This window comes from Pseudoalteromonas sp. NEC-BIFX-2020_002, assembly GCF_013002825.1.
GTDB lineage: Bacteria > Pseudomonadota > Gammaproteobacteria > Enterobacterales > Alteromonadaceae > Pseudoalteromonas > Pseudoalteromonas neustonica.
Genome location: NZ_JABEPJ010000001.1, coordinates 173,014 through 403,699 on the forward strand (window position 1 = coordinate 173,014; position 230,686 = coordinate 403,699).

Annotated in this window: 170 protein-coding genes and 4 pseudogenes (2 of these 174 running past the window's edge); 100 read left to right on the forward strand and 74 right to left on the reverse strand. The window is 39.4% G+C overall.

The genetic code is table 11. From position 1 onward, the window contains the following. The 8 genes from HJP15_RS00750 to HJP15_RS00785 all read left to right on the forward strand — a co-directional run. A protein-coding gene (locus tag HJP15_RS00750; protein WP_170172831.1) for an SDR family NAD(P)-dependent oxidoreductase crosses the window boundary here: on the forward strand, positions 1-74 show its end. It extends 637 nt beyond the left edge of the window; the window shows 74 of its 711 coding nt (coding positions 638-711); its start codon lies off the left edge, out of view; it ends in the stop codon at positions 72-74. Next, a complete protein-coding gene (locus HJP15_RS00755; RefSeq protein ID WP_054454652.1) occupies positions 71-1,327 on the forward strand; it encodes an NAD(P)/FAD-dependent oxidoreductase in 1,257 nt (418 codons plus the stop codon). The genes HJP15_RS00750 and HJP15_RS00755 overlap by 4 nt, the downstream gene beginning before the upstream one ends. Then, on the forward strand, positions 1,320-2,057 hold the full coding sequence (locus HJP15_RS00760) for a DUF1365 domain-containing protein (RefSeq protein ID WP_170172832.1): 738 nt from the start codon (positions 1,320-1,322) through the stop codon (positions 2,055-2,057). The genes HJP15_RS00755 and HJP15_RS00760 overlap by 8 nt, the downstream gene beginning before the upstream one ends. Before the next feature lie 29 nt (positions 2,058-2,086). Further along, entirely contained in the window at positions 2,087-3,349 is a 1,263-nt protein-coding gene (locus HJP15_RS00765) for an SAM-dependent methyltransferase (RefSeq protein WP_170172833.1), read from the forward strand. A gap of 28 nt (positions 3,350-3,377) precedes the next feature. Then, positions 3,378-3,842, forward strand: a complete 465-nt coding sequence (locus tag HJP15_RS00770; protein WP_054203894.1) for a DUF2878 domain-containing protein — start codon at positions 3,378-3,380, stop codon at positions 3,840-3,842. 26 nt (positions 3,843-3,868) lie between these two features. Next, positions 3,869-4,360: a chalcone isomerase family protein gene (locus HJP15_RS00775; RefSeq protein ID WP_170172834.1), complete on the forward strand. Its 492-nt coding sequence runs from the start codon at positions 3,869-3,871 to the stop codon at positions 4,358-4,360. Positions 4,361-4,403: 43 nt separating this feature from the next. Continuing rightward, positions 4,404-4,940, forward strand: coding sequence for a DUF3833 domain-containing protein (locus HJP15_RS00780; RefSeq protein WP_170172835.1), 537 nt, complete (start codon positions 4,404-4,406; stop codon positions 4,938-4,940). Positions 4,941-5,144: 204 nt separating this feature from the next. Further along, positions 5,145-5,420 carry an HU family DNA-binding protein gene (locus HJP15_RS00785; protein WP_054203773.1) on the forward strand — a complete coding sequence of 92 codons (276 nt, stop codon included), beginning with the start codon at positions 5,145-5,147 and terminating at the stop codon, positions 5,418-5,420. Positions 5,421-5,484: 64 nt separating this feature from the next. Here the strand turns inward: HJP15_RS00785 and ilvN are convergent, their stop codons facing one another. The 8 genes from ilvN to HJP15_RS00825 all read right to left on the reverse strand — a co-directional run bounded on the left by ilvN (position 5,485) and on the right by HJP15_RS00825 (position 15,705). Then, positions 5,485-5,982 carry an acetolactate synthase small subunit gene (ilvN, locus tag HJP15_RS00790; RefSeq protein ID WP_054203772.1) on the reverse strand — a complete coding sequence of 166 codons (498 nt, stop codon included), beginning with the start codon at positions 5,980-5,982 and terminating at the stop codon, positions 5,485-5,487. Further along, positions 5,982-7,706: an acetolactate synthase 3 large subunit gene (locus HJP15_RS00795; RefSeq protein WP_054203771.1), complete on the reverse strand. Its 1,725-nt coding sequence runs from the start codon at positions 7,704-7,706 to the stop codon at positions 5,982-5,984. Before HJP15_RS00795 ends, ilvN begins: the two co-directional genes overlap by 1 nt. Before the next feature lie 1,012 nt (positions 7,707-8,718). Beyond that, on the reverse strand, positions 8,719-9,726 hold the full coding sequence (locus HJP15_RS00800) for an isocitrate dehydrogenase (protein ID WP_054203770.1): 1,008 nt from the start codon (positions 9,724-9,726) through the stop codon (positions 8,719-8,721). 181 nt (positions 9,727-9,907) lie between these two features. After that, a complete protein-coding gene (locus HJP15_RS00805; protein WP_054203769.1) occupies positions 9,908-11,593 on the reverse strand; it encodes a hypothetical protein in 1,686 nt (561 codons plus the stop codon). A 9-nt stretch (positions 11,594-11,602) separates the two neighbouring features. After that, on the reverse strand, positions 11,603-11,986 hold the full coding sequence (locus HJP15_RS00810; RefSeq protein ID WP_054203768.1) for a DUF3192 domain-containing protein: 384 nt from the start codon (positions 11,984-11,986) through the stop codon (positions 11,603-11,605). A 70-nt stretch (positions 11,987-12,056) separates the two neighbouring features. Continuing rightward, positions 12,057-12,830, reverse strand: a complete 774-nt coding sequence (gene xni / locus HJP15_RS00815; protein ID WP_170172836.1) for a flap endonuclease Xni — start codon at positions 12,828-12,830, stop codon at positions 12,057-12,059. A gap of 13 nt (positions 12,831-12,843) precedes the next feature. After that, positions 12,844-14,187, reverse strand: a complete 1,344-nt coding sequence (ppnN, locus tag HJP15_RS00820) for a nucleotide 5'-monophosphate nucleosidase PpnN (RefSeq protein ID WP_054203766.1) — start codon at positions 14,185-14,187, stop codon at positions 12,844-12,846. A gap of 39 nt (positions 14,188-14,226) precedes the next feature. Then, entirely contained in the window at positions 14,227-15,705 is a 1,479-nt protein-coding gene (locus HJP15_RS00825; protein ID WP_054203892.1) for a GGDEF domain-containing protein, read from the reverse strand. A gap of 275 nt (positions 15,706-15,980) precedes the next feature. On the opposite strand from HJP15_RS00825, the gene HJP15_RS00830 reads away from it, so the two are divergent. Beyond that, the gene (locus HJP15_RS00830; protein ID WP_170172837.1) at positions 15,981-17,762 is read left to right on the forward strand and encodes a M61 family metallopeptidase; all 1,782 of its coding nucleotides are present in this window, start codon (positions 15,981-15,983) and stop codon (positions 17,760-17,762) included. Positions 17,763-17,832: 70 nt separating this feature from the next. On the opposite strand, the gene HJP15_RS00835 is transcribed toward HJP15_RS00830, so the two are convergent. Then, on the reverse strand, positions 17,833-17,994 hold the full coding sequence (locus tag HJP15_RS00835) for a hypothetical protein (RefSeq protein WP_170172838.1): 162 nt from the start codon (positions 17,992-17,994) through the stop codon (positions 17,833-17,835). Between the two features lie 111 nt (positions 17,995-18,105). On the opposite strand from HJP15_RS00835, the gene HJP15_RS00840 reads away from it, so the two are divergent. After that, positions 18,106-19,377, forward strand: coding sequence for an O-acetylhomoserine aminocarboxypropyltransferase/cysteine synthase family protein (locus HJP15_RS00840; RefSeq protein ID WP_170172839.1), 1,272 nt, complete (start codon positions 18,106-18,108; stop codon positions 19,375-19,377). A 164-nt stretch (positions 19,378-19,541) separates the two neighbouring features. After that, the gene (locus HJP15_RS00845; protein WP_170172840.1) at positions 19,542-21,701 is read left to right on the forward strand and encodes a S46 family peptidase; all 2,160 of its coding nucleotides are present in this window, start codon (positions 19,542-19,544) and stop codon (positions 21,699-21,701) included. A 190-nt stretch (positions 21,702-21,891) separates the two neighbouring features. On the opposite strand, the gene HJP15_RS00850 is transcribed toward HJP15_RS00845, so the two are convergent. The 4 genes from HJP15_RS00850 to HJP15_RS00865 form a co-directional block, all read right to left on the reverse strand. After that, entirely contained in the window at positions 21,892-22,197 is a 306-nt protein-coding gene (locus HJP15_RS00850) for a hypothetical protein (RefSeq protein WP_170172841.1), read from the reverse strand. Positions 22,198-22,491: 294 nt separating this feature from the next. Continuing rightward, positions 22,492-22,674, reverse strand: a complete 183-nt coding sequence (locus HJP15_RS00855; protein ID WP_054203761.1) for a DUF1289 domain-containing protein — start codon at positions 22,672-22,674, stop codon at positions 22,492-22,494. A 170-nt stretch (positions 22,675-22,844) separates the two neighbouring features. Next, positions 22,845-23,357, reverse strand: a complete 513-nt coding sequence (locus tag HJP15_RS00860) for a hypothetical protein (RefSeq protein ID WP_054203760.1) — start codon at positions 23,355-23,357, stop codon at positions 22,845-22,847. A gap of 223 nt (positions 23,358-23,580) precedes the next feature. Continuing rightward, entirely contained in the window at positions 23,581-24,321 is a 741-nt protein-coding gene (locus HJP15_RS00865) for a DUF4097 family beta strand repeat-containing protein (protein WP_170172842.1), read from the reverse strand. Between the two features lie 397 nt (positions 24,322-24,718). On the opposite strand from HJP15_RS00865, the gene HJP15_RS00870 reads away from it, so the two are divergent. The 3 genes from HJP15_RS00870 to HJP15_RS00880 are packed head-to-tail and all read left to right on the forward strand — an operon-like array spanning position 24,719 to position 27,574. Beyond that, positions 24,719-25,678 carry a hypothetical protein gene (locus HJP15_RS00870; protein WP_170172843.1) on the forward strand — a complete coding sequence of 320 codons (960 nt, stop codon included), beginning with the start codon at positions 24,719-24,721 and terminating at the stop codon, positions 25,676-25,678. 36 nt (positions 25,679-25,714) lie between these two features. After that, the gene (locus HJP15_RS00875; protein WP_170172844.1) at positions 25,715-26,113 is read left to right on the forward strand and encodes a hypothetical protein; all 399 of its coding nucleotides are present in this window, start codon (positions 25,715-25,717) and stop codon (positions 26,111-26,113) included. Positions 26,114-26,155: 42 nt separating this feature from the next. After that, the gene (locus HJP15_RS00880) at positions 26,156-27,574 is read left to right on the forward strand and encodes a hypothetical protein (protein ID WP_170172845.1); all 1,419 of its coding nucleotides are present in this window, start codon (positions 26,156-26,158) and stop codon (positions 27,572-27,574) included. 326 nt (positions 27,575-27,900) lie between these two features. Here HJP15_RS00880 and hisIE read toward each other — a convergent pair whose 3' ends face one another. The 8 genes from hisIE to hisG are packed head-to-tail and all read right to left on the reverse strand — an operon-like array spanning position 27,901 to position 34,966. Then, positions 27,901-28,515 (reverse strand): bifunctional phosphoribosyl-AMP cyclohydrolase/phosphoribosyl-ATP diphosphatase HisIE, encoded by a 615-nt coding sequence (gene hisIE / locus HJP15_RS00885; protein WP_054203756.1) that lies wholly within the window; start codon positions 28,513-28,515, stop codon positions 27,901-27,903. Next, positions 28,506-29,285 (reverse strand): imidazole glycerol phosphate synthase subunit HisF, encoded by a 780-nt coding sequence (gene hisF, locus HJP15_RS00890; RefSeq protein ID WP_054203755.1) that lies wholly within the window; start codon positions 29,283-29,285, stop codon positions 28,506-28,508. The genes hisIE and hisF overlap by 10 nt, the downstream gene beginning before the upstream one ends. Beyond that, entirely contained in the window at positions 29,267-30,001 is a 735-nt protein-coding gene (locus HJP15_RS00895) for a 1-(5-phosphoribosyl)-5-[(5-phosphoribosylamino)methylideneamino] imidazole-4-carboxamide isomerase (RefSeq protein ID WP_054203754.1), read from the reverse strand. Before HJP15_RS00895 ends, hisF begins: the two co-directional genes overlap by 19 nt. A gap of 26 nt (positions 30,002-30,027) precedes the next feature. Beyond that, a complete protein-coding gene (hisH, locus tag HJP15_RS00900; protein WP_054203753.1) occupies positions 30,028-30,618 on the reverse strand; it encodes an imidazole glycerol phosphate synthase subunit HisH in 591 nt (196 codons plus the stop codon). Next, on the reverse strand, positions 30,615-31,676 hold the full coding sequence (gene hisB / locus HJP15_RS00905; RefSeq protein ID WP_170172846.1) for a bifunctional histidinol-phosphatase/imidazoleglycerol-phosphate dehydratase HisB: 1,062 nt from the start codon (positions 31,674-31,676) through the stop codon (positions 30,615-30,617). Before hisB ends, hisH begins: the two co-directional genes overlap by 4 nt. Further along, positions 31,673-32,758 carry a histidinol-phosphate transaminase gene (gene hisC, locus HJP15_RS00910; RefSeq protein ID WP_170172847.1) on the reverse strand — a complete coding sequence of 362 codons (1,086 nt, stop codon included), beginning with the start codon at positions 32,756-32,758 and terminating at the stop codon, positions 31,673-31,675. Before hisC ends, hisB begins: the two co-directional genes overlap by 4 nt. Further along, positions 32,758-34,062 (reverse strand): histidinol dehydrogenase, encoded by a 1,305-nt coding sequence (hisD, locus tag HJP15_RS00915; RefSeq protein WP_169327165.1) that lies wholly within the window; start codon positions 34,060-34,062, stop codon positions 32,758-32,760. Before hisD ends, hisC begins: the two co-directional genes overlap by 1 nt. 4 nt (positions 34,063-34,066) lie before the next feature. Beyond that, positions 34,067-34,966, reverse strand: a complete 900-nt coding sequence (gene hisG, locus HJP15_RS00920) for an ATP phosphoribosyltransferase (RefSeq protein WP_054203749.1) — start codon at positions 34,964-34,966, stop codon at positions 34,067-34,069. Positions 34,967-35,316: 350 nt separating this feature from the next. Here hisG and HJP15_RS00925 point away from each other — a divergent pair, with 350 nt between their 5' ends. The 6 genes from HJP15_RS00925 (at position 35,317) to HJP15_RS00950 (ending at position 41,822) form a co-directional block, all read left to right on the forward strand. Then, positions 35,317-35,547 (forward strand): hypothetical protein, encoded by a 231-nt coding sequence (locus HJP15_RS00925; protein ID WP_169327164.1) that lies wholly within the window; start codon positions 35,317-35,319, stop codon positions 35,545-35,547. Between the two features lie 368 nt (positions 35,548-35,915). Then, a complete protein-coding gene (locus HJP15_RS00930; protein ID WP_170172848.1) occupies positions 35,916-36,569 on the forward strand; it encodes a DUF1826 domain-containing protein in 654 nt (217 codons plus the stop codon). A gap of 110 nt (positions 36,570-36,679) precedes the next feature. After that, positions 36,680-38,587 (forward strand): DNA repair helicase YoaA, encoded by a 1,908-nt coding sequence (yoaA, locus tag HJP15_RS00935; RefSeq protein WP_170172974.1) that lies wholly within the window; start codon positions 36,680-36,682, stop codon positions 38,585-38,587. A 25-nt stretch (positions 38,588-38,612) separates the two neighbouring features. Continuing rightward, entirely contained in the window at positions 38,613-39,311 is a 699-nt protein-coding gene (gene tsaB / locus HJP15_RS00940) for a tRNA (adenosine(37)-N6)-threonylcarbamoyltransferase complex dimerization subunit type 1 TsaB (RefSeq protein ID WP_249365768.1), read from the forward strand. 59 nt (positions 39,312-39,370) lie between these two features. Continuing rightward, complete coding sequence (locus HJP15_RS00945) at positions 39,371-39,703, forward strand: hypothetical protein (RefSeq protein WP_054454633.1); 333 nt, start codon at positions 39,371-39,373, stop codon at positions 39,701-39,703. A gap of 94 nt (positions 39,704-39,797) precedes the next feature. Continuing rightward, positions 39,798-41,822 carry an EAL domain-containing protein gene (locus HJP15_RS00950; protein ID WP_212760598.1) on the forward strand — a complete coding sequence of 675 codons (2,025 nt, stop codon included), beginning with the start codon at positions 39,798-39,800 and terminating at the stop codon, positions 41,820-41,822. A gap of 3 nt (positions 41,823-41,825) precedes the next feature. Here HJP15_RS00950 and HJP15_RS00955 read toward each other — a convergent pair whose 3' ends face one another. Beyond that, entirely contained in the window at positions 41,826-43,115 is a 1,290-nt protein-coding gene (locus tag HJP15_RS00955) for an alkaline phosphatase (RefSeq protein WP_054203742.1), read from the reverse strand. A 100-nt stretch (positions 43,116-43,215) separates the two neighbouring features. On the opposite strand from HJP15_RS00955, the gene HJP15_RS00960 reads away from it, so the two are divergent. From HJP15_RS00960 to rnd, 3 genes are all read left to right on the forward strand, one after another. Further along, positions 43,216-44,067: an alpha/beta fold hydrolase gene (locus HJP15_RS00960; protein ID WP_054203891.1), complete on the forward strand. Its 852-nt coding sequence runs from the start codon at positions 43,216-43,218 to the stop codon at positions 44,065-44,067. A 120-nt stretch (positions 44,068-44,187) separates the two neighbouring features. Then, a complete protein-coding gene (gene fadD / locus HJP15_RS00965) occupies positions 44,188-45,840 on the forward strand; it encodes a long-chain-fatty-acid--CoA ligase FadD (protein ID WP_064435578.1) in 1,653 nt (550 codons plus the stop codon). Positions 45,841-45,889: 49 nt separating this feature from the next. After that, on the forward strand, positions 45,890-47,020 hold the full coding sequence (gene rnd, locus HJP15_RS00970) for a ribonuclease D (protein WP_170172850.1): 1,131 nt from the start codon (positions 45,890-45,892) through the stop codon (positions 47,018-47,020). Positions 47,021-47,592: 572 nt separating this feature from the next. Here the strand turns inward: rnd and minE are convergent. From minE to minC, 3 genes are read right to left on the reverse strand one after another with little or no spacing between them, the layout of a single operon-like run. Then, positions 47,593-47,856 (reverse strand): cell division topological specificity factor MinE, encoded by a 264-nt coding sequence (minE, locus tag HJP15_RS00975; RefSeq protein ID WP_054203739.1) that lies wholly within the window; start codon positions 47,854-47,856, stop codon positions 47,593-47,595. 1 nt (position 47,857) lies between these two features. After that, the gene (minD, locus tag HJP15_RS00980) at positions 47,858-48,667 is read right to left on the reverse strand and encodes a septum site-determining protein MinD (RefSeq protein ID WP_054203738.1); all 810 of its coding nucleotides are present in this window, start codon (positions 48,665-48,667) and stop codon (positions 47,858-47,860) included. Between the two features lie 5 nt (positions 48,668-48,672). Next, complete coding sequence (gene minC, locus HJP15_RS00985) at positions 48,673-49,377, reverse strand: septum site-determining protein MinC (protein ID WP_054203737.1); 705 nt, start codon at positions 49,375-49,377, stop codon at positions 48,673-48,675. A gap of 155 nt (positions 49,378-49,532) precedes the next feature. Here minC and HJP15_RS00990 point away from each other — a divergent pair, with 155 nt between their 5' ends. Together HJP15_RS00990 and HJP15_RS00995 are read left to right on the forward strand one after the other, a co-directional pair. Beyond that, positions 49,533-49,814, forward strand: coding sequence for a YcgL domain-containing protein (locus HJP15_RS00990; RefSeq protein ID WP_054203736.1), 282 nt, complete (start codon positions 49,533-49,535; stop codon positions 49,812-49,814). A gap of 7 nt (positions 49,815-49,821) precedes the next feature. Then, positions 49,822-50,844 carry a lytic murein transglycosylase gene (locus HJP15_RS00995; protein WP_410054816.1) on the forward strand — a complete coding sequence of 341 codons (1,023 nt, stop codon included), beginning with the start codon at positions 49,822-49,824 and terminating at the stop codon, positions 50,842-50,844. 471 nt (positions 50,845-51,315) lie between these two features. Here HJP15_RS00995 and HJP15_RS01000 read toward each other — a convergent pair whose 3' ends face one another. From HJP15_RS01000 to HJP15_RS01010, 3 genes are all read right to left on the reverse strand, one after another. After that, positions 51,316-51,858: a PIN domain-containing protein gene (locus tag HJP15_RS01000; protein WP_170172851.1), complete on the reverse strand. Its 543-nt coding sequence runs from the start codon at positions 51,856-51,858 to the stop codon at positions 51,316-51,318. A 383-nt stretch (positions 51,859-52,241) separates the two neighbouring features. After that, positions 52,242-52,622 (reverse strand): hypothetical protein, encoded by a 381-nt coding sequence (locus HJP15_RS01005; protein WP_170172852.1) that lies wholly within the window; start codon positions 52,620-52,622, stop codon positions 52,242-52,244. A gap of 33 nt (positions 52,623-52,655) precedes the next feature. Beyond that, positions 52,656-53,006: a VOC family protein gene (locus HJP15_RS01010; RefSeq protein ID WP_170172976.1), complete on the reverse strand. Its 351-nt coding sequence runs from the start codon at positions 53,004-53,006 to the stop codon at positions 52,656-52,658. A gap of 788 nt (positions 53,007-53,794) precedes the next feature. Here HJP15_RS01010 and ltrA (HJP15_RS01015) point away from each other — a divergent pair. After that, positions 53,795-55,006 carry a group II intron reverse transcriptase/maturase gene (gene ltrA / locus HJP15_RS01015; RefSeq protein WP_249365769.1) on the forward strand — a complete coding sequence of 404 codons (1,212 nt, stop codon included), beginning with the start codon at positions 53,795-53,797 and terminating at the stop codon, positions 55,004-55,006. A 262-nt stretch (positions 55,007-55,268) separates the two neighbouring features. On the opposite strand, the gene HJP15_RS01020 is transcribed toward ltrA (HJP15_RS01015), so the two are convergent. Further along, positions 55,269-55,709 (reverse strand): helix-turn-helix domain-containing protein, encoded by a 441-nt coding sequence (locus HJP15_RS01020; protein WP_054455077.1) that lies wholly within the window; start codon positions 55,707-55,709, stop codon positions 55,269-55,271. A 970-nt stretch (positions 55,710-56,679) separates the two neighbouring features. Between HJP15_RS01020 and ltrA (HJP15_RS01025) the strand changes: the two genes are divergently transcribed. Further along, positions 56,680-57,861 carry a group II intron reverse transcriptase/maturase gene (gene ltrA / locus HJP15_RS01025; RefSeq protein ID WP_249365770.1) on the forward strand — a complete coding sequence of 394 codons (1,182 nt, stop codon included), beginning with the start codon at positions 56,680-56,682 and terminating at the stop codon, positions 57,859-57,861. A 298-nt stretch (positions 57,862-58,159) separates the two neighbouring features. Here the strand turns inward: ltrA (HJP15_RS01025) and HJP15_RS01030 are convergent, their stop codons facing one another. Together HJP15_RS01030 and HJP15_RS01035 are read right to left on the reverse strand one after the other, a co-directional pair. Continuing rightward, complete coding sequence (locus HJP15_RS01030) at positions 58,160-58,828, reverse strand: hypothetical protein (RefSeq protein WP_170172853.1); 669 nt, start codon at positions 58,826-58,828, stop codon at positions 58,160-58,162. Between the two features lie 503 nt (positions 58,829-59,331). Next, positions 59,332-59,877: a GbsR/MarR family transcriptional regulator gene (locus HJP15_RS01035; protein WP_054203728.1), complete on the reverse strand. Its 546-nt coding sequence runs from the start codon at positions 59,875-59,877 to the stop codon at positions 59,332-59,334. Positions 59,878-60,143: 266 nt separating this feature from the next. On the opposite strand from HJP15_RS01035, the gene adhP reads away from it, so the two are divergent. After that, the gene (adhP, locus tag HJP15_RS01040) at positions 60,144-61,154 is read left to right on the forward strand and encodes an alcohol dehydrogenase AdhP (protein WP_064435574.1); all 1,011 of its coding nucleotides are present in this window, start codon (positions 60,144-60,146) and stop codon (positions 61,152-61,154) included. 107 nt (positions 61,155-61,261) lie between these two features. Here the strand turns inward: adhP and HJP15_RS01045 are convergent, their stop codons facing one another. Continuing rightward, the gene (locus tag HJP15_RS01045) at positions 61,262-63,673 is read right to left on the reverse strand and encodes a TonB-dependent receptor plug domain-containing protein (protein ID WP_170172977.1); all 2,412 of its coding nucleotides are present in this window, start codon (positions 63,671-63,673) and stop codon (positions 61,262-61,264) included. A 218-nt stretch (positions 63,674-63,891) separates the two neighbouring features. Next, complete coding sequence (locus HJP15_RS01050) at positions 63,892-65,157, reverse strand: Xaa-Pro dipeptidase (RefSeq protein WP_170172854.1); 1,266 nt, start codon at positions 65,155-65,157, stop codon at positions 63,892-63,894. A gap of 196 nt (positions 65,158-65,353) precedes the next feature. Here HJP15_RS01050 and HJP15_RS01055 point away from each other — a divergent pair, with 196 nt between their 5' ends. From HJP15_RS01055 to HJP15_RS01065, 3 genes are all read left to right on the forward strand, one after another. Then, a complete protein-coding gene (locus HJP15_RS01055; RefSeq protein WP_170172855.1) occupies positions 65,354-67,168 on the forward strand; it encodes a DUF885 domain-containing protein in 1,815 nt (604 codons plus the stop codon). Between the two features lie 95 nt (positions 67,169-67,263). Beyond that, the gene (locus HJP15_RS01060) at positions 67,264-67,761 is read left to right on the forward strand and encodes a YcgN family cysteine cluster protein (RefSeq protein WP_054203723.1); all 498 of its coding nucleotides are present in this window, start codon (positions 67,264-67,266) and stop codon (positions 67,759-67,761) included. Continuing rightward, positions 67,761-68,270 carry an RNA methyltransferase gene (locus HJP15_RS01065; RefSeq protein WP_170172856.1) on the forward strand — a complete coding sequence of 170 codons (510 nt, stop codon included), beginning with the start codon at positions 67,761-67,763 and terminating at the stop codon, positions 68,268-68,270. Before HJP15_RS01060 ends, HJP15_RS01065 begins: the two co-directional genes overlap by 1 nt. 375 nt (positions 68,271-68,645) lie before the next feature. Here the strand turns inward: HJP15_RS01065 and HJP15_RS01070 are convergent, their stop codons facing one another. The 3 genes from HJP15_RS01070 to HJP15_RS01080 all read right to left on the reverse strand — a co-directional run bounded on the left by HJP15_RS01070 (position 68,646) and on the right by HJP15_RS01080 (position 72,761). Then, a complete protein-coding gene (locus tag HJP15_RS01070) occupies positions 68,646-70,376 on the reverse strand; it encodes a hypothetical protein (RefSeq protein ID WP_170172857.1) in 1,731 nt (576 codons plus the stop codon). Between the two features lie 211 nt (positions 70,377-70,587). Then, positions 70,588-71,547, reverse strand: coding sequence for a carbohydrate kinase family protein (locus HJP15_RS01075; protein ID WP_054203720.1), 960 nt, complete (start codon positions 71,545-71,547; stop codon positions 70,588-70,590). Continuing rightward, positions 71,544-72,761: an AGE family epimerase/isomerase gene (locus HJP15_RS01080; protein WP_170172858.1), complete on the reverse strand. Its 1,218-nt coding sequence runs from the start codon at positions 72,759-72,761 to the stop codon at positions 71,544-71,546. The genes HJP15_RS01075 and HJP15_RS01080 overlap by 4 nt, the downstream gene beginning before the upstream one ends. Positions 72,762-72,903: 142 nt before the next feature. On the opposite strand from HJP15_RS01080, the gene HJP15_RS01085 reads away from it, so the two are divergent. From HJP15_RS01085 to HJP15_RS01150, 15 genes are all read left to right on the forward strand, one after another. After that, positions 72,904-74,175, forward strand: a complete 1,272-nt coding sequence (locus HJP15_RS01085) for a sugar MFS transporter (protein WP_054203718.1) — start codon at positions 72,904-72,906, stop codon at positions 74,173-74,175. A 200-nt stretch (positions 74,176-74,375) separates the two neighbouring features. Beyond that, complete coding sequence (locus tag HJP15_RS01090; protein WP_170172859.1) at positions 74,376-76,733, forward strand: GH92 family glycosyl hydrolase; 2,358 nt, start codon at positions 74,376-74,378, stop codon at positions 76,731-76,733. Positions 76,734-76,736: 3 nt separating this feature from the next. Beyond that, a complete protein-coding gene (locus HJP15_RS01095; RefSeq protein WP_235575685.1) occupies positions 76,737-77,504 on the forward strand; it encodes a basic secretory protein-like protein in 768 nt (255 codons plus the stop codon). A 240-nt stretch (positions 77,505-77,744) separates the two neighbouring features. Beyond that, positions 77,745-79,634 (forward strand): methyl-accepting chemotaxis protein, encoded by a 1,890-nt coding sequence (locus tag HJP15_RS01100; RefSeq protein WP_054203716.1) that lies wholly within the window; start codon positions 77,745-77,747, stop codon positions 79,632-79,634. Between the two features lie 32 nt (positions 79,635-79,666). Further along, the gene (locus HJP15_RS01105; RefSeq protein ID WP_054203715.1) at positions 79,667-80,758 is read left to right on the forward strand and encodes a GGDEF domain-containing protein; all 1,092 of its coding nucleotides are present in this window, start codon (positions 79,667-79,669) and stop codon (positions 80,756-80,758) included. 30 nt (positions 80,759-80,788) lie between these two features. Further along, positions 80,789-80,935: a hypothetical protein gene (locus tag HJP15_RS22260; RefSeq protein WP_342884336.1), complete on the forward strand. Its 147-nt coding sequence runs from the start codon at positions 80,789-80,791 to the stop codon at positions 80,933-80,935. A gap of 15 nt (positions 80,936-80,950) precedes the next feature. Continuing rightward, on the forward strand, positions 80,951-81,373 hold the full coding sequence (locus HJP15_RS01110; protein WP_349304606.1) for a DsbA family protein: 423 nt from the start codon (positions 80,951-80,953) through the stop codon (positions 81,371-81,373). A 220-nt stretch (positions 81,374-81,593) separates the two neighbouring features. Beyond that, entirely contained in the window at positions 81,594-82,346 is a 753-nt protein-coding gene (locus tag HJP15_RS01115; RefSeq protein ID WP_170172860.1) for a DUF3450 domain-containing protein, read from the forward strand. A 10-nt stretch (positions 82,347-82,356) separates the two neighbouring features. Further along, a complete protein-coding gene (locus HJP15_RS01120) occupies positions 82,357-83,724 on the forward strand; it encodes a MotA/TolQ/ExbB proton channel family protein (RefSeq protein ID WP_054203713.1) in 1,368 nt (455 codons plus the stop codon). Between the two features lie 3 nt (positions 83,725-83,727). Then, positions 83,728-84,255: a MotA/TolQ/ExbB proton channel family protein gene (locus HJP15_RS01125; protein ID WP_054203712.1), complete on the forward strand. Its 528-nt coding sequence runs from the start codon at positions 83,728-83,730 to the stop codon at positions 84,253-84,255. A 51-nt stretch (positions 84,256-84,306) separates the two neighbouring features. After that, the gene (locus tag HJP15_RS01130; protein ID WP_054203711.1) at positions 84,307-84,717 is read left to right on the forward strand and encodes an ExbD/TolR family protein; all 411 of its coding nucleotides are present in this window, start codon (positions 84,307-84,309) and stop codon (positions 84,715-84,717) included. Between the two features lie 9 nt (positions 84,718-84,726). Beyond that, positions 84,727-85,332 carry an energy transducer TonB gene (locus tag HJP15_RS01135; RefSeq protein WP_054203710.1) on the forward strand — a complete coding sequence of 202 codons (606 nt, stop codon included), beginning with the start codon at positions 84,727-84,729 and terminating at the stop codon, positions 85,330-85,332. 33 nt (positions 85,333-85,365) lie between these two features. Continuing rightward, positions 85,366-86,673, forward strand: coding sequence for a tetratricopeptide repeat protein (locus HJP15_RS01140; RefSeq protein ID WP_054203709.1), 1,308 nt, complete (start codon positions 85,366-85,368; stop codon positions 86,671-86,673). A 320-nt stretch (positions 86,674-86,993) separates the two neighbouring features. After that, positions 86,994-88,604 (forward strand): beta-helix domain-containing protein, encoded by a 1,611-nt coding sequence (locus tag HJP15_RS01145; RefSeq protein WP_054203708.1) that lies wholly within the window; start codon positions 86,994-86,996, stop codon positions 88,602-88,604. A gap of 72 nt (positions 88,605-88,676) precedes the next feature. Further along, a complete protein-coding gene (locus HJP15_RS01150; RefSeq protein ID WP_054203707.1) occupies positions 88,677-91,400 on the forward strand; it encodes a TonB-dependent receptor domain-containing protein in 2,724 nt (907 codons plus the stop codon). A 393-nt stretch (positions 91,401-91,793) separates the two neighbouring features. On the opposite strand, the gene HJP15_RS01155 is transcribed toward HJP15_RS01150, so the two are convergent. After that, the gene (locus tag HJP15_RS01155) at positions 91,794-92,201 is read right to left on the reverse strand and encodes a hypothetical protein (RefSeq protein ID WP_170172861.1); all 408 of its coding nucleotides are present in this window, start codon (positions 92,199-92,201) and stop codon (positions 91,794-91,796) included. A 267-nt stretch (positions 92,202-92,468) separates the two neighbouring features. On the opposite strand from HJP15_RS01155, the gene asd reads away from it, so the two are divergent. Further along, positions 92,469-93,614, forward strand: a complete 1,146-nt coding sequence (gene asd, locus HJP15_RS01160; protein ID WP_170172862.1) for an aspartate-semialdehyde dehydrogenase — start codon at positions 92,469-92,471, stop codon at positions 93,612-93,614. Between the two features lie 68 nt (positions 93,615-93,682). On the opposite strand, the gene HJP15_RS01165 is transcribed toward asd, so the two are convergent. Both HJP15_RS01165 and HJP15_RS01170 read right to left on the reverse strand, forming a co-directional pair. Then, on the reverse strand, positions 93,683-95,797 hold the full coding sequence (locus HJP15_RS01165; RefSeq protein ID WP_170172863.1) for a TonB-dependent receptor: 2,115 nt from the start codon (positions 95,795-95,797) through the stop codon (positions 93,683-93,685). Positions 95,798-95,957: 160 nt separating this feature from the next. Continuing rightward, entirely contained in the window at positions 95,958-96,767 is an 810-nt protein-coding gene (locus HJP15_RS01170) for an ion transporter (RefSeq protein WP_170172978.1), read from the reverse strand. A gap of 101 nt (positions 96,768-96,868) precedes the next feature. Between HJP15_RS01170 and HJP15_RS01175 the strand changes: the two genes are divergently transcribed. From HJP15_RS01175 to HJP15_RS01200, 6 genes are all read left to right on the forward strand, one after another. Then, complete coding sequence (locus tag HJP15_RS01175; protein ID WP_054203702.1) at positions 96,869-97,090, forward strand: hypothetical protein; 222 nt, start codon at positions 96,869-96,871, stop codon at positions 97,088-97,090. Further along, positions 97,083-97,370, forward strand: a complete 288-nt coding sequence (locus HJP15_RS01180; protein ID WP_170172864.1) for a hypothetical protein — start codon at positions 97,083-97,085, stop codon at positions 97,368-97,370. The genes HJP15_RS01175 and HJP15_RS01180 overlap by 8 nt, the downstream gene beginning before the upstream one ends. Positions 97,371-97,374: 4 nt before the next feature. Further along, the gene (locus HJP15_RS01185) at positions 97,375-97,824 is read left to right on the forward strand and encodes a hypothetical protein (protein WP_169328205.1); all 450 of its coding nucleotides are present in this window, start codon (positions 97,375-97,377) and stop codon (positions 97,822-97,824) included. A gap of 57 nt (positions 97,825-97,881) precedes the next feature. After that, positions 97,882-98,076 carry a YwbE family protein gene (locus tag HJP15_RS01190; RefSeq protein WP_054203699.1) on the forward strand — a complete coding sequence of 65 codons (195 nt, stop codon included), beginning with the start codon at positions 97,882-97,884 and terminating at the stop codon, positions 98,074-98,076. Beyond that, on the forward strand, positions 98,073-98,591 hold the full coding sequence (locus HJP15_RS01195; RefSeq protein WP_054203698.1) for a DUF4240 domain-containing protein: 519 nt from the start codon (positions 98,073-98,075) through the stop codon (positions 98,589-98,591). The genes HJP15_RS01190 and HJP15_RS01195 overlap by 4 nt, the downstream gene beginning before the upstream one ends. A gap of 104 nt (positions 98,592-98,695) precedes the next feature. After that, complete coding sequence (locus HJP15_RS01200; RefSeq protein WP_054203697.1) at positions 98,696-99,160, forward strand: hypothetical protein; 465 nt, start codon at positions 98,696-98,698, stop codon at positions 99,158-99,160. A 114-nt stretch (positions 99,161-99,274) separates the two neighbouring features. Here the strand turns inward: HJP15_RS01200 and HJP15_RS01205 are convergent, their stop codons facing one another. Further along, positions 99,275-100,537 (reverse strand): Y-family DNA polymerase, encoded by a 1,263-nt coding sequence (locus tag HJP15_RS01205; RefSeq protein WP_054203696.1) that lies wholly within the window; start codon positions 100,535-100,537, stop codon positions 99,275-99,277. After that, a complete protein-coding gene (locus HJP15_RS01210; protein ID WP_054203695.1) occupies positions 100,525-100,938 on the reverse strand; it encodes a LexA family protein in 414 nt (137 codons plus the stop codon). The genes HJP15_RS01205 and HJP15_RS01210 overlap by 13 nt, the downstream gene beginning before the upstream one ends. A 427-nt stretch (positions 100,939-101,365) precedes the next feature. Between HJP15_RS01210 and HJP15_RS01215 the strand changes: the two genes are divergently transcribed. Both HJP15_RS01215 and HJP15_RS01220 read left to right on the forward strand, forming a co-directional pair. Further along, positions 101,366-102,772 (forward strand): alanine/glycine:cation symporter family protein, encoded by a 1,407-nt coding sequence (locus tag HJP15_RS01215; RefSeq protein ID WP_054203694.1) that lies wholly within the window; start codon positions 101,366-101,368, stop codon positions 102,770-102,772. A gap of 73 nt (positions 102,773-102,845) precedes the next feature. Next, positions 102,846-103,889, forward strand: coding sequence for a patatin-like phospholipase family protein (locus HJP15_RS01220; protein ID WP_170172865.1), 1,044 nt, complete (start codon positions 102,846-102,848; stop codon positions 103,887-103,889). A gap of 139 nt (positions 103,890-104,028) precedes the next feature. On the opposite strand, the gene HJP15_RS01225 is transcribed toward HJP15_RS01220, so the two are convergent. The 3 genes from HJP15_RS01225 to HJP15_RS01235 all read right to left on the reverse strand — a co-directional run bounded on the left by HJP15_RS01225 (position 104,029) and on the right by HJP15_RS01235 (position 105,759). Further along, positions 104,029-104,505 carry a hypothetical protein gene (locus HJP15_RS01225; protein ID WP_170172866.1) on the reverse strand — a complete coding sequence of 159 codons (477 nt, stop codon included), beginning with the start codon at positions 104,503-104,505 and terminating at the stop codon, positions 104,029-104,031. Between the two features lie 112 nt (positions 104,506-104,617). Next, positions 104,618-104,812 carry a hypothetical protein gene (locus tag HJP15_RS01230; protein ID WP_170172867.1) on the reverse strand — a complete coding sequence of 65 codons (195 nt, stop codon included), beginning with the start codon at positions 104,810-104,812 and terminating at the stop codon, positions 104,618-104,620. A gap of 383 nt (positions 104,813-105,195) precedes the next feature. Continuing rightward, positions 105,196-105,759: a lipid-binding SYLF domain-containing protein gene (locus HJP15_RS01235; protein WP_170172868.1), complete on the reverse strand. Its 564-nt coding sequence runs from the start codon at positions 105,757-105,759 to the stop codon at positions 105,196-105,198. Between the two features lie 116 nt (positions 105,760-105,875). Here HJP15_RS01235 and HJP15_RS01240 point away from each other — a divergent pair, with 116 nt between their 5' ends. Then, positions 105,876-107,087, forward strand: coding sequence for a tyrosine-type recombinase/integrase (locus HJP15_RS01240; RefSeq protein WP_054203688.1), 1,212 nt, complete (start codon positions 105,876-105,878; stop codon positions 107,085-107,087). After that, positions 107,088-108,278 carry a cation:proton antiporter gene (locus tag HJP15_RS01245; RefSeq protein WP_170172869.1) on the forward strand — a complete coding sequence of 397 codons (1,191 nt, stop codon included), beginning with the start codon at positions 107,088-107,090 and terminating at the stop codon, positions 108,276-108,278. It abuts the gene before it with no gap. Positions 108,279-108,370: 92 nt separating this feature from the next. On the opposite strand, the gene ydiJ is transcribed toward HJP15_RS01245, so the two are convergent. Then, positions 108,371-111,442, reverse strand: a complete 3,072-nt coding sequence (ydiJ, locus tag HJP15_RS01250; protein WP_170172870.1) for a D-2-hydroxyglutarate dehydrogenase YdiJ — start codon at positions 111,440-111,442, stop codon at positions 108,371-108,373. 150 nt (positions 111,443-111,592) lie between these two features. On the opposite strand from ydiJ, the gene HJP15_RS01255 reads away from it, so the two are divergent. Beyond that, positions 111,593-111,802, forward strand: a complete 210-nt coding sequence (locus HJP15_RS01255; protein WP_170172871.1) for a PGPGW domain-containing protein — start codon at positions 111,593-111,595, stop codon at positions 111,800-111,802. A 67-nt stretch (positions 111,803-111,869) separates the two neighbouring features. Here HJP15_RS01255 and ppsA read toward each other — a convergent pair whose 3' ends face one another. Further along, entirely contained in the window at positions 111,870-114,245 is a 2,376-nt protein-coding gene (gene ppsA, locus HJP15_RS01260; RefSeq protein WP_054203902.1) for a phosphoenolpyruvate synthase, read from the reverse strand. Between the two features lie 153 nt (positions 114,246-114,398). On the opposite strand from ppsA, the gene ppsR reads away from it, so the two are divergent. Then, positions 114,399-115,208, forward strand: coding sequence for a posphoenolpyruvate synthetase regulatory kinase/phosphorylase PpsR (ppsR, locus tag HJP15_RS01265; RefSeq protein WP_170172872.1), 810 nt, complete (start codon positions 114,399-114,401; stop codon positions 115,206-115,208). Positions 115,209-115,295: 87 nt separating this feature from the next. Here the strand turns inward: ppsR and HJP15_RS01270 are convergent, their stop codons facing one another. Next, the gene (locus HJP15_RS01270) at positions 115,296-116,645 is read right to left on the reverse strand and encodes a class II 3-deoxy-7-phosphoheptulonate synthase (protein ID WP_054203904.1); all 1,350 of its coding nucleotides are present in this window, start codon (positions 116,643-116,645) and stop codon (positions 115,296-115,298) included. 981 nt (positions 116,646-117,626) lie between these two features. After that, positions 117,627-117,926 (reverse strand): annotated as a pseudogene (gene tnpA / locus HJP15_RS22380) (IS200/IS605 family transposase); the annotation flags it as partial. A gap of 379 nt (positions 117,927-118,305) precedes the next feature. On the opposite strand from tnpA, the gene HJP15_RS01280 reads away from it, so the two are divergent. Continuing rightward, positions 118,306-119,181, forward strand: a complete 876-nt coding sequence (locus HJP15_RS01280) for a DNA replication terminus site-binding protein (RefSeq protein WP_170172873.1) — start codon at positions 118,306-118,308, stop codon at positions 119,179-119,181. A gap of 58 nt (positions 119,182-119,239) precedes the next feature. Here HJP15_RS01280 and HJP15_RS01285 read toward each other — a convergent pair whose 3' ends face one another. Beyond that, positions 119,240-120,454 carry a hypothetical protein gene (locus HJP15_RS01285; protein WP_054203906.1) on the reverse strand — a complete coding sequence of 405 codons (1,215 nt, stop codon included), beginning with the start codon at positions 120,452-120,454 and terminating at the stop codon, positions 119,240-119,242. A 774-nt stretch (positions 120,455-121,228) separates the two neighbouring features. Between HJP15_RS01285 and HJP15_RS01290 the strand changes: the two genes are divergently transcribed. The 5 genes from HJP15_RS01290 to HJP15_RS01310 all read left to right on the forward strand — a co-directional run bounded on the left by HJP15_RS01290 (position 121,229) and on the right by HJP15_RS01310 (position 131,800). Next, a complete protein-coding gene (locus tag HJP15_RS01290; RefSeq protein ID WP_054203907.1) occupies positions 121,229-122,467 on the forward strand; it encodes an AAA family ATPase in 1,239 nt (412 codons plus the stop codon). A 14-nt stretch (positions 122,468-122,481) separates the two neighbouring features. Beyond that, positions 122,482-123,444 (forward strand): transcriptional regulator, encoded by a 963-nt coding sequence (locus HJP15_RS01295; protein ID WP_054203908.1) that lies wholly within the window; start codon positions 122,482-122,484, stop codon positions 123,442-123,444. 416 nt (positions 123,445-123,860) lie between these two features. Beyond that, positions 123,861-127,010: a DEAD/DEAH box helicase gene (locus HJP15_RS01300; RefSeq protein ID WP_170172874.1), complete on the forward strand. Its 3,150-nt coding sequence runs from the start codon at positions 123,861-123,863 to the stop codon at positions 127,008-127,010. Between the two features lie 1,225 nt (positions 127,011-128,235). After that, positions 128,236-129,219 (forward strand): FHA domain-containing protein, encoded by a 984-nt coding sequence (locus HJP15_RS01305; protein ID WP_054203910.1) that lies wholly within the window; start codon positions 128,236-128,238, stop codon positions 129,217-129,219. Further along, positions 129,203-131,800 carry a serine/threonine-protein kinase gene (locus tag HJP15_RS01310; protein ID WP_170172875.1) on the forward strand — a complete coding sequence of 866 codons (2,598 nt, stop codon included), beginning with the start codon at positions 129,203-129,205 and terminating at the stop codon, positions 131,798-131,800. Before HJP15_RS01305 ends, HJP15_RS01310 begins: the two co-directional genes overlap by 17 nt. Here the strand turns inward: HJP15_RS01310 and HJP15_RS01315 are convergent. Continuing rightward, on the reverse strand, positions 131,797-132,354 hold the full coding sequence (locus tag HJP15_RS01315) for a hypothetical protein (RefSeq protein WP_170172876.1): 558 nt from the start codon (positions 132,352-132,354) through the stop codon (positions 131,797-131,799). The two genes, HJP15_RS01310 and HJP15_RS01315, sit on opposite strands and share 4 nt — an antisense overlap. Positions 132,355-132,624: 270 nt before the next feature. Here HJP15_RS01315 and HJP15_RS01320 point away from each other — a divergent pair, with 270 nt between their 5' ends. The 3 genes from HJP15_RS01320 to HJP15_RS01330 are packed head-to-tail and all read left to right on the forward strand — an operon-like array spanning position 132,625 to position 135,605. Beyond that, the gene (locus tag HJP15_RS01320; protein ID WP_054452622.1) at positions 132,625-134,091 is read left to right on the forward strand and encodes a DNA recombination protein RmuC; all 1,467 of its coding nucleotides are present in this window, start codon (positions 132,625-132,627) and stop codon (positions 134,089-134,091) included. A gap of 8 nt (positions 134,092-134,099) precedes the next feature. Then, entirely contained in the window at positions 134,100-135,014 is a 915-nt protein-coding gene (locus HJP15_RS21785) for a hypothetical protein (RefSeq protein ID WP_249365772.1), read from the forward strand. A gap of 12 nt (positions 135,015-135,026) precedes the next feature. Then, a complete protein-coding gene (locus tag HJP15_RS01330) occupies positions 135,027-135,605 on the forward strand; it encodes a DJ-1/PfpI family protein (protein WP_170172877.1) in 579 nt (192 codons plus the stop codon). Here the strand turns inward: HJP15_RS01330 and HJP15_RS01335 are convergent. After that, entirely contained in the window at positions 135,602-136,492 is an 891-nt protein-coding gene (locus HJP15_RS01335) for a LysR family transcriptional regulator (protein ID WP_170172878.1), read from the reverse strand. The genes HJP15_RS01330 and HJP15_RS01335 overlap by 4 nt on opposite strands. Positions 136,493-136,592: 100 nt before the next feature. Here HJP15_RS01335 and HJP15_RS01340 point away from each other — a divergent pair, with 100 nt between their 5' ends. The 3 genes from HJP15_RS01340 to HJP15_RS01350 all read left to right on the forward strand — a co-directional run bounded on the left by HJP15_RS01340 (position 136,593) and on the right by HJP15_RS01350 (position 140,277). Next, positions 136,593-137,084: a DUF2938 domain-containing protein gene (locus tag HJP15_RS01340; protein WP_170172879.1), complete on the forward strand. Its 492-nt coding sequence runs from the start codon at positions 136,593-136,595 to the stop codon at positions 137,082-137,084. Between the two features lie 9 nt (positions 137,085-137,093). Next, a complete protein-coding gene (gene tmpT, locus HJP15_RS01345; RefSeq protein ID WP_170172880.1) occupies positions 137,094-137,738 on the forward strand; it encodes a thiopurine S-methyltransferase in 645 nt (214 codons plus the stop codon). 181 nt (positions 137,739-137,919) lie between these two features. Further along, entirely contained in the window at positions 137,920-140,277 is a 2,358-nt protein-coding gene (locus HJP15_RS01350; RefSeq protein ID WP_170172881.1) for a S9 family peptidase, read from the forward strand. 133 nt (positions 140,278-140,410) lie between these two features. Here HJP15_RS01350 and HJP15_RS01355 read toward each other — a convergent pair whose 3' ends face one another. The 4 genes from HJP15_RS01355 to HJP15_RS01370 form a co-directional block, all read right to left on the reverse strand. Then, positions 140,411-141,313: a hypothetical protein gene (locus tag HJP15_RS01355; RefSeq protein WP_170172882.1), complete on the reverse strand. Its 903-nt coding sequence runs from the start codon at positions 141,311-141,313 to the stop codon at positions 140,411-140,413. Beyond that, positions 141,306-142,001, reverse strand: coding sequence for a hypothetical protein (locus HJP15_RS01360; protein WP_170172883.1), 696 nt, complete (start codon positions 141,999-142,001; stop codon positions 141,306-141,308). The genes HJP15_RS01355 and HJP15_RS01360 overlap by 8 nt, the downstream gene beginning before the upstream one ends. Next, entirely contained in the window at positions 141,998-142,630 is a 633-nt protein-coding gene (locus tag HJP15_RS01365; RefSeq protein ID WP_054452601.1) for a hypothetical protein, read from the reverse strand. The genes HJP15_RS01360 and HJP15_RS01365 overlap by 4 nt, the downstream gene beginning before the upstream one ends. A 384-nt stretch (positions 142,631-143,014) precedes the next feature. Continuing rightward, positions 143,015-143,863, reverse strand: coding sequence for a LysR family transcriptional regulator (locus tag HJP15_RS01370; protein ID WP_170172884.1), 849 nt, complete (start codon positions 143,861-143,863; stop codon positions 143,015-143,017). Positions 143,864-143,993: 130 nt separating this feature from the next. Between HJP15_RS01370 and HJP15_RS01375 the strand changes: the two genes are divergently transcribed. Next, the gene (locus HJP15_RS01375; RefSeq protein ID WP_170172885.1) at positions 143,994-144,668 is read left to right on the forward strand and encodes an FMN-dependent NADH-azoreductase; all 675 of its coding nucleotides are present in this window, start codon (positions 143,994-143,996) and stop codon (positions 144,666-144,668) included. 204 nt (positions 144,669-144,872) lie between these two features. Here HJP15_RS01375 and katG read toward each other — a convergent pair whose 3' ends face one another. After that, complete coding sequence (katG, locus tag HJP15_RS01380; protein ID WP_170172886.1) at positions 144,873-147,050, reverse strand: catalase/peroxidase HPI; 2,178 nt, start codon at positions 147,048-147,050, stop codon at positions 144,873-144,875. Positions 147,051-147,823: 773 nt separating this feature from the next. On the opposite strand from katG, the gene HJP15_RS01385 reads away from it, so the two are divergent. After that, positions 147,824-149,902, forward strand: coding sequence for a sensor domain-containing protein (locus tag HJP15_RS01385; RefSeq protein ID WP_054452585.1), 2,079 nt, complete (start codon positions 147,824-147,826; stop codon positions 149,900-149,902). A gap of 109 nt (positions 149,903-150,011) precedes the next feature. Here the strand turns inward: HJP15_RS01385 and HJP15_RS01390 are convergent, their stop codons facing one another. Further along, positions 150,012-150,881 (reverse strand): MYG1 family protein, encoded by an 870-nt coding sequence (locus HJP15_RS01390; protein WP_054203926.1) that lies wholly within the window; start codon positions 150,879-150,881, stop codon positions 150,012-150,014. Between the two features lie 475 nt (positions 150,882-151,356). Between HJP15_RS01390 and HJP15_RS01395 the strand changes: the two genes are divergently transcribed. The 4 genes from HJP15_RS01395 (at position 151,357) to HJP15_RS01410 (ending at position 155,783) form a co-directional block, all read left to right on the forward strand. Further along, entirely contained in the window at positions 151,357-152,868 is a 1,512-nt protein-coding gene (locus HJP15_RS01395; RefSeq protein WP_170172887.1) for a DUF3360 family protein, read from the forward strand. 299 nt (positions 152,869-153,167) lie between these two features. After that, on the forward strand, positions 153,168-154,229 hold the full coding sequence (locus HJP15_RS01400) for a hypothetical protein (protein WP_170172888.1): 1,062 nt from the start codon (positions 153,168-153,170) through the stop codon (positions 154,227-154,229). Positions 154,230-154,422: 193 nt separating this feature from the next. Further along, a complete protein-coding gene (locus HJP15_RS01405; RefSeq protein WP_054203929.1) occupies positions 154,423-155,061 on the forward strand; it encodes a glutathione S-transferase family protein in 639 nt (212 codons plus the stop codon). An 80-nt stretch (positions 155,062-155,141) separates the two neighbouring features. Beyond that, positions 155,142-155,783, forward strand: coding sequence for a glutathione S-transferase family protein (locus HJP15_RS01410; RefSeq protein ID WP_170172889.1), 642 nt, complete (start codon positions 155,142-155,144; stop codon positions 155,781-155,783). A 17-nt stretch (positions 155,784-155,800) separates the two neighbouring features. Here HJP15_RS01410 and HJP15_RS01415 read toward each other — a convergent pair whose 3' ends face one another. Continuing rightward, positions 155,801-156,589, reverse strand: a complete 789-nt coding sequence (locus HJP15_RS01415) for an SH3 domain-containing protein (protein WP_170172890.1) — start codon at positions 156,587-156,589, stop codon at positions 155,801-155,803. A 195-nt stretch (positions 156,590-156,784) separates the two neighbouring features. Then, positions 156,785-158,488, reverse strand: coding sequence for a DUF3592 domain-containing protein (locus HJP15_RS01420; protein WP_170172891.1), 1,704 nt, complete (start codon positions 158,486-158,488; stop codon positions 156,785-156,787). 202 nt (positions 158,489-158,690) lie between these two features. On the opposite strand from HJP15_RS01420, the gene HJP15_RS01425 reads away from it, so the two are divergent. The 7 genes from HJP15_RS01425 to HJP15_RS01455 all read left to right on the forward strand — a co-directional run bounded on the left by HJP15_RS01425 (position 158,691) and on the right by HJP15_RS01455 (position 166,661). Further along, the gene (locus HJP15_RS01425; protein ID WP_170172892.1) at positions 158,691-159,311 is read left to right on the forward strand and encodes a fused MFS/spermidine synthase; all 621 of its coding nucleotides are present in this window, start codon (positions 158,691-158,693) and stop codon (positions 159,309-159,311) included. Beyond that, the gene (locus HJP15_RS01430; protein WP_170172893.1) at positions 159,304-160,203 is read left to right on the forward strand and encodes a spermidine synthase; all 900 of its coding nucleotides are present in this window, start codon (positions 159,304-159,306) and stop codon (positions 160,201-160,203) included. The genes HJP15_RS01425 and HJP15_RS01430 overlap by 8 nt, the downstream gene beginning before the upstream one ends. 166 nt (positions 160,204-160,369) lie before the next feature. Beyond that, the gene (locus tag HJP15_RS01435) at positions 160,370-161,131 is read left to right on the forward strand and encodes an ABC transporter ATP-binding protein (RefSeq protein WP_054203935.1); all 762 of its coding nucleotides are present in this window, start codon (positions 160,370-160,372) and stop codon (positions 161,129-161,131) included. Between the two features lie 17 nt (positions 161,132-161,148). Continuing rightward, a complete protein-coding gene (locus tag HJP15_RS01440; protein ID WP_170172894.1) occupies positions 161,149-163,149 on the forward strand; it encodes a TonB-dependent receptor in 2,001 nt (666 codons plus the stop codon). Positions 163,150-163,160: 11 nt separating this feature from the next. Next, positions 163,161-164,600 carry an ABC transporter permease gene (locus HJP15_RS01445; RefSeq protein WP_170172895.1) on the forward strand — a complete coding sequence of 480 codons (1,440 nt, stop codon included), beginning with the start codon at positions 163,161-163,163 and terminating at the stop codon, positions 164,598-164,600. Next, positions 164,593-165,960: a DUF3526 domain-containing protein gene (locus tag HJP15_RS01450; protein ID WP_170172896.1), complete on the forward strand. Its 1,368-nt coding sequence runs from the start codon at positions 164,593-164,595 to the stop codon at positions 165,958-165,960. Before HJP15_RS01445 ends, HJP15_RS01450 begins: the two co-directional genes overlap by 8 nt. Positions 165,961-166,286: 326 nt before the next feature. Beyond that, on the forward strand, positions 166,287-166,661 hold the full coding sequence (locus tag HJP15_RS01455) for a DoxX-like family protein (protein WP_054203939.1): 375 nt from the start codon (positions 166,287-166,289) through the stop codon (positions 166,659-166,661). Positions 166,662-166,736: 75 nt separating this feature from the next. Here the strand turns inward: HJP15_RS01455 and HJP15_RS01460 are convergent, their stop codons facing one another. After that, the gene (locus HJP15_RS01460; protein WP_170172897.1) at positions 166,737-168,266 is read right to left on the reverse strand and encodes a glycoside hydrolase family 19 protein; all 1,530 of its coding nucleotides are present in this window, start codon (positions 168,264-168,266) and stop codon (positions 166,737-166,739) included. Positions 168,267-168,630: 364 nt separating this feature from the next. Beyond that, positions 168,631-169,830 carry an alkaline phosphatase family protein gene (locus tag HJP15_RS01465; RefSeq protein WP_054452563.1) on the reverse strand — a complete coding sequence of 400 codons (1,200 nt, stop codon included), beginning with the start codon at positions 169,828-169,830 and terminating at the stop codon, positions 168,631-168,633. Between the two features lie 130 nt (positions 169,831-169,960). Here HJP15_RS01465 and dgt point away from each other — a divergent pair, with 130 nt between their 5' ends. Together dgt and HJP15_RS01475 are read left to right on the forward strand one after the other, a co-directional pair. Next, positions 169,961-171,424: a dGTPase gene (gene dgt / locus HJP15_RS01470; RefSeq protein WP_054452560.1), complete on the forward strand. Its 1,464-nt coding sequence runs from the start codon at positions 169,961-169,963 to the stop codon at positions 171,422-171,424. A 77-nt stretch (positions 171,425-171,501) separates the two neighbouring features. Next, positions 171,502-172,914: a hypothetical protein gene (locus HJP15_RS01475; RefSeq protein WP_170172898.1), complete on the forward strand. Its 1,413-nt coding sequence runs from the start codon at positions 171,502-171,504 to the stop codon at positions 172,912-172,914. Positions 172,915-173,045: 131 nt separating this feature from the next. Here the strand turns inward: HJP15_RS01475 and HJP15_RS01480 are convergent, their stop codons facing one another. Beyond that, positions 173,046-173,198, reverse strand: a complete 153-nt coding sequence (locus HJP15_RS01480) for a hypothetical protein (protein ID WP_167349693.1) — start codon at positions 173,196-173,198, stop codon at positions 173,046-173,048. 180 nt (positions 173,199-173,378) lie between these two features. Between HJP15_RS01480 and HJP15_RS01485 the strand changes: the two genes are divergently transcribed. Next, positions 173,379-174,008 carry a hypothetical protein gene (locus HJP15_RS01485; RefSeq protein WP_170172899.1) on the forward strand — a complete coding sequence of 210 codons (630 nt, stop codon included), beginning with the start codon at positions 173,379-173,381 and terminating at the stop codon, positions 174,006-174,008. An 85-nt stretch (positions 174,009-174,093) separates the two neighbouring features. Here the strand turns inward: HJP15_RS01485 and HJP15_RS01490 are convergent, their stop codons facing one another. The 5 genes from HJP15_RS01490 to HJP15_RS01510 form a co-directional block, all read right to left on the reverse strand. Continuing rightward, entirely contained in the window at positions 174,094-174,726 is a 633-nt protein-coding gene (locus tag HJP15_RS01490) for a hypothetical protein (RefSeq protein ID WP_170172900.1), read from the reverse strand. Between the two features lie 202 nt (positions 174,727-174,928). Then, the gene (locus HJP15_RS01495) at positions 174,929-175,594 is read right to left on the reverse strand and encodes a class I SAM-dependent methyltransferase (RefSeq protein ID WP_170172901.1); all 666 of its coding nucleotides are present in this window, start codon (positions 175,592-175,594) and stop codon (positions 174,929-174,931) included. Positions 175,595-175,606: 12 nt separating this feature from the next. Next, entirely contained in the window at positions 175,607-179,260 is a 3,654-nt protein-coding gene (locus HJP15_RS01500) for an AAA family ATPase (RefSeq protein ID WP_170172902.1), read from the reverse strand. Next, on the reverse strand, positions 179,257-180,501 hold the full coding sequence (locus HJP15_RS01505) for an exonuclease SbcCD subunit D C-terminal domain-containing protein (protein ID WP_170172903.1): 1,245 nt from the start codon (positions 180,499-180,501) through the stop codon (positions 179,257-179,259). Before HJP15_RS01505 ends, HJP15_RS01500 begins: the two co-directional genes overlap by 4 nt. Positions 180,502-180,577: 76 nt before the next feature. Then, positions 180,578-180,817: a hypothetical protein gene (locus HJP15_RS01510; RefSeq protein ID WP_054203949.1), complete on the reverse strand. Its 240-nt coding sequence runs from the start codon at positions 180,815-180,817 to the stop codon at positions 180,578-180,580. Positions 180,818-181,431: 614 nt separating this feature from the next. Between HJP15_RS01510 and HJP15_RS01515 the strand changes: the two genes are divergently transcribed. The 4 genes from HJP15_RS01515 to HJP15_RS01530 all read left to right on the forward strand — a co-directional run bounded on the left by HJP15_RS01515 (position 181,432) and on the right by HJP15_RS01530 (position 186,090). Next, on the forward strand, positions 181,432-183,873 hold the full coding sequence (locus tag HJP15_RS01515; RefSeq protein WP_170172904.1) for a M1 family metallopeptidase: 2,442 nt from the start codon (positions 181,432-181,434) through the stop codon (positions 183,871-183,873). Continuing rightward, positions 183,873-184,391 (forward strand): DUF6702 family protein, encoded by a 519-nt coding sequence (locus HJP15_RS01520; RefSeq protein ID WP_054203951.1) that lies wholly within the window; start codon positions 183,873-183,875, stop codon positions 184,389-184,391. The genes HJP15_RS01515 and HJP15_RS01520 overlap by 1 nt, the downstream gene beginning before the upstream one ends. Before the next feature lie 166 nt (positions 184,392-184,557). Continuing rightward, positions 184,558-185,202 (forward strand): HAD family hydrolase, encoded by a 645-nt coding sequence (locus HJP15_RS01525; protein ID WP_054203952.1) that lies wholly within the window; start codon positions 184,558-184,560, stop codon positions 185,200-185,202. A gap of 162 nt (positions 185,203-185,364) precedes the next feature. Next, complete coding sequence (locus tag HJP15_RS01530) at positions 185,365-186,090, forward strand: YebC/PmpR family DNA-binding transcriptional regulator (protein WP_054203953.1); 726 nt, start codon at positions 185,365-185,367, stop codon at positions 186,088-186,090. Between the two features lie 463 nt (positions 186,091-186,553). Here the strand turns inward: HJP15_RS01530 and HJP15_RS01535 are convergent, their stop codons facing one another. Beyond that, a complete protein-coding gene (locus HJP15_RS01535) occupies positions 186,554-188,737 on the reverse strand; it encodes a malate synthase G (RefSeq protein WP_212760602.1) in 2,184 nt (727 codons plus the stop codon). Positions 188,738-188,975: 238 nt separating this feature from the next. On the opposite strand from HJP15_RS01535, the gene HJP15_RS01540 reads away from it, so the two are divergent. Further along, positions 188,976-190,577, forward strand: a complete 1,602-nt coding sequence (locus HJP15_RS01540; RefSeq protein ID WP_054203955.1) for an isocitrate lyase — start codon at positions 188,976-188,978, stop codon at positions 190,575-190,577. Positions 190,578-191,435: 858 nt separating this feature from the next. Here the strand turns inward: HJP15_RS01540 and HJP15_RS01545 are convergent. After that, positions 191,436-193,460, reverse strand: a complete 2,025-nt coding sequence (locus tag HJP15_RS01545) for a S9 family peptidase (RefSeq protein ID WP_170172905.1) — start codon at positions 193,458-193,460, stop codon at positions 191,436-191,438. A gap of 95 nt (positions 193,461-193,555) precedes the next feature. Then, positions 193,556-194,065 (reverse strand): sigma-70 family RNA polymerase sigma factor, encoded by a 510-nt coding sequence (locus tag HJP15_RS01550; protein WP_169327783.1) that lies wholly within the window; start codon positions 194,063-194,065, stop codon positions 193,556-193,558. 184 nt (positions 194,066-194,249) lie between these two features. Between HJP15_RS01550 and HJP15_RS01555 the strand changes: the two genes are divergently transcribed. From HJP15_RS01555 to HJP15_RS22385, 6 genes are all read left to right on the forward strand, one after another. Further along, entirely contained in the window at positions 194,250-196,688 is a 2,439-nt protein-coding gene (locus HJP15_RS01555) for a penicillin acylase family protein (protein ID WP_170172906.1), read from the forward strand. A gap of 41 nt (positions 196,689-196,729) precedes the next feature. Then, entirely contained in the window at positions 196,730-196,978 is a 249-nt protein-coding gene (locus HJP15_RS01560) for an MbtH family protein (RefSeq protein ID WP_502706950.1), read from the forward strand. Further along, the gene (locus HJP15_RS01565; RefSeq protein WP_170172907.1) at positions 196,965-197,690 is read left to right on the forward strand and encodes a thioesterase II family protein; all 726 of its coding nucleotides are present in this window, start codon (positions 196,965-196,967) and stop codon (positions 197,688-197,690) included. The genes HJP15_RS01560 and HJP15_RS01565 overlap by 14 nt, the downstream gene beginning before the upstream one ends. An 11-nt stretch (positions 197,691-197,701) precedes the next feature. Continuing rightward, positions 197,702-202,945: a non-ribosomal peptide synthetase gene (locus HJP15_RS01570; protein WP_170172908.1), complete on the forward strand. Its 5,244-nt coding sequence runs from the start codon at positions 197,702-197,704 to the stop codon at positions 202,943-202,945. Between the two features lie 2 nt (positions 202,946-202,947). After that, positions 202,948-207,378, forward strand: a complete 4,431-nt coding sequence (locus HJP15_RS01575) for a type I polyketide synthase (RefSeq protein WP_170172909.1) — start codon at positions 202,948-202,950, stop codon at positions 207,376-207,378. A 73-nt stretch (positions 207,379-207,451) separates the two neighbouring features. Next, complete coding sequence (locus HJP15_RS22385) at positions 207,452-207,652, forward strand: transposase (RefSeq protein ID WP_502706957.1); 201 nt, start codon at positions 207,452-207,454, stop codon at positions 207,650-207,652. 376 nt (positions 207,653-208,028) lie between these two features. On the opposite strand, the gene HJP15_RS01585 is transcribed toward HJP15_RS22385, so the two are convergent. The 4 genes and pseudogenes from HJP15_RS01585 to HJP15_RS21795 all read right to left on the reverse strand — a co-directional run. Continuing rightward, positions 208,029-208,472: an SMI1/KNR4 family protein gene (locus HJP15_RS01585; protein ID WP_212760603.1), complete on the reverse strand. Its 444-nt coding sequence runs from the start codon at positions 208,470-208,472 to the stop codon at positions 208,029-208,031. Between the two features lie 541 nt (positions 208,473-209,013). Beyond that, positions 209,014-209,473, reverse strand: a pseudogene (locus HJP15_RS21790) (alpha-amylase family glycosyl hydrolase); the annotation flags it as partial. 264 nt (positions 209,474-209,737) lie between these two features. After that, positions 209,738-210,536: pseudogene (locus tag HJP15_RS22140) on the reverse strand (PhzF family phenazine biosynthesis protein); the annotation flags it as partial. 253 nt (positions 210,537-210,789) lie between these two features. Further along, positions 210,790-211,002 (reverse strand): annotated as a pseudogene (locus HJP15_RS21795) (transposase); the annotation flags it as partial. A gap of 400 nt (positions 211,003-211,402) precedes the next feature. On the opposite strand from HJP15_RS21795, the gene HJP15_RS01605 reads away from it, so the two are divergent. After that, a complete protein-coding gene (locus tag HJP15_RS01605; protein ID WP_170172912.1) occupies positions 211,403-227,764 on the forward strand; it encodes a non-ribosomal peptide synthetase in 16,362 nt (5,453 codons plus the stop codon). After that, positions 227,761-230,686 carry the 5' portion of an AMP-binding protein gene (locus tag HJP15_RS01610; protein WP_170172913.1) on the forward strand. 869 nt of this gene lie beyond the right edge of the window, so the window shows 2,926 of its 3,795 coding nt (coding positions 1-2,926); the start codon lies at positions 227,761-227,763; the stop codon falls past the right edge of the window. Before HJP15_RS01605 ends, HJP15_RS01610 begins: the two co-directional genes overlap by 4 nt.

Genomic DNA, 230,686 nt, shown 5'->3' on the forward strand with positions numbered 1-230,686 from the left:
CTTTAATCTTAAAGTGTTTACGCGTGCTGCCACTCCCTCTGTGGTTAAAGCTTGCAAAAGGATTATCACGTTGAAAAAAATAGCAATAATAGGTTCCGGCGTATCCGGTTTAAGTTGTGCTCATTTGTTACATAAACAGTACGATATCACCGTTTTTGAGAAAAATAATTATATTGGTGGGCATACTGCAACAGTAGATGTTGATGTTAATGGTAAAAATTACGCCATAGATACCGGTTTCATCGTATTTAATGACCGTACATATCCTTACTTTGAAAAACTATTAAAGCGTATTGGCATAGAGCGAAAGCCGACTGAAATGAGTTTCAGTGTTCATAATGAAGAAACAGGCTTTGAATACAATGGCCACACGTTTACCAGCCTATTTGCTCAAAAACGAAATATTTTTCGTCCTCGTTTTTGGAAGCTACTGGCAGATATCGTCCGCTTTAATAAATTATGCAAGGTTCTACACCATGACAATAAATACACGCAGGGTCAAACTCTGGGCAATTTATTAGATGAGCACGGATTTAATGATTTTTTTCGTTATCATTATATCTTGCCTATGGGCGCAGCGATTTGGTCTACCAGCATAAAAGAAATGAGCGGCGTAGGCGTTGAATTTTTTGTAAAGTTCTTTTTTAATCATGGGCTTCTTGATATTACTAATCGCCCTCAATGGTACGTAATACCGGGTGGTTCCAGAGAATACATAGCGCCATTAATAAAAGGTTTTGCTGATAATATAAAGTTAAATAGCGATATAAAGTCAGTGGTAAGGAGGGACCTAGGTGTAACGCTTTCTTTTGCCGATGGTCACAGTGAAGAGTTTGATAAAGTAGTATTTGCATGCCATTCAGATCAAGCTCTTAAATTATTGGATTCGCCTACAGATGATGAAATAAAGGTGCTAGGTGCTATTCCTTACACTGAAAACTCAGTTATATTACATACAGATACGCGACTATTGCCAAAGCGTAAAGCGGCTTGGGCAAGCTGGAATTACCTGCTCAATGATAATGTAGATAAAGCTGCTGTTGTGACATATCAAATGAATATTTTGCAGGGAATTAAAAGTGACACACAGTTTTGTGTGACACTTAATCATAAGCAAGGTATTGATAAAGAAAAAATACTTCGTGAATTTACCTATTATCATCCTGTATTTAATAAAGCGTCAATTGCAGCCCAGCGACAAAAAAAATTAGTTGATGGCGAAAATAATAGCTATTTTTGCGGCGCTTATTGGTATAACGGATTTCATGAAGACGGCGTTAAAAGTGCGGTAGATGTAGCGCGTCAGCTTGGTGTTGAGTTTGACTAGCGCGGTGTATATTGGTGATATAAAACATCGCCGATTTGCTGTTAAATCCCATTATTTTAAACACCCCATCTATATGATGTGGGTGGACCTTATTGATCCTGAATCACTCAATAATATACATAAAGGGTTGGGCACTAAAGGGTTTAAAGCGCTTAAGTTTAATCAAGCAGATTATCTTAATCAAGACGAAAATATACATGAAACTATCTCCGATCGTGCATTTAAAAAAATAGCCGAGTTGGGGGTTTCAGATATATTTGAAAACGTATACATGCTTGGTCAGTTACGGTGTTTTGGTCTTTACTTTAGTCCGGTTAACTTTTTCTTTTATCAAAGCAAGTCCGGTGATTTCACCCATATGGTCGCAGAGGTAAGTAATACTCCTTGGAATGAGCGGCATTATTATTTAGTACCAATAGAAAGAAAAGTGAACTTTAAGAAGGTTTTTTCCGTATCACCTTTCATGGATTTAGATATGAACTATCATTGGAATACGCGTTTTAAGAACGATAATGCAATGATTCATATAGAAAACAAAAAAGATGGCACTGTATTGTTTGATGCGACGCTTAGATTAAAACGCCAATCATTGAACAATGAGAGTGTATCTGCACTTTTAAAGCAATTTCCAGCAATGACGTGGAGTATTTTCAAAGGGATATACGTCCATGCTTTTAAATTATTTTGTAAACGAGTGCCATTTATTGGGCACTCAGGTAAAGGCAGCTAATCTGCATTAGTAAGAATTTAGGTGATGTTATGGAAAAAGTATCCAGTTTAGAGACTGTGCAATCGAGTGATTGGCTGATAAAAATATATAAAAAACTTGTCTTCGGTGCCTTTAATAGTCTAAAAACCGGGCATGTAATTTTGTTAGAAGGTAACAATGTAACTCATTTTGGTGATAAAAAAAGCGAACTCAATGTAAAGCTTACAGTTCACAGTAATGCTATGTACAAGTCCTTCGCTTTATCAGGCAGTGTAGGTGCGGGTGAATCATATATCCTTGGTCATTGGGATTGTGATGATTTAACCAAATTAATTGAAATATTTGCCATTAATCAAAATGAGCTCGATGCATTTGAGAAGAAATTTGCATTTTTCAGTAATATTTACTTTCGATTAAATCATTTTAAGAACAAAAACTCAGAGCACGGTTCAAAAAAGAATATTGTTGCTCATTACGATCTTGGTAATGAGCTTTATTCATCGTTTTTAAGCACAGAAATGTTGTACTCAAGTGCAGTTTATCCATCAAAAAGCGCTTCTTTAGAAGATGCACAAAAACATAAACTCGATTTAATTTGTCAGCAAATAGATTTACAGCCAGGCGAAAAAGTAGTTGAAATTGGAACCGGATGGGGAGCATTTGCAATACATGCAGTAACGCAATATGGCTGTCATGTTACAACCACGACAATTTCAGATGAACAATACTCATACGTAGCACAAAAAGTAGCTGAGCTTGGTTTAGAGGGCAAAATAACGTTGCTTAAAAAAGACTATCGCTTACTTGAAGGGCGATATGACAAGCTTGTTTCCATAGAGATGATCGAGGCTGTAGGGCATGAATATTTACCGAGTTTTTTCAAAAAGTGCAATGAATTATTGAAAGAGTCTGGTGCGATGCTAATTCAAGCAATAACTATTGCCGATCAACGTTACAAGCACTATTTAAAAAATTCTGATTTCATACAGCAGTATATATTTCCTGGTGGATGCTTACCGTGTATTGATGAAATGAATAAACAAATAAAGCAGCAGTCCGACATGGTAGTCCATAGCATAAAGGACATAGGAGTCCATTACGCGAGAACATTAGCAGATTGGCGTTCTCGCTTTGTCGCAAGTTGGCCTGAAATTGATAAAACTAAGTTTGATCAGCGCTTTTATCGTCTTTGGCTTTTCTATTTAGCCTATTGTGAAGGGGCTTTTCGCACCAGAGCAACCAGCACTGTTCATTTAGTGGCACGTAAACCTCGCTTTAGCCATTCAAGAGACGACATTGCGCTCGGTTATTAATTTTGCATTGTTTCAAGGTGTTTGGTTTATGGCCTTACTCCTTGAAACTAGAGCAATAATTCCAATACTCTGTGTAATTGGTCTAATGGTTTATTTGTCTAAACAGAAAAAACAAGATTTAATACTGATCACATTTGGCTTAGTTATAGCGCTAACATACGAGTATTTAATGGTTTTATCAGGGATGTTGTATTTTAAACAGTCACCTTTTCCGTTTTGGCTTGTATTATTGTGGTGTGCATTATTACTGACTCTGAATACCTCAATGCAGTTTTTAAATAAGCTCCCTTGGTTTTTTTCTTTATTGGTTTGTGCCATTAGCGCACCTGCAAGTTATTGGGCGGGTGCTCGTTTTGGTGTTATTACCATTTCTGTACCATTATTGCAGTTTTGGCTTGTTTACGGGGTGGCTTGGTCATGTATGTTCAATCTCATTATGTATTTGAACAAACGCTTTGCTCAAAACAGCAATCAAAGCTCACCACAAATTTAACCTTCACTATTAAATTAAAGGTATTCATGAACCGTTTTATAGTTAATACAATCTGTGCGGTGTGCTTAGCCTTTGTTGGTCAATGCGTTTCGGCTGATTTTAAAACCGTCGGAACGTCTCGTTTTGAGTACATTTTTTGGGATGTTTATGACGCTACTTTGGCAACGACTACAGGGCAGTACGAGTTTCCTCAGCACCCGACTAAATTATCACTTACTTACCTTCGCGATTTTGCTGCAAAAGACATTGTCAAAGCAACCAACGAGCAGTGGCAGCACCTAGGAAAAAACCAACTGGTTAAAAAGTATGATGATAAGTTATTGGCAATCTGGCCTGACATAAAAGAAGGCGAGACACTTACTTTTATTACGACTGAAACAGGTGTAGGCACTTTTTATCATCAAAATAAAGAGCTAGGCTCGATCAAGGATGTTAATTTTGCGGATGACTTCCTCTCTATATGGCTATCTGAAAACACATCTGAGCCTAAAATGCGCAAGCAATTACTGGGTCGTTAAATACAATTACCATTTGTTACAAACGCTATCAATAGGAAATAATATGAACAATACAATCCGTGGTTTAATTCTATTTATGCTTGTTTTTTTAACAAGCTGTGCAGCGCCCGATGTAGATTATTACAGCCAAAGCCAGCCTGAGTTTAATTTTAAGACATTTTTCAATGGTAAATTGAAAGCCTACGGTGTCGTACAGGATTATAAAGGCGAACTTACCCGTAAGTTAGTTGTTGATATGGATGCGTCTTGGGATGGCAATAAGGGCGTTATAGAAGAAGATTTTGTTTACGATGATGGGGAAACACAGCGCCGCGTTTGGTATATAACTTTAAACGATGATAATACATTAACAGGAACTGCTAGTGATGTCATTGGGATAGCGCAAGGTGCGAGTAATGGAAGTGTTTTTCATTGGACATATTCTTTAGAGTTGTCTGTTGATGGTACCAGTTATGAAGTTAACTTTGACGATTGGATGTACTTGGTAACAGATTCTCGTTTGATTAACCGTACCGCTATTGATAAATTTGGTATTGAGGTTGGTGAAGTTACTTTGGTGATTGAAAAAATTGAACAGTAGATAGTTTTTTTATAATAGTATTAAAAAGTCATTAAATTCAGTATTCGTTAATGATATAAGCATTATTTTTTAAGACTATTATCCAAATTTTATCCATTTATTAAGAATTTAAACAAAAATGGCAATTTGCTGTTGCCAATACTTAAAAAATGCATAAAGATAGGTTTTGCGAAGGCAAAATAATAACGAATAGGAATTTAACAAATGAATAAAGCTCAATTAGTTGAAAAAATCGCTACTGATGCAGAAATCTCTAAAGCAGCGGCTACACGTGCACTTGACGCGTTTACTGGTGCTGTAACAACATCTTTAAAAGAAGGTGATTCTGTTGCATTAGTTGGTTTTGGTACTTTCTCAGTAAAAGAGCGTGCTGCACGTACTGGCCGTAACCCACAAACAGGTGCAGAAATTCAAATTTCAGCGGCAACTATCCCAAGCTTTAAAGCAGGCAAAGGTCTAAAAGACCAAGTTAATCCTTAATAAGTTAAAGTACTTATTAACAAAAAAAAGGGCTGTTTAGCCCTTTTTTTGTGCTTTTTAATTATTATATTCTTAACGCTTTATCACCACGGCCTATGCCTACAGCCCCAGAACGTACCACTTCGATAATATCGGTCTCATGGCGTAAAGTGTCTAAAAATGATTCAATTTTATCTGTACTGCTAACGAGCTGTAATGTATAACTATTGCGGCCCATATCTAAAATAGCGCCGTTAAATACATCGGCTACGCGAGTAACTGCCGAACGTTTAGCCTCATCTTGAGCATGAACTTTCACGAGTAATAACTCACGCTCAATATGTGCTATTTCAGTCAGGTCGATGATTTTTAAAACATCCACAAGTTTATTAACTTGCTTAGTGATTTGTTCAACAATACGGTCATCTCCCATTGTGGTGATGGTGATCCGTGATAATGAATGATCATCAGTAGTGCCTACAGTTAAGCTATCAATATTATAGGCGCGTTGTGAAAACAGACCAACTATACGCGACAAGGCACCTGGCTCATTTTCTAGTAAAATAGATAGTATACGGCGCATTATGCTTTTACTCCTTTACGTAGCCACATTTCATCAATTGACCCAAGTTTAATCTGCATTGGGTAAACGTGTTCTTTTTCATCAACACAAATATCTAAAAATACTAACTTGTCAGTAATCGCCATAGCTTTGTCAATCGCAGGCTGTAACTCATCTAGTGTATTTACCCTAATGCCTACGTGACCATAACTTTCAGCTAATTTTACAAAGTCAGGCAGTGAGTCCATATAAGATGATGAGTGGCGACCGCCATAAACCATATCTTGCCATTGGCGTACCATACCTAATGAGCGATTATTCAAAGAAACAATTTTGACTGCTAAGTTGTATTGCATGCAGGTTGATAATTCTTGAATATTCATTTGAATTGAACCATCTCCAGTCACACAAATTGACTCTTTATCAGGAAATGCCAGCTTCACGCCCATAGCTGCAGGTAAACCGAAACCCATGGTGCCTAAGCCTCCTGAGTTGATCCATTGGCGTGGATTTTTAAACGGATAGTATTGTGCAGCAAACATTTGATGTTGGCCAACATCTGAGCTGATATAAGCGTCACCATTTGTTGCTTTATAGAGGGCTTCAATAACAGCTTGTGGTTTTATTTTTTCGCCATCATTGCTGTAGCTTAAGCACTTTTGCTCGCGCCAGCTGATGATCTGACGCCACCAATCTTCTTGGGCACTTCGGTCTATATTTAAAGGGCTTTTATCTATCGCGGTCTGTAATTGTTCAAGTACCGTTGCAAGGCAACCTACGACAGGAATATGGGCTTTTATTGTTTTCGAAATAGATGTTGGATCAACATCAACATGGACAATAGTTGCATTCGGGCAAAACTTTTTAACATTGTTGGTTACCCTGTCATCAAAACGAGCACCTAAGGCTAATATTACATCAGCATTGGCCATTGCTTTGTTGGCTTCTAGGCTGCCGTGCATGCCTAGCATGCCAATAAAGTTGGGGTGTACACCACTGATGCCACCTAAACCCATTAGAGTATTGGTAATTGGCGCATTAAGTGACTCTACTAAACGTGTTAGTTGCTCTGAGGTATTTGAAATGATGATACCGCCGCCAGAATAAATAACTAATTTTTTAGCTTCTAATATAGCAGTTACAGCTTTGCGTATTTGTTTTGAATGACCTTTAGTATTAGGGTTGTAGGTTCGTAATTCGGTTGTGGAAGGGAATTCAAAATCAAATTTTAACGCTGGGTTTAACATGTCTTTTGGTAGTTCAACAACGACAGGCCCTGGGCGGCCGCTACTTGCGATATAAAATGCCTTAGCTAAAATTGTTGGAATATCTTTAGCGCTACGACAGTTAAAACTATGTTTAACAATAGGGCGAGAACAGCCAATAATATCAGTTTCCTGAAATGCATCATCACCAATTAAGTTAGTAGGTACTTGGCCTGATAATACAACCATTGGAATTGAATCCATGTACGCTGTCGCAATGCCCGTTATGCAGTTTGTAGCACCTGGCCCAGAAGTAGCCAAAACCACCCCAACGTCGCCTGTAGCACGCGCATAGCCATCGGCCATGTGCGTTGCTGCTTGTTCATGTCTTACTAAAATATGCTCAACATCATCTTGTTGAAATAAAGCATCATAAAGATCTAATACAGAGCCACCGGGGTAGCCAAATATATATTTAACCTTTAACTCTTTTAATGCCTGAACCACTAGTTCGGAGCCATTATATTGTTTCGTACTCATCCTCATTCCTCACGTACCTGATACTTTTAATTAAGGTTACAAGTAAATAGTTACTTAATAGACTTAATTAAATTAGTATTACAATTTAAATGCATAAAAAAACCCCCGCTGGAGCGAGGGTTTTTAAAAAGCTGTTTCACCTTTTAATACATCCTCGCAGGGCTTAAGACTAAGACCAGTACGAGTACGTTTATTTGGTGAAATTGATGTTTCATAGTATTACTTTTCTTCTGTATGTTTGTTATGAAATTTCTAATGAACTATTTAATTATTCGGTGCTTAAGACACAATTAATTCACTTTTTTATTACCTCTATTTTTAAGTGTTTTACTACCTAATGTCAACCGCCAGTAAGACTATCTTGCATTAAAATTCCAAATTAATTGGTTTTTTATTTTAAGCTAGCTTTAAAATGTGTTTTTTGACGAGGTAATTAAAGAATTTATGCTTAAAATGATAGCTGTTGATGGAACGATGATTTTATCTCAGCTACAGAGTCTAATTGTAGACAAAGACGTTACGATGACAAAACTTAATAATGGGAATGGTGTTGAGCTCTAATTATGTGAGAGATAAATATTTTTAGATGCTATTTCATACAATTAATTAAAGATTGAACACAGGGTATTCAGCTGATGTTGCAGGTATGAGCATAGGTGATAGCGCTTAATTTATTCATTAAACGTCTATGAATTGAGTACTAATACCAATCGACTTAGATATTTAACCATTCTAGCGGGCTAAATAAAGCGCTAACAGCGTTATAAATTTTTCATGTTCGACTGCATGGATGCAGGAGGTAGAGCAATGCAGGAGCAATTGCTGAGATCAACACTATGTCAAAATTTATGCCTTGTTATCACCGTATTTACCTGTCGCTATGAGTGGTCAGTAACTTAACTCGATTGGTATAAAATTGTTAGTACAAAGGGCCGTTGAATCGAAAGTTGACAGGCACAAAAAAACCAGTTTTAACACTGGTTTTTTGTGCTTTTTAACCGTTCAGAAAAAATTATAGACGGTCAATTACAGCTTGAGTGAAATCGGTAGTTCCGTGGTTGCCACCTAGATCACGCGTTGTACGATCACCGGTCTTAATCACATCAGCTACAGCGCTACGGATGCGCTCAGCTGTATCACCCATTTCTAAATGCTCCAGCATTTGAATTGACGCTAGGATCACAGATGTCGGGTTTGCTAAGTTTTTACCAGCGATGTCAGGTGCACTACCATGTACAGCCTCAAAAATCGCTGCATCTTCACCAATATTAGCACCTGGCGCCATACCAAGACCACCAACTAGACCTGCACATAAGTCAGATAAAATATCACCAAAAAGGTTTGTTGTAACAATAACGTCAAACTCTTCTGGGCTCATTACTAATTTCATACAAGTAGCATCAACAATCATTTCTGTTGATTCAATTTCAGGGTAACGCTCTGCAACTTCACGTGCTACTTTTAAGAATAAACCTGATGTTGATTTTAAAATGTTAGCTTTGTGAACAGCTGTTACTTTTTTACGGCCTTCACGCACGGCAAGCTCATATGCAAAAGTAACGATTTTCTCAGCACCGTCACGCGTGATCATTGACATTGCTTGTGCTTCGTTACCATCTTCTGAAGTCACTTGGCCTAAACCTGAATACATACCCTGTGTATTTTCACGTACTGTGATGATATCAATATCATCGTAGCGGGCTTTTGTTCCGACAAATGATTTTACTGGGCGCACGTTTGCGTATAAACCAAATTGCTTACGTAATGTGACGTTGATTGAAGTAAAACCTTCACCAACAGGCGTTGTTAATGGGCCCTTTAAAGTGATTTTATTACGTGCAATAGTGTCAATAGTCTCTTGCGGTAATAATTCACCTGTTTTCTCTAAGGCAGCTAGACCAGCATCAACGAATTCATAATCAAAATCGCATCCTGCGGCTTGTAATATCTCAAGAGCTGAATCAATAATACTTGGACCGATACCGTCGCCTTTGATTACTGTGATGATTTTTTTGGTCATGAACTTTTCCTATTACGAGTTAGAAATACACGTAAATATGTCGCAAAAATAAACTGCGATAACTTGTTAGATAATTTACGTGAATGAGTTTGAAAATTTAAGCGGCTTTTATAGCAATTTATTCAACTTTTTGCCAGTAAAAACCGTGAAAATAGTCAATATGTCTTATAAAATGCGCTGTTTATACACTATTACTTAAACCTAGACTGGTTAATTGTGAATAAAAATTCGCAGTACTAGGCCAGCCAAGTTCTTTTAATACAGAATCTAAAATTTGCTTTTGCCACGGGCTGAGTACGTATTTTGGTTGATATACTTGTGTTGAAATTAACTTAACCGCAACCCATAACTTAGCCGAATCACTGAGTGATTTCTTTTTATGTTGCTCAGCATCTAATAAGGCTTGAGTCCATGGGTTATCACTTAAAACGGTGAGTAAGTACTGGCTGAGGGAGTCTGGGTCTAACTGTCGAACACCAAATAACCATGAGAGTAGGGGGCTTTTATCATTATTTGGTTCTTTACTATGCAATGTTTTTCGGCTTAGATCAGTACTTGCGTGCTCAATCAAATAACTTATATATGCATAAACAGGCAAGGCAAGTTGCTCAAATTGTTGCTCACTATTATGTCTGAAAAACAGTGCTAGAATATTAATTATACCGCGTAAACGACAATGAATATGACGCTGTAAAGGGTGCTTATGGGATGTTACAAGCTGCTCAAATAGTACGTGCTGTATTATTGCGGGGGCATTATCTAGGCCGACCATACACAGGCTATGTCGTAAGTCTTTACCAGGTAAATTTTCTTTATTATAAGGTTTAACTGACTGACATAAATTTTCAATTGTTTGAGTTTGATTCTGTAATAATTTAATCAATGCCGTGTATGAATATTCATGTTGTACTTTAACTTGGCTTATCAGTATTAAAAGCGCTTGTTGCTGCTCATTAACTTCCTCATTCTTTACAAGGTGCTCACTAAACCAAACACTGAATAAAACTCGCTTATCTATAATAGGCCGTTGTTTAGCATTGGCATCTAGTTGCGCTTTAATACTATGCCAGCGTATTTTTTGCTCTGTATCAATAGAAATAACAAGGTGTTTTTGAGTTTTATCTTCACCGATGTAAACGAGATCCTGTTCACCATGTTTAACAACACTTCCAGGTACAAAGGGGCCTATGTGTGCAATGATGCTTTTTAGTGCGTATTGTGCAAACTGATTGGGTGTACGTAAGTAAATATCAGCCACCGCTTTATAAACGCTGATATGATCATTGTGTTCACGATAAGTTATATTCATCGCGATTATATTTGCAAGGGCGACTAAAATTGTTGCGCCATCGTAAATCATAATTTGTGGTGTGCTAAGTAAGGCTTGTTTGTATTTATTTAGTCGTGCTAAAACTGCTGAGATATTATCCGTTGGCACCTGAGAAGATTGCAAAAGTTTAATAGCAAGCTGATGGCGACATTGCCACTGCTTTTTTTCTTGTAAATTAAGTGGTTGGCGAAGTGCTAACTTGTTACTTTGCGTTTGAACACATAAGTAGTTTGTAAGGCAAACAAAAATGAGTTGTTGTGTAACTTTACTATCATAACCTAAACTTTTGCAAAATGCGGTGATCAATACACATTGATTGACAACTAGGTTCGTCGTATACCCATAGCTTTTTACGTACAAAGTAAGTTGAGCCTGCATAGCATGTGGTGTGTGCTCATAGACTTGATAATAGCGTTCAGCTAATTGACTAAGTAGTGGATAAATATTGGGCCATTGGCTTTTATTATTATAACAGCGCAGCACTTGGTGTGTTTTTTCAAAAAGGGTTACCAGTGATTGTGGATTGACGGTATCCATTATTTAATATTATCCTTCGCGCTGATAGGCATCAAATGCACTTGGGCCCCATAAAACTAATTCACCATTTTTAAATAGTAACCCCGAGCACTCATCCATAGTGGTGATCCCGTCTGACTTTATATGCTGAGTGCGGTAGAAAATAATTTGCCATACTTCTTCTTTATCACGCTTTGCAAAGGTAAGGTCTGGACTACCTAAATAATCTAATACGCTGTTCAAATTAACGGGATTTTCTATCGTTAACTTATCAATATAACGCTTATTGAAAGCTTCGCGGTCTTGCCAAATCATTGCTTGAGGGTCATCTTTATAAAAAGTAATAACCAAGGTAGCAATTAAAGCATAGACACCTAAACCTAATATTAGATAGCGAAAAACCTTTTTAAACATCTGACACTCTTACACTGAAACTTAAAATTGAGTATACGCATAGTTGAAATTCAGTGCCATGCTAATGCGATTAATTGAGTCTTAACTGCTTTAAACTAAAGCCTAAGTTTATATCTGTGCGCAAACTAACCAAGTTTTTTGAAATAATATAGTCTTCCATACCAGACGCTAGTTTTTTACAGGTGCCGGGAGAAAGCGATTCATCATTGGCGGCTAACGTAATATCAGCGTGTTTAGCTATCACGTCTTGTGCTGTTTTAGTTCCAACACCTTTTATTCCAGGAATATCATTGGTTTTATCACCAGCCATGGCCCAAAAATCAATCAACCTAGCTTGTTCAACACCAAAGCGTTGGTGTATGGAATTTAAATCTAGATACTCTTTTTTAAAATAGTCGTACACACTAATGTAATTATTTAGGCTAGGTAAAAAGCCCTTGTCGGTAGATACAATAGTCGAATGTAGCTGATTCTTTGCCATCTTATGCGCTAAAGTGGCAATAATATCATCAGCTTCATCATTAACGGGTGCAAAAACAATAATACCAGTTTGCTCTATGGCGTGTTTAAATTTAGCGAGTGAATTTCTTAAAGTTTCAGGCATTGGTGCTCTGCTACTTTTATACTGCTTGTAATAATGATAACGCCAGCTTTTATCGCCATCAAAGACTGCAATAGCATGTGTTGCTTGGGTGATTTTTAGTAATTTTTCACAGGCATGCGCTACACGCGCGCAGCACGTTATAATCATTTGCTCATCGCTGCCTTTATTTTGATTACTATCAACAGCATAGATACGCCTAATTAAATTAAGCGCATCTATTAAAAGTAATTGTCCAGACACTAAATAAAAATCCTCATGCTTTAATTTCGTAACATGGAGTATATTTACTGCCGGGAAGTTTCATTCGTCCTTGTTCAACAAATGCACGTAATAATTTATCCATGGCGTTCATTAATTCAGGTTCACCACTTAAAATAAAGCGACCGTCTTGTTTTATTGCTTGGATCCCTTCATCTTTTACATTGCCGGCAACAATGCCAGAGAATGCACGACGTAGATTAGCTGCAAGCTGTTGCTTAGGTTGATCTAAATGAAGATCAAGTCCCGCCATATTTTTATGCGTTGGGGAAAATGGCTGTTGAAAATCGTTTTCTATTTTCAGTGTCCAGTTAAAGTAGTAAGCATCGCCTTGGCTCTTGCGGTAATCGCGTACATTAGCCATCGCAGATTTTAATTTAATACCCACTAATTCAGGGTTATCAATGATCACTTCAAATTTATCAAGAGCTTCAGTGCCTAACGTCATTTCTACAAATTTGCAGAGTTCAATGAAATAATTTTCGCTTTCTTTAGGCCCAGTTAAAATGACAGGTAACGACTGCTTTTGATTCTCAGGATGTAATAAAATGCCAAGTAAATAAAGCAGCTCTTCGGCCGTTCCCGCACCACCTGGAAAGATAATAATACCGTGAGCCGTTCTAATAAATGCTTCAAGGCGCTTTTCAATATCAGGGAGGATAACGAGTTCGTTAACGATTGGATTAGGTGGCTCTGCGGCAATAATGCTTGGTTCTGTTAAACCTAAATAACGGTTGTTGGTATTACGTTGTTTGGCGTGGCCAATCGTTGCGCCTTTCATTGGACCTTTCATTGCGCCAGGGCCACAACCGGTACAAATGTTTAAGCCTCTTAAGCCCAGTTCATAACCAACTTGTTTGGTATATTTATATTCAACTTCATTGATCGAATGTCCGCCCCAGCAAACTATCATACTCGGATCGCTGTTCACGCGAAGTGCAGCAGCATTACGCAACATATCAAAGACCATATGAGTAATGCTTTTTTGATCTGTTAAGTCTTTTTCGTATTTTTGGCAAATAAACAAGATGTCGCGTATCACAGAGAATATATGCTCGTGGATACCTGTAATAATTTCACCATCAACAAAAGCCGTAGTAGGGGGGTTAATTAATTCAATCTTAATGCCTCGCTCACGACTTACTAAGCGAATGTCAAAGTCTTTATATTTATTATAAATTTCAAGGCTTGAATCTGTATGGCTACCAACATTAAGTACTGCTAACGCGCAATTTCTAAATAATTTATAACGTTCACTCGTGGACGATTGCTCTAATAGGTCTACTTCTAATTGTGACAGTAAATCTAACACACCGGTAGGGTTTAACTGTATTAACATAGGCATTCTCCTTGCTGAAAAGCAGTTCGGTGGTCGTGATTATTTACTGATACATATTCGGTCACGACCTGTATTTTTAGCTTTGTAAAGCGCATCATCAGCGCGATCAAATGCACTTAAAGGGGTATCCCCTTTTTTAAACTGAGTAACACCAAGTGAAATTGTAATTTCGACTTGTTTATTCTTAAATTTAAATGGAATGCCTTTCACAGCCTTACGTAGTTTTTCAAGGGGCTGGCTTGCATGTTCAAGTGACATACCTGGCATTAATAAAACAAACTCTTCGCCACCATAACGTGCAATAAAGTCAGATTTACGAATCGACATTTGCAACGCTTTTGCAATTACTTGCAATGTTTTGTCACCAGCACTGTGTCCATACTTATCATTAATTGACTTAAAGTGATCAACATCAATAACCACTAATGTCATATCAGATTCTTGGACTGCAAAAAGGTGAAACTCATGATTAAAGCGTTCATCAAATGCAGCACGATTAGGTAATTTAGTTAAACCATCGAGTAGGCTTTTAAAACGCTGTTCATGTAAACGTTTTTTATACTTGGATAGCTTGCCTTCTAAACTACCAATTCGTTGATTTATTTCGTTAAAACTGGAAATTAACGCTTGACGGTCTTCTTGTTCAAGGCGTTCTTTTTCAATTAAATCTTGGCTAAGCGACTTTAATTCATTATCAACGAGTGCCTTTAACGATGAGATAGACGTTGCATTTTGCGTTTGTGACGTTAAATTGTTTATTTTACTTTCGATTCGTTTATTAAGTGCATCAAATTCAGCTCCCATCGATTGTGAGTGTTTGCTGGTTGAGACAATTGAATGATGTAATTCTTCAAGTGTTTGATTTAATGATACTAAAAAGCTTTGAGCGGATTGCCGCTCTTTACTTATATTACCGGCAATAATACGGATAATTTCAATTGCTGAAACTAATAAGTCATCCACAGTATCCGTTTCAGAGATATTATTTTTTATAGTTTTAACTTGTTCCGCAGCTTCATCTTCAAAGACTAAATCATTGGCTAAATTTAAGAGTTCTTTTGCCAATGAGGGTTGTAATGATGCTTGCTTAGAGTCAGTTAATGTAAGTTTTGCATGTAAAGCTTGATGGTAAATAGTAACAAGGCGGTTAAGAATAGGAATGAAATCCCTATTTGATTGGACCTGATTTAATTCATGATCGAGCAAGTGACGTAACGTACGTCTTGCGTCATCAGGCAGCCCTTTTGTTTTTTGCAGCTGTTTACCGGCATCTTGAACACTATTGTAAAGTTCACGCTGATGAGCTGACTGTAGGGCTTCTTGCCCCTTTAATAGAGTAAGAACTTCATCAATAAGCGGCGCGAACATTTCAAAATCGACCCCTTTTGCTAATGCACTACGAAATTTAGCTAAACGGTTATCAAGTTCAATGTCCATACCTTTACAGCTTAATGATAATTTAGCTGAAAAATGGGTTAATGTATCGACCTGTTGTTTGCGCGCATGCTCTATCACCATGCGCGACTCAATGGCTTGTTTAAGTTTTTTATTTAAAACTTCGATCTGTTGTGACACTGATAGCTACCGCCATTGATTAAATCTTTATATTGCCTTAAGTTTACAACAAAATTGGAACAAATGTAGTCGCGAAGTCAAAAACTTAGCATTTGATGGTGATTTTTATTCATCGGGCTTATAACTGTGTCTTTTTGTCGCTTTTAATTCACATTAATAGCCATCATTGTTAGGCTAATTTATAACATAGCAATGATAATTTAGAATAAAGAGTCTATATGAAACGTTTTTTAGCATTATCGGTATTAGCAGCACTCTCTCAGTCAGCATTCGCTGACGTAAATTACTCTCTTGAGATCACTCAACCAGAGCATCATTTAGGGAATGTAAGTGTTGCGTTTCCTCAAACAGCACAAGCTCATTTAGATGTTAAATTACCGGCATGGCGCACGGGTCGTTATGAGATTTTAAATCTGGCTAATGGTGTGCGTTTTTTTCAAGCAAAAGATGATGAAGGTAAAGCGCTTAATTGGGAAAAAATAAATGCCAGTACATGGCGTGTGCACTTAGACGAACCAACTGATGTGCAAATAGATTACCAAGTGTATGCCAATGAATTAGGTAAGCGTGCCCGTCATATTGACGATAGTCATGCATTTATTGATGCATCCGGCTTTTTTATGTTTAGTGAGTCATTTCGTCAAGAGCCTGTGACGGTAACCCTAGATGTTCCAAAAGCGTGGCGTTCTGTGTCAGGAATGGATAACGCAGGCTCAAAACATAGTTTTAAAGCTGCAGATTATGATGTACTGGTCGATTCGCCAATCGAAACAGGTCTTAATGAACATCATACTTTTAAAGTGGGTGGTCGTGACTATGAGCTAGTGATCTGGGGAGAAGGGAACTATGACGTTGACTTAATGTTAAAAGACCTTAAAAAACTAGTCACAACAGGCAATGTGATCTGGGATGATTATCCGTACGAGCGCTATGTATTTATGGTGCATGCCACATCAGGTGCTGGTGGTGCAACAGAGCATTTAAACTCAACCATCATTCAACGACCGCGAGATCGTTTTGGTTCGCGCGAAGATTACCTGGCATTTATTAGTACGGCTGCGCATGAATTTATTCATACGTGGAATGTCAAAGCGTACCGCCCAGAAGGGTTAGTACCTTATGATTATACGAATATGAATTTTGACAAGTTACTGTGGATTGCCGAAGGTTCAACTAGTTACTTTGAAGATCATTTAATGGTTCGTTCTGGTATATCAACGACAGATGAGTTTTTTAAAAGTTTAACAAAAACAGTTAACCGCCATTTATTAACGCCGGGTCGGGACGTACAAAGCGCCACTGAAACAAGTTTTGACAAATGGATTAATCAAGGTGGTGACCACGCGCGTAACTATAGCACCAATATATACTTAGAAGGGTCATTAATCTCCATGGCGCTTGATATTGATCTACTTGAGAATAGCCAAGGAAAGCAAAGTTATCGCGATGTTCATCGTGCTCTTTATAATTTACATAAACTCCCACAAGGGTTTAGCGTTGATAATGTGAAAGCGATTTTAAAAGACTTAACTGGGCGTGACTATAGTACGTGGTGGGCTGCAAATGTAGACTCTCCAGCTAAAATTGATTTTGATATTTTACTTAATAAAGTAGGGCTTGTGCTTGAACGCCCTAAAGGTGCTAAAACATTAGCAAGTGTTGATGCGATGGCTAAAAATAGTGGCGAGTTACTTACGCTAACGCATGTTCGCCGTGGTGGTGCTGCGTGGCAAGCGGGCTTAACAACGGCAGATAAAATTGTAGCGATTAACAAAAAGCATGTTGGAAAAGATTTAAAAGCGAGTCTGGAAACATTCAAAGCGGGTGACAAAGTGACGGTTGACTTTATACGCCGTGATGCACTACAAAGCACGACACTAACTCTTACTGAAGACTTTGATAAAGCTAAAAAAATCGTCATAAATAAAGAGGCTACTGAACAGCAAATGGCATTGTTTAAAGCATGGATGGGGGTCGATCATCCTAATCTAGTTAAATAATTAACATGACGAATGACTATACCCAAACCACCTCAAGATGAGACGCCCAACGGGTTGGTTTAAAAGCGATTTACACTGCGTTATTGATTTTAATAAGGGAACAACCATTATTTTCAATCAATGCCTTGCCTAAATCGCTTTTAATTCCAACTGAAACTGGATCTTGAGATGGCTTGAGTATAAATGGAGCTGCGGCTCCTTTTTTTTTATTAACCAAACTTTGCTTGAACATGTGATCTACAGATCAACTTACAGTGTTTTAAGCTACATAGAGCTTAAAAATTGAACCAACGAAGTGAAAGGTGCTAAGTTACACGTAGTTCATCAATTAAAAGGAATAATAATGAAATTAGAGTCGTTAGCACTTCATCATGGCTATGAATCAGAAGCCACCACAAAATCTGCCGCGGTGCCTATTTATCATACTTCATCTTATACATTTGATAACACTCAGCATGGCGCTGATTTATTTGACTTAAAAGTACCAGGTAATATTTACACTCGAATCATGAATCCCACCAACGCAGTTCTTGAGCAGCGACTAGCTGCAATGGAGGGCGGAATTGGTGCCTTGGCAGTTGCTTCTGGAATGGCCGCAATTACTTACGCAATACAATGTTTATGTGAAGTGGGCACTAATATTGTTAGCACCAGTCAGGTATACGGTGGCACGTACAACCTATTTGCCCACACATTACCACGCCAAGGTATTGAAGCTCGCATGATCAAAGCTGACGACTTTACTGCTTTTGAAAATGCTATAGATGAAAATACCCGTGCTGTTTTTTGTGAGTCAATAGGGAACCCTGCTGGTAATATTGTTGATATAGCACGCCTTGCAGAAATTGCACACAAAAAGGGTGTACCGTTGATTGTTGATAATACCGTTGCAACGCCTTACTTATGTCGTCCGTTTGAGCACGGTGCAGATATTGTTGTGCATTCATTAACTAAATACATTAATGGCCACGGAACTGCGATTGGCGGCATCATCATTGATTCGGGTAAATTTGATTGGAAAGCAAATGCGACACGTTTTACTATGATGAACGAGCCCGATCCGTCTTATCATAATGTTGTGTATACAGATGCATTCGCTGAGGCTGCTTTTATAGGCCGTTGCCGTGTTGTGCCATTAAGAAATACCGGCGCAGCATTGGCCCCTAAAAACGCGTCAGACATTCTAATTGGTCTTGAAACACTTGGCTTAAGAATGGAACGTCACTGCGAAAATGCCCAAAAACTCGCTCAGTACCTTGAAGATCATCCTAAAGTGTCTTGGGTTAATTACGCGGGCTTAGCATCAAGCCCTTATAATGAAATGAGTAAAAAAATTACGGATTCAAAAGCATCTGGAATTTTAAGTTTTGGCATTAAAGGCGGGGCCCAAGCGGGCGCTCGTTTTATTGATGCGCTTAATATGGTCTTGCGGCTAGTTAATATAGGCGACGCCAAATCACTTGCTTGTCATCCCGCATCCACAACTCATCGTCAACTCAATGATGATGAGCTTGCAAATGCAGGCGTTAGTCGAGATTTAGTTCGTTTGTCGGTCGGCATTGAAAGTATTGACGATATTATTGCAGATGTAAGCCAAGCCTTAGAGCGTGCTTAACTATAATCAGAAGCCTCTTATAGAGGCATTTTCCCTCTCAAACTTATTAATTAATCAATATATTAGTTTCTGACCGTTATAATGTAACAATTCATTGCAGGCCGATTGACCTCAAGCATACTTCGCGCGTACCCTATTGCGAATAAAATAAAAAGGATTATAAAATGCGTTTAAAACCTCTCATTGCAACACTTGCTGTTGCATTTTCGACGACAGTTATTGCAGATGAAGGAATGTGGCAGCCACATCAACTTCCAGAACTTGAATCAATACTAAAGGCTAAAGGGCTTGAAATTGATGCTAAGTCTATTTCTAAGCTTACAGAATTCCCGATGAATGCTGTAATTAGTTTAGGTGGGTGTACGGCATCTTTTGTGTCACCAAAAGGCTTAGTCGTTACCAATCATCATTGTGCTTATGGGTCTATTCAATATAACTCAACGCCTGAAAATAACATTTTAGAAAACGGCTTTTTAGCAAAAACACCCGCTGAGGATTTACCTGCGGCACCAGGCTCTCGCGTGTATGTTACAGAAACCGTGACCAACGTAACTGATAAAGTAATCAAAGGCACTGAAAAGTTGAGCGCAAAAGCACGTTACGATGCGCTTGAAAAAAATGAAAAAGCCCTCGTTGCTCAGTGTGAAGCTGATGACAATTACCGTTGCAACGTATATTCATTCCACGGTGGTTTAGAGTTTTACCTTATTAAATCATTAGAAATTAAAGATGTACGTTTAGCATATACGCCGGCAATGGGTGTAGGAAAATACGGCGGCGATATCGATAATTGGATGTGGCCACGTCACACCGGTGATTTTGCATTTTACCGTGCCTATGTTGGTAAAGATGGTAAGCCAGCTGAATTTAGTGAAGACAATGTACCGTACGTACCAGACTCTTACCTAAGTGTAAGTGCCAAAGGCGTTCAAGAAGGCGACTTTGTTATGGTAACAGGTTACCCGGGGCGTACTAATCGCTACCGAATTGCTGCGGAAGTTGATTATGTATTTAACACCAGCTACCCAAAAGCGCGTAAACATAACTCAAAGTATGTGTCTTTGATTGAAGAAAACTCAGAAGATGGTAGTAAAGCGCGAATTGCTTATGAAAGCACAATTGCAGGCTACAACAACTACATTAAAAACTACGGTTCAATGATTGAAAGCTTTAATAAAGGCAGTATGTTTGAGCGTAAAAATCAGTTTGAGCAAGACTTAACAAACTGGATCAATAGCGATCGTAAACGTAAAAATCAATACGGTAAAATCTTAGATGAATTGTCGGCTTTAGTTGCACAGTCTCAAAATCATAATGAACGTGACCGTATGCTTGGCTATGTACATCGTTCGCAAATGATCAGCACTGCACGTGGTTTATATCGTTTAGCATATGAAAAACAAAAGCCAAATGCAGAGCGTGAGTCTGGTTATCAAGAACGCGATTTACCGCGTTTTGAAGCGGGCTTAAAGCGTATGACACGTCGTTTTGATGCAACAGTTGATAAAGCAATTTTATTACACTTTTTAGAGTTGTATGCTGCGTTACCAAAAGCAGAACGTTTTGAAGATGTTGATAACGCATTTAAACTACAAAATGGGTTTGATAAAACAAAGCACAGTGAATTACTCTCGCAAATGTACGCAAATTCATCACTTAATGATGAAGCCGCTCGTTTAGCGTTATTTGAACAATCTTTAGCGCAAGTAGAACAAAGCGAAGACCCATTTATGCAATACGCTAAAGCGATATTTGCAGTAATGAAAGCAGAAGAAGATAAAGACAAAGCGCTTGCTGGTAAATTACAAGCTGCACGCCCGAAACTAATGAGTGCAATCATTGCATTTAACAAAGCACAAAATAAACCAGTTTATGCTGATGCTAATAGCACTTTACGGGTAACGTATGGCACGGTTGGCGGTTATTCGCCACAAGATGGTTTGGTTGCAACGCCATTTACCTCACTTGAAGGTTTACTCGCTAAAAACACCAATGTTGACCCATTCAACGCGCCTGAAAATCTACAAAAACAGATTAAAGCTAAGTTATATGGCGATTACACCGGTGGTATGAATACTGTGCCAGTTAACTTCTTATCAAATGTTGACACAACAGGCGGTAATTCAGGCTCACCAACGCTTAACGGCAAAGCTGAGCTTGTTGGTTTACTCTTTGACGGTGTTTATGAAAGCATCATTGGCGATTGGGATTATAACCCTGCACTTAACCGCTCAATCCACGTCGATTCACGCTATATGTTATGGGTGATGGATAAAGTTGATAACGCAGAAAACTTATTAGATGAAATGAAAATCGTAAAATAAGTAATAGCTAAAATAATCAAAAGGCGCTTACCTTAACCGGAAGCGCCTTTTTTGGTTATTACGTAGGTTGGTAGAGTGTAGCGAAACCGAGCAAATTGTTTTTAGTCCCGCTTGAACTACTTTTTATAAATACTTACTCAAATAGTGCAAAAATTCTTGTATTTGAATGAGATAGATAAGCATACTTTAGTTATAATAAGTGACCAGCTAAATCCATAGAGTTAACATTAGTATTTTCCCATGAGTGTTCATCCGCCCATTCAATGGCAATATTTTTTAATTGCTCATCATCAATTACTGCTAAGTTTTCAGAAAAACTCGTTGGGAGTACCCAAAGGTTGTCGCTTAAAGCAGAAGCTGAACATTTAAAGCAGCCAAGCAAATCTCCAATTTGATCCTTGGTAAAACGACCGCCAGCTAGTAATGAATTTTCAGGTACTTCATCAAAGCTATTTATATCGCCCCCTTCTTTTTCTGCAAAAAATGTAACGTCCACACTCAATCCTTTAGGTATTTATAAAACGCTTTGCTAAGCGGAAAATAATGGTTGGCTATAATCGCGAAGCGATGGCCAACGGTTATTTTTCCGTATAAGCAACTTATGTACAGCCCGACATGGGCAATGACTTATGAGGTGAAAGTCCTCTGTAGGAAGAAAAGGAAAACAGTTTTACTTCCGATGAAACTTAAAATGGGTGTCATTTTAAGTTTCATTATCGCTGATATTAGCCAAGCGTTAGATAAAGCTTAAACATATTCAGATTGGCGTTTTGGCTACCAAAAGCGCCTATTACTTATTATCGTGTCGAACCGTTTCTAAAATCGCTTTTTTTTCACTATTGGATAATATAATCCAATCAAAAATCTCTTCGCTGGTGCGCCCACAGCCTGTGCAGTAGCCCTTTAAGCGGTAGCATTTGCCAATGCAGTCGGTTTTTAGCGGGAGGGTGTTTGATTTAATTGGTGAAGTCATAATGTCTTTTTTAAAGTTGCGTGATATTTAAAGGCCAGTTTAAGTGGGCATATACCCACTCCACCTTCAAAGGGACTACCATTATTGCAAAGTAATACCTGAGATTAAGTTCCTGTGAAACGTTGGGTTCAGCATTGTGAGGTGGTATGGGTTTATATATTAAATTGTCGCTATTTGCTTGATATTGGTTTACCAACTTCTAATGAAGTAGACCACGGTGTGGTGCGCGATAAAGTCTTTGCAGTGTGAATTGAAATTACAGGAGTTTTGTCATCCAATACAAAAGTAGTGCGTAATGAGTCTGCTGATTCTTTTTGCTTTTCAAGCCAGTTTTTTTGTACTAAACATTCACGGGTAAAATCGACCGCTTTTTGGTGTAATGCAACGGCGGTTGTTTGCTCTTTAAAATCGCCTTGGCAACGATATGTAACCGTCTGTGCATCAACGGCTGTTATTTGGCAATCCTCACCAACCAGATCGTATTTTGCAGTCCACGTTTCCATGTACTTAGTATTAACACGTGTGCCCTTTAACTCTTCAAAGCGGTTATCATAGGCATTCAATAACCCGTTGATTTTTTCACAGGGAGTAAGATTATCAATAGTTGTTTGTTGTTCGGTGGTTAAACTTGTGCAGCCAGATAAAATTAGGCCAGTTAACAATACTGATAAAGACTTTTTCATAATGCGCTATCCTTTTGTAATAGCTAATCCTTCGAAGTGATGTTAAGGATACCTAAGGGCTTGAAAAAATGCTATGAAAGAGGTGAAAATAAAAGGGCGGTTTGATTTTTTATCAAATGGGTTATTGAGAATTGTTGGGTATATCAGTACTCAGTACTGGAAATTACATGCCCCAGTGCTGAGCACTATCATTACTTAAACAAAGTCATTGCGTAAATAAACGTTAAAGTGTTTGCTTTTGTACATTTTTTATTTTAACACGACCGGAGCCGTCAGCAACTAAAGTGAAGCTTGCTGCTGTATCAACATAAATTCCACCTGATCCATCGGTTACCGACACATCGCCATCCACATTTTCAATATTGATATTGCCAGAGCCATCATGAACCTTTACATCACTAAGGGTATTAGTTAAATCAATACTTCCTGAACCGTCATGTATATCCACCGTGCCGCTGACATTGTTGACAGTAATGCCACCTGATCCATCCTCAATGATTAAGTCACCTTTAATAGTGTCAACATTTATTGCGCCAGAGCCATCATGAATTTTTGTTGCAGCCGTATTCTCAATTAAAATCGCGCCTGAGCCGTCGGTAATATTCAGGCTAAATGTTTTCGGTAATGCCACTGTTAAGTCAATGCGTGTTTGCTGGTCATTATTACTATTACAATTATTTGCAGTGAGCTGTGCTGTTGTGCCTTTGTTAGCTAAATTAAGGCAGTAATTGTCGTGCGCTTCATATTGGTAAATTTCAGCTTTTACAGTGATTGCAGTTGTATCACTGCCCACTATATTTAAAAAACCTGATCCTGCCTCTACCTTTAATGCCGTTAGCGACTGCGCATCAAGTGTCAGCTGTTTTGTGTTCTGTAATGTCATATCGTTATTCCAAGCAAAAGCTTGAGTTGATACGAGTACGGCACTGATTAGAGTAAGTCGTGTAAATATATTAATCATCATTATTCCCTTTCTATTCTTGTCATGTTTTTAGTTTAGTCGCACAAAGCGCTAGAAAGGTTTAAAGCGAAGTCAATTATTTTTAGTCACTCTTATTTTACCTTTAAATCTGGTAATTAGAATTTAACTGATATTTGTAAATGGAAGATGAGCAGGTGCTGAGCAGTTTAAAGGTCTCTCTAGTGCTAGCTTATTTAAATGTGCTTAGCTAAAGCTTTATTTTGAAACTTTCCCGTTGCTTTTTTGGGTAAATTAATTTATAGATAGCTGGATTTTTATACTGTATATACATGTAGGGGAATCATACTGAACAACATAACCGATAGTAAATGTGCAATACTCAGAGCGGCACTTACTCTATAAAGTATATGATTATTGCTAAAATTTTAAGGATGAATCAATGAATTTAATCAAGATGGTATTAATATTACTATGTCTATCCATCTGCAATATCTTTGCAAGTCAACTTCCGAATGATTGTCTGTCTGAAAAAAACTATAAAAGTGGGGACATTTGCCAATTCGAAAATAGGTTGTTTATCGCAAAGCATTGGGTAAAAGGGTTTGATATAGCTAACAGTGCTTGGTTTGAAATACCAGTAGATACCGCAATGGACTGGCAAATTAAAACAGCTTATCAATTTGGCGATGTAGTCATGTTTGAGAAGCACTACTTTGTCGCTACACAGTGGAATATAAATAATTGTCCATTGAATTTAATTACCTGCCCTAAAGGTTCAACACACTATGAAAGCTGGCAAAGCTTTACCTATGGTATACCCAAAAATAATGATGTTAAACTATCATTTAAAACTGTTTATGATCATGATAGTGCAATGCCATATGCTGAAATACCTATCTTAATTGATAATGTTTATGTAGGTGCAACTAATGAAAAAGGGTTGCTTAATACAACATTTAAACTTAGCTCTGGCGCTAAAGAGGTAATCATTGCTTATAAGGGCTATGCATTCAAAACGGCTATGGAGCAAGGTCAACACTATGACTATATATTTGAGTTAAATGAATCGAACCTGCATTATGAAGATTCACAACTAATAGGGTTTCCTCAGCATTTAAACGATAGCCAGCCATTGGAACTATATTTTGAGGACTCTTTAGGTCACCAACTCAGGTCTCAGTACCTTGAAAGTGTAATATTGAGCAAACCTGCGAATTATTTACTTGGCACGCACGATGTTACTGAGTATTTTAGTTTGAAAGATAATGTGATTCGTATTAATAAAACAAATGAATTTTACACCAAACTCAAAGAGCTTGATCAGGGGCCGTTGGAAATATGCTTCACAACATCAAATGATTATCACCAGTTTCCGTCACGATGTGTCTCTTTCTTTTAACAATCAGCACAATTAACGTTGAAGATAACTATCCCAGTGAATCTAAGTCAACTTATCAATATTGAAGATATCACACTAGCAGTCACAAACGAACAAACGCAAACAAAGTTGTCATTAAGCCCTGATTCGCAAGGTAATATTGTTATTCCAGAATTGGAACTAGGGTTGTGGCAAGTGAATGGTAAAATAGAACACCCTACAGGGGATTATTATCGAACGTTCGCTCAATTTGAATTAAATGAAAATACAATGGTGAGCTTACGATATTTTTCATATGCGAAAAATGCAACATTATCCGATTATTTTGACGTCTTAATACCGTTGACTAAGAAAATAAATAGTTCAGAAATAAATAACCAATCTTTTTCAGATGCAACTACTCTTGATGATTATCAATTAGCTCAAGATTTATTTTTGAAAAATATTGAAGGTTAAAACATACTGGCTACTGATATTAGCAATAATAAAAATGCAAAAATGATTGGTGTTTCTACTCGATATCAGCTTTGGGATAAAGAATATGAGTTTACCCTTCCGGATGGCGTTGAGTCATTTAATCTAACTTACAGCGTCTCGACAAATATGTGGCAATATTTTGGACATGATGTTTGTTTAGGGCAATGGAATGATTCATGGGAACTATCTTTGCAAAACAATAATGGATCATTTTATTATGCGCAGAAAAGAGGAATATACTCACAACTTTATCTTGGCCCTATTTTAAAACCTAATCCTGATGGTGCTTCTAGGGCTATTATTTCTGAGGTTTTTAATGTTTCACACATTAATCCTAAAAATAGAACGTTCAAAATAAAAGTGGATATAGGAAGGAGTGGAAGTTATGGCTCAAATTGTAGGTGGAGTATGGTCCTTGCTTCTATTAATTACCCGAAAATTAAGTTAGTAAAAGTCAAAAGCATTTCATCAAGTGGTAAGATAAAGTACCCAAGTGAAATAGTGTCAATTCCTAAGTTAGGAAACAAGAATGTATTTAACAGGAGTTATGATTTAACGATCTCTAAAGCAGAAAATACTGTTCTGTCTTCCATTGACGTTTATCTAATGCCACCAGAATCTATTAGCACTCCAATTCTAGTTAATTCTTATGATTTTATGTCTAAAGAAGTTATAAATTTAGGTGGTGATGTATACAGAGTACCAGTAACATTCACACTAGAAGGGAATAAAAGTAACTTAACAGAAGCACGATTTCGAAATTTTAAATATCAATTTATAGTCAATGGCTTTCATGATAATCAAGAAGTAAATTCTCAGTTATTGTCAGGAGCACATACAGCACTTTGGGCGATGCCTGAAAAAGTTAAACGTTTTGGTTGGACTCGTGACAAAGGCGGAGACGATTGGTCATCAAAAGGAGCTTATGCTTGGCTGGAAAATAACTTCAGTCTTATTACACGAGTAAACGATATATCAGGTGAGCATGGGCGTAACATCGGCCATAAAAGTCATAAATATGGTACAGATATAGACACCTTTCAATTTACGGAGTTGGATAATAAAAGTGGTCAGGAAAACTACAATCGTTTGCAAAGGGCTGTGAGTAATTATTTTGTTGGAAACACAATGGTGTCGGATGAACAAAAGCACTTAGATATAGTTAAAATATGGGTAAGTAATCAAAGGGCTGGCTTAGATGCACTATCAACAGTGTCAGAGGTGCAACGTTTATATTCTGGTTATGGTTCTAAATATGGCGAACTGTCAGCCGGTTGGTTATATAGCCTTATGATAAATGGTAATTTAACGATTGCTACAAAGGTACTCGAAACTGGCTTAGGGAGCTGGGAACCAAGTAATAAAATGAAGTTTAATAATGTTCATAATAACCATGATCATATTACCTTAGATCCAAAGGCTTTAATTTTAATACCTTAGATAAATTACGCTTTAAACTTAATTATCTAAAACCTACAGAAATTATTATTTATTTGTAGCTAAAGCATGAAAAGTGATTTTTTAATTTCACAACCTCCGGCTTCATTTTATTGATATATAAAGCGGAGCCGAGAGGTTGATCAAATCAAATTTTACGTCAAACTAGTTAAGAGAACAATAAATAATTGAGTCAAAATATGAACTCAGTTAATGCGACTTAAGCATTTAGCAAGTCAATATATTTGGATTGAGTAAAGAATGCTAACATCTGTGTGTTTTTATCCTTTGTTAAAAACTCATAGCTTAATAAACAACTATAGATAAACTTATTTATGACGGCCTTGTAGGCATTCTACCACGTCTTTCAGCTCAAGGCCTTGACGCTGTAGTAACACGATTAAGTGATACAACAAATCGGCTGATTCATTCGTTAGCTCGTCGTTGTCGTGTTTCATTGCGGCTAGAGCAACTTCTACACCTTCTTCACCGACTTTTTGGCAGCTACGGCTTAAGTCTTTAGCAAAAAGTGACGCTGTGTAGCTTTTTTCAGGGTCGTCGTTTTTACGCTCTACAATCACTTGTTCAAGTTGTGCTAGAAAGCTCAAGCTTGGTTTAGCGGCATCACCAAAACAACTTTGCGTGCCTAAATGACAGGTTGGGCCAAGTGGGTTGGCGAGCACTAATATTGAATCGTAATCGCAATCTGTATGGACCGACACTACTTCTAAGTAATTCTCAGAGGTTTCACCCTTCGTCCATAAACGGTTTTTTGAACGTGAATAAAAGGTCACTTTTTGCTTTTCAAAGGTGACCTCAAGGGACTCTTGATTCATAAACCCTTGCATTAAAATAACCCCAGTACGGGCATCTTGAATTATGGCTGGGATCAGCTCGCTTTTCGCGAAGTCGACTTGAGTGAGGTTTTCTTTAGTTAGTTGCATAAACGCGCCGCCACTTGGTTATCTGTTAAATACTGTTTTAATTCGCCAATGTTGATCACGTTTTTGTGAAAAACACTCGCAGCGAGTGCGCCATCTACTTGGCTTTGTTTAAATACATCAACAAAATCTTGCATGCTGCCCGCGCCGCCAGAGGCAATCAGTGGAATATCACACAAAGCGCGCATTTTAGATAGTTGCTCGTTATCGTAGCCGTTACGCACGCCATCTTGGTTCATGCAGTTGAGTACAATTTCGCCTGCGCCTAAGTCTTGCACGCGTTTAACCCATTCCTGCGTTTTGTAGCGTGTACGGCTTGATGCATTGGGATCGCCAGTTAGCTGATACACTAAATACTCGCCAGTTACGTCATCATAAAAGCTATCAATACCGACGACCACACATTGCTTACCAAACTCATCATGTAACTCTTTGATAAGTTCAGGGCGTGCTATAGCAGGGCTGTTGATACTGATTTTATCTGCGCCGCGCTCTAGCACGCGTGCAGCATCGGCGACCGATTTAATACCACCGGCTACACAAAATGGAATGTCGATATGACGGGCGATGCTTTCGACCCAATTTACATCGAGTAGGCGTTTTTCAACACTTGCGCTAATTTCATAAAATACGAGTTCGTCAGCACCGGCTTCGCTATACGCTTTAGCCATTGTTAATATATCACCAACGACTTCGTGACCTTTAAATTTAACGCCTTTAACGACTTGGCCGTCTTTAACGTCTAAACACGGGATTATGCGTTTTGATAACATGCCAACGCCTCCTCAACATTAAATGCGCCATCGAGCAATGACTTACCTAAAATAACACCGCCTACGCCTAGCTCTTTAAGCTTTTTAATGTCATCGAGTGAACTTACGCCGCCAGAGGCTTGTACTTTAATGTCGCTGTTGTGCTTTGCTAAATCTTGGTACAAAGCAAATGAAGGGCCGGTCATAGTACCGTCCTTGCTGATGTCCGTACACAAAAAATCAATAACGCCAAGTGCAACATAAAAGTCCACTAGCTCAAATAAGCCAAATTCAGATTCACTTAACCAACCGTGAGTGGCAGGGGCCCAGCCGCTGTCTGTTTTATTTACATCAAGGGCGATAACAAAATGCTGTGCGCCAAATTTTTCAATCCAGCCTTTTACTTCATCGCGCTTTTCAACTGCCATAGAGCCAATTACAACTTGGTTGGCACCGGCTTTAAGCCAGTCGCTTACGTCTTGTTCAGTACGAATGCCGCCGCCAACTTGATACGGCACATTTAGTGCTTTAGTGGCTGCTTGAATGTGTTGCCATTGTTTTTTGTCTGGATCCCGTGCGCCTTCTAAATCAACAAGGTGTAATTTACCTGCGCCGCTTTGTGCGTATTCTTGTAAGCGAGCGCCAAGCTCAAACGGGTAAAACTGTGCGGTATCGTATTTACCTTGATATAAGCGCACGATTTGATTTTGTAATACATCTAATGCTGGAATAATCACGTTAAATTCTCTTTATAATTTGTTGACTAAACTTGCCAGTCTAAAAAGTTTTGTAATAAACGGGTGCCGACTTTTGCGCTGCGCTCTGGGTGAAATTGCATACCCGCATAGTTATCGTTGGCAACAATGGCTGAAAAAGTTTGCCCGTATTCGCCGCTTACTAGCGTGGCATCATTCACTGTATGCGCAAAACTGTGTACAAAATACACTTGGTCGTTTATATCAAGGCCTTTAGTTAAGGCATGCCCGCGGTTAACCATAAGATTATTCCAACCCATGTGTGGTGAGGTTAAGCTGCCTACATCAAGGGCTTTCACTTGCCCAGGGATTTTACCCAAGCACTGCACATTACCTTCTTCAGTGCTCTCACAGAGTAATTGCATGCCTAAACAAATCCCCATCAATGGGCGTTGGTAGTCGTTAATAGCTTCTTGCCAACCACCTTCAATAAGGCGTTTCATAGCAACTGACGCATGACCAACACCGGGTAAAATAGCGCGTTCAAAGTTTTTAAGCTGCTCAGGGGATGTGATCACCTCGGGTGTTTGGCCAAGGCGTTCAAACGCAAAGCGTACCGAGTTTATATTGGCACAACCGGTATTAATTATGGCAATCATAAGCATCCTTTAGAGCTGGCAGTTTGTTGACTGGCGTCGGCCGCAACAGCCATGCGCAAGGCACGAGAGAATGCTTTAAATAAACCTTCCACTTGGTGATGACAGTTACCGTCGCTTACTGACAATATTAAGCTAATAGCAGCATTGTCACTTAAGCTTTTGAAAAAGTGCTCAACCATTTGTACGTCTAAATCACCGGCTTTTTCACGGCTAAAGTTCGCGTTTAAAACAAAAGACGCACGCCCTGATAAATCAATTTGTGCCTCTGCTTTGCATTCATCCATAGGCAGGGCAAAACCATAGCGGGCAATTTGCGATTTAGTGCCAAGCGCTTGTTTAAGTGCCAAACCTAGCGCGATGCCAATATCTTCAACTAAGTGATGCTCGTCGATGTGTAAATCACCACTGGCTTGAATATCAAGGCCAATATTGGCGTGCGTGCGAATTTGGTCAAGCATGTGATCAAAAAAGCCAAGGCCGGTGCTGATCTCACCATTTTTGTTTTGATCTAAATTGATTTTTACATCAATTTGCGTCTCTTTGGTGTTACGAGTAATACGGCCTTTACGATCTGCTGTCGTCAGCTTGGTAACAATCGCGTTCCAATCACCGTCGTACAAAATACCTTCGCAACATAAGTTTTGCGCAAGGCCAATATCAGTTTGACGGTCGCCAATCACAAATGAACGGCCTAAATCAACGTTGCCTGAACGCATAAGCTGTGTTAACAAGCCTGTTTTAGGTTTACGGCAATCACAGTTTTGCTCATCAAAGTGAGGGCAAATTAATACCTCGTCAAATTTAATGCCTTGGCTAGACAAAATATCCATCATTTTATCTTGGGCAATATCAAAGTCAGCTGTTGGAAAGCTGTCAGTGCCTAAACCATCTTGGTTCGACACCATTACTAAACGGTAACCCGCACCTTGCAACTGCAATAGGGCAGGGATCACATTGGGTAAAAACTCTAATTTTTCTAGGCTGTCTACTTGCTTGTCGGTAATTGGCTCGGCAATGATAGTGCCGTCACGGTCGATAAATAAATAAGGGTTGCTCATGATACTTCCTGCTCTTTTAGCGTGGCTGATTGGCTAAGCCCATCTAACCAACTTTTTACTTGTTCTAATTCTTGTTCACTACCGATTGAAATGCGTAGCCAGTCGTTTTCGCCGTACAAAGTAAATGAACGCATCACTAGGCCTTGCTCAAGGGCAATATTAAAGCTGTTTTTGTTAGCTAGTTTTAGCGTTACAAAGTTACCTTCGCCACTTAATACTTTTAATACAGCAGGGGATGCTTCTAACCACTGCTTTAGTTTTATTTTGAGCGCATTTAGAATACTTACTTGGCGACGCATTGAAGTAATTGCATCTGGGCTTAGAGCACTCGCAGCAATGCTTGCGACGACCGTTGATACCGGATACGGCGCAATGACTTTGCGAATAGGTGCTAGTACTGACTCTTGTGCAAGGGTAAAGCCTGTTCGCAGGCCAGCTAAAGCAAAGGCTTTTGAAAGTGTACGCAATACAACCACGTTGGCAAATTCATTAATAAGGCTGCTTGCGGTTTGCTCTGGGCAAAACTCAATATAGGCTTCATCAATAATAACCAATGCTTTATTTGCAAGTGCTGTGGCAATAGCTTTGATTTTATCAAGCGGCGTTATGCTGCCTGTTGGGTTATTGGGGTTACAAATAAACACTAGTTTACTGTTACCAACAGCTGTGATTATTTCATCAACTGAGCCTTCTAATAGCAGTGCTTGGCTTAATCCATTAATCGCGACATTATGGGTATCGGCGGTTACTTTATACATACCATAAGTTGGTAAAAATAAAGCAACTGAATCTGTCGCTGGTTGGCAATAAGTGCGAACCAGCAACTCAATGCCTTCATCTGCTCCACGGGTCATTAATACTTGACCGGCGTTGAGCTTTGCATACTCGCCATAGCGATTGATAACGCTTGTTGGTTGTGGATCTGGATAGCGATTTAAGTCACTAATATTAATATCAATACTCTTAACATATGGGCTTTCGTTAGCATTTAACCACGTTGTGCCGGTTAGTTTTTCGCTTTTTGCCGAGCTATACGCTGCTAATGCATCGATATTTGCGGGTAATAAAGGGTTACTACTCATTATTCATTGCCTCTATTCATAGCCTCTAAACGCACCTTTACAGCATTTGCGTGGGCATCAAGTCCTTCTGCATCTGCAAGCGGTAATATTGCTTTTGATAAGTTTTTCAAACCATTTTCGGTGATTGTTTGCACCGTATAAGTACGAAAAAAATCAAGCAGATTTAAGCTCGAATACGTTGCACTATAACCGTAAGTCGGTAATACGTGATTAGTACCCGACGCATAATCACCCGCAGACTCTGGGGTGTAGTCACCGACAAACACTGAGCCGGCATTTTTAACTTTAGCTAAATATGGATTGGCATCGGCAAGTTGCAAAATTAAGTGCTCAGGGCCGTATTGCGCTGATACATCAAATGCTTGTTCGATAGAATCAACCAAAATAAACGATGAATTTGCTAATGCTTGAGCGGCTATATCACGGCGTGATAATGCTGTAAGTTGGCGTTCAATAGCTTGCTCTGTCTGTGCAATAATTAGCGCACAATTAGAGAGTAAAATTACTTGTGAATCTGTTCCATGCTCTGCTTGTGAGAGTAAATCAGCGGCAATAAATTCAGGGTTGGCACGTTCGTCTGCAATGACTAATACCTCTGACGGGCCTGCAGGCATATCAATCGCCATGCCAGGAATTGTTTGTGCGACAAGCTGTTTAGCCATAGTGACAAAGCTGTTACCAGGGCCAAAGATCTTATTCACTTTGGGCACTGAGTCTGTACCATAAGCCATGGCGGCGATTGCACCGGCGCCGCCACTTTCTACGATTGTTTTGATACCGCATAGTTTAGCCGCATATAAAATTGCTGGATTTATTGGTAAGTCGCCTTGTACTGGCGTTGTTAAAACCACTGTTTTTGCGCCACTAAGCTGCGCAAGCACACCTTGCATGATCACCGATGAAGGTAATGGCGCACTGCCGCCGGGTACATAAATGCCTACGGCTTCAATGGCTTGATATTTTAGTTCGCATAGCACGCCAGGCTGAGTCGACAATTTAATATCTTTAGGTAACTGTGCTTGGTGAAAACGTTTTACATTAGCGTAGGCAGTATCAATTGCGTATTTAAGCTCACTGCTAAGTTGTTGCTCAGCATCATTAATCTCACTAAGAGGTACTAATAAACGAGGTGTTTCACGGTTATCATATTGCTTAGCCATGTTTAGTAAGGCTGTATCGCCTTGCTCTTTTACGTTTGCCATAATTGCTTGGCAAATTGCTTCTACTTCCGCACTTGCACTAACCGCTGGGCGCATTAGCGCCGCAGCTTGTGCGTCAGTGGATACCTCATTCCAGCGCAACATTGACTTACTCCATCATTTTTTCAATTGGCATAACGAGGATGGAGTTCGCGCCTAACGCTTTTAATTGCTCCATGGTTTCCCAAAATAATGTTTCGCTGCTTACCATGTGCAGGGCAACGTATTCATCTGAGCCTGCTAGTGCTAATACGGTTGGTTGACCTGAGCCTGGTAAAATATCGCAGATTTCATCCAGCTTATTTTTTGGCGCGTGTAACATGATGTATTTACTTTCTTTAGCTTGTCTCACACCACGTAAGCGAGGCATAAGCTTATTAATAAGCGCTAGTTTGTCAGCATCTTGTAAGTCTTTATTTTGGATAAGGCAGGCGTTTGATTCTAAAATAGTATCGCCTTGCATTAGACCGTTAGCTTCAAGTGTTGCACCAGTAGAGACTAAATCGCAAATTGCATCAGCAAGTCCTGCACGAGGCGCCACTTCTACTGAGCCTGTAAGCATTACTGTGCTGGCATTGATCCCTTCACGCTTTAGATATTGAGTTAAAATTTCAGGGTAGGTTGTTGCAATACGCTTGCCTTCAAACCAGCTTTTTTCTTGTTTTCCAAGCTCTGAAGGCCATGCAAGTGCAAGGCGGCAATAACCAAAATCAAGTTTTGAAAGTTTAGTTACTTCACTTGGTACGCCTTGGCGTTCACGTTCTGCTTGCACTTCAACAAGTACGTTTTCGCCAACAATACCTAAATCACATACGCCGTCCATGACTAAACCTGGAATATCGTCATCGCGCACACGCAGTACGTCAATCGGCATATTAGTTGAGTGAGCAATTAAACGTTGCTCACGTAAATTAAGCTTAACACCTAATTGTTTTAGTAAATCTTGGCAATCTTTAGAAAGGCGGCCACCTTTTTGGATGGCGATACGTAGACGGTTGCTGTTACTCATTATTCATTTTCCTTTAATTTAAAAACTAAAAACCCCGAGGGAACCTCAGGGCGAAAATGAATCATTGTATTTTGACTCGCCAGAGGTTCCTTTTAGGAATAACCTCTCAGCGAAAGACCTGACAGGTTATTCCGGTGAATGGTGGTGATGATGTACTGTTGTCAGGTTTAAGCGCATTATAATATTTCCTATAAATCTTCGTTTAATATATGTAAACAAAGAAATTGAATCTGTTAAATAAATTTCACATATAGAAAAACATATTTTTATATAGTGAGGCAAGTTTTTTTTCTACAAATTAAAGAATAAGCTATAACTGTCGATAATAAGAGTAACAAAAGGAGGAACGTATGGACATCATGATCCCTTATTTAGGGCAAATAACTAAATTGCAACTTCAATCAAAAGGCGCGTTTCATATTGCGGGTCTAAAAGAGTCGAACGTGACGGTAGTTGAACGTGAAAAACGTAAAAAACGTGACATAGAACGAAAAGATAAGATTAATAAAAAACAGCTCGAAACGACTCAAAATCAGAAAAAAACAGAAGACGATGAAGCTCACTTAGATACATGGGCATAACCTTTAAGCACTGTAATTTTTACTGTGCTGTGAAAACTGTTGCACTTTACTTGGTTTAATTTTATTCAATATGAAGGGGGAATTGCAATGAGAGGTTTGTGAATTCGTGGATAAGTAAAAATCGAGGACTAAGCAGTAAACTTCTTTTTTGCTGCATTATCGATTTTCTATGAGGCATCAGCATCGTAATACAGTTAACTACAAACTAAATACAAAGTACAAAGCAGTAAATTTAATCTTCTGGAAGGCGCAACCTTGATAAGAAACTCCGTTGTTTAATAAATAATTATATTCGTATTAAAGGCTTGCCAAAATACCTAAAAATGTTAATTTGATATAATATCACATATCATTATGGTTTTAGTTCTATGCATGCGTTACTTTCACAAGAACAAACAGTTTCACCTGTTTATTCTATTGATACACAGGCAAATGTTTTATCTCAAATTTATAATTTAAATACTGTACTTGCGTGTTATTGCTGTAAGTCTAGCTGGGCACTTTCGACTGCGGCTAAAAAATATGCACAACATAGTCAGGGAGAATTAATTCGCTATCAAGGTGGAATAAACCCTAAGTTATACACTGAAGTTGAGCAGCTTTTTAATAAGGCAGCACACGGTGATTTAATCTCAGCGCATATAAAGCAAATGTTAAGTATGTTTGAGGTGTTATTTGAACCAAAAGAGATTGGTATCCGTGTTATTAGTTGTGACCATGCGATTAGCCCTGCTTTTCATAAAAACACAATGATTACCCGTATGGCCTCATCCGTAGGCGGTACCGGTGAACAATGGATTGAACACAGTAATGCAACGTTTTTACCTTTAGTCGGCGGGCAACTAACGCACCAAATTAAACCTCCTGAGGATCATGTTATTAATCACTTTTGTGACGGCGACATTGCAATTTACAAAGGGACAAACTGGTTGGCTCAAGAACATAATGCGTTGATCACGTCATCACCAGCATTTATTAACCAAGACCCTCGGATATGTATTTATATTGATTATATTTGTTAGTTTTTAATTAAAGTTAAAAACGGGTTATTTCAAAACCATTGGTTTCTTTTCTTGCTCTGACTCTATGGCTTACGTAAAATCCTGCTATTAGATTTAGTTAAGCGAACGAGATTATCAAAGAGCTTTTTAGTGCAACCGGGCCGTTAGCGTTATCACTTGATGGATATACGCCACGTCAACCACAAATAGATATGGCTGTAGCGGTGAGTGATGCACTTAAAAATCGCTCGCAGCTGGTGGTTGAAGCCGGTACTGGTACTGGTAAAACCTATGCCTACTTAGCCCCAGCCCTTAAATCTAAGGGAAAAACGATTATATCTACCGGGACTAAAGCTCTGCAAGAGCAGCTATATCATCGTGATTTGCCACAATTGGTTAAAGCATTAAGTGCAAGTAAAAAAACAGCTCTGTTAAAAGGGCGCAGTAATTACTTGTGTACTTATCGCCTAAATCAACATGTTGCACATGTGCCTACGGATGATTCTGATGTAATGCATCAGCTAGCTATGGTAGCTAAATTTGCCAGTGAAACACGTACCGGTGACTTAGCTGACTGTATTGGCATTGAAGAAGATGCCAAAGTATTGCCTTACGTAAGCTCCACTGCGGATAACTGTTTAGGTAAAGAATGTCCTGATTTTCAAGATTGCTATATCCGCAAAGCCCGTTTAACCGCAATGGATGCAGATATTGTGGTGGTTAATCATCATTTGTTTTTTGCAGACATGGCAGTTAAAGATACCGGCTTTGCTGAACTTATCCCTACAGCTGACGCGTATATATTTGATGAAGCACACCAATTAAGTGAAATTGCCAGTGACTACTTTGGTGAAAGTATTAGCACCAAAAAGCTGGTGGACTTAATTAATGATTTACGTGCAATTTACCGTTCCGACATTCCAGATATGCTGCAGTTAGGTAAAACACTTAATAAACTTGAAACCAGCGTGGCTGATCTACGTTTACAATTTGGTTTAGACGGTAGCCGAGGCGATTGGCGACAAATGCTGGCAAATAAGGACATATGCGCAGCATTACACAGAGTAATTAGTGATCTCGATTTTTTATATCAAGTACTCAAACATTGTTTAGATCGTAGCGACAAAATAGAGCATCCATTTGAACGCACCTTAGCCTTTAAAGGTCAATTAGAACGGGTATTTGATATTAGCCAAACGGGTAATAGTTATTGGTATGAAACAACGCGTCGATATTTAACGGTACATATAACCCCCCTTAATGTATCCGTTAAATTTGCTAAAATGATGGCCGACACTGGCGCGGGTTTTGTATTTACCTCGGCAACATTATCGGTTGATAATGAGCTTACACACTTTAACGCCAGCCTTGGGTTAAAACCGGCACAGAGTATGATGGTTGATAGCCCGTTTGATTATTATAAGCAGGCTTTATTGTGTTTACCGCGCTATTTACCTGAAACGCATGCTGCAAACATGCCGCATGCAATTGTAAAGCTCACCCTTGATTTAATTAAAGCTGCAAAAGGGCGGTGTTTTGTATTATTCACAAGTTACCGCATGATGCATTTAGTCGCGGAAGGTTTGAGTACGCAGATTGATTATCCCATATATATGCAAGGACAAATGTCAAAACGGATCATACTCGAAAAGTTCACCCGCCACGGCAATGCAGTCCTTTTAGGCACTGCTTCTTTTTGGGAAGGGGTTGATGTTAGAGGCAGCACATTAAGTTGTGTTATTATTGATAAATTACCGTTTGCAGCGCCAGATGATCCATTGTTACAAGCAAAGATGCAAGACGCGCAATTACAAGGCCATGATCCGTTCGCCTATATTCAATTACCTCAGGCTGTTATTGCGCTTAAGCAAGGGGTTGGGCGGCTCATTAGAGATAATAAAGATAAAGGCGTACTTGTCATTTGTGATAACCGTTTAGTGACGCGCCAGTATGGACAAGTTTTTTTGAAAAGCTTACCCCCAATGCGCCGTACTCGAAGCCTTGAAGCTGCAAGCGAATTTTTAGAACAAATTAATTAGAGAAATACATTCCATGAGTAACCAAATGAATGCTACAACAATCAACTTCTTAGCTTTAGATGCATCTACAGAAGCATTATCTTTAGTGCTTAATTACAACGGCCAAACATTTCATCACTTTGAAGAGTGTCCGCAACAGCATAGTCAAAAAATACTCCCTTTAGTTGATGAGTTACTTAGTAAAGCAAATTGCCGTTTAAATGACTTAGATGTCATTGGTTTTGGTCAAGGCCCTGGTAGCTTTACTGGCGTTCGAATTAGTGTCGCCATAGCACAAGGTTTAGCGTATGCGTGTAAGTTGCCATTAGTAGGCGTATCCACATTACAAATGATGGCACAGCAGACACATCAGCAAACGGGTGATAAGTCTGTATATTGCGCGATAGATGCACGTATGGGAGAGATTTATTTTGCTCATTATATGCTAAATGATGAGAGTCTAATGGTGTTACAAGGTGAAGAGCAAGTGCTGAAACCAGACGCACTAATACTGGACAATCCAGAAGGCACAGCAGTAGGAACAGGCTGGAAAACATACCCTAACGCCCTTGATAATTATACAAATATAACAATCAACAACGCTATTACACTGCCTGATGCAGGGTTTATGGTCGCACATATTGATTATGCATTCGCAAATCACCACACCGTGTCGCCAGCACAAGCTCAACCTAAGTATGTTCGTGACACTGTTACATGGAAAAAGCTACCCGGTCGCGAGTAAGTTGCAACAATGTATATTTTGGCTCATAATTAACCTGATAGTTTAAAAGAGTATCTATTATGGCTTTACCGATTGGTTCTGGTTTTTATACGGGGGATATTCCCGGTAGAATTATCCCTAAAAAAAATGTGCCTAATGTATCTACTGATACGTTAAGTAATGCCATTGCCAATCAAAAACCTGCTGAGTTTGTTAAGTCAAGCCCCGCAGGTGTTGACCTTGCCGCTAAGCTGTCTTTACATACCAATAATACTCAAACCCAATATACACAAACAATTTATGATCAACCTTCACCAAAAGTGAGCAGAGCAATTTCTACTTATACTGAATTTGCAAATTTAGATCGTCGCGCCGAGGTGCAAAGCCTCATTGGTGTTGATATTTATGCTTAAATACTGAATTTATAATTTTTCCCATGCAATATTATCACTTGTATATTTCCCTTAATTCGGTATTGTAGAAAAAAAATAAAAAGAATAAATCGTTTTGCTGGCTAAGATATTTAATCAATTTAATCAAAGTGCTGTGAAGCTATCTTCAAACACATTGATCCTTTCATTGCGTGAAAGTTATATCGCTCTTATTCCTTTTTTCATTGTTGCTTCAGTGATCACATTACTCAATCAATGGTTTGATATTGCGGATAAAGGGGGAAGTCATGAATTTTTAAATACGTTCAATACTTTGGTTTGGGCGTTATTTCCATTAATAACACTCTTGTCATTTAGCTATTATTTATCAAAAAATCTAAAACTACACTCAATTGCAAGCCCTGTGCTGGTGATGGTGTGTTTTGCTGCAAGTACAGGATACATCATAGTAAATGAAGCAGGGATACATATAGATAGTAAAGGTGGGGTTCTTTACTCTATTTTAATGCCGATATTTTGTTGTTACATACTGCATTATTTTGCGTCAATAAATGCACTCAAGTTAGTAGGTATAAGCACTATAAGCTTATTCTTAAGGAAGCATTTAAACCTAATATTTCCTTACTTGCTAACAAGTTTGATAACGTTAATTTGTATTCCCTTCATAAGTGATTTTGGCAATAAAATACTCGCATTCCTTATGAATTATCACCAAGATGCAAGTGTGTTTGATAAAGTTAGTTTCCAAATGATTACGGCTCATATGCTATGGTTTTTTGGTGTTCATGGGGATAATACCTATCATATTTTAGCGCCAGCTGCGTACACTGATTATCAAGTTCTTGAAGGCCTGTCGAGTTATAACTTCTTCTCTATTTTTGTATTACTAGGTGGAACAGGGTGCTTATGGGGATTAATAATTGCCTGTTATTTACTTAAAAATGCAGAGCATGAACGCAGCATCGCTCGTATTTCAGCGCCATTGGCTGTGTTTAATATAAGTGAGGTAATGATTTATGCATTACCTATTGTATTTAACCCTTATTTTTTAATTCCGTTTTTACTTGCCCCTATTGTTAATGGTTTCATTGCATATCAATTGATAGATCATGGACTTATTGTGCTTAGTGCCAGTGAGAATATACCTTGGTTTACACCCGTTTTATTGAGTGGGTGGATGATCACCCATAGTTGGACAGGCATTGCTCTGCAATTAGTGTTAATCGCATTAAATGTAGCCATTTATTATCCCTTTGTACTTGCAAACCAACGTCACAACATCACAGGTAAAGCGCTAGATATGCTTGTAAAACGCTACAGCGCAGGTCATGTTATTGAAGATAAAGCGGAAGAAAGCTTTGCGAAATCACATTCCGAACAGCATATTGAACAATATAGTCTTAAAACAGTCACTGATGCACTCAATAGTGGCGCATTGGCATTGTATTATCAGCCAAAAATGGATCCCTTAAGTCAGCAGATTGTTGGTTTTGAAGCATTATTACGTTTAATAAAAAATGATGGCGAAGTAATGGGCCCTTGGTTTTTGGCTACGCTTGAGCAGCATAAACTAATGCATGTAATTGATAGCTTTGTTATTGATCAATTAGAAGTTGATTTAGACAATTTTGCGCGACAGGGTTTTCATCCAAAAATTAGCTTTAATATATCGCCACAAAATTTGCTTGCTGATGGCTATAAACGTGTAGTTAAAGCTTTCTCTCGATTCCCAAATCAGGTTGAAGTCGAGATTTTAGAGTCAAGTTATATTGAAGACTTTGAATCAGCAATTGAATTAGTTAAATATTTAAATAAGCATAATATTCAATGTGCAATGGATGATTTTGGTACTGGGTATTCTTGTTTATCTGTTTTATCTAAGCTTAATATCAATACGATAAAACTGGATCGTAGTTTATTACCAATCGATGGCAATATTAAATCAGCCGTACTTTATCAGCATTTAGCTAAGATATGCGATGAGCTGGGCTTTAAAATAGTTGCTGAGGGGGTAGAGAGTAAATTACACGAAGATGTTGTAAAAAAAGCCCATATACAATGTGCACAGGGCTTTTTATATAATAAAGCGTTACCTTATAATGTTGCTGTTGAATTACTCAAAAAACAACATCATAGATAGCCATTATTTTTTCTGGATAAAGTTAATTAGTTTGTTTGCTATGTCGGTGTTGTTTTGCGACCCTACAAATTGTGTAGAACTTGGCCCGTAAGCAAAAACTTGAACATCGATTGCGGTATGGCCGCCGGTTGTCCAGCCAGTAAAGCTTGCTTTACTAATAATATCTTTTATAGCAAGGTTGAGTGTTTTACTTCCCATTTTCTTTGCTTGCTCAAGCTTAACTTGATTTTCACTGGTGTATTCAATCGTTGTATTTGCTGTCCAAATTGCTTTTAAGTCATCAGCTTCTAACATTAACTTGGTTAATTTAGTCGCTGTAGCTTTAACGCCTTTTACAACTTCAGCCTCCCACTTGTATTGACCATGCGCTCCAAGAGTTAAACCTCCCGTTGAATGATCTGCAGTAATAACAAGTAACGTATCTGGGTTCTTGTCAACATACGCCTTAGCGTGCTCGATTGATTTGGCAAAGTCGTCCATTTCGGCCATCGCACATGCGATATCATTGGCATGACCACACCAATCGATTTGACTGCCTTCGATCATTACAAAAAAGCCATCTTTTTTATTTTTATCAAGTAGTTTAAGGGCTTTGTCGGTCATTTTAGCTAAACGAGTTGGGTTCTCATCAAGGGCTGATGGCATCCCTTTAGGGGCAAATAAGCCAATAGCAGGGATCTGATTAATTTGCTTTAAACTATTAAAATCATCACTATATTGGTAACCAGCCGCTTTAAACTCAGCAACCAAATTACGATCGTCACGAATATAATATGCAGTACCACCGCCTAGCATTAAATCGACAGGTAACTTTCCTGCAATTTTATTGTCGATGTAATCATTAGCAATTTCATTATAGTTGCGACGCGATTCATTGTGTGATGCAAAACTTGCCGGAGTTGCATGATTAATTTGCGATGTGGCAACAAGTGCAGTGATCATCCCGCGTTCTTTTGCTATTTCAAGCATTGTTTTAACAGGCTTTTTATCAGTGTCTACTGCTATAGCCCCATTATAGCTTTTATGGCCGCTACTAAGGGCTGTAGCGCTTGCAGCACTGTCAGTTACATACGTATGATCATCAGGGTATGTATGCGCCATTCCTGTTAATATTGTATCAAAGACCGTGCTTTCAATTTCTTTAGTCGCTGGGTCATCTTTGAAGTAGCGGTAAGCAGTGGTATAAGCTGGGCCCATGCCATCACCAATCATATAAATAATGTTCTTTGGAGTCTGCTCTGCGTATGCATAGCTAGAACACGCTAATGCCAATAGACTTATTTGTTTTATCATTTTAGGATCCCATATATTTTGTGGTGTTATTGTATACACAATGTATGATAATTAAATGTCTTTTACGGTAAACAAAGTCAAAAAAATGAGGAATGATCCTTTGCAGCCTTTTTTAATTCAAAGTGGTACTTTAGCGTTACATGGACTAACCTTTGGCGAAGGTGATGAAATTGTTATCGGATTACATGGGTGGCTGGATAATTGCCATAGTTTTATACCAATGTTAAAAAACACTCAGTTAGAAGGTAAATGGTACTGCCTTGATTTTCCTGGGCATGGTCACTCTGATTGGCGAAGTAGTGATGCGCATTACTATTTTGTAGATTACATTGATGACATTTATAATTTCATTACCAAAATCACTGATAAAAAAGTGCATTTAGTGGGGCATTCTATGGGAGCGATGGCTGCAGGACTATTTGCCAGCTGTTTTGCCGAAAAGGTAAAATCAGTCACTATGATAGAAGGATTTGGTGTGATCACAACGCCCAGCAACGACGTTGTGCAGCAATTACGTCAAGCAATTTTAAACAGACGCCGAACCAACAAAAAAGCACCCAGGAGTTATGAGTCAAAGCAAACGATTTATCAAGCTCGCGCATTAATGAGTGATTTACCAATTGATTTAATCGCATTATTAATGGAACGAAATATCGCCCAAAGTGGTGGTAAATGGGTACTTACTACCGACCCAAAGCTCAAAAATCATTCAGGTTTTAGATTTGATGAGCAACAATGCATAGCCATTATAAATGAAATAAATGTGCCGTGTCAGTTAATATTAGGCACTGTAGGGTACCCATTTGTACGTGATAACATAAATGATTATAGTAGATATTACAAAGACCTAACAGTAACTGAACTCGAAGGAGGACATCACTGTCATATGCAAAATCCAGTTAAGTGTTTACAGCAAATTCAGGGGTTTATGCTGCAAAATGGTGCATGCTAATTGTATCTTTGCGCCAAATGTGGGATTATTTACCCATTAGAGTATTTGCTCAATTGTGAAGTTGCCTTAGTTAGTTTAAGGTTTAATAAAAATAAATTATAAATAGAACAGGAGCTAAGAGTGGAAAAAATCTGGCTTAAGCGCTACCCAGAGGGTATGCCTGAAACAATCGATCCTGAACACTACAACTCGTTGTTAGAAGTGTTTGAAAAGAGCTTCACTGATTACAAAGATCTGCCTGCTTTTACTAACATGGGTAAAACGCTCAGTTATGATGAAATAGATAGTGCCACTAAACGTGTCGCTTCTTATATTCAAAATGAGCTTGGGCTGAAAAAAGGCGACAAAGTCGCGGTTATGATGCCAAACTTATTGCAAACACCAGTTTCAATATTGGGCATTTTACGTGCTGGATGTGTGGTGGTTAATGTAAACCCTCTGTATACAGTACGTGAGCTTGAACATCAGTTGAATGATTCACAAACATCAGCTATTTTTATACTCGCAAATTTTGCTGACACGCTTGAAAAAGCATTACCACATACAAAAGTAAAACATATTGTTGTCACACAAGTAGGCGATATGGTTGGTGGTTTGAAAAAACATGTAGTTAACTTTGTTGTTAAGCGCATAAAGAAAATGGTACCAAGTTACTCATTACCTAACCCTATCAAGTTTGAGTCTTTACTTGCTGCAAACGAAAACGCGTATAAAAAGCCTGATATATGTTTATCTGATATTGCATTTTTACAATATACAGGTGGAACTACAGGTGTTTCTAAAGGCGCAATGTTAACTCATGGCAACATGGTTGGTAATTTAGAGCAAGTATCAGGTTGTTTAGACAAAGTACTTAACCGTGGTACAGAAGTGGTTGTGACTGCATTGCCGCTGTATCATATTTTTGCATTAACAGCCAATTGCTTAACATTTATGAAGTATGGTGGTTTAAACTTATTAATCACTAACCCACGAGATATGCAAGGGTTTGTAAAAGAATTAAGCCAACATAAGTTCACAGCAATCACAGGTGTAAATACTTTATTTAATGGTTTATTAAATACCCCAGGTTTTGCGGATTTAGATTTTAGTCATTTAAAAATGTCACTTGGCGGCGGAATGGCCGTTCAGCGTCCCGTTGCTGAAAAATGGCAGGCAGTCACTAAAAGTAAGCTAATGGAAGGTTATGGTTTAACTGAGTGTTCACCTTTGGTAACTATTAGTCCGTATGACTTAGGCTCTTATAATGGTTCTATTGGTTTACCTGCACCAAATACTGACATTAAACTAATGTTAGATAATGGTGAAGAAGCAGCCAAAGGTGAACCCGGTGAGTTATGGGTTAAAGGCCCACAAGTAATGTTAGGGTATTATAATCGCCCTGATGCAACAGCTGAATGCCTGCAAGATGGTTGGTTTGCAACGGGTGATATTGCAACTTACGATGATGATGGTTTCTTTTTTATTGTTGATCGTAAGAAGGATATGATTATTGTTTCTGGCTTTAATGTTTATCCAAATGAGATAGAAGAAGTTGTTGCAATGCATGATGGCGTGCTTGAAGTTGCTGCAATTGGTATCCCTCACGATGTCAGTGGTGAACAAGTTAAAGTTTTTGTTGTTAAAAAAGACCCATCTTTAACTGAAAAAGATATAATAAAGCACTGTCGTGATAATTTAACTAATTATAAGGTCCCTAAGCTCGTAGAATTTAGGGATGAGTTGCCAAAAACAAATGTTGGCAAAATCCTCAGAAGAGCCTTAAAAGATTAGCAAGCTAAAAAAGCCGACATAAGTCGGCTTTTTTATTGTAGGAGTTTAAGTGCAATACCAACTGATCAAAACACAAAATCAACTAAATGAGTTTGTAGAGCAAATTAGCAATAAACCAATATTAGCAATTGATACAGAGTTTATGCGTCGACGTACTTTATATCCAGAAGTCGCACTGATCCAAGTGTATGATGGCGAACATTTAGCTTTGATAGATCCACTTGCAGAACTTTCACTATTTGATTTTTGGCAAATATTGCGAGATCCAAAAGTATTAAAAGTACTGCACTCACCATCAGAAGATATTGAAGTATTTCAAAAATACGCGGGGTTTGTTCCTGCGCCATTATTTGATACCCAATTTGCACTCCAGCTTTTAGGAAATGGTAATTGCATGGGGTTTGCGCATATGGTTAAAAATTTACTTGATATTGAAATTGATAAAAGTGAATCACGCACAAATTGGTTACAACGACCATTAACAAACAGCCAGCTAGATTATGCTGCCGCAGATGTATTTCATCTACTCCCGTGCTTTGAGATTATTATTAAGCAAATTAACGATGCCAATTTTTTTGATATTGTTATCGCAGAAAGTGAGTTGATAGCGCAAAAACGAGCTTATCAAATTCCAGATGAACTTTTGTATAAAGATATTAAAAATGCGTGGCAGTTAAAACCTGCTGACTTAGTGATTTTACGAGAGCTTGCTGCATGGCGACGTAATAAAGCAATTCGCAAAAACTTGGCGCTTAACTTTGTTTTAAAAGAACATAATTTGGTAGAGATTGTAAAACGTAAACCTACAAGCTTAAATGCGATGCGAAATATTCCAGATATTGAAAGCAGTGAAGTGAATCGCTCAGGGGTTGAAATTTTAAAATGTTTAGAACAAGCTAAACGGGTTGAAATACAGGATCACCCGCCAACCTTGCGCCGTTTAATCGATTTCCCTGATTATAAGAAAGTAGCTAAAGACATTAAACAAAAAATTACGGCTGTGGCTAAAAAGAACGCCATTCCGGAAGATGTGTTTGCTTCAAAAAAGCAAATCAATCAATTAATCAGTTGGAATTGGAAGCTAGACAGTGAGACACGTAAAACAACACCAAAACCAGATTTACTAAGATCATGGCGTTATAACTATATAAAAGACGCGCTAAAAGAATGGGATGTTTAACGAGTTTATAAAAGCTGAACAACAGGCTTTAACACGGGTATCTGGTTGTTATACACAGCCAGTTTACTTAATTTATGGAAATTGCACCGCTTGGTCGAAGCGATTTACTTAACCAATCCTACTACTGAATGCCTTTTAAGCCAATAATGATAGAACAAGGTTTCCCTGCGGCTACATAAAGAAATGGAAAAATGCTGTTGGTGAGGTTATTGTTTTATTTGTGTTTATGATTCAAAAATTGCAATGCTATTTATCTTAAACTCGGCGCGAGGCAAGGGGGGAAACACTTTTAAACTGTGCCATTACGCAACTGGATGCAAATAAAGTTGATGTAAACGAACAAAATCCACTGGCTGTTCGTTTTAACCAGCATTGTGGATTTGATATTATTTCGCGTTCGTCACTTGACGCTATGGGTAAACCATTTTCAATCTTTCATATGGCACTTGAAAGTAAAAGCACAACTTTAAATTGGGCCCAAGAAAGGTACTTAACTTATGTTATTATGCGCAGTATGTCGGTATACTATTACTTAAGTAGGTAAGCGGATGCTAAATAGCACCCGCAGTTTATTACTTCTTTTCTTCGTCAGGCAACGTGACATTTAGTTCTAAAACGGCTAAATCATCTTCATTTTGATCAAACTGTACCTGTACAGCATCAGAATTAATGTTGACGTACTTACGTATTACATCAAGTATATCCTGCTTCAACTGTGGTAAATAATCAGGTGTACCACGTTGTGAACGTTCGTGTGCGACAATGATCTGCAATCGCTCTTTTGCTAATGACGCTGTGTTTTTCTTTTCTGAGCGGAAGTAGTCAAGTAGTGACACATTAACCTCCAAATATCCGTTTAAATAACCCTTTCTTTTCTACATCTAAGAAACGAAAATCGACTGTTTCACCGAGTAGGCGATCAATGGCATCAGCATAAGCTTGGCCTGCATCTGATTCAGTGTCCAAAATGACAGGTTGGCCAGAGTTTGATGCACTTAATACGGCTTGTGATTCAGGGATTACACCTAAAAGTTCAATAGACAGAATATCTTGTACATCTTCTACAGAAAGCATCTCGCCTTTTAATACACGCTCTGGATTATAACGAGTCAGTAATAAATGTTCTTTTATGTTTTCTAACCCCTCTTCAGCGCGTTTAGATTTGCTATGCAAAATACCTAAAATGCGATCTGAATCGCGTACTGATGATACTTCAGGGTTCGTTGTAACAATTGCTTCATCAGCAAAGTACATCGCCATCATCGCACCGGCTTCAATGCCCGCCGGAGAATCACAAACAATATAATCGAAGTCTTTCTTTAACTCATTTAAAACACGCTCAACACCGTCACGCGTTAGTGCATCTTTATCTCGCGTTTGAGATGCCGGAAGTAAAAACAACTTATCTACACGCTTATCTTTTATTAACGCTTGGTTTAATTTAGCTTCACCATTAATTACGTTTACAAAATCATAAACTACGCGACGCTCACAGCCCATGATTAAATCAAGGTTACGTAAACCAATATCAAAATCAATAATAACTGTTTTATACCCTTTAAGGGCTAAACCTGTGCCAATTGCAGCACTGGACGTAGTTTTACCTACACCACCTTTACCCGATGTAACGACAATAACTTTTGCCATAAGATTTATCCTTTAACCAAAGCTGAAATTTCTAATGATTCATTTTTTTGCTGGATTTGTGCAGCACTACCCCAGTGTTCGCCTTGTAGAGAGTCGCTAATCCAATAGTTGCCATTAATTGAAACAAGCTCTGCTTCTAGCTTTTGACAAAATATTCGCGCTTCATTATCACCTTGTGCACCGGCAATAGCACGTCCGCGTAATGCGCCATAAATGTGCACATTACCGTCAGCAATCACTTCTGCACCATGGCTAACGGCACCAATCACGATTAAATCGCGATCTTTGGCATAAACTTGCTGGCCAGAACGAACAGTGCCGTGAATTACTTGTGCCGGTAAGTGAACTGTTTTTTCAACAATTGAAGTATTCGCTTCTTGTATAACAGGTTCACTCTTAACGTCTTGTGAATAATTTAAAACAGAAAGGCCTGCTAACTTAGCTTGCGCATGTTGCTCATCAGAGCCATTACATACACCAACCGCATTAAAATGCATGCGTTCGATTAGCGATTTTAAATGTACAAAATCAAGCGTACTGTTTTTTATTTCAATTAAGTTCACAACAATAGGTGCCCCTTCAAAAAAGCGAGGGGCTTGGGCTATTTTTATATACAGTTGTTCTGCTAAAAGGGTTATATCAGTACTATAAAGATGTAAAACTGATAACGTAAAAAGATTCCCTTTTAGCTCAAAAATTTGGTCCGACATACACGCTCATTTGAATTGTTGAATCAGAAATTAATATTAGATAAACCTAGGCTGAATAGGCCCTTAATTGAAATTTCCGATCTAATTATTCTAACTTATTATTAGTCTCATGTTATAGTGTGCGGCACTGTTAAGCAAGATTTTATAGGGTCATAATGCTAACTGCGGTATATAAAAGTAAGAAAAAAGCGGATACCTTCCTCTATGTAGAAAAAAGAGATGATTTTAGTAAGGTTCCGGAACCTTTAATGGCTATGTTTGGTCAACCACATTACGTAATGATTATTAATTTAGCAAAACGTGAGCATTTAGGTGGAGCCGATCTTAATTTAGTGAAAGAAGCATTGTCTGATAAAGGCTTTTATCTTCAGCTTCCACCTCCAGAAGCAAACTTATTAGCTGAACTCAGAAAGCAAAATGGAGCTGATAGTGACTAAAAAAGTAATGAAAAATTTGTCTGCTATTTTATGTAGTGCTTTTATTTGTACAACTAGCACATCTGTACTGGCCAATACACAGGCTAAATTTGATGAATATGTTGCCAATCTAAAGCAGGAAGCGGCGCAAAAAGGGTATGACAACACGTTAATTGAACAAGCCTTTGCGACTGCAAAGTTCAAAAAAAAGGTTATTTCGGCAGATAAAAGCCAGCCAGAAGTAAAAGAAACTCTGGAAGGCTATTTACCCAAACGTGTTCCACAATGGAAAATCGACCGAGCCCGTAAGTTATATGCACAAAACAAAGAGCTGCTAGAACAAGTTGCAGCCGAGTTTGGCGTGCAAGCGCGATTCATAGTAGCGTTATGGGGACTTGAAAGTAACTTTGGTAAAATTCAAGGTGGGCACGGTGTTATTTCATCTGTTGTTACGCTCGCCTTTGATGGCCGCCGTGAAACCATGTATAAAAATCAACTTTGGGCAGCGCTGGATATTCTAAAAGAAGGGCATATTACTTTAGATAAATTTAAAGGGTCTTGGGCAGGCGCTATGGGGCAAACACAGTTTATGCCAACATCGTTTAATGCCTACGCCGTAGATTATGACAATGATGGCCGCAAAGATATTTGGACAACCCAAGCAGATGCATTTGCTTCAATCGCTAATTACTTAAAACAAGCCGGTTGGAATGACGATTTAACGTGGGGCCGCCAAGTTAAATTACCAGAAGGCTTTGATAAAAATTATATATTAAAAAGAGGAACACGAACGCGTAAGCAGTGGCTTGAATATTGGGCTGATTCTGAGCGTTCATTGGCTGATTGGCAAGCACTTGGCTTACGTAAAATGGACGGCACTGACTTGCCAAATGTAGATGTAACCGCGGCGCTAGTTATGCCTGATGACATGGGCGGTCGTATGTATCTTGCTTATGACAACTACAAAGCACTGATGCATTGGAACCGTTCATACTACTTCGCCACCAGCGTTGGCTATTTATCTGATCGCATTGGGTATCCAGCGATTTAGTGAGTTATTGAGTGATAGGTTGCTAGGTTCTAGGTAACTAGGGTGTTTTTAGAAAGCGCGAGTATATCTCGCGCTTTTGTTTATAAAGAATATATAAGCGAGTTAGAAGCGGTAAGCTTTAAGTTGTAAGCTTTAAGTTGTAAGCTCGGTGTTAAATTTGGCTACGTAGGTTGGGTAGAGTGCAACGAAACCCAACGAAAAAATACCCTATCAGTCTGCATCTTTGCTCAGTATTAACAAGCCTTTCATTGCTCTTTTTGGCTTTAATTTATTTACGGTGATTTATTTGCTTCGAATGATAAAAGTAAAATTTGCCGAGCATCGCAAAACAAATAACACCTAAACAGATTAGTAACCAAAATAAAGCTAATGGAAATTGGCTTTTAGAGATAATAATAACTGTAAGGTAAAATACAGTTACCAATACTAATAATATTAGACCAAGCTTTCCCATAAAATTTTTTAACCTTGTCATTTGTATTGCAACCCACTTTCAGATATTAAGAGTACATTCATCTTAACAAGATGATTTAGGTGGTTTTGAATTGCTACTTCGTTACCTTTAACATGCATATGAGATGCTATATGATTTTTTAAACTAGACACTTTTTGCGGCCGTTTTTCTTTAGGTTTGGATTTAAGGCTATGGATTAACTTAGTTATTTCATTTGAAGTGTTAACTATTTTAATTTGCTTACAACAGCGACCGTTCGATTTAATATGAGAAATTAATGGGGTAAAACCATTGTCATTGGTTATAACTTCAAAGCTCACGTTAGGTGCTGCTTCTTGTGTATATTTACCTAAGTAATAAGACAAGTGAAAATCTAAGTTATTAGATTGTGTAGCTTTAATTTGAATAAGAACAATATTGACCGGTGACTCGTATTTTTTATCACCAAAATCAAGTTTTGGCTGTTTAGCACCAACAAAAACAATGACTTTTTCGTAGATAGATAAATTGACTTTGCTTAGACAACCAATATTTTCGTAATCTATAAATGCCCACTTCATGTGATTAATGCTCCTTGAATACTAATGAGCTTGTAGCTTAATTTGTTTTTTATTGATGCATTAACCATAGCCGAGTTGCTATTTTGATTCAATCGATAACTGAGTTTAATGTGAAATATAAAAAGAAGACTTGGTGTTGTTTTAATTGGTATTTTGGAAGGTGTTACAGGTATTTGAGTGGGTAAGAGCTCAAAAAAAGAATTAACATTGCACTAGGCAATGAGTACTTAGCTTCACAAGGTTTAGTGTCATTGAAAGATATTTGGATCAATATTCATTACGGGAGATGAACCGCCCATTGCGCTTCCTGTTAATAAAAAGCGCATGATGGGTGGTGTGGGGGCTGGAGGTTAGAGACCTCCGGCTACCCGATTAGGTATACTTTACTTTTTGGTTAGCTTTACCTTGCCAATGATAGGACAAACATCATTTTCACCTTGCCACCAAACTGAAATATTTAACCCTACATTTAGATCATCAAATGACCTTACGTATGTCAGAAGTTTACCATTATCCGGAAACATTTGAAGCGGAGCAGATGTACCAGCAAAAGAATTTTCATCTTTCAAAATACCGAGTGTGACATTATCAAATTTTTGACCATCTGCATTTGGTGGGAAGCGGATATAAAAAGTACTTTCACCTTTATTCCATTCGATATCAATTAAGTTATCAAATTCCTTTCCTTGGGTAGGCACGACACATGAAAATGCGTTTGCACTAACAAAAAAACTTAATAATGTTAAAAATACTCCAAACTTCAATTGAAACTCCTTGTTTAACAGCTTGTTATGTAATCATTCCGACCAAACTGCGAATTCATTTCCGTTTGGATCACTAAAGTGAAATCTTCTACCGCCAGGAAATGAAAATATTGGTTTAACAATTTCACCACCTGCTTTCTCAATATTTTCTTGGGTTGTTTCAAGTAAATTACTATATAAAACTATTAGCGGACTTCCATTCTTAGTGGAAACAACTAAATCAGATTTAAAGAAACCGCCATCAACTCCTTGAGCAGCAAAGCTTGAATAATCTGGGCCATAGTCAACAAATGACCAGCCAAAAACTTCGCTAAAGAAAGCCTTCGTAGCTTCAATATTTTTTGCTGGAATTTCAATATAATTAATTTTATTATTTTTAGTCATTTTAGTGCTTCCATCCTTAATCACATCTGAGTTATTTGCACTTGTACTAGCTATAAACAAAGATAGCGCCAATGCGAGAATATATTTCATAAACCTTCCTGATTACATAACACTTACAATAAGCAGTTTTGGCCGTTCTTGCCAAAATCCGCTTGATTGTTTTGTGTACGCCCGACATGGGCATTGACTTATGAGGTGAAAGTCCTCTGTAGGAAGATCACCGTTTAAATAACACACTGTTATTAAACGATAGACACTCGCAAATGGCAAGGGCTAAATCGCGAGAGATAGTCTGGAGGAAGCCGCTAGCATTCTTTATAAAAATAAGTGTGAGCTGATGAACAAAAACATCATATGAGGCGTAGGCTGGAGATGAGCTAGCACAAGATAGCGAAGTCATGTGATCTAACGGCCTCCGTAAATGATGCAGTTGTGCAGAGAAAGTCAATGCACCTGTTCTTCATTGGTAAAAGGGGGGGGGGGAGATCTGATAAACACGCATCCGCGCTAACGCTTGGAGATTACCAGTTAGGGACTGGTTGTTCAACCCTTGGCACTCTGGTTGCTGCGACCTACAGCGAGCGAAATAGCAGTAAACAAGCGTTAGTTTAGACGCGCTTTATCGAGTAATCGCTAGAGTGATTTATCAGAAGTCAGCAGACGGCATACGACTGTATGGATGCAGAAGGTAGAGCAACGCAGGAGCAGTTGCCGAGTAGCCAAACGCCCATCGTAATGGAGGGGACACGGTGAAGGCCTGAACATTTTAACCAGAGGAGACACTACAAATGAACTTGAATTCACATAGATCACCGTGTTGTGATAGTGATGAACAGCGTTCTGCTGTGAATAATACCTCGAATGAATATAACCAAACAGATCATGACCTGATGGCAAGAGTACTAAGCAACCACAATATTGGCGTAGCATGGCAACATGTTAAGCGCAATAAAGGGGCTGCGGGTATTGATAATATGAGTATTGAAGAGTTTAATCACTTCGCTAAGTTACATTGGTTAGGTATTAAACAACAATTACTTAACGGCACTTATCAACCCTTGCCAGTCAAACGCGTGATGATACCCAAACCTGATGGCGGTGAGCGAATGCTTGGGATCCCTGCTGTTATCGACAGAGTGATCCAACAAGCCATTGCTCAAGTGATTAGCCCTTACTTTGAGCCTCAGTTTTCACCACATAGTTATGGTTATCGCCCTCATAAAAGAGCCAGTCAAGCAGTGAACCATGTTCAATCTTGTGTTAAACAAGGTTATAAAACAGCGGTTGATATCGACTTGTCTAAGTTCTTTGATGAAGTAGACCATGACATGCTGATGAATCGTGTTGGTCGTAAAATCAAAGACAAAGCACTCATGCGCCTACTTGGTAAATACCTCCGAGCGGGAGTAGCAGAGCGCGAAACAGGTCTGTGGTTTGAGTCAACCAAAGGCGTCCCTCAAGGTGGGCCATTATCCCCTTTACTTTCCAATATTTTACTCGATGAATTAGATAAGAAGCTAACCTACAAACGCCTTAAGTTTGCACGTTACGCTGATGACATAATCATTTTAGTAAAAACGAAAAGCGAAGGGCTAATAATCCAACGGGAAATTACTGCGTTCATCACTAAGCGATTAAAGCTCAAAGTGAACGAATCGAAAAGTCGAGTCGGTCCAGTAACAGGCTCGAAATTTCTCGGGTTTACCTTTCGTTACGGTCAAGTGCAAATTCACGAACAGGCGCTAAAGAAATTTAAAGCAAATGTAAGAGAACTCACTAACCGCAACTGGGGGATCTCAATGACCCTACAAATTCATAAACTCACACAGTATTTACGTGGCTGGGGACACTACTACCTAATAGCCAACGCTTATCAACTAACAGTGGATTTAGATCATTGGATCCGCCGTAGGATAAGAATGTGCTACTGGCGGCAGTGGCGCTCTTTCCAAAGAAATAGCTCGTACCAAAGTACGCAGTTTAATGAAATTAGGTGTTAGCGAACGACTCGCCATAGCCTGTGGTATCACCAGTACCAAAAGTAGGCGCTTGGAAGCGAAGGTCCTTGTAGAAGCTCAAAAACAAAAGGAATTAACATTGCGCTAGGCAATAACTACTTAGCGTCACAAGGGGTAGTGTCATTGAGAGATATTTGGATAAATATTCATTACGGGAGATGAACCGCCCATAGCACTTCCTGTTAATAAAAAGCGCATGATGGGTGGTGTGGGGGCTGGAGGTTAGAGACCTCCGGCTACCCGATTATATGCCTGATGAACTCTGCCTCTTGGGTATGCCCATTAATAAGAAGCATCCCCACACTACATACAAAGCAAACCATATTGAATGATTAAAATCATCTGATCCAGAGGATAAAATAATAGCCATAAGCATATGCATTAGCGCGGTTATAATAAAACCAACTGAGCCTAACCAATAAAAAGACTTATTAGTCCAAGAGCCTTTATCAAAGTTGATTGATAATGTGTTTGCAGCCTTAATTTCACTAATAGTTAACTCATCCACAGTTACTTCAAACGCGGCAGCTAAAGATTGAACTGATTCATGCGAAGATAAACCTAACTTTTCAATTCGTTGAATTGTTCGCAAACTAAGACTACAAACGTCAGCCAAATGGCTTTGAGTCCAACCTCTTTTATTTCTTTCTGTTTTTATTAAATTAATATCTACATTCATATCCATAATTATTTCCTTGAAGTTGTTTTTCTAACAGTCTCAAAAAAATATAACTCCGTATACGTTAAACATATGACATTAGCAATGTGACACATGTGACAAAGGCATATAACGAGGCTGTAGAATTACTCTAACAGCCAAATTCAATTAAAAAACGAGCTCCTATAATTAACTCTAAGCGTTTTTAAAGCACTAGGCAATGCATTTAGGACCCACAAAACTGGCTGTTTTTCTTAAAAAAGAGTAATTCTACAGCCACAACGCCGTTTTAAGCGGCAAATTGCAGTTGGCTAAAATAAGTGAGGCACGAACAAAAAGCCAACTGTAAATTATCCGACTTGAAAACCCTTGTGTACGCCCGACATGGGCATTGACTTATGAGGTGAAAGTCCTCTGTAGGAAGATCACCGTTTAAATAACACACTGTTATTAAACGATAGACACTCGCAAATGGCAAGGACTAAATCGCGAGAGATAGTCTGAAGGAAGCCGCTAGCATTCTTTATAAAAATAAGTGCGAGCTGATGAACAAAAACATTATATGAGGCGTAGGCTGGAGACGGGCTAGCACAAGATAGCGAAGTCATGTGATCTAACGGCCACCGTAAATGATGCAGTTGTACAGAGAAAGTCGATGCACCTGTTCTTCATTGGTAAAAAGGGGGGGGGGGAGATCTGATAAACACGCATCCGCGCTAACGCTTGGAGATTACCAGTTAGGGACTGGTTGTTCAACCCTTGGCGCTCTGGTTGCTGCGACCTACAGCGAGCGAAATAGCAGTAAACAAGCGTTAGTTTAGACGCGCTTTATCGAGTAATCGCTAGAGTGATTTATCAGAAGTCAGCAGATGGCATACGACTGCATGGATGCAGAAGGTAGAGCAACGCAGGAGCAGTTGCCGAGTAGCCAAACGCCCATCGTAATGGAGGGGACACGGTGAAGGCCTGAACATCTTAACCAGAGGAGACACTACAAATGAACTTAAATTCACATAGATCACCGTGTTGTGATAGTGATGAACAGCGTTCGACTGTGAATAATACCTCGAATGAATATAACCAAACAGATCATGACCTGTTGGCAAGGGTACTAAGCAACCACAATATTGGTGCAGCATGGCAACATGTTAAGCGCAATAAAGGGGCTGCGGGTATTGATAATATGAGTATTGAGGAATTTAATCACTTCGCTAAGTTACATTGGCTGGGTATTAAACAACAATTACTTAACGGCACTTACCAACCATTGCCAGTCAAACGCGTGATGATACCCAAGCCCGATGGCGGTGAGCGAATGCTTGGGATCCCTGCTGTTATCGACAGAGTGATCCAACAAGCCATTGCTCAAGTGATCAGCCCTTACTTTGAGCCTCAGTTTTCACCACATAGTTATGGTTATCGCCCTCATAAAAGAGCCAGTCAAGCAGTGAACCATGTTCAATCTTGTGTTAAACAAGGTTATAAAACAGCGGTTGATATCGACTTGTCTAAGTTCTTTGATGAAGTAGACCATGACATGCTGATGAATCGTGTTGGTCGTAAAATCAAAGACAAAGCACTCATGCGTCTACTCGGTAAATATCTACGAGCCGGAGTAGCAGAGCGCGAAACAGGTCTGTGGTTTGAGTCAACCAAAGGAGTCCCTCAAGGTGGGCCACTATCCCCTTTGCTTTCCAACATCTTACTCGATGAATTAGATAAGAAGCTAACCTACAAACACCTTAAGTTTGCACGTTACGCTGATGACATAATCATTTTAGTAAAAACCAAAAGCGAAGGACTAATAATCCAACAGGAAATTACTGCGTTTATCACTAAGCGATTAAAGCTCAAAGTGAACGAATCGAAAAGTCGAGTCGGTCCAGTAACAGGCTCGAAATTTCTCGGGTTTACCTTTCGTTACGGTCAAGTGCAAATCCACGAACAGGCGCTAAAGAAATTTAAAGCAAATGTAAGAGAACTCACTAACCGCAACTGGGGGATCTCAATGACCTTACAAATTCATAAACTCACGCAGTATTTACGCGGCTGGGGACACTACTACTTAATAGCCAACGCTTATCAACTAACAGTGGATTTAGATCATTGGATCCGCCGTAGGATAAGAATGTGCTACTGGCGGCAGTGGCGCTCTCTATTAAGGAATAGCCCGCACTAAAGTACGCAGTTTAATGAAATTGGGTGTTAGCGAGCGACTCGCCATAGCCTGTGGTATCACCAGTACCAAAAGTAGGCGCTTGGAAGCGAAGGCCCTTGTAGAAGCTCAAAAACAAAAGGAATTAACATTGCGCTAGGCAATAACTACTTAGCTTCACAAGGTTTAGTGTCATTGAGAGATATTTGGATCAATATTCATTACGGGAGATGAACCGCCCATTGCACTTCCTGTTAATAACAAGCGCATGATGGGTGGTGTGGGGGCTGGAGGTTAGAGACCTCCGGCTACCCGATTAGGTTTAATGCGTCTGAGTAGAAATAAACTTAGCTGCATTAAAGAAAATATTTTTTCTTATGGTTTGATTTGATTCAATATCTTGAAAAAACAACTCCAGACTAAACTTAGATGTTGGATCAGGTGTTGTTGCTTCAAAAACAAGCAAATATTCAACCCAGCCCGGTTTCATACACTTTTCTTGTTGGTTTCTTAATCTATCTTTTACAATGTGAACAGTATCAAGTTTTAAAGCACTCCAATCTGTATAACTATAAACACAGGATGGCTCAGGATCCCGCCATTTAACTTCATTGACTTTTAAGCCGCCATTAAGGGTAGCTTTAAATGGTAAAAACTTTGTTGTATCTACTTGCCCCTTGACGCTAACGCTAATTTTAAAAGGTGTTCTACCAACAGACCCTTGAGCAGAACCATGTTGTTCTACTGGTATGAAAAACAATTCAAAGTGTCCGTCTGTTTGGATTGTATTATAGGGCGAAACCATTAATTCAAATTTGCCGAATTCCAACATATTTGACACATCATCGTCATAGTATGAATAAGTTTCATTGGGGTTAAACTTTGGCTCGGCTGTCATGCTTGGAACACTACCAATGTAATAACTGACGTTTGCACAACTAGTAAGTAAACAGCTAATAATTAAAAATTTGATGAGCTTCGCAATATTCACTTTAAACCTAACAATTTTATAGTGCGCGAAGGGCGGATATTTCTGCTCCGACCACACTCATATTTATACTTTATATAGTTTTAACAAATTAACTAAGATATTACTATCATTAAGTTTTCTAATATCTTTTAAACAAAGCTAAGTGGAATAATATACGCGCGTCGCTCATATCCTTGAATATGTGAGCAAACAATAGTTTGACCAATCAATTAATTATTACTCTTAGCCAATATCAATGACTATAATTTGCTCAAAGAGCTCCGTCAGCAGAACGTGTATAAAGTACAGTAGTTATCTGCGTTTTTTATGTGGAACAACTTATCTTTTTATTCACCAAAGAGAACACAAAGGCGCTTCGCGCTGCACAGAGTTAGAACATTAACTCTTGTATATTTCTCTGTGATCTCGGTGTGCTCTGTGGTTAAATTCTCTTGAACCTTGAACCTTGAACCTTGAACCTTGAACATAGCACCTAAAAGCACAGACGCGATATAAAATCGCTGCTACTGTTTCTTCAAAATCTTATCTTTAAAGTCGAGTACTTTACCTATGCCTGAGCCGAGTTTCATTAGGCTTTGCAGTTGTTCTGGGCTTAGGCGCTGTAATTCGGCTGACCATTTGGTGACTGTTTCTAGCAAGTCGTGAATTTCATGCATTTGTTGTTGAGCAAACTTTTCATCGTCATTGGTGGCAGGCTCAATAAGGTTATCTCTTAACAGGCTTAAAGTAGGATCTATTTCACGCTTTTTACGCTCTTCAAACACGCGATTTGCCATATCCCAAATAGTACCGGCAGGTGCGTAATATTCTTTACGGTCGCCGGGAATATGTTGAACTTTTATCAAGCGCCACGACTGTAACTCTTTAATACCCATACTGACATTACCACGAGAAATACTTAAGCCATCGGCTATCTCGTTAGCGGTCATTGGCTCTTTGGTAATAATTAAAAGCCCACACATTTGCCCAATGGTACGGTTAAAGCCCCAGCGGCTGCCCATTTCACCGCAGTGCATTACAAAAGCATAATTTTTATCCGATAACGTCATGGCTTTTCAAGTTTCAATAAATAATGAAACCAATGCTAGCACGATGAAATACGATAGCAAGATTTACCCTGTGCTTTAACGTCTGTTTTTTACTGCACGTAAAATTAGCTGGTTTACGAGTAAGTACGGTTTTGCGGTGTTATTTTAGAGCATTAATACCAAAGTTTGATATGGATTAATATTTACTCATCTATTGTGGGTTATGTTGTGCAATAAGTCATAACCAAATGAATGACAACATTTTCCTAACCAACCAAGGGATGAGCATGAAAGCAGCAATCAACAACGAATATAAAGGTAAATTAGAAATTGGCCAACTCCCTATTCCAAAAGTAGGCCCAAACGATGTGCTGGTTAAAATAGCAGCATGCGGTGTTTGCCATACGGATTTACACGCTTGCCACGGTGATTGGCCGGTAAAGCCAAAAATGCCATTGGTTCCAGGGCATGAAGGCGTGGGTGTTATTGAGCAAATGGGCAGTAACGTTACTCACTTAGAAATTGGTGATAGAGTGGGTGTACCTTGGCTTTATAGCGCGTGTGGCCACTGTGAATATTGTTTAGACGGTAGAGAGACATTGTGTTTGTCACAGCATAATACGGGCTACTCTATTGACGGCAGCTACGCAGAGTATTGTTTAGCCCACGGTGATTATGTTGTTAAAATTCCAAAAGAGCTTGGTTTCACAGAGGCTGCGCCATTATTTTGCGCCGGTGTAACAACGTATAAAGCACTAAAAGTCTCGGATGCAAAACCGGGTCAATGGGTTGCGATTGTGGGTGTTGGTGGGTTAGGGCATTTGGCTGTGCAATACGCTAAAGCGATGGGTTTTAATGTTATTGCTGTTGATACAGGTAAAGAAAAACTAGCCCTAGCAAAAGAGTTAGGTGCTGATATTACGCTTGATTTTAAAGATGTTGTGCCAAGCGAGGCAATCTTTGAGCAGGTCGGTGGAGCGCATGCCGTAATTTGTACTGCTGTTTCTAAACCTGGTTTTGAGCAAGCGTATAAAAGTGTACGTCGTGGTGGTAAATGTGTTTTGGTCGGTTTACCTCCTGACGATATGCCATTACCGATTTTTGATACTGTGCTTAATGGTGTTTCGGTTGTTGGTTCAATTGTTGGCACACGAAAGGACTTACAAGAGTGCTTAGAGTTTGCCGCTCAAGGCAAAGTAAAAGCAATTGTTCAAGAAAAACGCCTTGAAGATATTAATGAGATTTTTGATGATATGTTAAAAGGTGAAATTAATGGGCGTATCGTTGTAACAATCTGATTTTAAATTAGTAAACAAAAAGCGCACTCCCTTGTGCGCTTTTCTATTGTCATTAAATCTATAGCGTTTTATTGTCACTAAATCTGTAGCGTTTATTGTCACTAAATCTATAGAGTATAGCTAAATGTTAGTTTAGCACTACGTTCTTCACCCGGCATGCCGCCTAGGAACATGGCCTTTGAATAATAAGACTTATTAAATAGATTATTAACGTTTAGCTGTAATTGCCATTGCTGTGTTTTATAGCTTAACGCAGCATCATACACTGTGTAACTTGGTACATAGCCATCTGGGATACCAAATGATGTTGAGTTTGTACTTCTATCATCTACGTACTTAATTCCGCCACTTAGCTGAAGTGGTTCAGAAAGCTCAAACCATTGCGCGCTGTAGGTTACCCACGTACTTGCAGCTACGTGAGGCACACCTTTTTGACGTGTATCGTAATTTTTTGAATGTGGGTTTTTCTTATCTCGAGCATCTTGATACACACCATTGAAATTTATTTTCCATTGCTCATTGATATCGGCATTTAAATCAAACTCTATGCCGGTTGTTTGGTCTTTACCATCAAAAAAATCTTTTGGTACGTCAGGATCCGATACACCATCCTCGTAATCAGGGTTTGTATATTGTAGGTTTGTTCGTTCAGTATTAAAGATAACGAGTGATGCTAGCAATTGGTCGTCAAGTGCTTTAAAGCGAATGCCGAGATCAGAACTTAATGATTCAGAATCATCACGATCACCTTCATTTCCAAGTACAGTCCCAAGAACAGAATAGGCTGCTCGGCCTTTTGCATGATTAATGAATAATGCAATGTTATCTGTTGGTCTATAAGTTGCCCCTAGATTATACGTTATGCCTTTATTGTCAGTGCTTTGTTGCGGTGTTGGCTCTGAAGCACTGGCACGATAACGTGCATCAACTCCAAAGTGTTCATAGGTTTGTTTTATATTATTCATGGCAACCCCAGCACGGGTTGTAATTACGTCATTTATGTACGCAACATGCTGTATACCAACGCCCCAAGATTGTACTTTTTTGTTATAGTTACTAGTCATTAATGGATCATAATCAGCGAAGCTACCCGCTCCCCACTCAGGGCTACGAATGTCTAGGATATACGGCAAGCTTCCTTGATAGATTAAATCGCCTTGCTTATTTTTAATCATTTTATCAGCGTCGTAGATAGAATGCTGTGTTAAGCGGATATCTCTGTCTTCATAGTTGGCATTGACTAAAAATTCATTGTCGATATCGCCAAGTGCAAAGTCATAACGTAAATCGACAAAGTACTGTAAGGATTTTTCGTCAGCTTCTACTTGTCGATATTCTTGGCGTCGAGCAGCAAACGGGTAAAGTATGTCATCAATCACTAATGGAGCACGCGGATCTGCGTTAATTATATTTCTTCTATTCCAATATACATAATTATACGCGCCTGTTTGACGGGCAAAGCTGGTTGTGAAATTACGATACTGGAGTTGTTGATTTAAAAATAAATCGTCAGTTAAAAAATAGTTATGACTTAATTTAAAACGCAGTTCTTCACCTTCATTATCTTTTGCCATTGGTGAAATTATGCCGTTATGGCCAAACTTATAGGGTGTTAAGCCATCAGAGCCAGCAAGAGAGTCCGCTAGTTGTTGACGTTGAGCGTCAGATAATTGCAGCCCCGCAGATGTTGGGTGGTTTACTAAGTCATCTCCCGTTATTTGATCTGCTGTTTTGCCACCTACGGATTCAGCGTTGTAAATCCTAATAGGGTGCCCGATAGAATCAACAGCAAGTGCGTCTTTAATATAGGCCCCAGAAATTAAAAAGTCTTGTTGATCATTTAATACGTATTTAAGCGAGGCATAGATTTCATCACGGTCATCTTTTAAATCACGATACCCGTCGCTTCGCGCTGTTTTTATATTGATACGGTATGCAAGATCATCCGTTATTGCATTCGTACTATCAAACCCAAGTGAGTAAGTATCCCATTGACCAATTTCGGCAGTAATTGTGTGTTGCTCATCAAACTTTGGTTTTTTCTCAATAAGATTAATTACACCACCAGCGCTGCCCATACCATATAAACCTGTAGCAGGGCCTTTTAAAATTTCTACCGATTCTACGTTTGAAAGTGAGCGTGTAGGGTTAAATGTATTCCCTAACCCTGCACCGCCATACATGCCATCATAGGTATAATTTGCACCAAGGCCACGAATAACTAAATTATCGCCAATACCATAATTGTTACCTGCTTGTGTTGCGCCACTTATATTACGTGCTAAGTCTTGTAAATTATCAACGCCTTGTGAATTAATAAGGGCTAGATCAACGACAACGATTGGCGCAGGCGTTTCCATTAGTGACATGTCAGATTTTGTGGCTAACCCTGAATTTAAAATTACGCGATTTTGCTTTTCATACACAGTTATGTGCTCAAGATCTGCTTGTTCGGTTGCAAAAGCAGTATAGGATGATAAACAGGCTAACGAGATAAGTGAGAATTTAAACATTGTAATAATAAGTATCATTTTGAAATTTAAGGTAATGATAATGTTTGTTATTTGTATTACAAGGTAAAATTGCCATTCACTTAAAATTAGTTAAATGTGAAACAATCTTATTATTATTCGTTTCTTTGTGGTTTACATAGTAACAATTTATTCAACTAATAGAGGTGTAAGAAAATAAAAGTTCGAAATAAAGCGGGCCAACCATTGTGGTTAACCCATAATAATTAATAAACTGTGCCTGCTTTCATTACAAAGCTAACATTTTCAAGCAATGACACATCATTTAATGGGTTTCCTTTTACGGCAATTATATCTGCTGCAAAGCCCACTTTTAGTTGACCAAGCTGATCCTCAACCTTTAATAATTTTGCGCTATTGATTGTTGCAGACTGTATTGCTTGTAATGGGGTCATGCCAAATTCAACCATACGAGAAAACTGTTTTGCATTATCACCATGGGGGTAAATAGCAGCGTCTGTACCAAACACCATATTAACGCCAGCATCAACTGCGCGCCTAAAACTATCTCTTTGCCTTTTTGATACTTGACGCTCTTTTTCTAAGTTCTCTTGTGCAACACCATTTTGCTCACCATAAGTGAGCGTATATTCGGTGTTATAGATGTCCATTGAAAACCAAGTTCCGTGTTTTTTCGCGAGCTTAATTGCTTCATCGTCAACAAAGCTAACATGCTCAACACTATCTACACCTGCTTTGATTGCTGCTGTAATTCCACTAGTACCGTGCGCATGCGCTGCGACCGTTAAGCCTCGCATATGGGCTTCGTCCACAATTGCTGTCATCTCTTCAAGCGAGTATTGCTGAATACCGACTTTAGTGCCTTTAGAAAATACCCCACCAGTGGCACAAAACTTAATAGCATTTGCACCATATTTTATGTTTTCGCGTACTTTTGCTCGCACAGCCCACGGACCATCGGCAACACCTTCTGCCGTGTACTTCATCTCAGGCGGCAGGCGGTTATTATCACAATGACCACCAGTAACACCTAGCGATGGTCCTGCGGCCCAAATTCTTGGGCCAATAATGTCTCCTGCATTAATACCATCACGAACAGCAATAACACTGTAACCTTGTGCGCCGACATTACGCACGGTTGTAAAACCAGCGTTTAAGGTTTTTTTTGCAAAGTATGCAGCTTTAATTGCTTGGCGAGGGATTGATTGACCAATACGCTCACTACGAGGCACGGTAGGATCGCTGGTTAAATGCACATGCATATCCATTAATCCTGGCATAATTGTTAACTCAGGTAATTGAATATGTTCATCACCTTGTTGCAACGTAGGTAAGTTTCCCGTGCTGACTTGAGTAATTACGCCATTATCAATTTGAATGAGTGGCGTGCTAATTAGCTTGCCGTTATTAACGTCAAGCATGGCTTTAGCTGTAATGTAGGTTGTTGCTTCAGTGCTAAAAGCAGATAGGCAAAGTAGGCTCAAAGGGACGCTAAGTGATAATTTATTCATTAGTTTCTTCTGATTATGTATGAATTAATTTTTAAATGTAGCAAGGTCGATTTACATTGTATACTAAACACGCTAATTCATAGTTAATGGATTGATTAACATGCGAATAAATATCAGTTAGAGCATAATGCCTAATAAAACAGAATGGTAATCGTTTTTTACTCACAACGCGGGTTATTTATATTCAAGGATCTTCATGAAAAATTTTAAGTTAACAATGCTGGTAACGTGCGTTATAAGTGCATTATCAGGGTGTTCAAGTAGCAACAACACGGTGCAAATCACACCAAATGCGCCTAGTGCAACAACATCGCTTTCAGCACAGCAGTTAAATACATTAGTTGAGCAATATTTTGTAGAGTCACTTCAATTTAACCCATTAGGTGGTACTTTTATTGGTTATAACGAGTATAACAATCAATTTATAAATCCCATTTCTGAGCAACAACGCAATAAAATGCGCGCCTTTACTGAGGCCTATCAACAACGCTTAGTTGCGATAGACTCAAAACAGTTAACGGGTCAAGCGTTGCTTAGCTATCAAATATTGAAACGCGATTTAGCATTAAGTGTTGAAGGACAAGGCTTTCCAAGTTATTTGGTCCCAATTAATCAAATGTCGGGTGCGCATAATACGTTTGCGGGTTTTGGTTCTGCGCAAAGTGCTCAACCGTTTAATAATTATCAGGATTATGAAAATTTTATAAGCCGTGCAGATGGCTTCATAACGTGGTTAGACAGCGTTGAACAAGCGATGCAACAAGGCATACAGCAACGAATAGTGTTACCAAAACCGCTAGCAGAAAAATTATTGCCGCAGTTTAAAGCGCATGTGGTTAGCGACGTAAAAGAGTCATTATTTTATAGCCCCATTAAACAACTACCAGAACAGTTTACAGCGCAACAAAAACAACAACTGACTGAGCAATACAGTGCGCTTATTATGGATCGTTTAGTCCCTGCCTATAAAAGAATGAGTGACTTTTTAGCCAATACCTATATACCTCAAAGCCGCGATTCAGTGGGCTACAGTGACTTACCAAATGGTAAAGCGTGGTATGAATATCAAATCAAGAAAAATACAACATTAAGTTTATCTGCGGATGAAATTCACACGATAGGTCTACAAGAAGTCTCACGTATTCTTAGTGAGATGAAAGCTGTAAAAAATAAAGTTGGCTTTGAAGGAAGTTTAGCTGATTTTTTTACTCATTTACGTGAATCCGATGAGTTTTATTATGATACTCCAGAACAACTTATCGCAGCCTATGAAGCAGTAAAACTTAAAATAGATGCCCGTGTGCCGAGTTTATTTAATATTGCACCAAAGGCAGATTATATCGTTAAAGCTGTTGAAGATTTTCGTGCAGAATCAGCGGCAGGTGCGTCTTATCAATCACCGTCACCGGATGGTTCTCGACCGGGCATATTCTATATAAATACGTTTAATTTAAAAGCGCAGCCTAAGTTTTTACTTGAGACACTGTCTATCCATGAAGCGGCACCGGGGCATCACTTTCAAATTGCACTGCAACAGGAAGTTGAGTCGTTACCGCTATTTCGTAAATTTGGTGGCTACACTGTCTTTGCTGAAGGGTGGGCATTATACGCTGAGAGCCTAGGAAAAGAGCTTGGTTTATTTACCGATCCATACATGTGGTATGGCCGATTAGCTGACGAGCAATTACGCGCGATGCGTTTGGTCCTTGATACGGGTTTTCATGCTAAAGGCTGGACACGTCAACAAGGCATTGATTATATGCTAGAAAATTCATCTATGGCGTTAAGTGATGTGACCGCTGAGGTTGAACGGTATATTGCATGGCCAGGGCAGGCACTTTCATACAAGCTAGGGCAGTTTAAAATCCAAGAACTACGTGATTACAGTAAAAAACAACTAGGTAAACGCTTTGATATTAAAGAGTTCCACACACAAATATTAATAGATGGCGCGTTACCAATGCCAATTTTAGAAGCTAAAATAAAACGTTGGGTTGATTCACAACGCTAACGATATAAGCCGAAATAGCGCAAAGCTAATTGTGGCTTTGCGCGCGGTGCTCAATTACGTTAAAATGCGCGCCATTAGGGGCACTGAGTTATACCATGATTGAAAACCAATTTTGGCTTGAGAAATCACTTGAGCAAATGTCACAAAGTGAATGGGAAGCCATTTGCGATGGCTGTGGAAAATGCTGTTTGAATACGTTTATCGACAGCGAAGACGAAGATGATTTTACGGCGACAGATCAGCTACGCGAAGGTGAAGAGCTGATATTTACCAATATAGTTTGTCAATATTTGGATAACAAAACGTGCGGTTGCAGCGAATATGAGAACCGTCAAACACTCGTTCCTTCGTGTGTAAAATTAACCAAAGAAAATCTTAAAGATATTTTCTTTATGCCACAAAGCTGCAGTTATCGTCGCTTGCATGAAGGTCGCGGCCTTGCCTCATGGCACCCACTTAATAATAGGGGGAGTAAAAAACTTATGCATGAGCTTGGTATCTCTGTACGCGATAAAACAGTAAAAGACTGTGATGTTGAGCTTGATGATTTTGATTTATATGTAGCGCAGTGGCCTACCTTGGATTGTGATTAATGAGTGAAGTGCGTGCAACCATTGGTTTAATAAACCCAAAAAGCCCAACTAACGTTGGCGGTGTTTTACGCGCCGCAGGCTGCTATAGCGCTCAGCAAGTGTTTTTTACGGGCACTCGCTATTTAAAAGCCAAAAAATTTCATACAGATACTAAAAATGCGCTGGAACGAATACCACTCACCTCTGTTGAAGATTTAGCTCAAGCCAAGCCTTCAGGTGCTAAAGCTGTTGTTATTGAGTTGATTGAAGGCGCAACGCCTTTACCTGAGTTTATTCACCCTGAAAACGCTTTTTATATTTTTGGCCCTGAAGATGGTTCAATAAGTAAAGAGGTACTTAATTGGTGTGATGAGGTTGTATATATTCCAACAATTGGCTGCATGAATTTAGCGGCGACGTGTAATGTGGTGCTCTATGACAGGCAGGCAAAGCTCGGTGGAGTAGAAAGCTCTGATAAAACAATTATTGAGAGTCGCGATACGAATAATAAAATGAAATGGCAAAAATAATATAAACCTAGGGCGTGTTGACCTTTCGTGATTGATTTTGCAGCAGTATGTTTGGTATTTAGGCAAGGCAGAGCCTATGTCGTGTGGTTGTTCCCCATAAATAGGTGATAACGCAGTATAAATACCAAACATGCGCTGCCCAAAGGGTTCTTCCTAGGGGCTATTAACTCTTTGTTACCTACACGGATGTAGGTAAGGGGCGTGAGCAGGACGCGGAAGCTTTGCTCGATTTTTACTTAGCCCGCTAGGTTACAAACCTCGCGCCGCGATTAAATCGCCCCTAGGTTGAACAAATTTCAATCCACAAAGGTCAACACGCCCTAATAGAAGATTAAATAAAAGGGGCAATCAATGCCCCTTTTTATTTAATTAAAATTACTCTTTAGTAATTTTGATCTCTGAATTAACAACAATCCCTTCATCTTTTATATCCGTAGCAAAGTAGACAGACATGGTTTGATTTTTTAACTGATCAAGTTGTTCAGGGAGCACTTGTCCTGTCATTTTAAATACGTTGATGACCGGCGTCATTAATGAATTAAGATCAACTGCGGTATTTAAAAATCCATTTTTTTCAAGCGCTTGCTCTGATAATGTATTTGCAATAGTCGCTGACTTTTCACCAGTGAATAAAACAAGATGTTTCCCTTTTTTAGCTAATTTAATATCAAGGCCAGCAGGTAAAGGATAAGGAATTGCAGTATTGATACTAACAGCATCTCCGTTCTCTGGTATTTCAATATCTGCTAATGCAGGTAAAAACCCTTTAGCAGTAAAAAGTAAATTATCAGGATCTGATGCTGAAAGTGTGATTAGTGCATCGAAAGCTTTTAGTTGTGGCTGCTGATTTGCATCAGCTTCTAAAACAAGATCTTGAACACTTAAGCTCACACCTTGAATACCATTGGCCATAGCGGTCATCATTGATAGTGCAGCTAAATTTGTGTCTTGCGTTTGTTGTTGTAAGTCAACAAGAGGGGCACATTCGAATTCAGCTTTTTTAAATGCACTTGAAAGTATATTAATAAGCGGTGGAATTTTTGAAATATCCGCGCCATAAGCAAAGCTTAGCATTTGGCCGTCAAGTTGTGTTGTATGTTCAGGCACAAAACCACGAACAGATTTTAATGTCTTAATAATATCAGTCGCTGTGCTTTGTAAAATAGCGTCCGCTTTAAAGTGAGCATCGGAGTTTGTTACTTGTATGTACGTGCTACCTGTTACTGATGCCGGCCAATAACTAACAAGGTTGGTAATGTCATTTTGACACTGCGGTGTTCTTGCAATGTCAAAAGCTTGAGGGTTGCCTAATTGTTGCAGCAGTTCATCAAGCATGTCACCTAAACGTGATGGTGTTTTGGCGGTAATAGCATTGGCAATTTCAACATGATCTATATAAGCAACTGAGTGGCCATCGAATGAATATTTAGCAATGTAATTATTAAGCTTATTGGTTTGTGTTAGCGATTTACTTGGTTTATCAATTGCTAACGCAAGGCGTAAATCGTCAGAGGTATTGAGTTTTGTATCAAACGTAATTGTGGCCCACTTGTCTTTAACTGACACAATTAGGTTTATCGTAATATCATCTTCAAATACTAAAGGATACGTAGTGTAGTCAACTCCTTCGATGGTTTTCGTTGTAAAGTTAATCCCTGCTTTATCCGCGGAGCTATTTATTGTATTAAATAATGCAGTTTCATCATCTAATTGATAGCGCAACACGGGCATTAAGCCAATTGTATAGGCCAAGCCTTTATAGTCGTCTGCGAATCCCCAAGCTGCTTTTAGAGCATCATAAGAGCTCAGAGATGCTTGGTATTGTGTAAGAAGCGATGCTAAAAACTGTGCGTTTTTATTATTGTTCGTTGTTAAATTTTCGATTAACGGTGTTAAATCGTCTGCACCTTTCATTTGCTCTGGGAGTAAGTCAAAGTATTTACTGTATGGAAAAGGCTTTAACTGACCGTAAAATAAAGGGGTGTCAGCAGGGACGTAATCAAGCTGTGCAAGTTCAATTGAGGCTGATGAAGTTTCAGTTTGTGTATAGATTAATACCCCAGCCGCAACAGCAATTGCACAACCCGTAAGTAATTTTGCATTCATTAATAAATTCCTTTTTGCACTACGAAAGTACGTTTTTTGGTGTTTGTTATCAAGACGATAGCATAAAAGTATCTTTGCAGGCTAGGCGAAACTATTTGAGTTTGGTTTCAGGATTACATTTAATCGTATTTTAATTTACGAACAGTGGGTTGGGTATCTTCAATTAGTGTTGAAAAGCGTGTGCGTTGATACACACGCTGTAAGGTTTTAGTTATTGTTGGGGTAGATCGGCTGCGGTTGGTAATGAGGAAAATGCACCATATTTACTGACTGCAAATGCGCCGGCACTGGCAGCAAAGCTCACGGCATTGGTGATATTTGATTGTTCAGCGCAAAGTAGTTTAAATGCTTTTTTATTTACACATTTAATGCCTATTTGCGATAGGAACCCGCCAATGAATGCATCGCCAGCTGCTGTGGTGTCGACAACTTTCGTTTTAGGTGGCATAACCTGGCCGCGATATGTGCTGTGGCAATAGTGAATTGGTGCACCGCCATCAGTTATAAGCAGGCAGGTTACACCTGCTTCAAGTACGGCAGAAATAGTATGTTCGAGATCATGATCTTTGTGGCTATTTTTATTTAAAAATTCAAGTTCTTCTTTTGATAATTTAACAATGTCGCAAAGAGAAATAACATGCCAAATTCGTTCAACAGTATAGCGTAAGCTTGGCCATAAATTTTCCCGTAAGTTCATATCAAAACTACAAATAGCCCCCGCTTTTTTAGCCTGTGTTAAGCCATATATGGTGGTTTGATATATATTATGCTCAGTTAGACTATTACTACACACATGAAATAACGCGTGCTCTGTAAACATGGCAGAATTAAAGTCGTCTACTTTAAATAACAAATCAGCCGCTGGTGGGCGATAAAAGCTAAAGCTACGTTCAGCGTGCTCATCAAGAGATACAAAAGCCAGCGCTGTTTTGGCTTTGTTAGTAAATTTACAATACTGCGTATTTACACCTAAGCTTGTAAATTGTTGCTCTAGAAACTCACCAAACATATCTTGACCTAGCATGCCACAAAAGCTACTTTTTAAACCAAGTTTAGCTGCGGCAACAGCAACATTTGCAGGTGCTCCGCCTGCATATTTAGTAAATGATTCAGGGTTTTTCCCATCAGACAAAAAATCGATTAATGCTTCACCAAAACACACTAAACTCATGCTTCACCACCTTTTGCTAATTTGAACGCACGTAACACTTCATAGCATGCTCCCATTGTATGGTAATCTGTTTTACCGGCTGGGGATTTTTCGTCATTGTATGCTTTATTGTCGTTGGTTAAAATTCGATACCAAGCTCCATGGGTATGATCAACCATGTGCTGCCAACTGTATTGCCAAATTTTATCATACCAGTGCCAGTATTTTTCATTACCAGTTGCCTGCGCGAGCAGTGCGGCAGCTGCAAATGATTCAGCTTGTACCCAAAAGTATTTATCACCATCACAAATACTGCCATCTGGAGCAAAGCCATAGCATATACCACCATAGGTGTTATCCCATGCATGCTCCATTGCGGTATTAAAAAGGTGCTCGGCACGTTCTATAAGCCATGCCTGTGGTTTGTGTCGATTTAAAATTAATAGCAACTTTGACCATTCGGTTTGATGGCCGGGTTGAAATCCCCACGGGCGAAACAGGTGTTTAGGATCATCTAAATTGTATTGCCAATCAATTTGCCACTGGCTATTGTAATGCTCCCAAACGAGTCCATTTTCTCTGCTGGCATTTTTTATTGTAAAAGTAAGGGCGAGTGTTTCTGCACGGTTTAAGTATTGTTTGTCTTGCGTTGCTTCGTAACACATTAGCAGCGCTTCGCATAAATGCATGTTAGCATTTTGACCTCGGTACTCATCCACAATAGAAAAGTCACCGTTAATTTCATCTAAATAGGCATTATATTTAGACTGATAGTATTTGCTTTCGAGCAATTGCCATACACGCTCAATGGTGTGTTTACACTCACTAAAACCAGCTTTTAATGCTACTGCGTTTGCCAATAGTACAAACGCAAGCCCATAGCAATGGTTTGTATCATCAACAATATGCAGATCTTTGTTGTCGTCGCTTTTTATTAACCAAGCATAGCCACCAGAGGATTGTTTATGTGCATTTTCTAGGTGGTCTAGACCATGTTGTATTAATGGTAAATAACGCTCGTCGGCGAATTCTAAATAAGCCATTGCATAGTTAAATACAAAACGCGTACTAGAGACTAGATGACGTGTCTGTCTATCATAAATGGTGCCATCGTCTTTATAGAAGTGGTAAAAGCCACCCTGATCTTGTTTATCAACACAATGTGGGTGATAAAAATTTAAGGTTGTTTTGATATGTTCTTGTAAAAAATCACAGCTTTGGAAATTAGCCAACATCTATATCCACTTCAAGTTAATTAAATTAGTTAAATAACTATACCATTAAATAAAAAATATGGAACGATCCAAATAAAAGTTTGTGATCTTCTTGTTGCAGTGTGTAGAATCAGAGATAACTTGTTAATGGAGTGAAAATCACGTGAGTGAAATAAATACAAATCAAAACTTTGCCACCAATGAACCGCAGTCAAATAAAAATTACCTGCTGCCATTGACGGCAATGACAACCCTATTTTTTCTTTGGGGTTTTATTACCGTTCTTAATGACGTATTAATCCCACGATTAAAAGGGGTATTCGATTTAAGTTACACTGAAGCGATGCTGGTACAATTTTGTTTCTTTGGCGCTTACTTTATTGTGTCTTTACCTGCGGGTATGTTGGTTAATAAATTTGGCTATAAAAAAGGAGTATTAACGGGGCTGATAGTTGCCTCTGCGGGTTGTATGTTGTTCTACCCAGCGGTTGTTGTTCATGAATATTGGTTATTTTTAACCGCCTTGTTTGTTCTTGCTGGTGGTATTACTGTTTTACAGGTATCAGCAAACCCTTATGTTGCAGCTTTAGGGCCTGACAAAACAGCATCATCGCGTTTGAACTTAGCCCAAGCGCTTAACTCTCTTGGAACCACAATTGGTCCATGGGTTGGCGGAATTTTGTTTTTTGGCGCAGCGGGCTCATTAACTGTCAATGCAGCGTCAGCTGAATCTGTAAAAGTCCCTTACCTTATGCTTGCAGCGGCATTAATGACAATTGCCGTTGTTTTTGCTTTTTTAAAATTACCAGAAATTAAATCACATAAAGAAGATTTTAACTGCAAAGCAAAAGATCATTCTTTAACACAAGCGCCACATTTGATTATGGGTGTCGTGGCTATTTTTTGTTATGTCGGGGCTGAGGTCGCGATTGGTAGCTTTTTGGTTAACTTTTTTGGCGAAGCACACATAGCTGGGCTTGAAGAGCATGATGCAGCTAAACTCATTGCCTACTATTGGGGCGGTGCGATGGTGGGACGTTTTATTGGTTCTGCTTTATTACAAAAAATAGCGCCATCTAAAGCGTTACTTTTCAATGCGTGTGCAGTAATCGCATTGTTGTTAGTGACGGTATTCACTGAGGGGAATATTGCGTTGTATGCCGTGCTTGCCATTGGTTTATTTAACTCAATTATGTTCCCTACAATATTTTCAGTTGCTATCGAGGGGCTGGGCTCACTAACGAGCAAAGGCTCTGGCTGGTTATGCTTAGCGATTGTTGGTGGTGCGCTTATCCCATTATTACAAGGTGTTATTGCTGATGTTGTAAACATACAAATTAGCTTTTTGGTTCCTGCAATCTGCTATGTATTTATCGCTTGGTATGGCATGAATGTTGTTAGATTAAGTAATGTATGGCAACAAAAAATTAGTTAAAATTGTATAAAATGATTTAAAAAATGCATTTACACGCTGTGTAAGTGCATTTTTTATTACCTGAAAAAAGTACTTCCTTTCATCAATCGCAATTATTTTACAAATTTACCTATTTTCTATTGAATACGTATTCAATAGCGCGTTATTATAAACTCACTGGAACGATCCAAAAATCAATAATTAATTAAAAAGGAACGACTATGAAAGCGTCTTTCTACACTTCTCTGTTGCTGTGTGGCAGTTTAGTGAGTCTAAATACGTATGCAACACAGCACTCAAATACCCAATGGGTAGACACGTTTATAGGGACAGGTGGAGATGGTCATTTGTTTCCAGGTGCAGTGGTCCCATTTGGAATGGTGCAATTGAGTCCAGATACAGATAATCCGATGCGCGGGGTATCACCGCAGCCTGAAATATACAAACGTTGTGCAGGTTATCATTATGATGATCACACTATCGTTGGTTTTTCGCATACGCATTTTTCAGGCACTGGGCATTCTGATCTGGGGGATTTGTTGATCATGCCCATGACCGGTGAGATTAAAACCACACCAGGTAGCGCTGAAAATCCTGAGGCAGGCTATCGTTCTCGTTTTTCGCACGATAAAGAGTGGTCAGAGCCAGGCTACTATGGCGTTGAATTACAAGACTATAACATTACAGCTCAAGTTACCGCCTCGCAACGCGTTGGTATGCATAAATATACGTTCAATGACACTGATGCAGGGCATGTTTTAATTGATTTAACCGCTGCAATATATAATTTTGAAAACAAAGTAATTTGGAGTGACATTCGATTAATTGATGATCATACACTGGTTGCTTATCGTGCAACGAATGGCTGGGCAAATAACCGCCAGATGTATTTTGCTATCGAATTTTCAAAACCAATCAGTGACTATAACTTTATTAATGAAGATGATAAACGTTACCGCTGTATGGATTGTTTAGGCAAAGAAAAACATTCAACAATTGAAAATAAAGCAGTGAAAATTGCAGCGGGTAAAGCCGTTAAGTTTGTTGCCAGTTTTGATGGTTTAAAAGATGAGCCGCTTTATATAAAAGTGGGTTTATCTGCGGTGAGCAGAAGCAATGCACTTGAAAACTTGAAAACAGAGCTGCCACACTGGGATTTTGATAAAACAAGAGCTGACGCAAAAGCACAATGGGCAACCTATTTAGATAAAGTCGATGTCGAAGGCACAAAAAGCCAAAAGCGTCAGTTTTACACCGCGTTATATCATGCGCTTCAAGCACCCAATATTTATCAGGATGTAAATGGTCAGTATCGTGGCGTTGATGGTGAAATCCATGAAGGTAAAGGGTTTGAGCATTACACCTTATTTAGTTTATGGGATACTTATCGTGCACTTCATCCACTACTTACGATAATCGACCCTGATCGCGTATCATCAATGGTGCAATCAATGCTGGTTCATTATCAGCAAAGTTATGAAAATATGTTGCCAATTTGGTCATTCCACGGCCACGAAACATGGACTATGATAGGCTATCATGCAGTGTCCGTTATTGCAGATGCGTACCTTAAAGGCATTCGTGACTTTGATATTGATTTAGCCGTTGAAGCAACAATTAATACTGCCAATAACCCGGTTTATGATGCTATTCCTCAATACAAAAAATTTGGCTATGTGCCAATGGATGTATTGCCTGAGTCAGTATCAATCACATTAGAATACGCTTACGATGATTTTGCAATTGCACAAATGTTTAACGCTATGGGTAAAAAGCAGCTTGCAAAAGAATATTATGCTCGTGCAATGAACTACAAAAATGTATTTGATAAGCAAACGGGTTACATGCGCGGCAAAGATAGTAAAGGTAATTGGAATCCTGATTTTAACCCTGAAGCTGCAAAATACATGGGGCCATTTACAGAAGGTAATTCAAATCAATACAGCTTTTATGTTCCGCATGACGTTGCTGGTTTGATTGACTTAATGGGAGGCGACGATAAGTTTGAAGGCCGTTTAGATGCACTTTTTGACACTCACCTTTCAGCTGACATGATCAAAGAACATGAAGATATTGCAGGGCTAATAGGCAACTATGCCCATGGTAATGAGCCAAGTCATCATATTGCTTATTTATATAATTACGCAGGCAAACCGTGGCGCACGCAAGAGCGTATTCGCCAAATAATGGATACACTTAGCTCAGATAAGCCTGACGGTTTAGCAGGTAATGATGATGTTGGCCAAATGTCAGCGTGGTATATTTTTTCGGCAATGGGTTTTTACCCAGTGGCACCGGGTGATTTAAGTTACGCGATAGGTGCTCCGCAAGTAGAAAAAGTGACCTTAAAGCTCGCAAAAGGGAAAAGTTTTACAACGTTCGCTAAAGATATCAGCGAAGAAAATTTATACATTCAATCAGTAACACTCAATGGTAAGCCACTTACACGTAACTATTTAATGCATGCAGAAATAATCAATGGTGGAGAACTACGTTACCAAATGGGTGATAAACCAAATAAAACATGGGGTACAGCTCATTCAGCACGCCCACCTGCACTTAGTAAATATAAGGAATAGAAAGTGACTTCTTTTGCTAAAAAATCATTATCAGCGTCAACATTGATAACTCTACTGTTGAGTGCGAATGTGATGGCTAAAACACCAGTGAGCGAGCAATTAAAACCCGTGCAGTTTAACGCTGATATTCAATGGCAACAGTTTTATTTACCAGTGGTTACGCTTACTAATACAAGTTCTGAGCAATTATCGCAGTGGAGTGATTTGACCACTGAGCTAGTACAACAAGTTAGCTATAATGTTGCCCGCTTACTTTATAAATACCAAGCGAATGCACCTGCGTTACCTACTTTAGCAATTAGTCTTGAAGATATGGATGGCGTTGCGTTCAAAGAAGGTGACTTTAGTGGTGCTAAAATTCACATTAGTGCGCAATACCTGAAAAAGTATCAAGCTGATCATGGTAAACGCGCTATGGCGGATGAATTGATTGGCGTTTTGTATCATGAAATTGCGCATGCCTATCAACTTGATGACGCAAACTATAAAAACATAGGACCACTTATTGAAGGCATTGCAGATGTTGTTCGTATAAAAGCAGGCTACGTTGATATGTCACAACGAAAAATTGGCGGTAATTATAACGATGGTTATAAAACAACTGCTTTTTTTATACATTGGCTTGAAAAGAATAAGCACCGTGATTTACTCATTAAGTTAAATGCACAGTTAGACCCTAATGATGGTAAAACGTGGCAATGGCAGAACTTTGAAAGTAATTTAAATATCAATCTTGTACGCGAGTGGAATAATTACCAAACATTACTTTAAGTTTCAGAATGTTAAAAGGGGCTATAATTAGCCCCTTTTTTGTTACTTTATTTCATATTTCTATTTTAATTCTATACTTATTAAATACCTGGATTGATAACACAGTTAGCTATTTAATCATCCTTTATTATTGTTTTTAACTGTATTGTCGTTACTAAATACAATTATATAAGACAAATAGGTCTATTTTTGTTACAAAGTCATTTGTTAATAAAAATAATAAATTAAAATAGGTTTGCCATGCAAAGCTCTCTCAAATTTACAACTAAAGTCACGATCGCAGCGTCAATTGTGCTGGTGTTAGTTCTTGGTTTATTTACTATAAATAACTTCATTTCAATGCGTACACAAACGCAACAACAATTATCCCTTGTTTTACAAGAAAGCTCACAATCAGTTTCACAAAATATAGCTAATTGGCTTAATGATAAGTTAGCTATTGTTTTAGCGGTTGCTAAAACACATCAAGAGAATGACGCAAAATCACTCACGTTATCGCAATTAAATACTGCTGAAATGGCTGGTGGGTTTAAAAATACATATATTGGCAAACCGGATGGTACATTTGTTTTAAATGATCAAACGATTCAGCTTCCCGCAGATTATGACGCAACAACTCGACCATGGTATAAATTAGTTGAAAACAAAACAACAACCGCATTTACGACCCCTTATATTGATGTTACTACCAATGAGCTAACTATATCTGCTGTTGCGCCTATTACTATTGCAGGGCGCTTCACTGGGGTAGCCGGTGCTGATATTGATATGAAAACCATTACTAAAATTGTTAACGAAATAGATTTTTTAGGATTCGGTTATGGTTTTTTACTCGATAGCGATGGGCGTATTTTAAGTCACCCTCAGACCCAATATAATGATAAATCAATGGTTGATTTACTAGGTGAGAAACTTACTCTCGATCCTCAATTTGTAGAATTAGATATTAATGGTGTAGAGCATCTTGTGTCATTTACACGAATTAAAGGCATTGAAAATGTTGACTGGTATCTTGGTGTTGTGATTGATAAAAGCATCGCATTTTCTTCTGTTGATTCTTTTCGCAATATGGCCGCGATTTATATGTTGCTTGGGATCACTGCTATTGTATTAATGATGCAGTTTTCTTTGCGTTATTTAATGCGGCCTATGCATCGTTTAAATGACGCAATAAAAGATATAGCACAAGGTGAAGGTGATTTAACTCGCCGTTTAGTTATTGAAAATAATGATGAATTTGGAGAACTTTCAGGTTACTTTAATGCCTTTATTGATAAAATACACACATCCATTGAGCAGGTTAAAACGACAACGATAGAACTTGAACGTTCAGTTGAGAGTTTAGTTGATCAAACGCAGTCAACTCTTAATATGTATGGCGATCAAACCAAACGTACAGATAATGTGGCTACTGCAATTAATCAACTCTCTTCTAGTGCCGTTGAAATATCGAACAGTGCGAGTAATGCCTCAAATCTAGCCAGTGAAGCAAATTCGCAATCAGTACAAAGCCAGCAATCATTAACTGATAATATTAATGCGATTAATGTGTTATCTGAAAATATGGAAAAAGCACAAGCCACAATTAATAGCTTAGCGGAGCATTCAGCAAGCATTGGCCAAGTGCTTGAAGTTATAAAAGGGGTCAGTGAGCAAACGAACTTACTGGCTCTTAACGCTGCAATTGAAGCTGCTCGAGCGGGTGAGGCAGGGCGAGGTTTTGCTGTTGTTGCAGATGAAGTTCGTCAGTTGGCGCATCGCACACAACAATCAACGCAGGAAATTGAAAACACCGTAAGTCAATTACAACAAGGGTCAGCCAGCGCTGTAGCGGTAATGAAAGCAAGCTTAATTGAAAGTGAAAATAGCGTTCAACAAGCACATGGTGCTGGTGAAAAAATGGCGGGAGTTACCAAAACGATTGAATCAATCGATGAGGTTAATCATAGCGTTGCTAATGCTACGACTGAGCAAAATGTCGTCATACAGTCATTAGATAGCGATATTCATACAATCAGTGAATTGTCACAGCAAGGACAGCTTAATTTAAATAATACTTTAGCTGAATGTACACACCTTAAACTACAATTTGATGAGTTAGAGAAAATGGTATTACGTTTTAAAGTCTAATAACTCACTGATTTAAAAATGAAAGATATATAATGCCTGAACAGAATACGAGCCAACCAAGTTGGCTTAAATTGATTAATATAGAAAGTGTCTATAGTGCAGAAAAACAACGCCGTGCTTTTACGTTTTTTACTATGATCTCTATTGCTTTGGTTTTAGTCACTACACTGGTTGTGCTCAATTATCATATTTACGCTAAGCCACTGACTGTCATGTTAGTCGTATCGGACATTACTTTTTTAGTGTGTGCAATTTACTTTATGCGTACTGGGCATTTAAATGCGGTTGCTGCGCTTGTGCTGGGTATTATCTGCATGTTATGTGTCGCGCTTGTTTACACTGGCGGTAAAGAAAATACGGCATTATATTGGTTAATGTTCTACCCAGTGGTTGCATTTTCAACGCTGGGTTTAAGAATTGGCTTAATCGGTGTATCGGTTTTACTATGTGTGTCGTGTTTTTTACTATATGGCCCTGATATAGGACAAGTTAAATACGGTTATGCGGAAAAAGTGCGCTTTAGTGCGTCTTTTATTTTAGTCTTTTTATTTACCTTTATAGGCGAGTATTTTCGGAATAAAAGTCATATGGAAATAGCGCATATGACGCTATTACAAAAACAGGATGCACACACAGATCAACTAACGGGCTTAGCCAATCGCCGATTTATTACGAGTCATTTTTTACCGCTTGCTAAATCGCGGCCAGAACAATACTTTCCATTTACAGTTTTACTTATGGATCTTGATAACTTTAAATATATAAATGATAGCTTTGGTCATGATTTTGGTGATCACGTTCTTATTGAATTTAGCACGTTTCTTGAATCCCAGTTACGCTCTTCAGATATAAAAGTACGCTATGGTGGTGAGGAGTTCATGGTTATATTACCTAGAATTGACTCCGATGCCGCTTTTTATGTTGCAGATAAATTTAGAGAGTATATTTCAACGCAAACAATCATGTTTACTCAAACGCAAAAAACCACCATTACTTGCAGTATTGGTGTTGTGCAGGTAAATAAAATATCTGAGTTTAATCAAGCCGTCAAACGCGCAGATGAGTGTTTATATGACGCTAAGCACGCAGGTCGTAATTGTGTTATGTCAGGTGAATTAGCATGAATAATAACGCAACCCTATGTTTATGAGCCTATGTGTAGTTTGTGTTGGGATTTTAGTAAAACGTGGCAAGAGATCCAAGCTCGCTTAGCCACAGAACTTGATATTGTCTATAAAGTTGGCGGTCTAGCTCCGGATTTTGATGAGCCCATGGCAATGAGTATGCAAAAGTTTTTGTAGCAGACTTGGCAACGAATTTCAGATCAAACAGGGGCTGAATTTAATTTTGATTTTTGGCGTAATTGTGAGCCTAGACGCAGTACTTACCCGGCATGTCGTGCTGTAATTACTGCTCGGTACTTTAATAAAGAGCACGCCATGCTTGAAGCGATTCAAAAAGGTTACTATTTATTAGCTAAAAACCTCTCTAATGCCGATGACTTGCTCTCATTTGCTCAACAAGTAGGAATAGATACCAATGAGTTCTTACAATTATTTGGCAGTGACCTTCTGAATCAGGAATTTCAGCAAGAGCTTCAATTTGTTCAGCAATTACCGGTTCATGGTTTTCCATTACTGGTGCTTTATTATCAGAATCAATATTATGCAATTGCTATTAACTACACGAATGCTGATGACGTTATTACACGTATTCGTGACGTATTGACTCAATCTTAACGCCTCAATTAATCTGAGCATATATTCTCTGCGGCTGCTTAAAAAAATCACTTCTTACTATTTATCCTTAGAATTAATACCTTTAAACGTTGTAATTATGACGGTTGTCATGAAATAGACTTTTTTGCGCAACACCCTTGTCATTTTTCACCTATAGAATCTCGTGCATTGATATTAAGCAACTAGCAAATCCGCTAATTAACGAGTAAAGGTGTATGCGATGAAAGGCGTTAAACCATTGATCTTAGCAGGTATTGTGGCCATGAGTGCGACAGTCCAAGCAAATGATTTAAATAAGGTTATCGATAAAAGCAGTGAAATTAATAAATCAGCTGCGCAATCACAAACAAAAATAGACAAGATTGCAGATTCAATGCAAGGGCGTTTACAACAGTTTAAAACCCTTAATAAAGAAATAGACGGTTTAACTGTTTATAACGCGCAGTTAAGTAAGCAACTGAGCAATCAAATGTCAGAAATGGAAGCTTTGAGCCTTTCAATGGATCAGGTTTCTATTATAGAGCGTCAAATTACCCCTTTAATGCTACGTATGATCACAGGTTTAGAGCAATTTGTTGCCCTTGACGTGCCGTTTCTTACTGATGAACGCGAAAAACGTTTAGCCTCTTTAAAAACCATGATGGACAGAGCGGATATTAACGCAAGTGAAAAATTCCGTCGTGTATTAGAAGCCTATCAAGTTGAAGTAGATTATGGCCGCACAATTGAAGCGTATACGGCTTTGCTTGATGTTGATGGGCAAGAGCGTGAAGTTGATTTTCTTCGCATCGGTCGTTTAGAGCTTATTTATCTGACTCGTGACGGTAAAAAAGCAGGTTCGTGGGATCAAGATAGTAATGGTTTTGTCGCGCTACCAGATTCAACAATCAGTCAAATTAATAAAGGTTTACGCATAGCACGTAAACAACTAGCCCCAGATATGTTAACACTGCCAGTTCACGCTGCGGATTAAGAGGTTAAAAATGACACTTTTTACAAAAATGACCAAAATCGCTTTATTTGGCGCAACACTTGGCTTTGCTGGCAGCACATTTGCTGCAGATGCTATGGATTTAGATTCATTACTTAAAACCTTAGAGCAAGGTAAAACACAGCAATCGGTCGAGAACAAGCAACGTGAGCAAGAGTTTATCGCACGACAAAATGATCAAGTGCAAATGCTCAAAAATACTCAAGCACAGCGTAACAATATGCTTTCTGAATCAGAGCGTCTTGAAACACTGTTTGAAGGAAATGAAATTAAGCTAGCCAATCAAACGGATACATTATCTAAACGAATGGGTTCGTTGAAAGAGTTATTTGGTGTACTGCAGCAAGTTGCTGGAGACTCAAGCAATAAGTTTGCAACCTCTGTTGTTTCTGCCCAATTACCAGGGCGCGGTCAATTTATGGATGATCTGGCTCAAAAAATGGGATCAACGTCTAAGCTTGCATCAATCGAAGACATTGAACAAGTATGGTACGAGCTGCAACGTGAAATGACAGAGCAAGGTAAAGTGTCTCGCTTTACGACGGATGTCATTGTTGAAGGTGGCAATAAAGCACAGCAAGAAGTTATGCGTGTTGGTGCATTTAACCTTATTTCACAAGGTAAATATTTAGAATATAACGCCAGCACAAATACGCTAAGTGAATTAACTCGCCAGCCAGTAGGACGTTTTACGTCAACTGCAGCAGACTTACAACAAGCGTCATCAGGGACTGTGCAATTTGCACTTGACCCAACAGGTGGCTCTATCCTTGGTTTACTTGTACAAGCGCCAGATACCACTGAGCAAGTACATCAAGGCGGTGCAGTGGGTTATGTGATTCTAGGTGTTGGTTTATTAGCACTATTAATTGCCATTGAACGCTTTATTTCGTTAATGCTGATGGGTGGCAGAATTCGTCGTCAACTTAAAGATGACGTACCACGTGATGACAACCCGCTTGGTCGTGTAATGAAAGTAAAAGACCAATACCCGTCTGTTGCATACGACACCCTTGAGCTGAAACTAAGCGAAGCTATTTTACGTGAAATGCCAAAAATTACACGTAACTTAACACTGATTAAAATTATCTCAGTGGTTGCACCGCTTTTAGGTTTACTAGGTACAGTAACGGGTATGATTAATACCTTCCAAGCAATAACTTTGTTTGGTACGGGGGATCCTAAATTAATGGCAGGTGGTATCTCACAAGCACTCGTCACAACGGTACTTGGTTTGGTTGTGGCTATCCCAACAGTATTTTTATACACCTTATTGAATACACGCTCTAAAAACTTGCTACTTATCTTACAAGAGCAAAGCGCGGGTATTATCGCTGAGCGTAGCGAAAAGGGAGCATAACCCATGGTGCTATTGATTGATTCAATCAATGCTATCCGTGATTTTCTCGACACTGGTGGCCAAGTTCTATTGGTCATCGGAGTGTTAATCTTCGCGATGTGGTTATTGATACTCGAGCGATTTATATACTTTTTTAATGGTTTTAGGCACTACAAGCATACTGTTAAAACAAGTTGGACAGGGCGTAATGAGCGTAATAGCTGGAACGCAGAGCAAATACGCCAAGCCACTATTTCACGTGCAGGGATGAGATTAAACGCTAATTTAGCGCTTATTAATGTGATGGTTGCGTTATGTCCGTTGTTAGGTTTACTCGGTACGGTAACTGGCATGATAGAAGTGTTTGATGTTATGGCGATAACAGGCACAGGCAGTGCACGTTCTATGGCATCCGGTGTCTCAAAAGCAACTATCCCAACAATGGCAGGCATGGTGGGGGCGTTATCCGGCGTATTCGCTTCAACGTATTTACAGCGTAAAGCGAAGCGCGAAGTTGCACTACTTGAAGACAGTATGGTTTTAGACCATTAAAACAATAATTTTTTAGCATGCGGCGACAGCCGCATGCATCAGGAGAATAAAATGAGAGCCCCATTAGGAAGTCTTTTTCAAGAAGATGAAGCAGAAGAAATTAACATGACACCTATGTTGGATGTTGTTTTCATCATGCTCATTTTCTTTATTGTTACCGCCTCGTTTGTTAAAGAAGCGGGTATTGATGTAAATCGTCCTGAAGCGGCTACAGCTGTTAAAAAAGAACGGGCAAATATCTTAGTCGCTATTTCAGACGAAGGCGAAATTTGGATCAACAAACGCCAAGTTGATGTGCGGGCAGTGCAAGCGAATATTGAGCGCCTAAAAGCAGAAAACCCACAAGGCAGTGTGGTTATTCAAGCTGATAAAAAATCAACCACTGACACACTTATCAAGGTAATGGATGCAGCGCGTGCAGCAGGCGTGTTTGACGTATCTATTGCGGCACAAGAGGCCTAAGGAAGCATAATGCGTTATTTAGTAGCATTATTTATTGCCGGTGTTGTGACTTTTATGCTGTTTTTAGGCATGCAGGCACTTATTACCGGTGGCGAGGGGGCGATGACTGAGCCTGCCAAAGGCAATGTACTTGATTTTGTGCGTCTTAAAAAAGAAGAGAGTGTACAAAAGAAAGAGCGTAAGCCTCAAAAACCACCCACACCAAAAGAGCCACCGCCGCCAATGGAATCACCACAAATGCAAAATAGTGATCCTAATGCCAGTGCAGCTAATTTTGATTTTGGTGCCAGTGTGGACGCTGATGTGAGTTTAAGCGGTGGCTTAGCGCTTGATTCAAGTGATGGTGAATACCTACCCATTGTAAAAGTGGCACCCGTTTATCCGCGTCGCGCTTTATCGCGTGGTATTGAAGGGTATGTGATTGTTGAATTTACAGTAACCAGGCAAGGCACAGTACGTGATGCAAAAGTAGTAAAAGCTGAGCCAGAGTCATTGTTTGATCAGGCAGCGATGGATGCCGCTCTTAAATTTAAATATAAACCACGCGTAGTAGACGGTGAAGCGGTTGAAGTTGCGGGTGTACAGAATAAAATTTCTTTCCAGATAAACGGCTAGCCCTTAATAATTGGATAGAGAAACGAGGCGATTATGAAACTATTAAAAACAGCATTCTTTTGTTCTTTAGCATTGAGTGCAAGTATTACACTACCAAGCTTAGTGAGTATGTTACCAGGCATTAATGTGGCGACAGCCTACGCAGATGAAATTAAAACAAAGCGTGTACCAGCGCTACGTGAAAAAGTGTATAGCCAATTGGCGCGTGCACAAAAGCTTGCAGATGATGGTGATGCACAAGCGGGTCTTGCTGCACTTGACGACATTAACGAGCGTTCATCAAGTATGAACTCGTATGAAAAGGCCATGATGTACAATTTTTATGGTTTTATTTATTACAACGAGAATGATTTAACCAAAGCGATAGCATCGTTTGAAAAAGTGATTGCTGAGGATGAGATCCCAGAATCTCTTCGTTTAAGTACCAGCTTTAGTTTAGCGCAACTAGCAATGGCAAATAGCGACTACAACAAAACCTTAAACTTTTTAGCGCAGTGGGACACAATCAATACCAAGCCTAAAACAGACGCGTACTATGTGCTTAAATCACAGGCTTATTATCAGTTAAAAGATTATCAAAATGGTATTAATAATATCGAGCATGCAATTGCACTAAGCGATAGTGAAGGGAAAGAGCCAAAAGAAAATTGGCTTGTTTTGCAACGCGCTATGTACTATTCGCTCGGTAATACAGATAAAGTCGTTACAGTATTAGAGCGTATGGTTAAACTGTATAATAAGCCCCAATATTGGGTGCAGCTTGGCGGCATGTATGGTGAAACTGGCAAGGAGAAAGAACAGTTAGCTATTTTTGAAGCTGCCTATCAGCAAGGTTTTTTAACGTCAAAATCAGACCTTCGGCAGTTATCGCAAGTGTATCTATATAATGGCCTCGCTTATAAAGCGGCGAATGTTATGAGTACTGCAATAGATAATGAGATAGTCCAAGCGACAGCAAAAAATTATGCTTTTATCGCAGAAGCCATGATACAAGCAAAAGAAGAAGAAAAATCAATACCTTATTTTAGTAAAGCTGCACAGCAGTCAGATCACGGTAAGTACGAGCAACGTCTAGCAGAGGTGTACGTTAACCTTGAAAAGTATGAAGACGCTGCCGATGCAGCTCGTAAAGCGCTAGAGAAAGGATCACTCGATTTTGAATCTAATGCTTATGTAGCATTAGGTATGGCGCAATACAGTTTACAAAATTTTGATGCATCTATATTGGCGTTTGAACAAGCTGAAAAACATAAAAAATCTCAGCGATTAGCTGAACAATGGATCAAATACGTCAAGCGTGAAAAGCTCCATGCTGAAACCTTACGCACAGCACTGCTTTAATATTGTCGTAATTTAAATGACATAAAGTGGGCTATGAGCTGATCATATCTTGAGTTTATAATCGCAACACCAAAACCGCCTTCGGGCGGTTTTTTTCGTTTTTAACAATTTGTTATATAAGGATAATTGGTTTTTTAGTCAAAAATGCACATTGTCATTTTATGTTTATTAAAGTGTAACCTCGCTGTCATACACCTCCCGTATTGTAGTGCTCGTTCTAAGGCTCAAGTGACCTTAAGGCATGGCTTTCGTGCTTTAAAGTGACTTGAGTTTTACTTAATGCGCTAACAAAATAATTAAATACTTTAACGGAGTGAACAATGAAATTATCTGGTTTATTTAAAGTCAGCCTAGTGGCTGCTGCAATGACTCTTGCTGGCTGTGGTGGTGGTGATATTAATGTTACACCTACAACAGTAGATAACAGTGTAGACAATAGTGTAGATAATTCAGGTGGTGGCAATAACGGTGGTGAGACCTTAAATTGCGCTACATACACATTAGATGGAGCTACATTTACAGGTGAAGCTGAAGGTGTTAACTGTATTTACAGTCAAGCATTTGCAAGTAACGCAAAAGAAATTACCAGCTCTTTTGTAATCTCTGCCTTAGGCAATGGCGGCGCACACGTGTTTGAAGGTGCATTATTTATTGGTGATGATGTAGACACATCAACTGGCGCTACAATTGATGGCAATGGTCCTACATTATCAATTGAAGCAGGTTCAACAATTGCTTTTACTAAGCCTGAGAGCTTTATTCGTGTTGCTCGTGGTGCAAATATCGAAGCAATTGGTGAAGTAGATAAGCCAATCATTTTCACCAGTATCAAAGAGGTTGATGGTGATGATTCAACAACAGCACAAATAGGTGACTGGGGTGGCGTTCAGGTAAATGGCCGTGGTCATTCTATTCGTTGTACAGCCGCTGCTGCTGCACAGGATATGTGTAACCACTCTGCAGAAGGCATTGTATCGTACTATGGCGGTAACGATCCGCAAGATAGCAGCGGTATCCTCAAGCACATTGTTATTAAATATGCAGGTTTTGGTGTTGAAGGTGATGAGCTTAACGGTTTAACTCTTAATGCTGTTGGTTCAGGCACAACGATTGATTATGTGCATGTTCATAATGGTTTTGATGATGGTATTGAACTATTTGGTGGTAGCGTTAACCTCAAGCACATTGTTATCACTGATACAGGTGATGATGGTATTGACTGGGATGAAGGTTGGAAAGGGTATGGACAATTCATTCTTGTACGTTCAAATGAATATGGTAATCATGGCTTTGAAACTGATGGTGCAAAGGTTGACCCATTATCAGCAGATGCACAAGATTTAGTGACGAGCGTTTCTAACCCAACAATTGCTAATGCAACTGTTGTAACTACGGGTGACCAAGGCGCAGAAGGGCGTCGAACTGGTGCTGGTATGGAAATGAAAGAGTGGGGCAAAGCACAATTAGCTAACATGTTATTTGTTAACTCTTCGTCAGTAGATGGTGCAGGCTGTTTTGACTTATATAATGAAAAAGACAAATCAGGTGATGCAGGTGTTCATGCCAATGCAAATAATGGCGATATCGCATTTATGAGCTCAATATTTGCGTGTGGTAAGAACTTTGAAGACGTGAATACGCCTTTAACGGGTGCACTAGCAAGTTTTGATGTAAATACTTGGTTTACGGGTGGTGAAAACAACCAGTTGATTGGTTTTGCTGATTTTACAAATGTACTAGGTGCTGATGGTGTTTCAACAGCGGCAACAATTACTGATTCACAGGGTACTGCTGTTGCTACAACAGCTAAAGACATGAGCGAAGTTAACTCTTTCTTTACTAATGCAGGCTACATTGGTGCACTTAAAGACGGTGAATCAAGCGAGTGGGCTGATTTTGTAGCCGCATCTTTACAACGCGCTAGTAATTAATCTAGACCGGCTCTAATTACAAGGCGCTACGGCGCCTTTTTTAAGGGAATTTTAGGTTTAGAGGATATAAATATGAAACATCAAAAGCAGTTTAAAACCAATCTAATAACTTTATCTCTGCTCTCCCTTTTTTCTTCATTTCATTCTTTCGCTGATCAAGCACAAGAAATAATAGATGAAGAAGCAATAGAAGAAGTTGTTGCAACAGGCACACGTCTCAAAGGCAGTGCCAGTGCGGTAATAGATGAGCGTAAAAATCAGGCTTTCGTCGCTGATATAATGGGTTCTGAGCAAATATCGCGAACAGGTGACAGTGACGCCGCTTCGGCACTTCGTCGTGTTACAGGCTTATCATTAGTTAATGATAAGTTTATTTATGTACGTGGATTAGGTGAGCGCTACTCAAGTGTACGTTTAAATGGCGCAATAGTGCCGAGCCCAGATCTAACGCGAAATGTAATTCCACTTGATATCTTTCCATCAAGTATTATTGAATCATTGGCTGTTCAAAAGGCTTATTCACCTAATATGCCCGCAGCTTTTGGCGGTGGTGATGTAAATATCAGAACGAAGAGCATACCAAGTGACACTTTGTTTAAAGTTGAAATTGGCGCTAGTTACAAAGATACAAACGACGAAGGCTATACGTATAATGGCGGCAGTGATGATTGGCTAGGTCAGGATGATGGCACGCGAGCATTACCTAGTACAATTAGAACAGCGCTAAATACCTATATTAATGGCCTGTCTGATATCTCATATAGAAACATAAGAGATGTAGAGTCAAAACGTCAAGGCACTGATATTGGTCAAGCCGCTGCGATAGATTTAAATAAAAGTTTAGCAAAAGCATTACCAAGAGATTTTGGCTTAGAAAAAGAAAGCTTAAACCCTGATGCCGGTATTAAAGCTGTTTATGGCGACCGTTTTGATAATTTATTTGGCTTAGGCGGATCTTTTGGTTTTCTAGCATCCGTTGCCTATGAAAATGAATGGTCTAATGCTGAGAAGTTTAGCGCTGTACTGTCTTCTGTTGACGCATCTGAGTCCGCATGTTCAAAAGATGACTTTACGTGTTATTCGGCAACAGAAAAAGAAGTATCGACAAAGCATAATATAAAGTTAAATAGCTCAGTTAATTTAGGGTATAAAATTAAGGGACATGATTTAACCGCTACTTATATGATGTTGCGAGACACTGAAGATGAAGCCTCTGTTGCGTTATATCAAGAACCGTCAAAATCACTAAGTATTGATGCTGGGCAATTACAACGTAGCCACTTAACATCTTTCGAAGAGCGCGAACTTGAGATACTCCAACTTCGCGGTATGCACAACCTAGATTGGGGCTTGCTTGAAGGTGTTGGCGTTGATTGGCAATATACTGATTCAACAGCGACAACGAGTATTCCTGGAGAGCTTACAGTAACGGTTCGTGATGAGTACTTAGATGGTAAATACCAACGCACTTTTTACAATGGTAGCTTAGGCGGTAACCCTTATCTGTATCGATTTGTTGAGTTAGAAGATGATGTCGAAAACTGGGGCGTTAACGTAAACAAAGTTTTCTACTTTGATAACGCAGAAGTTGAGATTGCAGGTGGTGGTTATTTTGTTGAAAAAACACGTGATTACCGTACTGACTTTTTCAATTATCGTTTTAGCCAAACTCAGTCACTCGATTTAGCACAAAGTGAAGACGAAGCACTTTCAATAGGCAGTTATTTTGCTAATGATTCAGTTATTGACTCAACTGGTGTCGAGTTGTTGTTCCAAGAACCAACCGCCGATGATTACTTAGCAGCACAAATGATAGATGCTTATTATGGCTCTTTTGACATAACATTTGCTCAAGATTGGCGTGTAAGTGGTGGTGTACGTTACGAAGACTTCCGCCAAGTTGCGCTCGCTTTTTCTCGTTCAGCATTTGATCCTGCTTTACTTGCTGACAAGTTAAGTGCACAAGCAATAGAGCAAGCAAGTGTGATGGAAGATGAGTTTTTTACATCGTTATCTATGACATATAGCCAAGACTCGTATCAAATTCGTTTTGGTTATGGCAGCACTGTTGTTCGTCCTGATTTACGAGAGTTAAGCCCAGTTCAATTTCAAGACCCGCTTACGGGTTATCGAACACTGGGTAACCCTTACTTAGAATCTAGTTATTTAGATAACTTTGATGCGCGCATCGAATTTTATATGGATAATGGCGATAACTACTCAGTTGGCGCATTCTATAAAGATATTGATAAGCCAATTGAAGCGCTATTAACAGAAAGCGACGGCCGTTTTACTTTGCAGTTTGATAATGCAGACACCGCCTATGTTTACGGTATTGAAGCTGAATGGTTAACAGAGTTACATAGTGATTTACTCGGCGGTGCTTTCTTTACTTCAGGTAATTTAACTCTCAGTGATTCAGAAGTTGAAATTGCACAGGAGCAGCGCGGCGATCTGACAAACCTAAAACGACGTATGACTGGCCACTCAAAATATGTTGCTAATTTGCAATTGAATTACGATTCGCATGATGGCATGCATCAAGCATCTGTTATCTACAATGTATTTGGTGATCGTATTTTAGCTGCGGGAGTAAATAACTTTGATGATGCTTACGAGCAACCTTTAAACTCGTTAGACATGGTTTATAGTTATTATCCAACGTTTAATACCACACTGACATTTAAAGCGAAAAATATGTTGGGACAAAGTTTTGAAGTAGAGCAAAATGATGTACTAATTCGTTCTCAAGAAACGCCTAGAGAGTTAAGTGTGAGCTTTAGTTACGAGTTTTAACACTCTCTAATAAACGGCAGTAACAATAAGCTATTATTACCGAGCCCTGCCAAGTGTAGGGCTTTTTATTACTTGTTACTTATGAAATGAATAGTTATATACCGAAGCCACCTCAAGATGCAGAATTCAGCGTTTCACAGAGGCTTAATATCAAGGCGTTACTTTTATAAGGGATTGATTTTAATAATAGAACCACTATTACTTGCAATCAATGCCTTGCCTAAATCGCTTTTAATTCCAACGACGCTCGCATCTTGAGGTTGTTTGGGTATACGCGTTATTTTAATAGTGGAAGTTAATTCATGCTGGTGGGCTTAAGTTGATATCAATGTTCTGCTGGCTTGGGGTTACGATGGAGTAAGAACCCAGTCTTTACCGGGTTCTTTATTGCTTTTAGTTACCGCACTTAATGCTAGCGTATAACGGATAACACTGATTTTTGCTACCTGTGCTTTTTAATACCCACTGACTATCATACCAATCATAGTTTGCATAGGCCGATTCATCTTCGCCACACTTTATTGTACTGCCTGTTACCTCTTGCTTATGGCCTTGCTCTTTACAAAACTGATTGCCAGTAAGAGAGCCTACAAACATATTTCTATAACTATTATTAACTCTCACTGTTGGGTTGTTATAAATAACGGTTGATGAGCGGCGAGTTGCCCCTAGTTTTTGTTCAATGCTCGTAGTTGAGCTTGCAAAGGAAGTAAGTGATTCTTCGATGTTGTCATTTGTTTGTGCAAATGCGCTCAAAGAGAACAAGCTGGCAATTATACTACCTAGATAGAGTGCTTTCATGTGATAGGTCCTTTTTTAATAAATTGATACACAATACATCCAATTCCAAAGTGCTCAATAATCATAATTTTTATGTATTTCATTTGTATGAAGCTAGGGCGTGTTTAGATTAAGTTACACAATGGTGTAACAACGACATTGAATATGAAAAAATTTTATGTTCTATGAGTAACGCTGGTTTTGCTTTGATCACAGTGCTAGATTATCGGTTCTAAAAATTAAATCTCACGCAATGAATTTTAATTTTTAATGAATTAGGTATCTCTTATGACTCAAACACTGGAACAAACAATGAAAAAAGTAGGCTTGGTTGGTTGGCGCGGCATGGTTGGCTCTGTTTTATTAGAGCGTATGCAACAAGAAAATGATTTTGCACTGATCGACACCACTTTTTTTACCACCTCGCAAACAGGCCAATTAGGTCCTGATCTCGCTGGCAATGCAAAACCACTACTTGATGCAACGGATGTAGATGCCCTTGCCCAAATGGATATTATTATTACCTGCCAGGGGGGAGATTATACCAAAGCGGTATATCCTCAATTACGTGCTACCGGTTGGGATGGTTTTTGGATTGACGCGGCGTCCGCACTTCGCATGGCCGATGACAGTATTATTGTTCTTGATCCAGTAAACAAAGATGTCATAGAGCAAGGGTTAGAACAGGGGGTTAAAACCTTTGTTGGTGGCAACTGCACCGTATCGTTGATGCTATTAGCGCTAGGCGGCTTGTTTGAACAAGACTTGATTGAATGGGTAAGCCCAATGACTTATCAAGCAGCATCCGGTGCAGGTGCTCGTAATATGAAAGAGCTAATAGCACAAATGGGCTCTATTCATGCGTCTGTTGCTGATAAGTTAGCTGATCCACAAGCCGCTATTTTAGAAATAGATAAACTAGTGACAGAACAAATTGCCGCAAGCGATTTACCGCAAGAGCAATTTGGAGTCCCCCTTGCTGGCAGCTTAATTCCATGGATTGATGTGCCTATGCCAAGTGGTCAATCCAAAGAAGAGTGGAAAGCGCAGGTTGAAGCGAACAAAATTTTAGGTTCATCTAAGCAACCAGTTCCCGTTGATGGTTTATGTGTGAGGATCGGTGCGATGCGTTGCCATTCTCAAGCGATGACTATTAAGCTGCGTGAAGATATCAGTGTAGAGAAAATTGAACAGATTTTAGCATCACATAATGAATGGATTAAAGTGATCCCAAATGAACGCGATATTACAGCAACTGATTTAACACCGGTTAAAGTGACAGGCACGCTTAGCATTCCAATTGGGCGTATTCGCAAACTAACGATGGGCCCTGAATATATAAGCGCGTTTACAGTGGGCGACCAGTTATTATGGGGCGCTGCAGAGCCGCTTCGCCGTATGCTACGTATTATAGTTGAAGGTAATAACGCGTAGACATTAAATATCTATTAATATTAAAAGGGCGGATATTACCGCCCTTTTTTATTGCCAATTTAGTTTATTTAAAAACGGTAGTTAATACCTAAGTTTACGGTAGTCCCGATCCCTTTGACGTTAAACGCTCTAAACGTTAAAGCTTGTGAACGGGCAGGGAAGTAATCTTTATTAAGTAAGTTTTCAACACCTGCAAACAGCGACCACTGTTCAAAATCGTAACTGCCGCTTAAGTTAACAATGCCATAGCCATTTACAGGCCCCTCATCGCCGGTGTAAACGCCTTTATCATTTTTTTCAAAACGATCTCGGTCGCTAACATGAATATAATGAACTGACATTTTTGCCTGCGTAGTTGGCTGCCAATTTAATGCAAGTGTGCCTTTAGGCGCAGATACTTCACGTGCTCCTAAATAATTGCCTGTATTGCTGTGCTTGCCTTCAACGTAACCATACGTTGCAGCTAAATCCCATTGGTCATTGAACGTGTAGTTAAGTACCCCTTCATAGCCCCAAATTTTTTGTGGTGCGCGTTGTGTTATATAAATCCCAGTTTTTGGATCCTGTACGCTGCGTGACCCTAAATCTGAAAAACTTTTATAAGCGGATAACTCAAATCTAAATTGTTCGAACTCGCTGACAAAACCGACTTCATAGTTATCTATTATCGCCGCTTCAGTTTGGATAAGTGCAATGTCTTGTACTGTTGCTGAGCGTAATAAAGCACCTAAATCAGGAATGTTAGCACCTTGCGAATAGCTTACGTAAGGTGTAAACGCTTGGTTTGCATTATAACGAAAACCAACATTAAACGTTGTTGCGGTAAATTCAATGGTTCCGCCTTTTACAGCTTTGGGAACAGAGCATTGATCAGCGCTTCTACATAGCTTTAATGTATTGTAATCATTTACTTCAATATCCATATTTTCATAGCGAAGTCCAGCTTTGACAATAAAGTCATCTTGAATAACCCACTTGCTTTGTAAGAAACCAGCAACATTAACCATGTCCATTTCTGGTACCCAAAGTCGACCATCAACCATTGGTTGAGAAGTAGTATCATTGAGGATATCAACGCCGTAAATAAAGGTCGCTTCAACATTATCCCAATCAGCTAACGTATTAAATACTGAGCGTAATCCCTGTTTTTCTGACTTAATTAACGACTGTCCACCTGCTAGGTTTAAATCAGGGTTTGCTAAAACCGTTGAGTAAAAAAATACATTTTCGATGGATTGTTTATACACATCTAAATTGAATGCGGTATTACTAAAAATCTCTGCATCAGTGTATTTTATCTGTAAATTATGATTACCACGTGGCCCTTGTGGCGCTGCATTAAATGGCGTGCTTACAGCGTCTTTTATTGCGTAGGTTTTTTCACCTTTATTGATATCACCAATAACATCAACCCATGCAGAATCTTGTTGCGATTCAAAATAGTTGTAGGTCATTTGCAGTGATTTATCGGCATCAAAGTCATAACTTAGTTTAGTGAAGAAATTACGCGACTTTGCTTCAGATAATCCATATTGTGTACCGAGTGCATCACCTTCAGCGTCTCTTAATACGCCATTATTTTCAATACCTAAGCTGACAATATAGCTAAAGTCATCAATTTCACCTGATGCGGTTGTCGTTACTTTTAAACCGGCAGAGTCATCAAGTTTTACCGCACTAAATTGTGTCGATGCGGTTGTGTTTAAACTAAACTTACTGTTTGTTGCAGGCTTTTTAGTGATGTAGTTAATGATACCTCCCGCAGCACCATTACCATAAATAGAGGTCGCACCTTGAATAACTTCAATTCGTTCAATGACATGAGGATCTAATGAACGCATTCCTAAAGACCCATTTCTAAGTGGTGTTGATTGCGGGACACCGTCAATCATAACAAGTGCTGCACGGCCACGTAATGTTTGTGCAAAGTTACTTGATGTTCCACTGCTTGAGGCAATGCCGGGTACATACATTGCTAATATACTTTGCAGATCAGTGGTTACTTTAAGTTGTGCTGCGAGTTCTTTTTGGCCAATAATTGTTACCGATGATGGAATTTCATCAATACTTTCAGCGATACGGCTACCGGTAACTAAAATACGTTCTAAGTCTTGTGGTTCATCGTTGGCGGTTACTTGAGCTGAAATTATAAGTGCTAGGATGCTAAGGTTGGTTTTGATCATATTCTTAAAAATGCGCAATATAAAAATGGAACGTAATAATAAACTAATTGGAAATGATTCGCAATTGAGTTCCTCTTTAGGGTTGTGCACGCTTCTAAAATGATTTTATGGTTTTAAAGTGTAATGACACTGCATTTAAGAAGTGTCATTACACGAAGAGTTACATTTTTCTTTCACTAAGCAATGTCTTTAACTCACTTAATTGTGTTTTTAATTCGTTTATTTGCCCTTGTGTTGCTGGCATATCATTAATGTTTGTTTGCTCTTCACGCGCATTGCGGTGCTCCTCAGACATTACCTCTAAAATAGCGCCTACCATCATGTTCAAAAACACAAAAGCGGTCAAAAATATAAATGTAAGGTAATAGATCCAGCTTAGCTTATACACGGCCATGGTTTCATACATGACGTCGGTCCAATCTTCAAATGTTGCCACTCTGAACAGAGTAAGCATCGAAATAGACACATCCCCCCATAAAACAGGGTTTATTTCAGAAAATAACATACTTCCTGTTGCTGCATAGATATAAAAAATAACAAACATTAGAAGGGCGATATAGCCCATTTGTGGGATAGCTTTAAGCAGAGAGTTAACTAATAAACGCAGTTCAGGAACCATTGATACCAGGCGTAGAACGCGAAAAATACGTAGCAACCGTGCTATAAATACACTTGAGCCTGCAGCAGGGTATAAACTGCCTACGACTACTATTAAATCAAAGATGTTCCACCCTTTGGAAAAAAAGTCTTTGATGCCTTTACTCGCGATATAACGAATGATCAACTCAATCAAGAAAAAGACGGTGATGCCAATATCCATCCAATGTAAAAAAAACTCAACCGTTGGATGTAGTGAGTAAGTATGTGCGCCTACTGTTAATGCAGAAATTATAATAACTACAATAACAAATGATTGAAATATTTTACTTTTATCGATACGCTGGAACAGCTCGTGTAACTGCGACAACATCATAATTATCCCTTAACGGTTATAAATAAAAACGAGTGCAATATACAGCAAAATAGTCATGGATGAATTACTTTTCCGGTTTTAAATGTAAGGAATTTTTAATGCTTTTCAATATGCTAAAGCTCGCTATAAGTGCGATGCTAGTGGTTTTTTTAACCGCATGTAGCTCAAATTCACGTTACCATGAAATTCAATCTGCACGGTTAGGTGAATGTAATTATATGGCTGATAAAGAGTATCATGAGTGCATAAAGCGCCAAGAAGATGGCTACGATGAGTTTAAAAAGCAACGAGCAGAGCAGCAAGCGACTAAAAATGACTAAAACACAAAAGCAATTCGATAAAGTACTGCGTGTCAATTTAACGCGAGCTTGTGAAGAAATTAAAGATGAACTAAGTGAATTTAGTTGGCTAACTCATGAGATAGATTTAAGTAAACCAACTACATCACTTAAATTAAGCTGTTACTTTAAAGATCAATTAGCGCTTGAGCAAGCAACGAAAAATCAAGATACTCAATTAGTTAAAAATATAATAAGTAAAAAACTTGCAAGCATTGATTTAACAGTCAAAAAATTTATATTTAGCGCTGACAATCTTTAGGATTATGATGTTTTCTAATTTAACGAATAAACAAAAGCAGCGTGGGCTGCTCATATTAGCAGGTTTATTTTTTATATTTGGGCTTTATCAGCTTCAACAACCCGTAGGTGCAAATCATGTGCTAAGCAATGGCTTTGTAGTGGCCATAGCGTTCTGGGCGTTTTCACGACGTTATAGTCAGCAGTTTTTAGAAAAAAATATGGTTACAGCGGCTATTACACGTGAAGGCAATGAGTTAATCATTAAACAAAGTATGGTAAATAAACTATCTCGGCTTGATATCCCCCGTATTAGCAAAATAACAATTGGTGACAATTACTTAAGTTGTATATTGGATGGCAATGGTCAAGGTTTTGATTTTCAATTAGTGGGTAAAGCGTGCGAGCTCAAAACACATATGTGCTCAATTTTAGCAGCTAATGAGCAGCAAACTATTCAAATCACTCTTGTTTAATTTGGTATTGCGATCACATAAGGCTATAATTCTACAAAATAGTAATAGAGATCAATAATGACTGTTCCTACTCGTTCACAAATTACCCCTGGTAGCGAAGTTAATATCGTTTTAAAAGAAGATCAGCGTAGCGGCACATTGACCCAAGGTGTTGTTGAGCGCCTACTCACTAAATCACCTAACCATCCTCATGGTATTAAAGTTCGTTTAGAGGATGGACAAGTAGGGCGAGTGAAAGAGATATTGTCATGAGTGTACTTACCCCCGCTGAATTTTGGCAATTGGTTACCGTAGAAGATAAAACCGCTGAGCCAGAGTCAGTGAGCGAGCGTTTAAAAAACTTACTTACAGATTTAGACGACGATCAGTTAATTGAATTCGATAAGCAATTTAGTCTCTGTATGCGACAAAGTTTTACGTGGGAGTTATTTGGCGCAGCGTTTGTAATGGCAGGCTGTAACGATGAGTATGGTTTTTCAGAGTTTCGCTGTTGGTTAATATCTCGTGGCGAAGCTGCTTTTAACGCAGCCCTCGATAATGCAGATTCATTGGCCGATTGCACGCCTGTATACCATTTAAATGAGCAACCCTATCCCTATTTAGATGAGTATGATCTTATTGCAGGATTACTGTACGAAGAGCGCAATGAAGATGAATTACCTTTTGCTCCATCAGGGCAAGAACAGCCTAAAGGTAAACGCTTTAAAGACAAAGCTAAGTTTTTAAAACTCGCGTATCCGCAATTATTTGCTAAATATTGGCAATAATTTTAACTATAAAAAGTAAACAACGATTCATTATAGGTTTGTTTAATTTTAATAGACATTGCATGCTATGCTGTAAATACAAACCACTCTAAGTCAGGTATTTAATGGGCTATCGTAAAATATTACTGTGTTTCGTGTTTGTTTTTTTTAGCACTACAATCAGTGCTAAAACTGAACTACCAAGCAATAAAAGTCAGTTTATTAGTTTGTTAAACACTAAAGTAGGTACGTATAAGTTAGTTTCAGGCAGCGCGAGTGTGTGCACTGATGGGCAATTATCATGGTTTGATAAAAGCGCGCCAAGCCTAGGGTTTAAACTAGGTGAAGGGATTGTTTTTACCGCCTTGCATCATGGAACGCAAACGAATAAAACGGCAAACTTTTGTTTAGTGACGACTAAATACAAATACACAACGCAAAGAGTTACGCTATCGCTGCGCCATACTCGCTGTGAAAATCAGGCTGATAATTTAGATACGAGCCAAATGCTGCATTTCATCTCGCCTACGCGTATTCAATACAGTGTTGAAAATACCAATGTACGCTGTGAGTTTGAGCGCCAGCCATAATACCAATTTTATTAAAAACGTGATCATTCTAGCAAATTAAGTAACTCACTAACTACGTTAAAAATTACTTATATAGAACAACTACATATCATAATTTTTCCTTGTTATAACCTTTTATAAGTTACAGCTTATTTTTGGCAAATGTAGCCAGCGAGTGGTGTATTGTGGAGATAAAAATTCACGTTTCATATGCCACGCTTGGCTTTGTTGCTGACTTGCCAAAGCAAGCGTATTGCTGCCATAACGCGCATTTACAGAATCCAAACATTTCATTAGTTTAATGTTATTTTTATTCGGCGTAAAAAGATCTGATTGCTGAAATTGCTGTGAACTAAGCTCTAATGCTCCCACGCCACACTTATAAAAGCGAACATTTTGTTGGTATAATTGTGCAAAAACCTCGCTAATTGCATTGGCAAATACACAGCTATCAGCGCTAGATGTGGGCAGCTCATACACTAATGATTTTTTATAAGCGTTTAGTTCATGTGGGGAGCTTGCCACAAATAATAATAAGCGTTTAGTTAAAGAGCGTTGCAGACGCAATTTTCGAGCAACAATAGTACAATGGTTTATCAAGGCTGTTTTTAATACCGTTGGATCTGTTAAACGTTCACCAAAGCTACGAGTCGAAAAAATTTCACGTTTATCTTGGCGTACTTCATCCCACTCTAAACAGGTTCGGCCGTTTAGTTCATCCACAGTACGAGCCAGTACCACATTAAATAAGCGTTTCATTTGCAGTGGATCTTGTTTTGCCAAATCAAGTGCACTGTTAATATGAAGTTGCTTTAACTTTTTGGCTAAACGTTTGCCCACTCCCCATATATCAGCGACATCCATCGCAGCTAAAATACGCAGTCGCGCTTGTTCGCTATCAATGACAGCAACCCCGTTAAAACCCTTAAGCTTTTTAGCTGCATGATTTGCTGCTTTGGCCAAAGTGGGCGTTGAGCCAAAGCCGACCCCCACAGGTAATTTAGTTTCACGCCATACTGTACGGCGGATCAAGTGTCCGTACTGATGCCAATCATTAATTAAAGGAGTAAAACCGGTAAAATGTAAAAATGACTCATCAATTGAATATATATATTGTTTATCACAAAAACGACTGATCACATTCATCATTCTATCGCTTAAATCTGCGTATAACTCATAGTTAGATGAACGAACGATTACTTTATGCTTAGCCAATAAATGCTTAACTTTAAAATAAGGTTGGAATTTAGGAATATTTAAACGCCGTGCTATAGGGCAAATAGCGCACACGCAGCCATCATTATTAGTAAGTACTACCACCGGTTTTGAACGAATTGCGGGATCAAATACTTTTTCTGCACTGGCATAAAATGCTACAGCATCCACTAAGGCGTACATTGGTGTAGCTCAGGACTTGGACGATGTAATCGAATAGAGCGAGTGACAACACCTTCTAATTGAAATTCATCGGCATCACTTAGTTGCACAGGTGAATATAAAGCTGAGGCTGAGAGTAAGCGGGCATTAGTTTTGTCTAATAGCTTACATACAAATAAGCCATTTAAATTAGCCACAATAACGTCCCCATTTTTGGCTTCTTCAGCGCGATCCACAAGCAATAAGTCACCATCAAAAATGCCAACGCCTTGCATTGACTCCCCAGAAGCCACACCGATAAATGTCGCATCGGGATGTTTAATTAATAATTGATCCAAAGATAAACCAAGTTCTTTATATTGGGCGGCTGGCGATTCAAACCCGCATACGCCCGCTTCGATATATATAGGAATGACATGCATAGATAAAAACACATTATACTGTATGTTTATACAGTATAATGTAAAATTAGCTAAAAAGCCAAGCAGGGGGTGACAGTAAATTAATTACTAAAACTTAAATACATGATTTTTATGTTTATTATTTTTTTCTTTCTAAAGTCTAGCTGTGTCTTTTCATCAATATAGAGAAACCATTATTTATAGTGAAATATTCAGCCAGACATAAGTACTTACTCAAATGCTGCTGAGTTCAAACGCTAAGTGATGGCTACTTTGTTTATTGTAGGTAATTTCTTCTAGTAAAAATAAAAAATTCCCTTTAACGTTAATAGCTTCTTGATTATTTAACAAATCACGATAAAGTGCATATTAAATAAAAATACGCATTTAGTGATTTGTTATTCATAAAGGTGCTAGGTTTAATACTTGAGTTCAAGAAGGGATAAACATGTTTAACACAGTTGTAGGCAGCATCAATAATCTTTTATGGGGTGAAGGGCAAGTCCTTATTTATATCCTGCTGTTTACCGGTATTTGGTTTTCAGTGCGACTAAAAGCTGTGCAAATTCTAAAATTTAAACATATGTTTAGCCTGCTTAAAGGCAGCAGTAAATGTAATAAAGACGATATAAGCTCTTTTCAAGCGCTTTGCACAGGCTTAAGTGCCCGTGTTGGCACGGGGAATTTAGCCGGTGTAGCGGTTGCTATATCACTGGGTGGCAGTGGCGCAATATTTTGGATGTGGGTCATTGCTATATTAGGCATGGCCACAGGCTTTGCTGAAAGCGTGCTTGGTCAAGTATATAAAGTACGCGATAGCCAAGGTGAATTTAGAGGCGGCCCTGCTTATTATATTAAACAAGGTTTAAATAGCCGCAGTCTCGCTATTGCATTCGCATTGTGCTTATTTTTAGGTTACGGCTTTACCTTTAGCGCTATGCAAACCAATACCATAACCGATGCACTTAATTTCGCATTTGAAATTCCAACATTCTACTCTGGTATTGTTATAACCATCCTCGCAGGCTCTATTATATTAGGTGGCTTCAAAGCCATTGCACGCTTTGCTGAACGAGTAGTGCCCGTGATGGGGATTATATTTGTGCTGGCTGCGGTCATTATTACACTACTCAACTTTAGCCAAGTACCTGCTATGTTAAAGGATATATTCCTATCTGCGTTTGGCCTGCAAGAAGCCGGTGCGGGGGCAATGGGAGCTGCAATAAAAAATGGTATACAACGGGGTTTATATTCAAACGAAGCAGGCGCGGGCAGTGTGCCGCATGCATCAGCTAGCGCCTCACCAACACCTAACCACCCTGTAACTCAAGGATATATTCAAATGCTGGGTGTATTCTTCGATACTATTGTACTGTGTAGCTGCACCGCGGTGATCATCTTACTTGCTAATGTGGATATTAGCGGCGAGATGGAAGGTATTCGTTTAACGCAAGCAGCTATGACCGCACATTTAGCACAGGGTGGCGTATATTTTGTGGCTGCAGCCATTACTTTATTTGCGTTTACTTCTGTAGTGGCCAACTACGCCTATGCAGAAAGCAACCTGCACTTATTTAAGCTTGATAATAAAATAGGGCGCGGCATTTATACACTATTATATTTATCAATGATGATGTGGGGCGCGTCTGCAACATTAAAAGAGGTGTGGGATTTAGCCGATATTGCGCTGGGTTTGATGACCGTGGTTAACGTTATTGCCATTATATTACTCACCCCGACTATTTTAAATGTAACAGATGATTATAATAAGCAAAGAGCCCAAGGTATTGAACCTAAATTTAATGCAAAAAATGTCATTATTCAAGGTAAGACCGAAAAGGGTATTTGGCATTAAATAGCTCGCTTATGCTGAATGTTTAATTGAATAAATATTCAGTGTAATCGCGCTAAAATAATTAAGTATTACCATGATAGAGATATATGCAGGTAAAACTGCTGCAAAAATAATTGCCGAACAAGGCTTTAAAGCACCGCTTTTTAATACCTTTTTAGGTGCATCCGGTGGGCCTAAATGGTTTACTTTATTTGGTTTAGATAAGTATATTTTTGGTGAGTTTTTTAAAAATAGAACGACGCAATTAAACTTAGTTGGCTCATCAGCCGGCGCATTTCGTGCCGCGTGTTTTGCACAAAAGGATCCTGTTGCAGCGATTGAGCGTTTAGCTAAATCGTATTCCCAAACACGTTACTCAACCGCTAAACCAACACCAGCAGAAATAACCGAAAAAGCAAAACAGTTATTAGACGATGTTTTTGCCCAAACAGGTGTTGCCGAAATCATTAATAATCCTATTTTTAAAGCACACTTTATTGTCGCTAAATCAAATGGCTTTGTAGGCAGCGATCATAAAGCATTACAGTTATTAGGCTTAACAAAAAGCTATTTGTATAATCGAGTTGATCGCCGATTTTTAAAAAATCAATACGAGCGTTTTATTTATCAAGCACCTAATAGTGATTTTTCAATTGAAGACAGTTATAAAATTAAAACTACACAATTAGATTTAACGAGCGAAAATTTAAAAGATGCTTTGTTAGCATCTGGTTCAATCCCATTAGTTATGCAAGGTATAAAAAATATAGCTGGATCGCCGCCTGGTATGTACCGCGACGGCGGCATTGTTGACTATCATTTTGATTTAAAAATTAACAACCCAGGTTTGATTTTATACCCACATTTTAATTCAGATCCCAAGGCAGGGTGGTTCGATAAAAATTTAAAACGTAAAGTAGCCACAGAAAATTACGATAACGTGGTAATGATCACCCCGTCTAAAAAATTCATCGCCAGCTTACCTTACGGGAAAATACCAGACAGAACAGACTTTACAAAACTCGATACCGACACCCGAATAAAATATTGGAATACCGTATTTAGCGAAACCGAAAAACTAGCCGACGCATTTGATAAAAATCTAACAATAGGTAAGTTTGAAGTAAAGACAATTTAAGAATGTGAGTTTTTTTATGCTTATTGATCATACTGTCTATACAGCCCATTAGTTATGGTACGTAATATTAAAGAAAAGGGCGAAAAGCCCTTTTTTATTAATGATTTAAGCTTGTTGTCAGTTGGGACAGTTTGTCTTGCTATTTAATCTTTATATATGGCGTCATTAACTTATTTAGCTCTTCTAAAAAACCATTTAAATTAGAGCAAGCTTCCATTCTGTATTTATCAATCATTTCTAAGGCAGTTGGTTCATCAGTATCTTCACTTGCTGTTTTAGTACTATTGAAAGATACGGCTGATTTATGTATTTCATCTAGAAACGTATAGACCCCTGAAGGTTTTGGGAATAGTACTTTTGATGCATGAAATGAACAAATAAAGTAGCTAAAAGTAACGTCAGAAATATATCCCTTAGTATATTCTTGATAAAGTCTTTGTGAATCTAAATAAACTTTAAATCTCTTTTCAAACAGAGCTAACCTAAGGTTACTCTTTTGTATTCGACACTGAGTGAAAGCAACCAAAAGTGCCATTAAAGCTATGATGTTTGTACTAGTAAGTGAAGGAGTATATGAATTAATTACTGTTAGATAATCTATAGTGTTGACAGGCATTTTTTGTCCTTTTTTATTTGTTAAGTTTAGAATAACAAATAGTTGAAGGTGATAAAAACTATTTAATTTAATGGCTTAGTTTACTGCATGGTCAACTAAATTTGAGTTTTTGCTAACTTCCAGTTCTTTCTGATATTTCTCTAATTATATCTAATAGTTGATTTTGTAATTCAGGTAAATATACATCTTGTGTTTTATTTTGCTCCTTAAGTGTTTTGTACATATTTTCAGATTTCCTTGCTGACCATTTGTATCGGTGAACTAGCTGAACATCAGAAGGCTTAACTTTTCCCCAAGGGGTGGTCATTGTATTATCGTAATCTGAAATTCTGCAATCTACGCATGGGCGAGTAGGAGAAAATAGCCTAGATAAATTATTGAGATTTGGTTTGGCTGAGCGTTTGATAAAAGTATAGCTATAAGAAAATTTGAATTAAAATTAATTGAAAAATTTAAGCTATAAGTTATTTTTAGCTGATAGCTGATAGCTGATAGCTGATAGCTGATAGCTGATAGCTGATAGCTGATAGCTGATAGCTGATAGCTGATAGCTGATAGCTGATAGCTGATAGCTGATAGCTGATAGCTGATAGCTGATAGCCTATAATCTATCTTATGTTAAATAGTGTTGAATAAATTAAAGCGGGCGTAATTACACAAACTAGCCCACTTTTAGAGGGGTTTGAATACTTAATTTAGCTCAGAATCTACCCAAAATTTAGTCCCTTTTAATACAGCTTGTAATGCAAGGCCACTTTCGGTCAATGAGTAAACAGTTACTTGATCGGCGATTGCTTCGGCAACAATAGCACCGCCTTTATCTTGGTATTTAGCGGCTGCATCGGCATTACCACCGAAGGCCCAACCATGTTCAACAAAACGATTTAATGCAGCTTGATTATGAAAAACCATCACAACATTAAAATCTTTTACACCTAAACCTAGGCCTAAACCAGCTTCACCCATATTCATATAAGTAGATTTACCCGTTAGGTTATTTTTAACAACCCCATAACCACCACCAAAACTGGCTAATACAACGTTAACATTGGCATTATCGAAAACAGCATAACCAGCCGCATTTTTAATTTGCTCTTTAACATCTGGCTTTTCTTTGTATAATTTGGTTAGCGTATCAGCTCTCATATTTTGCACAAGATCACGTTTTTCAGCAGGAGAAGCACTACCCGTTGTAGCACAACCAGACAATGCAAACGTGAAGACGATTAAACTTAAAACCATAAACTTTTTCATATGCTTACCTTAAACGACGAACAACAAAATTATAGCTTTATAATGTCCAATACTAGACAGTATCGGACTTTAAAGTTAAACTGTAAGTACTTTATTTTATTAGAAATAACCATAATATGCTTGTTGCATTGGTCGATACATTAAAACAATTACGATATCAAATTGCTCATCTTGAAGATGATACATTGCGATCTGAATACCCAGAACTTGCCTCCTTTATACAGCAAGTTGGCTTGACTGTCGCTGAATCAAAGCATGAGTTAGTATTTCTGTATCAGTTTTTATATGTTTATGGTCGAAAATCAGAAGCGACTTTTAATCGTTTTCGTAATGAACTAGAACGCTTTTATTTATGGGCGTGGTTAGTTGCTGAAAAATCAGTATTTGAATTAAAACGCGAAGATATTGAAGCATACGTTGATTTTATGGTTGAGCCAGATAAAAACTGGGCATCAACATCTGTGCAATCACGTTATAAAAATGAACAAGGACTTAGGCGTTTAAATGAAAACTGGCGCCCTTTTATTCTTAAAGAGTCGATAGCCAGTCAACAAACTTTATCTGCAATGTTTACCGCGCTTAATGTATTTTATAAATTTTCGATTTTAGAAGAAAAAACGTTTGCGAATTTTGTTCCTGTTGTTAAAAAGAATAGTCCATACTTGGTTGTGCAATCACAAATTAAAATTCCTGATACGTTAAGCGATATTCAGTGGGAATATGTATTTGGTGTAACTCGTGATAAATGCGAACAAAACCCCGAGCTAGAACGTAATTTATTTACTTTAGCTTGTTTAAAAGGCCTTTATTTACGAATATCAGAGTTATCGGAACGACCACAATGGTCACCGGTAATGTCACATTTTTGGCAAGACAATGATGGCTTTTGGTTTTTAAGAATTATGGGTAAAGGCAATAAATTACGCGATGTAACCCTGAGTGAAGATTTTGTAACTTACTTAAAACGTTATAGATTATATCGCGGGTTAACGGCCCTGCCCCGTGTTGATGAAGCAGATCCTTTAGTGCATAAAATTCGTGGTCAAGGTGGTATGACGGTTCGTCAAATTCGTCGTTTAGTTCAGCAAAGTTTTGATTTAGCAAAAAAATCACTGCTTGATGATGGTTTTACTGATGATGCAGAGCAACTTGAATCCGCAACTGCACATTGGCTCAGGCATACCGGTGCAACACATGATGCACAAACACGACCTTTAAAACATTTATCTGAAGATTTAGGCCATGCAAAAATTGCGACGACCGACCAAATTTATATTCAAACAAATATAAAAGAGCGCGCAAAATCAGGACTTAAAAGGAAAATCTAAATGGAATATGGTGTATTAACAGCTGTAGGTTTAGCATTTTTAATTTACTCATTATCTATCCGCCAGCTCGAACGTGCAGAAATTACTGGGCCAATGTTTTTTGTCATTATTGGAGCTATGCTTGCAATTTTAATCCCTGGTAAAACTGTATTCTTATTAAGTGACCTTGAGCGTTTGTTACCTTTGATTGAGCTGACTTTGAGTATCTTTTTATTTACTGATGCGGCGAAAACAAAACTGTCGGTTTTAAAACATAGTTTTCAATACCCTAGCCTGTTACTTTTTGTAGCATTGCCACTTACTTTAATAATCGGAATTGTTATTGCAAGTTTAATGTTTACTCAATTAACACTTATCCAAGCAGCATTAGTCGCTGTTATTTTAACGCCAACAGACGCCGCGCTTAGTAAAGGCTTATTAAATAGCAGTGCAGTACCTGAAAAAGTTCGTGAAGGTATTAATACTGAAAGTGGATTAAACGATGGTTTATGTGTGCCAGTATTTTTAATACTTATGTTGTTAGCCAAAGAGCCCGCCTCTGCATTTTCGCTTTATGATACTGCACTGGTTTTTGCTCGTGAGCTTGGAGTCGCAATTTTTGTTGCTATTACGGCAATGGCTATAGTGATTCCATTAATTAAATTTTCGATGCAACGCCATTATTTTTCAAATAATACGAGCCCATTTTTAGTTGTTGGGATTGCTGTGGCTGTATTTTCTCTTGCGCAAAGTTTACATAGCAGTGGTTTTATTGCAGTGTTTGTTGCAGGATTAATTTTTGATAGATTTACAGAGTCGTCATTACGTCTCAAACTGGTTGAAGACAGTGAACACATTGCAGATTTTAGTGGTTTGCTGATCTGGTGCTTATTTGGTTTTGTGTGTAGTTATTTAGTTTTACCAGAATTATCATGGGCTATTGTAGGATTCGCCTTGTTAAGTACAACACTGATCAGAATTACTCCTGTTATGTTGTCATTACAATTTACGCACTTGAAAGTAAAAGAGCGTTTTACTTTTGCCTGGTTTGGGCCTAGAGGGTTAGCATCTATAGTATTTACTTTGATGGTGATCGATAGCGATATAGAAAATAAATTTATTATAGCCACTATTACTATGACGACTATTTTATTTAGCGTTTTTATTCATGGCATGAGTACAAAGCCAATTGCTGATAGTTATTTAAAATAATTTATATATAAAAATAAAATGCCGCATTACTTTAAAAATAATGTGGCATTTTTTATTCATTCTTGAATTCAAGTATTAAATAAAATCACTATTTATTTAATACTACCGGGGCTAATAAATTGTTCTGCGATAAGTTCTATTGGATGCTTGGGTTTAAATTTCTCATAGCGTTTTACTTGACTGCGACAAGAAAAGCCAGTTGCTAATAGTTGCTCAGGTTTATTTTTATTTACTACACCTTGCCAACTCATTTCATAAAGTGCGCGAGAGTTATTTTGGTTTTGTGCTTCGTGACCATAAGTACCAGCCATACCACAACAACCGGTGGCTGTTGTATTAAGAGTTAAACCTAAATCAGAAAAAATTGTTTGCCATACATTCGCTGCTTTTGGTAACGCAGTTGTTTCAGTGCAATGGCTTAATAATGTAAAATTTTTATCTTGAGTGTTTTTTATTTTATCAGCTAATGGTTTAAATGATTGTGTCGCTAACCATTCATGAGCAAGTTGCACTTCAAAATCCCCGCGCTCATCACCGAGAATCGAATTATACTCATCGCGATAACACATAACTAGTGATGCATCTAAGCCAACTAATGGTGCGTTTATTTCTGATAATGAATTTAAAAATGCGGCTGCATTTTTTGCTGTGATTTTAAATTCATGTAAAAAACCTTTAACATGCTGCGGTTTACCATTGGGTTTAAATGGTAACAGGATTGGTTTTTTCCCTAATGCTGAAATTATTTTTATAAAACTTTCGACTAGTTCAGCTTCATAGAAACTGGTAAATGGATCTTGAACAATGAACACATACTCATTTTGTTGTTCTGGATTGAGTGCTGATAAATGTGCAAAATTAAATTTGTGTGTTTTGTTTATTCGTTTTTCTAAACGTGGTGAACTTAATATGGGTGTATCAACATAGCCAACAGATTTTTTTATTAGCGAGCTAACAAATTTAGTTTTTACTATTGGGTTTATCACGTTTGAAAATTTTGCCATTAATGGTGCGCTTGCTTCAATATTACCAACTAAATAATCTTTTAAAGGGCGAGCATAATAACTGTGATAATAATTTAAAAAGCGTGATCTAAAAGTGGGCACATCTACTTTAATTGGGCAGGCGGTAGTACATGCTTTACACGCTAAACATTCATCCATTGAGGCTTTAACTTCATGAGAAAAATCGTACTCGCCTTTGCTTTTATCTCGACTATGTTGGTAACGTTCCCACCAGGTGATGACTTCACCTTTATTGAGCTCTTTTTCAACTTCAATTAAATCTATATTTTTTGCTTCTTGTAAACGCAGCCATTCGCGCATTAAACTTGCGCGGCCTTTCGGTGAATTACGACGATCACCCGTTACTTTATATGATGGGCACATTGGGGAGTTTTCATCATAATTAAAGCAAATACCATTACCGTTACAGGTCATTGCGTTGTTAAAGCTGGTTTTAACATCAACCGAAATTTTTCTATCGAACCATGCACGCTTCTGATCATCAACGCTTACAAGTGAGTCCTTACTATCAATCGGGGTGCATATTTTACCTGGGTTTATACGATTGTTTGGATCGAAAGCTGATTTTATACGGCGTAATTGTGTAAATAAATGCTCGCCAAAAAATTCAGGGCCGTATTCACTTCTATAACCTTTACCATGCTCTCCCCACATTAAACCGCCATACTTGGCTGTGAGTTTTACAACCTGATCGGAGATCACGCGAAGTAATTTTTCTTGTTCTGGGTCGCACATATCAAGTGCGGGTCGTACATGTAAAACCCCAGCATCAACATGACCAAACATTCCGTATTGTAAATTATGACTATCAAGTAACGCTCTAAATTCAACGATAAAATCGGCGAGGTTTTCTGGAGGAACTGCGGTATCTTCGGCAAATGCGAGTGGTTTTTGTGAGCCTTTAACATTACCGAGTAAACCAACTGATTTTTTACGCATGGCGTAAATTTTTAAAATATCAGCCTTATTACTCGTTAGTTGATACCCGATGACACCATTTTTTTGCTGCGCTGCACAGTCATCAAGTAAAGCACATAATGATTCAACTTTATCTTTTATGTCATCGGCTGATACTGCATTAAACTCAACCATGTTGAGTCCTTGCATATCTTTATTTTCAACATCGGTTATTAAGTCCGATACTGAATGCCAGATTATATCTTGGCGTGCAAGGTTCAATACTTTGCTGTCGACTGTTTCAACAGACGTTGCACGTGCATCTACTAAAAATGGTGAGTGGCGAAGTGCAGAATCAAAACTATCGTATTTAATATTTATTAAGGTTTTAAATTCAGCAATTGGGGTAATGTTTAATTTAGCTTCTGTAACAATACCAAGTGAACCTTCTGAGCCTGTTATTAATCGGCTCATATCAAATGTTTGTAAGTCATCACTTAGCACATGCTCTAAGTCATACCCGGTTAAAAATCGATTTAAGCGAGGGAATTTGGCTAAAATAGCGTCACGCTCAGACAAGCAAATATCGAGTACCGTTGCGTATAATTTACCTATTGTGGTGTCCTGCTCTGCAATTAATTTAGCTTTATTAATGTCTATTGGATTGGTAGACATTTGTGTGCCGTCAACTAAATAGGTTGTAAGTCCTAAAACATGATCGCTGGTTTTACCATAGACGAGTGAACCTTGCCCTGAAGCATCAGTATTAACCATTCCGCCAATTGTTGCTCGGTTACTGGTTGATAAATCGGGTGCGAAGAAAAATCCATAAGGGCGTAAAAAGTCATTAAGTTGATCTTTTATTACACCTGTTTGCACTCTAACCCAGCCTTCTTCTGGGTTAATTTCGAGGATTTCACGCATATAACGCGATAAATCAACCACGATGCCAGGAGTTAACGATTGACCATTAGTACCAGTTCCACCGCCACGAGGACCAAAAGTGAGTGATAGATATGGGTCTTGAGCAGCCGTTTGCAAAGCAATTTGGATGTCTTTTTCAGTTTTAGGAAAAATAACACCTTGCGGTAACTGTTGGTAAATACTGTTATCGGTTGATGCAGTTATACGGGTGGCATAGCTTGCATCAGTGTCGCCAGTAAACCCTTGTTTTGTTATAGTTTTTAGGTAACTTGCGACTAAATTGGTCGCGGCATCTTGTTGGCTAATAGTTGCTATCATGACGGTGATAAATTAAGGCATTTGTTCGATTATATCATGCTCAAGAGCAATAGAAATTGAAGATTTTACAGTTTGTAACACTCTTTTGATCGTAAAAGTGCTGTGATTACTTATACTCGATATTAGAAGCTTAGTTGCGAGGGAATTTAAATGAAAAAATGTATTTTACTTTTAGTTGGCAGTTTATTTATATTGCTTGGGTTATTTTTTGCTGTAGTACCTGGGCCATCTTTAATCTTTTTTATTATTGGGCTTATGTGTTTTTCGTTTTATTATCCAAAAGCACGCCATTACTTGGCACTCTGTCAAAAAGCACTCACTAAATCATGTGCTTTTTTAGATAAAAAATTAGCGCGATAAAAGCTATTAACGTCCTGATAAAAAAATGCCAGCAATGTTGCTGGCATTTTTTATTATGCTAAACGAGTTATTTTGCTAATTTTTTAGCAAGGTATAACCATGTTTCAAGTACTGTATCTGGGTTTAGTGAAACAGAATCAATGCCCTGCTCTACTAACCAAGCTGCAAAGTCTTCATGATCAGAAGGACCTTGACCACAAATACCTACATACTTTCCTTTTGCTTTAGCCGTTTTAATTGCCATTGAAAGTAGTTTTTTGATTGCAGGGTCACGTTCATCAAATAAATGTGCAATTAAACCAGAATCACGATCTAAGCCAAGCGTTAGCTGGGTTAAATCGTTTGAACCAATTGAAAAGCCATCAAAGTGTTCTAGGAACTCATCTGCAAGCAGTGCATTTGATGGAAGTTCACACATCATGATTACTTTTAAGCCATTTTCGCCACGTTTAAGGCCATGCTCTTCAAGTAATTCGATAACGCGTTTACCTTCTTCAAGGGTGCGTACGAATGGGATCATGATTTCAATGTTGGCCATATCCATGTCGTTACGCACACGTTTTATTGCTTCACACTCAAGTGCAAAACAATCACGGAAATCTTCCGAGATATAGCGTGCTGCGCCGCGGAAACCGATCATCGGATTTTCTTCTTCTGGCTCGTATTGTTGTCCGCCAACTAAGTTAGCATATTCGTTTGATTTAAAATCAGACATACGAACAATAACGCGCTCTGGTGCAAATGCACAGCCTAAGGTAGAAATACCTTCAACTAATTTAGAGATATAGAATTCAACCGGTGATTCATAACCTGCAATCATGTCGGTGATTTCAGCTTTTAATGCATCGGTTTGTGCATCAAAATTAAGCAATGCTTTAGGATGAACACCAATCATGCGGTTGATAATAAATTCAACGCGGGCAAGACCAACACCTGAGTGTGGTAAGCGTGCAAAATCAAATGCGCGATCAGGGTTACCGACGTTCATCATGATTTTCATTGGTAGTTCAGGCATTTTATCAACGCGTGAAGTGAGGATTTCGAAATCCAAAATACCTTCGTAAATAAAGCCGGTGTCGCCTTCAGCACATGATACTGTTACTTCTTGGCCAGCTTTAATTAGGTCTGTGGCATTACCACACCCAACCACTGCTGGAATACCTAATTCACGGGCGATGATTGCCGCATGGCATGTACGACCACCACGATTAGTTACAATCGCTGCAGCGCGTTTCATGATAGGTTCCCAATCAGGGTCTGTCATGTCAGTAACTAAGATGTCACCTACTTGTACTTGGTCCATTTCTTTAATTGAATCAAGAACACGCACGACACCAGAGCCAATTTTATGACCGATGGCACGTCCTTCAACGACAACATTACTGCTGCCATTTAGTTGAAAGCGTTCCATTACATTCGTGTCTTCGTTTGAACGTACTGTTTCAGGGCGTGCTTGAACGATGTAAAGCTTGCCGTCATTACCGTCTTTAGCCCACTCGATATCCATCGCGCGGCCGTAATGCTTTTCGATGATCACGGCTTGTTTTGCAAGCTCTTGAACTTCAGCATCGGTAATTGAAAATTGGTTTGAAAGGGATGCATCTACGTCAACGATTTCAACTTGTTTACCATGTGCTTGATCAGCAGAGTAAATCATTTGAATCGCTTTTGAACCGATGTTACGGCGCACAACGGATGGTTTGCCTTTAGCAAGAGTTGGTTTATGAACATAAAATTCATCAGGGTTTACTGCACCCTGTACAACCATTTCGCCTAGACCATAACTAGATGTAATAAATACAACATCTTCGAAACCTGATTCCGTATCGATACTGAACATTACGCCTGATGATGATTTATCAGAGCGTACCATACGTTGAATACCCGCAGATAATGCTACGCCACGATGATCATAACCTTGGTGTACACGGTATGAAATCGCACGGTCATTGAAAAGCGATGCGAATACATGTTTGATGGCGACCATTACAGAGTCTATGCCACGCACATTGAGGAAGGTTTCTTGTTGGCCTGCGAATGATGCATCTGGCATGTCTTCAGCTGTAGCTGATGAACGAACTGCAAATGAAACATCGTCTGCTGCATCGCCGTGTAGTTGGCTGTATGCTTCGCGGATAGCTTTGTCTAAATTAGGTTGAAATGGTGTGTCGATAATCCACTGACGAATATCAGCACCGACTTTTACGAGTGTATTTACATCTTCCACGTCCAGTGTGTCTAAAATGTCGTGGATCTTTGCATTTAGTCCTGATTGCTCAAGAAACTCATTAAATGCGTCGGCGGTTGTTGCAAAACCACCTGGGACTTGTACACCAGCGTTTGCTAGGTTTGAAATCATTTCACCGAGTGAGGCATTTTTGCCGCCAACACGAGGAACATCTTGCATACCAAGCTCTTGATACCAGAGAACGTATTCTTGCACGGATCTTTCTCCAAAAAACAAATTGTAGTAATAACTGTGAGAGTTAAGAAAGAAAACCTTCTAAAAAGGTCGCCTTCATTCTACACTGGCAACAGACCTTACGTAAACCGTGGGGTGCCTATTTTAACTATTAAACGTAAGAAAAAGGTTAATATGAGAACTGCATTTTATATTTCTGACGGTACAGCGATTACTTCTGAGGTTTTTGGCCATGCTACTTTGTCATTATTTCCCGTTGAATTTAATCATAAAACTATTCCTTTTGTTGAAACTGAAGAAAAAGCAAACGAAGTAAAAGCGTTAATTAATACAACTGCGCAAAGAGAAGGTGAAAAGCCGCTCGTATTTTTCACTTTTGTAAATCATAATTTGAGCGAGATAATTCGTTCTTCCTCAGCAATTACGTACGATTTTTTAACCACATTTAGTGATAAAATTGAACAAGAGTTAAAGGTTGCACCAGTTCCAAAAATTCACCGTACTCATTCAATGCATGAAAAAAGTTATGATTTTAGAATTGATGCTGTGAACTATGCGTTGACTAATGATGATGGCGCAAATATAAATAATTACGCAGAAGCAGATATTATTTTAGTGGGAGTTAGCCGCAGTGGTAAAACACCGACGAGTTTATACTTAGCATTACAATATGGTATTAAAGCTGCAAACTACCCTATTACAGAGGAAGACCTTGAAACTGGTAAGCTACCCGCTTGCTTAGTAGCATATAAGCAAAAACTGTTTGGTCTGACAATTGATCCAGTGAGATTAGCCGATATCCGCCAACGTCGAATGGCTAATTCAAAATACGCGTCACTTAAGCAATGTAGAATTGAAGTTCGTGAAGTAGAAATGTTGTATAAAAAACATAAAATTGCATATTTGAATTCGACTAACCATTCTGTCGAAGAAATATCTGCAAAAATCATATCTGATACTAATCTTGAGCGTCGTAAGTACTAACTTAGTTTTTATTGAGATGCTTGGATTGGTGAACTAAATAATATCGGACATTAAAAAAGCCGCACTTGCGGCTTTTATTTTCTTAGCTTACTTACGTGCGTCTTTTAATAAGTCAGCAACTAAGAAACCAAGTTCTAATACTTGATCAGCATTTAAGCGTGGGTCACACTGTGTGCGATAACGCTGTGCAAGGTCATCATCAGACAATCCATAAGCGCCACCGGTACATTCAGTTACATGCTGGCCTGTCATCTCTAAATGAACACCCCCAGCGTATGAACCTTCCGCTTTGTGAACAGCAAAGAACTGACTAATTTCACGAAGTATATTATCAAAACTACGTGTTTTATAACCTGATGTGGCTTTTTCTGTATTGCCGTGCATTGGATCAGAGCTCCAAATTACTTTGCGGCCTTCTTGTTGAACGCGACGGACTAATGCAGGTAACTTTTCAGGCAGAACATCTGCACCCATACGTGTGATCAATGTTAAACGACCTGGTATGTTATCTGGGTTAAGTGCATCAATTAAACGAATTAGATCGTCTGGGTCCATTCCTGGACCAACTTTAACGCCTATTGGGTTTTTGATACCTTTAAAAAACTCAATGTGTGCATGATCTAATTGGCGTGTACGTTCACCAATCCAAACGAAGTGTGCTGAGCAGTCATACCAGTCACCAGAGAGGTGATCTCGACGAGTAAGCGCTTCTTCATAACCTAGTAATAATGCTTCATGAGACGTATATAAATCAGTCTCTTTTAAGCAAGGTGCGATTGTGGAATTTATGCCACATACTTCCATAAATTCAAGTGCATCTTGAATTTTATCAGCAAGTTGTTGGTATTTTTCTTTCAGCGGGTTCGCGGCTACAAAGCCCATGTTCCAGCGATTTACTTGATGTAAATCAGCAAGTCCGCCTTGGGCAAACGCGCGTAATAAATTAAGTGTTGCTGCACTGTGGTGATAAGCGGTCATTAAGCGTTGTGGGTCTGGGATTCGCGCTTCTTCGGTAAAATCAAAATTATTTACTATATCACCACGGTAAGATGGTAATGAGACACCATCGATTGTTTCTAAATCTGCTGAACGTGGTTTTGCGTATTGGCCTGCCATACGGGCTATTTTAACTACAGGGCATTTTCCACCATAAGTTAACACTACTGCCATCTGTAAAATTGTTTTAAATGTGTCTCGAATATTTGCGGCATTAAAATCACTAAATGATTCTGCACAATCACCACCTTGGAGCAAGAAGGCACGACCTTCACATACGTCTTCAAGTTGTTTAAACAAGCTACGAGTTTCTTCAGCGAATACTAATGGGGGTGCGCTTTTCAATTGTCCTTCGACAGTCTTTAGTGCTTCTTGATCTGGATACTGTGGTTGCTGAAGTATTGGGAGCTCTCTCCAGCTATTTGGGTTCCACGACTGCATATTATTTCCTCATTCCTACGTTTACCTGATAGGTGAAATTAACGTATGCAGTGGCGCTGTTCAAGGACTATATTCGCTAATTATCAATTATTTAGTTATGAGATAAATATTATTGATAATCAGAGGTGCTCAAAAGCACAATTACTGATACTAAGTTATTGTAAAAACCTGTTAAGCTATTAATTAATATGAATAAATAGTTAATTAAAGAGATGGAATATATATGTACTTGAACATAATTAGTTAAACACCAAATAAAGAACACATCATACTTAAATTCAAGTGCATTGTAACCTTAACATTACAGTGTTCATTTAGTAATTTAGGGCTAACAGTGGATAGAATTAATAATGCGTGCTATGAAGAATTACTTTGGGTTTTAATATCTGGATTTTATTTCATCTAATAACTCGGTTATATCGCTTTAGTGATATCGAATTACCACGAATTAATATAAAACTGAATTGCTTTACCAAGGCTAGATGTATATTACATTTTAATATTTTGGTATGACTGTGAAGCTGAAGAAAATAGCTGTAAGTTTATAAATTAAATACCCTCCTATTTCAATTGACCAGTTTAAAGAGCTGCCTAGTTCATTGGCCTTAGTTTATAGTAGTTCATTCAGTAGGTGTTACCAGCAAGGCCCTGTAACTGTGTGCTAGGTAACTGGTCTTAAAGATATAATAAACTTCGCTAATAGAAGGTGAAAACATATCTACTGCAAAAACACCTACTTATTTTGCCGTATCGAAATATACCGCTCCAAGTTCGCTCTGCGCGTATCATTATTTACTATTCAGGATAGCTAGAAAGCCTTTCCTATGTATGAAGCCCATTAATATGGTTATGCATTACCTTTTGTACACTTAAACCAGAATACCTTTATAAATACGATATATATGCTCTGCGTCATATTTTTAAATGATTAGCACTAAAGCAACTTTTTTTGTTATTAACATAGGCTGCAAGCGTCCGAGTTTAAAGGAGCCCTAACTGAGCCCCGTGTTTTTCTTTATTGTCTAATTTGGTTTGCTGATTTTGTACATTCGCTCTGATCGTATCTTCGTTTGCATTTCCTATCGTTTCAACAAAATAACTCTGAGTCCAAAGCTTGCCAGCCCAAAAGTATCGTCTCTTTACATCTGGATAAAGTCGCAAAAGTTATCTCGCCGAAATACTCTTTACTATTTTACTCGGTGACATTTTCGGTTCAATTCGAACTTCCATATGAATATGATCTTCTGGCATTTCTAACTCAATTATATCATTGCCCAATCTTTTGAATAATTGCTTTTATCCCTGCTCTATAAGGCTATTAGAACACTTTATGTAGATACTTAGGTATTCACTAGATCCTAAAACGTGATGCGTATTTCTTTGAAGTTCCATGTGTTCAATAGTACAGATTGGGACAAGCCTCCGTGTTTTTCGCTACGTGCTGTTTCACCCCCATTGTTTCATGTACCTATGAAACAATGGGAGGAAAATAAATCAAGTGAACCAAAGAACACATCATACTTATTTCTTTAATAGTTATAACTTAGCTCTGAGTATAATTTAATAATTAGTTAACAGGGAAAAGACAGTTTTTTAATATTTCGAACCTGCTTCTCTATATGGTAAAATATTGATCTTAATCTTTGTATGATGTGTTCTTATGGTATCTAAAGTACAAATTAGAAGTCAGTTTGATTTACTAAATGATTTAACTAATCTTTTTATTGATGATTTAAAAGAATGTGGTTATTCAAAAGCCGATTTTTATCAATTACCTGACGTAGGCTGTAATGATGAAAAAATTGTACCTAACTCTATTAATGTTACTAAAATCACGGGGGATGCTGCACATAAATCAATTTTAAATTCGTTTGGTGATATATATAAAAAATCAGGTCTTAGTAGCCGAGTTTTAAAGCGACACCCTGGCTTATTAGTAATTAAAAATGCGGATCAACAACACCTTATTGCTCGAATTCAACAATTAAACAAAGCTAAAGCTGCATTTAAAGAGTGTATTTTAGCCATTGATAATAATGATGCGCGCTTTGAAGCTGTTCATAATGCTATTCCAAATTTAATCACGCTTGCGGCCTACCGTAAAATTCATTTTGAAGTGAATTCACCTTACTCAGTACGTTTTACTTGGATGCATAAACACGCAACAAAAACTTTAACAAAAAAAATGGCACTCGAAATGCTGGAAAAATCAGCCGGTTATTCTAACCCTCGAGTGATAGACCAACAAAGTTGGCAATCACTTGTTGCTCAAGAAAAATTACGTGTAGCAAGCTTGGGAGATAAAGATAAACTCAGAATTAGACGACCAACCCGTGTAAGCCCCCAAGTTAATGTTAGATACACAGCTCAAGATCGTTATCATGTCAGTGCTGCCTTACCCTTTATTTTGATTAACCCTGAACCGGATGTAAAGCTGGGTATTTTATCTGATTATCTAAAACCAGATGGACACCCAAGAAAAAAAGAATATGATTTTCTTGTTGATAGGTTATATATGGAACAAATAGAAAGTTGATTATGTTAAAAAGGCCACTAAATAGCGGCCTTTTTAATAACTACACTAAACTAAGCGGTTAATCTTGGACTATCGCCTCAATAGTATCTTCATCAAGGTGAACTACATTTTCAACTACACGCTTACCGCCTTGAATTTCAATCCGCTTATTATGTTTATTCAAAGTAAGTATTTCATCACAAAATTGATCTGACGGGTGCATTTCATATGTATAATCAATAATATTTCCCGTTTTATCATCTTTTACATTCGTAATACTGTATTCTGAAATAGCTCCTTTCTCAATTAAGTCTTTCATCGTCGTTGTCATATCACGACGCAGCGCTTTCAACTTATTTTCAGTAATATTATCTGTGGAATAAATAGAGCCATATTTTTCCATGATCGATAGTAATCTAAAGTGGTAAGTTTTTCCTGGTGCAGCATAACGCCAAAGGTGATACAAACGTAACATCATCCAACGAGACAGACCACGCTTCAGCTCTTGCGCGCTGTTGAAATAATAACCTTTATATTCAAGGTTATCGATCATGTTATGAACAAACGCATTCAGGCATGCAACACATTTTACATTGCCTCCCTGCCCTTTTTTACCACTAAAATGCAACGATGAAAGAAAGTTCATATTTGACTCATAAAAAGAGTCATCAATATCTGTATTTTTTGTATCCGTCGCAGAATACTTAAATGATAACTTAGATCCTTGCAGTGCTTCTAAAGCTTCTTTAATTTGTGGATAAGGCATAGATTGCCCAACAGCTTTAAGTTCTTGAGCCAACTCGTTCATCGAAAAAACAACGGCATATTGAATACCGGACTTAAAATTTATTTTAACGATTTTACCTTTTGAAGCCAAACGAATGAGTGCGCGCTCAACTTTTTCTTCACGATCGGATGGCCAAACTAAATATTCAATATCTTCACCATCTTTACGGCTACTGACAACAGCTGGTGTTATTTTTATTTCACCGTCATACAAAATACCATCTACTTTTTCTGATATTTTACGTGTAATGATCGTTTTTTTTGGTGCTTCTTCTAAAGGGAGCTTTTTATGACCAGAGCGAACAAAACGTCCCCATAAATCATAATGATTAAATGTGTTTGAGTATGCTCGTAATCCATGTGCAGCATTTTCGATTGAAACACGGACATCTTTATTATCGGTGAATAAAGCGAGACTCTCGTTATCTATTGCACTTTCCACCCCGTGGATCTGTCCCCGTAATGTATCGGGTAAGTTATCTACCGAGATGTTGACCTTTCGGCTCATTGTTCTTATTTCCAAATTTTGTTGCGACATCTAATAACAACACATTAAACTGTAAAAGTTAAATGTTTAAGTTAGTATAAAACTGATCCAAGTTTAAAATATATCATCAGATCACTTTTATACTAAGTAAAGGTTGTAATCATGATTTACAGATCACTTTTTTACTAACTAGGCAGTTACAAATCTAATTTTTACTAACTCAATAGCAAATTTGTCCATTTCATTTTAGTTTTTATTAAAAAACACACGACATATCGTCCATTTAGAAAGCATGCCTGTGGATAATACAACTATGAGTTGGAATAGATCTGATCTCTACCTAGTACAGATCAGATCTATACTAATCAAACCCACTCATTTAACCACTCGTTAGTGTATAACTTATTAATTAACTTAGTAAAATAATGATCTAAACACTGCTTATTGTGAACAACAATGTGTTTAACTTGTGTGTAACTCTATTGTTATATTCGTGCTTAGTAAAATAGTGATCCATCAGTAGTAAAAGATCTGATCTTAACCAAGTATAAACGTGATCTAACTTATTTACTATTGTTTATTAAAATCAATTAGTTAAGTAACTTTTTAAGACCCTTAACCTTTACTACCTTATATACTAACCACCTTTAACCTTCTTTATTTATACTAAGCAATATTAAAGTTTGAATATTAAGTTTTGAATGTCTTCTAAATAAAAGTAATGTCACCATAAATAGTTGTTTACAGTTAATTGAATGGACATTATACTTATCACCTAACTTTGAGGAATAAAGCATGTCAATTCATAGTAATGCGTTAGCAACATATGGTCTTTTAAAAGCAACTGCTGAAGTCGCAGAAAAGTCATTAGAAGGACGTATTCAACATTATCGCGCTCATCTAAAATCTGAAGAAAAAGAGCTTAGAACATATACCCAAAAAGCAGCGGCAGATTTATTAGGGTGCAACAACCGAACCTTAAAAAGACGTCACGATAATGGCGACTTCGATGATTTAAATATTAAACGTGGTGCTAACGGTCATTATGCTTACACTCTGGTAAATATTTTCTCAATGGCTGATATCATGGATATTCAACCAGATCACCGCAATATTGATGATAAATTACAAGTTATTGTCATCAATTCACTCAAAGGTGGCTGTGGTAAAACAACTAGCATGGTAAATATTGCAGCAGCATTGGCAACTACAAATATTAAACGTTATCGTATTGGTATTATTGACTTAGACCCTCAAGGTTCTTCTTCTAGTTTTTTCCCACCGAGCGAACCAGAACCTATAACAGTCGGCGACTTAATGCGTAATTGCATTGAACTTGATGAAAACGAAACATGGGAACAACTTGTATCAAATTCATTTTTACCAACGCACATTCCAAATATTCGTATTTTACCTTCTGGTATGGACGACTTTTATTTTGAACATGAGACCGCAACGTTATTGAAAGATAGTTCAAGCTACGATAAAACACGTCATTATCATAAATTACTTGAAAAAGTGATTAACCCTGTAAAAGATCAGTTTGATATTATATTAATTGATACAGCACCTTCACTTAACTTTATGTTTTATAATGCTTTAATGGCATCTACAGCAATGTTAATACCTGTGCACCCTGAAGCCGTTGATTTTGATGCAAATAATAAATACCTAAAACGACTTGGTGAGATTTACCATACAGTGGCTTCTTTAGGCCATGAAGGTTGGGATTTCATGCAGTTTTTAGTGACGAATTACGTTAAAGGTAATCATTCTCAGCGTGACATAGTGAAAGATGTTCGTAGTGCGTTTGGGCGTCAAGTCATGAGCTATCCAATAAACCACAGCTCAGCAATTACAGCCAGTTCATCATCATTTAATACTATTTTTGATCAAAAAACATCAGATAGCCTTGCTAGTCGAGAATCATTGATCAGAGCACAAGAAAATATCAAAGATGTAGTTGATGAACTTGAAATGTTGATTCGTTCTAATTGGAAGTCAACGCAATCTCAACTTAATAAAGCTAAGTAAGGTAGTTAATAATAATGGCTAAAAAACGTAAAAATGACACCAGCTTAGATCCTTTTGCTACGTCTATCGGCAATAGCAGCCTTGATGAGCTACTTGAACAGGCCAATGCCGGTGATGTGATAAAAATGCCAGCTCCAAGCGATCCAAATCGTCAGATCACATTGGTGTGTAAAATGATCCCGCATAATGACATAGAACTCATGACTAAAGTGTATGGCAAAAACCGACGAGTACAATCACTTTTAAATGAAAAATCAGTAGCTGATATTCTTCCTGCAATCACTGAGGACGGGCGTAACCAACATCCAGCCCTATGCTGGGATAAAGGTGATGAAACACTTGTACTGGCAGGCTCACGTCGTCGTATGGCATGTATATTAGGAAATGCTGATTACATGGTACTTAGTTCAAGTGATTTTACAGATCTTGATGCCAAAATTTTAGCTGTTTCATCGGATCAATACATCGCACCAAGTTTGTGGGAGCTTGGCCAAGCGTATCAACAAACAAAAGATGAATTAATTAATGATGGTAAAAAGGGCTCCTATCGTGAAATAGCGGCAATTGAAGGGGTTTCTCACACAGCCATTGCTGATGCCATTAAAGCTTACGAGAAGCTACCTGCTAGCGTTCTAGCGTTGTATCCAACGGCTAATCATGTTGGCCGAGAAGTCGCAAAAAAATTAATAGCTGCAAAAGAACGCAATGAAACAACATTTAATCAACAAGTTGAATTACTCGCTAATGATCAAAGTATCAATGAGATTATTGGTGACGATAAGCGCGCAATGGCGATTACCAAATCTTTAACTGCCGAGCCTGTAAACACCCATCGTCGTGAAGCTTTACTTGAAAGCGACTATGTTAGTGTTCAGCGTAATGTTAAAAGTGGTGATTTATCGATTAAGATTGATAATAAAGTGATGACTGACAGACGCTTAGAACAGTTAACAAAGCTTTTAAATGCTTTTAACTAGTTGATAAAATAATGATCTGAGATCACGCTTTTGTTAGTAAAATAGTGATCTCGACTACCTCTAAGTTAGTTAAATAACGATCCGAATTACACCAAATCAAGCTAAATACCTATTAAAGATCATTATTTTACTAACTTAATGGTGGGTTTTTCTCCCTTCTTTGCTTATCAGCCATTGCTTAGTAAAAATCTGATCTGTAAACCCCCTCCATTGTTATTAAGTTGTTTATAACTTGTACCTTAGTTGTTTGTTAATTGTTTCGTCGCCACCCCCGATGATTGTTTTTTATGCACAAAGCTATTTTTTACCAACTCACCAGCTCCAACAAGTATAATTTGTTGTTTTAATGCTTTAGCTCAGTACATATAAATCATATACTGGTAAAATTATTCTTTATTTTTAATGCTTCGAGCACTATGTCTGCTAATTTATCAAAGAATGACCTGTTAGCTATTTTTGAAGAAATAAAACAAGAACAAGCGACTCAATTTCCTCTATCTGAACGGTTTATAAAACAGTTGTTTAAACCTAATGTACTAAGTAGAGCAAAAGAATATTTAGCGAATGGTCAAATTAATTGCCTTGAATATAATAGCGATTTTTCTGTTATTGATGCGTCTATGCTCGGTAATGAAGGGAATACCTTTAATCAGCATATTGAGATCAAAAAATTACCAACTGGGTTTTCAGTTGAACGTCATTGTTCATGTAATGCAAAAACAAGTTGTCGTCATTTAGCTGCGGTTTTACTTAAACTTAAAATTGAGCATTCAGGTGAATACGGCCAAGATTACATAATAAATGATTGGTTTGATGAGCTTAAAACGTTAAAGCAAACAGAAGTTACGACAGTAAAAAATGTTTTGTTATTCGTACTTGATGTTGAAGATACTCGCGTTATTCTTACACCAAAGATTGCAGCCTATTCAAAAGAGCATAATTATACATTAGGCCGTAATTTAACTGAGCAACAGCTTAATAGCTTTGTTACACCTACAGACCTGCTTGAAAGTGATTTTCGTTTATTCAGTTGGATACGTTCACAAAACGCCCTAGGTCATCTTGAGCTCAAAGGCCAATGGGGTTTTACTGCACTACAACAACTAATAGCAACGCAGCGTTTGTTTTTTGGACGCTCCCGTAGTTCAATCAAAGCGGATAGCGCTAAAGAACTCAGCTTTAGTTGGACACATAAAAAAGATCTTACGCATTTAAATATTGATTTATGCGATAAATCACCTTGGCTGCTATTAAAAACAACCCCACCCACTTACATTGAAACAGAGTCATTTAAAATAGGTCGTTTACGTACACCTCTCAGTGGTGAAGAAGTTGCACATATTCAATCTATACCAGCAATTCATACCACCAATTTCGAACGTGTTTATAAGCAATTAGTAGCCAATTTTGGTGATGGTGTTATTCCCCATTATCAGCCTGTAGAAAAAAAGAAATTGAAACGCATTGCTGATGCATACGCGGTGATAGACGTAAGTAATGATAAAAAGCAGTTACAATTTAGTTTGCAATTTAATTATCAAGGTCAGCTTTATCAGCCTAATTCCGCGCCGGTTAAATTACTTAATAAAGCGCTTGAGAATACAGTACTAAATGAATTAATTAACCTTGGATTTGAATCATGTAAAGGGGCTTTACAAAATACATTTATCTTTAGTAAACAGTCCATTACTCATAACCATTGGTTTAAATTTGAAGTAATTCCAATGCTTCGCCAGCGAGGCTGGAAAATTAGCGATAAAAAATTAGTGATCAAAAAAAGTTTAACAACGCCTTGTCTCGATATTAAACGAGGAAAAGGACATCAAGTTGTTAGTAAAATATTGATCTCAAATTTAAAAGCTGCCCATGTTTTAGCTAACGATAACCCTGAGTATCAGTCATTAAACCGTCAAAGTGAACATTTTTATTATTACACTGAGGGTAAACAATTCGGGGTAATTGAGAAATCGGTCTTCAATTTATTAACTGAGTTTAAGCAGCGGTTTGAATTTATAAAAACACGAGATGAGTTACTTATACCCCTGTCGTTTTTACCTGAATTAATGGCTTTGGAGTGTATTAATGTTAATTTAGTTGACGATAGTTTAGAACGTTATTTAGCAGAGCTAACAATACAAAAAAAAGACGTTAAGTATAAATTGCAGGGCTTAAACTCGGGGGTTCAACTTCGCGAATATCAGCAACAAGGCGTTGATTGGTTACATTTTCTAAAACGCCATCAACTCGGTGGTATTCTTGCCGATGATATGGGCCTGGGTAAAACGCTCCAGGTCATTGCTTTTTTAGCCAATGCTAAAAAAAACCCACAAGCTGGACCAACATTGATTGTTTGTCCAACAAGCTTAGTTAGTAATTGGCAAAACGAGATCACTAAGTTTGCCAGTGACATAAAAGTGACAACAATATTTGGTTCTGCACGAGTCGAACAATTATCACATTTAGCGCAAGCAGAGTGTATTTTAACAACCTACCCGCTACTAAAACGTGATATAGCCTATTATTCACCATTATATTTTGAAAACATTATACTTGATGAAGCGCAATATATTAAAAATGACAGCGCACAGGTATCGCGATTGGTTAAACGTTTAAATGCCGACTTTAAACTTTGCTTAAGTGGGACACCGATCGAAAATAATCTCTTTGAACTTAAATCGTTACTCGATTTTGCTATGCCATCATCACTGGGTTCGCAAAGCCATTTTAAACAACATTTTCAAACCCCGATCGAGCGTGATGGTGATAGTGAGCGTGCCCGCGAATTAAAGTCATTAATAATGCCATTTATTTTGCGCCGTACTAAAGCTGAAGTGGCACAAGAGCTACCTTTAAAGACTGAGTTGATAAAAGAATTTGAGTTTGAATCACAGCAAAAAGCAATTTATCAAGGGATCACTGAAGCACTTGAAGAAAAGATGATCGATTTATTTGCCGCGCAAGGTATGCAAAAAAGCAAGCTTGCATTTTTAGATGCGTTATTAAAGTTAAGGCAAATTTGTTGTCATCCGCAATTAATTGATGAGCATACTACTGCACGCAGCGCGAAGTTAGATTGGATCAGTAATCACCTACCTATGATGCTTAGCGAAGGACGTAAAGTGATTATCTTTAGCCAATTTACTAGCGCCTTAGACATTATTGCCACACAACTTAATGAACAATCAATTAGCTTTAGCTTACTTACAGGGCAAACACGGCATCGCGATAAAGTAATAGATGAATTTACCAGTGGTAACACCTCTGTATTTCTAATTAGTCTTAAAGCGGGTGGAACAGGTCTTAATTTAACTCAGGCTGATACAGTGATCCATTTTGATCCATGGTGGAACCCTGCCGTTGAAAAGCAAGCAACAGATCGCGCTTATAGGATCGGTCAAACAAACCCCGTTTTTGTTTATAAATTAATTATGGCGAATTCAATTGAGCAAAAAGTGTTTAAAATGCAACAAGAGAAGCAAGCCCTTGTTGATGCATTATTTACTGATAAATCAATGAGTTTTACTAAGTTAGATGAAGAACAAATGTTGTCTTTGATCAAAAATTAAAAAAGATACTCAAAATAGAGGATCTTTTATTGAACTTAACCTGTAAAGCGCCGTCTACTATTGTGCTTGTTGATGAATTGCAGTTTATCCGAGCGACTTGTTGATTTCCCCCTATTAGTTACTAAATTTAGTAATGATTGAGCCGGCCCATTTTGAGCTGGCTTTTTTTATGGCTGTCGCTTTGAGACTAAATTAAATTTTAATTATTTTGAACTTAATCAGTAAGGCGGCGTCTACTATTGTGCTTGTTGTTAAATTGCAGTTTGCACAAGCATCATGTTGATTTCCCTATTTGGTTACTAAATTTAGTAATGATTGAGCCAGCCCATTTTGAGCTGGCTTTTTTTATGCCCGTAGCTTAGAGACTAAATTAAATTTTAATTATTTTGAACTTAATCAGTAAGGCGGCGTCTACTATTGTGCTTGTTGATGAATTGCAGTTTGCACAAGCATCATGTTGATTTCCCTATTTGATTACTAAATTTAGTAATGATTGAGCCAGCCCATTTTGAGCTGGCTTTTTTTATGGCTGTCGCTTTGAGACTAAATTAAATTTTAATTATTTTTGAACTTAATCAGTAAGGCGGCGTCTACTATTGTGCTTGTTGATGAATTGCAGTTTATCCAAGCAACATGTTGATTTCCCTATTTGGTTACTAAATTTAGTAATGATTGAGCCAGCCCATTTTGAGCTGGCTTTTTTTATGGCTGTCGCTTTGAGACTAAATTAAATTTTAATTATTTTTGAACTTAATAAGTAAGGCGACGTCTACTACTGTGCTTGTTGATGAATTGCAGTTTATCCAAGTATCATGTCGATTTCCCCCCTATTGGTTACTAAATTTAGTAATGATTGAACCAGCTTTTTAAGCTGGTTTTTTTTGTTTTAATTTTATCCATATCCATTAACCTAATTTTGATTAAGAGGGTTACGAACCTATTGATTTAATTTATAAAAAATAACTAATCTATTTAGTTGAAAATAGCCACTCTACTGGTGTGTATTAGATAAGAAATGAGTTCATATACTTAGGATTGTTTTGTTTTTTATGATATTGGGCACAATTACCTTAAAAAAGTACATATTATTTACTTTTCGAAGTGTAATCTTCACTAATTATCAATATACTCAGTAATGTAAATCTCTTGCGTTTAGCTTTAAAATGTAAGGAATTTTTACTGATACATTTGGCTTCTGTATTCAACGATAGAACAAGGTGCAATTATGGCTCATTTAATTGATAAACGTACAAACGATTATTGTTTTTTATACGCACATCATACCTTTGGTCGTTATCAATACTCAGTCGATACTTTGGTAAGTGATCCGAGTGTATCTAAAATCCATACTATTATTGAATGGGTAAACGGTAAATGGTTTATTAGAGATTTAAGCCTAAATGGAACGTGGCTAAACAATAAACGCCTTGTAAAAGATGAGCCCAAGTTACTTTGCATTGGCGACAAAATATATTTTTCAGGTAACTCAGAAACAACGTATGTTGTAAAAAACCTAGCAGCACCTGCAGATCAATTAATTCGACTTGATGAGTATAATAAAAAAACAACAGACGTCATTTCGCTTAGTCATTATCATCTAGTACCTGAGCACAATCCTGATCATGTTGTTGTTTTTGAAAACAGCAGTGGTCAGTGGCACTTAGAATCATTAGATGACGCCACACAAGATGACCCTGAAGTGTTGCAAGATAATCATATAATTACCCTTGGCGATTCTCGTTGGATGTTTCTATCTAGTCATATAGACGATGTAACACAAATGAGCAGTGTGCCACAGTTGTATATTAATGATTTGGAGTTTCATTTTAACCTGAGCCTTGATGAAGAAATCTCTGAACTTACAATAAAGTACAATAACAAAGAAATTGATTTACATGCTCGCTGTCATCACTATCTAACACTTAATTTAGCGCGATATCGTGCTGAAGACGCACAGCGTGGTGTTACACCCGCTAACCAAGGCTGGGTAGAAACAGATCGGTTAGTTAAAGACTTAGGGGTTGATATGCGATATTTAAATATTCAGATTCATCGTGCCCGCAAACAGTTTTCTGAAGTTTTAACGCATGTTCATGATGCTGAAAATATTATTGAGCGACAATTACGCAGAGTTCGCTTTGCAGGTAAAACCTTTGAAATATACAAAGGGCATGAGTTAGAGAGAACCTCGAATGTCGCAACCGCATAACAGCGTGGAAAAATTTAATACAACAATCGTTAATTACAAATTAATAAAATTACTTAATCAAGGCGGAATGGGCTCTGTCTACCTTGCTGAAGATACCCGCTTGAAGCGCTATGTGGCAATTAAACTTATTAAAGTTAATTCCACACAATCGGCGGCAGATATCAACGTTCTTAATGAAGCACAATTATTAGCTCGTCTTAATCATCCACATATTGTGCAAATACATGATGTACTGATGTTTGAAGATCAACTATGCATTGTTATGGAGTATTTGAAAGGCAAAACCTTACAACAGTTCCAGCAACAGCATATTTGTTGTTTGTTGGATAAACTGAACATACTTTTACAGCTATGTGCAGGCTTGTCTCATGCACATAGTCAGCAAGTAATTCATTGCGATTTAAAGCCCGCAAATATCATAATTGATACTGAAAAAAACGTATTAAAAATTACAGATTTTGGTATTGCCGCTTTACATAATACTGATACTAGTGAGTCTGTTCAGGGGCTGAGTTTTGGCAGTGCAAGTGCGATGTCACCTGAACAGATAAGAAAAGAGCCTGTTGATTTTAAAAGCGATTTATTTTCATTTGGTATACTAGCATATATGTTTATTAGTGGCCGTCATCCCTTTGGTGAAGGGGCCGCGCAAGCATTAGCTAATAATATTGCAAATGGAAAAGCCAGCAATGCACACGAGATAATTCCCGGACTACCCAATGAATTATGTGATTTACTCAATCAATTACTACAGCGAAAAAAATCACGTCGTCCCGTAAATGCTCAAAGCGTCGAACGCAGGTTACAAGACATTATTATTGCTATTAAACAGCAAGAAATTTTAGCGCAAGAGACAATTCCACTTGATCAATTAGTCGTAAAAACAAAATCACCTAAAAAGTGGGTGATTTTAGGTGCAGTGATGGGGATTGCAGCCATAACCACAGGCTTAATGTATAAGTTTGAAGTACATAAACCAGAAGAACATTATGTTGTATTTTTGGCCCCTGAAATAAAAGTGCCCCCGCTTTTCGAAGCTGATATAAATATGGTAAAAGCTACGATAGATGATGCCGTTAGACAAGGTATTATTAATAGTAAACACTTACACCTTATCTCAGAAGATGAAATAAAAGTTATTGAAGATAGTAACAACCAACAAACTTTAACACAGAGGTTAAAACAGTTAAGTATTGCAACAGGTATGCAAGAAGCTGTAAGAGCTGAACTCAATTGTATGCAGCCACAATGTTATTTAACGTTAGTTCGTTTAGAAGCACCTAATTGGACGGTCAAAGCACGTAAGCAATGGCCTATTATTATTGATAATTATAGTCAAATGCACCATTCAAGCAGTCAACAATTAACTGCACTTTACCCTGATTTTGATAATAAATATGTTGTAATGTCGCAGTTGAGCGACAAAGTACAAATTGAACATATCGAGTTGTATCAAAAAGTGCAGCATGTAGGCGATTACAGTGAACAGCTATTCATGCAAATTAGTAGCGCAATTGAACAAACCCCGCAGTTATACGCTAACTATGAGTTATTACGTGAGGTTGCACTGAGTTTATACCAGCAGTCTCAACAGGATGAGTATTTAAATACTGCCAGTAAGTTGCTTTTTAACTCGCCGTTGGCATATCAAAATACCCCTGCATTTGCTAAAAATGCCATGTTGATAGCGGTTGCTAGACAAGATTGGTCTGCGGCTACACAGTATTTGGCCAAAGCTGAACAAGTAGGCGCTAGCACCTTAACTCTTTATGAGTTACAAGGTACTCTCTACTTAAAGCAAGATCAGTTGCCTGAAGCACAACAAGCTTTTGAATTAGCATTAAAAATACGTTCTAACCCGCTAATAAAGCAAAACCTTGCGTTGGTTATGTGGTGGCAAGGTGATATTGAAAAGGCAAAGCGGCTACTTAATGAGGTGATAAGTGTTAGCCCACAAAATTATATGGCTAATCAATTATTGGCTGATATAGCACTTACCGAAGGTGATTTAGTAATTGCTATAAAGCAATATAAACAGGCTATAAATATTAAGGCTGATAGTACAGATTTGAGTAACTTAAGTATTGCTTATTCATTGCAAGGTGAGTTTGAACAAGCATTAATAGTTGCCCAGCAAGCTGTTGATATAAACCCCGAGCATGTTAGCTTTAGGCTTAATTTAGCGGATACACAAAAGTCGCTTGGCCTGATTGAGTCATACCCAGCTAATTATCTAAAAGTCATTGAATTGACGCAAGATAAACAAACTCTTGATGGTTATTTAGAGGTGGCGCAAGCGCATAGCCAATTAGGCGAGGCTAAACTTGCATTACAGGCACTAAATAAAGCAATTAGTATCTCATCAGAGCACTATGAGTATGTGTTTACTGCGGCACTTGTTTACAGTGTTATTGGTGAATACCAATCAGCGATAATGTATATAGAGAAGTCATTAACAATTGGTTACCACCCGATGTGGTTTAAGTTGCCTTGGTTTAAACCTTGGTGCAAAAAAGAAGAGTTTATTACATTAATGCAGCAATATGACTCTTCTTTTAGTTGTGGCTTTACTTTAAATTAAAGTGTATTACCAGGTCTACGTACAACAATCTTAGGATCTTGCGACATATAAATTTGACCTGAATTATGTTTTGCAACATATCTAAAGCTAATAGGTAAGTAAGCTGTATCTTCACCTTGCGTTACTTCGATTACTTTATCCAAGTTACCTGTATCGACCCCTGCAAACGCATAGGTCGCTCCAACATCTGTTACTTTTAAAGTAAGCACCTTGCCTGAAGCATCTATTGAGGTTGAAATGTTATACTGGCAGTTACTGCCAGCACCACAGTATTCAACACCATTACCATAAAACACCCATTCATCAGCAACAGATTGATCAAGTGTTACAACAAGCTCAGCAAATTGTTTTACTGCAAGCCCGGCTGGGGTTGTGCCTTTTGGGTTTTGAAACTCGATACTTAAGGTTTCAGTTAAAAGTGTGCTACTTTCTGTGTTTACATGGAAGGTAAGCCAACTTTCACTTGTATGCGGAAGCAGCGTAAAGTGGGCTGTTTGCGAAAAATTGTCTTCATTACATGGAACTTGAATATCAGGGTGTTGAGCAATCGTCATTTTATCTTTCCTTGTTACAGTTGGTGTAGTCGGTACTTATTTGGTACGAGTTTTATTGTAGGTGATACTTTTTACTAATAAAAGCTATTACGTTTATTTGTAATAGCGTGTAATATTTTTAATGGGGGAAGTGCGTAATACAAACGTGTTTTTGGTTATTCGTTTGAATTAAATCATCTATGTTTACCTGTATCTTAGAGCCAAATATGGCTATCTTGCTTGTTTGATCTTCGTTATGATTAAGTGTCTTTAGGCTAATGAAGTTTATTTATGTATATACAACTACTTACAAGCATTGATTGGGTGAGTGTTGGGGTCGGTGTTACCACTGGTGCCGTACTTCTAGGTCTCGTTTACTCAAATAAAGGTAAACGCTTATCGCAGCAAATGAGTGAGCACCAACAGCAACTGCTACTAATACAAAATCAACTTAGTGAAAAGCAACAACAATACAGCGCCTTATTAGATGAACACGATTTGCTCGAGCGAAGCCATCAAGAGCAACGTGATGAAACCCAACATTTTAAAACACGTTTTACCGAGCAAGAAAAACAAAGCCAACAGTACAACCATTATTGGCGTAAAGCGGAAAGCGAACTAACAGCCCTGCGTGGCGAACACAATGCCCGTGGCATAGAGCTTAGTACAATGCGCACTGTACTTGAACAAAAGCAAACACACTTTGAAGAGCAGCTTGAACACATCAAACAAAGTAAAGAGCAGCTAAAAAAAGAGTTTGAAAATTTAGCGAATCAAATCCTTGAAGAAAAATCGCAAAAGTTTAAAGCTTTAAATCAAGAGAGCATTGAACAACTATTAAAACCAGTGCAAGGCGAGTTAAAAGGCTTTAGAGATAAGTTAGAGTCTATTCACGTTGAAGATGTAAAACAGCGCGAGGCACTTAAAATAGAGCTACTGCATTTACAAGCCAAAAGCCAAGCAATAACAGATCAAGCAGATAGGCTCAGTAACGCACTCCAAGGGCAAAAGAAAACCCAAGGTAATTGGGGAGAACTTATGCTTGAAAACGTGTTAGATAGCGCAGGCCTGCGCGCTGGAACTGATTACAAACGCGAGGTGTCGTTTAATACTGACGATGGCCGCCTTCGTCCCGATGTAGTGGTATATTTACCGCAAGGTCGCCATTTGGTTATAGATGCTAAAACGTCACTCAATGCTTACACCCGCTATGTAAATGCAGATAACGAACTTCAAGCGCAACAAGCGATTAAAGAGCATGTAGAGGCTGTTAAAGCGCGTATTAATGAATTGGCGAGTAAATCATATGATCGCCTCCCAGGAATTAATTCACCAGAGGTTGTGGTGATGTTTGTGCCAATAGAGTCTGCTTTTGTTGAAGCACTTAAATACCAAAGTGATATCTACCAACAAGCAATTGAAAAAAACATTCTAGTTGCGACTCCCACTACCCTACTCACAAGTTTAAATATTGTTAAACAGTTATGGCGCTTTGAAGAGCAAACCAAATACTCTAAAGAGTTAGCTAATCGTGCTGAGCGTTTTTATAATAAGCTCAATGGTTTTTTAACCAGTATGGAAGGTGTTGGTAAACAATTAGATAAAGCCAAAGAAAGCTACGACAAAGCATTTTCTCAGCTATATCGTGGTAAAGGTAACTTAATTAAACAAGCCTCTGAGTTTAAAGAGCTTGGTGTCTCAGTGCAAAAAGACTTACCCGCTGAAAGTGTTGAACGAGCCCAACTAGAATTGGATTAATAAAGAGAATGAAACAGTTTTTAAACAAAGGAATTGCTACGCTAAAATTAGCATCAGATAAACTCACCGATGAGTTTAGTAAAGGCTATGTTTTAGCAAAAGAAAAGGTCAATGGACTCCCTATTTTCATGTCGTTAGAGCACTGTGGAAAAGTAAGCCCGCTATCGTTTGACGAAAAACATTATTTTGTAATCCCTTTCGAATTATCAGAGTATAAATTTGCTCTACACACCATGCGCTGCCTGCCTAAAGGTGTCTCCGAAGTGAATAACTTGCCTAAACGACGAGTGTTTCATTTCCCAAACGAACACGCTGAAGCCGGACTTAGGCTCTACATGCTAAACAGCACTGATGAGATAATGCGAGCACAAGCGACTGGGCAAACGAATACCTTGCAGTCACTAGCAAATGATATAGACGCGTTAGATCAAAAGCTTACTTACGGTATGCTATTAGTCGGTGGCCTTGCTGCCATAGCAAATCCTTTATTAGGGGCAGGTATAGCAGCTAAAGCAGTGTTGCCAAGCGTCACAGGCCTATTGAACAAATATGGTTTGCGTGCTTCTGCGGATAAATTTTCCCAATATCAACTTGAAAAAGAAATCAAAACAGCTCAAAACAATATCATTCAAGAATTTGAGGCTGCTAATACACTGCAAGTAATAAACCCTATTTTGCAAGAGTTGGAGCTCACACTTAGAACAACCGAAGCAGAGCATGACCCTTTAACCAGCTTTAACTTAGGTGAATGTTCTATACCTGAGTTAGGAGATGAAACGTGGCGTGAGCTTACCGATGTTGCAATTTGTCATGTTTATAAAGATGTATACGATGATGAATCACTGCATGAACAAGCACATCTAACGACTAAAAATTTAAGGTGGTTAAAACTAATTTTTGACGTAAATGATACTAAAGCATAAGGAAAACAAGTGATGAACATTGGTATATATATTTACAATGATGCAGAAGTGCTGGATTTTTCAGGCCCATTTGAAGTGTTTAGCACGGCAAAACGCTTAGCTGATAATGATTGGCAGGTATTTTTTGTGGCCGAGCAAAACAAACCAGTACTTGCGCGTGCAGGCTTTAGTGTAAACCCCCATTACAGTTTTGATAATCATCCGGCGATAGACTTGCTAATAGTTGTTGGTGGTGTACATACCTATGAACTTGAAAAAAGGGCCGTAATTAACTGGATACGAGAAGCCGCTGACGCTGCTGCTAAAGTAGCCTCGGTTTGCACTGGTGCTTTTTTATTAGCCAAAACTGATTTACTTGATGGCTTAACGGTTACCACACATTGGGAAGATCAAGCTGATCTTGCTGCTATGTTCCCAAGCCTAAATGTGATCACCAATAAACGCTGGGTATCGCAAGGTAAATTCACCACCTCAGGCGGAATTTCTGCGGGAATTGATATGAGTTTAGCGCTAGTTGCAGAGTTAATAAGCCCTGAACATGCTGAGCTTACGGCGAAGCAAATGGAATATCAGTGGCACACAAACACTTAGCCCTCTGGTAGTTGCTGTTGTATAAATATATGCATGTAATCACGTAAACAAACCGATTTTTTACTAAGTAAACGCCCGCTTGGCCAAATAGCAAAAACCTCCCTTGGTAGACTTTGCCATTCAGGTAAAACCCTTACTAACTCGCCTGTTTTAAGCTCATTTATAATTTCAAATCGCGGTAGTAATCCTATCCCTTGATGATCGCATATTTGATATTTCACAAAACTAGTATCGTTATAAATGCTATTAAAGCGGCACATATGCGTGTAACTGGCGCGAGTTTTGGTATTGGTCAGCGGCCATTTATTTCTAAGCGTAGTGCCAATTAAGCGGTGCTGTTTAAGATCATTTGGCTCTTTAAGTTCAGCGGTGCTAGTTAAATAGTTAGGGGTCGCCACCAAAAAAGAATCTGCTTGTCCGAGCTTTTTTTGTTGTAGCAGTGAATCTTCCTGTGGGCCTATTCTTAGGGCTAAATCGGCTTGGTTTTTTATGATGTCTTCAAGCTGGTTACCCAAAACAAGCTCTAATTGAATATCAGGGTACGCTTTAGTGAACGACAACCACATGGGTCGTAAAAAACCATGGCAAATATTAAGCGGCGCAAGCACTTTGAGTTTACCGCTTAGTTGTTCTTTTTGTTGATTAAGTTGATGACTGGTTTGTTCAAATTGCTCAACTAAATTTGCATAACTTTGATAGTATACCTGCCCTTGCTGTGTCAGCGTACATTGGCGCGCAGAACGGTGTAGTAACTTTTGCCCAAGGCGAGACTCAAGACGTTGTAAACGCCGGGTGACCGTCGCACCAGGCAGCGATAAATACTGCCCAGCTTGCGATAACCCACCTTGCTGCACTATATGCACAAATAACACTATATCATCTAACATGATTCCACTTTTGCAATTTAAGTTTGATTAAAGCTTTGTATTTAACGTTTGTGTAAGTATATATCATGATTACTAAGTTTTCTTAGTAAAGAGTATTTTTATGTTTGAAGGTATTGATTGGGTTACTGTTATAGCAATTGGTGTAGGTGCTACAGCTGTGCTTGACGTATGGGCGCTATTACTTGCCAAGGTGTTTGGCATTAGTGCTTTAAATTTTTGCATGGTAGGCCGTTGGGTAAGTTTAATGCGAAAAGGCCAATTTAAGCATGCTGCGATTGCTCAGGCACCCACTCAAAAATACGAATGTGTTATTGGCTGGTTTATTCACTATGTAATAGGCATCGTTTTTAGCTTAGTCTTCTTACTGCTTGTATCATCCAGCTGGCTGGCATCACCAAGCTTAGTACCTGCGTTGTTATTCGGTTTAGCGACCGTGTGTATGCCGCTTTTTATTATGCAACCGGCGCTAGGCTTGGGGATTGCTGCTAGTAAAACTCCTAAACCTGCTTTAGCCAGAGTCAAAAGTTGTGTATCGCACTGCGTGTTTGGTGTGGGGATTTATATCAGTTCAATTGTTTTACTACTATTTTAGAGGATCGTTATGTCAGCTAATTATTGGTTAAAGCGATGGAAAGATGGCGATATTGGTTTTCATGAAAACAATGTAAATCCTTACTTAGATCGTTATTTTACTAACTTAGTCCCATCTATTAATAGCCGTATTTTTGTGCCTTTGTGTGGTAAAACAAAGGATATTGCTTGGCTGCTTAATAAAGGAATGCATGTTGTGGGTGTTGAGCTTAGTGTAAGTGCGATTAAGGCGTTATTTATCGATTTAGGTTTAGCACCCACCCTAACTCAGTATGGTCAACTGACGCAGTATTGCGCGGGTAATGTGACTATTTGGGTCGGCGATATTTTTGCTTTAACAACTGAGTCACTTGGATCAGTCGATGCTATATATGATCGCGGTGCCTTGGTTGCTTTGCCTTTCAAATTACGTAAAAAATACACTGCACATATCACTAATATTACAAAGAGTGCCCCGCAATTGCTTATTTGTTGTGTGTATGACCAATCTAAGCATGATGGCACACCATACAGCGTTAGCGCTCAGGAAGTGTTTGATCATTATCATCGCATCTATTCGCTAAAGTTAATAACGTGTGATGCCATTACCAATGGCGTTAAAGGTGTTAAGCCTGCCAATGCAGTCGTTTGGCTATTAAGCAGAAAAAATTGCTAGCATTGCATATTGCATGCAATAATTGAGTTCAATGCGTGAATGCTTGCGATAAGTGTTCTGATATTAAGTACAAAATTTGCTAAAGTAAAAGTTGTTTAACATTATTTTTGTATCGGATAAATGTGTTAGACAACCCTTAAAAATAACGACAATAAGCAAATACTCCACTTTAGGAACTTACATGAAATTATTCAAATCCACCGCTATAGTACTGTCGGTACTCGCTGGGTTATCGTTATCTGGCTGCTCAATGACCGAAAGTGGCAGCACACAAGCCGCTACAAACCAAATAAGTAACCCTCTGAGCTTTGAACAAATCTATAAAGATAAATATTTTAAAGCGCAGCGTAGCACTTACTTTAAATGGTTAGACGATGGCACTGGCTACACAGTGCTTGAAGCGCGTGAGAGCGAAAAAGATAAAAAAGACGACGCTGATAATACTAAAGCGGATGACGAAAAAGCTGATGATGACAAAGACAATGGCATAAAAGGTAACGACATTGTGTTCTACAATGCCGATGGTACTGACCGTAAGGTATTAGTTGAGTTTGAAAAGCTACACCCAGAAGGCGCTGAAGAGCCGTTGGCAATAGAAAGCTACCAGTGGTCAAAAGATGGTAAATGGCTCATGGTATTTACCAATAGCGAGCAAGTTTGGCGCTCACGCAGCCGCGGAGACTTTTGGTTACTCAACCTTGAGACTAACCAATTACAGCAATTAGGTGGCGCAGACGTTGAGCCTACTAAGCTCATGTTTGCTAAATTTTCGCCAGATAGCTCAAAAGTGGCTTACGTGCGCGATAACAACATTTATATGCAAGCGGTTGGCAGTAACGATGTAACTGCGCTCACAATCGATGGCAGCGCCACCCTTGTTAACGGCAACTTTGATTGGGTTTACGAAGAAGAGTTCACCATTGCTGATGGCTTTCGTTGGAGCCCCGATAACAAATCAATCGCTTATTGGCAGCTTGATACCAGCGGTGTTAAATTTTTCACTATGATCAACAACACCGATGAGCTCTACCCTACCCTCAAAACGTTTCCGTATCCTAAAGCGGGTGAAACTAATTCAGCCGTGCGCGTGGGCGTGGTAAGCCTTAGCGACAAACAAACCCGCTGGGCCAAACTTGAAGGTGATAATCGCGATCGCTACATTCCGCGTATTAGCTGGGCAGGCACAGGCGATGAGTTAATGATCCAAGATTTAAATCGCCCGCAAAGCCAAAATAAAGTGTGGTTATTTGATTGGCAAAAGCAGCAACTGACTAAAATTTTAGAAGATAAAGACGATGCGTTTATCGAATGGTTTTATAAAGCCAATTGGTCAAAAGACGGCAAATTCTTTATTTGGCACAGCGAACGTGACGGCTGGCGTCATCTTTACCGTGTATCGCGCGATGGCAAAACCATTATTGACCTAACGCCTGGCGATTACGATATTGTTGATATGCTCACGATCAATGAAGACAAAAACGTCATGTATTTTATTGCTTCACCAAACGATCCAGGTCAGCGCTATTTATATAGCACGCCACTTGATGGCAGTAGCAAACCTGTGCGTGTAACCCCTGCTGAGTTTGAAGGCTCAAACAGCTATTACATGTCTAAAGATGCCTCATGGGCGATGCACACGTATTCTAAATTTGGCACACCGCCAACAAAAGAAATCATTAAAGTGGCAGACCACAGTAATGTAAAAACGTTAGTTGAAAATAAAGAACTAAAAGAAAAACTGGCTGAGCAAAGCTTACCAAGCCACGAATTTTTTAAAGTGAATGCGCAAGACGGCACTGAGCTTGACGGCTACATTATGTTCCCAGAGAACATGGATAAAAATAAAAAATACCCGATTGTTTTTTACGTATACGGTGAACCGTGGGGCTCAACAGTGCAAGACCGCTATGAAGGCAATAGCTATTTGTACAAATCACTGTTAACCCAAAAAGGCTTTATTGTCGCATCGGTTGATAACCGAGGTACTCGTGCTCCAAAAGGCCGCGATTGGCGTAAATCGATTTATAAAAAAATCGGCTCTATTACCGTGCAAGATCAAGTGGATGCACTTGATGCCATGGCTAAACGTTGGGATGTAATAGACACCGATCGTGTTGGCGTGTGGGGTCACTCAGGTGGCGGTAGCTCAACGCTTAATTTATTGTTCCGCCATGGTGATAAGTTCAAAGTGGGTATTGCCTCAGCGCCAGTGCCAGATATACGTTTATACGACACTATTTACCAAGAGCGTTATGCGGGTAATCCAAATACCGATCCTGAAAGTTACGACAATACCTCGCCTATCACGTTTGCTAAAAACCTAACTGGTAAGCTATTGCTGATTCACGGCACCGGCGATGACAACGTGCATTACCAAGGCTCAGAGCGCTTAATTGATGAACTCGTTAAGCACAACAAACAGTTTGAGTTTTTCTCATACCCAAACCGCTCACACAGCCTACGTGAAGGTAAAGGCACAACCCTGCACTATCACACCATGATGGCCGAATTTTTTGAAAAGAACTTATTGAATCAGTAACTTGATTAGTTAGTTTAGAGACTATAAGCCACACACTAACAAATAACGTGTGGCTTTTTTAATCAAAATGTAATGGGGGTTTACAAAGGTGGGTAGAGTGCAACGAAACCCAAAAAATCCACAATCGAACAGATTAATATCCACTATTATCTCTCTTCTTATAGATATTCCGACTAAAACCGCTACTTATGCTGTTAATAACCAATAGGTTATCATTTGTTGATATTTTTGATGATGACTGTAATTCAAACGTTAAACTACAATCAAATTGAGGGGGAATCTTTTGTTCAGAAGCAGACCAGGTAATAAGTAATACCGAAGTATCATCAACCAAATATTTATCAGTAAAACATACGTTAGGTTTATTGATGAAGCTTTGCTGCTGCGCCTCATTCAACTCCATCCAAAAGCCATCTGTAGCTAGAACTAAGACATCATCGGTTGAAGAGTCTAATTCAAATGTTTCAGGCTCAAATTTCCGTCTCAAATTTAAACTTTTAGTTAATATATGACGCTCAGGTGCTTGACTCATTGAGTTCTCAAAGTTATTGCCTGATGGGTTAGCCCCCGTATGAACAGGCGATAACCATTCAATACCTTTATTATTGATTAAGCCTAAGCGGCAATCACCTGCACTGAAGCCATAAACTTTATTGGAGCTATAATTACGATACAGTGACAAAAAGCTGGCGACACCGATTTTCAATTCTTTTTTAGTTGCGCTAAAAGCTTTTTGGATAATCTGATTACGTTTTACAGGATCTTCAAAATAACTCTCAAATCGAGGCTTAGCTTGTGTTACTTTTTCTGAAAAATGCTTAACACTATTTAGAAGTAAATTTTGGAGGCAATCATGGAAATTTTCACTAAACCTTTTAGCTAGGTTTGTTGTAGCGATAGATGAGGTTGATATATCAATCACGAATACCCAAGTGCCAAAATCAGAGTTTATAATCGAAAAGTAATCTTTGTTTTCTTCTCGTTCAGATCCTTGCTGAGTTCGGTGTATCAATTTTAGTGAGGAAGGATCAGTCATACGCAATACAGCCCTCAATGCGCTCAAAGATCAACTGCTCTCTGTCAGAGCTGTTTCTGGAAGTTCCTTGAACCGCATACTCAAAATTATCATCTTCCATTAAGCTCTTAAGCTGTTCACTAACATAATTTTTTAAATCTTCTGAGGCTGATGAGATATCATTAACTATTGACGATCTGCCATCAAAAATATTAAGCAGGTCTTCAATATCATGGCTTGAAAGAGCATCTCCCTTTCCTCTGCCTAAATAGGCTTCAAGCTTTGTGGCTACAAAATACTCTGGCGTTATTAATTTAATGGTCAGTGTATCATTAAGTACATAGTCTTCTGCGGTTGCTACCGCGTCTTTATACCATATATTGGTAAAACCAAGCGCATTCTCATCAACAGGCATAAAATCAACTTTCAGATTATCAAGTATCATACGACACATAATTTCTTCACCCATATCAATAGAAAACCCTTTCGTTTTAAGCTGTTCTTGTAAATCGGTCCAAGCTGCATACCCCATGATATCAACAATGAGGTCAACATCGTCAGTGTACCTTATTTGCTCTTTAGTAAACTCATCTGTGACCAACAACCCAGTTGTGCAACCACCAACAAATACCATTGATCTGATCAGGTCCTCTCCAAGTGCTGTAGCAACTTTTATTAACATCTCTTTTTGCAGATTAATTGTATTCATTTTGCTACCTTAAATATGTTATTGAGCATTTCTAATGCTAAATTTCGTTCTCGAGGATGACCTATTCTTATGGCATCAACTAATGCTAACATGGCGTATAACTGTGCATCTTGTTGTACTGCTATAAATATTTTTGGATGTAATGGTTCAACTAATAAGCCTTTCGTATTACCTCTTGGGTTTGACCATACTGGCTGAAGTTCTCCAGATGTCATTAGCTTACCTCTGAGAACAGGAGCTGCTATTGACGTAGCGATCCCTCGGCCAATCACTCCCTCTTTTGCAGGAAAAACGTATCGAATACCATAGGCAATAAATTCTAAAAAGGCTTTAATATTTGTTTTGGGTACTTTGAGTTTGCGGTCTACTTTGGCAAGTCCTACGTTGTACATGCGATTCAGACTAAGACTAATCTGAGATTTACTTATTCCTGTTAAGCTTTCTAAGTTTCTTAATGAAAACTGGCTTTCAATTTGATCCATTTCTGTAAAAGTAGGTGTTAACCCCTTATCATCCCAATCCGCCCAAGTATCATCAATTTGAATAATATCTGTATCAACATCTTTACCATCAAGATCTGCATGCATTGAAATTATTTTAAGTAACAATAAAACATCTTGACTTTTCATTTCATCTCCAACCTCTTGTCCCAAGTCCTAGGAATTAGGACGAGTATCCCTTTGAATATTTTAATAGTCAATAGTGAAAACAGATAAGTGTGTTTTGTTTATTGTAAATTTTCTAGTAATAATTTAATTAATATATTGTATTTAAATACTTATTTCTGGCGCAATGAATTAATGGTAGGACTAAAAGGGCTCTTAACTTTAGATCGTTATTCATTTAAAACTATCGCATAATAACTAAATTAACTTTTACCACTAACCACCATGTCTATTTTATTATGGCTTTGAGTACCAATCCCAAATTAACAGTATTCTGTGAATTAATGTCTAAACAGACTTATAATCACCTAAATTCACAATAAACTGTGTTTCATAAATCTAACGACATCAATCCAACAGCCCTTCTACCCACTCTAAAACTAGGCGTGTATCTCTAGTTGAAAAGCGCTGTTTATTTGGTATGTAGTAGCAAAACTCTGATTCAACTGCGTGGGTATCAAAGCTTTTAAGTAGCTCGGTATTTAGTAATCGTTGTACCAGTGTGGTTGAGCAAAAAACCAGTCCTGAGCCTGCCATGGCTTCTTGGATGCCAAATAGTTCTTGGTCAAAGGTTTTAATAATAAATAACGCAGGATCTAAGTTGTTTTGAGTAAGCCATTGTTTAAGTGGTGGCTCACTCAGTGCTTTGTTTTTCCATTTTGTGGTATAGAGCGTAACAGGGCCATTTTGCCATGGGGTATCTGCTGCTTTGTATGAGCCGAATACGTTAAATTGTTCGGTTTTAATAATGTCGTCGGCGTTTATATTGTGCCGTTCGCTAAAGCGAATAGGTAAGGTGTGGGATTGTTTATCAACGGCTTCACTGGTTGATATATCGACTTCAAGGTCTGGTTGGTTAACCGATAATTCCTGTAATGCGGGAATTAAGCGCAGTGCGGCCAGTGACGAGGTGGTGGTTATTTTAACGGTTGCCCCTGTAGCTTGCACAGTTGCCAATGCTTGGTCTATGCGGTTAAAGCCGTCGCTCGTTGCGGCACTTAAATATTCACCAGTCGGTGTGAGGGTGATTTTTCTGACTTGGCGGTAAAATAAATCCACATTTAATCGGCTTTCAAGATTATTAATATGGTGCGAAATTGCGGTTGGCGTCAGTGATAGCTCATTCGCTGCGGCTTTAAAGCTGCCTAAACGTGCCGCAGCTTCAAAGGCTTTAAGTGCTTGTAGTGAGACTTGCATAAAGTGATACCTGCGAAAAAGTGGAATAACTATAGGTGATTATAACTCATTTATAGGTGAGGTTAACTCGTTTGTGAAATAGCGCTTTAAGTTAGATGATTGCCCCATGTTCACTATGAGGATAAACACTATGACTACCCTATTACACATTGATGCAAGCGTAAGAGCTGCCAAAAACGATAACCCAGATCACGATTCAATTTCTAAAAATATTGCTAGGCGTTTTATTAATACCTTTAGAGAGCAACAAGATATAGGTGAGTATATTTATCGTGATATAGGTGTGAACCCACCCTCTTTTATTACCCAAGAGTGGATTGGCGCAGTATTTACACCAGAGCACAAAAAGTCAGCACAGCAAAAGCACATACTTTTAGAGTCAGACCAGTTTATTGCTGAAGTGAGTAAGGCTGATATTATTGTGATTTCGTCGCCTATGTACAACTATGGCATGCCAGCGCAACTAAAAGCGTGGTTTGATCAAGTTATTCGGATCAATAAAACCTTTGATTTTGATCTGGCCCGTGGTGACTTCCCGCTACAGCCTTTGCTGGGCGGAAAAACATTGATTGTGATCACATCAACCGGTGAATTTGGTTTTGAGCAAGGCGGTATTCGTGAGCACATGAGCCATTTAGTGCCGCATTTACGTAGTTTAAGCAAATATTTAGGTGTTACAACGATTCATGAGATAGCGTCAGAGTATCAGGAGTTTGCTGATGCTCGTCATCAACAATCGTTAAGCAATGCCTATGACCAAGCAACTGAGCTTGCACAACAACTTTCCAATATGGCTGCTGAGTAATTGTAATATGCATAAACCTTTGAACAATTTAACAGACTAAATAATACACGCTTTACTGTGGTATTTTTAGCCAAACCGTAATAGGGGTTTACAGTTTATATTGTTTTACAAATTCAGATTTAAGGTTTCTGATATAAAAAAGCGCGAGGGTTAATACCCTCGCGCTCTTGGTTTTTGTGCTTTAATTAATAATCGATGTTTTGATTAAATATCAAAGCGGTCTGCGTTCATTACTTTTACCCATGCATTAACGAAGTCTTTTACAAAACGTTGTTTGTTATCGTCTTGAGCATAAAACTCCGCAAGCGCTCGTAGGATGGAGTTTGAGCCAAACACTAAATCAACACGAGTGGCGGTCCACTTTGTATTGCCAGAGCTGCGCTCAACAATGTTATAGGTGCTTTTGCTGGCAGGTTCCCAGCGATTATTCATATCGGTTAAGTTTACAAAAAAGTCATTGCTCAATGTGCCCACGTTATCAGTGAACACACCATGGTGACTGCCACCGTGGTTAGTGCCCAATACACGCATACCGCCAATTAATACCGTGACTTCTGGTGCGGTTAAACCCATGAGTTGGCTGCGCTCTAACAGCAACTCTTCAGCTGATACGGTGTAGTCTTTTTTTTGCCAGTTTCTAAAACCATCGTGAATTGGCTCAAGCACATCGAATGACTCTGCATCGGTCATTTCGTCAGTTGCATCACCACGTCCTGGCGAAAACGGTACGGTTACATTTACCCCAGCTGCTTTTGCAGCTTGTTCCACCGCGGCTGTACCACCGAGCACAATTAAGTCCGCTAAACTAACTGGCTTGCTTAAACCCGCTTGAACTTGTTCAAGCGCAGCTAATACTTTTGCCAAGCGTTCAGGCTCGTTACCTAGCCACTCTTTTTGTGGGCTTAAGCGAATGCGTGCGCCATTGGCTCCGCCGCGATGATCAGAGCCTCGATAAGTACGTGCGCTATCCCATGCGGTGCTGATCAAGTCACTGGCACTGATGCCACTATTTAACAGCTTAACTTTTAGATCGCTGATTTCAGTATCACATAAGGTGTAATCGACACTTGGGATTGGGTCTTGCCAGATCAGATCTTCGCTTGGCACATCAGCACCAAGGTAGCGTGATTTTGGGCCTAAGTCGCGATGGGTAAGCTTAAACCAAGCACGTGCAAATACATCGCTAAAATACTCAAAATCATCATTAAAGCGTTCGATAATTTTACGATACGCAGGGTCCATCTTCATTGCCATATCGGCGTCGGTCATGATTGGGTTCAAACGAATTGACGGGTCTTCAACATCAACAGGTCTATCTTCTTCTTTAATGTTTACAGGTTCCCACTGGTTTGCGCCCGCAGGACTTTTGGTAAGCTCCCACTCGTAATTTAGAAGTAAGTAACAGTAGCCATTATCCCACTTAGTTGGGTGTGTGGTCCACGCGCCTTCGATGCCTGAAGTCATGGTATCGCGGCCTATGCCACGTGTTTTATGGTTATTCCAACCAAGTCCTTGCTCAAAGACGTCGGCTGCTTCTGGTTCTGGGCCAAGGTTTTCTTCGCTGCCATTACCATGCGTTTTACCTACCGTATGACCACCTACAGTAAGTGCTGCGGTTTCTTCATCATCCATTGCCATTCGAGCAAAGGTTTCGCGCACTTGCTCAGCGGTTTTAAGTGGATTAGGCTCTCCATTGACCCCTTCCGGGTTAACGTAAATTAAGCCCATTTGGACGGCCGCTAATGGATTATCCATGGTGCTAGGTTTTTCGACATTGTCGTAACGTTCATCACTTGGTGCAAGCCACTCTTTTTCAGCGCCCCAATATACGTCTTTTTCTGGGTGCCAGATATCTGCACGGCCACCGGCAAAGCCAAAAGTTTTTAAACCCATTGATTCATATGCCATATTACCGGCTAGAATGATTAAATCAGCCCACGATAATTTGTTGCCGTATTTTTTCTTTATAGGCCAAAGTAAACGGCGGGCTTTATCAAGGTTGGCGTTATCAGGCCAAGAGTTTAAAGGCGCAAAGCGTTGGTTAGCTGTGCCACCACCGCCACGGCCATCAGCTAAACGGTATGAACCAGCTGAGTGCCATGCCATACGGATCATCAAACCACCGTAATGCCCCCAATCGGCAGGCCACCAATCTTGGCTTTGTGTCATTAGGTTTTTTAAATCGGTTTTAACGGCTTCAAGATCTAAATTTTTGAATTCTTGGGCGTAATTAAATTCATTTCCATAGGGATTTGTTTTAGTGTCGTGTTGATGGAGAATGTCTAAATTTAATGTATTGGGCCACCAATCAGTATTGGAATTAGACGTTTGTGTGTTGCTACCGTGCATGACGGGGCATTTCCCAGCACCTGAATTGCTCATTTCTAGCTCCTTTATTGATAAATAAAACTCAAACTATTACTTGCTACAGTTACAGCTTAGTTGATTGCAACATACTTGCTTAAATCAATGATAGGGTATTAACGATTAAAAAACAGATCCCGATCAGTGCTTTAAAACGATTGCAACCATCGATTATTTAGATTCCACTCGTAGAAAACCTATTAGGTTGTAGTACATATACCTAAGTTACCAAAAAATATTGGATTTAACGCTTCATAGAAGCTTAATATCAATATGTTCCTTTATAACAATGCCAATCTCTTTGAATGTCAAAATTAGCGTCTATCGTAAGGGGTTAAGTTTAACCCCTATTCTACTTTGCAGAAATCAGAGCCAAACTGTAAAGGGGGATTACATTTTGTTTGTGTCATAAGTGATCAACATAATTGTGGTATGAATTTAGTTGACCCTTAAATATCAGTTTTAATACTGGGTGTGGTTAAGGCATAAGTCGATTGAAAATTTTTTGTTGCTAGGGCGTGCTGACCTTTCGTAATTGATTTTGCAGCAGTATAAATACCAAACATGTGCTGCCTAAAAGGTTCTTCCTAGAGGCGATTAACTCTTTGCTCGATTCTTACTTAGCCCACTCGGTTACAAACCTCGCGCCGCGATTAAATCGCCCCTAGATTGAATAAATTTCAATCCACAAAGGTCAACGCGCCCTAGGTTGAAATTATTAATTTTAAATATGCTAATTCAATCATTTCATCCTATTATTAAATAAAATAATTATTGGTTTACGCCTTAGCATGAATTCTAAAACAGTCGTTAATATGTTAACTCATCAGTATGCTATCAATGATCCGTTACACCAACTATTTGATGCTGTGAATGTTATTTCTGTTCAGGGGTATGATCAAGAACGACGAGTTATTTACTGGAACCAAGGTAGTGAACTTCTTTATGGTTATACCGAAGAGGAGGCTAAAGGGAAAAAACTTGAAGATTTGATTATACCTGAGCCTATGCGTGAGGGAGTGATTGCGGCGCACAGTGACTGGGTAAAACATGGTATAGAAATTCCAGCGTCAGAGGCTATATTACGTGATAAAAGTGGGAAGGATATCATCGTTTTCTCCAGCCATGTAATGTTCACTAATCAGCATAATATTAAACAAATGTATTGCATTGATATTGACTTAAGCGATGTTAAGCAGGCTCAAGCTCAGGCAATATTTAAAGACCATATGCTTGAAACAATATTTGGTGCTATACCCGATTTATTCTTTTTGATGGAAGAATGCGGAACTATTATTGATTATCACGCCAGTGATGACGAACATCTTTATGCATCACCTGAGCAGTTTATCGGTAATAATATGGCTGATGTGTTACCTGAGGAAGTTGCGAGTAAGTTTCAATCCCATATTGCAAAAGCATTGCAACAAAAAACAATGGTAAGTTTTGAGTATGCGCTGACTATGCCCCACGGTGTTGTTTATTTTGAAGCGAGAATTGGTCTATTATCCGAATATCATCAAGTAATGCTGATTATTCGTGATATTACAGAGCAATACAAATCTGCTGAGGTTATTCGACATCAGGCCTATTTTGATAGTTTAACTTCATTACCAAATCGCTTTTTAGCGCTCGATCGTTTATCTCAAATACTTATTGAAGCGCAAAGAAGTAACGAAAAGGCCGCGGTGTTTTTTTTGGATTTAGATGATTTTAAAAAAGTGAACGACTCATTAGGGCATGAGGTTGGTGACAAGCTTTTAATCGAATCGGCTAAGCGCTTACAGCAAGTTTTACGAAAGGAAGATACTGTAGGTCGCCTTGGCGGTGATGAATTTATTGTATTGCTGCGTGGTTTAACTGAACATCATAATGCACTTGTCATTGCTGAAAACTTACTTAAAACCTTTAGAAAACCTTTTGAAGTGGATGGCAGAGAGCTCGTTCTTACTTTGAGCATTGGCATTGCTATATACCCTAAAAATGGGAATTGCGCGTCTGATTTATTACGCTGTGCCGATACTGCCATGTACCAAGCTAAAGCGCTTGGGCGAAACACCTATTCATTTTTTACGAAAGAAATGAATATTATTATGCAGCGGCGGTTTGAAATTGAAGGGCAAATGCGCGGTGCATTAGAGCGAAATGAATTTGAATTATACTACCAACCTCAAGTTGATGTAAAAAAGGGGCATATCATTGGCGCTGAGGCACTGCTTCGCTGGAACAACCCTGTTTTAGGTAACGTAACACCTGAAGAGTTTATTCCTATTGCTGAGAATTCGGGTCTTATTGTACCAATCGGACGCTTTGTTATTAAACAGGCGCTTTGGTTTTTACATCTGTGGCAAAATACTGAACAAAAAAAGTACACTATGGCTGTTAATTTATCGCCTCGTCAATTTCGCGATACTGAGTTACTTAATTTTATAAAAAATATACTCAAAGATAAACAGATTGATACCGATAGTTTAGAGCTTGAAATAACGGAAGGAGTGCTGATGACGGGGCAATCTTTTATTCACGACGCGATAGTTGAAATTAATGCGTTAGGAATAAAATTATCAATGGATGATTTTGGTACAGGTTATTCGTCGTTAAGCTATTTAAGGCAATACCCATTTGACGTACTAAAAATTGATCGCAGCTTTATTAATTGCATAACTGAAAATAAGCCTGACTGTGACTTAGTTAAAGCAACTATTGCGATGTCGCACAGTTTAGGGCTTAAAGTTGTTGCTGAAGGTGTTGAAACTAAAGAGCAGCTTTTACTGTTGAATGATTTAAATTGTGATTTTGTGCAAGGTTATTATTTTAGTAAACCACTGCCTGCAAAGCAGTTGCTGGAATTATCCGCAGCACATAAATAATCAGCCTATTGTTAAAAGCTAATTGTTAAAATTGATAAGTGGTATAAATTAGTTTAAACAAAACGTAACAAGTAACGTTGTTACGTTTATAATTTAAGCTGCAGCTTCGTTATTCAGCAAGGGCAATCGCGGCCATTTTCATTGCGCTGCTAAACGATTTTGCACCGGCAATAAATAACCCATTGTGACAAAACATAGCGTCATCGAGGCCCGTTGCATCTTGAAACTCTTTGTCTGATAAACCTGCCCACGCTTTTGGCAACGGTTTTCTGTCTTCAAACGAACCAAGCTCAGCAGGCACTGTTTGAATTATCCATTGCCCAGAATGCGAAGGGTAAACCATATATAAAGCGTCGTCAGATAATGCATGGACTGTTTTTTTCCATGGCGTGTATTTCTCTAATACGATTACTCTAGGATCTTCTGCATTTTTGACTGCTTGAGCAACAATGGCTTTGGCGTTAATGCCGCCGCTTGCTGCTGCAATGAATCGCGTTAAAATACGAGATGCAAACTCAACAGCTTCATTAAAACAGCTATCAAAGTCGCTTTCTTCTTGCCACGTAGGATTAAACATGGAGATGGTTTGGCTTAGGCTAATCCCTTTTGATACACCTTCAACGTGACCACAATCAATGGCATCGATTGTTGACACTAGACTAGAATCAACAGAATTTGCAACGTCTTGATCGCCATTGCACAGTGTTAAGCCATATTTTTGCCAAATTAAACCAAATGAAGAATAAGGAATGCCGTTCTCACGTTCGCCTGCCCCACCACGTTGGTGATGATCAAAGCGGCCAGTATCAGGGTTATGTTCACCCCCTACATCAATCACAATATCAGCCTTATTTATAAGCTCTAAATCGCGGGTACGTATGAGTTTAAAAGAAGGGTAAATGCTTTTGAGTGCGGCAATGCTGAAAACATCATCTGCATGAAAATTACCGTTGTGAGTTGCTATCGTTATTTCATTCATTTGTATTGTGTCATTTTTGAAAGGGAGAAGAAGGTGTCGTTATTTACACTTAACTATTTTTGGCTACGTAGGTAGAGCCAGTGGGCACTTAAGTAAAACCACCGTGAGGATACTATATCAGGGCAGTTAACAAAACCGTTTACTGTATTTGAGCTGGGCAATTCGCGATTTTATTAGACTAAAGGCGTATACCTAAGATATTACACGTTTTTAGCTTGTAAAATAATCACTTACACTTAAGTGTTAATTCATTTGTTTAATAATAGTAAATTGATTTAAAACAATATTTTTAAATTTTATTTAGATTTTAAAACCTCAAATTAAATGTTTTCAATAACAAAAAGCTCACCATGCAAGACCTTTTGCCTAATCGCAATTATCTGCTGCCTGATTTACTCTGCAACCTCAATATTTATTTGCTTTAAACAAAGCTGTATTTTTATTTTGAGTAAGCAACTATGTTGCAGGAGAAGCCATGAACACAACGCCACACAATGAGGCTCAAGCGAAAAAGAGACCGGGTGAAAAAGCAGTTTCCGATAGCTATGAAAATCTTCACAAACCTAGTTCTGAATTTGAAAGCCGAGATGAATACCTCGAACATGAACTGCAAATTATGCAGCCAAAACGCTGGCGTCCTAATGTACCTTTTAGGGATTACCGCTTCGAATTTGAAGACACTATTCCAGCAATGGCAGGCACAATAGGTAAAGTTGTTATGGTTGGTGCCATTGCAGCTACGTTTGCTGGTCAACTCGGGTTAAGTGACGCATTTATTTTAGAAAACGTACGCTATGAGCTACTGATTGTTTCTTTCTTTATTATTTTGTTTTCCGGTTTTATTTTACCTACAGCCAATTTAGCGGGAACACACGGGCCGCTAATTCCATTAATTCCAATCGTCGTTGCGGCGGGAGGACACCCAATGGCATTTGGCTTACTCATTGGTGCGTTTGGGTTGATCCTTGCTTTTAGTAAAGGAGGGAGCTTACTTGCTCGACTCACCAGTAAAGGCGTATGTGGCGGGTTATTACTTTATTTAGGTTTTATTGGCACTATTTCACAAGTAAAAAAATTGTTTGCTTGGGCGGAAGAAATTCAAATGACCCATATTGCTTTCATCGTTATTTTGGCAACTATTTTACTGTATGCGTTGTTAGAGCACTTTAAAAAGCGCTGGTTAGCAGTCCCGCTTAGTTGCCTACTAGGTGGGTTAACGGCATTTGCATTAGGCGCACCGTTTGAATTTAAAACAACACCGGGCTTACCTAACATGAACCCTATGTATTGGTGGGGTGAAAATACTGGTTGGATGCTGGGTTTACCTACACTTGAAAGCTTTATAGTGGTATTGCCATTTGCAATTCTTGCTGTTGCTATGTGGTCTCCTGATTTTTTAGGGCATCAAGTGTTTCAAAAAATTAGCTATCCGCAACGTACTGAAAAAGTTCAAATGAACATTGACGATACCATGCTTAGCGCCTCGGTAAGGCAAACATTTGGCTCACTTTTAGGGGGCTCTAATTTTACCTCGTCGTGGGGCACATACATTGTCCCTGCGGCTATTGCAAAGCGCCCAATACCAGCGGGGGCTATTTTAACCGCTCTGTTTTGTATTGTTGCAGGGTTATGGGGTTATCCAATGGATCTTGCTATTTGGCAACCGGTACTGTGTATTGCACTCATAGTGGGGGTTTTTATACCATTACTTGAAGCGGGCATGGAAATGACCCGTGTTGGCAAAACAACGCAATCAGCCGCTATCGTGGTATTTGCATCAACCTTGGTCAACCCTGCGTTTGGTTGGTCATTGACCATGCTACTGGATAACTTAGGTTTGATAGGCTGTAAGGAAAGAAGCTCTGAATTAACGCCTATGAGTCGTTGGATCATCCCATTAATTATGTTTGTAGTATTAACGGGTGTAATGGCATTGGTTGGCTTATTACCGGGGATCCCTGCTTTAATGCCTAGTTTTAGGCAGTAGCGTTACTTGGTTAAATTTACAGCGGTAAGTGCATGAATGTGCGCTTACCGCTTTTTTATTCGTAGTTATGATAATTCCCTTTTTATAATCCCACCTGTAAATTCATTTTAAAAACCTAAGTTTAGGGTTATTCATGTGCATACAGCAGCCTACTAAGCAGCCATAGTGTGAGTTATTTCATAGCAAATTTAGGAAATTTCTTACTGTTTATTTTTTAATCTTCATCTATTTTTTATTTTGTAACCCCGCCCTAGCTATTGAGCTGTTAGTTAGGTTTTACTTGGCAACGGAGACTGCCCATGAAAACAGCTACACTAATCTTAAGCTCGCTAATTATCGCTGGTTGTAATTTGACCACTAACACACCTGCAACGTTGGCTGAAACGCAAACATCCTATAGTTATATTCCTTTTGACCCTCTCCCTGTGCAAACGTTACTAGGGGCAAGTTGCTCACCTAGCGAAGAAGAAAAATTATTTAAATCAATTAGGCAACCTGTATTACGTGATTTAAGGCATGCATTTCCTGATCAAACCGTACGCCTCGCTGTAGCAGAATTTACAGCTAATGGTGGGCTGAGCTTTGGCCCATCAACAGTTGGGTTTGAGGGTAAGTCATACCAAGTTATTATAGATTATGCGAATACTGATACAGTAAAAGGCAGTTTTTTAGTTAAGCGTGAAATATCAGGTCAAATCCCTGAAATTAAATGGTGGGGTGGTAAATACACCCTGCCAAAATATGAAACATATAAGCAGGTAAAATTATTTGAAGATATTCCTATGCGGGTTATTTCAAAATACAGTGTAGAGCCAAACCCAACAGTTAGCCTCTTTAATAAACCGCCGATTCAGTTTGTGGAAAATAAATCATCTGAGCTAAATCAAAAAGTCGTAAAACAGCGGATTGATCAAGCTGAAAAACTATTAATGAAAGGCTATGAAGTCGTTAACCTACCCGTTTATGTAGGTGTAGGGCTAAGGTTAACAGCCACTATTAATGTATTAAATGGAAAAGTTAATTTATCTGGATTGCCGGCAATAGCGGCTGAGGCACAAAGTGGCAACTTAACGGGTACTTTAGTGGTGCAAACGCTCGGGGCTACAGGAGAGCTAGTTTCGGCTAATTTACCGTTGCCAAGTGAATTAAATAGAACAACAGTGCAAAACTCCATTTTGTCTCTTGGTTCAATAAAAGCGTTGCTCTATGATGATAAAATGCATATTACACCAAGGGTCATAGGTATATATAACCCCATTGGCGGCGGTCAAAGCTTTGTTAATGGCATTATTTCGGCGCTCGCATCGGAGCGATTAACGTGGTATCGCCCATGCGATTATATCTACGATGATAAAAGTTAGTGTTGGTATATGGCTATCAAAATTACTTGAGACACGACGTTGCTGCGTTTTTGGTTTAATATTTTTAGCGGTAACTGAGTTACATCATGATGGTATTTTGGCTAAACACAATTAGCTGTTTAAATAGCCTTTTTGTACATTTTTAAGGTAAAATTAGCTGCCTAAAAATAACAGCGAATGGATGCCATTTTTCATGTATAAACTCTTTTACTACCCGCTGAACGCCAGTATGGCCCCTCACTTTGTACTTGAAGAACTCAACGCCGATTTTGAACTCGTGCTGGTTGATCGAAAAACCAATGCGCACAAAGCAAAAAACTATTTAGCCTTAAACCCTGCTGGGCGAATACCTACTTTAGTTGATGATGAAAGCGTGCTATTTGAAAGCGCTGCAATCTGTATTCATTTAGCTGAATCAAATCCAAAGAATAAATTAATCCCTCAAGTTGGTGAACCAGAACGCGCGCTATTTTTACAATGGATCATGTATCTAACAAACACCCTGCAAGCTGAACTTATGGTGCATTTTTATCCGCAAAACCATACTAATAACGTTGATGCAATTGCAAATATTACTGCTACTCAAGAAAGCCGAATAACGGCCATGCTTGGGCTCTTGGATACAGAGCTGGCAGATAAAAAATTTTTGGTTGGCGAGCAACTTACAGTGTGTGACTTTTATTTATTTATGCTCGCCATATGGGCGGATGAATTTAAACAGCCACCGCTTGCTTTTAAGCACCTTGGCCTTTATTTACGCCGCTTAGCTAAACGAGATGCAATAATTAAGGTCTGTAAAAAAGAAGGCTTAAGCCTTGCTGATTATGTTTAACCTGAATTTGGATAATAAATTAATATGCTGCTAAACCTCTTAGCCAATATTTAGGTTATTTAAAAACAAAAGGATGTTTGATGAAAATTTATGGTAGAACAACCTCTTTTAATGTGCAAAAAGTTTTATGGTTTCTTGATGAGCTTGCTTTGGATTATGAACACATTGAAGTGGGCGGGCGTTTTGGGGGTCTTGATAGCGCTGAGTTTGTAGTATTAAATCCAATGCAAAAAGTCCCGGTGTTAATTGATGGCGGTAATATCATTTGGGAGTCGCACACTATACTGCGCTACTTAGCAGCTAGTTATGGGGCTGATGATTGGTATTCTCTCTCCCCTTTTGAGCGCTCTTTGTATGAGCGCTGGTTGGACTGGTCACAAGTGACGTTTCAGCCAGCTTTTATGGGCACTTTTTGGGGGTATTATCGCACCCCTGCGAGTAAACGTTGTATGGATAAAGTAAATCAAGATTTACTGGCGTGTAATAACTGTTTAGCACTTGTTGAGCAACAGCTTAGACAATCTACTTATTTGGCAGGACCAAAAATTACTCTTGCTGATATTTGTGTTGGCGCGATAATTTACCGTTTAATATCACAGGGATTAACGTTCACTTTACCGCCACATGTTGAAAAATGGCACATGCATTTAAAAACCAGAGCAGGTTATAAAAAATGGGTCATGAGCGATTTTAGTGAGCTAAAAGGGCGCGAAGATTATTAGCGCCCGTTTGAATTACATTATAAACCTGTTGATTTTGCTAATTTAATTTCATTAATGGTCAGTGGTATATTTTCAGGTGCAGGAGCCTTTGTTTCACCGTTGTCATTTAATGTGTAAGTTTGCTGGGTTGCGGTATAACTTAAGGTCTCGAGATTTATGTTGGCTGTTAAAGCATCGTAATCACAGCAAGAATGAAATGACTTACCAGTAAATGCTAGACGCCCGTCTTCAATGCTATAGTTTATTTGATCAGTTGTGGTATGGGTTGGAAGTTGAAAAACAGTCAGCTTGAGCTTATTCACAATTGCTAAATAAGAAGTATAGTAGCTTCGACTCCCAGATATATGGGTTGTTATTAAGTAGGCGTTAGTATCAGGGTGTTTGATTTTAAATAATTTGGTATCAATCTCTGAGATACCACTGCCCGCTAATGGTCCAAAGCTCGCGTGTCCAAATTTGTTACTTTGATAATTTAGGAAGTAACTGCCAGGTAAGTGTGGGTAATGCCATCCTGACATCGAGAATACAGCGCTTTCATTACTTTTAATTGAGTAGTGTATATCAGCTTTGTATTGTTGCTTTATCAGTGCTGACTTATGTATATATGCATTTTGGTTATCAAAGTAAACTTTAGCCCAATCAGAATCTAATGAAAACTCAGCCTGCACAGTCGTTCCACCTGCTAACAAACCCAGTTTATTGCTACTTCTGTTTGGGGATGTTCTTACATTTACGTTCTGCTGCACAATGGCTGGTAAATAACCTGATGCGGACTGTATTTCAGTTAAACCATCAAGATTGTACATTTGGTTACTGTGAGCGTTAAAAGAGTGGAGCAATATATAAGTAAAAGTCAGTAGCGTAATTTTTGTCATAGTATGTTGTGGGTATTGCTTAAATGGGGAGGTAGTTTACCCATTTACTCCCGCCAGATCAGCCAATTAAGCTATCTGGAGGGAGGTTTATATTCGTTTAATTAAAGCCATGCTGATTTATTGGTACTAGTCGCTATTTTTAGCAAAGCGACAGCCTAAAATGCGTTCTATTTTTTGTTTCAGGTGTAAGGCATTTTTCATTGTTTTGAAATCTCCGCCTAGGTTAATCGTTTTGTTTGAGTGTGTTATCAAGTGCAGTGAAAACTTCTCACTGGATTGTTTGCCGCTGGTTTGGACTTTTGATGATACAAAAGCGTCAATATCTTTTATCTCAGACGCTGTAAATGATAATGCCTGTACATGCTTAGAGAAGAAGTAAACATCCAGTTGCAAGCTATTTCTGCTGACTTTAATTTTGCAGTTTCGCCCGTAGCCCCAAATGCCTAAAGCTAAAAATAGGCAGCTCATCGCGGAGAATACAATACCAAAAAAAGAGCCATTTAAAGTTGCAATTAACACCCCAACAATAAAAAATATCGCCCCTAGGGCTATAATAAACAGGCACTCTTTAGCGCCTGGCGTTTGCAGGGTCAGTGCTTGTGTCGTGGTATCTTCATCAATCGTTAAGCGCGCATGCATTGCTGATTGTTCGGTTGGCGTTAATGGCTGATTTTTTAATTCTTGCTCCACCGATACACTTTGCGCTGTCACAAATACGGGGATGATATATTCACGGTCAAAACTATGTCCATCAATCTCGCCTTGAATAACCAATGCCCACTCATGGTAGCGCTTACTTGGCATGCTTGATTGAGGCTGTCCTGGGGGTACATCAAAACTAAAATCAAGACCTGCGCCTTTAGCGCTTGTTCTAGGTGTAAGGTCTTTTTCTACTGAAAAAACGATACAGCGACTCGATTTGCTTTCAGTGCCACTGCGTTTGGTTAAATGTTCGGTGCATTTTAATGTTGCTGTAAACGTCGTGGCTGTACTTGTTTGACCGGGAATAGTTAAGCTGCCTTTCACTTTGCCGCCAATCACACCTGGGTAAGGATTAATGGTCAATGGCACTTCTTTAAAATGTAACCATTGTTTTTGAATTTTTCTTGCCCGAATAATTAACCACAAAGGTAAAACTAAGAACAATGCAGCAAGCACCGTAGTGAATGTATTGCCGCCATATAAGCCTACAGAAAATGCCCCGCTAAATAAGCAGCCTAAAAGCGCAAAGTACCAAGCATATTTAACACTTTTTTTAGCACCAGAATAAATAACGGGTGACGCCCATTGTGTTCGGGTCGTCCATGGTTTTTTTTCATCGACGTTTGTTAGCGGCTGTGCTGATTGAGAGCCGGTATAAATAAAAACACCTATGCCTACAGCCATAAATATACCGCTAAAAAGTGACATAAGCAGCAGGAACTTAACACTTAAAGAGCGATCATATACGGATTCACTAACGTCATTTGGGTTATACCAAATCATTAACCCGCCAGATGAGTTTTGCTCAGTTCGGGCTTGACCAAGGAGTGAATATGCGCGGCTACTGTCACTGTTACTCTGGTTGTTAACCTGAGGCCGATAACCAATGTACTCTTGTCCATCGACTTGATATTTATATTGCATATCAAGCTTATACAATGTGGTGTAATGGCCTTCATTATCACGTGATTCAAAGCTGGACACATCAGCACTGATTAATTGTGCTTGTGCCACATGCCAAAATTGCATTTTAGCTGCGTCAATTACAGGCGATAACACCGTAAAATAAAAAACAGCAAACCCAGCTAAAAAAAACACACCACCAAATAACGCACCACTTCTTTTCATAAATGTCCTTATTATTTTTAATACGTATTTGCTCGTAAAATACGACCTAGTTAAATCATACCCTACAAATTAAAGTATATGGGCTTTTTATTTATGAGCTGTAAATGGGGTTTACAGCTCATAAATTAATCGGCTAAGTCTAGCCTATGGCTCTTCATCACGTTAAGATGGTTTAAACATTAAACAACAAGAACTAAAATGAATGTTAAATAAAACCAATGGACTTATCTATTTTTTAGCCTTTAGTAGCGGCTTTAGTATCATGGGAATTGAGCTTCTAGGGGGACGAATTTTAGCGCCTTTTTTTGGTAGTAGTGTGCATATTTGGGGCAGTATTATTACAGTATTTATGCTGAGCTTATCGTTTGGCTATTTGCTTGGTGGTAAGTTATCGATTAAACGACCCTCTTTAACAAAATACGGCTTAATCTTTTTACTCGCCAGTATTGCCGTACTTCCTATCGCATTGTTTGCTCAACCAATTATGGCGTTTATTTTTACGCACGTTGAAGATAGCCGCTATGGCTCGTTGTTAGCATCAACAGCGCTGTTTTTTATTCCCACGATTATTTTAGGTATGATCTCGCCCTACTCCGTTCGCTTATTGGTCACCGACAGTGAGCACAGTGGTCAAGTGGCTGGCGGTTTGTACTTTGTTAGCACATTAGGCAGTGCGTTGGGCACAATTATTACTTCATTTTATATGGTGTTAGCATTTGACGTTAATGCCATTATCATTGGATTTGCTTCATTTATTGGTTGCCTTGGGTTATTCGCTATTGCATTTGATAAGCTAACAATAAAGGAGCCTGTCTATGCGTAAGCTAACGGTTCGTTGTTTGCTACTTGTTGGTGTAACATTATTTTCAAATGCGTGCATTGCAAAGGTTATTCACAGTGAGCGCTCGCTTTATCGTAATATTTTAGTGGAAGAAACAGGTGATTTACGTTGCTTAAAATTTGACGAAAAAACACGTCAAAGTAGCCAAAGTTGTATGTATAAAAGCAAACCGAAAAAGTTGGTGTTTAACTATACGAAATTAACGTTTGCCAGCTTATTGATGATCGATAACCCAAAAAATGTGTTAATTATCGGCCTCGGTGGCGGTACTTTATCAAATGTAATTCATGAGCTTTACCCACAAGCGACAATAGAAAATGTTGAAATTGACCCTGCAGTGATAAAAGTTGCGCGGGATTATTTTGATTTTAAAGAAAGCGAAAAAGTAACTTCAAAGGTGCAAGATGGCCGTATTTTTATAAAACGTGCGGCACTTAAAAAACAAACGTTTGATTGGATCATTCTTGATGCCTTTAATGGCGACTACATTCCTGAGCATTTACTCACCAAAGAGTTTTTTGAAGAGATAAAAAGTGTTTTAGCTGAGGGAGGAATTGTTGCGGCTAATACCTTTTCATCAAGCAAATTATATGAACATGAATCAGCTACATATCATGCGGTATTTGGTGATTTTATTAATGTAACGACGGCTAAAAAGAGTAATCGGATCATTTTAGCCGGGTTTAACAAAGCCCCGACTAAAGAACACCTTACCGAGCGAGTAAAAAAATTAGCGCCGTTATTAGCCCCGTATAGTATAGATATTGATGCTGTGAGCAAAGGCATGCGCTCAACTAAAAACAACCAAGACTGGCCAAGTGATACAAAAGTACTCACGGATCAATATTCACCCGCCAATTTACTTAATTTCTAACCATAATTTGGGTAAGAGGCTCTTTATGCTGAGGTAATGACCTTAGCTTAGCGAGCCTCTTTTGCTTAAATCTAATTTGAGAATAACTCTTATTGTTGAAAATGTTATTTTGATATAACATAACAAAAGTTATGTTATATCAAAATAATGCAATAGGGATTATGTAATGATTGAAATTAGCCATTTAAGTAAATCGTTCGGCGATAACCACGCACTAAATGATTTATGTTTATCTGTACCTGCAGGGCAAGTTACGTGTTTATTAGGTGCAAACGGTGCAGGTAAAAGTACCACTTTAAATTTACTGTTAAACTTTATTGAACCTGACTCCGGGCGCATGACAATCGATAGTATTGATGTGCAATTAGAGCCTGAAAAAAGTAAGCAAAAATTAGTTTATTTACCAGAGCAAGTAAATTTATTCGAAGAGTTTGATGCAATAGAAAATCTGCATTACCTCGCCTCACTTACAAAGCAATCGACCACAAATGAAGAAATTGCAGCGGCGCTTACCCAAACAGGTTTGCAACAAAGTGCATGGAAAAACCCTCTAAGCAGCTACTCAAAAGGTATGCGCCAAAAGGTGGGTATTGCATTTGCTATTTTACGTAAAGCCAAAGTACTACTGCTTGATGAGCCGACATCAGGGCTTGATCCAAGTGCCACGCGTGAATTTATTAAAATTATTGATTTACTTGCTCAGCGCGGCGCCGCAATTTTAATGGTTACCCATGATTTGTATTGCGCTCATTGTCTCGCAACACAAATAGGCATTATGAAACAGGGTCAACTACGCACTTTACTTGATAATAAAAATCTTTCGCTCGATGACCTTGAAGCTAACTACCACCACATTATTAGCGGTGATGAATTACCACAGCAAGCACAGTCAAAAAATATTAAATCGTCAGAACCTGAACTCGTATAAAAAATAGGATAACAATCATGTGTAGTACCCGTATTTCGCCAATTAATATTGCTTTATTAAGCTGCTTGAGCTTCTCAACGATTGCCTTTGCTGATGATGAGCAAAATAAAGATTCAACATTATTTATTGGTGATGTGATCGAGGTTCATGGTCAAAGTAATGGCGCTAAAGATGTTCAGTTAGTGGGCTCTGTTGATGTAGTTAATCGTGATCAATTACAAAATGAGCATGTAAATATCACTGTGGATTTATTCACTAAAATACCTGGTGTGTATTTCTCGCGCTTTAATCAAGGTGTCGTATCAACAGACGTCGCCATGCGTGGCTTTAATGGTGAAGGGTCGATGCCACATACCAAACTGTTAATTGATGGCATACCGAGCAACTTACATGTTGGTTTAGGCGAAATGGATGCTTTATTTCCGATGGAAGTGGAGTCTATCGAAGTGGTTAAAGGCAACCAAGATGCGCGTTATGGCCTGCATAACTTAGCAGGTAATATTAATATGACCTGCCGTCGTGATGACGCAAAGGAAGTTGAATTTTTGGCTGGTAGTTTTGATACCTATGAAGCACAAGGGTATTTTGGTGATGTAAATAATGGTTTTTCTCAGCATTATTTTATAGGCGTGCGTGATACTAAAGGTTATCGAGATCATAGCGCCCTTGAAAAACATACTTTTTCAGGAAAGTGGTTCTACCAACCAAGCAATAATACAGAGCTTGGTGTTATTGCACGTTACTTTGACTATGAAGCTGATGCCCCGGGTTACCTAACTGAGCAAGAAGCGCATCGTGACTCCACTCAATCTGCCGATTACGCACAAAACGACAGTGGCGATAAACAAACACGTCATTTAAGTATGCATTTAGATCATGCGTTTGACCCTGTATGGCAGTTGAGTGTTAAAAGCTACATACAACAATTTGATCGTCATCGTTATTTACAGTACACAGCATCTTCAGCTCAGCAAGAACGCCTAGAAAAAGATCGTCAATACGGAGCAGTAGCTACATTAAGTGCGACGTTTAGCCCTACTTGGTTACTCAGTATGGGTCTTGATTATCAAGCGCAAGATAACAGTAATGAACGTTTTGTAACGGTAACGAAAGTACGCCAAAAGCAATTTAGAAATTGGGATTTTGACTATAACAATTATGGCGGTTTTACTCAGTTACAGTACAGAGGTGAGCGTTTACTCATTAGTGGTGGCTTACGCTTTGATGGCTTCAGTGGTGATTTGTTCGATGGCATAAGCGAGCAATACAAAACCATAAATGATGAGGGTATTACCCTTCAGCCTAAGTTTAATGTGCTTTACGAGATGACCGATAGACTAAATCTGTTTGCTAATTATGGTGTGAGTTTCCAAGCACCTACAGGCAGCAAAGCCTATATAAATGAGCAAAGCTCAGGGTTTGATTTCTCTAAAAACTATGGATTTGAAACGGGTGCAAAATGGCAGTTATTTGATTGGTTAAATACGCGCTTATCAGTTTGGCAGCAAGACGCCAAAGACGAGTTAACGCCAAAAACGGATGGTTCAGGTGGGTTTGAAAACATCGGCGAAACCAAACGTAAAGGCTGGGATCTCGCATTGAGCGCTGATATCAATACGCAGTGGTCTGGCTTTGCATCGTATACCCGTCAAGAAGCAAAATTGGTCGAACCCGGTGAAGCAAAAATTGCTCAAAAAGGTAATTGGTTATTAGGCGTGCCTGAGTTTACTGCAACGGCAGGGATCATCTACCATCCGGTTAACAAACTTAAAGTGTCGTTGTTTGGTCATTTTCAAGGTGATTATTATGTCAGTAATGTTATCCAAGATAAGCAATACGGTGATTATAAACTAGTTGATTTAGCCTTTGATTATGATTTGGGCTGGGGAAATGCTGGGCTGCGGATCAATAACCTATTTGATAGCTACTCAGATTATGTTTACTTAGTGGGTGATGAAACAATTCACTCTCCTACCGATGGGCGTGCGATTAACTTTAGCGTGTCGTATCGATTTTAAAAGGAATTACTATGTCTCATTTTATTAGTTGGCAAGTGTGCAAGCACGAGCTAAAACAAAAAGTAAAAAATCGCACATTGTGGTTGTTATTTGCACTCATGCAAGTACTGCTCGCGGTGGCGTTGGTAACAAGTTGGCAGCAATACCAACAAAGTAGCAGTTTACAAATTAGCTCACAACATATGGTAGAGCAGCAATGGTTAGCTCAACCCGATCGCCACCCGCACCGGGTAGCGCACTTTGGTCACTTTGCATTTCGCCCGCCCAGCGCGTTGAGCTATTTTGACATTGGTGTGAATAATTGGGTGGGTAACAGTGTTTTTTTAGAAGCACATAAACAAAATAGCGCTAACTTTGCCAATGATAGCCAGGCAAGCTTGCTGCGTTTTTCTGAGCTTTCGGTTGCTAATTTATTACTGTTTGTTTGGCCGTTACTGTTAATAGCATTAGGTTTCTCATGCATTAGCGGCGACCAGCAAAAAGGGACTTTAAAGCAATTGTTGGCCATTGGCGTTAAATTTAATCATTTACTCCTTGGTAAGGGATTTGCTTATTTACTGCTTAGTATTGGGTTTTTACTGCCGGTATTTATTGCCTCGATAATGATAAGTGCGCTGGCTGATGCAGTGCTAAGTGCTGAAGTGCTGCTTCGTATTGGCTTGTTGTTTTTACTGTATTTAGGGTACTGCTTATTTTGGGTTTGTGTGATTTTACTCGTTTCTAGCTTAACCCGTATGCCAAAACACAGCTTAACAGCGTTAATTACCGTGTGGTTTGTGCTATTAGTATTAGCGCCGAGAACACTTGCTGATATTGCCCAACAATTACACCCGCATAAAAGCCGTAATATGCTGGCGTTAAAAGTGCAAACAGACATTCGTAAAGTTGGCGATAGCCATAATCTTAACGACCCACACTTTAATGAGTTTAAACAGCGAATATTAACTCAATATGGCGTTGATACCATTGAGCAACTCCCTGTTAATTATGGTGGCTTAATAATGCAAGAAGGTGAGCGAATTAGTGCTGAAATTTATCAACGTCACTACCAAACACAGCTTGATCAATTTGCAGCACAGCGTGAGTTTATTGGTTACTTTTATTGGCTTAATCCTTACTTAGCCGTACGCGATTTATCAATGGCGATAAGTGGTGCCGATAGCCGACATTTCTTTTCATTTGAGCAGCAAGCTGAGCAACATCGTTTTGAGCGTATTCAACGTTTAAATACAATACACACACAAGAGATTGACCATCATAATGACCGTGAGCAGCGCGTATCTGCATCTTTATGGCAAGATTTCCCTGAGTTTCACTATCAGCCAGCAAGTTTAAGTTGGTCATTAAGCAATAGCTTAACGGCAATACTGGCTTTTGTAGCGGTCATTACTTTATTACTCGGTGTGCTTGTAACACCGAGTGTGCAACGGAGGGCATTTATCCATGCTTAAGTTTGAATTAAAGCGTTTACTATCACCGCGTGCAAATCAAATAAGTTTATTGGTCTTTTTTGTCAGTGCTTTACTAGCGATTTATTTAGGCGCACAAGGTTACAAACAGGTGCGTAAAGATCAAATCATAGCGCAAGTGGTGTTTGATAAAGAGCGAGAGCATATAAAAGCACGTGAGTCGCTACCTGAAATTGGCTCTCTTGCTTATTACGCAAAAGCACCTACTCAATGGCAGCTTTCACCTTGGGCTGCTTTGTTTGTAGGGCAAAGTCAAAATAGCCTCGCGGCGATGAAAGTCAATGCTTTGGCGTTACAGGGGCAAATTTATAACAAAGAGGTGATCAACCCTGAGAAATACCGTGCTGGCGGTTTTGATTTAGGGTTCGTATTAGCCTACATGCTGCCAATTTTGATTGGTGTATTGTGCGTTAATTTACTCAGCGATGAGCGTCAATCGGGGCGTTTTAGATTGCTCAGTGCCTTTGCTGGTAATGCGGCTGTGAAAAGCATGATCCGCGCTTTGTTACTGCGTTTTTATTTAGTCGCAGGGATCATTGTTTTACTGTTTTTAGTTGCAGCAATGCTACTTTCATTACCGTTTGATGGACTATTTATACAAGCCTTAGGACTTAGCCTTGTCTATTGTGCTTTTTGGTTTTTAGTAGCCACTTTGATCATTAGTTTTAATATGAACGGCTTGTTTAATAGTTTGGCATTTATTAGCGTGTGGCTAGGGTTTGCTGTGTTAATTCCTGGTGTTATTCATCTTGTGCTTAACCAACAATTTAATGAGCAGCCCGCACTAAAAGCCAGCATAGAGCAACGCTTAATTTTAAATGATGGTTGGGATCAAGATATGCAAGACTCATTGCAACGCTTTGTTGAGCAATACCCGCAGTACAGCGAAAAAACGCAGTTTAGCGGACGCTTTCATTGGAAGTGGTATTATGCGATGCAACAACTTAGCGACCTTGCTGTTGATCAGCATTGGCAAGATCATTTAACTCAACAACAAGCGCGCTCGAGTAACTTAGCGTTAGTGAGCTGGCTTTCGCCTAATTTGTTGTATCAACAAGCGCTTGATCAATTAGCTGGCAGTGATGCACAGGGTCAACGAGCTTACTTGTTGCAGGTGAGCGCTTACCATCAACAAATTAGAGAATTTATATACCCTTATTTATTTAATGATACAGCGATCACGTCCGAAGACATTGAACGTTTTCCATTATTTAAACCTTCACAGCAAATACAGCCGGCTCAGTTGCAAGGCGTACACTACGGCGTGATGTTGTTACTTGCGTTAGGTGCATTTTGCCTATTGGTTGCAAATACACGTTTTAAACGTTTAACGGTTATATAGCATGATTTAAATAGCGCAGTTGGTACTGCGCTATTTACTCTTTATATTAAATAATTTAACTCTATAAAAATTCCTTCTTCTCATACCGCAACTGCAGTTAACATCCCGTTTAGATATAAAAATTGATGGCTATGAATAATCATCGCTCAATGTTTGAGTAATTTCAAAGTAGAATTCAGCGTTTCAAAGGAGCTTAATACCATGGCGTTACTTTGTCCGTCCCTTTTAGCGCCAACTGAAACTGCATCTTGAGGTGGCTTGGGTATAACAGTACACTCATTTAATGTAATAGGGATTATCTGACTAAAAGCATATGGAGTTATTAGATGTCATTAACACAAATTGCCCGATTTATTATAGGGTTTAGCTGGCTCTATCATGGACTATTTCCAAAACTGTTACACATTGATCCGATTGAAAAAATGATGACAGCAAGTCTTGGTTTTTCGGATGAAATTTCTTATTTAATAACAAAAGCAGCGGGTGTTGGTGAGCTGGTATTTGGCTTAATTTTTATTTTGTTTTATAAAAACCGAACAGTCGTCTGGCTCAATATTGTAGGATTAATTGGGTTGTTATTTTTTGTTATTGTTTTACAGCCACAATTACTTGTTGGCGCGTTTAACCCAGTAACAACGAATATACCGTTAATCGGGTTAAGTTTTATTTTGTTGGAGAGTAAATCAAAACAGCGTTTATAAGTAACCTAAATTGAGCTCAAGTAATAACAGCCTTAGCCGGCTCCTTATGCGCCAAGGCTGTTATTTAATCTTGCGTTATTCTACTGTTGCGTTAAATTTCTCTTCTACACAGCGTTTGTAAGCACCTTCACTTAGGGCAAAATAAGGTGTTTGATAGGGCACTAATTTGCATTCAAAGCTTTTACCATCTGGTCGGTATTGTTTCCAGCTCCAATCCTCGCTCCAATGAATGTTAAGCGCACCTGAGCCATCATTTGTAAAGCTGTCTTGGTTGCTGCAATTGAGCACTTCATTATTATCAATAGGTACATTTAAGTACGCTGCAAATTGCTCGTAATATGCAATACGGTTAAGTGCTTGTGGTTTGTCGTAGCCGTGGCCACATTCAATACCGCCATTAATAATATTAATTGTAGCACCAAAACCTGGGCTAATACCGCGAGCGATATCTGCTTCATTTGGTACCCATGAGCCGTCAACAACCGACATCATGTCTGGTTTTGGTGGCTGGGGATACACAAAGAAAAATACGGCAGAGGCTAAATTAAGCCACGTATCAGCTACTAACTCAGGGTTATTAAGTAGTACATTTACGTCGCCAAACATCGCGTCTGAAAATGGGCCATAATTATAATTGTACGATAATTGTTTTGCACCACGGCCAAAATATTTTAAATATAACCCTTGCTCGTCAGTACCACATGGCCATGTTTGTCCTTGCCATGTTGAGGGTCCGCATGAGTTGTTATAACCACAACCTGCGCTGGTTTCGCTACAGCCAGCTTCACGTATAAAGTATAAGCCTTGGCGCCATTGTGGAATGGCCGAATGCGGATCGTGGCCACCTGTTTCTTGGGTAAAATGAGCAAACATAGTTGCCAGTGCTTTACGGCACACTGCCTCGGCTTGTTGCTCTGAATCATAATCATCACAAAAAGCAGGAAACTTTGCCACCGCTTGTAAAAACTTACGATAGGTATATTCAGGTGCACGTTGAGCAAATAAAAACTCAAAACTGGCTTGATCTAATATCGCTTCTAAGCGCTTAACATTGCGAGGGTTAGCTGCTCTTAGTGGGGTTACAGATTCAACACTTGCATTATCAAGCTTACGAATCGTATTTTTTACTTTGCTAAATAATGGCGAAGATGTTTTTTCAAGCTCGGTGTTTGCCACTAATGCAGGGTTAATAAAATAACCGCCAGCGGGATTTTTTGTAACGCCTGTTTCGTATGGGTCACCTGATGGCGGTGTCACTGGCGGTTCTGCCGGTGGCTGAATCGGTGGATCTATGGGGTCTACTGGAGGATCAATTGGTTCAACTGGTGGGTCTACGGGATCGACCGGTGGCTCAACAGGCGGGGAAACAGTATTATCGCATACAGTTGAGTCAGCTTTCGCAACCCATGCCCCCCATTGTGATGAGCCTGGTTCTTCACCTGGATTGGCCCACCAACGTGCTTTGTATAGCGTGCTTGCAAAGCATACTTCACTGCCAGCGGTATATGAAATTGACTGTTGCCATACATCGTTTGCGGTGCTCTGCCACGGTATAGTAGACAACGCTGTCATCACAGCCAATGTTATAGATTTTTTAATATTCATTGGTCAATCCTTAATGGGGTTAAACGATACATCACCTAGCTATGTGCTATTATAGGCACAATATCTGGTAACAATCAATTAACCTAGTTTACAATTTATTTTATTGTCGGATTATAAAGAGTTTATAACGTAGGAATTAACCACCGTGTAATGTTATCAGCAAGTATTATTCAAATATGGTGGTGGCAGCAAACTAAGAAAATCAGACAGGGTTATTTCATAAACAGACGACAATGGGAGCACAAAGATAAAACATGTCCTGTCTAAAGGGTTTTCTAAGGACGCGAGGGCTTGACTCAATTCTCATTGAGCTAAGCTCTCGCGATTAAATCGCTATCAGAGCTTTAACGTAACAATAAGCGGCTTACTCTACTAACGCAGGCCACAAGGTTGTCCCATCACTATCGATTTTATTGAGTATTTTAATTCCGAGGACTTTGGCTATCAGCGGGTAAATATCAAGATTATTGACTTCATCTAATAATAAGCCTTGTTTAAATGCTGGGCCATTAGCAATAAAAGTTGCAGCCATATCATCAGTGTAGGCATAGCCATGGGTGCCAAGGTAATCTACTTTACCTTTATTTGAAAATACTCGTGGAGCGGTAGTTTGCAAAATAATATCGCCAGTACGGCCATTATTTTGATAATGATATCCCTTACGCTGTGCATCGGTTAGCACAATATAGCGGCCCTTTGCGGCATTCATTAAACGTTCTTTATAAGCTGGAATATCGGCTTTACTGTCTTTATTTGCATAGAAGAGCACGCGTGGGCCAGTATTTTTAACCATAAAGTTTTCATCTTTAGGTAGGCTGCTTAGGGCAATACTTTGCTGTGGTTCAACCGCACTCATACCATGATCAGAAACAATCACTAAATTAATATTAAGCGACAGCTGTGCAATACGTGACTGTAGCTGACCCATTAACTCATCTAACTGATGAACAGCATCTCGGGTTTGTGTTGCATCAGGGCCATATTCATGACCCATGCTATCGACCAATGAAAAATAACTAACAATAAGGCGTGGGCGCTGTGCTTTAGGTAGCTCTAGCCACTGAATCACTTGATCAATACGTTGTTGGTAATCGCTATGTTTTGAATAATGGTAGAAGTAATCAGGGGTCATACCGTTAAAGCGCGCATCCGACTCTGGCCAAAAATAGGTGGCAGATTTTAGCCCTTGCATAGAGGCTAAATTCCAAAGAGGGATGCCTTTGAGCCATGTGCTATCTTTTAATCCTTTGCCCATGCTGTAGCAGTCATTACGGTCACTATCGCAAAAACGATTATCAACAATACCATGATTAATCGGAAGTAAACCGGTTATGATCGACAAGTGATTTGGAAATGTTTTAGTTGGGTACACAGGGCGCATTTTTTTCGCACGTACACCAGATCCCGCCATTTTTGCTAGATTGGGTGCGCTGTGTTTTTCAATATAATCCCAGCGAAAGCCATCAAGGGAGATAAGTACGACAGTATTGTCGGTTTTAGCACTTATAGTTAAGGAGCTAAAAGCTAAAAAAGTTAATAGCAAGAGATGGATGAGCCACTTCATAATTTTTCCGTTCGGTAATAAAAAATTTATAATTGCTGAGTTTAACGATATTTTTTTATAAATATAACGTATTAATTTAGAATTGTTGGATAAAGCTGTTAATTTAAAAAGACTTTAAGAAGGAACTACTATGATCGATTTTACTAAAAAAATAACCCCCGCTCGAGAAGTTCGCTCCACACCTAATTTACAAACTGCGCTTGAAAGCGACCGTGGCCGTATCATTAACAGCGCTGCTATTCGTCGGTTGCAGCAAAAAACGCAGGTTTTTCCATTAGAGCGCAATGCTGCGGTGCGCTCTCGACTTACCCACTCGCTTGAAGTACAACAAGTTGGCCGCTTTATCGTGCAGCGTATTTTTAATTACTTAAGCGATCAGCAGCAGCGTGAGTTTGGTTTAATAGATTTAGAGCGCCCCTTGGAAAGTTTGGTCGAAATGGCTTGCCTGATGCACGATATTGGTAACCCTCCATTTGGACATTTTGGTGAAGCAGCAATTAATCATTGGTTTGACAAGAACCTCACTGCATTGATACCACAGCGCTGTGCAGATCCGCACACAGGTATTGGTGTTATATTTAAGCACTTAGCGCAAGATGTATGTAATTTTGAAGGCAATGCACAAGGTATTCGTATTGTTCATTCACTGCTTGGTCTAAACTTAACGTACAGCCAAACGGCAGGAATATTAAAATACACTCGTCCCGCCACAATGCAAAAAGCAGATATTCCTCAGAGCAAAAATTATTTAATGAAAAAAGTGGGTTTTTACTTTAGCGAAAAAAACTTTGTAGAATCATTGCAAAAGGCACTTGAAATAGACCCACAGTGTCGCCACCCAGCGAGTTACATAATGGAAGCGGCAGATGATATTTCATATTGTCTGGCAGATATTGAAGATGCCGTTGAGAAAGACATTATAAGCGTTGAGTTATTATGCGAAAAACTCAAGCTGCATTATAAAAAAGCGCTAATAAACTTTGCTATTAATGATGGTGAACATCAGCTGATGGTTGAAAAAGCAGTAAATTATGCGTTAGAGAAGGCGGCGCAACAACCCTATAATTTTAATAGTGAGTTTTTTATATATTTACGCGTTTCATTGTTACATCCACTTGTAAATTATGCAGCTAAGCGCTTTATAAACAATATTGAAGCGGTATTTCATGGCGATTTCAATCAAGCACTATTAGAAGATAGAAGTCATTTACATGCGGTAACTAAAACGCTAAAACAGGTTGCTTTAGAACATGTTTTTTCTCATAAAGAAGTTGAAAAACTTGAGTTACAAGGTTATCGCATTATTAATGGCTTACTTGATTGTTATAAGCCGTTATTACAATTAAGCCATGACGATTTTAAACGGGTTACTAAAGGCGACCAACGCTTTTTAATTGAAACTAGATTACTTAAAAAGCTATCTAAAAAGCATTTGAACAGCTATTCACAAGCCATTGACGCAATGCAAGCAGAGCCTGATCATGTATTGGCTTACGAGTTTTATTACAGGTGTAGGCTTATCCAAGACTATATTAGTGGTATGACTGATCAATTTGCTTACGATGAGTATCGCGCGTTGATGGTGATAGAATAAGCAATACGTGGCTAGATTAATTTCTTCAGTGCTATTAAACTGGGGTCATTGTGTTATTTTGCTTTAATAGATTAATGATGACCTTATTTATACGACTTAGCTTATTTTTTTTACTCACTTGTAGTTTTAATAGTTTTGCTAAATACAGTGAAGCTTTATGTATTTTGTATAAGCAGCAAATGCAGCAACATAAAGATAATACAAGTAGCCAAAGTTACCGCAATGCTGCCAGAGACTACAAAAAAAATTGCAGCAAAGCGCCGCCTATCCAAGTTGAAAAACAAGAATCGGCAAAGTCGAATGTAATAGATGAACCGACTTTTCATGCTGATACTTCAGCGACTGTTGAACCAATAGAAGTTTTAACAGAAGAAGTAACACAAACAGTTACTGTAAACCCCCTTGACACTCAAGCGGGTGCAGCTAATAGTGCACAAGCGGAGTCAGTAAATAGCAATGATACATTAGAACAAGTAAAAGATAGCACACCCGCAATTATTGACATAAGTGAAGAGACAAACAATGCAGAAACAAACAATGCAGAAACAGTTGAACCGCTAACCGTTCAAACTGAACCGACACAAGCTGTTGTGAAATATGTCCCCCCCGTTGTTGAAAGTCAACAAACAGAATCAGCATCATTATTAATTCCTACGATGTTGCTTTTAGGTGTATTGTTATTAGCTGCATTTATCGTTTTTCGTATACGAGAAAAAAATAAAGCGACGGTTGAGCCAATAACGCCAGCGCCTGAATTAACTACACCAGTAAAAGCGCCTCAATCTACTATTAAACCAATATCAGTCGAGCCTGTTACAGACACACAAGAAGTCAGTAACTGTGAGCCTGCAATTACGCCTAATGAACCGGTAGAAAAACCTACAGTCAACCGTATTGATCTAACCCAACGTATTTTTAAAAATGAACATGATTTTGAAGAGCCAGAAATTCGCATATTTGATCCTAATGCGCCTTTACCTGGGACTAAACCTATAAAGAGTGAACCAACTAAAGAGCTTATTGAGTCCGATGAGGCGAAGCCAAGTGACACGCCTAGTGAGCGTACTGAAGATACCCAGCCTACCCAGCCGCAAAACATTCACCCTGAAGTTTCAAGCTCACATGAGGTGCCTGTTGCGACAACCGTTGTTGATCCGATTAAAAATGAGCCATTGGTATCCGTTGAAGCTGTTACTGCATTAAATGCTGAGACCGAAAATATGGCTGAAAATGATGAAGTTGCGCAAGCACTTACCGCATTAAACAATGAATTAGTAGCAGAGCAACAAAAAGCAGTTGAAACAAAGGCTTCAACATCGGCTGATCCACAAGCTAAAAAAGCGAACCCATTTGCCAACTTATCTTTAGATCCTACTTGGGCACCTGATTCAAATGAAAAGCCAACAATTGAGCCTAAAAAAATTGTACCAAAATCACCTGAATTAATTGCCGCAGAGGAGCGCGCTAAGCAATTAAAAACGGATGACTAATTTTTAATTACTTGTAAAAATGCAACGGAGGAAGTATTAAACACTTTCTCTGCATTATGCTGATTAGATTCAGGCCTTAATTGTAACTATTAAGGCCTGTTTATCTTTATTAAACATCATGAATACCCGCGCTAGTCCAACTTAAAATCTTGATTTAAGACATCAAGTTGCTTGAGTTTACTTTCAAGTTTATCTATTTTTGACATTGCTACAATGCTAAATATAAAGCCAGCAAGGCCCATCGACATCCCTATAATTCCGAAAATAAAACCTAAGTTTTCCATATAAATACCCTTTATTAACGCGGATCTATTTAATGCTAAATATCACTTTATACGTAAACTGCAGAATTAGCACCTTTGGGTAGGAATGAAAATAGATTGGTCGTTTAAGATATTAGCCTTTTTTTAAAACTGGTATTGAAATTGCTGTATCAGAGGGGGAACACACAACAAGGATTTATTATGTCTTCAATTTCAATGATCAAGGCGATAGCTGGGTATGCAACTATTAACCCAACAGCGGATTACTCTCATACAAGTAGCATCAATAAGCACACAGAATTTTCTCAAAAACTACAGCACGCACAAGCACCTAAGCCGGTTACAATCGACATGGCTGTTAATGTTGCCAATAACCATGAGAACGTGTCTGAACAAGCCAAGGCGCTTTATCAAGATATTAAATATGAAGTTCGTGCTCAGTTACAGAAAAACCCCGATACACGGACTTACGAGCAAGATTTTTATAAGCTGTCGATTCAAGAAATAATGAAAGTCCCTATAAAAGTGGTGATTGAACGAGATGAAATGCGCGAAGCTGCTTTGTTTAATTCCTTAGGGATTGATTTTTTAGCCTATAAAGAACTGGGGCTTCGCCAAGAAATGCTAAGCCTGGCTGAAAATGATATAAAAGAATCTCAGTCATTATTAGCAACAGATAAAGAAGATTTTATTGATGCAATTAAAGGGTTTACAGCGCAGTTGGAAGATCAAAAAAATGCTTTATTAGGAGGCATTGCTCCAGATGAATTGGGAAAAAACTTAGAGGATAGGTCGAGTCCGTGGGCAAAGTTACTTAGTATTGGACAGTAGGAGGGTATCAGTAAGGTTGCTTGCAAAGCGGTTAATCTTTATTAAGCATGAGTGCGGCAACTATCTGCCGCTACAGAATTATCTGTTAAGGTCGAAATATAAAGTAGGTATTGTTATTTGAACGTGTTTGTCGCCAACACAATCCTAGTAATATAGCCACACTTAGAAAAAATAGCCCGGCGACAACAATAATTGCGTTATGAAATAAGTTATTTTGGCTTAGTTGCTTAACTTTAGATGGTGAAATAGTCGTTATTGTCGCGCTTTCAAATGAGTGTGAAATATTAAAAATGTGGTCATCTGATTCTATTTCAATCTGCTTTATCATTGTGCTTACTTTTGCTGTCGATAGAGGTTTTTTTTGTGTATTACACCAATGGGCATTCCTTATAAGTGTGGCAGAATCGCAGCTAGAGGGTAATAAATGAAATGCTTCTTGTAAGGTTGTTTGTTCTTTGTCATATGTATTAACGTTATCTACTAAAGGCAAAGTCATGCGTGCGTTACTTGGTGTCGTTTTATGGCAATGCTGGGACAAACTGGCTGTAAGGATCGCGTGACGTTTTTTTAATTGCTGGACGTTAACGAGTAACGCACTTTGGTTTAGCTGCTGATATATGGATGTACGTTCTTTTTTTAGTAGTTTACATTCAGTATGCGTTGTTGCATTTACTTGGCTACTAAAACCTAGGATGATTAAAAAAATCCATTTATTCATTGGTTTACGTCCTGTAAAAGATGAATATATAGCGTAACAGTATTTTTCTAGGTTGCAAGCTTATTGGGTACAAAGATTAATAACAATAAATTACACTTAAAAATCAATCTCTTATTTCCTGCTAAACAATGCGTTAACTGTAACCTATATGATAACAGGGGTTAGCCGACATTATTAAACATGGACTAACCCAGTGCCATTATTAGCGTTTTTGTATAACATGACCGCTAAAGCTTAACGCTTTAAAGTACAGCTTTGCAGTGTTGAAACCAGACTCATTAAGTAGATCGGCTAAACGTATTCGATCTAGAGCAAAAAACTCATGCTCAAAATTATGTTTCATTCGCTCGATACCCACTTCAGTTAAGCCCAACTGCTGACATAATATAAACTGAGCATCACGTTCAAAGGTCGTCTCTGGGCGCATTAGGTCGCCTAGATATAGTTGCCCTTGCGGTTTTAGCTGTTTAGAAATTGCTTTTAGCATGGTTTTCTTATCGCCATTGTCAGCTAAAAAGTGCAGTACTAACAAACATATCGCAGCATCTACAGGGTCTGTTAACGTTGCCACATCCCCTACATGAATTGTCACGCGTTCACTAATGCCCATATCTGCGAAGCGCTGTTGGCCAATGTTAAGCATATCAATTGAGATATCTTGCGCGGTAAAACGCCATGTTGGGTTTAGTGTGGCAAGCTGTGCGATTTCTTTGCCTGTGCCAGAACCTACGATTAAAATATGCGCGTGATCGCCCAGCGTTGCTTTTAGCTGTGCCGCGGTGGTGCTATGGAGTAAATCATAACCTGGGACGAGTCGGGTTATGCGTGAGTCATACTCAGTTGCTTCGTCATTGGTAAATGTTGGCATAGTATCAATCCTTTAAATAATCGAAATAGTTGAATAACCACCAGGCTTTTTAGCGACGTGTACTTGTGTGGCAACTCGCTCAGTCATTTGTGTTACATGAGAAATAACTCCCACCTTGCGACCTTGTGCTTGTAATGAATCGAGTGCATCCATGGCAATACTAAGAGTCTCACTGTCTAACGTACCAAAGCCTTCATCAATAAACAAAGAGTTAATGCTAACTTTGTTTGATGACAGCGATGCAAGGCCAAGCGCTAATGCCAAGGAAACTAAAAATGACTCCCCGCCTGATAAAGTATTTACCGAACGTTTTTCATCAGCCATATCTTTATCAACAATAGCGATATCTAAAGTTTGATCAATTGCAGTGAGCTCATAGCGCTTGTTCAAAGTGCGTAAGTGGCTATTTGCATAATGAAGCAGTATTTTTAGTGTTTGTGTTTGCGCTAAGTTACGCATGGTTTTACCTGTTGCATCACCGAGTACTTTGTTTAGTAAATGCCACTGCTGTGCCTGCGCTTGTAATGTGATCAATTCAGCTTGTTTGTTCTGCAGTAGATGACTATTTTGATTGTGTTGCTCAAGCGCCGTATTGGTTTCAAGTTGTGACTTGTGTAGCGCTGTTAATTGCTCGTTTATACTATTTAATTGCTCAACAAGCTCGCTATGATCATGCTTTGGTTTATCGTTATTTTGATGCTGCGCATGTGCATTTTGCTGCTGCTTTAATGCGGCGTTGGCATCAACTAAAGCGTGGGTTAATTGCGCGTGTTGTGTTAATTGCGCTTTAATATCCTCACCGCTTAGAGTTAGTAAAATTTCGACCTGTGCATGGCTAGCATCAACGTACAGGGTTTTAAATTCAGCAAACCATTCATTATAACGATCACTAAGTGAAACTTGATCTTGAGTATTTTCAAGTAGGCGTTGTTCATCGTTCTTAAGGCTTATAGCGTGTTCGTCGCGCTTTTTAATTGCGTTATCGTGGGCTTTTTGACTCTCATTAAGCTGTGTTTGGCATTGTTCTTGTTGAGCTGTTAGTTTTGCCAGATAGTCGTCTGCACTAATGTGTTCCCCATTAAATAGCGCTAAACGTTCGCTTTGCGTTGTGCTTTGCAGTTGCTGAGCTGTGCTTGAGTCGTCATTGAGTGTTTTTAGTATTAGCTCAGCATCGGTTATAAGTGGGGTTAATTGTTGTATTTGTTGATCCGCAGCATCACGGCGTTTTTGACTTTGCTCTAGCTGTTCTTGGGCGTGCTGAAATTGCTCTACTTGCTGATTTAAGTCAGTTAAATTTAATGTGTTATTTTGCAATTGCTGCCAAAACTCGGCCTTTTCAAACTGCGAATTAAGCGCTGTGCTCAGCTCATTAATTTGTGTATTTAGTTCGTCCAACTTGTTGCTAAGTTGGTTTTGTTGGTTGGTTAAATCAACATGCTTAGTGTGTAAAACTTGTTGAGTTTGTTGCTCTGTTTTTAATGTACTTTGCAGCTGATTTACTTTCTCTTGTAAGCTGCGCTGTGTTTTTTGAGTTTCAAAATAGTGTGCTTTTTGCTCACTAAGTTGTGTGTATGTGGTATTAAGTTGCTCAGGGGTAAGCTCATTCAACTCACTGCGGGCCGCTTGCATGGTGTTTTTAATTTCAAGTTGCTTGTTTTGTGCAGTGTGTATCGCTTGACTATGCTGAGTATGCTCGGCAACTAAGACGGCATGCTGTGTTTGATGTTGGTGAAGCTCAGTTAAAGCATGATCATAGTGTTGCTTAACGTTGTTAAAGTTGTTTTCAAAATCAGTTATTAAATTATCAAATTGCTGGTTTTGGTTACTGGCAAATGGATGTTCGGTTGCACCACAGACTACACATGGCTCATTGGGGGCTAGTTGCGTGCGTAAATGCTCAACATTTTCGCTGGCACGTAGGCGCGCTTGATTCAGTGCGTATTCACTGTGTTTAAGCGCTTGCTCGCATTGAATTAGTTTTTGTTTAAGCGATGTTTGTGTTTGTTGGCTTTGGGCAAGCTTTGCTGTAGTCGAACTTTGTTGCTGCGTACTTTGCTTAAGCTCAAGGTTAAATTGTTTATAACGTTCACGCTGCTCTTTTAAATAATCAATCGCTTTAAGTTGGGCGTCGTAATGCTCAATATTAAATTCATTTTGTTGCGTATTTAATTGATTTAGTTTTTGTTGCTCGTGTATAAGCGCTTGCTCATTAAACGTAACTTTTTCATTATGTTTGGCGAGTAACTCGGTTTGCTCTATTTGCTCGTTTTTTAACTTTTGGCTTTGCTCTGTTGTTATACTTAATTGCTGCTTAGCACTTAAAAACTGATTAAAACTGTGTTTATAGTAATTCCAATCACTGGCTAATTGCTTGAGTTGGTTGTGCTGCTCTAGCCATTGCTGGTGTTTTTCTGTGAGTTTTACAGCCTCATTATGATCTGTGTGGTTTTTTTTATGTTGCTGTTGTAAGTGAGTTAGTTGTTTTTGTTCTTTTTCGGTTTGCTGAGCGATGGTTGTAATTGCTTGTGCTTGTATCGCAATGTTGTTGTCGAGCTCGCGTGCTTTAGCTATAACTGGTTCAGCACTTTGCTTTTGTTGTTTCGCCGTTTTTAGCGTATCGCTGTGTGTTTCTAATGTACTAGCAAGATCCGTGATTAATGCTGCGTGGTCAATTTTTTTTAAATCACTGATTTTAGCTGTTAGCTCTGTATTTTGAACTGTTAAATCTTTAAAACGACGGCGATTATCTTTAATTTCAAGTGTACTTTGTGCCTGTTTTGCTTGCTCACTTTTTTGAGCAATAAGTTCAAGCGCGTTGTTTGCTTGTTGTTGGTTTTGTAATGCAGCCTGTAGGGCTTTATCTAATGTATTGGCTTGTTTATGCCAATTAAGCCCTTGTTCGGTGTTGGCTAAGTCTTGTTTCGCTAATTCAATTTGTTTTTTCAAATCAGCAAGAACGGTTGTTTTTGTTGCCAATTCTTCATCTGTTAATAGTGTATAACTAGCTACGCTTGCTTTTAGTATTTCTAATTTACTGAGTTGCTCTTTATGACGCTCATAAATACGTTTACCAATTAAACTAAATTTATCGGTACCCGTTAGGCACTCTAAGAGCTGTGCGCGTTCATCTGCGCTGGCTTTTAAAAAAGCGGCAAACTCATGTTGTGCCAATAATACCGCACGCGAAAACTGCTCAAAACTTAAACCTATAATGCGCTCAATTTCTTTACTGGTAGCGCTTTTATTACTGACAAGTAAAGACTCATCTGGCAGGCTAAATAGCGTGTGTTCTGCGCTTTTTAAATTACCGTTTGCTTTGCCTCTTGCTCTGGCTATTTCATATCGAGCACGGTAACGTTGTTTATCTTGGCCTATAAAGTCAACTTCTGCAAAGCCCTGCCCTGCTCCACGGCGCAATAAATTACGGGCGTCATTGAGTCTAATATTGTCACCTTGAAACTCGACTTTATTACCATGGTCGCCACCTAAACGTGCGGTTTTAGCATATAAAGATAAACAAATAGCATCTAAAATTGTACTTTTACCTGCGCCGGTATCCCCTGTGATTGCGAATAAGCCCGCATCTTTCAAAGGCGCGCTTTCAAAGTCTATTTGTGCATCGACGATTGATGCTAAATTATTAATTCGTACCGCGAGGATTTTCATTGTTGTTCTTGCTCCTCAAGCTCAGCAATTACATTAGTTAGTAGGCTTTTAAGTTCGTTTGATACTTCTTCACCCGCTAAATCTTTATTTGCTGCAAAGGCTTGTTCTAATAGTGTGTGCGGGTTGAGCATTTCTACTTGCGTTAAGTCTTCAAATACCGGTGTGTTGTGCTCTTTATTTGTTTGACGAACACGCTCTATGCCACAAAAGTGTATATCTTTATTCTCTAGAGCATTCTCAATTTGCTCTCTAAAGGTGGTATCGGTGTCACCTGCGCTGAGTTTCACTCGTAAATAGGGGGCATGAGCATGATTACTTAAGTCCAGCTCGGTTATTTGCTCACATAATTGCGCAAGGGGCACGCAATCACCTTCGGGCAGTAAAATAACGTCATTTGTACGTGGAATGTAAAGGGGGTTTACAGTGGTTTCGATAGTCCCTTTTTCGCTGGTTTTAAATTCAATAAGACAGACTTGATGTTGATAGTGACGCTCTGAGAACGACATAGGCATTGGTGTGCCACTGTAACGAATAAAATCTGATTTAGCCACTTTCTGTGCTTTATGTAGATGCCCAAGTGCGACGTAGTCTGCATTGGTACTAAATACCTGTGCAGTGACTGCGTCTTCACCGCCAATGACTAAATTGCGTTCTGAGTCGCTGGAGATATCCCCGCCTTTGGCATGTAAGTGCCCCATCACGATTAAAGGTGTGATAGCGGGTTTATCTTGTAATGCGCATTCAGTGCTAAGCTGATAGGCCTTAGCAATGCCCTGAGCGTAATCGTGGCCGTTTTCATTGTTGCTGAGGAGGCTAACATCACTTGCGCGTAAAAAGGGCATAGCAACGATATGGGTGTTGATAAAATCAGTGTTCAAACGAATGACCACCCCATCTGGGTTATTCACATCAAAGCGCCCTACTACATGGGTATCAAATTGGGCAAGTAACGGCTGTGCGGTCATAATTCTGTTTGCTGAGTCATGATTTCCAGCAATAATAACAATATGTAAATTAGGGCAGCGTTTTTTTACGTCTTTTACAAATTGATAAAGCTGATTCTCAGCGCTCGCTGCAGGCGTTGCTGTGTGATAAATATCACCTGAAACGAGTAATAAATCGACGTTTTCGTTAGCGAGCGTATCAATCAGCCAATTAAAAAATTGTTGATGTTCTTGGCTACGGCTGTGTTCATAGAAATGCTGGCCTAAATGCCAATCTGAGGTATGTAAAACTTTCATGTCACGCTCTTAAAAACGGTTAAGAGCGTCAATATACCCAAGCTATATTAAGATGCAAGGGTGAAAAGCTTAATCTTTAATTACTTAGGCTGTACCAAGCAAAAAGAACAAGAGGTAAAGCAAATAAAGCCATAATTAATGGCACCTTGAGTGCTTTAGTTTGTTTTGACTGCAACACTTTTAATGCATTTGTTTCGTTGCAGGCCGCTACTTTATCAATATAAAAATACCCAGAGTCTAAGTATTGTTTACAGCTTTGTTCGTCGGCTGGTATTGCAATTAGTTCTTGTTGTTTTTTTAGGATATAAAAATCCATATGACCACCGCATTTTCTGCATTATTTCGAAACACTTTTGAAGGAAAAAGCTGTGCTCTTTTACCCCTCAAATCAAAAAAGTGGGCGATTTTAAATACAAATGACTATAAAGATCAACTAAAAACTTCACTATTTTGTAATTAACGTATAAATAGCCGAAATTAGGCTTAAAAGCACTAAAATACTGCATAAAACAAGCCACATTGTATCTACTTTCTTATATTTAGGTATACGATTTAATGCATCATTTTCATCGTATTAATCGGCAATATCGATGAATTTAAAGCCTGTTTTTTGTATTTATTCAGTTGAGCGTTTTGCGCTGGAATTGTAGCAATACGATCATTTGTTACGATGTAAAATCTCATACTTTCCCTTTTACAAAAACGTGTTCAAGTTGCTCTGATTTCAAGTTTGCTTCTTTACTAACAGTAAAACATTTGCATGAATCTATGACTGTAAACCCCCTTTACGATACCAATATTATTGTAAAAGTAAGATATTTAGGAATACATTATTTTTTACCCTATAAATGCGTGGGTTTATCGCTAATAGATTGAATAGTGTATGCAATTTTGACACAGTAACATTACACAAAATTAACAGGAACAATTATGAAAAAAGCAGTGATGACCTTGGGTGCACTCTTAGTACCTCTGGCACTTTCAAGTACTGTAATGGCGTCGTCAGTTGAGCAAACTAAGGGTTCGTTTGTTGATAAGTTTCGCCAACTTGATGAGGCATTGCCTACGCCAAATGTATATCGCAATGCAGCCGGTGCTCCTGCTGAAAATTATTGGCAACAAGAAGTTAACTACGATATTGATGTAAAGTTAGATGAAAAAAAGCGCCGTTTAACGGCTAGCCAAACGATTGAATATAAAAATAACTCACCACACACTTTAAAGTATTTATGGTTACAACTGGATCAAAATATTTTTAAAAGCGATTCAATTGCAGAGCGCACATCAACTTTTAATACAAATAAATTACAAGGTCGCCCAGATCAAAAACCAGCAAAGTTGAGCTTAGGCCAATTGCGTCGTCAACAATTTATGGGTGATAACGAATTAGGTTTTACCGTTGCTGATGTAAAAGACGATAACGGTAAAGCACTAAAAGTAACGGTTGTTGATACCCTTATGCGTATTGACTTAAATGAGCCACTCAAGCCGGGTAAAGATGTTGAATTTAGTATGAACTTTGCTTTCAACATTGTGGAAGAAGATGCCGTAGGTGCACGCTCTGGTTACGAGCACTTTGAAAAAGATGGCAATGATATATTTTTACTTGCGCAGTGGTTTCCGCGTTTAGCTGCTTACACTGATTATGAAGCATGGACTAATAAAGCTTTCTTAGGCAGTGGTGAGTTTACCTTAGAGTTTGGTGATTATGATGTTGAGATCACTGCTCCTGCTGATCACATCGTCTCGGCAACGGGTAAGCTTGATAACGCCAGCAGTGTGTTAACCCGCACTCAACGTAACCGTTTAAAAGAAGCTGAAAAAGCAAAACGGCCAGTTTTTATCGTCACTGAAGAAGAAGCACTAGAGAACGAAAAAGAAGGCTCAGACAAAACCAAAACATGGCACTTTAAAGCTGAAAACGTGCGTGATTTTGCATGGGCTTCTTCGCGTAAATTTATGTGGGATGCCAAAGGTTACCAACAAGGAGGCAAAGAGCAGCCATTAGTAATGGCGATGTCATTCTTCCCTAAAGAAGGGGGCGATTTATGGAAAAAATATTCAACAGAATCAGTGATCCATACGATGGATGTGTACTCCCGTTATTCATTTGATTATCCATATCCTGTAGCGCAGTCAGTCAATGGCCCTGTTGGCGGTATGGAATACCCAATGATCACGTTTAATGGCCCGCGTACAAAGTTACAAGATGATGGTACGCGTACTTATTCTCAAGCCGAAAAGCGCTTTTTAATCGGCGTGGTTATCCATGAAGTGGGTCATATTTATTTCCCAATGATTGTTAACTCAGATGAGCGTCAATGGACGTGGATGGATGAAGGGTTAAACAGCTTTTTAGATGGTGTTGCAGGTCGTGAGTGGGATCCAACAATTCCATGGGGTGTTGAACCGCGTGATATCGTCGCGTATATGAAATCTGAAAACCAAGTTCCTGTAATGACTCAGTCAGATAGTGTATTACGTTTAGGCCCTAACGCTTATACTAAACCTGCTGCTGCACTGAACATTCTGCGGGAAGTGATTTTAGGTCGCGAGTTATTTGATTTTGCCTTTAAAGAATATGCCCAGCGCTGGAAGTATAAGCGCCCTACCCCAGCTGATTTTTTCCGGACTATGGAAGAAGCGTCAGGTGTTGATTTAGATTGGTTTTGGCGTGGTTGGTTCTTTACGACTGATCATGTTGATATTTCGTTAGATAAAGTATATCAGCTGCGTTTAGACACGAAGAACCCAGATATCGATTTTAATCGCTTGCGTGATATTGAAGCGGCTAAGCCTACACCACTATTTATTGAACGAAATAAAGCGGAAGGTAAAAAGTTGTGGGTTGATGAAAACACAGATGTGACCGATTTTTATGATGAAAACGATCGTTTTACAGTGACCAACAAAGAGCGTAACTCGTACAACAAATTTTTAAAAGGCTTGAAGCCGTGGGAACGCAAAGTTCTAGATCGCGCTGTTGCAGAAGATAAAAACTATTATGTACTTGAATTTTCAAACTTAGGTGGCTTAGTTATGCCGATCTTACTTGAGTTAACGTATGAAGATGGTAGCAAAGAAGAACGTGCAATCCCGGCGGAAATTTGGCGTCGTAATCACAAGCACGTACAAAAGCTTATTATTACCGATAAAAACAAGCCTTTGGTATCTGTAACGGTTGACCCTCGCTGGGAAACTGCGGACGTTGATGTTGAGAACAACAATTACCCTCGTCGCATTATTCCATCACGAATCGAAGTGTATAAGCGTGATAAAAGTAAAGCCAAAGTTAGCCGCGATATCATGCAGGATATTAAAACTGAGCTAAAAAAAGATGAGCCGAAAGACGCTAATGAGGAGCAACAATAATGCGATTCTTGCTTGTTGCCTTATGTTTTTTAATTGCAGCGCCCAGTTTTGCACATCAATTAAAAGCGTCTGTAACAACTGTTTTATTCAATAAACGCACTAATAATATTGAATTAATGCATCGTTTTTATTTACATGATACCGAACATGCAGTAGAGCATTTATTTGCGGGCAATGCAGACATTATTAGTAACAAAAAAGATCAACAACGCTTTGCTGAATATATTGAATCGCATGTTGCTTTGAAAACCTTAGCAGGCGTTCCTTTGAAGTTACGTAAAGTAGGTGCACAAATTGATGGTAAATTCTTTTGGGTTTATCAAGAAGCACCTATTCCGCAAGGGATTGAAGGAATACGCATGAGCCATGGGGCTTTGAGAGAGTTATGGCCTGCACAAGTAAATATGGTAAATGTTGAAGGTAAAGGTAAGGTCAAGACCTTGCATTTTACCCAAGACGACACGTGGCTAGAAGCGCGCTTTGAGCCACTTCCAAAGAAAGAGAAAGATTCTGACTAATTAATTAGTGACTGTTCCCCCAACCAACGCGCACATTTCTTCTGTGCGCGTTTTTTTATCCTAAATTATTTAGATTTGTTCCTTTTCATATTTGAGCACGTACACTATCTTAAAGTAAGTTACTAAGATGCGAACACAACGCTGAACATCAGATACAAGGAAATGTATGAACACATATCATCATCATTCTGTTGAAGGGGTTATTTTTGATTTAGATGGGACTTTAGTGTCATCTGATCTTGATTTTACATTAATTAGAGCTCAAATAGGCTGCCCTGAGGAGGTTGACTTACTCAGTTATATAGCCACTTTACCGTCACCATATATGCGCGAAGAAGCAATGAACATTGTTCACCAGCATGAGCTTATGGATGCCCAGCATGCCTATTTACTACCCGGTGTTGCGAAAGCTATAACACAGCTTAAAGAGCTTGCTATACCAATGGCAATTGTGACACGCAATTATGACCGCGCTGTGGCGATTAAATTAAAAAATAATCCGCTGCCAATACAAACGGTACTTACGCGAAGTGATGCCCCACCGAAACCCGATCCGAGTGCGTTAAATGCAATTGCCACGCTGTGGAATATAGACCAGAAAAATCTCTTGTATGTTGGAGACTATCTTTATGATATTCAAGCTGCACATAATGCAAATATGAGAGCGTGCTTATACGCACCTGATGAAATGCCTTTATATGCCAATCAAGCAGATTACATTCTTCGTCACTTTAGTGAACTGCCTAAGTTAATAAATCAGTTGAGAGAAGATCAACAAGAGTTACTTTTTTTACACTCCAGCGTTCAATAATTTATTATTATGTTAAATAGAGTGTTGTTTAATGGTTTTAAATATTAGTCATGTGAAATGAAACATTATAATTGTTATTTGACACTCATTTAACTACTAGCCCAACACAGCGTGAATTGTTAAAATGTTTTCAATATATCGAGTTTACAATAGAGGCGTAAGATGGGCAGAGCATTTGAAGTCCGCAAAAGTTCAATGGCTAAAACAGCCAATGCTAAAACCAAAGTTAATTCTAAATACGGTAAAGAAATTTACGTTGCTGCAAAAAACGGTGAGCCTGACCCAGAAGTAAACCAATCGCTTAAGCGTTTAATTGAGCGTGCGAAACGTGACCAAGTTCCTGCACATGTAATCGAAAAAGCAATTGAAAAAGCAGCGGGCGGAGCAGGGGAAGATTATTCAACAGCCCGTTATGAAGGTTATGGCCCTGGTAACTGCATGGTAATTGTTGACTGCTTAACAGATAACCCTAATCGTACCATTAAAGATGTGCGCTTACCGTTTACTAAAACCGATTCAAAAATAGGCACTCCAGGCTGTGTTGCCCATATGTTTGACCACTTTGCTGTATTAGGTTTTAGTGGTGATGACGATGAGGTCGTACTTGAAGCGCTGATGATGGCTGATGTTGATGTAACCGATGTAGAAGTGGAAGACGGTAAAGTATCTGTTTTTGCCCCGCATACAGAATATTTTAAGGCAAAAACAGCTCTTGAGGAAGCATTTGAAGGCATTAATTTCGAAGTTGACGAAATTACGTTTGTACCACAAGTACACATAGATATTACAGATGTAGATGACATTGCTAATTTTGATAAGTTTATTACCATGCTTGAAGATTGCGACGACGTACAAAACATTTATCACAACGCTACGGTTGTTAGTTAAAGGTAGCAGCGAGTTTATCTCGCGACAATGAGATTCGCGGTGGCAATATACTCTCTTAAAAGTAATATCCACCGCGCTCCTGTAGTCATTTATACACGACAAGTCTATTTTACCAGCGAGGGCTGGGGGCACTGCGCGCTACACCGAGAAAGCTTAAATAAAAAGTCATTAATTTCCTCTCTGTGAACTGTGTATTCTCAGTGGTGGACAAATCACTTAAAGAATTTTATAAACCTGTACCTATGGGAACTGAAACACCGCGCTCAAGGTATTTCATATCATACTGCCAGTACGAGCTTACTCATTGAAGTATCGCGATGATTTATAAAGCCCCGTACTTTTAATACGTTTTTTGTTGGTTGGTAATTATTGCTGAATGTTAGCCATTCATTGTAGTTATGAATAAGCAAAAAAAAGCCAACCCGAAGGTTGGCTATATGACACAAATAAACTCGAAGGGGAGTTATTGCTGCATTGCTTTGTATTTTATACGAAAGGAATGTAACAATGGTTCAGTATAGCCACTGGGTTGTTTAACGCCTTCTAATATAAGGGCTAGGGCTGCTTGATAGGCAATACTGTTTGCTAGGCTTTGGGTTGAGTCCGCCATATTGATATAAGCCGGATCACCTTCATTTTGCCCATCAACGACTTTTGCCATTTTTGCCATCGTATTCTCAATTTGTGCTTGCGTACATACCCCATGCTGTAGCCAGTTAGCCATATGCTGACTCGAAATACGTAATGTAGCACGGTCTTCCATTAAGCCTATGTGGTTAATATCAGGCACTTTAGAGCAACCGACACCTTGGTCAATCCAACGTACTACGTAGCCTAATATTCCTTGCGCGTTGTTATCGAGTTCAGCTTGAATATCTTCTTTGCTTAGCGTGTTTGCATCTACCATCAAAGGAGGAGTTAGTAATTGGCTTAAGCTTGCCTGTTGGCGTTGCGAAATCGATTTTTGACAGGTAAATACATCCATATCATGATAATGCATGGCATGTAAGGTGGCTGCCGTAGGGGAGGGCACCCATGCTGTATTGGCACCTGATTGTGGATGAGCAATTTTTTGCTCCATCATCAGTGCCATTTTATCAGGCATTGGCCACATCCCTTTACCTATTTGAGCGCGGCCACTTAATCCTGTTTGTAAGCCAATATCGACATTTCTGTCTTCATAAGCGCTGATCCAAGGTTGTTGCTTAATCGCTGCTTTTGGTAGGACGACGCCTGCTTGCATTGAGGTATGGATTTCATCACCTGTGCGATCTAAAAATCCGGTATTGATAAATACCACGCGTTGTTTTGCCGCTTCTATACAGGCTTTTAAGTTGACTGAGGTACGGCGTTCTTCATCCATTATACCCATCTTAATAGTGTTTGTTGGTAGTTGTAGAACCTGTTCGATTCGGCTAAATAAAGTATTGGTAAATGCAACTTCTTCAGGGCCATGCATTTTGGGTTTGACGATATTAATACTGGCTGCGGTGGAGTTTTTTACAGGGCTATTCCCGTTTAAGTCATGCAGTGCGGCGGTTACCGTGATCATTGCATCCATTATACCTTCAAATACATCATTGCCTTGGCTATCTTGAATTGCTGGGTTTGTCATCAAATGGCCCACATTACGCACAAACATCATGCTACGGCCTTTTAGGCTCAGAGGTTTGCCATTTACACCATTATAATGACGATCTGTGGCAAGGGTACGTTCAATGGTTTTTCCCTCTTTTGTAAATGATTCAATCAGTGTGCCTTTCATTAAGCCGAGCCAGTTTTGATAAACTTGCACTTTATCTTCACCATCTACTGCGGCAACTGAGTCTTCACAATCCATAATAGTGGTGAGTGCCGCCTCTAGTACAACGTCTTTTAAACCCGCCTTATCAGCTTGACCAATAGTGTGTTGATGATCTATTTGCAGTTCAATGTGTAAACCATGGTTTATTAGTAAAATGGCGCTAGGGTTTTGTGCTTCACCTTGAAAGCCTGTGAGTTGTTCTGGCTGTTTTAGGCCTGTTTGAGAGCTATCTCGTAAGGTGATAATGAGTTGACCGTTTACTACTGAATAGTTAGTGCTTTCAATATGAGAGCCATTCTCAAGCGGTAAGGCTTTGTCTAAAAACTGTCTCGCGTAGGCCATTACTTTAAAGCCGCGCACCGAATTATAGGTATTGCCTTTCTCTGCGCCATCTTCTTCACTTAGTACATCAGTGCCATAGAGCGCATCGTATAACGAGCCCCAACGCGCGTTTGCTGCATTAAGTGCAAAGCGTGCGTTGCTTACTGGCACAACGAGCTGAGGGCCTGCGGTAAGGGCTATCTCAGGCTCGGCATTTTCAGTCTCAATACAAAAATCATTAGGTTCAGGAACTAAATAGCCAATGTCAGTCAAGAATTGTTGATATTGCGCAGCATCCCAGTGGTTATTGGTTAAATGATAGCAATCAATTTGATGTTGTAAGTCTTCACGCTTAACTAATAATGCACGATTGATAGGGCTAAGGTCATTAATAATGTCAGTAAACCCTTGCCAAAAAAGTTGTTCACTAATACCTGTACCAGGTAATAGTTGATTATTAACAAAGTCGGCTAATTGGTTATTTACAGTTAACCCAAACTGGTTGTGAGAGGAGGTTGTCATAATTGCTATCCTTTAAACGGTCGCGATGCATAAATTTCTTATGTGCTAACCATAACGTAAAAACATTGCCATGGATGCTTTTTGGCCATTCATAAAATGTATAGCCAGCATAACAACTATAAATTTACTAAATTTTATAAATCGGCCTAATGTTTATGTAAGCGCTACGGAGCATGAGCTCTTGGGCCTCTCTCACATATATAAACTTTAGCTTTAACCCGTTCAAAGGATTTTTATTATGACTACTTATCAACGTGAAACAGATACATTAGCAACACTTTGCCAAGCACAAGGTAAAACGTGGCAAGCAATTAACCCTGAATACGCAAGTCGTATGCGTTTACAAAATCGCTTTCGTACAGGGTTAGAAATTGCACAATTCACTGCCGACATTATGCGTGAAGACATGGCCGCTTATGATGCTGATACTAGCCAATACACACAATCACTAGGTTGCTGGCACGGTTTTACTGCCCAACAAATGATGATGGCAATTAAGCGTCACCAAAAAACCACTAAGCGCAGTTATGTATACTTAAGTGGTTGGATGGTTGCAGCTCTTCGCTCTGAGTTTGGTCCACTGCCTGATCAAAGTATGCATGAAAAAACCTCTGTACCGGCCCTAATCGAAGAGATTTATACGTTCTTAAAGCAAGCTGATGCCCGCGAACTTGACCATTTATTTAAAGATCTTGATAACGCCAAAGCAACAGGCGGCGATGTACAAACGGTACTTGATAAAATCGATAATTTTGAAAGCCACGTAGTGCCAATTATTGCTGATATTGATGCTGGTTTTGGTAATGAAGAAGCGACCTACTTACTCGCTAAAAAAATGATTGAAGCAGGCGCTTGTGCGATTCAAATCGAAAACCAAGTATCAGATGCTAAACAATGTGGCCATCAAGCAGGTAAAGTAACCGTGCCGCACGAAGACTTTTTAGCAAAAATTAACGCCGTTCGTTATGCGTTTTTAGAACTAGGAATTGATAACGGCATTATCGTAGCGCGCACAGACTCATTGGGTGCAAGCCTTACCCAAAAAGTACCGGTATCACAAACCCCAGGTGATTTGGCGAGTCAATACAATGCCTTTTTAGAAACAACGCCAATTAATGGTGTAGAAGACTTAAAAGAAGGTGATACCGCCATGAAACTGAACGGTCAGTTGTGCAAACCAACTCGTCTTGATAATGGTTTATTCCAGTTCCGTGAAGGCACAGAAAAAGACCGTGTGGTATTAGACTGTATCACTAGCCTGCAATCAGGCGCTGATTTACTGTGGATTGAAACTGAAAAACCGCATGTAAAACAGATTGCTGAACTTGTTAACCGTGTTAAGGAGCAAGTGCCAGATGCTAAATTAGTTTATAACAATTCACCATCATTCAACTGGACACTTAAGTTCCGTGAGCAAGTGTACCAAGAATGGCAGGAAGCAGGTCGTGACCTATCAGCGTACCCAAGTATTGATGATAATAAAGCACTGATGGCGCCAGAGATGGATGCCACTGAACTTGCAGTCGCTGCTGATGTGTTAGTACAGAACTTCCAACGTGATGGCGCACGTGAAGCTGGTATTTTCCATCACCTAATCACATTGCCAACATACCATACAGCGGCACTAAGCACTGATATTCTATCTGAAGGTTATTTTGGTGATTTAGGTATGCTGGCTTATGTACGTGATGTTCAACGCCAAGAAATTCGCCGTGAACAAGCGTCCGTTAAACATCAGGACTTAGCGGGCTCTAACATGGGTGATACACATAAAGAATACTTTTCAGGTGAGAATGCGCTTAAAGCCGGTGGCGAAGCAAACACTATGAATCAATTCTAATAGGTTTAATAACCAATAAAAATCCAATCCAACAATGTTGCAAAGGGCCTTAGGCCCTTTTTTAATGCGCTTTATACACCGATCAGTATTTTACTAAGTACAGATCAGTATTTAACCAAGCACAGATCAGTATTTAACTAGCTGCTATTTTTATAATGATTATGGATCAGATTTTTATCAGCTGAGTGCTGATGGCATATTTAAGAGGAAAATATGGCTGTTTTTTAGTATCACAGGTACAAAATGCGATGTTTAGCTGCGCTTTTGAGCATAAAAATAAAAATATAAACCTATTTTTTACTAACTCTAACTGATTACAAACCACTTTTTTACCAACTTAAACGCCATAAACAGTGACTCAAACCGATTTTTTACCAACTCAACGACCAAAAAATGTCATAAACCGAAATTTTACTAACTCGATTTATACACAAAGTCCGATATTTGTATAAACTTGATGATATGTAAATGAGCACTCACTTTTTGTAAAGGGGGTTTACAAAAAGTAATGAGTGCGAGTTAGTAAAAGATAAATTGTAATTACTAAATGATGGCGCTAGGTTTTCCCTAAAACCTAGGGCGCGTTGACCTTTGTGGATTGAAATTTGTTCAACCTAGGGGCGATTTAATCGCGGCGCGAGGTTTGTAACCTAGCGGGCTAAGTAAAAACCGAGCAACAAAGAGTCAATCGCCCCTAGGAAGAACCCTTTGGGCAGCGCATGTTTGGCATTTATACTGCGTTATCGCCTATTTATGGGGAACAACCACACTACATAGGCTCTGCCTTGCCTAAATACCAAACATACTGCTGCAAAATCAATCACGAAAGGTCAACACGCCCTAGTCTCTAGAAGCTTTTTATTTACTGTGCTTATCAAACCACCATTGAATATAGGCCACTTTAGCCATCAAGTTTGATGGGCGTTTTGTAATTCCATGTGAGGCATCAGGAATGCGCACCATTGCGGTATCAACGCCTTGCAGCTTAAGTGCCTGATAGAATTGCTCTGTCTCTGAAATCGGTGTGCGGTAGTCAGCTTCACCCGTTAGTAGCATCGTTGGAGTTTTAACATTACCAACATAACTGATGGGCGAACGCTTCATGTAATGTTCAATATGATCCCATGGTTTACCTGGGAACCAGTAATCGGCAAAAAACGGGTAGAAGTCAGCAGTGAGTACAAAACTGATCCAGTTGATCACCGGCTTTGCAACTACAGCCGCAGCAAAGCGGTCAGTATGGCCAACAATCCATGCAGTTAATACACCGCCACCTGAACCACCAGTTACAAACAGTTTAGATTCATCAATAAAACCTTTAGCAATTAGTGCATCAACTCCCGTCATTAAGTCATCAAAATCGTTACTTGGGTAATTGTGATGGATGGTTTGTGCAAACTCTTTTCCGTATGAATCACTACCACGTGGGTTCATGTATAAAACGACACTCCCTTTGGCAGCAAAAAGCTGAACTTCAGCACTAAAGTGAGGGCCATAGTTAGCTACGGGTCCGCCGTGAATTTCTAGAATAAGCGGGTATTTTTTACTGCTATCAAAACCCGGAGGATAGGCAATCCAACCTTGAATAGGTAAACTATCGTGGTTTGATTTAAGCCAAATTTCTTCTACCTTTGCCAGCTTTTTATTGCCAAGGGCATCGTCATTTAGCTTTGTTAAACGTTGAGTTTTCCCTCGTTTAATTATTGCGACATCAGACGGGCGCTGTGTATCGGCAAGAGTAATTGCCACTTCGCCATCATCACTAATATCAAAATCGCCGCCAGAATATGGACGACCAAATGACACACTACCAATATTTTCAGTCACTATTTTACGCTTACCGTTTCGTGGTTGATAAGCGAGCACGGTTTGTCCCTCATTGGCGTAACTAAAGTACACACCTTTTGAGTTATCTGCCCATTTAATTTCCCCAACACTTCTGTCAAAATCTGCCGTTAGACTGCTGGTATCACCAGATTTTAAATCACGAATATACAGCTGAGTGTTTTCATAATTAGTGCGTTTATCATCATACCCAGTATAGGCAAGGTAACGGCCATTAGGCGAAACGAGAGGCTGGTTATCAGGGCCGACTCTGTCGGTTATTTGGGTTATTTCTAGGTTGGTTAAGTTGAGCTTATAAACTTCTGAGTTAGTTGGTTTTAGTTTATATTCATTGTGACGATTTGCTGAAAAATATAGACTTTTACCATCATCTGTAAAGCTTATAGAGCCACCATGATTGAAGTCGCCAGAGGTTAACTGCTGTGCATTACCGCCATTGGCATCAATAGCAAAAAAGTGATTAAAGCCCGGTTTAGTGTAGCCACCGCCATCGGCACGATAATAAACATCGTCGATAAACATCGCAGGTTTTGCCCAATCAGCTCCCTCAGGTTTTCCAGGAAGATTTACAGGAGATGATACTTTACTTGATACAAACTGGCTGAATACAAGTTTTTTACCATCGGGCGCCCAATGTAAACTGCCAGGGCTTTTGGTTAAATTACTTATTTTTGCAACAGCGCCTGTTTTTAACCATTTCACATAAATCTGACTGCTACCATCACGCGTTGAAATAAATGCTAAGCGCGTTTCATCTGGAGATAACACCGGCGAATAATCCATATGCACGCCAGAAGTAAGCGGTTGCAGTTGTTTTGAATTACTATCGACAGACCAAATATTACTGACTTTACGATCTGACTTTATATCCATACGATTACGCACAAAATACACGGTTTTAGCGTCGTGCGTCATTTCAAGTTGATTGGCGTATTCAAGATCGAATACGTTTTCAAGTTGCAGGTTTTGCAAGTTTTCACTTGCAACACCTGCACAGCTAATAGTCGCTAAAAGTGTAAGGTGGATAATATACTTCATTTCTATTCCTTGTTATTAAACAGTATTGCATTAGTTATAAAATAACAGTGATTAAAAATACACCTAGTTGCGATGAATGCACATTACACAATGTATTAATGTCTGAGTTCTACCTGACATGAATGAATCACTTCTTTAATCATAAAATTGACAAGGGTGGGGGAGATTTTATAAACATTGGCTATCTCTTTCTGTTTAAAACGGCCATTACGGTAAAAGCTAATAATGTTTTGATGCCTAGTTGATAGCTTTTTCATCGTATTGCTGATGGATTCAGATAGTTGTTTGTGTGAATAATGTTCTTCGATATCAGAATAGGCGTCATGGAGTTCATCCAGTGGGATCCCCTCAATATCGATTAACGCATCTCTTTTTTTCTTTCTAAGCATATCAATCGCAATATTTCGTGCCACTTGATAAGTAAAACTAGTGGCATTTTTTACGTCGTTATTTTGTTGTTTACTCATAGCTGCTAAGCGTAGATAAGTATCTTGTAATGCGTCTTCAGCTAGGTAAGGGCAATGTAAAATAGAGTTTAAAAACGCCTGTAATTTGGGTTTATTTTGAGAAATAACTTCTGACCACTTAACTGCAAATACTGACACTACCAACTTCCTTTTTGTACTTTAAATGCACCCACAATTACGAATGCTAATAATTATCAGTTGGCATTATTGTTTGAGTGAGTGTCAGTTGTCAATATAAAGTTTAAAAATGTAAATGAAGTTTTATCGTTATTTTATCGTTTATTCATTCGTCATTTATAAATTACCAATAAGTGAGAAGAATATGAGTTTAAAACGATTCCACATTGCATTTATTACTATTGCAGGTTTGCAATTGTTGTCTGGTTGCCAGCAAAAAAATGACAAAACGTTATCTGAAGATACAGCGACTTTTGAAAAAGTAACAATTCAACGTAGTCAATACGGTATCGCGCATATCAAAGCAGATAGCCTTTATGGATTAGGATATGGCAATGCATATGCACAAGCACAAGACCATGCGTGCATTTTGGCGGATGGTTACCTACGTATACAGGGGCAACGTGCTAAATATTTGGGGGCGGATAAAAAATCAGGGGACAACTATTATGTGCAGTCTGATTTTGGTCATCGAATTTTAGATGTACTTGGCAGAACGGAGCGCGCATATGCAGGTTTATCCGAACAAACCCAGGCACTCGCAACGGGCTTTGCAGATGGATATAACGCGTATTTATCGGCAGTAGAGCGAAGTGATGAATCATTAGCGAAGGAATGTGCCGGACAAGAATGGGTAAAGCCAATTACGGCAATTGATGTCATTGCTAATATTTTAATGTTGGGTGTGCAAAGTAGTGCAGGGCGTTTAATGCCTGCAATGCTGCAGGCTGATCCTGGCACTGAGCAAGAATGGTTACCAAAACGAGTCGAAAAAGAGTTTACTCATTGGCCGTTAGCTATCTCACGCTCATATTTAGAACAACCAATCCAAACCCAAGGTTCAAATGCATGGGCGTTGGGCAGAGAAAAAACTGAAAGTGGTAAGGGCGTTTTACTAGCAAATCCGCATTTTCCATTTGGTGGTAATTTTAGATTTTGGGCGCATCAAGCTGAAATTACTGGAAAAATGAATGTAATGGGGGCATCAGTTGTAGGCTTTCCCGGTGTTGTAAATATTGGTTTTAATAATGAACTAGCATGGACACATACTTTTTCAGCGGCTAAACATGCCGTCATCTATCGTCTTTCGCTCGATCCTGATAATCCATTACGTTATCAAATTGATGGGCAATGGCATGATATTGAACAACAAGAAATCGAACTTGAAGTAAAAACAACAGCTGGCCCTATTCATTTAGTGAAAACTGTTTATCACACTGACGTCGGTATTGTGATTGAAGATGCGCAGCGCTTCCCTTGGGATCATGAATTTGTCTATGTCGTTAAAGAAGCAAATTTAGATAGCTTTGATGCTATTGACCATTGGCTTGCGTTAAATCAGGCTGGTTCAATGACTGAATTTAAAGCTACCTTTAAAGACTTTAACGGTATGCTTTTTAACAATACCCTCGCGGCAGATAAATTAGGTAGCACGTTTTATATCGACGACTCTAATGTTCCAGCACTCTCCGCTTCAGCACTGCAACTATTAAATGAACATCCTGTTATTTCACAGGTTTTCAAACAGACTGGTATGGCAGTATTACCAGGAAATAACAGTGAATATATTTATTCAAAAGAAATCGATTTTGAAAATGCACCGCAACTTGAACGTACTGATTATGTGCAAAATGCAAATGATTCATATTGGTTAACGAATGCTCAGTCACCTTTGCATGCGCATTCTCCACTTTATGGAAAAATTAATAGCCAACAGTCGCTGCGAACACGACAAAGTTTAGCAATGCTACAGCACGCTGCGGGCACTGATGGCCTATTTAATGGCTCAGAAGTAGAAACGGCATTACTCAATAACGAAACGTATTTTGAACGTTTTATGCCTGATATTTTGAAATTGTGTGCCGACTATTCGGGTCAAAAATTAAACATTAAAGAAGGCCTTAATATGAGTGTTGATCCTGCTTGTGCAGCTATCACATTATGGGATGGTACATTTAATTTAACCTCTAAATCGGCCCACCTTATTTTAGAATTTGCAGAGCAGCTAGATTTTAAAGCTGATTTTGCTATTCCTTTTGACCCTTTACAACCGCAAACGACACCTCGTGGGTTACCTCAACAAGAAATTATTTTACGCAAGTTATTAATTGCAGCAAAAAATGTTGAAATTGCAGGGTTTTCTTTAACCGCAGAGCTAGGGCAAGTGCAATTTTTACAAAAAGCAGAGCAACGGATCCCGTGGCCGGGTGCGGCTCATCGGGTAGGGGGCTTTAATGTGTTTTCAACATCTAACAATATGGATTCAACTAGTTTTTCACCTAATATCGAACCACCAATTATAGATATCGTATCAGGGCGGCCAACCTACTCAGGCCTAAGTCAGCGTGGTTTTGATATTAATTTTGGTTCTAGCTGGATGATGGTTGTTGAGTTTACTGAAGGCGGTCCTCAAGCGCGTGGGTTATTAAGCTTTTCACAATCTGCAAGTGATAATTCAGACCACTTCGCTGACCAAAGTCAGTATTACAGCAAGAATTTGCGCTTACTCGATTTACCTTTTACGGCTGATGAGTTGGCAGAAAAAGTAGTGAGTGAACAGTATTTGATTATTGAAAAAGACTAAAAATTTTTCATTGTTGTACGTCACACAATCAACAACTAAAAATGAATAGAGGTCAGCGCATGAGTTTTGATAATGAAGATGGTGTCTTTAAAGTATTAATTAACCATGAAGAACAGTATTCCTTATGGCCTGCTTATAAAACGGTACCAGGGGGATGGAGTGATGTGGGTATTGAGGGAAATAAAACCCTTTGTTTAGATTATATAAATCAGCATTGGACGGATATGCGGCCTTTGAGTTTACGTCAAGCAATAGCAGAGCAAGCAGCTCAAAGTCATGATGAAGCCTGAGATTACTTTATATTGCCTGCCTTGTGCAGGCAGTTCTGTAGCAATGTATCAACGATGGGGCTCTTCACTTGCAGCAAATATCAATGTGGTAGGCATTGAATTATCAGGTCGAGGTTCACGCTTTAGTGAACCGTTGAAAACTACATTTTCGGATATGGTTGACGATATTATTCTGAAATTGCCAGCTGAGTTTCCTGCACGTTTTGCATTATTTGGTCATAGTATGGGGGGGTTACTAGCTTATGGCGTTTGTTTAAAACTAGTTCAACAAAACCGACCATTGCCTGAACATTTGTTTGTTTCAGCATGCGCAGCGCCAACTCATCGCAATAATCAGCGATTTACTAATTTAGATACACATGAATCAATTATTGAAGATTTAAAATGCCTTGGTGGTACGCCCAAGGAGGTATTTGAACACCCAGATCTATTGGATATGGTTGTGGCTATTTTTGCTGCTGATATTGCTGTATGTCTGAGTTTTAAATATCAACCACACCCACTTTTAAAAGTGCCTGTTTCTGTGCTTGCTGGTGATCAAGATAGTATGACCGAACAACATAATTTGGCTTGGCAAGATATTACAAACTCAGTGATTGATTACCGAATTTTTTGCGGAGGGCATTTCTATTTACAACCACAGCAAGACGCTTTATTAGCCTACATTACCAATAAACTAACCCATTCAACTGCTATTGCCTGTTCACTTTAATGGAGTAAATCATGGCTGCTATTACTATCATGGATTATTTATATGTCCATGTCGAGCAACAACCAGAGCAGCGAGCGCTGATCTGTGTCGATCGTAAAAATCAAATCACCTATAGTTATAAAGCACTTTATGCACAAAGCTTGCTTGTTGCGAGTCATATTGCGCCGTTAGTTGAAGCAAAAGAACGTGTATTAATTCTTATGGATACAGGAATTGATTACGTCACTAGCTTTTTAGCATGTCAATATTTGGGGGTTACAGCGATCCCCAGTTTTGCGCCAGAATCAACTAAAGCGCAACATATTGCACGTACACTCGGCATTGCTGAAGATTCACAAGCGACGTTAATGCTTACGAGTCGTCGTTTCGCAGATACCGTAAATGTAATGTGCGAACAGCTTGCAGGTAGCCAAATATTGGTGGTTGATGAGCTTGTTGACTGCTATGAAACCCCATCTCGTTATGAGGCACAGCCAAACGACATTGCATTTTTACAATACACATCAGGATCAACAGCAAAGCCTAAAGGTGTGATGGTCAGTCATACAAACCTAATTGCTAATGAAATAGCGATTGCTGAATCACTCGAGACATCAACAGAAGATGTATTTGTTAGTTGGTTACCGCTATTTCACGATATGGGCCTTATTGGTGGTTTATTACAGCCTTTATTTACGGGTTTTCCATTGGTATTGGCATCACCACGCTATTTTATGGAAAAACCAATAAGGTGGTTAGAGTTGATCAGTGAATACAAAGGGACCATTTCTGGTGGGCCTGATTTTGCTTTTCGCTTATGTATGGAACGGATCAAAGAAAAGCACAAAGCGACATTAGATTTATCGAGTTGGCGTGTTGCATTTTCTGGTGCAGAACCAATTCGCCATGATACGTTGTTAGACTTCGCTGATCATTTTACGATGACAGGTTTTAAACCAGGTGCATTGTATCCATGTTACGGGTTAGCAGAAGGGACATTATTAGTCACTGGCAGTAAAGCCAGTGCAGGGGCGCACATAAATGCATTTTGTAATGATGCATTAAGCCAAGGCAAAGCTATTAAAGTCCCCACACAAGATCGTCGTAATAACAGTGAATATAGCCATCAAGTAAGTTGTGGCACTCCCCCTTCTCAGCATTTACTTAGGATCACGTGCTCCAATACATTCGTTGAATTGCATGAAGGTCAAATTGGCGAAATCTGGGCTGCTGGGCCAAGTATCGCTGTAGGGTATTGGCAGAATGAGCAAGCGACAGCTGAGACATTTGTAGATTGCGATAATCATCGCTGGCTTAGAACGGGTGATGTGGGCTACCTATATAAAGGTCAGTTGTATATCTCCGGGCGTCAAAAAGATTTGATCATTATCAATGGTCACAATATTTATCCGCAGGATATTGAGCGTAGTATTGAGGCTGGCTTGAGCTTTGTACGTAAAGGGCGTGTATCGGCATTTCCTGTGCCAAGTGTCGAGCAGGGAGAGGGCATTGGCTTAGCCATTGAAACCAGCAATAAGTTTCGGGACGAGATGCCCAAAGAGCAAGTCGCTTTCATCGTCAGAGATTATGTTATTGAACACTTTGGGCAAAGTCCTGAACTAGTCCTATTGCTTGATCAAGGTGCTTTACCTAAAACGTCCAGTGGTAAATTGCAGCGCAGTGCTTGTTTAAAGTTATATGGCCTTAAAAAGCTGGCGATTTATGGCGACTTCAATCGTGATGCACTAGGACAATTACAGAGCGTGCAAGAGAACGATAATAGCCATTGGAGTGAGTTGGAAACAACAGTAGCCACGATATGGCAATCGGCGCTTAATTACCCGATACGTCATGAGGGAGCAGACTTCTTTGCGTTGGGCGGAAGTTCCATTAAAGCAGTGCAACTTTTGGCGAAAGTGGAAGCCGAATTCTCGTGTCATATTGCGCCAACCAGTTTATTTAAAGCGCATACCTTTGGCCAATTCTGTGCTTTGCTAAAAAGCACATTGGACAATACCCAAGCCCTGCAAAAGATTATGCCTCAGCAGCTGTCTAACAGTGAGCTAAGCGCTCAGCAATTACGCCAGCTATTTCTGTGGCAATTGCAGCCGCAAAGTAATGCATACCATATTGGTGCTCAGATAGTACTCACAGGAAAGCTTTCAAAGCAATGGTTACAGCAAGCGTGTGAACAGGTTTTATCAGAGCATGCTGTTTTACGCCATCGTTATTATAAAAATGACCAAGGGCAATGGCGCCAAACGGTAACGAAGCAAAATCTAAACTGGCAGTATGTTGATTTACGGTCTGAGCAGAATATTGCAGCACAAGCTGACAGCTGGATAACAACGTTGAACAGTAAAGCGTTTGCCCTTGAAAAAGGAGAAAATTTCCGTGTTGGGCTCGTACAATGCACAGATGAAGAATATATCTGGGTGATGAGCATGCATCACATTGCATCAGATGCGTGGACATTTGATTTATTACTGCGTGCGGTAAGTCAGCACTATCAGCGGTTAGCTCAGGGCCGAACATTAGACAATCACCAGTCTGAAATTGAGTATGGTGATTATGCTCAGTGGCAACAGCAGTGGTTAGCAACTGAGCAAGCGCAGCAGCAATTAGCCTATTGGCAGGACGCGCTGAGCTTACCGGCTGATGAATTACTCTTTGAGCCTCAACACCCACGACAAGTAGACATGGTGCCATTAGCTACCTCAATATTACACTTAGATTATCAACAAGTTGAAAGTTTACAGACGCTAGCACATAAACACAGTGCCAGTTTATTTATGTTGCTATTAAGCAGTTTCCAAGCGCTATGTTACCGTGTGGGCAATAAACCGAACCCACGAGTAGCGATCCCAACGGCCAATCGAAATAATAGCCAAGTGCATGACTTGGCTGGCTTTTTTATAAATACCCAGCTTATTAATTCAGATATTGATGCCGCCGATAGTTTTAGTGACATATTGATACAGTGTAAAAATCGCACGTTGGCTGCACAAGATAACCAAGATTTCCCCTTTGAAAAATTAGTGGAAATCATTAATCCAGAGCGCCATGTCGGTCAAACGCCTTTATTTCAAGTGATGTTCAATCATGTTGAGCATAGCTTAGACATGCTAGATACGTTACCTGATGTGTCGCTTGTTGAGGTAGCACCGCTAAAACATGAAGCGCAGTTTGATTTAAGTATTGATTCACGTTTATTTAATAATGGTCAATTGGCGCTTGAATTACAGTATAATGAAGCGCTGTTTGATACTGCATTTATTGAGAATTTGCAACGAGCCTGGGCGAATCTACTCTCTCAAGTGGTGAAACACCCTGAACACGCAATTGGTAATTTGGCACTCCTTAGTGATACAACACGCATGCTTACACAAGCTCAAGGTGATGATGTTATAGCACCGTCTAGTCACTGGCTGGTTCAATTAAGTGAATATGCAGGGCAATATCCACAGCGTACAGCGGTGATCTATAAAGACGAACAATTTAGCTATGAATGGTTAGAGCAAACCTCAAACAGGTTGGCCCATGCTTTACTGGCTGAAGAGTTAGGGGACAACCCTGTTGTGGGTGTACTGTTTGAGCGTACCCCGCTGATGTTGGCAAGTGTGTTAGCCTGTTTAAAAGCCAATATTGCCTATCTCCCATTAGATGCCCAATTCCCCGCTGAAAAGTTAAACTATATGCTTAAAGACAGTGTATGCAGCGCCGTGATCAGTGACCTTGATCACTCTGGAATTGTTTTTTCTGGGCAATTGCTAGCACCTGTGCAGCTGCTAAATCAGCATTATAAAAAGATTAATACTCCTTCAGTATCAAAGCATCCAGCACATATTGCCTATTTAAACTACACCTCGGGCTCGACTGGTCAAGCCAAAGGTGTGGCGATTAGTCATGATGCATTGGCGCAGTATATCGAGTCTGCGAAACAGTTTATTTCGCTCAGTGAGCAAGATGTAGTACTACAGTTCGCGACCGCTAATTTTGATGCGTTTGTCGAGCAAGTGTTCCCGACGTGGTCTGCAGGCGGTGCCATTGTATTGCGAGATGACGCGTTATGGGATGCTAAAACACTCTATGCACAGGCGCAACGTCATCATATTACGGTGATGGATTTAAGTGCGGCTTATTGGCGCAGTATAGCCTCAAGTTGGGCGTATCATCACGAGAATATTGCGCCGATCTTGCTGCCTAAACTAAGGCAAGTCCACTCTGGTGGTGAAGCAATGTCTATCACTGGCATTGCTGACTGGCGACGCGCAGGACTTGAGCATGTTCGCTTATTAAATACATACGGGCCTACAGAAATAGTGGTGGAAGCAGCAATTTACGATTGCCAAGCTAATCTTCCAGTAAAGGCTGTTCCTTTAGGTGAGCCGTTACACGGGCGCAAATTGTATGTGCTTGATCACAATATTGAATTAGTCGCCGAAAAGCAGATCGGTGAGCTGTATGTTGGTGGTGAGATTATTGCGCGTGAATATTGGCGTCGAGCTGGACAAACAGCCAGTCAATTCATCGCAGACCCATTCAGTACCAATGGCGCGCGTATGTATGCGACTGGTGACTTAGTGAGTTGGGATAATGGCCAGCTACAGTATCACGGCCGTCGAGATCACCAAGTCAAAGTGCGAGGCTTTAGAGTTGAGTTAGGCGAAGTGGAGCTGTGTTTAACGCAATTGCCGATTGTTGATGCTGCGGTGGTTGTTACGCAAAGCAGTGAGCATGGTATAGAGCTTATCGCTTATGTGGAGTGTAATGCGCAGGCGTTACCAACTGGCGATAGTATTAAACGCGCGTTGAGTGAACAGTTACCACATTACATGATCCCGAAACACATCGTCGTAATGGCTCAATTGCCTATTAACGCCAGCGGTAAATTAGAAAGACATAAGCTGCCAAAGATAACGTCAGAGCAGTCGGTGTCTCCGTCTCAGGTTGTACTGGCAAGTAATGATGTTGAGCGCTTAATTTGTCAAATATGGCAGCAGCACTTAAAGCAGGCAGAGATTGACCGTCAAGCCAACTTTTTTGACATCGGTGGTCATTCTTTACTACTTATGGCAGTACATGAATCAATTCAAACTTATTACCCCAACGTGCAATTAACAGACTTGTTTACCTATCCAAGTATTGCCACATTGGCAGAGCACCTTTCTGGGTCATCAGTAACGGTAAAATCTCAGTCTAAACCATCAGCTAAACAACAAAAGAAAGGCATGAATGCATTGGCTGCTCGTCGTAAAAAATCAAGAGAATCATAAATATGTCAGATATAGAGTATAATGAATTAGACATCGCTATAGTGGGTATGGCGGGACGTTTTCCTGATGCAAATAACGTCGAAGAGCTTTGGCAAAATATCGCAAAGCAACATTGTAGCATCACATCATATAGTGATGAGCAATTGGGTCGTGCTGGGGTAGATAGTGACACGTTGGTTGATCCTGACTATGTTAAAGCAGGGATCCCGTTCTCAGGTATTAAAGCGTTTGATGCTGGCTTTTTTGGCTATAGTCCCAAAGAGGCTGAGCAACTTGACCCTCAACAGCGTATTTTTTTACAGACGTGTTGGCATGCATTAGAAGATGCGGGCATTACGCCAAGTGCTGATAACTTAACAGGCGTCTTTGCGGGGTGTGGCGTACCGAGTTACTTATTGCAAAATCTGTTATCAAACAACACGCAGAATGACATAACGAGTTTGTTAGCTTTAACAAACGGTAATGATAAAGACTCTTTAGCAACACGGGTGAGCTATGAGCTCGATCTTAAAGGCCCGTCGGTCACCGTACAAACAGCCTGTTCAACCTCGTTGGTTGCCGTTCATATGGCATGCCGTTCACTGCAAAACTTTGAAAGTGATGCTGCACTCGCTGGCGGTGTATGGCTAAATTTGGCATCCGAGCAGGGGTATCATGCACCCGCTGGAGGGAGTTTATCTCCCACTGGACAGTTAAGTGCCTTTTCAGAAAATGCCGATGGCATCTTAATTGGTAGCGGAAGTGCAGCAGTGGTATTGAAACGTGTTGAAGATGCACGCAATGCTGGCGATAGTATTTTGGCTGTGATCCGAGGTTCAGCGGTTAATAACGATGGTAAAGATAAAATTGGGTATACGGCACCGAGTGTGACAGGCCAAGCCAATGCGGTGACTGCTGCACTTGAATTTGCTGACGTGGACCCAAGTTCAATTGGGTATATTGAAACACATGGCACAGGTACTAAACTCGGTGATCCGATCGAAATTGCTGCGCTTGCCCAAGCATATCAATCAGATAAAACACAATATTGCGCCATTGGTTCTATTAAAGCCAATATTGGGCATTTAGATTCAGCTGCAGGTGTGACCGGTTTGATCAAAGCGGTTCAAGCTTTGCGACATAAACAATTACCTCCGAGTATGTATAGCAAGCCGTTAAATCCGGCCATTGATTTTTCGACGAGTCCATTTTATGTCAATGACACATTAAAAGCATGGGAAAGTGATACACCTCGCAGGGCGGCTGTTAGTTCGTTAGGGATGGGTGGTACCAATGCACATGTTATTTTAGAAGAATATGTCTCGCAAGAGCAGCCGGTATTAACAGCGTCAGCACTTCGAGCTCCTTGGTATATCTTACCCGTGAGCGCTGCGACCAAAAACGGGCTGAGAGATCAAGTTGCTGCGCTTCAAAAGATGTTGGTCGCGCAGCCATATAATCTCCCTGAGGCTGCTGCTCAATTACAGCAAAAGCGTGCAGCACTGGCCTATAAAAAAGCGTTTGTGGTCAAAGATCAAGAACAAGCAGTCGCGATGCTAAGTCGTGAAGTGGTTGCTAAGAGAGCAACGGATACGCGTATTGGCTTACTGTTTTCAGGACAGGGTTCTCAGTATGTAACGATGGCTCAGCCGCTGCTCAAACATAACGCGTATTTTAAATCCGTGTTTATCGACACAATGAGTCATTTTTCTGAACAATTACAACAGCAACTTAATACGGTGTTTTCACCTGATGAAGATAAAGTTTTGTTAGCGAATCAACTCCTTAACCAAACGCGAGTGACGCAGCCTGCATTATTTATAGTAGGTTATGCGATGGCGCGTACATATCAGGCATTAGGTGTAACGATCACGGGCATGCTAGGGCACAGTATCGGCGAGTATGTCGCAGCATGTTTGGCAAATGTGATGTCATTAGAAACGGCGGTTACGTTGGTAGCGGCCAGAGGAGAAGCGCTACAAGGTATGGCTCCTGGTACTATGTTATCTGTCGTGGCAGATGAGCAAAGTATTGCCCCTTATTTAACTGCTGAGCTGGATATTGCCGCGTTAAATAGTCCGACGAATACGGTGGTTGCTGGGACAAAAGAGGCAATAAAAGCATTACAGACACAATTAAAGGTTGAACAGATAAGTTGCACACGACTCCATGTATCTCATGCATTTCATAGCCATTTAACTGAATCGGTATTACCGGAGTTTAAAGTTGCTTTAGAGAAAGCGCACTTAAGCGCGCCTGACATTGCTTTTGTGAGTAATGTCACTGGGCAGTTGATCACAAATGAGCAAGCAACATCGGTACAGTATTGGTTAGATCACATTCGTCAGCCAGTTAAATTTGCCGATGGGGTACACACGTTATCTGAGCACTGTGATGTGCTCATTGAAGCAGGGCCTGGTGATACGCTGCATAAATTGGTTAAGCAGGTGGGTATTACGAAAGAGTTGACGGTTTTAAACTCTATTGCTCATGCGCGCGATATTAAAGAAGTCATAGCGCCTTTTGCTAAAACGGCTGCAACGTTATGGCAATTAGGATTAAATATTGATTGGCAACATGTTGGAGAGCTTACGCCGAGTGTGGCTAAAGTATTGCCAGAATATCAGTTTAGCCAGGAAGAATATTGGGTTGAGGTAAATCAAAACCGTAGTGTGTCAGCGACACGGGGAGCAGAGTCATCTAGTTTACAGCCGCAATTATTGCAACCTATTTGGCAACAGCAGCCTTTGAATCCTAAGCGTCAAGATTTGAGCGCAGAGCACTTTTTATTATTGGCTTCAGACTCTCAGGTATGCAGCGCACTGAGTACAGCGCTTATTGAACGTGGCGCACAATTAACCACGTTATGGGCAGTACAAAAAGGTCACATAGAGTTTACGATACAAGACAATGGCCACATTCATTTTGATCACACAAACCCCACTCATTGGGAAAAGTTACATACCTATTTAGCGGATGGTACACAGGTAACACATTTTGTAGATACGCGCTTTTTTATGTCGGCACAATCGGATGATGTCATTGGTTATGAGGCATTACTGCCAATGGTACAGCACCTAGTTGCCACCTTTAATGTGCGCTTAAGTGTGTTAGCTACCCAGTTGTTCTCAGTATTGGATGATGAAAGTTTATCACCAGAGAAAGCCACGCTTTTGGGGCTAACCCGCGGGTTGCCTCTAGAGCATAATACAGTCACGCGTGTGATTGAATTCAAAGATGCAGATACGACTTTCAATGAAGATGTATTGACTAAATTGGTGGCTGATTTAGTGGAGGATAAGCCCGAACATAATGAAATAGCGTATCGCGGTAAGCAACGTTTTGTGCTTAGTCAGCAAGTTATTCCTACGAGTGCTGATGCATCGATTGAGGCGGGTGTAACATTAATTACCGGTGGCTTGGGTGGTGTAGGGTTACATCTGGCTAAATACCTAGGTGAGCAAGGTCACAAGCTTATTTTGCAAACACGTAGCCAGTTTGCACCTGAGTCTCAGTGGCAAGCATTACAGCAAGCCAGTGAGACTGACGAGAAGTTACGTAAGCAGGTAACGGCTTTATTATCACTGCAGGCGCAGAATGTTGATGTAATGGTGATCACTGCTGACGTACTGGACCCCGTACAGCTTGGGCAGTCTGTAAAGTTAGCTGAGCAGCAATTTGGCACGATCACGCATGTTGTTCATAGTGCAGGGCTACCGGGTGGTGGGTTCATTGCTGGGATGTCAATGGCACACGCTAGCGTGACCTTATCGAGCAAAATTCAAGGTACGCAGAACGTTTTACATGTGTTTAAAGAGCATGCTTTACAGCAGTTAGTGGTGTGTTCTTCTTTAGCCTCTGTATTAGGCGCATATGGACAAAGTGACTATTGTGCGGCCAACGTATATTTAGATACATTGGCTCGGCAATCACATAATTTCCCCGTTGTCAGTATTAACTGGGATGCTTGGGCTCAAACCGGGATGGCTGCTAAGTTTGACTTGCCTGAAGGATTAGGGCTGCAAGGTGATATTGGTGCAGCCATGTTGGCTGATATTTTTGCTTGTGGTCAGTCGCAAGTGTATGCAACGAGCATGAGTTGGTCACAACTAGTACGCGTAACACGCGAGGCGGAGCAGGCGATTTTAAACGCTAAAGCGAAGCCTGCAGGACATGGGCGCCCAGATTTAGACACCGAATATGAAGCACCTGAGAGTGAACTTGAACATAAGCTGGTAGCTGTTTGGCGCGAGTTTCTTGGTTTTGATCAAATAGGTGTATTTGACAGTTTATTTGCCTTGGGTGGTGACTCATTGATAGCGATTCAAATGTTGGCGAAAGTAAAGCAGCAGTTCTCCATTGAATTAGAACCAGCGGAGTTCTTTGAAGATCCGAGCATTGATAACTTAGCCTATATTATTGAAGGCAAGCTCATAGAGCAGCTTTCATCATAGAAGAAAATGCTAGCTCAAATCTGAATAGATTTGGGCTTTTTTATTGCAATTGTTCTGAGGCTAAAATTAAAAAATAGCGGCCCATGAACTTGGCTATACAGACAATGACTTTGTCCTCACCTATTTAGTGCGCTATTTGTATCGCGGGGTGACTAATGAGCAAAAAACAATTGAAAATCAACACGGGAATGTGACCTTTCGTTACCGCGAGAGTGCCACCAAACAGGATAAATGCATCACTGAGCCAGGCTGTGATTTTTTATGGCGGGTGTAAAGCACATCCTGCCAAAAGGCTTTCAATGTACGCGTAACTGTGGGTTTTTACATGGCAATGCAAAGCGCACATGACGTTGTATCTGGCGCGTATTGGCCGTCATATTATGAGGCAACAACACGCTGTCGGGATGACGATATAAAACACGGATGTGATCTTATTCTAAGGAGTTGGAGTCGACGCAATAACAAAACTAAATGCGTGAATTAAACCAATACGCAGCCTTATCCACACTCAGTCTGAAAAAAATAATCAAGCAGCCAACCAAAGCGCCTATCAATTTATTTACTATAAATAAGCGTATTAGCAACGGGCTTGTCCAGCAATAGGATTAAGTAGCGGCTTCGCGCAACCTATCCTTATTTATTATGTTCACTTACCCGTAATAATCGTCATGTTTAAGTGACTTTATAAAGCTCTCTAAATTAGAAGCGAGAAATGTAATTTTATAATCAGACTCTTGATCGACATGTACAACTTCAGGTTCACCATTATTACCACATTTACGGTAATCTAGAGCGACCATGTCATGTCCTGCAGATGGGCAATTGCAGATATACACTCCAATTTCAGGGTACTCCCATTCGTCGATCATAAATTGGTTACCGAGTTCACCACAAAGAGACCAACTTTTATTTTTACTAATACCGTAGATACTAGTAATTGCTACATGATCATCAGACCACGATGTAGGTTCGTTACATGGTACCGCTGTATTATTGGGGCTTCCACCATTTTGAGTTTTCATTAACTCAATATAAGAAGGAGGTAATTTATAGCCCAATTCAATTTCTATTTCTTCAACTAGTTGATCCGTCAAAGGTTCACAAACATATTCTTTTTCGGCATATTCACATTCTTCCCAGAAGCTATTAAGGTCGAAACCTCCGTAGAGTATTTCCATAATTATCTTGAGTACACCTAAATTTGATTTTGAAACATAACGAGCCTTTAGAATAACTCGTTTTCAATTTGTTTTTATTGATGCCTCAACCATAACTGAGTTCAAATTTTGATTCAATTGGTTACTTCGATTTTACGTACAATATAAAAAGAAGACTGGGTGTTGTTTTAATGGGCGTTTTGGAAGGGATTGCAGGTGTGAGTGGTTTATTTGAGGTAGTAAGTGTTTATCCTTAGTAATGCATCGTGTTTCTCAGCTTTTCTAGATTATGAACAAGGCAACAAAAAGTAAAAAAGACAGGCATATATTTTGACAGAAAATTTAGCACCTCTCCGTCGTGGGGAGCCTTATCATTATTCTTTTGCACACTGTTAGTTACAGAGCTTAGAATTGAATAGTTTGGCAGGAATTTTAGGCAAAAAAGGCTAAACTAGGTGGGCACCAAGGATGGCAGTGAATAATATTTGCCCGTGCAGTTATCTTCTTTATTGGCTTCGCGTGCAATGTATTCATTGAGATTTTCATATACTAGCTGATGTCATACAATTTTTCGCCATTTAGCGATGATCTCATTGAAAAAGAACGCACTTGCCATATCTTGCTGCTCACCATTTAAGTAACGATCAACCAAAATATGGCCGCTATAAAGCTGATACCAACGTTTAATTACTTCATCATAAGAGCAATCAAGTGCTTGGCGCCTATTGACGTTCACGACAAGGTGGCAGTGATTGCTCATTATCGCGTAGGCAGCCATTTCTATGGCGAACACACTACTTAATAACTTAATTCGCTTTACTGGCCACTCCTACGGTGATCAATTTATCATCACCCCACAAGAATGCGCATCTCACGCATCGTGAGATTAAGTGGTAAGTGGATACTAAATCAATAAGCTTTTTCCTTGCGCGAGTCATAAAATATAAAATCATCAACAGCTGGATAATATAACAGTAATTGATGCTGCAGATTTTGCAAAAAATTTATGCCTGTCCTGCTTTATTTTCATGAGATCGTAATAAGAGAGCAGCTATATGTGTTTGCCGTAAGCTACTTGCTTAACTGCCACATCCACAGACGAAATAAACTAATTTGTTTATTGCTTTAGAGTTGACCGTCACTGTATAAAAACGGCCAAAAAGAACACTAGTGCCTATTGACAGAGTTAAGGCTTATATGTGTTATACGGGAATAACAACCTTACCAATGGTACTCGCAAAACCACCAACTTTTACATTGATTACAGTAGAGTTATCAGATTCAACAGATGCTGTAATTATAGAAGTACAACCCATAGATCTACCTTGCTCAAAAACATAGTCACATCCCAAAGTTAGATACTCTGTAAGATAACATGCTAAAGCCCCACTAGAGCTGCCCGTGGCTGACTCTTCTGAGATACCAAATAATGGAGCAAAATTACGACAGCTTGCTGTAAGTTTACTTTCAGGGTCACAAAGCTCAAAAACATGAAAACCAACAACTTTATGCTTTTCGCAAAAGTTAGCGATTAGTTCATCATTTGGTTCTATTACATCTAAATATCCGTTAGGAACAGGAATAATCACATCAGGTAGCCCCGTTGAAATGACTTCAATAGGTAACTTCGTGCTTTCTAGTATGCTGCTTTCAATACCAATAACTTTTGAAATTTCTTGGTATGAAAAGGTATCTAATTTTTGCGGTAATTGCTGCTCCATCACTACTTTATTTACCATTTGACTCGATGATCACTGGTAACATTCCAACTTTCGTGCGTTGAACATAAGAGCCTGCTGCAAGAATACCCTTTTGGTACAGAATAGCAAAAGTTGCTAATGTAGCGTGGCCGCAAAAGTCAACTTCACCTGTTGTAGTATAGAAAGAAACTTCATAATCAGCTTCGTCATCACTGGAAACAAAAGCCGTTTCTGAATATCCTACAGCTTGTGCAATTTTCAGTTTTTGAGCATCCGATAGTTGGTCGGCATTCAAGACAACACCTGCAGGGTTTCCGCCTTTTCCATTTATTGTAAATGAGTTTACAAAAGCAACTTCGATATTAACCAACACTCTGTTTCCCGTATAACGAGCCTGTAGAATAACTCGTTTTTAATTTATTTTTATTGATGGTTCAACCATAACTGAGTTCAAATTTTGATTCAATTGGTTACTTCGATTTTACGTACAATATAAAAAGAAGACTGGGTGTTGTTTTAATGGGCGTTTTGGAAGGTATTAAAATAAAGTGCCACCCATCAATGGCAAACATGTTTCGGCCTATCAAACCTTCTTCATCGGATATTATTAATACTTGCGCAAATAACGGCTCAATCTGTTTATGCATTTTTGCCACGAAGCCCGCTATCGATGTGTAATGCGGTGGAATATCACCCGACACACTCATGAACAAAGCATTAGTCTCACACGCCTTAGCAATACGGCGACTGCTGATGAATCCATGTGCATCATCACCACTAAAGTGGCATATCAGTTAATGGATTATGATCTTGAGATGGCGTGAGTATATGAGCCGAGTCGTAATATTAAAGCCGATTTTGCTTATCACTTTTAACTGTTTGATTTGAATTATACGCTTTCCTACTAAAACTTATAACGTGAGAACTCGTTATGAAGTATGAGTTTTTCCCTATAAAACATGCCATTGCCAGTAGGGAATTTACTGTATACAGATTAGCTGTATCTGTGAGCAGATAACGAATCAAGCTGAACAGTGTATCCTCTACTATGTTGCGAGCGTGGTGTCTTAGGTAGAAATAAAGGCGCTGCATAGCTTGATTTTTTTGGTTTCTATTCGTCTATCTCTCATATTAAATTTGAACCAATTTATGTTGAGTGGAGCCAGAATGTCACGCCAAAGACGTACTAGAAAAAATAGACAGCTTTCTTCTTTATCAGAAGCTGAACGCAGCAAGTTACAACAACTTATTAGCGGTGCAGAAGCCAGCGAGACCACTCAAATAACCGAAATCGTTACCCAAGGTGAGCTGATCCCATTAACACCAGCACAAAAAATATTGTGGTATGCATGGAAGTTAGATCCAAAAGACACTGCTTATAATCTTGGTGGGACACTGCATTTTAAAGGTGTATTAAACGCTGCTTTAGTAGAGCAAGCATTTGATTACTTGTGCCAAACGCACGATGCTTTGCGCATCAAATTCTTTGAAGATGAAGCTCAAGATGTATGGCAGCTCGACGTATCACACCGTTCATTTAGGCTCTATGAAGCCCAGGCAGAGTGCCGTGCAAGCCGAGATGAAAAATTAAAAGCCGTCGTATCAAAACCATTTGATTTACTGATTGGGCAGTTGTTACGAGTCGGCTTAGTGACGCTGAATGGTGATAGCAGCCTTGTTGTCACATTACACCATATCATCGCCGATGGGACATCGATGCAGCAGTTACTCGATGAATTTGTTGCTATTTATGTATCGCTGGATGCAGGTCATGCTGTGCAGGTAGTACAAAAGCAGGTTGGCTTTCTTGGTTTTGCTAAATGGTTAAATAAGCAAGATAAAACCGCATTGTATGATTCGCAACTGACAGTATGGCGTGAACTACTTAACGGTGATGATGAGCCATTAGGGTTGCCAGCCAATAACCAAGCGCGTCAGCAAGTACACTATAAAGTGAGCACAGCGACTCAGTTAATGGGGGAGGATACTTGGCAGCAGATCACATTATTAGCAAATGAGCGTAACGTGACCCCTTACTTGATCATTTTAACCGCATGGCAATTATTACTTTCTCGCTTTGCAAATACGGACAGAGTCAAAGTAGGGGTACCAGTTGCAAATCGACATATGAGTGAAACACTGAACTTAATCGGTTTTTTTGTGAATACTCAAGTGATCCCGCTGAGCATTAATAATACAGACACTTTTTCGCAATTACTGAGTCAAGCATCGCAAACGTCGCGCAGTGCATTAGGCAATCAAGATTTGCCATTTGAGCTGTTACTAAAAGCCCTTAACCCAGAACGTCAAACCGGGGTTCATCCAATATTTCAGGTGATGTTTAATTACTTACGTAGAGATAAAAGCAGCCTACAGCAATTAGGAAATGTCGCGTTAGACGATTATGAATTTTATCGTTTTGGGATCCCGTTTGACCTGCAGTTAGATGTTATTGAGGATAAAGCAGAAGGGACAATACTTAACTTAATTTATGCCAATGAACTATATAATGAGGAATTTGCTACGCAATGCCTAGCAACCTTGGATGTTTTATTAAAGCGTGTTTTGAGGGATATTGATTCGCCCTTAGTTAATTTACCATTATTGGCTAACGCGGAAGTTTCACAGTTGCACAGCCTAAGCCAAGGTAAACAGTCGCATCCATTTATACAGCCCATTCACGAAGTTATTTCAGCGCAAAGTACCAAAACGCCAGATGCGATCGCAGTACGTTTTGCTGACACGCTATTGAGTTACGCGCAGCTTGAGACAAAAACAAATCAGTTGGCGCATTATTTAATATCGCAAGGGGTCAAAGCGGAAGATAAAGTGGGGGTCGTCTTTGAACGTAGTTTGGAAATGGTAATAAGCCTGCTTGGCGTGATTAAGGCGGGTGCGGCGTATGTACCCATTGATCCAAATTTACCCATTGATAGGGTTGAGTATATTGCCCAAAGTAGCGGGCTGGCCTTGTTATTATGCGATGATTCTATTCAGAAGTTAGCAAGTCTTAAAGCGGTTGCGTCGGTTTGTTATTTCGCTGATATCCCATTGAGTGCCTATGCAAGCAAAGCGACGGATAGAACCATTGAGCCAACGCAACTGGCTTATGCCATTTATACTTCGGGCTCGACGGGAAAACCAAAAGGGGTAGGGAATACGCATGAAGCAATATATAACCGTATTGCTTGGCAGCAGTCTGCGTATCCTTTGACTGCAGCGGATGTGGTACTACAAAAAACACCGTTTGGTTTTGATGTATCCGTATGGGAATTCTTTTGGCCGTTAATGTACGGTGCTCAATTAGTTGTTGCTCCACCCAATGCTCATAAAGATAGTACGCAGCTACTTGATATTATCATTGAAAATAACATTACAACGTTGCACTTTGTACCGTCAATGCTACAGGCTTTTATAGGCCATGTAGATGTAAGAAGTGCAACCAGTATCAAACATATATTGTGTAGCGGAGAAGCGCTACCGAGTGAAGTGCAAGCTACGGCGTTAGAAAAGTTACCTAATGCAAATGTATATAATTTATATGGACCTACAGAAGCTGCGGTCGATGTGAGCCATTTTACATGTCATGGCAATACGAGCTTGCCAGTGCCCATTGGTGAGCCTATTGCTGGGATTCAGTTATATGTACTCGATCACTCTCTTAATCTAAGCCCAAATCGCGTTGCCGGTGAATTATATATAGGCGGGATCGGGTTAGCTCGAGGATATGTGAACCGACCTGATTTAACCGCTGAACGGTTTATTGCTAATCCATTTGCAGGCGATGGCAGCCGTTTGTATCGCACGGGTGATTTAGTGTGTTGGAATACCAGCGGCCAATTAGAGTATTTGGGGCGCACTGATCATCAAGTCAAAATCCGAGGTTTTAGAATTGAACTTGGTGAAATTGAAGCTGGCTTATATGGTATTTCAGCCGTGCGAGAAGCGGTGGTGATTGCAGATCAAGGCCCGTCAGGCCAACGTCTAGTCGCGTATGTATCAGGTCACAATGGCGCTGATATAGATAGCAAAGAGTTGCAACACGCTCTTGGAGAACGTTTACCAGATTATATGGTGCCTAGCGTGATCATGGTATTGCCAGAATTGCCATTGAGCAGTAATGGTAAAATTGATCGGAAAGCACTACCAAAAGTTACGATCAGTAGTGATGTTGACTATTGCTCGCCAGAAGGAAATGTAGAACGTACCCTTGCAAATATTTGGCAGGCGGCCCTTAACATTACTCAAGTAGGACGTTTTGACAACTTTTTTGCATTGGGAGGTGACTCCATTGTTGGTTTGCAAATTATCGCAAAAGCAAAGCAACACAGTTTGCATTTTAGTGCAGCAACTTTATTTGAGGTGCAAACTATTGCAGCATTAGCTCAGCAGGTTGAGGTGATAGTACAACCCACGATTGAGCAAATTGTTGAAGGAATCGTACCATTACTACCGATGCAAAATGCATTTTTCAATACAGAGCGCATTAACCCTGATCATTATAATCAAGCTATTGCGATTGATTTACCAACAGGTACCGATGCAGTCGTGTTGAAAATGGCTTTGCAAGCGGTGATAGAAAAACATGATGTTCTAAGAAGCAGGTTTAGTAAGGAAAATAATAACTGGGTACAAACATATCATGCATCAAACGCAGATGAAGCACAGGAGTGCTTCGATCAATTGGTATGTGACCAAACACAATGGGTTGAACATTGCGAAATAAAGCAGGCCAGTTTATCTATTTCGAAAGCACATTTACATACTGTGTCGTTGTGTAATATCGAGGGTCTTGGTAATCGCTTACTATGGCTGGCGCACCATTTAATTGTCGATGGTGTTTCTTGGCGAGTTTTATTAAGTGATTTGGCCCAAGCTTACCAACAAATTATCGTAGGGCAATCTGTTGCAATTGGACTCAAAACGGACAGCGCCCGAAGTTATATGAGCTCACTCCATGAGTCAGAACTGGGCAATCAGGTTCCTTATTGGTTATCACAATTATCGGACACCACCGTGTTTTCTTCGGATAAACTACCGGCTACATTTGGCGATAGTGAGTCTTTGCAAGTTAAGCTTGCAGCGCCAATGACAAAAGCACTGATTCAAGATGTGGGTAAACCGTACAATGTAAAAATTAATGACATATTATTGTCGGCTTTAAGCGTTAGTTTACGGCCGTTTAGTGGAGAACAGGCAGCCAGTATCTGGTTAGAAGGGCATGGTAGAACCACCCATAATACTCAGCTAGATGTTAGCCAAACTGCGGGGTGGTTTACAGCGAGATATCCAGTAAAGTTAGGAGTTGATGATGACCTTAAGTCACTATTGTTAGCTCACAAGCGCATAGCACACCGTGTACCTGAGCATGGTGTTGGATATGGATTGTTAGTAGACAGCAAGAGAATTTCTTTAACCGAGCACCACAAAGTACTTCCTGACATAGAATTTAATTATCTAGGGCAACTAGATAATATGGCTAATCCACTTGGTTGGGTGGTCAGTGACGCGCCAGTTGGTTCATTTATTGACGCGCGTGAATCATTGCATGTAGCGTTAATGATTAATGCCAAAATACAACATGATCAATTAGTATTTGATTTTGTTTATGATGGTAATCGAATATCGACCACTGAAGCTAACGCCATTGCAGAACAGCTGCTTCTTAGTTGTGAGCAGATAGTGGCTCATTTGCAAAGTGCTGTGGCGTTCTTGACGGTTGAAGACTTACCGTTGGTGGATATAACGCAAGATGATTTGGAAAGACTAGGGTTAAATCTTAGCGAAGTCAGTAAAGTTTACCCTCTTTCTCCGATGCAAAAAGGTATGTTCTTTCACGGTATGCAGCACCAAGATAGTGAAGCATATATCAACCAAACGTGCTTACGGGTAAAGCGTTTAGATGTAACCGCGTTTCAAGATGCGTGGTCTCACGTAATTAGCCAACACGATGTATTACGCACTGGTTTTATTAATACAGCGGCACAGCCTTTGCAATTCGTTTATAGAGCAAACACGCCAATATGGCAGCAATTAGACTGGCGTGATCGATATCGCGAACAGGCAACATTGTTGGTTGCAGTAGCGGAGTATTCAGACGAACTGAGACGTAAAAATTTTGAGTTTAATGATGCACAGTTGATGGATTTAACGTTAATTCAGATAGCTGATGATGAATATATTTTCATTTGGACGTGTCATCACTTAATTACGGATGGTTGGAGTAGTTCAGCCTTGTTTGGTGAGTTGCTCAAGGCATATAAAGGCGATGTGCTAACTCCTCAAAATGCTCAGTATCAAGATTATATAGCGTATTTGAGTCAGCAAGATGAAGCGCAGAGTTTAGCGTATTGGCAACAGCAATTAGCGCCACTTAGCACCCCAACCTATATACATAGCACGGCGACAAGCTTGTCAGATATGTCACTAACATCTGGGTATACGCAACAACTATGGTGCCCGGTGGATTTAGAAGTACAAAAGTGGCGATCTTTTGCTAGAGACCATGGGTTGACGTTGAATACGTTGGTGCAAGGTGCTTGGGCGTTAGTATTAGGCCATCTTTGTCAGCAAAATCATGTATGCTTTGGCGCAACAACTTCTGGAAGGCCAACCACATTAACAGGTATTGACACCATACAAGGTATGTTTATTAATACGATGCCGATTGTCGTGACTTTGTCAGATATGCAAACTGTTAAGTGGTTAGGTGATCTCCAACAACAAAACCTTGCAAGCAGAGAACACGAATTTATCTCGCTCACGACGTTACAAAATCGTGGTGCTTCACACATAGAGCAAGAGCAATGGGGTTTATTCGATAGCATTTTAGTGTTTGAAAACTACCCAATGTCTGAGGCGCTAGATGCACTAGGCAATGGAGGTAGTGAGTTTAGTTTCTTGGCGGCAAAAGAAGAAACCACTTATCCTGTGACGTTAAGTGTGATTTTGGCGGAGGCAGTTCAATTTGAATTGTCTTATCAAGGTCATCTACTTAATACTGAATTGGCTGAAAAGATACTTTCTTTATTAGAGAGGGCATTAAACTCAATCACAGAATTAGTCTCGATCAATGAAATTAATCTTGTCGATGAACAAATGGCAGCCACGTTACTCGACCGAGGAACAGAACAGATTGTTGCGTTGGAGTCTGTGACATTGTGGCATGCACTGTACGAGCAAGCTGAGCATCACGCAGCAAAAACGGCAGTCATCTATAATGAGCAAAAGGTGGAATATGGCACGCTTTACCATAAAGCAATCCAGCTTGGCACATTGCTTAGTGGGAAGGGGATCACCACCGGTGACCGTGTTGCACTCAAGATGAATAAGTCAGTTGATTGGGTTATTGCCCAATTGGCTGTGTTTAATATTGGCGCAACGTTAGTACCCATAGATCCAAGCTTACCGGTGCAAAGACAGCTATATATCCTGTCAGATGCACAGGTACGTTTATTGATTTGTGAATACGCAGAAGTATTTACGGAATGTGAACAATGGCAATATCAAGCACATAATTATACTGATATTACGAAGTGTACAGAGACCGTCATGTATTCAGATGCACTTGTAGCCTATATTGTTTATACGTCAGGCTCGACCGGCGAGCCGAAAGGGGTCATGGTAAGCTATAAAGCTTTAGCACATCATTTATTCGCCGCAAAAATGATATATGGCTATAGCGAAACAGATATATCGGTGATGTTTGCATCAGTGGGATTTGATGCGGCACAAGAGCAGCTTTGGTTACCTTTATTAAGCGGGGCATCACAAATTCTGCTTGATGCAAAGCAAACAACGCCCACTGCATTATATGAGAAAATGGAAGCTTGCAAGGCCACGGTACTTGATTGCCCACCTGCATATATGCAGCAAATGCCACAGCTACCGTTAACAACGCGATTATGTATTGTAGGTGGAGAAGCATGGCTTGCCAGTGATTACTTATCGCTTAGTGAAAAAAATCAACATGTTCAGTTTGTGAATGCATATGGCCCAACAGAAGCGGTGATCACGCCAACTGTATGGCACAGTGCCTTACATGAAGCGCCAACAGCTAATTATGTCGCAATTGGTCAAGCACTACCTGGCAGAAGTGTCTTTATATTAGACCAACATTTAAACTTACTAGAGTCAGGGCAAGTCGGTGAGCTCTATATTGGTGGTGAACTCCTTGCGCAAGGTTATGTCAATCGGGCAGGTCAAACCGCTGAACGCTTTATAGCTAACCCTTTTAGTGATCATGGCGAGCGACTTTACCGTACGGGGGATTTAGTACGTTGGAATCGTGCTGCTGAATTAGAATATGTCAGTCGAATTGATCATCAAGTTAAGATCCGAGGCTTTCGTATTGAGCTTGGTGAAATAGAAGCGTTATTGATGGCGCAAGATGGGGTAGTGAACGCACTGGTGATCGCTGATAACTCTGGTCATTCATCACGGCTAATTGCATATGTTGCAGGTGCTAATTTATCTGATGTGAAGTTAATGGATGCACTGTCTCAAGCCTTGCCTGAGTATATGCTGCCAAGTCACATTATTATCATGTCTAGTATGCCGACAAATCAAAATGGTAAAATCGATCGTGCGCAATTATCACTCCCGGTATTAGAAAATGCGCTGCAGTTTATCGCACCAAGAACGAAAAAAGAGCAGGTTCTTGCTGGGTTATGGCAACAAATACTAGGGTGTAATGAAGTCAGTACTACCGATAATTTTTTTACTTCAGGGGGGGATTCAATTAGCAGCTTGCGTTTGATTGGCTCTGCGCAAGAAGCTGGGTATCAATTATCAATAAAAGACATATTTGCTGAGCCTGTGTTACACATTATGGCTGAGCTGATGCGTGAGGACGCGCAGAATAACTTAACGATTATACGTAATATCGAGCGTTATAGTGGCTTATCTTATGCGCAGCAACGACAGTGGTTTTTGTGGAAATTGGACTCACAAAGTAGTGCATATCATATTTCAGGTTCATTAGTTCTATCGGGCTCACTGGATGAATCTGCATGCCATATAGCGTTACAGTATATCTATAAAAAGCATAGCGTATTACGTAGCATATTCAGTGAAGCCGAAGATGGTACACCGAGACAATCTTTATTACCAGACTCCAATTTACAGGTAGAGCTTGTCGATTTAACGAGTCGTGAAAATACCCAGACTTTAGAATCGCTAAAGTCGTCATGGAAAAATACGCCATTTAATTTAACTCAGTCAGGCGCTTTTAGAGTTGGGCTAGTTCGCACTGCGCTTAATGTTTATGAATTGGTTGTGGTAATGCACCATATCGTTGCTGATGGTTGGTCTATTTCTATGATTGTGCAAGATTTTATGACTATCTATGAAGCATGTATTGTAGGGCGCGAGTTGCCGAGTATCAGTGTAGATCTTGACTATAGCGATTTTGCGCTTTGGCAACAGCAGCATGTGGACAATGTACAAAGTGAGCAATTGCAGTATTGGCAAGAGATTTTAGGTAGCGAACACCCTGAACTCGTATTACCGAAAGATTTAACGACATCACAGCAAAATCTGACCAGTGCAAAGCAGGAAATAGTGCTTTGTGAACAGCAATTACAAAAGTTATCACAGCAAGCCGATACCTTAGGCGTAACGACATTTGGGATGTTACTTGCTGCATGGCAAGTCTTCCTATACCGAGTGACAGGTCAATCAGATATTCGTACTGGTATGCCGATTGCGAACCGTCATATTGCGGGTATTCAGAACATGGTTGGTTTGTTTGTTAATACGCAAGTGATTAAAACCCAGTTTAGCGGTGCTGAATCATTACAAGATGTGGTTAGTGCAGTAACGGATGCATTGCATGGAGCACAGTTAAATCAAGACATTCCGTTTGAAAAGCTACTAGATAATTTGGATGTCAGCAGAGAAAGTGAGCACCCACTATTTCAAGTAATGATTAATCATCAAAAGATTCAATCTTCAGAGGTTGTCAGTTTATCTGGATTAAATGTATCAGAAGGTGAATTGCCTGCGGGGAATGCACAATTCTCGCTAATATTAAATATTTTGGAAGATCAAGATGGGCATATTAGTTGTGACCTCGAATATGCGAAAGAGCAATTCAGTACACAACGCATCGCATCATTCGCCACCGGTTATCAACAGATACTGGCAGAGCTTATCAATAATACCCATGAGAGTGTGACCAATATTGCAGTGTTGCCAGCGAATACCACAGCAGACATATTAGCACTCGGTAAAGCACAAGTGTGCGACTGGGAACCGACACTCGCGCATCAAATCATTGTGGAAAAAGCGTTACAAGGTGGAGAAAAATCAGCACTTGTATGTAATGAGGTCACTCTGAGTTATGCAATGCTCACACATCGTGTAGCACAGTTCGCGCATTATTTAAGGGCTCAAGGAGTAGGCCATGAGACCCCTATTGGCATCGCGTGCATTCGTTCTCACGACATGGTGATTGCGCTATTGGGCGCTTGGCAAATCGGGGCATGTGTTATCCCGATGGAGCCTGATTTACCTGCGGAACGTTTTACGCAAATTAACGCACAAAGTGAGCTGGCTTTATTAATCAGTGATGGGCATTTTGCGCATACGAGCACAGTTCCAGTCATTGATATTAGTACGTGTGATTACCAGCAATTAGCGGGGTCAGATACGCCGTTAGTTATTCACCCTCAGCAAACCGCTTATGTTATTTACACATCAGGCTCTACAGGGGTACCCAAAGGGGTTGCGGTGTCACATGAAGCGCTTACGCAGCATTGCCAGGCAATGCAACACAGCTATCAATTAACCTCACAAGATAGCTGTGTGTTATTCGCATCCTTAAGCTTTGATGCGGGGCTTGAGCAATTATTGGTGCCACTTATGTCAGGCAGCAAAGTGGTTATTGTGGATGCAAAACAGACAACCCCCAATGACTTTAATGCATTATGCCATAATCAAAATATTACCACGGTTGATTTACCGAGTGTGTACTTAAAGCAGTTAGCGCCATTACCCAATGTGCGGTTAGGCATAGTGGGGGGAGAAGCGTGGTCAAAGCATGATTTTGAGCATGCACAGCAGCAACTACCAAATGCGACCTTAGTGAATGCGTATGGCCCTACAGAGGCTGTGATCACCCCCACCTTGTGGCGTGGCGATGCACGCACGCAAGTGAATTCAGCGTACGTACCTATCGGGAGAGCTGTGGGTCAGCGGTGCCTTTATATTTTAGATGCACAGCTGAATTTACTCACAGCAGGTATGACAGGAGAGCTCTATATTGGTGGTTCAGCGCTGGCTCGAGGGTATGTAGGACGTGCTGACTTTACGGCAGAGCGGTTTATTGCCAACCCATTTGCCGATACAGGAGAGCGGATATATCGCACTGGAGATTTAGCACGTTGGAATGAGTTGGGTGAATTAGAGTACGTAGGGCGTATCGATCACCAAGTTAAAATTCGAGGGTTTAGGGTTGAGCTAGGTGAAGTCGAAGCGGCATTAAATGCACAAGCAGGAATTGACTCATCATTGGTGATGGTAGATAACAGCGGGGAACACGCACGGTTAGTCGCGTATGTTGTGGGTGCGCAGGTTGATGAAGCACAATTACGTCAAGCGATAGCAGAACAATTACCACAATACATGGTACCTCAAACGATCATGGTGCTAACGCGCTGGCCAACCACGGTTAACGGGAAGATAGATCGTAAGGCATTACCAGAAGCCAATTATGTTGTACAAAGTGAATTTGTTGAACCAGAAGGTAAAGTCGAGCGGGTATTAGCAGTCATTTGGTCCGAGCTATTCTCGCAGGAATCAATTAGTCGATTGGATAATTTTTTTGCATTAGGTGGTGATTCGATCACAAGTTTACGTTTTATTGCAATGGCTAAGAAAGCTGAGGTGTACTTAGATATTGCCGATGTATTTAAAGCACATAATTTACAGGCATTGGCGCTGTTGGCCAATACGCAAACACCTGAAAAACTACAGCCACTTGCAAGGTTAGAACCTACATACAGTGGGTTATCGTATGCTCAACAAAGGCAGTGGTTTTTATGGAAATTAGCTCCGGATAGTGACGCATATCACATTAGCGGTGGTTTGATGTTGCGCGGACAGCTGGATATGCATGCGTTACAAAGTGCCTTGGATCACGTTGTCGCTAAGCACAGTGCCTTAAGAACGCGTTTTCACGATGATAGCACGGGGAACGTGACACAGTTTGTGCAAGCACACACGGCTTGCCATATTTCAACACTTACAGCTTCTGCATCAGCGAATGAAAAACACATACTACGCAAAGGTTTAGTGTCAAAGCCATTTGATCTTGCCAATGAGCTCTTATATCGAATTGCTGTTATTGCACACGATGATGAGCAACATGAACTCATCGTTGTGATGCATCATATTATATCTGACGGTTGGTCGATGAATTTAATCATTAACGATTTTGTGCTTGGGTATAAAGCAGCGAAACAGCAGCAAACATTAATTATTGATGATCTGACTGCACGCTATAGTGATTATGCTAAGTGGCAAAAATCTTGGTTAGAAGATGGCGCAGAGCAGCGTCAGCTCACTTACTGGCATAGCGTATTGGGGGATGAGCATCCGGTACTTGCGTTACCAACGGACTTAGACAGTACTGAGCAAGAATATCATAGCGCAGAATTGAGCTTTGATATTGAATCCTCATTACAAGAGCTGTTAGTTTTAGTTGCTAAACGTCATGAGACAACATTATTCAGCGTATTAATGGCTGCTTGGCATGTGTTATTACAACGAGTAAGTGGGCAACCCGAGGTGCGAGTGGGCATGCCGATCGCGAATCGTCAGCATGCTGATACGCAAGACATGGTCGGCTTTTTTGTTAATACCCAAATAATTAAAACGCACATGACGGGAGCAGAGACCTTGGATGATGTAATGGCATTGATTGTCACTGCGTTGCAAGGTGCACAGGCAAATCAAGACTTACCGTTTGAGAAACTCGTTAATAGCTTTGAATTAGATCGAAGTATGGGCGATAACGCTTTATTCCAAGTGATGATGAACCACCAGCGTCAAGAAGATGATAATTTGGCGACGCTACCAGGCTTAGATATTGTTGAGACCCAGTTGCCTAATACCAGTGCTCAATTTGCCTTGGTACTGAATGTATTAGAGGCACCGAATAAGCCAGTTAATATTGGTTTTGAATATGCTGTAGAGCTATTCAGCGCACAGCGCATGAAAATGTTGGTTGATGGGTATCGTACAATTTTGACAAGCTTTGCTGAGAATTCGCATGAGAGTGTGGCAAATATTGCGGTCTTGTCAGCTAACACTACGGCAAATATATTGGCACTTGGTCAAGAACAAGTGCGCGATTGGAGCGCAACACTTACACATCAGATAATTACAGAGCAGGCAGCACAGAATAGAGATAAGGTTGCACTTGTATGTAACGAGGATACTCTGAATTATGCAGCTCTGGCACATCGTGTAGCTCAGTTTGCACAATACTTAAGGTCTATGGGCATAAACCATGAGACCCCTGTTGGTATCGCGTGCAGCCGCTCTCTCGATATGGTGATTGCGTTATTGGGTGCTTGGCAAGCTGGAGCTTGTGTTATCCCGATGGAACCTGATTTACCAGCAGAACGCTTTACGCAAATTAACGCACAAAGTGAGCTGGCTTTATTAATCAGTGATGGGCATTTCGCGCATACGAGCACCGTCCCCATGATTGATATCACTGCGTGTGATTACCAGCAATTAGGGGGATCAGGTACGCCGCTAGTTATTCATCCTCAACAAACCGCGTATGTCATTTATACATCAGGCTCTACAGGGGTTCCTAAAGGCGTTGCGGTATCACATGAAGCGCTGACGCATCATTGCCAAGCAATGCAACATAACTATCAATTAACCCCACAAGATAGCTGCGTGTTATTTGCATCATTAAGCTTTGATGCTGGGCTTGAGCAATTATTAGTGCCACTTATGGCAGGCAGTAAAGTGGTGATTGTGGATGCAAAACAAACAACGCCCAATGACTTTAATGCATTATGTCAGGCGCAAAATATTACAGCGGTTGATTTACCGAGTGTGTACTTAAAGCAGTTAGCGCCATTACCGAATGTAAGATTATGTATAGTGGGTGGTGAAGCATGGTCAAAGCATGACTTTGAGTCTGCGCAGCAACAACTGCCGAATGCGAGCTTAGTGAATGCGTATGGTCCAACAGAGGCTGTGATCACCCCGACTTTATGGCGTGGTGATGCGGGCACACACGTGAGTTCGGCATACGTGCCAATCGGGCGCGCAGTTGGCCAGCGAGGTCTTTATATTTTAGATGCTCAGTTGAATTTACTTACCACAGGTATGACTGGAGAGCTTTATATTGGTGGTCCAGCACTCGCCCGAGGGTATGTGGGGCGTGCTGATTTTACGGCTGAGCGATTTATTGCTAACCCATTTGTTGACACCGGAGAGCGGTTATATCGCACAGGAGATTTAGCACGTTGGAATGAATTGGGTGAATTAGAGTACGTAGGGCGTATCGATCACCAAGTTAAAATTCGAGGGTTTAGGGTTGAGCTCGGGGAAGTCGAAGCTGTATTGAATGCACAAGCAGGCATTGATTCTTCACTGGTGATGGTTGATAACAGCGCGGAACATGCACGGCTAGTCGCGTATGTTGTGGGTGAGCTGGTGAATGAAGCACAATTGCGCCAAGCGATAGCTGAGCAGTTACCACAATACATGGTACCTCACGCGATCATGGTACTAACATGTTGGCCAACGACGGTGAATGGGAAGATAGACAGAAAGGCATTACCGGATGTCACTTTTGCTTCAGACCGAGACTATGAAGCACCTGTTGGTGAGGTGGAGAATCAGTTAGCTATGATTTGGGCAGAGGTTCTCAGTAGCTCGGATATTGGACGGTTGGATAACTTCTTTTTACTAGGAGGAGATTCCATTTCTGCCCTACGAGTTGTGAGTCGAGTAGAGCAAGCTCTGTCTGTTAACTGTCCGGTTAAATTGATGTTTGAAGCGCCGGTACTGGCGCAATTAGCGATTAAAGTGACGGCGCTAGAGGCAACGACAAAACCGAATTTAGTCCCCGTTGAGAGGACGGAACTGCATGAGTTATCTCCAGCACAGTTAAGCCTATGGTTAAATGATCAATTGACAGATAGCCCGCAGGATAAGCAAGCTTACAATATTTCTGGCGGTGTCAGCTTAGTGGGTGATGTCTGCGTAGAGACATTGCAAAGCGCTTTTGATGCGACCATCGCACGACATGAAACCTTGAGAATGCAATTTATTGATAACTTAGGGGATGCGAGCGTAGAGATATTGCCAAAAGTGATGTTTGATTTACCACTTCATGATTTAAGTCAATTGGAATCAGAGCTTGCTCAGCAGCGAGCTAAAGAATTACAAACTGAGTTAGAGCATGCTATTTTTGATTTAACAAAAGCACCCTTAATCAAAGCCTGTTTAGTGAAGTTAGCAGATGTTCATCACTTATATGTGAATCTACATCATATTATTGCTGATGGTTGGTCTATTGGTGTCCTAGTGCAAGATTTGGGGCTAGCATACCAAGGGTTGCTAGAGGGGGCTGTGCCTGGTTGGAGCGCATTACCGATTCAATATGTGGACTATGCGGCATGGCAGCAAGCACAGCTGAGCGGTCTGCAAGGCGAAGATACACGGCAGTTTTGGCGTCAATCATTGGCATCTGCCCCAGCAAATAGCGCATTACCGCCTCATTTTCCACGTCCTGAACAAATTAGTTCTGACGGCGCGAGTGTTGAACTGAGTTTTGATGAAACGCAAACGGCGCAAATAAAAGCATTTGCAAAGAGTCGCAATATCTCTTTGCATACTGTTTTATTATCGGCTTATCAGTTATTTCTGCATGCAGTGACGGCAAAAGATGATGTGATCATCGGATCTGATTTGGCGGGCCGTGACCATCCCGATTTAGAATTGCTCATTGGTTTCTTTATTCGAGTCTTGCCACAGCGCAGTATTGTTGATCCAAATCAAATCTTGATTGATTACTTAGCGGCTACACAAGCGCATTCATTAGATATGGTTGAGCATCAAGCGCTTGGTTTAGAAGCACTTATTGAATTATCACAAGTCGATAGAATTCAAGGGGTTCAACCACTAGTTCAGCAGTTATTTGTGATGCAAAATACGCCTCAAGAAACCTGGCCTGTGGCAGGCCTATCTCTTGAGCCATTAGAAAGTAAAGGCGCAATAAACAGTAAATTTGATAGTGCACTTTTCGTCATGGATGAAAATGAGTTGCAATGTAGTTGGGTGTTTAGAAAACAACTCTACAACGCAAATATTATGCAGCAATTATTGGGGCGCTGGCAGCAGTGCGTGATGCAACTCATTACAGAGAGCGAAAAAACCATTCGCGACTTGCTTTCTCCAATGACTCAGGACATTAAAACCATGCAAAAAGCAACTCAAGGCAAAAAATTCTCAGGCTTAAAAAAAGGCTTAAAAAAACGCTCAGTAAAAAAAGCGCCGACAATTAAAACGCGATTTTTACCAGACACAGAATCATTTCCAGTGATCATTGAACCGAGCACTGCGGACTTAGACCCGATTGCTTGGGCTGAACAAAACCGAGATGTCATCGATCAGCATCTAAATCAATCAGCAGGCATTATTTTTAGAAACTTTGCACTTGCAACACCGCAAGACTTTGAGAAGTTTGCTGATGCTATTCAGCCTGGGTTGTATGGCCAATATGGTGATTTACCCAAAAAAGAAGGGGGTAAGAAAACGTATAAATCGACCCCATACCCAGAAAAGCAAATGATCCTTTATCACAATGAAAGTGCGCATTTAAGCAAGTGGCCACGCAAACAGTGGTTCTTCTGTGAATTACCATCAGTCGTTGGCGGTGCAACGCCGATCGTTGATTGCCGACGCATGTTACAGGTTTTACCGGCCGACATAGTTGAGAAGTTCTCGACTAAAGGCTTGCTATATGTGCGTAATTTTATAAAGAATTTAGATGTAAGCTGGCAGGATTTTTATAAAACGGACTCTAAGCAAGAAGTTGAAAGTTTACTGCATGCGAGTAATACCGAGTTTAAGTGGTTAGACAATGATGGTTTGCAGACGCGAACTAAGACACATGGTGTGATAGCGCATCCTATAACGGGGGCTCGTAGCTTCTTTAACCAAGTACAGTTGCATCATGAATCATGTTTAGCACCTGATGTACGTAGTGACTTAATTGCCATGGTTGGGCAAGACTTATTACCAAGAAATGTATTTTATGGTGATGGCTCTGCGATCAGTTACGAAGAAATGGCAATCATCGGTGAAGCCTATGAGCATTGTGCCGTGCGTTTCGATTGGCAAAAAGGTGATGTAGTAATGGTTGATAATATGCTTGCAGCACATGCGCGAGACCCATATGAAGGGCCGCGTAAAATTGTTGTCGCGATGGGCGATATGGTGAACCAAGCTGATTTAGCATCAGCCAAAGTATATGAAAGTGGAGAAACCGCATGATTGCAGATTACGTCGAAGAATATCAAGAAGGTGTTCCGCTAACGGAAGTCCAGCAATTGCTTAATAAGCAAGACTCTGCGGTAAATCAGATACTATATAAATGTGAAACGGTGTTAGCTATTGATGTTATTCGTCAACGTGCGCATTCGTTATTGGCGGGTCATATCAGTGTTTCTTCTTGTTATAAAAAGATAGCGGGTTTTACCTCTCCAAGGGGAGTGCCTTTTATTGGTGCGAGCGTTAATGTTCAAGAATGTGTTTGGCCTTTCCAGCGTGAGCCGAATTTAGCACAATTGAACTTGAGCGCCCCCTTAGATCTTGCCCCTGAGCAAGGGGTTAATCTAGATGTTTGTGTCGTAACCTCAGCAGGTGAAATGTATATTGCTGTGCGATCGTTTGCATTGGCGTTAGACATTACCTCTTTACAATTAATTGCCCAGTACATTACCAGTGATGATGAATTGGAAGAGGCACTGCAATTTCCTGACTTTGTTTCATGGCAATTAGATATGTTTAATGACGAAGAGGGTTTAGCCGGTCAAGCTTATTGGCAGCACTATTTGAGCAATAGTTTACCTGATGCACTTAATTTACCGTATAAACAGCGTGAAATAGACACGTCACATGTTACTTATTCACAATTGAGTCATCAGTTTACGGATGAATTATTAAGCCAGCTTCAAGGGTTCGCTGAAACGCTCAACCTGACAACAGCTCAAGTAATACAGTTATCATGGTGGTGGTTATTGGCAAGATTAGCACCACAACATACTTTCTTAACGCAGCTTAATTATGACCCTCGCTCTGAAAGTGAGGAATTTGAGGGCGCATTAGGTTGTTATAACAAGGGCTTACCCATCATCGTTAAATATGACGCAGAGCAAATATTTAAATCATGGTTGACGAATACAGCTGAAGTTGTAGAAAGCCATCTACAGTGGGCTGAATGTATTACTGTTGAGCAATTGGCGTTAGTTGCCACGCATAATGGTGCGGTAAATAGCTTAAATACTGGGACATTAGAGTACTCAAGTGAGCAGCAATCAGAATTACAACTCACAATCTTAGACGACCATACAATTTCGATATACTTTGCAGAGCAGTGTTACTCAGATGCCGCGATTTCAAGCATATTAACCCAGCTTGAACAGGTATTGAAAGAGGTGGTTCGTACCGGTGGAGAAGAGCTTAATAGTACCATCTCATTGTTGAGCGAGGTGGAGAAGCAACAGCACTTGGCGCTGAATAAAGCGGATGAAAGTCAGCCAGAATTACTACATGAACGTATTGCACAATTTGCGGTGTCTCAGCCAAATGTGTTGGCCATTAATGATGGTCATCATCGTCTCACTTATGCGCAATTGCAAACCCAGGTTACAGAATTTGCAGTTGGACTTCACACGCACACTCAGGGTGAAAATCAACCAGTCGCGCTTTTGTTGCCTCGTAGTGCAGATATGGCAGTAGCCATGTTGGCTGCGATGCAATTAGGTGTTGGTTATGTACCGCTCGACCCAGGTTGGCCTAAAGCGCGCATCGAGCAAATTTTGGGGCAATTTAATGATATGCAGGTGATTGACCTAGAAGGGAAAGAGGGTCATGCCTTTTCAACAATTGCTAAACTCGGAGTAAATGCGACGACTCAACCTGATGCATTAGGTGAGTTGGCATATGTTATATTTACGTCTGGCTCAACGGGTACACCAAAGGGTGTGCAAATCAACCAACAACAGCTTGCTCAGTATTGTTATGCTTCGTCTAAAGCAATGGAGTTAGATGAGCAATCTCACTTTGCATTGACCGCTGCGGTGACGGCTGATTTGGGTTATACGTGTTTGTTCAATGCTTTATATTTAGGGAAATCCTTACATATTGCTGATGAGTTGCAAAGCAAAGAACGTGACGCATTTGAAGCCTTTTTAACGGTTAATGAGATTGATTGTATAAAAATAGTCCCCTCACATTTACAAGCGTTATGCGATACAGCGGCATTAACTTATGTGCCCAGAAAGCTAATATTGGGCGGAGAAGCCTGCCCTGCAACATTTTTATGCAGCTTGCAGCAATGGGCGCCTAACAGTGAAGTTTATAATCATTATGGACCGAGTGAGACTACGGTTGGCGTCATGAGCCACTTATATACTAGTAATGGCGGAGGCGTTGCGAAGTTATCTGAAGTCTTTGATGGCACAGAAATTTTTATATTGAATGAGCAACATCAACTTTGCGCAACGGGTGAAGTAGGCCAGCTACATATTGCGGGCTCACAGCTTGCTTTAGGTTATTTGAACACACAAAACTCGGCGTTTATTACGGGTACATCATGGGCTGAGCGTATTTATGCCACTGGTGACTTAGCGCGTTATATGCCAGATAATTCTGTAATGATTTTAGGGAGAAAAGATGATCAAGTTAAAATTCGTGGTGTGCGCATAGAACCACAAGAAATAGCTAAAGTTATTGAGTCTACCTTGGACGTTGAACATTGTATCGTATTGAGTAATGTAATTAATAATGAGCATGTGTTGGTTACATATTTATATGATACTGACTCACAAGTAGGACAAGTTAGTGCCGAACACATTGCTGGAATACAGCAGCGTCTGCGTGAGAGCCTACCTGATGTGATGATCCCTAACTGTTTTTATTATGTGCATGAATGGCCAAGAATGGGTAATGGCAAAATTGATAAAAAGTCATTACCCCAATATCAACACGGCATGAGTGAGACATTTATTGCACCGGAAGGTGTATTAGAACAAAATTTAGCTCAGATGTTTGCAGGTGTTTTAGGTGTGCAAAGAGTGAGTAGAGAGCAGTCATTTTTCTTACTGGGCGGTCATTCAATTGCAGCGATTAAATTGGTGAAACGTTGGGCTGATAAATACGAGAGCGCGTTGCATTTTGAACTTGCTACGTTAT

Bases quoted from the DNA above. Each gene is read 5' to 3' on its own strand.
- HJP15_RS00765 (WP_170172833.1), top strand. From the start codon at position 2,087: ATGGAAAAAGTATCCAGTTTAGAGACTGTGCAATCGAGTGATTGGCTG.
- HJP15_RS00770 (WP_054203894.1), top strand. From the start codon at position 3,378: ATGGCCTTACTCCTTGAAACTAGAGCAATAATTCCAATACTCTGTGTA.
- HJP15_RS00775 (WP_170172834.1), top strand. From the start codon at position 3,869: ATGAACCGTTTTATAGTTAATACAATCTGTGCGGTGTGCTTAGCCTTT.
- HJP15_RS00780 (WP_170172835.1), top strand. From the start codon at position 4,404: ATGAACAATACAATCCGTGGTTTAATTCTATTTATGCTTGTTTTTTTA.
- HJP15_RS00785 (WP_054203773.1), top strand. From the start codon at position 5,145: ATGAATAAAGCTCAATTAGTTGAAAAAATCGCTACTGATGCAGAAATC.
- ilvN (WP_054203772.1), bottom strand. From the start codon at position 5,982: ATGCGCCGTATACTATCTATTTTACTAGAAAATGAGCCAGGTGCCTTG.
- HJP15_RS00795 (WP_054203771.1), bottom strand. From the start codon at position 7,706: ATGAGTACGAAACAATATAATGGCTCCGAACTAGTGGTTCAGGCATTA.
- HJP15_RS00800 (WP_054203770.1), bottom strand. From the start codon at position 9,726: ATGACCAAAAAAATCATCACAGTAATCAAAGGCGACGGTATCGGTCCA.
- HJP15_RS00805 (WP_054203769.1), bottom strand. From the start codon at position 11,593: ATGGATACCGTCAATCCACAATCACTGGTAACCCTTTTTGAAAAAACA.
- HJP15_RS00810 (WP_054203768.1), bottom strand. From the start codon at position 11,986: ATGTTTAAAAAGGTTTTTCGCTATCTAATATTAGGTTTAGGTGTCTAT.
- ppnN (WP_054203766.1), bottom strand. From the start codon at position 14,187: ATGTTAATACAGTTAAACCCTACCGGTGTGTTAGATTTACTGTCACAA.
- HJP15_RS00825 (WP_054203892.1), bottom strand. From the start codon at position 15,705: ATGGTGATAGAGCATGCGCGCAAACAACAGGTCGATACATTAACCCAT.
- HJP15_RS00830 (WP_170172837.1), top strand. From the start codon at position 15,981: ATGAAACGTTTTTTAGCATTATCGGTATTAGCAGCACTCTCTCAGTCA.
- HJP15_RS00835 (WP_170172838.1), bottom strand. From the start codon at position 17,994: ATGTTCAAGCAAAGTTTGGTTAATAAAAAAAAAGGAGCCGCAGCTCCA.
- HJP15_RS00840 (WP_170172839.1), top strand. From the start codon at position 18,106: ATGAAATTAGAGTCGTTAGCACTTCATCATGGCTATGAATCAGAAGCC.
- HJP15_RS00845 (WP_170172840.1), top strand. From the start codon at position 19,542: ATGCGTTTAAAACCTCTCATTGCAACACTTGCTGTTGCATTTTCGACG.
- HJP15_RS00855 (WP_054203761.1), bottom strand. From the start codon at position 22,674: ATGACTTCACCAATTAAATCAAACACCCTCCCGCTAAAAACCGACTGC.
- HJP15_RS00860 (WP_054203760.1), bottom strand. From the start codon at position 23,357: ATGAAAAAGTCTTTATCAGTATTGTTAACTGGCCTAATTTTATCTGGC.
- HJP15_RS00865 (WP_170172842.1), bottom strand. From the start codon at position 24,321: ATGATGATTAATATATTTACACGACTTACTCTAATCAGTGCCGTACTC.
- HJP15_RS00870 (WP_170172843.1), top strand. From the start codon at position 24,719: ATGAATTTAATCAAGATGGTATTAATATTACTATGTCTATCCATCTGC.
- HJP15_RS00880 (WP_170172845.1), top strand. From the start codon at position 26,156: ATGATTGGTGTTTCTACTCGATATCAGCTTTGGGATAAAGAATATGAG.
- hisIE (WP_054203756.1), bottom strand. From the start codon at position 28,515: ATGCAACTAACTAAAGAAAACCTCACTCAAGTCGACTTCGCGAAAAGC.
- hisF (WP_054203755.1), bottom strand. From the start codon at position 29,285: ATGTTATCAAAACGCATAATCCCGTGTTTAGACGTTAAAGACGGCCAA.
- hisH (WP_054203753.1), bottom strand. From the start codon at position 30,618: ATGATTGCCATAATTAATACCGGTTGTGCCAATATAAACTCGGTACGC.
- hisB (WP_170172846.1), bottom strand. From the start codon at position 31,676: ATGAGCAACCCTTATTTATTTATCGACCGTGACGGCACTATCATTGCC.
- hisC (WP_170172847.1), bottom strand. From the start codon at position 32,758: ATGAGTAGTAACCCTTTATTACCCGCAAATATCGATGCATTAGCAGCG.
- hisD (WP_169327165.1), bottom strand. From the start codon at position 34,062: ATGTTGCGCTGGAATGAGGTATCCACTGACGCACAAGCTGCGGCGCTA.
- hisG (WP_054203749.1), bottom strand. From the start codon at position 34,966: ATGAGTAACAGCAACCGTCTACGTATCGCCATCCAAAAAGGTGGCCGC.
- HJP15_RS00925 (WP_169327164.1), top strand. From the start codon at position 35,317: ATGGACATCATGATCCCTTATTTAGGGCAAATAACTAAATTGCAACTT.
- HJP15_RS00930 (WP_170172848.1), top strand. From the start codon at position 35,916: ATGCATGCGTTACTTTCACAAGAACAAACAGTTTCACCTGTTTATTCT.
- tsaB (WP_249365768.1), top strand. From the start codon at position 38,613: ATGAATGCTACAACAATCAACTTCTTAGCTTTAGATGCATCTACAGAA.
- HJP15_RS00945 (WP_054454633.1), top strand. From the start codon at position 39,371: ATGGCTTTACCGATTGGTTCTGGTTTTTATACGGGGGATATTCCCGGT.
- HJP15_RS00955 (WP_054203742.1), bottom strand. From the start codon at position 43,115: ATGATAAAACAAATAAGTCTATTGGCATTAGCGTGTTCTAGCTATGCA.
- minD (WP_054203738.1), bottom strand. From the start codon at position 48,667: ATGGCAAAAGTTATTGTCGTTACATCGGGTAAAGGTGGTGTAGGTAAA.
- minC (WP_054203737.1), bottom strand. From the start codon at position 49,377: ATGTCGGACCAAATTTTTGAGCTAAAAGGGAATCTTTTTACGTTATCA.
- HJP15_RS00990 (WP_054203736.1), top strand. From the start codon at position 49,533: ATGCTAACTGCGGTATATAAAAGTAAGAAAAAAGCGGATACCTTCCTC.
- HJP15_RS00995 (WP_410054816.1), top strand. From the start codon at position 49,822: ATGAAAAATTTGTCTGCTATTTTATGTAGTGCTTTTATTTGTACAACT.
- HJP15_RS01000 (WP_170172851.1), bottom strand. From the start codon at position 51,858: ATGAAGTGGGCATTTATAGATTACGAAAATATTGGTTGTCTAAGCAAA.
- HJP15_RS01010 (WP_170172976.1), bottom strand. From the start codon at position 53,006: ATGACTAAAAATAATAAAATTAATTATATTGAAATTCCAGCAAAAAAT.
- ltrA (WP_249365769.1), top strand. From the start codon at position 53,795: ATGAACTTGAATTCACATAGATCACCGTGTTGTGATAGTGATGAACAG.
- HJP15_RS01020 (WP_054455077.1), bottom strand. From the start codon at position 55,709: ATGGATATGAATGTAGATATTAATTTAATAAAAACAGAAAGAAATAAA.
- ltrA (WP_249365770.1), top strand. From the start codon at position 56,680: ATGAACTTAAATTCACATAGATCACCGTGTTGTGATAGTGATGAACAG.
- HJP15_RS01035 (WP_054203728.1), bottom strand. From the start codon at position 59,877: ATGACGTTATCGGATAAAAATTATGCTTTTGTAATGCACTGCGGTGAA.
- adhP (WP_064435574.1), top strand. From the start codon at position 60,144: ATGAAAGCAGCAATCAACAACGAATATAAAGGTAAATTAGAAATTGGC.
- HJP15_RS01050 (WP_170172854.1), bottom strand. From the start codon at position 65,157: ATGAATAAATTATCACTTAGCGTCCCTTTGAGCCTACTTTGCCTATCT.
- HJP15_RS01055 (WP_170172855.1), top strand. From the start codon at position 65,354: ATGAAAAATTTTAAGTTAACAATGCTGGTAACGTGCGTTATAAGTGCA.
- HJP15_RS01060 (WP_054203723.1), top strand. From the start codon at position 67,264: ATGATTGAAAACCAATTTTGGCTTGAGAAATCACTTGAGCAAATGTCA.
- HJP15_RS01065 (WP_170172856.1), top strand. From the start codon at position 67,761: ATGAGTGAAGTGCGTGCAACCATTGGTTTAATAAACCCAAAAAGCCCA.
- HJP15_RS01070 (WP_170172857.1), bottom strand. From the start codon at position 70,376: ATGAATGCAAAATTACTTACGGGTTGTGCAATTGCTGTTGCGGCTGGG.
- HJP15_RS01075 (WP_054203720.1), bottom strand. From the start codon at position 71,547: ATGAGTTTAGTGTGTTTTGGTGAAGCATTAATCGATTTTTTGTCTGAT.
- HJP15_RS01080 (WP_170172858.1), bottom strand. From the start codon at position 72,761: ATGTTGGCTAATTTCCAAAGCTGTGATTTTTTACAAGAACATATCAAA.
- HJP15_RS01090 (WP_170172859.1), top strand. From the start codon at position 74,376: ATGAAAGCGTCTTTCTACACTTCTCTGTTGCTGTGTGGCAGTTTAGTG.
- HJP15_RS01100 (WP_054203716.1), top strand. From the start codon at position 77,745: ATGCAAAGCTCTCTCAAATTTACAACTAAAGTCACGATCGCAGCGTCA.
- HJP15_RS01105 (WP_054203715.1), top strand. From the start codon at position 79,667: ATGCCTGAACAGAATACGAGCCAACCAAGTTGGCTTAAATTGATTAAT.
- HJP15_RS22260 (WP_342884336.1), top strand. From the start codon at position 80,789: ATGTGTAGTTTGTGTTGGGATTTTAGTAAAACGTGGCAAGAGATCCAA.
- HJP15_RS01115 (WP_170172860.1), top strand. From the start codon at position 81,594: ATGAAAGGCGTTAAACCATTGATCTTAGCAGGTATTGTGGCCATGAGT.
- HJP15_RS01120 (WP_054203713.1), top strand. From the start codon at position 82,357: ATGACACTTTTTACAAAAATGACCAAAATCGCTTTATTTGGCGCAACA.
- HJP15_RS01125 (WP_054203712.1), top strand. From the start codon at position 83,728: ATGGTGCTATTGATTGATTCAATCAATGCTATCCGTGATTTTCTCGAC.
- HJP15_RS01130 (WP_054203711.1), top strand. From the start codon at position 84,307: ATGAGAGCCCCATTAGGAAGTCTTTTTCAAGAAGATGAAGCAGAAGAA.
- HJP15_RS01135 (WP_054203710.1), top strand. From the start codon at position 84,727: ATGCGTTATTTAGTAGCATTATTTATTGCCGGTGTTGTGACTTTTATG.
- HJP15_RS01140 (WP_054203709.1), top strand. From the start codon at position 85,366: ATGAAACTATTAAAAACAGCATTCTTTTGTTCTTTAGCATTGAGTGCA.
- HJP15_RS01145 (WP_054203708.1), top strand. From the start codon at position 86,994: ATGAAATTATCTGGTTTATTTAAAGTCAGCCTAGTGGCTGCTGCAATG.
- HJP15_RS01150 (WP_054203707.1), top strand. From the start codon at position 88,677: ATGAAACATCAAAAGCAGTTTAAAACCAATCTAATAACTTTATCTCTG.
- HJP15_RS01155 (WP_170172861.1), bottom strand. From the start codon at position 92,201: ATGAAAGCACTCTATCTAGGTAGTATAATTGCCAGCTTGTTCTCTTTG.
- asd (WP_170172862.1), top strand. From the start codon at position 92,469: ATGACTCAAACACTGGAACAAACAATGAAAAAAGTAGGCTTGGTTGGT.
- HJP15_RS01165 (WP_170172863.1), bottom strand. From the start codon at position 95,797: ATGATCAAAACCAACCTTAGCATCCTAGCACTTATAATTTCAGCTCAA.
- HJP15_RS01170 (WP_170172978.1), bottom strand. From the start codon at position 96,767: ATGTTGTCGCAGTTACACGAGCTGTTCCAGCGTATCGATAAAAGTAAA.
- HJP15_RS01175 (WP_054203702.1), top strand. From the start codon at position 96,869: ATGCTTTTCAATATGCTAAAGCTCGCTATAAGTGCGATGCTAGTGGTT.
- HJP15_RS01180 (WP_170172864.1), top strand. From the start codon at position 97,083: ATGACTAAAACACAAAAGCAATTCGATAAAGTACTGCGTGTCAATTTA.
- HJP15_RS01185 (WP_169328205.1), top strand. From the start codon at position 97,375: ATGATGTTTTCTAATTTAACGAATAAACAAAAGCAGCGTGGGCTGCTC.
- HJP15_RS01190 (WP_054203699.1), top strand. From the start codon at position 97,882: ATGACTGTTCCTACTCGTTCACAAATTACCCCTGGTAGCGAAGTTAAT.
- HJP15_RS01195 (WP_054203698.1), top strand. From the start codon at position 98,073: ATGAGTGTACTTACCCCCGCTGAATTTTGGCAATTGGTTACCGTAGAA.
- HJP15_RS01200 (WP_054203697.1), top strand. From the start codon at position 98,696: ATGGGCTATCGTAAAATATTACTGTGTTTCGTGTTTGTTTTTTTTAGC.
- HJP15_RS01205 (WP_054203696.1), bottom strand. From the start codon at position 100,537: ATGTACGCCTTAGTGGATGCTGTAGCATTTTATGCCAGTGCAGAAAAA.
- HJP15_RS01210 (WP_054203695.1), bottom strand. From the start codon at position 100,938: ATGCATGTCATTCCTATATATATCGAAGCGGGCGTATGCGGGTTTGAA.
- HJP15_RS01215 (WP_054203694.1), top strand. From the start codon at position 101,366: ATGTTTAACACAGTTGTAGGCAGCATCAATAATCTTTTATGGGGTGAA.
- HJP15_RS01220 (WP_170172865.1), top strand. From the start codon at position 102,846: ATGATAGAGATATATGCAGGTAAAACTGCTGCAAAAATAATTGCCGAA.
- HJP15_RS01225 (WP_170172866.1), bottom strand. From the start codon at position 104,505: ATGCCTGTCAACACTATAGATTATCTAACAGTAATTAATTCATATACT.
- HJP15_RS01230 (WP_170172867.1), bottom strand. From the start codon at position 104,812: ATGACCACCCCTTGGGGAAAAGTTAAGCCTTCTGATGTTCAGCTAGTT.
- HJP15_RS01235 (WP_170172868.1), bottom strand. From the start codon at position 105,759: ATGAAAAAGTTTATGGTTTTAAGTTTAATCGTCTTCACGTTTGCATTG.
- HJP15_RS01240 (WP_054203688.1), top strand. From the start codon at position 105,876: ATGCTTGTTGCATTGGTCGATACATTAAAACAATTACGATATCAAATT.
- HJP15_RS01245 (WP_170172869.1), top strand. From the start codon at position 107,088: ATGGAATATGGTGTATTAACAGCTGTAGGTTTAGCATTTTTAATTTAC.
- ydiJ (WP_170172870.1), bottom strand. From the start codon at position 111,442: ATGATAGCAACTATTAGCCAACAAGATGCCGCGACCAATTTAGTCGCA.
- HJP15_RS01255 (WP_170172871.1), top strand. From the start codon at position 111,593: ATGAAAAAATGTATTTTACTTTTAGTTGGCAGTTTATTTATATTGCTT.
- ppsR (WP_170172872.1), top strand. From the start codon at position 114,399: ATGAGAACTGCATTTTATATTTCTGACGGTACAGCGATTACTTCTGAG.
- HJP15_RS01270 (WP_054203904.1), bottom strand. From the start codon at position 116,645: ATGCAGTCGTGGAACCCAAATAGCTGGAGAGAGCTCCCAATACTTCAG.
- HJP15_RS01280 (WP_170172873.1), top strand. From the start codon at position 118,306: ATGGTATCTAAAGTACAAATTAGAAGTCAGTTTGATTTACTAAATGAT.
- HJP15_RS01285 (WP_054203906.1), bottom strand. From the start codon at position 120,454: ATGAGCCGAAAGGTCAACATCTCGGTAGATAACTTACCCGATACATTA.
- HJP15_RS01290 (WP_054203907.1), top strand. From the start codon at position 121,229: ATGTCAATTCATAGTAATGCGTTAGCAACATATGGTCTTTTAAAAGCA.
- HJP15_RS01295 (WP_054203908.1), top strand. From the start codon at position 122,482: ATGGCTAAAAAACGTAAAAATGACACCAGCTTAGATCCTTTTGCTACG.
- HJP15_RS01300 (WP_170172874.1), top strand. From the start codon at position 123,861: ATGTCTGCTAATTTATCAAAGAATGACCTGTTAGCTATTTTTGAAGAA.
- HJP15_RS01305 (WP_054203910.1), top strand. From the start codon at position 128,236: ATGGCTCATTTAATTGATAAACGTACAAACGATTATTGTTTTTTATAC.
- HJP15_RS01310 (WP_170172875.1), top strand. From the start codon at position 129,203: ATGTCGCAACCGCATAACAGCGTGGAAAAATTTAATACAACAATCGTT.
- HJP15_RS01315 (WP_170172876.1), bottom strand. From the start codon at position 132,354: ATGACGATTGCTCAACACCCTGATATTCAAGTTCCATGTAATGAAGAC.
- HJP15_RS01320 (WP_054452622.1), top strand. From the start codon at position 132,625: ATGTATATACAACTACTTACAAGCATTGATTGGGTGAGTGTTGGGGTC.
- HJP15_RS21785 (WP_249365772.1), top strand. From the start codon at position 134,100: ATGAAACAGTTTTTAAACAAAGGAATTGCTACGCTAAAATTAGCATCA.
- HJP15_RS01330 (WP_170172877.1), top strand. From the start codon at position 135,027: ATGAACATTGGTATATATATTTACAATGATGCAGAAGTGCTGGATTTT.
- HJP15_RS01335 (WP_170172878.1), bottom strand. From the start codon at position 136,492: ATGTTAGATGATATAGTGTTATTTGTGCATATAGTGCAGCAAGGTGGG.
- HJP15_RS01340 (WP_170172879.1), top strand. From the start codon at position 136,593: ATGTTTGAAGGTATTGATTGGGTTACTGTTATAGCAATTGGTGTAGGT.
- tmpT (WP_170172880.1), top strand. From the start codon at position 137,094: ATGTCAGCTAATTATTGGTTAAAGCGATGGAAAGATGGCGATATTGGT.
- HJP15_RS01350 (WP_170172881.1), top strand. From the start codon at position 137,920: ATGAAATTATTCAAATCCACCGCTATAGTACTGTCGGTACTCGCTGGG.
- HJP15_RS01355 (WP_170172882.1), bottom strand. From the start codon at position 141,313: ATGACTGATCCTTCCTCACTAAAATTGATACACCGAACTCAGCAAGGA.
- HJP15_RS01360 (WP_170172883.1), bottom strand. From the start codon at position 142,001: ATGAATACAATTAATCTGCAAAAAGAGATGTTAATAAAAGTTGCTACA.
- HJP15_RS01365 (WP_054452601.1), bottom strand. From the start codon at position 142,630: ATGAAAAGTCAAGATGTTTTATTGTTACTTAAAATAATTTCAATGCAT.
- HJP15_RS01370 (WP_170172884.1), bottom strand. From the start codon at position 143,863: ATGCAAGTCTCACTACAAGCACTTAAAGCCTTTGAAGCTGCGGCACGT.
- HJP15_RS01375 (WP_170172885.1), top strand. From the start codon at position 143,994: ATGACTACCCTATTACACATTGATGCAAGCGTAAGAGCTGCCAAAAAC.
- katG (WP_170172886.1), bottom strand. From the start codon at position 147,050: ATGAGCAATTCAGGTGCTGGGAAATGCCCCGTCATGCACGGTAGCAAC.
- HJP15_RS01385 (WP_054452585.1), top strand. From the start codon at position 147,824: ATGAATTCTAAAACAGTCGTTAATATGTTAACTCATCAGTATGCTATC.
- HJP15_RS01390 (WP_054203926.1), bottom strand. From the start codon at position 150,881: ATGAATGAAATAACGATAGCAACTCACAACGGTAATTTTCATGCAGAT.
- HJP15_RS01395 (WP_170172887.1), top strand. From the start codon at position 151,357: ATGAACACAACGCCACACAATGAGGCTCAAGCGAAAAAGAGACCGGGT.
- HJP15_RS01400 (WP_170172888.1), top strand. From the start codon at position 153,168: ATGAAAACAGCTACACTAATCTTAAGCTCGCTAATTATCGCTGGTTGT.
- HJP15_RS01405 (WP_054203929.1), top strand. From the start codon at position 154,423: ATGTATAAACTCTTTTACTACCCGCTGAACGCCAGTATGGCCCCTCAC.
- HJP15_RS01410 (WP_170172889.1), top strand. From the start codon at position 155,142: ATGAAAATTTATGGTAGAACAACCTCTTTTAATGTGCAAAAAGTTTTA.
- HJP15_RS01415 (WP_170172890.1), bottom strand. From the start codon at position 156,589: ATGTACAATCTTGATGGTTTAACTGAAATACAGTCCGCATCAGGTTAT.
- HJP15_RS01420 (WP_170172891.1), bottom strand. From the start codon at position 158,488: ATGAAAAGAAGTGGTGCGTTATTTGGTGGTGTGTTTTTTTTAGCTGGG.
- HJP15_RS01425 (WP_170172892.1), top strand. From the start codon at position 158,691: ATGTTAAATAAAACCAATGGACTTATCTATTTTTTAGCCTTTAGTAGC.
- HJP15_RS01430 (WP_170172893.1), top strand. From the start codon at position 159,304: ATGCGTAAGCTAACGGTTCGTTGTTTGCTACTTGTTGGTGTAACATTA.
- HJP15_RS01435 (WP_054203935.1), top strand. From the start codon at position 160,370: ATGATTGAAATTAGCCATTTAAGTAAATCGTTCGGCGATAACCACGCA.
- HJP15_RS01440 (WP_170172894.1), top strand. From the start codon at position 161,149: ATGTGTAGTACCCGTATTTCGCCAATTAATATTGCTTTATTAAGCTGC.
- HJP15_RS01445 (WP_170172895.1), top strand. From the start codon at position 163,161: ATGTCTCATTTTATTAGTTGGCAAGTGTGCAAGCACGAGCTAAAACAA.
- HJP15_RS01450 (WP_170172896.1), top strand. From the start codon at position 164,593: ATGCTTAAGTTTGAATTAAAGCGTTTACTATCACCGCGTGCAAATCAA.
- HJP15_RS01455 (WP_054203939.1), top strand. From the start codon at position 166,287: ATGTCATTAACACAAATTGCCCGATTTATTATAGGGTTTAGCTGGCTC.
- HJP15_RS01460 (WP_170172897.1), bottom strand. From the start codon at position 168,266: ATGAATATTAAAAAATCTATAACATTGGCTGTGATGACAGCGTTGTCT.
- HJP15_RS01465 (WP_054452563.1), bottom strand. From the start codon at position 169,830: ATGAAGTGGCTCATCCATCTCTTGCTATTAACTTTTTTAGCTTTTAGC.
- dgt (WP_054452560.1), top strand. From the start codon at position 169,961: ATGATCGATTTTACTAAAAAAATAACCCCCGCTCGAGAAGTTCGCTCC.
- HJP15_RS01475 (WP_170172898.1), top strand. From the start codon at position 171,502: ATGACCTTATTTATACGACTTAGCTTATTTTTTTTACTCACTTGTAGT.
- HJP15_RS01480 (WP_167349693.1), bottom strand. From the start codon at position 173,198: ATGGAAAACTTAGGTTTTATTTTCGGAATTATAGGGATGTCGATGGGC.
- HJP15_RS01485 (WP_170172899.1), top strand. From the start codon at position 173,379: ATGTCTTCAATTTCAATGATCAAGGCGATAGCTGGGTATGCAACTATT.
- HJP15_RS01490 (WP_170172900.1), bottom strand. From the start codon at position 174,726: ATGAATAAATGGATTTTTTTAATCATCCTAGGTTTTAGTAGCCAAGTA.
- HJP15_RS01495 (WP_170172901.1), bottom strand. From the start codon at position 175,594: ATGCCAACATTTACCAATGACGAAGCAACTGAGTATGACTCACGCATA.
- HJP15_RS01500 (WP_170172902.1), bottom strand. From the start codon at position 179,260: ATGAAAATCCTCGCGGTACGAATTAATAATTTAGCATCAATCGTCGAT.
- HJP15_RS01505 (WP_170172903.1), bottom strand. From the start codon at position 180,501: ATGAAAGTTTTACATACCTCAGATTGGCATTTAGGCCAGCATTTCTAT.
- HJP15_RS01510 (WP_054203949.1), bottom strand. From the start codon at position 180,817: ATGGATTTTTATATCCTAAAAAAACAACAAGAACTAATTGCAATACCA.
- HJP15_RS01515 (WP_170172904.1), top strand. From the start codon at position 181,432: ATGAAAAAAGCAGTGATGACCTTGGGTGCACTCTTAGTACCTCTGGCA.
- HJP15_RS01520 (WP_054203951.1), top strand. From the start codon at position 183,873: ATGCGATTCTTGCTTGTTGCCTTATGTTTTTTAATTGCAGCGCCCAGT.
- HJP15_RS01525 (WP_054203952.1), top strand. From the start codon at position 184,558: ATGAACACATATCATCATCATTCTGTTGAAGGGGTTATTTTTGATTTA.
- HJP15_RS01530 (WP_054203953.1), top strand. From the start codon at position 185,365: ATGGGCAGAGCATTTGAAGTCCGCAAAAGTTCAATGGCTAAAACAGCC.
- HJP15_RS01535 (WP_212760602.1), bottom strand. From the start codon at position 188,737: ATGACAACCTCCTCTCACAACCAGTTTGGGTTAACTGTAAATAACCAA.
- HJP15_RS01540 (WP_054203955.1), top strand. From the start codon at position 188,976: ATGACTACTTATCAACGTGAAACAGATACATTAGCAACACTTTGCCAA.
- HJP15_RS01545 (WP_170172905.1), bottom strand. From the start codon at position 193,460: ATGAAGTATATTATCCACCTTACACTTTTAGCGACTATTAGCTGTGCA.
- HJP15_RS01555 (WP_170172906.1), top strand. From the start codon at position 194,250: ATGAGTTTAAAACGATTCCACATTGCATTTATTACTATTGCAGGTTTG.
- HJP15_RS01560 (WP_502706950.1), top strand. From the start codon at position 196,730: ATGAATAGAGGTCAGCGCATGAGTTTTGATAATGAAGATGGTGTCTTT.
- HJP15_RS01565 (WP_170172907.1), top strand. From the start codon at position 196,965: ATGATGAAGCCTGAGATTACTTTATATTGCCTGCCTTGTGCAGGCAGT.
- HJP15_RS01570 (WP_170172908.1), top strand. From the start codon at position 197,702: ATGGCTGCTATTACTATCATGGATTATTTATATGTCCATGTCGAGCAA.
- HJP15_RS01575 (WP_170172909.1), top strand. From the start codon at position 202,948: ATGTCAGATATAGAGTATAATGAATTAGACATCGCTATAGTGGGTATG.
- HJP15_RS01605 (WP_170172912.1), top strand. From the start codon at position 211,403: ATGTCACGCCAAAGACGTACTAGAAAAAATAGACAGCTTTCTTCTTTA.